This window comes from Paraburkholderia phymatum (assembly GCF_040965635.1).
Lineage (GTDB): Bacteria > Pseudomonadota > Gammaproteobacteria > Burkholderiales > Burkholderiaceae > Paraburkholderia > Paraburkholderia phymatum_B.
Genome location: NZ_JBFRCH010000001.1, coordinates 230,687 through 456,523 on the forward strand (window position 1 = coordinate 230,687; position 225,837 = coordinate 456,523).

The 225,837-nt window shown below is 63.4% G+C and carries 210 protein-coding genes, 1 tRNA gene and 1 pseudogene (2 of these 212 only partly in view); 108 read left to right on the top strand and 104 right to left on the bottom strand.

Annotated elements, in window-relative coordinates:
- The 5 genes from AB4Y32_RS01045 to AB4Y32_RS01065 form a co-directional block, all read left to right on the top strand.
- Window positions 1-434 carry the end of an ATP-binding protein gene (locus AB4Y32_RS01045; protein ID WP_368719561.1) on the top strand. 760 nt of this gene lie to the left of the window's left edge, so 434 of the gene's 1,194 nt are visible here — the last part of the coding sequence; the start codon falls outside the window, past its left edge; its stop codon occupies window positions 432-434.
- A gap of 141 nt (window positions 435-575) precedes the next feature.
- Complete coding sequence (locus tag AB4Y32_RS01050; protein WP_368719562.1) at window positions 576-2,021, top strand: ATP-binding protein; 1,446 nt, start codon at window positions 576-578, stop codon at window positions 2,019-2,021.
- A complete protein-coding gene (locus tag AB4Y32_RS01055) occupies window positions 2,018-3,604 on the top strand; it encodes a response regulator (protein ID WP_368719563.1) in 1,587 nt (528 codons plus the stop codon). Before AB4Y32_RS01050 ends, AB4Y32_RS01055 begins: the two co-directional genes overlap by 4 nt.
- 205 nt (window positions 3,605-3,809) lie before the next feature.
- Window positions 3,810-6,749 (top strand): hybrid sensor histidine kinase/response regulator, encoded by a 2,940-nt coding sequence (locus tag AB4Y32_RS01060; protein WP_368719564.1) that lies wholly within the window; start codon window positions 3,810-3,812, stop codon window positions 6,747-6,749.
- A 516-nt stretch (window positions 6,750-7,265) separates the two neighbouring features.
- Complete coding sequence (locus AB4Y32_RS01065) at window positions 7,266-8,573, top strand: solute carrier family 23 protein (protein ID WP_368719565.1); 1,308 nt, start codon at window positions 7,266-7,268, stop codon at window positions 8,571-8,573.
- 84 nt (window positions 8,574-8,657) lie between these two features.
- On the opposite strand, the gene AB4Y32_RS01070 is transcribed toward AB4Y32_RS01065, so the two are convergent.
- Entirely contained in the window at window positions 8,658-10,322 is a 1,665-nt protein-coding gene (locus AB4Y32_RS01070) for a Na+/H+ antiporter (protein ID WP_368719566.1), read from the bottom strand.
- Between the two features lie 441 nt (window positions 10,323-10,763).
- On the opposite strand from AB4Y32_RS01070, the gene AB4Y32_RS01075 reads away from it, so the two are divergent.
- Window positions 10,764-12,038 carry an EAL domain-containing protein gene (locus AB4Y32_RS01075; RefSeq protein WP_368719567.1) on the top strand — a complete coding sequence of 425 codons (1,275 nt, stop codon included), beginning with the start codon at window positions 10,764-10,766 and terminating at the stop codon, window positions 12,036-12,038.
- Between the two features lie 36 nt (window positions 12,039-12,074).
- Window positions 12,075-12,779 carry a copper homeostasis protein CutC gene (locus AB4Y32_RS01080; protein WP_368719568.1) on the top strand — a complete coding sequence of 235 codons (705 nt, stop codon included), beginning with the start codon at window positions 12,075-12,077 and terminating at the stop codon, window positions 12,777-12,779.
- A gap of 64 nt (window positions 12,780-12,843) precedes the next feature.
- Here AB4Y32_RS01080 and AB4Y32_RS01085 read toward each other — a convergent pair whose 3' ends face one another.
- Window positions 12,844-16,446: an indolepyruvate ferredoxin oxidoreductase family protein gene (locus tag AB4Y32_RS01085; protein ID WP_368719569.1), complete on the bottom strand. Its 3,603-nt coding sequence runs from the start codon at window positions 16,444-16,446 to the stop codon at window positions 12,844-12,846.
- A 366-nt stretch (window positions 16,447-16,812) separates the two neighbouring features.
- Here AB4Y32_RS01085 and AB4Y32_RS01090 point away from each other — a divergent pair, with 366 nt between their 5' ends.
- Window positions 16,813-17,430 (top strand): glutathione S-transferase family protein, encoded by a 618-nt coding sequence (locus AB4Y32_RS01090; RefSeq protein WP_368719570.1) that lies wholly within the window; start codon window positions 16,813-16,815, stop codon window positions 17,428-17,430.
- Window positions 17,431-17,480: 50 nt separating this feature from the next.
- Here the strand turns inward: AB4Y32_RS01090 and AB4Y32_RS01095 are convergent, their stop codons facing one another.
- From AB4Y32_RS01095 to AB4Y32_RS01130, 8 genes are all read right to left on the bottom strand, one after another.
- A complete protein-coding gene (locus AB4Y32_RS01095) occupies window positions 17,481-18,419 on the bottom strand; it encodes an ion channel (protein WP_368719571.1) in 939 nt (312 codons plus the stop codon).
- Between the two features lie 284 nt (window positions 18,420-18,703).
- A complete protein-coding gene (locus tag AB4Y32_RS01100; RefSeq protein WP_152761636.1) occupies window positions 18,704-18,949 on the bottom strand; it encodes a hypothetical protein in 246 nt (81 codons plus the stop codon).
- Window positions 18,950-19,051: 102 nt separating this feature from the next.
- A complete protein-coding gene (locus AB4Y32_RS01105) occupies window positions 19,052-19,273 on the bottom strand; it encodes a hypothetical protein (protein WP_087734270.1) in 222 nt (73 codons plus the stop codon).
- A 176-nt stretch (window positions 19,274-19,449) separates the two neighbouring features.
- On the bottom strand, window positions 19,450-20,364 hold the full coding sequence (locus AB4Y32_RS01110) for a carbohydrate kinase (protein WP_368719572.1): 915 nt from the start codon (window positions 20,362-20,364) through the stop codon (window positions 19,450-19,452).
- An 18-nt stretch (window positions 20,365-20,382) separates the two neighbouring features.
- Window positions 20,383-21,645 (bottom strand): AGE family epimerase/isomerase, encoded by a 1,263-nt coding sequence (locus AB4Y32_RS01115; RefSeq protein WP_368719573.1) that lies wholly within the window; start codon window positions 21,643-21,645, stop codon window positions 20,383-20,385.
- Complete coding sequence (locus tag AB4Y32_RS01120; protein WP_368719574.1) at window positions 21,642-22,628, bottom strand: LacI family DNA-binding transcriptional regulator; 987 nt, start codon at window positions 22,626-22,628, stop codon at window positions 21,642-21,644. Before AB4Y32_RS01120 ends, AB4Y32_RS01115 begins: the two co-directional genes overlap by 4 nt.
- Before the next feature lie 439 nt (window positions 22,629-23,067).
- Window positions 23,068-24,906 carry an EAL domain-containing protein gene (locus AB4Y32_RS01125; RefSeq protein WP_368719575.1) on the bottom strand — a complete coding sequence of 613 codons (1,839 nt, stop codon included), beginning with the start codon at window positions 24,904-24,906 and terminating at the stop codon, window positions 23,068-23,070.
- Between the two features lie 305 nt (window positions 24,907-25,211).
- Entirely contained in the window at window positions 25,212-26,234 is a 1,023-nt protein-coding gene (locus tag AB4Y32_RS01130) for a bile acid:sodium symporter family protein (protein WP_368719576.1), read from the bottom strand.
- A 534-nt stretch (window positions 26,235-26,768) separates the two neighbouring features.
- Here AB4Y32_RS01130 and AB4Y32_RS01135 point away from each other — a divergent pair.
- Window positions 26,769-27,362: a hypothetical protein gene (locus AB4Y32_RS01135; protein ID WP_368719577.1), complete on the top strand. Its 594-nt coding sequence runs from the start codon at window positions 26,769-26,771 to the stop codon at window positions 27,360-27,362.
- 184 nt (window positions 27,363-27,546) lie between these two features.
- Here the strand turns inward: AB4Y32_RS01135 and AB4Y32_RS01140 are convergent, their stop codons facing one another.
- Entirely contained in the window at window positions 27,547-27,882 is a 336-nt protein-coding gene (locus AB4Y32_RS01140) for a hypothetical protein (RefSeq protein ID WP_368719578.1), read from the bottom strand.
- On the opposite strand from AB4Y32_RS01140, the gene AB4Y32_RS01145 reads away from it, so the two are divergent.
- The 3 genes from AB4Y32_RS01145 to icmF all read left to right on the top strand — a co-directional run bounded on the left by AB4Y32_RS01145 (window position 27,881) and on the right by icmF (window position 33,616).
- Window positions 27,881-28,960, top strand: coding sequence for a porin (locus AB4Y32_RS01145; RefSeq protein ID WP_368719579.1), 1,080 nt, complete (start codon window positions 27,881-27,883; stop codon window positions 28,958-28,960). The genes AB4Y32_RS01140 and AB4Y32_RS01145 overlap by 2 nt on opposite strands.
- Window positions 28,961-29,161: 201 nt before the next feature.
- The gene (locus tag AB4Y32_RS01150) at window positions 29,162-30,100 is read left to right on the top strand and encodes a LysR family transcriptional regulator (RefSeq protein ID WP_368719580.1); all 939 of its coding nucleotides are present in this window, start codon (window positions 29,162-29,164) and stop codon (window positions 30,098-30,100) included.
- A 141-nt stretch (window positions 30,101-30,241) separates the two neighbouring features.
- The gene (gene icmF / locus AB4Y32_RS01155) at window positions 30,242-33,616 is read left to right on the top strand and encodes a fused isobutyryl-CoA mutase/GTPase IcmF (protein ID WP_368719581.1); all 3,375 of its coding nucleotides are present in this window, start codon (window positions 30,242-30,244) and stop codon (window positions 33,614-33,616) included.
- Window positions 33,617-33,678: 62 nt separating this feature from the next.
- On the opposite strand, the gene AB4Y32_RS01160 is transcribed toward icmF, so the two are convergent.
- A complete protein-coding gene (locus AB4Y32_RS01160) occupies window positions 33,679-34,638 on the bottom strand; it encodes an NAD(P)H-dependent flavin oxidoreductase (RefSeq protein WP_368719582.1) in 960 nt (319 codons plus the stop codon).
- Between the two features lie 286 nt (window positions 34,639-34,924).
- Here AB4Y32_RS01160 and AB4Y32_RS01165 point away from each other — a divergent pair, with 286 nt between their 5' ends.
- Complete coding sequence (locus AB4Y32_RS01165) at window positions 34,925-35,815, top strand: alpha/beta fold hydrolase (RefSeq protein ID WP_368719583.1); 891 nt, start codon at window positions 34,925-34,927, stop codon at window positions 35,813-35,815.
- A 36-nt stretch (window positions 35,816-35,851) separates the two neighbouring features.
- On the opposite strand, the gene AB4Y32_RS01170 is transcribed toward AB4Y32_RS01165, so the two are convergent.
- Window positions 35,852-36,337: an Lrp/AsnC family transcriptional regulator gene (locus AB4Y32_RS01170; protein WP_368719584.1), complete on the bottom strand. Its 486-nt coding sequence runs from the start codon at window positions 36,335-36,337 to the stop codon at window positions 35,852-35,854.
- Between the two features lie 113 nt (window positions 36,338-36,450).
- On the opposite strand from AB4Y32_RS01170, the gene AB4Y32_RS01175 reads away from it, so the two are divergent.
- Complete coding sequence (locus AB4Y32_RS01175; RefSeq protein ID WP_368719585.1) at window positions 36,451-37,350, top strand: DMT family transporter; 900 nt, start codon at window positions 36,451-36,453, stop codon at window positions 37,348-37,350.
- Window positions 37,351-37,579: 229 nt separating this feature from the next.
- Here AB4Y32_RS01175 and AB4Y32_RS01180 read toward each other — a convergent pair whose 3' ends face one another.
- The 7 genes from AB4Y32_RS01180 to AB4Y32_RS01210 all read right to left on the bottom strand — a co-directional run bounded on the left by AB4Y32_RS01180 (window position 37,580) and on the right by AB4Y32_RS01210 (window position 42,362).
- Complete coding sequence (locus AB4Y32_RS01180; protein ID WP_368719586.1) at window positions 37,580-38,500, bottom strand: MBL fold metallo-hydrolase; 921 nt, start codon at window positions 38,498-38,500, stop codon at window positions 37,580-37,582.
- Entirely contained in the window at window positions 38,497-38,967 is a 471-nt protein-coding gene (locus AB4Y32_RS01185) for a MaoC family dehydratase (RefSeq protein WP_368719587.1), read from the bottom strand. The genes AB4Y32_RS01180 and AB4Y32_RS01185 overlap by 4 nt, the downstream gene beginning before the upstream one ends.
- On the bottom strand, window positions 38,964-39,212 hold the full coding sequence (locus tag AB4Y32_RS01190) for a DUF1289 domain-containing protein (protein ID WP_368719588.1): 249 nt from the start codon (window positions 39,210-39,212) through the stop codon (window positions 38,964-38,966). The genes AB4Y32_RS01185 and AB4Y32_RS01190 overlap by 4 nt, the downstream gene beginning before the upstream one ends.
- On the bottom strand, window positions 39,209-39,739 hold the full coding sequence (locus AB4Y32_RS01195; RefSeq protein WP_368719589.1) for a YbaK/EbsC family protein: 531 nt from the start codon (window positions 39,737-39,739) through the stop codon (window positions 39,209-39,211). Before AB4Y32_RS01195 ends, AB4Y32_RS01190 begins: the two co-directional genes overlap by 4 nt.
- Window positions 39,740-39,760: 21 nt before the next feature.
- On the bottom strand, window positions 39,761-40,687 hold the full coding sequence (locus tag AB4Y32_RS01200) for a hydroxymethylglutaryl-CoA lyase (RefSeq protein ID WP_368719590.1): 927 nt from the start codon (window positions 40,685-40,687) through the stop codon (window positions 39,761-39,763).
- Window positions 40,688-40,950: 263 nt separating this feature from the next.
- Entirely contained in the window at window positions 40,951-41,892 is a 942-nt protein-coding gene (locus tag AB4Y32_RS01205; RefSeq protein WP_368719591.1) for a 2-hydroxyacid dehydrogenase, read from the bottom strand.
- Between the two features lie 23 nt (window positions 41,893-41,915).
- A complete protein-coding gene (locus AB4Y32_RS01210) occupies window positions 41,916-42,362 on the bottom strand; it encodes a VOC family protein (RefSeq protein ID WP_368719592.1) in 447 nt (148 codons plus the stop codon).
- A gap of 202 nt (window positions 42,363-42,564) precedes the next feature.
- Here AB4Y32_RS01210 and AB4Y32_RS01215 point away from each other — a divergent pair, with 202 nt between their 5' ends.
- The gene (locus AB4Y32_RS01215; protein WP_368719593.1) at window positions 42,565-43,167 is read left to right on the top strand and encodes an RBBP9/YdeN family alpha/beta hydrolase; all 603 of its coding nucleotides are present in this window, start codon (window positions 42,565-42,567) and stop codon (window positions 43,165-43,167) included.
- 53 nt (window positions 43,168-43,220) lie between these two features.
- On the opposite strand, the gene AB4Y32_RS01220 is transcribed toward AB4Y32_RS01215, so the two are convergent.
- The 6 genes from AB4Y32_RS01220 to AB4Y32_RS01245 all read right to left on the bottom strand — a co-directional run bounded on the left by AB4Y32_RS01220 (window position 43,221) and on the right by AB4Y32_RS01245 (window position 50,403).
- Window positions 43,221-43,535 carry a hypothetical protein gene (locus tag AB4Y32_RS01220; RefSeq protein ID WP_368719594.1) on the bottom strand — a complete coding sequence of 105 codons (315 nt, stop codon included), beginning with the start codon at window positions 43,533-43,535 and terminating at the stop codon, window positions 43,221-43,223.
- Window positions 43,536-43,864: 329 nt separating this feature from the next.
- Complete coding sequence (bioB, locus tag AB4Y32_RS01225) at window positions 43,865-44,920, bottom strand: biotin synthase BioB (RefSeq protein WP_368719595.1); 1,056 nt, start codon at window positions 44,918-44,920, stop codon at window positions 43,865-43,867.
- Window positions 44,921-44,957: 37 nt separating this feature from the next.
- Complete coding sequence (gene bioD, locus AB4Y32_RS01230; protein WP_368719596.1) at window positions 44,958-45,677, bottom strand: dethiobiotin synthase; 720 nt, start codon at window positions 45,675-45,677, stop codon at window positions 44,958-44,960.
- Window positions 45,674-46,858 carry an 8-amino-7-oxononanoate synthase gene (gene bioF / locus AB4Y32_RS01235; RefSeq protein WP_368719597.1) on the bottom strand — a complete coding sequence of 395 codons (1,185 nt, stop codon included), beginning with the start codon at window positions 46,856-46,858 and terminating at the stop codon, window positions 45,674-45,676. The genes bioD and bioF overlap by 4 nt, the downstream gene beginning before the upstream one ends.
- Window positions 46,858-48,204 (bottom strand): adenosylmethionine--8-amino-7-oxononanoate transaminase, encoded by a 1,347-nt coding sequence (bioA, locus tag AB4Y32_RS01240; RefSeq protein ID WP_368719598.1) that lies wholly within the window; start codon window positions 48,202-48,204, stop codon window positions 46,858-46,860. The genes bioF and bioA overlap by 1 nt, the downstream gene beginning before the upstream one ends.
- Window positions 48,205-49,119: 915 nt before the next feature.
- On the bottom strand, window positions 49,120-50,403 hold the full coding sequence (locus AB4Y32_RS01245) for a dienelactone hydrolase family protein (protein WP_368719599.1): 1,284 nt from the start codon (window positions 50,401-50,403) through the stop codon (window positions 49,120-49,122).
- On the opposite strand from AB4Y32_RS01245, the gene AB4Y32_RS01250 reads away from it, so the two are divergent.
- Window positions 50,354-50,524 (top strand): hypothetical protein, encoded by a 171-nt coding sequence (locus tag AB4Y32_RS01250; RefSeq protein ID WP_368719998.1) that lies wholly within the window; start codon window positions 50,354-50,356, stop codon window positions 50,522-50,524. The two genes, AB4Y32_RS01245 and AB4Y32_RS01250, sit on opposite strands and share 50 nt — an antisense overlap.
- A gap of 419 nt (window positions 50,525-50,943) precedes the next feature.
- On the opposite strand, the gene AB4Y32_RS01255 is transcribed toward AB4Y32_RS01250, so the two are convergent.
- The 7 genes from AB4Y32_RS01255 to AB4Y32_RS01285 all read right to left on the bottom strand — a co-directional run bounded on the left by AB4Y32_RS01255 (window position 50,944) and on the right by AB4Y32_RS01285 (window position 57,779).
- On the bottom strand, window positions 50,944-51,390 hold the full coding sequence (locus tag AB4Y32_RS01255; protein WP_368719600.1) for a YchJ family protein: 447 nt from the start codon (window positions 51,388-51,390) through the stop codon (window positions 50,944-50,946).
- A 13-nt stretch (window positions 51,391-51,403) separates the two neighbouring features.
- On the bottom strand, window positions 51,404-52,534 hold the full coding sequence (locus tag AB4Y32_RS01260; protein ID WP_368719601.1) for an acyl-CoA dehydrogenase family protein: 1,131 nt from the start codon (window positions 52,532-52,534) through the stop codon (window positions 51,404-51,406).
- A 28-nt stretch (window positions 52,535-52,562) separates the two neighbouring features.
- Complete coding sequence (locus AB4Y32_RS01265) at window positions 52,563-53,240, bottom strand: SDR family oxidoreductase (protein ID WP_368719602.1); 678 nt, start codon at window positions 53,238-53,240, stop codon at window positions 52,563-52,565.
- Window positions 53,241-53,290: 50 nt separating this feature from the next.
- A complete protein-coding gene (locus tag AB4Y32_RS01270) occupies window positions 53,291-54,484 on the bottom strand; it encodes an acetyl-CoA C-acetyltransferase (RefSeq protein WP_368719603.1) in 1,194 nt (397 codons plus the stop codon).
- Window positions 54,477-55,253, bottom strand: a complete 777-nt coding sequence (gene can / locus AB4Y32_RS01275) for a carbonate dehydratase (RefSeq protein WP_368719604.1) — start codon at window positions 55,251-55,253, stop codon at window positions 54,477-54,479. The genes AB4Y32_RS01270 and can overlap by 8 nt, the downstream gene beginning before the upstream one ends.
- A 58-nt stretch (window positions 55,254-55,311) precedes the next feature.
- On the bottom strand, window positions 55,312-57,132 hold the full coding sequence (aceK, locus tag AB4Y32_RS01280; protein WP_368719605.1) for a bifunctional isocitrate dehydrogenase kinase/phosphatase: 1,821 nt from the start codon (window positions 57,130-57,132) through the stop codon (window positions 55,312-55,314).
- 197 nt (window positions 57,133-57,329) lie between these two features.
- Window positions 57,330-57,779, bottom strand: coding sequence for a MerR family DNA-binding transcriptional regulator (locus tag AB4Y32_RS01285; protein WP_368719981.1), 450 nt, complete (start codon window positions 57,777-57,779; stop codon window positions 57,330-57,332).
- A 195-nt stretch (window positions 57,780-57,974) separates the two neighbouring features.
- Here AB4Y32_RS01285 and AB4Y32_RS01290 point away from each other — a divergent pair, with 195 nt between their 5' ends.
- On the top strand, window positions 57,975-59,048 hold the full coding sequence (locus AB4Y32_RS01290) for an MBL fold metallo-hydrolase (protein ID WP_368719606.1): 1,074 nt from the start codon (window positions 57,975-57,977) through the stop codon (window positions 59,046-59,048).
- A gap of 135 nt (window positions 59,049-59,183) precedes the next feature.
- Here the strand turns inward: AB4Y32_RS01290 and AB4Y32_RS01295 are convergent, their stop codons facing one another.
- The 6 genes from AB4Y32_RS01295 to argS all read right to left on the bottom strand — a co-directional run bounded on the left by AB4Y32_RS01295 (window position 59,184) and on the right by argS (window position 66,077).
- Window positions 59,184-60,779 (bottom strand): ABC transporter substrate-binding protein, encoded by a 1,596-nt coding sequence (locus tag AB4Y32_RS01295; RefSeq protein WP_368719607.1) that lies wholly within the window; start codon window positions 60,777-60,779, stop codon window positions 59,184-59,186.
- A 219-nt stretch (window positions 60,780-60,998) separates the two neighbouring features.
- On the bottom strand, window positions 60,999-61,811 hold the full coding sequence (locus tag AB4Y32_RS01300) for a helical backbone metal receptor (RefSeq protein ID WP_368719608.1): 813 nt from the start codon (window positions 61,809-61,811) through the stop codon (window positions 60,999-61,001).
- 3 nt (window positions 61,812-61,814) lie between these two features.
- Window positions 61,815-62,585, bottom strand: coding sequence for an SDR family oxidoreductase (locus tag AB4Y32_RS01305; RefSeq protein WP_368719609.1), 771 nt, complete (start codon window positions 62,583-62,585; stop codon window positions 61,815-61,817).
- A gap of 24 nt (window positions 62,586-62,609) precedes the next feature.
- Window positions 62,610-63,248, bottom strand: coding sequence for a thiol:disulfide interchange protein DsbA/DsbL (locus tag AB4Y32_RS01310; protein ID WP_368719610.1), 639 nt, complete (start codon window positions 63,246-63,248; stop codon window positions 62,610-62,612).
- Window positions 63,249-63,398: 150 nt separating this feature from the next.
- Window positions 63,399-64,202 carry an SPOR domain-containing protein gene (locus tag AB4Y32_RS01315; RefSeq protein ID WP_368719611.1) on the bottom strand — a complete coding sequence of 268 codons (804 nt, stop codon included), beginning with the start codon at window positions 64,200-64,202 and terminating at the stop codon, window positions 63,399-63,401.
- A gap of 90 nt (window positions 64,203-64,292) precedes the next feature.
- Entirely contained in the window at window positions 64,293-66,077 is a 1,785-nt protein-coding gene (gene argS, locus AB4Y32_RS01320) for an arginine--tRNA ligase (RefSeq protein WP_368719612.1), read from the bottom strand.
- A gap of 420 nt (window positions 66,078-66,497) precedes the next feature.
- On the opposite strand from argS, the gene AB4Y32_RS01325 reads away from it, so the two are divergent.
- Window positions 66,498-66,824 carry a DUF1840 domain-containing protein gene (locus tag AB4Y32_RS01325; protein WP_368719613.1) on the top strand — a complete coding sequence of 109 codons (327 nt, stop codon included), beginning with the start codon at window positions 66,498-66,500 and terminating at the stop codon, window positions 66,822-66,824.
- Window positions 66,825-67,019: 195 nt separating this feature from the next.
- Here the strand turns inward: AB4Y32_RS01325 and AB4Y32_RS01330 are convergent, their stop codons facing one another.
- The 7 genes from AB4Y32_RS01330 to AB4Y32_RS01360 form a co-directional block, all read right to left on the bottom strand.
- Window positions 67,020-67,226: an acid-shock protein gene (locus AB4Y32_RS01330; RefSeq protein WP_368719614.1), complete on the bottom strand. Its 207-nt coding sequence runs from the start codon at window positions 67,224-67,226 to the stop codon at window positions 67,020-67,022.
- A gap of 182 nt (window positions 67,227-67,408) precedes the next feature.
- Complete coding sequence (gene metH, locus AB4Y32_RS01335) at window positions 67,409-70,156, bottom strand: methionine synthase (protein WP_368719982.1); 2,748 nt, start codon at window positions 70,154-70,156, stop codon at window positions 67,409-67,411.
- 27 nt (window positions 70,157-70,183) lie between these two features.
- A complete protein-coding gene (locus AB4Y32_RS01340; protein ID WP_368719615.1) occupies window positions 70,184-71,257 on the bottom strand; it encodes a homocysteine S-methyltransferase family protein in 1,074 nt (357 codons plus the stop codon).
- A gap of 306 nt (window positions 71,258-71,563) precedes the next feature.
- Window positions 71,564-71,821 carry a BTH_I0359 family protein gene (locus tag AB4Y32_RS01345; protein ID WP_087734231.1) on the bottom strand — a complete coding sequence of 86 codons (258 nt, stop codon included), beginning with the start codon at window positions 71,819-71,821 and terminating at the stop codon, window positions 71,564-71,566.
- Window positions 71,822-71,938: 117 nt separating this feature from the next.
- Complete coding sequence (pcaD, locus tag AB4Y32_RS01350; RefSeq protein WP_368719616.1) at window positions 71,939-72,727, bottom strand: 3-oxoadipate enol-lactonase; 789 nt, start codon at window positions 72,725-72,727, stop codon at window positions 71,939-71,941.
- A gap of 209 nt (window positions 72,728-72,936) precedes the next feature.
- A complete protein-coding gene (locus AB4Y32_RS01355; protein WP_368719617.1) occupies window positions 72,937-74,154 on the bottom strand; it encodes a DUF3108 domain-containing protein in 1,218 nt (405 codons plus the stop codon).
- Between the two features lie 109 nt (window positions 74,155-74,263).
- Complete coding sequence (locus tag AB4Y32_RS01360) at window positions 74,264-75,154, bottom strand: IclR family transcriptional regulator (RefSeq protein ID WP_368719618.1); 891 nt, start codon at window positions 75,152-75,154, stop codon at window positions 74,264-74,266.
- 164 nt (window positions 75,155-75,318) lie between these two features.
- Here AB4Y32_RS01360 and AB4Y32_RS01365 point away from each other — a divergent pair, with 164 nt between their 5' ends.
- From AB4Y32_RS01365 to rfaE2, 6 genes are all read left to right on the top strand, one after another.
- A complete protein-coding gene (locus tag AB4Y32_RS01365) occupies window positions 75,319-76,311 on the top strand; it encodes a fumarylacetoacetate hydrolase family protein (RefSeq protein ID WP_368719619.1) in 993 nt (330 codons plus the stop codon).
- Between the two features lie 281 nt (window positions 76,312-76,592).
- Window positions 76,593-77,801, top strand: a complete 1,209-nt coding sequence (locus tag AB4Y32_RS01370; protein WP_368719620.1) for an ABC transporter substrate-binding protein — start codon at window positions 76,593-76,595, stop codon at window positions 77,799-77,801.
- Window positions 77,802-77,892: 91 nt separating this feature from the next.
- A complete protein-coding gene (locus AB4Y32_RS01375) occupies window positions 77,893-78,744 on the top strand; it encodes an enoyl-CoA hydratase/isomerase family protein (protein ID WP_368719621.1) in 852 nt (283 codons plus the stop codon).
- 327 nt (window positions 78,745-79,071) lie between these two features.
- The gene (locus AB4Y32_RS01385; protein WP_368719983.1) at window positions 79,072-79,815 is read left to right on the top strand and encodes a PhaM family polyhydroxyalkanoate granule multifunctional regulatory protein; all 744 of its coding nucleotides are present in this window, start codon (window positions 79,072-79,074) and stop codon (window positions 79,813-79,815) included.
- A 559-nt stretch (window positions 79,816-80,374) separates the two neighbouring features.
- Window positions 80,375-81,253, top strand: a complete 879-nt coding sequence (locus AB4Y32_RS01390; RefSeq protein WP_368719622.1) for a ferritin-like domain-containing protein — start codon at window positions 80,375-80,377, stop codon at window positions 81,251-81,253.
- A gap of 191 nt (window positions 81,254-81,444) precedes the next feature.
- A complete protein-coding gene (gene rfaE2 / locus AB4Y32_RS01395; protein ID WP_368719623.1) occupies window positions 81,445-81,927 on the top strand; it encodes a D-glycero-beta-D-manno-heptose 1-phosphate adenylyltransferase in 483 nt (160 codons plus the stop codon).
- 48 nt (window positions 81,928-81,975) lie between these two features.
- On the opposite strand, the gene AB4Y32_RS01400 is transcribed toward rfaE2, so the two are convergent.
- The 3 genes from AB4Y32_RS01400 to AB4Y32_RS01410 are packed head-to-tail and all read right to left on the bottom strand — an operon-like array spanning window position 81,976 to window position 84,032.
- Window positions 81,976-82,233 carry a hypothetical protein gene (locus AB4Y32_RS01400; RefSeq protein ID WP_439899701.1) on the bottom strand — a complete coding sequence of 86 codons (258 nt, stop codon included), beginning with the start codon at window positions 82,231-82,233 and terminating at the stop codon, window positions 81,976-81,978.
- A gap of 21 nt (window positions 82,234-82,254) precedes the next feature.
- The gene (locus AB4Y32_RS01405) at window positions 82,255-83,130 is read right to left on the bottom strand and encodes a type III pantothenate kinase (protein WP_368719624.1); all 876 of its coding nucleotides are present in this window, start codon (window positions 83,128-83,130) and stop codon (window positions 82,255-82,257) included.
- A complete protein-coding gene (locus AB4Y32_RS01410; protein WP_368719625.1) occupies window positions 83,127-84,032 on the bottom strand; it encodes a biotin--[acetyl-CoA-carboxylase] ligase in 906 nt (301 codons plus the stop codon). Before AB4Y32_RS01410 ends, AB4Y32_RS01405 begins: the two co-directional genes overlap by 4 nt.
- Before the next feature lie 170 nt (window positions 84,033-84,202).
- Here AB4Y32_RS01410 and AB4Y32_RS01415 point away from each other — a divergent pair, with 170 nt between their 5' ends.
- The 9 genes from AB4Y32_RS01415 to AB4Y32_RS01455 all read left to right on the top strand — a co-directional run bounded on the left by AB4Y32_RS01415 (window position 84,203) and on the right by AB4Y32_RS01455 (window position 92,257).
- Window positions 84,203-85,342, top strand: a complete 1,140-nt coding sequence (locus tag AB4Y32_RS01415; protein WP_368719626.1) for an MlaE family ABC transporter permease — start codon at window positions 84,203-84,205, stop codon at window positions 85,340-85,342.
- Complete coding sequence (locus AB4Y32_RS01420; protein ID WP_368719627.1) at window positions 85,339-86,229, top strand: ABC transporter ATP-binding protein; 891 nt, start codon at window positions 85,339-85,341, stop codon at window positions 86,227-86,229. Before AB4Y32_RS01415 ends, AB4Y32_RS01420 begins: the two co-directional genes overlap by 4 nt.
- Before the next feature lie 76 nt (window positions 86,230-86,305).
- Window positions 86,306-87,268 (top strand): MlaD family protein, encoded by a 963-nt coding sequence (locus tag AB4Y32_RS01425; RefSeq protein ID WP_368719628.1) that lies wholly within the window; start codon window positions 86,306-86,308, stop codon window positions 87,266-87,268.
- Between the two features lie 18 nt (window positions 87,269-87,286).
- Window positions 87,287-87,913, top strand: a complete 627-nt coding sequence (locus AB4Y32_RS01430; RefSeq protein ID WP_368719629.1) for an ABC-type transport auxiliary lipoprotein family protein — start codon at window positions 87,287-87,289, stop codon at window positions 87,911-87,913.
- Window positions 87,914-87,943: 30 nt separating this feature from the next.
- Complete coding sequence (locus AB4Y32_RS01435; protein ID WP_368719630.1) at window positions 87,944-89,104, top strand: VanZ family protein; 1,161 nt, start codon at window positions 87,944-87,946, stop codon at window positions 89,102-89,104.
- Between the two features lie 176 nt (window positions 89,105-89,280).
- Window positions 89,281-89,604, top strand: a complete 324-nt coding sequence (locus tag AB4Y32_RS01440; protein WP_152761509.1) for a (2Fe-2S) ferredoxin domain-containing protein — start codon at window positions 89,281-89,283, stop codon at window positions 89,602-89,604.
- 41 nt (window positions 89,605-89,645) lie between these two features.
- Complete coding sequence (locus AB4Y32_RS01445; RefSeq protein WP_368719631.1) at window positions 89,646-90,290, top strand: alpha/beta hydrolase; 645 nt, start codon at window positions 89,646-89,648, stop codon at window positions 90,288-90,290.
- Window positions 90,291-90,677: 387 nt separating this feature from the next.
- Window positions 90,678-91,898: a D-alanyl-D-alanine carboxypeptidase family protein gene (locus AB4Y32_RS01450; RefSeq protein ID WP_368719632.1), complete on the top strand. Its 1,221-nt coding sequence runs from the start codon at window positions 90,678-90,680 to the stop codon at window positions 91,896-91,898.
- Window positions 91,899-91,987: 89 nt separating this feature from the next.
- Window positions 91,988-92,257 carry a DUF493 family protein gene (locus tag AB4Y32_RS01455; RefSeq protein ID WP_087734212.1) on the top strand — a complete coding sequence of 90 codons (270 nt, stop codon included), beginning with the start codon at window positions 91,988-91,990 and terminating at the stop codon, window positions 92,255-92,257.
- 28 nt (window positions 92,258-92,285) lie between these two features.
- On the opposite strand, the gene AB4Y32_RS01460 is transcribed toward AB4Y32_RS01455, so the two are convergent.
- Window positions 92,286-93,308 (bottom strand): transcriptional regulator GcvA, encoded by a 1,023-nt coding sequence (locus tag AB4Y32_RS01460; protein WP_368719633.1) that lies wholly within the window; start codon window positions 93,306-93,308, stop codon window positions 92,286-92,288.
- A 98-nt stretch (window positions 93,309-93,406) separates the two neighbouring features.
- On the opposite strand from AB4Y32_RS01460, the gene AB4Y32_RS01465 reads away from it, so the two are divergent.
- From AB4Y32_RS01465 to AB4Y32_RS01495, 7 genes are all read left to right on the top strand, one after another.
- Complete coding sequence (locus tag AB4Y32_RS01465; protein WP_368719634.1) at window positions 93,407-93,733, top strand: DUF2917 domain-containing protein; 327 nt, start codon at window positions 93,407-93,409, stop codon at window positions 93,731-93,733.
- A 76-nt stretch (window positions 93,734-93,809) separates the two neighbouring features.
- Window positions 93,810-94,577, top strand: a complete 768-nt coding sequence (gene lipB, locus AB4Y32_RS01470; RefSeq protein ID WP_368719635.1) for a lipoyl(octanoyl) transferase LipB — start codon at window positions 93,810-93,812, stop codon at window positions 94,575-94,577.
- A 13-nt stretch (window positions 94,578-94,590) separates the two neighbouring features.
- The gene (lipA, locus tag AB4Y32_RS01475; RefSeq protein ID WP_368719636.1) at window positions 94,591-95,580 is read left to right on the top strand and encodes a lipoyl synthase; all 990 of its coding nucleotides are present in this window, start codon (window positions 94,591-94,593) and stop codon (window positions 95,578-95,580) included.
- Between the two features lie 276 nt (window positions 95,581-95,856).
- On the top strand, window positions 95,857-96,345 hold the full coding sequence (locus tag AB4Y32_RS01480) for an Hcp family type VI secretion system effector (RefSeq protein ID WP_368719637.1): 489 nt from the start codon (window positions 95,857-95,859) through the stop codon (window positions 96,343-96,345).
- A gap of 20 nt (window positions 96,346-96,365) precedes the next feature.
- On the top strand, window positions 96,366-96,845 hold the full coding sequence (locus tag AB4Y32_RS01485; RefSeq protein ID WP_368719638.1) for a DUF2778 domain-containing protein: 480 nt from the start codon (window positions 96,366-96,368) through the stop codon (window positions 96,843-96,845).
- Complete coding sequence (locus AB4Y32_RS01490; RefSeq protein WP_368719639.1) at window positions 96,842-97,147, top strand: hypothetical protein; 306 nt, start codon at window positions 96,842-96,844, stop codon at window positions 97,145-97,147. Before AB4Y32_RS01485 ends, AB4Y32_RS01490 begins: the two co-directional genes overlap by 4 nt.
- Before the next feature lie 16 nt (window positions 97,148-97,163).
- The gene (locus AB4Y32_RS01495) at window positions 97,164-97,640 is read left to right on the top strand and encodes an Hcp family type VI secretion system effector (RefSeq protein ID WP_368719640.1); all 477 of its coding nucleotides are present in this window, start codon (window positions 97,164-97,166) and stop codon (window positions 97,638-97,640) included.
- A 229-nt stretch (window positions 97,641-97,869) separates the two neighbouring features.
- Here AB4Y32_RS01495 and AB4Y32_RS01500 read toward each other — a convergent pair whose 3' ends face one another.
- Entirely contained in the window at window positions 97,870-98,643 is a 774-nt protein-coding gene (locus tag AB4Y32_RS01500; RefSeq protein ID WP_368719641.1) for a DeoR/GlpR family DNA-binding transcription regulator, read from the bottom strand.
- 311 nt (window positions 98,644-98,954) lie between these two features.
- On the opposite strand from AB4Y32_RS01500, the gene ugpQ reads away from it, so the two are divergent.
- The 8 genes from ugpQ to AB4Y32_RS01540 all read left to right on the top strand — a co-directional run bounded on the left by ugpQ (window position 98,955) and on the right by AB4Y32_RS01540 (window position 109,066).
- Window positions 98,955-99,719: a glycerophosphodiester phosphodiesterase gene (gene ugpQ, locus AB4Y32_RS01505; protein WP_368719642.1), complete on the top strand. Its 765-nt coding sequence runs from the start codon at window positions 98,955-98,957 to the stop codon at window positions 99,717-99,719.
- A 71-nt stretch (window positions 99,720-99,790) separates the two neighbouring features.
- On the top strand, window positions 99,791-100,897 hold the full coding sequence (locus AB4Y32_RS01510; protein WP_368719643.1) for an ABC transporter substrate-binding protein: 1,107 nt from the start codon (window positions 99,791-99,793) through the stop codon (window positions 100,895-100,897).
- A gap of 141 nt (window positions 100,898-101,038) precedes the next feature.
- A complete protein-coding gene (locus tag AB4Y32_RS01515) occupies window positions 101,039-101,980 on the top strand; it encodes an ABC transporter permease (protein WP_368719644.1) in 942 nt (313 codons plus the stop codon).
- Window positions 101,977-102,816: an ABC transporter permease gene (locus tag AB4Y32_RS01520; RefSeq protein WP_368719645.1), complete on the top strand. Its 840-nt coding sequence runs from the start codon at window positions 101,977-101,979 to the stop codon at window positions 102,814-102,816. Before AB4Y32_RS01515 ends, AB4Y32_RS01520 begins: the two co-directional genes overlap by 4 nt.
- Window positions 102,817-102,830: 14 nt before the next feature.
- On the top strand, window positions 102,831-103,904 hold the full coding sequence (locus tag AB4Y32_RS01525) for an ABC transporter ATP-binding protein (RefSeq protein ID WP_368719646.1): 1,074 nt from the start codon (window positions 102,831-102,833) through the stop codon (window positions 103,902-103,904).
- Between the two features lie 383 nt (window positions 103,905-104,287).
- Entirely contained in the window at window positions 104,288-105,568 is a 1,281-nt protein-coding gene (locus AB4Y32_RS01530; RefSeq protein WP_368719647.1) for a dicarboxylate/amino acid:cation symporter, read from the top strand.
- Between the two features lie 3 nt (window positions 105,569-105,571).
- Entirely contained in the window at window positions 105,572-107,668 is a 2,097-nt protein-coding gene (locus AB4Y32_RS01535; protein ID WP_368719648.1) for a sensor histidine kinase, read from the top strand.
- A gap of 42 nt (window positions 107,669-107,710) precedes the next feature.
- On the top strand, window positions 107,711-109,066 hold the full coding sequence (locus tag AB4Y32_RS01540; protein WP_368719649.1) for a sigma-54-dependent transcriptional regulator: 1,356 nt from the start codon (window positions 107,711-107,713) through the stop codon (window positions 109,064-109,066).
- 79 nt (window positions 109,067-109,145) lie between these two features.
- Here the strand turns inward: AB4Y32_RS01540 and AB4Y32_RS01545 are convergent, their stop codons facing one another.
- Window positions 109,146-109,679: a TlpA disulfide reductase family protein gene (locus AB4Y32_RS01545; protein WP_368719650.1), complete on the bottom strand. Its 534-nt coding sequence runs from the start codon at window positions 109,677-109,679 to the stop codon at window positions 109,146-109,148.
- Window positions 109,680-110,007: 328 nt separating this feature from the next.
- On the opposite strand from AB4Y32_RS01545, the gene AB4Y32_RS01550 reads away from it, so the two are divergent.
- Window positions 110,008-110,604 (top strand): hypothetical protein, encoded by a 597-nt coding sequence (locus AB4Y32_RS01550; RefSeq protein ID WP_368719651.1) that lies wholly within the window; start codon window positions 110,008-110,010, stop codon window positions 110,602-110,604.
- A 334-nt stretch (window positions 110,605-110,938) separates the two neighbouring features.
- Here AB4Y32_RS01550 and AB4Y32_RS01555 read toward each other — a convergent pair whose 3' ends face one another.
- Window positions 110,939-112,513 (bottom strand): YifB family Mg chelatase-like AAA ATPase, encoded by a 1,575-nt coding sequence (locus AB4Y32_RS01555; RefSeq protein ID WP_368719652.1) that lies wholly within the window; start codon window positions 112,511-112,513, stop codon window positions 110,939-110,941.
- Window positions 112,514-112,612: 99 nt separating this feature from the next.
- Window positions 112,613-112,867 (bottom strand): accessory factor UbiK family protein, encoded by a 255-nt coding sequence (locus tag AB4Y32_RS01560; RefSeq protein WP_087734194.1) that lies wholly within the window; start codon window positions 112,865-112,867, stop codon window positions 112,613-112,615.
- Between the two features lie 413 nt (window positions 112,868-113,280).
- Between AB4Y32_RS01560 and AB4Y32_RS01565 the strand changes: the two genes are divergently transcribed.
- The 7 genes from AB4Y32_RS01565 to ptsP (AB4Y32_RS01595) all read left to right on the top strand — a co-directional run bounded on the left by AB4Y32_RS01565 (window position 113,281) and on the right by ptsP (AB4Y32_RS01595) (window position 121,149).
- On the top strand, window positions 113,281-113,619 hold the full coding sequence (locus AB4Y32_RS01565; protein WP_020566534.1) for a P-II family nitrogen regulator: 339 nt from the start codon (window positions 113,281-113,283) through the stop codon (window positions 113,617-113,619).
- 26 nt (window positions 113,620-113,645) lie between these two features.
- Window positions 113,646-115,151, top strand: coding sequence for an ammonium transporter (locus tag AB4Y32_RS01570; RefSeq protein ID WP_368719653.1), 1,506 nt, complete (start codon window positions 113,646-113,648; stop codon window positions 115,149-115,151).
- A 297-nt stretch (window positions 115,152-115,448) separates the two neighbouring features.
- Entirely contained in the window at window positions 115,449-116,738 is a 1,290-nt protein-coding gene (gene gshA, locus AB4Y32_RS01575; RefSeq protein ID WP_368719654.1) for a glutamate--cysteine ligase, read from the top strand.
- Between the two features lie 219 nt (window positions 116,739-116,957).
- A complete protein-coding gene (gshB, locus tag AB4Y32_RS01580; RefSeq protein WP_368719655.1) occupies window positions 116,958-117,914 on the top strand; it encodes a glutathione synthase in 957 nt (318 codons plus the stop codon).
- Between the two features lie 286 nt (window positions 117,915-118,200).
- Window positions 118,201-118,713, top strand: coding sequence for a PTS sugar transporter subunit IIA (locus AB4Y32_RS01585; RefSeq protein WP_342942526.1), 513 nt, complete (start codon window positions 118,201-118,203; stop codon window positions 118,711-118,713).
- 96 nt (window positions 118,714-118,809) lie between these two features.
- Window positions 118,810-119,079: an HPr family phosphocarrier protein gene (locus AB4Y32_RS01590; RefSeq protein ID WP_368719656.1), complete on the top strand. Its 270-nt coding sequence runs from the start codon at window positions 118,810-118,812 to the stop codon at window positions 119,077-119,079.
- Between the two features lie 330 nt (window positions 119,080-119,409).
- Window positions 119,410-121,149 (top strand): phosphoenolpyruvate--protein phosphotransferase, encoded by a 1,740-nt coding sequence (gene ptsP, locus AB4Y32_RS01595; protein ID WP_368719657.1) that lies wholly within the window; start codon window positions 119,410-119,412, stop codon window positions 121,147-121,149.
- Window positions 121,150-121,228: 79 nt separating this feature from the next.
- Here ptsP (AB4Y32_RS01595) and AB4Y32_RS01600 read toward each other — a convergent pair whose 3' ends face one another.
- The 3 genes from AB4Y32_RS01600 to gpmA form a co-directional block, all read right to left on the bottom strand.
- The gene (locus tag AB4Y32_RS01600) at window positions 121,229-121,987 is read right to left on the bottom strand and encodes a ThiF family adenylyltransferase (protein ID WP_368719658.1); all 759 of its coding nucleotides are present in this window, start codon (window positions 121,985-121,987) and stop codon (window positions 121,229-121,231) included.
- Window positions 121,988-122,123: 136 nt separating this feature from the next.
- Window positions 122,124-123,716: a S41 family peptidase gene (locus AB4Y32_RS01605; RefSeq protein ID WP_368719659.1), complete on the bottom strand. Its 1,593-nt coding sequence runs from the start codon at window positions 123,714-123,716 to the stop codon at window positions 122,124-122,126.
- A 450-nt stretch (window positions 123,717-124,166) separates the two neighbouring features.
- Window positions 124,167-124,913, bottom strand: coding sequence for a 2,3-diphosphoglycerate-dependent phosphoglycerate mutase (gene gpmA / locus AB4Y32_RS01610; protein WP_368719660.1), 747 nt, complete (start codon window positions 124,911-124,913; stop codon window positions 124,167-124,169).
- Window positions 124,914-125,077: 164 nt separating this feature from the next.
- Here gpmA and AB4Y32_RS01615 point away from each other — a divergent pair, with 164 nt between their 5' ends.
- From AB4Y32_RS01615 to AB4Y32_RS01635, 5 genes are all read left to right on the top strand, one after another.
- A complete protein-coding gene (locus AB4Y32_RS01615; protein WP_368719661.1) occupies window positions 125,078-125,503 on the top strand; it encodes a rhodanese-like domain-containing protein in 426 nt (141 codons plus the stop codon).
- On the top strand, window positions 125,500-125,763 hold the full coding sequence (gene grxC / locus AB4Y32_RS01620; RefSeq protein ID WP_087734184.1) for a glutaredoxin 3: 264 nt from the start codon (window positions 125,500-125,502) through the stop codon (window positions 125,761-125,763). The genes AB4Y32_RS01615 and grxC overlap by 4 nt, the downstream gene beginning before the upstream one ends.
- Before the next feature lie 199 nt (window positions 125,764-125,962).
- The gene (secB, locus tag AB4Y32_RS01625; RefSeq protein WP_087734183.1) at window positions 125,963-126,433 is read left to right on the top strand and encodes a protein-export chaperone SecB; all 471 of its coding nucleotides are present in this window, start codon (window positions 125,963-125,965) and stop codon (window positions 126,431-126,433) included.
- 21 nt (window positions 126,434-126,454) lie between these two features.
- Complete coding sequence (locus tag AB4Y32_RS01630) at window positions 126,455-127,453, top strand: NAD(P)H-dependent glycerol-3-phosphate dehydrogenase (protein WP_368719662.1); 999 nt, start codon at window positions 126,455-126,457, stop codon at window positions 127,451-127,453.
- Between the two features lie 157 nt (window positions 127,454-127,610).
- Window positions 127,611-128,162: an O-acetyl-ADP-ribose deacetylase gene (locus tag AB4Y32_RS01635; RefSeq protein ID WP_368719663.1), complete on the top strand. Its 552-nt coding sequence runs from the start codon at window positions 127,611-127,613 to the stop codon at window positions 128,160-128,162.
- Here the strand turns inward: AB4Y32_RS01635 and trmL are convergent.
- Together trmL and AB4Y32_RS01645 are read right to left on the bottom strand one after the other, a co-directional pair.
- On the bottom strand, window positions 128,135-128,605 hold the full coding sequence (gene trmL, locus AB4Y32_RS01640; RefSeq protein ID WP_368719664.1) for a tRNA (uridine(34)/cytosine(34)/5-carboxymethylaminomethyluridine(34)-2'-O)-methyltransferase TrmL: 471 nt from the start codon (window positions 128,603-128,605) through the stop codon (window positions 128,135-128,137). The genes AB4Y32_RS01635 and trmL overlap by 28 nt on opposite strands.
- Before the next feature lie 18 nt (window positions 128,606-128,623).
- Complete coding sequence (locus tag AB4Y32_RS01645) at window positions 128,624-129,430, bottom strand: ComF family protein (protein ID WP_439899702.1); 807 nt, start codon at window positions 129,428-129,430, stop codon at window positions 128,624-128,626.
- 83 nt (window positions 129,431-129,513) lie between these two features.
- On the opposite strand from AB4Y32_RS01645, the gene AB4Y32_RS01650 reads away from it, so the two are divergent.
- The 8 genes from AB4Y32_RS01650 (at window position 129,514) to AB4Y32_RS01685 (ending at window position 136,801) form a co-directional block, all read left to right on the top strand.
- Window positions 129,514-130,479, top strand: a complete 966-nt coding sequence (locus AB4Y32_RS01650; RefSeq protein WP_368719665.1) for a methyltransferase domain-containing protein — start codon at window positions 129,514-129,516, stop codon at window positions 130,477-130,479.
- A 267-nt stretch (window positions 130,480-130,746) separates the two neighbouring features.
- On the top strand, window positions 130,747-131,220 hold the full coding sequence (locus AB4Y32_RS01655; protein ID WP_368719666.1) for a DUF2244 domain-containing protein: 474 nt from the start codon (window positions 130,747-130,749) through the stop codon (window positions 131,218-131,220).
- Window positions 131,221-131,297: 77 nt separating this feature from the next.
- Complete coding sequence (gene coxB, locus AB4Y32_RS01660; RefSeq protein ID WP_368719667.1) at window positions 131,298-132,971, top strand: cytochrome c oxidase subunit II; 1,674 nt, start codon at window positions 131,298-131,300, stop codon at window positions 132,969-132,971.
- A gap of 45 nt (window positions 132,972-133,016) precedes the next feature.
- Window positions 133,017-134,630, top strand: coding sequence for a cytochrome c oxidase subunit I (ctaD, locus tag AB4Y32_RS01665; RefSeq protein ID WP_368719668.1), 1,614 nt, complete (start codon window positions 133,017-133,019; stop codon window positions 134,628-134,630).
- Window positions 134,631-134,730: 100 nt separating this feature from the next.
- Window positions 134,731-134,865, top strand: coding sequence for a cytochrome oxidase small assembly protein (locus AB4Y32_RS01670; protein WP_342932346.1), 135 nt, complete (start codon window positions 134,731-134,733; stop codon window positions 134,863-134,865).
- A 51-nt stretch (window positions 134,866-134,916) separates the two neighbouring features.
- Window positions 134,917-135,528 (top strand): cytochrome c oxidase assembly protein, encoded by a 612-nt coding sequence (locus AB4Y32_RS01675; protein WP_368719669.1) that lies wholly within the window; start codon window positions 134,917-134,919, stop codon window positions 135,526-135,528.
- 37 nt (window positions 135,529-135,565) lie between these two features.
- The gene (locus tag AB4Y32_RS01680; RefSeq protein WP_368719670.1) at window positions 135,566-135,775 is read left to right on the top strand and encodes a DUF2970 domain-containing protein; all 210 of its coding nucleotides are present in this window, start codon (window positions 135,566-135,568) and stop codon (window positions 135,773-135,775) included.
- A gap of 168 nt (window positions 135,776-135,943) precedes the next feature.
- Window positions 135,944-136,801, top strand: coding sequence for a cytochrome c oxidase subunit 3 (locus AB4Y32_RS01685; protein WP_368719671.1), 858 nt, complete (start codon window positions 135,944-135,946; stop codon window positions 136,799-136,801).
- A gap of 360 nt (window positions 136,802-137,161) precedes the next feature.
- Here AB4Y32_RS01685 and AB4Y32_RS01690 read toward each other — a convergent pair whose 3' ends face one another.
- Window positions 137,162-137,371, bottom strand: a complete 210-nt coding sequence (locus AB4Y32_RS01690; RefSeq protein WP_368719672.1) for a twin transmembrane helix small protein — start codon at window positions 137,369-137,371, stop codon at window positions 137,162-137,164.
- An 87-nt stretch (window positions 137,372-137,458) separates the two neighbouring features.
- Here AB4Y32_RS01690 and AB4Y32_RS01695 point away from each other — a divergent pair, with 87 nt between their 5' ends.
- The 6 genes from AB4Y32_RS01695 to AB4Y32_RS01720 all read left to right on the top strand — a co-directional run bounded on the left by AB4Y32_RS01695 (window position 137,459) and on the right by AB4Y32_RS01720 (window position 143,608).
- Entirely contained in the window at window positions 137,459-138,220 is a 762-nt protein-coding gene (locus tag AB4Y32_RS01695) for an SURF1 family protein (protein WP_368719673.1), read from the top strand.
- 70 nt (window positions 138,221-138,290) lie between these two features.
- The gene (locus AB4Y32_RS01700; RefSeq protein ID WP_368719674.1) at window positions 138,291-138,956 is read left to right on the top strand and encodes an SCO family protein; all 666 of its coding nucleotides are present in this window, start codon (window positions 138,291-138,293) and stop codon (window positions 138,954-138,956) included.
- Between the two features lie 51 nt (window positions 138,957-139,007).
- The gene (locus tag AB4Y32_RS01705; RefSeq protein WP_368719675.1) at window positions 139,008-140,117 is read left to right on the top strand and encodes a heme A synthase; all 1,110 of its coding nucleotides are present in this window, start codon (window positions 139,008-139,010) and stop codon (window positions 140,115-140,117) included.
- 5 nt (window positions 140,118-140,122) lie between these two features.
- Window positions 140,123-141,028, top strand: a complete 906-nt coding sequence (gene cyoE, locus AB4Y32_RS01710) for a heme o synthase (protein WP_368719676.1) — start codon at window positions 140,123-140,125, stop codon at window positions 141,026-141,028.
- Window positions 141,029-141,032: 4 nt separating this feature from the next.
- A complete protein-coding gene (locus AB4Y32_RS01715; protein WP_368719677.1) occupies window positions 141,033-141,650 on the top strand; it encodes an SCO family protein in 618 nt (205 codons plus the stop codon).
- 254 nt (window positions 141,651-141,904) lie between these two features.
- Window positions 141,905-143,608 (top strand): methyl-accepting chemotaxis protein, encoded by a 1,704-nt coding sequence (locus tag AB4Y32_RS01720; RefSeq protein WP_368719678.1) that lies wholly within the window; start codon window positions 141,905-141,907, stop codon window positions 143,606-143,608.
- Between the two features lie 4 nt (window positions 143,609-143,612).
- Here AB4Y32_RS01720 and AB4Y32_RS01725 read toward each other — a convergent pair whose 3' ends face one another.
- Entirely contained in the window at window positions 143,613-144,434 is an 822-nt protein-coding gene (locus AB4Y32_RS01725) for an FkbM family methyltransferase (protein WP_368719679.1), read from the bottom strand.
- 324 nt (window positions 144,435-144,758) lie between these two features.
- Between AB4Y32_RS01725 and AB4Y32_RS01730 the strand changes: the two genes are divergently transcribed.
- Entirely contained in the window at window positions 144,759-145,571 is an 813-nt protein-coding gene (locus AB4Y32_RS01730; protein ID WP_368719680.1) for a MetQ/NlpA family ABC transporter substrate-binding protein, read from the top strand.
- A gap of 84 nt (window positions 145,572-145,655) precedes the next feature.
- On the opposite strand, the gene AB4Y32_RS01735 is transcribed toward AB4Y32_RS01730, so the two are convergent.
- Window positions 145,656-146,579, bottom strand: coding sequence for a bifunctional helix-turn-helix transcriptional regulator/GNAT family N-acetyltransferase (locus AB4Y32_RS01735; RefSeq protein ID WP_368719681.1), 924 nt, complete (start codon window positions 146,577-146,579; stop codon window positions 145,656-145,658).
- A gap of 366 nt (window positions 146,580-146,945) precedes the next feature.
- On the opposite strand from AB4Y32_RS01735, the gene AB4Y32_RS01740 reads away from it, so the two are divergent.
- From AB4Y32_RS01740 to nagE, 5 genes are all read left to right on the top strand, one after another.
- Window positions 146,946-147,680, top strand: coding sequence for a GntR family transcriptional regulator (locus AB4Y32_RS01740; protein WP_368719682.1), 735 nt, complete (start codon window positions 146,946-146,948; stop codon window positions 147,678-147,680).
- 158 nt (window positions 147,681-147,838) lie between these two features.
- On the top strand, window positions 147,839-148,942 hold the full coding sequence (gene nagA, locus AB4Y32_RS01745) for an N-acetylglucosamine-6-phosphate deacetylase (RefSeq protein ID WP_368719683.1): 1,104 nt from the start codon (window positions 147,839-147,841) through the stop codon (window positions 148,940-148,942).
- The gene (locus tag AB4Y32_RS01750) at window positions 148,935-149,942 is read left to right on the top strand and encodes an SIS domain-containing protein (protein ID WP_368719986.1); all 1,008 of its coding nucleotides are present in this window, start codon (window positions 148,935-148,937) and stop codon (window positions 149,940-149,942) included. Before nagA ends, AB4Y32_RS01750 begins: the two co-directional genes overlap by 8 nt.
- 13 nt (window positions 149,943-149,955) lie before the next feature.
- A complete protein-coding gene (ptsP, locus tag AB4Y32_RS01755; RefSeq protein WP_368719987.1) occupies window positions 149,956-152,562 on the top strand; it encodes a phosphoenolpyruvate--protein phosphotransferase in 2,607 nt (868 codons plus the stop codon).
- 105 nt (window positions 152,563-152,667) lie between these two features.
- Window positions 152,668-154,449 carry an N-acetylglucosamine-specific PTS transporter subunit IIBC gene (gene nagE, locus AB4Y32_RS01760; RefSeq protein WP_368719684.1) on the top strand — a complete coding sequence of 594 codons (1,782 nt, stop codon included), beginning with the start codon at window positions 152,668-152,670 and terminating at the stop codon, window positions 154,447-154,449.
- A gap of 168 nt (window positions 154,450-154,617) precedes the next feature.
- Here nagE and AB4Y32_RS01765 read toward each other — a convergent pair whose 3' ends face one another.
- The 7 genes from AB4Y32_RS01765 to rpoH form a co-directional block, all read right to left on the bottom strand.
- Complete coding sequence (locus AB4Y32_RS01765; RefSeq protein ID WP_368719685.1) at window positions 154,618-154,992, bottom strand: hypothetical protein; 375 nt, start codon at window positions 154,990-154,992, stop codon at window positions 154,618-154,620.
- Between the two features lie 10 nt (window positions 154,993-155,002).
- Window positions 155,003-156,016 carry a hypothetical protein gene (locus tag AB4Y32_RS01770; protein WP_368719686.1) on the bottom strand — a complete coding sequence of 338 codons (1,014 nt, stop codon included), beginning with the start codon at window positions 156,014-156,016 and terminating at the stop codon, window positions 155,003-155,005.
- A 664-nt stretch (window positions 156,017-156,680) separates the two neighbouring features.
- Window positions 156,681-156,794: a cytochrome bd-I oxidase subunit CydX gene (gene cydX, locus AB4Y32_RS01775; protein WP_368719687.1), complete on the bottom strand. Its 114-nt coding sequence runs from the start codon at window positions 156,792-156,794 to the stop codon at window positions 156,681-156,683.
- Between the two features lie 28 nt (window positions 156,795-156,822).
- Window positions 156,823-157,959: a cytochrome d ubiquinol oxidase subunit II gene (gene cydB, locus AB4Y32_RS01780; protein WP_368719688.1), complete on the bottom strand. Its 1,137-nt coding sequence runs from the start codon at window positions 157,957-157,959 to the stop codon at window positions 156,823-156,825.
- A 37-nt stretch (window positions 157,960-157,996) separates the two neighbouring features.
- Window positions 157,997-159,586 (bottom strand): cytochrome ubiquinol oxidase subunit I, encoded by a 1,590-nt coding sequence (locus tag AB4Y32_RS01785; RefSeq protein WP_368719689.1) that lies wholly within the window; start codon window positions 159,584-159,586, stop codon window positions 157,997-157,999.
- Window positions 159,576-159,836, bottom strand: a complete 261-nt coding sequence (gene cydP / locus AB4Y32_RS01790; RefSeq protein ID WP_368719690.1) for a cytochrome oxidase putative small subunit CydP — start codon at window positions 159,834-159,836, stop codon at window positions 159,576-159,578. Before cydP ends, AB4Y32_RS01785 begins: the two co-directional genes overlap by 11 nt.
- A gap of 317 nt (window positions 159,837-160,153) precedes the next feature.
- The gene (gene rpoH / locus AB4Y32_RS01795) at window positions 160,154-161,089 is read right to left on the bottom strand and encodes an RNA polymerase sigma factor RpoH (protein WP_368719691.1); all 936 of its coding nucleotides are present in this window, start codon (window positions 161,087-161,089) and stop codon (window positions 160,154-160,156) included.
- A 354-nt stretch (window positions 161,090-161,443) separates the two neighbouring features.
- Between rpoH and AB4Y32_RS01800 the strand changes: the two genes are divergently transcribed.
- Both AB4Y32_RS01800 and AB4Y32_RS01805 read left to right on the top strand, forming a co-directional pair.
- On the top strand, window positions 161,444-162,007 hold the full coding sequence (locus AB4Y32_RS01800) for an acyloxyacyl hydrolase (protein WP_439899703.1): 564 nt from the start codon (window positions 161,444-161,446) through the stop codon (window positions 162,005-162,007).
- Between the two features lie 44 nt (window positions 162,008-162,051).
- The gene (locus AB4Y32_RS01805; protein WP_368719693.1) at window positions 162,052-162,435 is read left to right on the top strand and encodes a nuclear transport factor 2 family protein; all 384 of its coding nucleotides are present in this window, start codon (window positions 162,052-162,054) and stop codon (window positions 162,433-162,435) included.
- Between the two features lie 144 nt (window positions 162,436-162,579).
- On the opposite strand, the gene leuA is transcribed toward AB4Y32_RS01805, so the two are convergent.
- Together leuA and ybiB are read right to left on the bottom strand one after the other, a co-directional pair.
- Window positions 162,580-164,238 (bottom strand): 2-isopropylmalate synthase, encoded by a 1,659-nt coding sequence (leuA, locus tag AB4Y32_RS01810; protein ID WP_368719694.1) that lies wholly within the window; start codon window positions 164,236-164,238, stop codon window positions 162,580-162,582.
- A gap of 500 nt (window positions 164,239-164,738) precedes the next feature.
- Window positions 164,739-165,743: a DNA-binding protein YbiB gene (ybiB, locus tag AB4Y32_RS01815; protein ID WP_368719695.1), complete on the bottom strand. Its 1,005-nt coding sequence runs from the start codon at window positions 165,741-165,743 to the stop codon at window positions 164,739-164,741.
- A gap of 293 nt (window positions 165,744-166,036) precedes the next feature.
- Here ybiB and AB4Y32_RS01820 point away from each other — a divergent pair, with 293 nt between their 5' ends.
- The gene (locus AB4Y32_RS01820) at window positions 166,037-166,735 is read left to right on the top strand and encodes a fumarylacetoacetate hydrolase family protein (RefSeq protein ID WP_368719696.1); all 699 of its coding nucleotides are present in this window, start codon (window positions 166,037-166,039) and stop codon (window positions 166,733-166,735) included.
- A 33-nt stretch (window positions 166,736-166,768) separates the two neighbouring features.
- Window positions 166,769-167,413 carry a maleylacetoacetate isomerase gene (gene maiA / locus AB4Y32_RS01825; RefSeq protein WP_368719697.1) on the top strand — a complete coding sequence of 215 codons (645 nt, stop codon included), beginning with the start codon at window positions 166,769-166,771 and terminating at the stop codon, window positions 167,411-167,413.
- A 125-nt stretch (window positions 167,414-167,538) separates the two neighbouring features.
- On the opposite strand, the gene ftsY is transcribed toward maiA, so the two are convergent.
- The gene (ftsY, locus tag AB4Y32_RS01830) at window positions 167,539-168,711 is read right to left on the bottom strand and encodes a signal recognition particle-docking protein FtsY (protein ID WP_368719698.1); all 1,173 of its coding nucleotides are present in this window, start codon (window positions 168,709-168,711) and stop codon (window positions 167,539-167,541) included.
- Window positions 168,712-169,062: 351 nt separating this feature from the next.
- Between ftsY and rsmD the strand changes: the two genes are divergently transcribed.
- From rsmD to AB4Y32_RS01845, 3 genes are all read left to right on the top strand, one after another.
- The gene (rsmD, locus tag AB4Y32_RS01835) at window positions 169,063-169,677 is read left to right on the top strand and encodes a 16S rRNA (guanine(966)-N(2))-methyltransferase RsmD (RefSeq protein ID WP_368719699.1); all 615 of its coding nucleotides are present in this window, start codon (window positions 169,063-169,065) and stop codon (window positions 169,675-169,677) included.
- Between the two features lie 113 nt (window positions 169,678-169,790).
- Window positions 169,791-170,297: a pantetheine-phosphate adenylyltransferase gene (coaD, locus tag AB4Y32_RS01840; protein WP_368719700.1), complete on the top strand. Its 507-nt coding sequence runs from the start codon at window positions 169,791-169,793 to the stop codon at window positions 170,295-170,297.
- Between the two features lie 152 nt (window positions 170,298-170,449).
- Complete coding sequence (locus tag AB4Y32_RS01845) at window positions 170,450-170,707, top strand: YfhL family 4Fe-4S dicluster ferredoxin (RefSeq protein ID WP_368719701.1); 258 nt, start codon at window positions 170,450-170,452, stop codon at window positions 170,705-170,707.
- Between the two features lie 53 nt (window positions 170,708-170,760).
- On the opposite strand, the gene hisC is transcribed toward AB4Y32_RS01845, so the two are convergent.
- From hisC to AB4Y32_RS01885, 8 genes are all read right to left on the bottom strand, one after another.
- Entirely contained in the window at window positions 170,761-171,828 is a 1,068-nt protein-coding gene (gene hisC / locus AB4Y32_RS01850; protein ID WP_368719702.1) for a histidinol-phosphate transaminase, read from the bottom strand.
- Between the two features lie 26 nt (window positions 171,829-171,854).
- Window positions 171,855-172,457: an aminoacyl-tRNA hydrolase gene (gene pth, locus AB4Y32_RS01855; RefSeq protein ID WP_368719703.1), complete on the bottom strand. Its 603-nt coding sequence runs from the start codon at window positions 172,455-172,457 to the stop codon at window positions 171,855-171,857.
- Window positions 172,458-172,577: 120 nt separating this feature from the next.
- Entirely contained in the window at window positions 172,578-173,189 is a 612-nt protein-coding gene (locus AB4Y32_RS01860; protein ID WP_368719704.1) for a 50S ribosomal protein L25/general stress protein Ctc, read from the bottom strand.
- A gap of 154 nt (window positions 173,190-173,343) precedes the next feature.
- Window positions 173,344-174,300 carry a ribose-phosphate pyrophosphokinase gene (locus tag AB4Y32_RS01865; protein ID WP_087734318.1) on the bottom strand — a complete coding sequence of 319 codons (957 nt, stop codon included), beginning with the start codon at window positions 174,298-174,300 and terminating at the stop codon, window positions 173,344-173,346.
- Between the two features lie 48 nt (window positions 174,301-174,348).
- A tRNA-Gln gene (locus tag AB4Y32_RS01870) sits at window positions 174,349-174,425 on the bottom strand.
- 51 nt (window positions 174,426-174,476) lie between these two features.
- Window positions 174,477-175,358 (bottom strand): 4-(cytidine 5'-diphospho)-2-C-methyl-D-erythritol kinase, encoded by an 882-nt coding sequence (gene ispE / locus AB4Y32_RS01875; RefSeq protein WP_368719705.1) that lies wholly within the window; start codon window positions 175,356-175,358, stop codon window positions 174,477-174,479.
- Window positions 175,359-175,387: 29 nt separating this feature from the next.
- The gene (gene lolB, locus AB4Y32_RS01880) at window positions 175,388-176,020 is read right to left on the bottom strand and encodes a lipoprotein insertase outer membrane protein LolB (RefSeq protein ID WP_368719706.1); all 633 of its coding nucleotides are present in this window, start codon (window positions 176,018-176,020) and stop codon (window positions 175,388-175,390) included.
- On the bottom strand, window positions 176,020-177,861 hold the full coding sequence (locus AB4Y32_RS01885; RefSeq protein WP_368719707.1) for a tetratricopeptide repeat protein: 1,842 nt from the start codon (window positions 177,859-177,861) through the stop codon (window positions 176,020-176,022). The genes lolB and AB4Y32_RS01885 overlap by 1 nt, the downstream gene beginning before the upstream one ends.
- An 87-nt stretch (window positions 177,862-177,948) precedes the next feature.
- On the opposite strand from AB4Y32_RS01885, the gene mutM reads away from it, so the two are divergent.
- Window positions 177,949-178,779 (top strand): bifunctional DNA-formamidopyrimidine glycosylase/DNA-(apurinic or apyrimidinic site) lyase, encoded by an 831-nt coding sequence (gene mutM / locus AB4Y32_RS01890; RefSeq protein WP_368719708.1) that lies wholly within the window; start codon window positions 177,949-177,951, stop codon window positions 178,777-178,779.
- A 127-nt stretch (window positions 178,780-178,906) separates the two neighbouring features.
- Window positions 178,907-179,950 carry an A/G-specific adenine glycosylase gene (gene mutY / locus AB4Y32_RS01895; RefSeq protein ID WP_439899704.1) on the top strand — a complete coding sequence of 348 codons (1,044 nt, stop codon included), beginning with the start codon at window positions 178,907-178,909 and terminating at the stop codon, window positions 179,948-179,950.
- A gap of 11 nt (window positions 179,951-179,961) precedes the next feature.
- Here mutY and AB4Y32_RS01900 read toward each other — a convergent pair whose 3' ends face one another.
- The 11 genes from AB4Y32_RS01900 to kdsD form a co-directional block, all read right to left on the bottom strand.
- A complete protein-coding gene (locus AB4Y32_RS01900) occupies window positions 179,962-180,597 on the bottom strand; it encodes an LON peptidase substrate-binding domain-containing protein (RefSeq protein WP_368719709.1) in 636 nt (211 codons plus the stop codon).
- Between the two features lie 58 nt (window positions 180,598-180,655).
- Entirely contained in the window at window positions 180,656-181,549 is an 894-nt protein-coding gene (gene rapZ, locus AB4Y32_RS01905; protein ID WP_087734139.1) for an RNase adapter RapZ, read from the bottom strand.
- A gap of 77 nt (window positions 181,550-181,626) precedes the next feature.
- Window positions 181,627-182,595 carry an HPr(Ser) kinase/phosphatase gene (gene hprK / locus AB4Y32_RS01910; protein ID WP_028365019.1) on the bottom strand — a complete coding sequence of 323 codons (969 nt, stop codon included), beginning with the start codon at window positions 182,593-182,595 and terminating at the stop codon, window positions 181,627-181,629.
- 248 nt (window positions 182,596-182,843) lie between these two features.
- Window positions 182,844-183,359: a PTS IIA-like nitrogen regulatory protein PtsN gene (gene ptsN, locus AB4Y32_RS01915; RefSeq protein WP_368719710.1), complete on the bottom strand. Its 516-nt coding sequence runs from the start codon at window positions 183,357-183,359 to the stop codon at window positions 182,844-182,846.
- 312 nt (window positions 183,360-183,671) lie between these two features.
- Entirely contained in the window at window positions 183,672-184,031 is a 360-nt protein-coding gene (gene hpf, locus AB4Y32_RS01920) for a ribosome hibernation-promoting factor, HPF/YfiA family (protein WP_368719711.1), read from the bottom strand.
- 172 nt (window positions 184,032-184,203) lie between these two features.
- Window positions 184,204-185,721: an RNA polymerase factor sigma-54 gene (locus AB4Y32_RS01925; protein ID WP_368719712.1), complete on the bottom strand. Its 1,518-nt coding sequence runs from the start codon at window positions 185,719-185,721 to the stop codon at window positions 184,204-184,206.
- 205 nt (window positions 185,722-185,926) lie between these two features.
- Window positions 185,927-186,709, bottom strand: a complete 783-nt coding sequence (lptB, locus tag AB4Y32_RS01930) for an LPS export ABC transporter ATP-binding protein (RefSeq protein ID WP_090863402.1) — start codon at window positions 186,707-186,709, stop codon at window positions 185,927-185,929.
- Window positions 186,706-187,383: a lipopolysaccharide transport periplasmic protein LptA gene (lptA, locus tag AB4Y32_RS01935; protein ID WP_368719713.1), complete on the bottom strand. Its 678-nt coding sequence runs from the start codon at window positions 187,381-187,383 to the stop codon at window positions 186,706-186,708. Before lptA ends, lptB begins: the two co-directional genes overlap by 4 nt.
- A gap of 21 nt (window positions 187,384-187,404) precedes the next feature.
- Window positions 187,405-188,010, bottom strand: coding sequence for an LPS export ABC transporter periplasmic protein LptC (gene lptC / locus AB4Y32_RS01940; protein ID WP_152755396.1), 606 nt, complete (start codon window positions 188,008-188,010; stop codon window positions 187,405-187,407).
- The gene (locus AB4Y32_RS01945) at window positions 188,007-188,570 is read right to left on the bottom strand and encodes a KdsC family phosphatase (protein ID WP_368719714.1); all 564 of its coding nucleotides are present in this window, start codon (window positions 188,568-188,570) and stop codon (window positions 188,007-188,009) included. The genes lptC and AB4Y32_RS01945 overlap by 4 nt, the downstream gene beginning before the upstream one ends.
- On the bottom strand, window positions 188,570-189,553 hold the full coding sequence (gene kdsD, locus AB4Y32_RS01950; RefSeq protein WP_368719715.1) for an arabinose 5-phosphate isomerase KdsD: 984 nt from the start codon (window positions 189,551-189,553) through the stop codon (window positions 188,570-188,572). Before kdsD ends, AB4Y32_RS01945 begins: the two co-directional genes overlap by 1 nt.
- Before the next feature lie 148 nt (window positions 189,554-189,701).
- On the opposite strand from kdsD, the gene AB4Y32_RS01955 reads away from it, so the two are divergent.
- The 5 genes from AB4Y32_RS01955 (at window position 189,702) to purU (ending at window position 194,882) form a co-directional block, all read left to right on the top strand.
- On the top strand, window positions 189,702-191,705 hold the full coding sequence (locus tag AB4Y32_RS01955) for a cation:proton antiporter domain-containing protein (RefSeq protein WP_368719989.1): 2,004 nt from the start codon (window positions 189,702-189,704) through the stop codon (window positions 191,703-191,705).
- A 107-nt stretch (window positions 191,706-191,812) separates the two neighbouring features.
- Entirely contained in the window at window positions 191,813-192,379 is a 567-nt protein-coding gene (locus AB4Y32_RS01960; RefSeq protein WP_368719716.1) for an adenine phosphoribosyltransferase, read from the top strand.
- A 25-nt stretch (window positions 192,380-192,404) separates the two neighbouring features.
- Window positions 192,405-193,019, top strand: a complete 615-nt coding sequence (locus AB4Y32_RS01965; RefSeq protein WP_368719717.1) for a LysE family translocator — start codon at window positions 192,405-192,407, stop codon at window positions 193,017-193,019.
- A 65-nt stretch (window positions 193,020-193,084) separates the two neighbouring features.
- The gene (locus AB4Y32_RS01970; RefSeq protein WP_368719718.1) at window positions 193,085-193,933 is read left to right on the top strand and encodes an NUDIX hydrolase; all 849 of its coding nucleotides are present in this window, start codon (window positions 193,085-193,087) and stop codon (window positions 193,931-193,933) included.
- An 85-nt stretch (window positions 193,934-194,018) separates the two neighbouring features.
- On the top strand, window positions 194,019-194,882 hold the full coding sequence (purU, locus tag AB4Y32_RS01975) for a formyltetrahydrofolate deformylase (RefSeq protein ID WP_368719719.1): 864 nt from the start codon (window positions 194,019-194,021) through the stop codon (window positions 194,880-194,882).
- A gap of 55 nt (window positions 194,883-194,937) precedes the next feature.
- On the opposite strand, the gene AB4Y32_RS01980 is transcribed toward purU, so the two are convergent.
- From AB4Y32_RS01980 to uvrA, 3 genes are all read right to left on the bottom strand, one after another.
- Window positions 194,938-196,176, bottom strand: a complete 1,239-nt coding sequence (locus tag AB4Y32_RS01980) for a PepSY-associated TM helix domain-containing protein (RefSeq protein WP_368719720.1) — start codon at window positions 196,174-196,176, stop codon at window positions 194,938-194,940.
- Window positions 196,177-196,420: 244 nt separating this feature from the next.
- Window positions 196,421-197,506, bottom strand: a complete 1,086-nt coding sequence (locus AB4Y32_RS01985) for an AI-2E family transporter (protein WP_368719721.1) — start codon at window positions 197,504-197,506, stop codon at window positions 196,421-196,423.
- Between the two features lie 21 nt (window positions 197,507-197,527).
- Window positions 197,528-200,662: an excinuclease ABC subunit UvrA gene (uvrA, locus tag AB4Y32_RS01990; RefSeq protein ID WP_368719722.1), complete on the bottom strand. Its 3,135-nt coding sequence runs from the start codon at window positions 200,660-200,662 to the stop codon at window positions 197,528-197,530.
- 282 nt (window positions 200,663-200,944) lie between these two features.
- Here uvrA and AB4Y32_RS01995 point away from each other — a divergent pair, with 282 nt between their 5' ends.
- Both AB4Y32_RS01995 and AB4Y32_RS02000 read left to right on the top strand, forming a co-directional pair.
- Window positions 200,945-202,132, top strand: coding sequence for an MFS transporter (locus tag AB4Y32_RS01995; RefSeq protein ID WP_368719723.1), 1,188 nt, complete (start codon window positions 200,945-200,947; stop codon window positions 202,130-202,132).
- 136 nt (window positions 202,133-202,268) lie between these two features.
- The gene (locus tag AB4Y32_RS02000; RefSeq protein ID WP_368719724.1) at window positions 202,269-202,805 is read left to right on the top strand and encodes a single-stranded DNA-binding protein; all 537 of its coding nucleotides are present in this window, start codon (window positions 202,269-202,271) and stop codon (window positions 202,803-202,805) included.
- A 258-nt stretch (window positions 202,806-203,063) separates the two neighbouring features.
- Here AB4Y32_RS02000 and AB4Y32_RS02005 read toward each other — a convergent pair whose 3' ends face one another.
- On the bottom strand, window positions 203,064-203,807 hold the full coding sequence (locus tag AB4Y32_RS02005) for an SDR family oxidoreductase (protein ID WP_368719725.1): 744 nt from the start codon (window positions 203,805-203,807) through the stop codon (window positions 203,064-203,066).
- A gap of 135 nt (window positions 203,808-203,942) precedes the next feature.
- On the opposite strand from AB4Y32_RS02005, the gene AB4Y32_RS02010 reads away from it, so the two are divergent.
- The 4 genes from AB4Y32_RS02010 (at window position 203,943) to AB4Y32_RS02025 (ending at window position 208,488) form a co-directional block, all read left to right on the top strand.
- The gene (locus tag AB4Y32_RS02010; RefSeq protein WP_368719726.1) at window positions 203,943-204,848 is read left to right on the top strand and encodes a LysR family transcriptional regulator; all 906 of its coding nucleotides are present in this window, start codon (window positions 203,943-203,945) and stop codon (window positions 204,846-204,848) included.
- 234 nt (window positions 204,849-205,082) lie between these two features.
- On the top strand, window positions 205,083-206,732 hold the full coding sequence (locus AB4Y32_RS02015; RefSeq protein WP_368719727.1) for a methyl-accepting chemotaxis protein: 1,650 nt from the start codon (window positions 205,083-205,085) through the stop codon (window positions 206,730-206,732).
- Between the two features lie 480 nt (window positions 206,733-207,212).
- A complete protein-coding gene (locus AB4Y32_RS02020) occupies window positions 207,213-208,190 on the top strand; it encodes a hypothetical protein (protein WP_368719728.1) in 978 nt (325 codons plus the stop codon).
- 1 nt (window position 208,191) lies between these two features.
- A complete protein-coding gene (locus AB4Y32_RS02025) occupies window positions 208,192-208,488 on the top strand; it encodes a hypothetical protein (RefSeq protein ID WP_368719729.1) in 297 nt (98 codons plus the stop codon).
- A 25-nt stretch (window positions 208,489-208,513) separates the two neighbouring features.
- Here the strand turns inward: AB4Y32_RS02025 and AB4Y32_RS02030 are convergent.
- From AB4Y32_RS02030 to AB4Y32_RS02070, 9 genes and pseudogenes are all read right to left on the bottom strand, one after another.
- Window positions 208,514-208,879: pseudogene (locus AB4Y32_RS02030) on the bottom strand (IS5/IS1182 family transposase); the annotation flags it as partial.
- A 57-nt stretch (window positions 208,880-208,936) separates the two neighbouring features.
- Window positions 208,937-209,746 carry a cytochrome c gene (locus tag AB4Y32_RS02035; protein ID WP_368719730.1) on the bottom strand — a complete coding sequence of 270 codons (810 nt, stop codon included), beginning with the start codon at window positions 209,744-209,746 and terminating at the stop codon, window positions 208,937-208,939.
- A complete protein-coding gene (locus AB4Y32_RS02040) occupies window positions 209,743-211,368 on the bottom strand; it encodes a b(o/a)3-type cytochrome-c oxidase subunit 1 (protein ID WP_368719731.1) in 1,626 nt (541 codons plus the stop codon). The genes AB4Y32_RS02035 and AB4Y32_RS02040 overlap by 4 nt, the downstream gene beginning before the upstream one ends.
- Complete coding sequence (locus tag AB4Y32_RS02045; protein ID WP_368719732.1) at window positions 211,355-211,927, bottom strand: cytochrome C oxidase subunit II; 573 nt, start codon at window positions 211,925-211,927, stop codon at window positions 211,355-211,357. The genes AB4Y32_RS02040 and AB4Y32_RS02045 overlap by 14 nt, the downstream gene beginning before the upstream one ends.
- 2 nt (window positions 211,928-211,929) lie before the next feature.
- Window positions 211,930-212,112 (bottom strand): hypothetical protein, encoded by a 183-nt coding sequence (locus tag AB4Y32_RS02050; protein ID WP_368719733.1) that lies wholly within the window; start codon window positions 212,110-212,112, stop codon window positions 211,930-211,932.
- 43 nt (window positions 212,113-212,155) lie between these two features.
- Complete coding sequence (locus AB4Y32_RS02055; protein ID WP_439899705.1) at window positions 212,156-213,496, bottom strand: c-type cytochrome; 1,341 nt, start codon at window positions 213,494-213,496, stop codon at window positions 212,156-212,158.
- On the bottom strand, window positions 213,493-214,215 hold the full coding sequence (locus AB4Y32_RS02060) for a cytochrome c (RefSeq protein ID WP_368719735.1): 723 nt from the start codon (window positions 214,213-214,215) through the stop codon (window positions 213,493-213,495). The genes AB4Y32_RS02055 and AB4Y32_RS02060 overlap by 4 nt, the downstream gene beginning before the upstream one ends.
- A gap of 213 nt (window positions 214,216-214,428) precedes the next feature.
- On the bottom strand, window positions 214,429-214,647 hold the full coding sequence (locus AB4Y32_RS02065) for a hypothetical protein (RefSeq protein WP_368719736.1): 219 nt from the start codon (window positions 214,645-214,647) through the stop codon (window positions 214,429-214,431).
- Window positions 214,644-215,537 (bottom strand): LysR family transcriptional regulator, encoded by an 894-nt coding sequence (locus AB4Y32_RS02070; RefSeq protein WP_368719737.1) that lies wholly within the window; start codon window positions 215,535-215,537, stop codon window positions 214,644-214,646. Before AB4Y32_RS02070 ends, AB4Y32_RS02065 begins: the two co-directional genes overlap by 4 nt.
- 109 nt (window positions 215,538-215,646) lie before the next feature.
- On the opposite strand from AB4Y32_RS02070, the gene AB4Y32_RS02075 reads away from it, so the two are divergent.
- The 7 genes from AB4Y32_RS02075 to AB4Y32_RS02105 form a co-directional block, all read left to right on the top strand.
- Entirely contained in the window at window positions 215,647-216,945 is a 1,299-nt protein-coding gene (locus tag AB4Y32_RS02075; protein ID WP_368719738.1) for an MFS transporter, read from the top strand.
- Window positions 216,946-217,611: 666 nt separating this feature from the next.
- Window positions 217,612-218,265, top strand: a complete 654-nt coding sequence (locus tag AB4Y32_RS02080; RefSeq protein ID WP_368719990.1) for a response regulator — start codon at window positions 217,612-217,614, stop codon at window positions 218,263-218,265.
- Between the two features lie 122 nt (window positions 218,266-218,387).
- A complete protein-coding gene (locus tag AB4Y32_RS02085) occupies window positions 218,388-219,098 on the top strand; it encodes a response regulator (RefSeq protein WP_368719739.1) in 711 nt (236 codons plus the stop codon).
- A gap of 86 nt (window positions 219,099-219,184) precedes the next feature.
- Entirely contained in the window at window positions 219,185-219,826 is a 642-nt protein-coding gene (locus AB4Y32_RS02090) for a response regulator (protein WP_368719740.1), read from the top strand.
- Window positions 219,827-220,045: 219 nt separating this feature from the next.
- The gene (locus tag AB4Y32_RS02095; protein WP_368719741.1) at window positions 220,046-220,792 is read left to right on the top strand and encodes an aquaporin; all 747 of its coding nucleotides are present in this window, start codon (window positions 220,046-220,048) and stop codon (window positions 220,790-220,792) included.
- Window positions 220,793-220,802: 10 nt separating this feature from the next.
- Window positions 220,803-225,263, top strand: coding sequence for an ATP-binding protein (locus AB4Y32_RS02100; RefSeq protein ID WP_368719742.1), 4,461 nt, complete (start codon window positions 220,803-220,805; stop codon window positions 225,261-225,263).
- A gap of 157 nt (window positions 225,264-225,420) precedes the next feature.
- Window positions 225,421-225,837, top strand: partial view of a CHRD domain-containing protein gene (locus AB4Y32_RS02105; protein ID WP_368719743.1) — the 5' portion only. Its footprint extends 18 nt past the window's final position; only the first 417 of its 435 coding nucleotides appear in the window; the start codon lies at window positions 225,421-225,423; its stop codon lies beyond the right edge, outside the window.

The window sequence follows — 225,837 nt, forward strand, 5'->3', positions numbered from 1 at the left end:
TCGCGTTCGCGGGCACGGGCAACGTCGCCGCGTCGATCTTCAATGTCGGGCGGCCTGCGTCCATCAGCGGTGGAGCGTGGCCCGGCATGAACGCGTTGGGGCACGGCAGCAACACTTCGGCGAGCGGTGAGCGCAACAGCTGGCAGCTCACGTCGCGCAACGGCATCGTCGGTCATACGATGCGCGATTCGCAGGAATTCGAAGTGCCCTGGACACGCAACGCGCTGCTGATACTGCATTCGGACGGCATCGGCACTCGCTGGGATCTGGCTGCTTATCCGGGCTTGCATCTGCAGCCGGCGGTGATGATTGCCGCCGTCCTGTACCGCGATTTTTCGCGCCGCCGCGACGACGCCACGGTGGTCGTCGTCAAGGCGGATCAGCAATCGACTTGCATGGGACTGGAGCAAGTGCTCTGCATGGGAAAGGAGTAAATGCTAAAGCACCAACTCCGGCCGACTGTTCTGCATGGGACCGGAGTAAGTGCTAGAGCACTAACTTCGGCCGACTGTTCTGCATGGGACCGGAGTAAGTGCTAAAGCACTAACTCCGGCCGACAGGATTAAATTTCAGGCATGACCACCCCCATACTGCGGATCAGGCTAGATACCGAGGAAGACGTCGTCGCAGCGCGCCGCAAGGCGCGCTCGATTGCTGCTGGCCTCGGCTTCTCGCCGCTCGACCAGACACGCATCGCAAGCGCGGTATCGGAGATCGCGCGCAATGCATTCGAGTACGCGCACGGCGGCGAAGTGTCGTTCGCCTTCGACGGCGCGGCGAAACCACAGGCGTTCTGGATCGACGTGCGCGACGAGGGGCCGGGCATCCGCGACATCGAATCGGTGCTCGACGGCACGTACCGGTCGTCGACGGGCATGGGCCTCGGCATCGCCGGCAGTCGTCGGCTGATGGACCACTGCGCGATCGAATCGTCGGCGCAACGCGGCACGACGGTTTCGATGGCGCGCTATCTGCCGAACGACGGGCAGGAAGCGGGCGTGACCGACATCGACTCGATCGTGCGCGCCCACGACCCGCAGAACGCGCTGCAAGACGGCAAGGCCGGCGCGCACCGTTCGATCGACGAAGTGCACGAGCAGAACCGCGAGCTGCTGTCCGCGCTGACGGAACTGCGCGACCGCCAGGACGAACTCGTGCGTCTGACACAGGAGCTCGAAGCGACGAATCGCGGCGTGGTCGCGCTGTACGCGGAGCTCGACGAACGGGCCGACGAACTGCGCCGCGCCGACACGATGAAATCGCGCTTTCTGTCCAACATGAGCCACGAGTTGCGCACGCCGCTCAGCTCGATCCGCGCGCTGTCGAATCTGCTGCTGAACCGGCTCGATGGCGACCTGTCGGCGGAGCAGGAACGCCAGGTGCTACTCATCCGCAAATCGGCCGAGGATCTGTCCGAACTCGTCAATGATCTGCTCGATCTGGCCAAGATCGAAGCGGGCCGAACCGATGTAACGCCGGTCTCGTTCAAGGTTTCGGGGCTCTTCGCGGCGCTGCGCGCAATGCTCACGCCGCTGTTGACCAACCCCGCCGTGAAGCTGATCTTCGAGGACACATACGGTTTGCCACCCATCTTCAGCGACGAAGCCAAGCTCACGCAGATACTGCGTAATTTCGTCTCCAACGCACTCAAATTTACCGAGTGCGGGGAGATTCGCGTGGGCGCGCGGCTGGAGGCGGGCGGCGAACAGGTGACGTTTTTCGTGTCCGATACGGGCATTGGTATCGCTGAGGAGCACCAGCAAGTGATCTTCGAAGAGTTCGGCCAGGTGCAGAACCATCTGCAACAGCGCGTTAAGGGCACGGGCCTCGGCTTGCCGCTGTGCCGCAAGCTCGCCGCGCTGCTCGGCGGCTATACGGGCGTCGACAGCGCGCCGGGCGTCGGCTCGACCTTCTACGCGACGTTACCGGTGAAGGCGGAAGCCATCGCCGCATCGGGAGCGGATGGTGCGGCGGGCGGTGCAACGGGCGGTGCGGCCATCGCGCCCGGAGGCGCGTCATGACGCTTGCCGCTCCCGTCGTTCTCAACGTCGACGACAACGACGGCGCGCGCTATGCAAAAACGCGCGTGCTCGTGCACGCCGGCTTCGAGGTGATCGAGGCGGCGTCGGGCCACGGCGCGCTCGATCAGGTGCGCACGCACAAGCCCGCGCTCGTGCTGCTCGACGTGAAGCTGCCGGACATCAGCGGCATCGAAGTGTGCTCGATCCTCAAGCGCGATCCGCAGACGCGCTCAACGCTGATCCTGCAAACGTCGGCGGCCGCCGTGCAGACGTTCGACAAGGTCCGCGCGCTCGACGGCGGCGCGGACAGCTATCTGACCGAGCCGATCGAGCCCGCGGAACTCGTCGCCAACGTGCGCGCGCTGTTGCGGCTGCATCGCGCGGAGGAAGCGCTGCGCGACGCGGATCGCCGCAAGGACCAGTTTCTCGCGACGCTCGCGCACGAACTGCGCAACCCGCTCGCGCCGATCCGCAATGCCGTCGAGCTGATGGACCCGCGTCATAGCGCAAACGACGACGCGTTGCGCGATGCGCGCATGATCGCGCGCCGGCAGGTCGAGCATTTGAGCCGGCTCGTCGACGATCTGCTCGACGTGTCGCGCATCACGCACGGCAAGATCTCGCTGCAGCTGGAATGCGTCGACATCGCGGCGGCCGTCGCGACGGCGGTGGAGACGAACCAGCCGTTCATCGACAGAAAGCATCACACGCTGCGCGTCAGCATGCACGACGAGCCGTGCATGATTCGCGGCGACGCGATTCGCGTCGCACAGGTCATCGGCAATCTGCTGTCGAATGCGGCGAAGTACACGCCGGAGGGCGGCGAGATCGATCTCGATGTGAGCGAGACGGACGGCTGCGTCGCGATTCGCGTGCGCGATAACGGCATCGGCATTCCGCCGAACGAACTGGCCGACGTGTTCAATCTGTTCATGCAGTCCGAAGATTCTCTCGCGCGCTCCGAAGGCGGGCTGGGCATCGGACTGTCGCTCGCGAAGACGCTCAGCGAACTGCACGGCGGCACCATCGAAGCGTTTTCGGCGGGCACGGGAATGGGCTCGGAGTTCGTCGTCACGCTGCCCGTCGCGCGGCAGACGGACGAGGGCGCGCCCGCATGCGGCGACACGCCCGACGATGGCGCGGAGTCTTCCGCGCTTGCACCCGGCGCGAAGCGACGCGTGATGGTGGTCGACGACAGCGTCGATGGCGCGGAGTCGATGTCGATCCTGCTCGAAATGCTCGGGCACGAAGTTCGCGTGCTGTACGACGGCGCAGCGGCGATCGCGGCCGCGCCCGAGTTCAGGCCGGACGTGGTGCTGCTCGATATCGGTTTGCCGGGCATCGACGGCTATCAGGTCGCGCGCGCGTTGCGGGCCGAGCCCGCGTCGGCGGACGCATTGCTGATCGCGCTGACGGGCTACGGACAGGACAGCGACCGGCAGCGCACGCGCGATGCAGGCTTCGATCATCACCTCGTGAAGCCGGCTTCGCTCGACGACATCGAGCGCGTGATCGCGGCGGACGGCGCGCCTGGCGCGCCGCGCAATCCGGGCACGCCCGCGCGTTCGGACGTGACGGAGTGAGTTCGAACAAAACGAGTTCAAACACAAGGTGAGAAAGAAGCCGCGGACAAAAACAACGGGCAAACGGGGCTAGCGAAAACAGCAGCGCAGTTGACGAACAGTTAGCAGGCAGCAGGCAACAACGGCAGGCATGGGCGAACGGCGCATCCGGCAATGGCAGCATGCATGCGCGCGGGCAATACGGCGGGACAGTGAGGCTGCGTCGATGAAACCGGACAACACAATGGCGGGCGCGCATGCTGAGGTGGACGTGGCGCTCGCGGGCAGCACGGCACCGGGCTTTCTCGCGGGCGGCGGCGAGATGGGCAGCCTGATACGCGGCTTCGACTGGCGCGCGACGCCGCTCGGCGAGCCCGAAGCATGGCCGCAAAGCCTGAAGACGGCGATCCGCATCATGCTGACGTCGTGCCAGCCGATGTGGATCGGTTGGGGGCGGGATCTCATCGTCTTCTACAACGATCCGTACCAGTCGATCATCGGCGACGAGCATCCGGCCGCGCTCGGACAGCCAGCGTCGGTCGCATGGCGCGAACTCTGGAGCGATATCCGTCCGTTGCTGCAAACGGCGCTCACAGGTACGGAAGGCACGTTCGACGAACAGAGGCTCCTGATCATGGAGCGCAACGGCTATCCGGAAGAGACGTACTACACGTTCTCGTACAGCCCGATTCCCGACGACAGCGGCGGCACGGGCGGCATCATCTGCGCGAACAGCGACGACACCGCACGCATGCTCGGCGAACGGCAGTTGCGACTGTTGCGCGAGATCGGCGCGGCGACACGCGACGCGCTGTCGTCGCGCGACGTCCGCGAAGACAGCGTGCTCGCGCTGAAGAGCGATCCGTACGACGTCACCTTCGCGTTTTTGTATCAGGCCGCGCCGGGCAGCACGCTCGTGTCGCTGCCCGGCGCGAGCGGCATTTCCGCCGATCATCGCGCCGCGCCCGTCTTGTCGCGCACGGGCGAGTTGCTCGGCGGACTGTTCTTCGGCCATCCGAAGCCGGGCGTGTTCACTGCTCGCGTCGAGCGCATTGTCGAAGGTATCGCCGCGCAGGCTGCGACGGCCACCGACAACGCGTGCCCGTATCAGGCCGCGCAACGCGAAATCGACGAGCGCACGAAGGCCGAAAAGGCGTTGCGCGAGCTGAACGAAACGCTCGTGTCGCGCGTCGCCGAAGCGGTCGCGGATCGCGACCGTCTGTGGGACTTCATCGAGGAACTGCTGGTGGTCGTGGGCTTCAACGGCGAGTTGCAGCGCGTGAGTCCGTCGTGGACGCGCCTGCTTGGCCACGACACGCACTGGCTCGCGCAACAGTCGTACTTCACGCTGATCCATCACGACGATCTCGCGATGGTGAACGTGCGTCTCGACGACTTGCGCCGCACTGGCGCGCCCGTGCGCTTCGAAAACCGCCTGAAGCATATCGACGGTTCGTGGCGCTGGATCGCGTGGACGTTCTCGCTCGATCCCAATACGAAGCGGATTCACGGCGTTGGCCGCGACGTGACGAGCGATCGCGAAACGCAGGAGGCGCTGCGCCACGCGGAAGAAGCGCTGCGTGTCGCGCAGAAGATGGAAGCGATCGGCAATCTGACGGGCGGCATCGCGCATGACTTCAACAATCTGCTTCAGGTGATCGGCGGCAATCTGCAACTGCTCGCCGACGATGTCGCCGGTTCGGAGCGGCCCGCGCAACGCGTACGCAATGCGCTCGCAGGCGTCGCGCGCGGCGCGAAGCTCGCATCGCAACTGCTCGCGTTCGGCAGGCGTCAGCCGCTCGCGCCGAAAGTGGTGAACCTCGGGCGTTTCGTGCGCGGACTCGACGACATGCTGCGCCGCGCACTCGGCGACGGCATCGAGATCGAGACGATCGTTTCGGGCGGCCTGTGGAATACGCTCGTCGATCCGTTTCAGGTCGAGAACGCGCTGCTCAATCTGGCAATCAACGCGCGCGACGCGATGGACGACCACGGCAAGCTCACCATCGAAGCGGGCAACGCGTCGCTCGACGATGCGTACGCGAGGCGCCACGCCGAAGTGACGCCGGGGCAGTACGTGATGCTCGCCGTCACCGATACGGGCTCGGGCATGTCGGCCGATGTGCAGGAGCACGTGTTCGAACCGTTCTTCACGACGAAGCCCGAAGGCCAGGGCACCGGGCTGGGCCTGAGCATGGTCTATGGGTTCGTCAAGCAGTCGGGCGGCCATGTGAAGATCTATAGCGAGCTTGGACACGGCACGACGATCCGCCTCTATCTGCCGCGCGTGCGCGACGAAGAAGACCTCGAAACGGATATCGACGCGGGTCCCGCGAAAGGCGGCGAGGAGACGATCCTCATCGTCGAGGACGATGAGGACGTGCGCACGACGGTCGTAGAGATGCTGGCGTCGCTGGGATATCGCGTGCTGAAGGCGAAGGATGCACAGAGCGCGCTCGCGATCGTCGAGAGCGGCGTGCCGATTCACTTGCTCTTCACCGATGTCGTGATGCCCGGGTCGATGCGAAGCACGGAACTGGCGCGCAAGGTGCGCGAGCGGCAGCCCGGCATCGCGGTGCTGTTCACGTCGGGCTACACGGATAACTCAATCGTGCATGCGGGGCGTCTCGACGAAGGCGTCGCACTGCTCAGCAAGCCATATTCGAAGGACGCGCTCGCACGCAAGCTGCTCCACGCGTTGCGCGCGCAGTACGCACGCCCGGACGACGCAGTCACGCTGCAGGCGGAGAACTCGCAGACCGTGCGGCTGGTCGATCGCGGCAACAACGAGACGGTCGATGCGATTCGCGATCTGCGCGTCCAGTTCGTCGAGGATGACGAACTGGTTCGCGTCAGCACGGCGGAACTGCTGCGCACGTTCGGACTCGACGTCGACGAAGCACAGGATGCGGAACAGGCAATGCAGATGCTGAACGACGGAACGTTCGACGTGCTGTTGACGGACGTGGGGCTGGCGGGCGCGTCGGGTATCGAGCTTGCGCTCGATGCGAGGGCGCGGCAGCCGGACATACGCGTGATCTTTGTCACAGGCTCGGATGCGCCGCTGTCAGCCGAACAGCAGTCGCAATTGCATCAAGCGGCGCAATTGCGCAAGCCGTTCGATCCGCTCGAACTGATCGACGCGTTGCGCGGGCGCGGCGATTGATCGGCTGAGATGGTTGCTTGGATGCAAGCAATGCGGCCTGCATGAGGATGCGAAAAAGCCGACGCCGAAAAAAAACCGCCCATGCCGGGGAGCATGAGCGGAAAGTCGGAGAGTTACAACATCGCTAGCGCTACTCAATCAATCGGGGTCACGCAGCCTTTGCAGTGTAGAGAGGCCGGCATCCGTTTTCATATCAGATAACTCCCAAAGCTCTCATCCGAGAAGCATGCACACATGCGAAGCCTGCGGCATTCCGCGTGAGCCGTCATTCCGGCCTGCTCAAAAAAGAGGCAGTGGCGGCGGGCCACCAGCGGCGTCTAAGGACGGCCATCGTCGTGTTTTCGCTTCGCAACAACACCGGGCGACGCCGTTGCGCCCGCACATTTTGCGCGGCTTGTCAGCGCCAGGCGCTCTCCGTACACTCGCGCGTAGTTCAAGAATCCCATCCTGGACCGCGCCGCACACACGGCGGCGCACCCCACACAAGATCTACGCCAATAGAGGAGAGCCCCCGCGATGGCCGATTCCTATTTTCCGCGCTGGCGCGTCCAGCCGAAGAGCGTCGAAGGGCGCGTCGTCAATACCGACGAGCGTTTGCCCGGCCCGTCGATGCTCGCGATGGGTGTCCAGCACGTCGTCGCGATGTTCGGCTCGACGGTGCTCGCGCCGCTGCTGATGGGCTTCGATCCCAATCTGTGCATCTTCATGTCGGGTATCGGCACGTTGCTGTTCTTCGTGCTGGTCGGTGGCCGCGTGCCGAGCTATCTCGGTTCGAGCTTCGCGTTCATCGGTCTCGTGATCGCGATTACGGGCTATACGGGGCAAGGGCCGAACCCGAACATTCCCGTTGCGCTGGGCGGGATCATCGCGTGCGGCGTCGCCTACATCATCATCGGGCTGATCGTGTCGGCCATCGGCACGGCGTGGATCGAAACGCTGATGCCGCCCGTCGTGACGGGCTCGATCGTCGCGGTGATCGGCCTGAATCTCGCGCCGATCGCCGTCAAGGGCGTGAGCGGCAGCGCGTTCGATTCGTACATGGCGCTGGTGACGGTGCTGTGCGTCGGCGCGGTGGCCGTGTTCGCGCACGGCATGCTGCAGCGTCTGCTGATTCTCGTCGGCCTGCTGATCGCCTACGCGATCTACGCCGTCGTCACGAACGGCATGGGCATGGGCAAGCCGATCGACTTTGCAATCGTCGCGAACGCGTCATGGTTCGGCATGCCGCATTTCATGGCGCCCGCCTTCAACGGCCAGGCGATGACGCTGCTCGCGCCCGTCGCGGTGATTCTCGTCGCGGAGAACCTCGGGCACATCAAGGCCGTGAGCGCGATGACGGGGCAGAACCTCGACCGCTACATCGGCCGGGCGTTCATCGGCGATGGTCTAGCAACCGTGGTGTCGGGCTTCGCGGGCGGCACGGGCGTGACGACGTACGCGGAAAACATCGGCGTGATGGCCGTCACGAAAATCTACTCGACGCTCGTGTTCGTGATCGCCGCCGTGATCGCGCTGGTGCTCGGCTTCTCGCCGAAATTCGGCGCGGTCATCCAGACGATTCCGGGCCCGGTGCTGGGCGGCGTGTCGATCGTCGTGTTCGGGCTGATCGCGGTGACGGGCGCGCGCATCTGGGTCGTCAACAAGGTCGACTTCTCCGACAACCGCAACCTGATCGTCGCGGCCGTGACGCTCGTGCTCGGCGCGGGCGACTTCTCGCTGAAGTTCGGCGGCTTCGCGCTGGGCGGCATCGGCACGGCAACGTTCGGCGCGATCATTCTGTACGCGCTGCTGCGTCGTAAAGGTCCGCAAGAGCCGGCCGTCTGACGCTTCGTCATTCACCCAAAACCGGCGCATCGAGTCTCTCGGCTCGCAAGGCGCCGGTTTCATCCGCGCCGTCCCTGTCCTTCGTCAGTCCTTCTCGTTCCCGCGCGTAAGCAGTGCCGTCTCCGACAGATCGACTTCGCGCATCAGCTTGTTCATCGTGTCATCGTTGATCCGCAGGCTGCTGCGCATGTCGAGCAGCGTCGCGCGCTCGGCGCGCATCGCCGCGAGCTTCATCTGAAACTCCAGTGCTTCGCTGCGTCGCGCTTTGTCGGCGGGACCGATGTCATCGTCCAGCGTCGCGAGACGCCTGCGGTAAATGCTCATCACGCGCGCCGTCACATCGGCGGCATGCGCCGATGCCGCTTCGTCGAGGTCGGCCGTCAACGTTTCGTGCAATTCGTCGATCGCGCGAATCGCCGCCTGCGCGGCCTGGATGCGCGCCGCGCGTTCCTCGGCCGCATGCGGATCGGCGCGCCGCCGCGCGCCGTTCATCAGCAACGGCAAACCGGCCACGGCCACGACGAGCGACACGAGAATCACGCCCGACGCGATGAAGATCGCGAGATCGCGTCCCGGCAGCGGCTGCCCGTTCGACAACGCGACGGGCAATGACAGCACGCCCGCGAGCGTCACCGCGCCGCGCACGCCCGCGATCGTCGTCATCGATACGGTGCGCAGCCCTGGCACCGCGTTCGCGACGCCGTGCTTCGCCGCGCCGCGGCTCGCGAACCAGCGCAGCAGCCACACCCACACGAATCGCAGCGCGTAGAGCGCGACGGAAACGGCGGCGACATAGAGGATCAACCGCAACTCGGAGCCGCTCTGTTTCTCATGCGCATCGAGCAGCGCGCGGCCGATGATATGCGGAAGCTGAAGCCCGAGCAGAATGAAGACCATGCCGTTGAAGATGAACTCGATCATCGTCCACGTGACGCTCGCCCGCACGCGCGCCGACGCCGGGCTCGTGGTGGCGAACGTCGAGTAGTTCATCGTCATGCCCGCGGCGACGGCGGCGAGAATGCCCGAGAAGCCGAAGTGCTCGGCGAACAGATACGCGGCGAACGGAATCAGCATCGTCATCACGACGCCCGGAGCGGGGTCGCCTTCTTCCGTGAGATTGAGAAGGCGCGTCGATGCGTAGCTGAAGATCCAACTGACGGCCGCACCCGTCGCCAGTCCACCGAGCGCGATGATCACGAAGCTCACCGACGCATCGCGCAGCGAGAACACGCCCGTCAGCGCGGCGGCCACCGCGAACTTCAACGCGACGAGGCCCGACGCGTCGTTCATCAGCGCTTCGCCTTCGAGGATGTGCATCAGATGGTCGGGCAGCCGGTTGCGGCCAGCGATCCCCGACAGCGCGACGGCGTCCGTCGGCGAGAGCACGGCGGCGAGCGCGAAGGCGACGGGCAGCGGCATCGACGGCACCATCGCGTGAACGAAATAGCCGACGGCGACGACCGTCATAAACACGAGGCCGAGCGCGAGCATCAGGATCGCGCGGCGCTGCATGAAGAATTCGCGCTTGGGTATGCGCCATCCGTCCGCGAACAGCAGCGGTGGAATGAACAGCATCATGAAGAGCTCGGGATCGAACGTCACATGCAAGCCGAGGCGCGGCCACGCGAGCAGCGCGCCGAACGCGATCTGCACGAGCGGCAACGGCAGCCTGAACGGCACCAGCCGCACGACGACGCCGGAAGCGGCAACGGCGAGCAGCAGGATCAGAACGGTAAAGACGATATCCATCGGAAGCGGGATGTGGACAACAGGCGGAAGCGCGCGAAGCAGGGGCGAGGCTTCGAGGCGACGGTTCGCAACGGGACTTCGCAGCGGCACTTCGCAGCGGCACTTCGCAGCGCCACTTCGCGCGGCATGAAACACAAGGTACGGCAACTGCCGTCAGGCATTTCGGTCAGCAGGAAGTTTAGCCCGATCGTATGAATTCCCGCCGCGATCGTTGCAAGACGACCCAAAGGCACGCGCACCGCCACGGTGCATCGCACGCCCTGACGCGACGCATGCGCATCGCGCGCGGTGCAGCGCGGGACGCGGTCTTCGATGATACGTGCGGGACCGCGCGCATGGAGCTTGCTTATCATGAGCCGGTGACGCACATTTTGAGGACGGACGCCGCGCTTTTGCTTTCGCATTCGCGACGCGCGCGCCGCGAATGCGTGAGAGGACTGCATGACCATTGCGCAACAGGAAAGAACAGTGGTGCCGCACGGATTCGAGCTCAGCGTGACCTCGGGCCTGCAGCGCTATTCGGTGCAACACGGCGACCTGACGCTCACGAGCGTCTTTCAGCCGATATTCAGCCTCTCGCACATGCGTGCCGTGGGCTACGAAGGCCTGCTACGCGCGCACGACCCATTCGATCGCGCGGTGTCGCCCGTCGACGTATTCGGCGAGGCGGCTCGCGTCGGCGATGTGCTGCATGTGGACCGGCTCGCGCAGTCGCTGCATCTCGAGAACTTCAAGGTGCTCGGCGCCGAGCGCGAGTGGCTCTTTCTCAACGTTCATCCGGGCGTGCTGATCGACTCGTATCACTCGGCGGCGCTGCTTGCGAATCTGCGGCGGCTGAACCTGTCGCCGCGACGCATCGTGCTCGAAGTTCTCGAGCAGAGCGCGCAGGACATCGAGCGGCTCGCCGATGCCGTGCGCCAGTTTCGCGAGCGCGGCTTCCTGATCGCACTCGACGACTTCGGCGCAGGTCATTCGAACATCGAGCGCATCTGGCAGCTGAATCCCGATATCGTGAAGCTCGATCGCATCATGCTGTCGCATGCCGCGCATCGTGCGGACATGGCGTCGATCCTGCCGGGGCTCGTCGCGCTGCTGCACGAGGCGGGCAAGCTGGTGCTGATCGAAGGCGTCGAGACGGAGCACGAAGCGCATATGGCGCTCGCCTGCAACGTCGATTTCGTGCAGGGCTTTTACTTCGCGCGTCCGCATCCGGGGCTCGCCGACGCGGTGCATGCGGCGGCGTGCATCGGCGAGCTGACCGAGCGTTGCCAGTCGCAGGCGGAGGAGCGCGAGCGGCGCAACGCGTCGCGGCTTGCGCCGTACATTCGCGCATTCGAGCGCGCCGCGGAACGGCTCGCCGCCGGCGAACCGCTCGATGAAGTGTGCTGGAATTTTCTCGCGCTCGATCATGCGGCGCGCTGCTATCTGCTCGACGACAAAGGCCGGCAAGCGGGGCGCAACGTGGTGTTGCGCGCGGATCGCGCGACGCACGAAACGCGCTTTCTGCCGCTATCCGATGCGCAGGGCGCGAACTGGCTGCGTCGTCCGTATTTCCGCACGGCGATCGAGGCGCCCGAGCGCGTGCACGTGACGCGGCCCTATCTGTCGATCAACGAGGCGGTGCCGTGCGTGACGCTGTCGGTGGCGACGCAGATCGGCAACCGTACCTGCGTGCTGTGCGGCGACATCGACTGGTTCGAGGAGCCGCGCTTCTGAGATCATGTCGCTTTCATCACGAGATGACGCTCTGACATGACAAGCGAACGCGTGCTGCTCGAAGTGATCGCGACCACGCTCGCCGATGCGAAAGCCGCTGCACGCGGCGGCGCGGATCGGCTCGAACTCGTCACCGCGATGGGAGAGGGCGGGCTGACGCCGAGCATCGGTTTGATCGAGGCGATGGTGGTGGCCGTGCCGATTCCTGTGAACGTGATCGTGCGGCCGCATAGCCGTTCGTTCGTCTACGATGCCGGCGATTTCGCCGTGATGCTGCGCGACGTGCGCGCGGCGAAGTTGGCGGGCGCGAATGCCGTCGTGATCGGGATGCTGACGACGTCGCGCGAAGTGGACCGCGAAGGTTTGGCGCGCGTCGTCGAAGCCGCCGATGGCGTGCCCATCACGTTTCATCGCGCATTCGACGAAGCGCGCGATCTGCACGAAGCGCTCGATGTGCTGCTCGGCTTTGATGCCGTCACGAACGTGCTGACTTCTGGCGGCAAGGCTTCCGTGCTGGATGCGACCGCTGAAATCAGCGCGCTCGCGCGGCGTGCCGATCGGACGCATTGCACTGTGCTCGCGGGCGCAGGACTGACCGTCGATCGCGTCGCGGACTTCGTGCGCGATACGCAGGTGACAGCCGTTCACTTCGGCTCGGGCGTGCGTGTCGACGGCAAGGGCCTCGCACCCGTCGACGAACAAAAGGTGCGGCACGTGAGGGCCTTGCTCGACAGCGCGTGATTCGTGCTGCCAGTGTGTGCCGTGCTTAAACACTTATGCACGGCACACGCGTTCGATCATCGCATCACTTGGCGACGACCACGGGAATGCCGCGCAACGTGCCCGCGCCCTTCGCTTCTTCGAGCGCCGCGTCGACGGCCGCGCCCGTGGCCGCTTCGAGATGCAGGCGCGCGGCCAGTTCGCGCTCGCTGCGCTTCACCGCGGCGAGATTCGCCAGCTTCACGTGACCATAGCCGCGCACGCGGGCATGCAGATCCGCGAGTTTGACGATATCGTCGGCGGTGACGTTGTTGAGCAGCGCGAACGCACGCTGCATCGTCATTTCGTAGTCGGTGGAAAGCTCGCGTTCCATCCGCCGTTCGACGGTGCGGCCAAACGGGTCGAGCATCGTGCCGCGCAGGCCGCGCCACTTCGCCATTACGCCGAACACAGGCCACATCCATTGGCCGAACGCCTTCTTCTGCGGCTTCGCGCCGTGTCTTGCGCGTGAGATCGTCGGCGGCGCGAGATTGAACTTCACGCCGAAGTCCTTGCCCGCAACGCCTTCGAACTGCGCTTCCAATGCCGCGCGGAAAGCGGGATCGCTATGCAGGCGCGCGACCTCGTATTCGTCCTTCACAGCGAGCAGCCGATAGAACGTCGTCGCGACGGCGCGGCCCAAGCGCTCTGCCTGCTTGCCGACGAGTTTGCGTTCCGCCTGACGCGCCGCGCCGACCAGCGCGCGATAACGCTTCACGTAAGCCGCGCCGCCATAGGCGAGCAGCCGCGCTTCGCGGTCCGCGATCAATGCATCGAGCGTTTCAAGCGTTTCCAGCGATGCTGCAGGCTGCTGTATGGCGTGGCGCTGCGACCACAGCGCTTCGAGTCCGGCGGGATCGGCGGCGGCCAAGCGGCCAATCGAAAACGCGAGCTGATTCATCTGCACGGCGACGTTGTTCAGTTCGATCGCGCGCATCATCGCGGCGAACGAAACGGGCACGAGACCGAGTTGCCACGCGAAGCCGAGCATCAGGATGTTCGCGCCGATCGTGTCGCCGAGGAAGCGCGTCGCGAGCACTTGCGCATCGCACGACGACATGCGCTCTTCTCCCGCCGCGTGACGCATCTTGTCGAGCAACGCATCCGCATGCAGATTCGCGTCCGGGTTCTGCACGAATGACGCGTTCGGGATCGCGTGCGTGTTCACGACGATGCGCGTGCGGCCGTGACGCACGGTCTGCAACGCATCGGCGCTCGCGCCGACGACCATGTCGCAGGCGAGCAGCACGTCGGCCTGTTGCGTATCGATGCGCACCTGGTTGAGCCACTCGTCGCGCGCGGCGAAGCGCACGAACGACAGCACCGAGCCGCCTTTCTGCGCGAAGCCCATAAAGTCGAGCACCGACGCGCTCTTGCCTTCGAGATGCGCAGCCATGCTGATCAACGCGCCGACCGTCACGATACCCGTGCCGCCGACGCCCGTCACGAGAATGTCGTAAGGCGCGGCATCGAGTTGCGTCGCGGGCAACGGCAATGCATCGACGCGCGTGGCCAGCGCAGCCGCATCGAACACGACACCCGCCGCCTTCTTCAGCTTGCCGCCTTCGATCGTCACGAAGCTCGGGCAAAAGCCGTTCACGCACGAATAGTCCTTGTTGCACGACGACTGATCGATGCGGCGCTTGCGGCCAAGCGGCGTTTCGACGGGCTCGACGGACAGGCAGTTCGACTGCACGCCGCAATCGCCGCAGCCTTCGCACACTTCTTCGTTGATGAAGAGGCGCTTGTCCGGATCGGGAAACTCGCCTTTCTTGCGCCGGCGGCGCTTTTCAGCGGCGCACGTCTGGTCGTAGATCAGCACCGTCACGCCATCGATGTCGCGCAGTTCGCGCTGCACCCTGTCGAGTTCGCCGCGGTGGTGGAACGTCGTGCCCTTCGGGAAAAGGCCGTGATGGCCGTCGTATTTCTCCGGCTCATCGCTGACCACGACGAAATGCGATACGCCTTCCGCTTCGACCTGGCGCGCGATCTGCGGCACGGAGATGCTGCCGTCGACGGGCTGGCCACCCGTCATCGCGACGGCGTCGTTATAGAGAATCTTGTAGGTGATCGTCGCTTTGGCCGCGACCGCCTGGCGAATCGCGAGAATGCCCGAGTGGAAGTACGTGCCGTCGCCGAGATTCTGGAACACGTGGCGTGTCTTCGTGAACATCGAATGCGCGGCCCAGTCGACGCCTTCGCCGCCCATCTGGATCAGGCCCGTCGTGTCGCGCTCCATCCACGAAGCCATGAAGTGACAGCCGATGCCTGCCTGCGCGATCGACCCTTCCGGCACTTTCGTCGACGTGTTGTGCGGGCAGCCCGAGCAGAAATACGGCGTGCGCTTCACGGCATCGGCGGCATTCGAGAGAATTTGCGGCGCGACGAGATCGACCACGCGCTCGCGGCGGTCGAGCGCGGGCTTGTGCTTCGCGAGCCAGTTCGCGAACACGGGCAGAATGCGCGACGGACGCAATTCGCCGAGCGACGACAGCAGCATCGAGCCGTCCTCTGCATGCTTGCCGACGATCACAGGCCGCGCGCCTTCAGTGCGGTTGTACAGATAGTCCTTGATCTGCTGCTCGATGACGGGGCCCTTTTCCTCGATCACCAGCACTTCGGAAAGACCGGAGACGAATGCGTCGATGCGCGTCATTTCGAGCGGGAACGACAGGCCCACCTTGTAGATGCGCACGCCTGCCTTCTCCAGATCGGCGACGGTGAGATCGAGCCGGCGCAGCACTTCCATCAGGTCGAGATGCGCCTTGCCGCACGTGATGATGCCGACGTTCGCGTGCGGGCTCGGCGCAATCCATTTGTCGATGCTGTTCGCGCGCGCGAAGTGGCGCACGGCGTCGAGCTTCGCGTGCAGGCGCTGTTCGATCGTGAGGCTCGGCAGATCGGGCCAGCGGTTGTGCAGGCCGCCTGCGGGCGTACGAAAGCCTTCGGGCGTCGCCCATTGCGTTGGCAGCGCGTCGAGATCGACCGTCGAGCCCGATTCGACCGTCTCCGAAATCGCCTTGAAGCCGACCCACGCGCCCGAGTAGCGTGACAGCGCCCAGCCGTACAGGCCGAATTCGAGCATGTCGGCAACGTTCGACGGATTCACGACGGGCATATGCCACGCCATCATCGCGAAGTCACTCTGATGCGGCATCGACGACGATACGCAGCCGTGATCGTCGCCCGCGACGACCAGCACGCCGCCATGCTGCGACGAGCCGTACGCGTTGCCGTGCTTGAGCGCGTCGCCGGCGCGGTCGACGCCCGGGCCCTTGCCATACCACATCGCGTACACGCCATCGACAGTGCGCTCCGGGTCGGCTTCGACGCGCTGTGTGCCGAGCACCGCCGTGCCGCCCAGTTCCTCGTTGATCGCGGGCAGAAAGCGCACGTCGTTCGCGTCGAGCAGTTTCTTCGCCTTCCACAGCTGCTGATCGACCATGCCGAGGGGGGAGCCGCGATAGCCGCTGATGAAGCCGGCCGTGTTCAGGCCGCACTCGCGGTCTAGCTGGCGCTGCATCAGCGCGAGGCGCACGAGCGCCTGCGTGCCTGTCAGGAAGATACGGCCACGCGTGGCGGTGAGGTTGTCCGAGAGGCGGTAGTCGGCGAGTGCCGGGGTGCCGTCGATGGGCAGACGAGCGGTCATCGTGGAGTCTCCGTTGCTGTTATGCGTTTCGCCGCCGACAAATCGTGCTCGTTGCGTGCTCGTTGCGCGCTGGTTGCGCGCTGGTTGCCGCCGCGGCGAAAGAGACTCCATTCTTTCGCGTCAACCAGAGAGAATTCTTGCTACTTTTTGCGGATGGTCAATCACGGGCGAGAGGATTCCCGGCATTCCGCCTCGTTTTGAGATAGATCCACCGCTTCGGCAAAACGCGGCCTTTTTCGATGCTTTACGCGGGGCCTGGCGCGGCAGCTTTTGTTGGGATGTCTGGCCATTCGGATGAGGTTCGCGCGGCCCGCCGATGGGTTACGCTATGCCGACCGATGTGCACCGAAGGCATAGGGAGGGGCGATGAAACTGTATTACTGGCCGAAGACGCGGGCTTTTCGCGCGCTGTGGATGCTCGAAGAGATCGGCGCGCCGTATGAACTGGCGCGCGTGAACCTTCGCGCAGGCGAGCAGGACACGACCGATTTCCATCACATCAACCCGATGTGCAAGCTGCCCGCTCTCGACGACGACGGCGTGCAGGTCGCGGAATCGGGTGCGGTGCTGCTGTATCTCGCCGATCGTTTTCCGGAGTCGAAGGTCGGCGCGCCCATCGGCGATCCGTTGCGCGGGCGTCTTTTGCAATGGCTTTTCTTCACGCCCGGCTGCCTCGAACCGGCGATGGCCGAAAAGCTGACGGGCGCATCGGGCAATTCGTTCAGCTTCGGTTGGGGCAATCTGGAGCGCGTAAAGCTGGCGATCGACACGGCGCTCGACGAAGGCGAATGGCTGCTCGGCGAGCGCTTTACGGCCGCCGATCTGCTGCTGGCCAGCACATTGCAGATCGCGTTCGTCGCGAAGCTGCTCGAAGTGTCGGGGCGCATCGGCGAATACGTCGAGCGGGCAATGGCGCGCGACGCGCACGCACGGGCGATGGCCGTCGAGCAGCGGGAAATCGACGCGCTGAAACTGCAGCATTGAAATCCGTGTGCTGATCGGGCCTCGCGTTTCGTGACTTTCGTGACGAACCGTCAGCCCGTCGGCTGCTGCTGGATCTCGTGTGCCGAGAGCGGCACGACGTCGTCGAAATGCGTGTAATCGATATGGCTCACGCCGTTCTCTTCGCGGATCAGATCGACGAACCGGTGCTGCCAGCGGATGTCGTCGCTGGGCCACGAGAAGCGCGCCTGCATCGTCTGCGAGGTGTTTTCGTCGGAGCCTTCTATTGTGATCAGCAGCGACGCATCCTGTTCGGCGAGGCTCTCCGGCGTTTCGCCATACAGCGGGCTCGCTTCGTCGATCACGTGCATCAGGTTCCAGCCGAGGTAGAACATCGGCTGCTGGTCGCGCACGAGGCCGAGGTCGTAGATCCTGCGCAGCACGTAGCCTTCCGACGACTGCTCGACGCGCATCAGCCGCAGCCGCGCGCGAGCCTCGACGATCACGTTCTGCCTCGCGTTTGCAGTGCGCACCATCAGCGTCGTGCGTCCGTCGATGGGGCGCACGATCGCGTAACGCGAGAACATGATCTTGGCGCGCGGGCGCGAGAAGCGCGCAAAGATCAGACCTGTGGCGAGCGCGATGCCCGACATGCCGACGAAGATTTCGAGCGTCGCAATGAGGTGCGCGTATAGCGTCTGCGGATGCATGTCGCCATAGCCCACCGTCGCGAGCGTTTCGACGCTGAAGAAGAACGCGCCCGCGAAGCCTTTGGGGTTCTGGTTCGCAATGGACGCGCTGCCGAGTTCATACAGCGACCCGAAGAACGAGTTCAGCAGCAGGAACAGGACGGCGAGCGACACGAAGAAGACGGGCCAGCTGATCGTCAGCGCGCGGTGGTAGAGGTCCTGCCACACGCGCAGCGGCAGACCGTGCGCGACGACGACGTGCGAGCGCATGCGAATCTTCCGGTCGAGGAGTCGGCCTTTGTGTTGCGGGTGATCGTTGGGGTCGGGCGGGGTTGCGCTCATTCTTGTTCTGCTGACGTGGGTGTCCTGCAGCGTCACGGCGCACGCGTGCGGCACCCGCTGCCGCGCGTAGTGTAGCGCGTGAATCCGTTCGATACACGCAGCGTTGCTGTCACGCAAGCGCTACCTTGCGGCGCATCCGGCAGTGCCGCCAGGCTCAGTTCACAGGCGCGTCGGAGAAGACCTGCACGGGCCGAGACGCGTGCATCCAGACAACCGCCAGTTCGATCGCCGCGATGCGTGGTCTGTGCGGACCGCGCCGGCCGGCGCGATGCACGCGCGTCGAGTCAGGGAAATGTCCGCGGCTTCGGCACGCCCGCGCCGTGTTCGATATCCGCGACGGCTTGCTGATGCGCCGTCTCGATCGCTTCTGCCTCGGTTGCAAAACCCCCGTCGCCACCTACCGTGGTCCAGCGCTGCACGGGATGATCGCGATGCCGGATTTCGTACTCCGCGTCCCAGCGCGCGCCTTGAAGCTCGAGAGGACGTACGTGTATCGCATACACGCCGTAAAGGAAGAGCGGTTCTGCCATGATCGCCTCCGCCTGTTCAAGTCGAAATGGCCATCGGCGCGGCGCGCGGCGGACGCGCCACGTCTGCCTCGATGCATACAACCCGGCACATGAACCCAATACTTATAGTTCGATCTCGCCGAGGATTCTGTGGGCAAGTGCCTTCGCTTCTTCGAGCGCTTCGTCGGCCGTTGCCGAGGTGGCTTCGACTTCGTAGACCGTGTCCTCTGTCTCGTCGCCTTCGTCGCGCGAGAGCGAAACCACGCCCTGATACTTCCCGCCGTCCAAGGGGCGGGTCGTCGCCGTCGCCGTGTAGAGACCTTTGGTGTAGGTGACGTCCTCCATGATGCATCTCCTGCAAGGGGGAGATTCCATCGTAGCACGCGATTTCGACGCTCACATGTCGGTGCTTCCGGGGCGCGCTTGCGGCTCTCGCGCGCCATTGACCGCTCTTGCACGGACGGGTGAAGCAGCAGGTTCGGCGCGCGTTCTGGCGGCTTCCTGCGGCAACTTCTTCCGGATCAATCCTGCAGCAGCGATACCACTTCGTCGAGCGTCGGCGAATGCGCGCCCGAATGTCGACAGGCCGCCGCGCCCGCTGCGAGCGAGAACGCCAGATGCTCTTCCCATTTGCGCTGCGGCGCCGTCATCAGGCTGAACAGCAGGCCACCGATCGACGCGTCACCCGCGCCGACGGTATCGGCGACGGCCACGCGCGGCGGCTGCGCTTCGACGATGCGCTCACCGTCGATCAGCGTCGCCTTCTCCGCGCCGCGCGTGACGAGCACGATCGCCTTCGGGTTCATCGCGCGCAGTTGCGCGAGGGCGGACGCTTCGTCGTCGGTCCTGAACAGCAGGCGCAGGTCTTCGTCCGACACCTTGATCAGATCGGCGAGCGACGCCATGTGCCGCAGCGTCGGCTCGTAGCCGTGCTCCATCAGGTTGCGGTAGTTCGGATCGAAGCTGATCTTCACGCCGCGCGCGCGCAGGTCGGCCGCGAGCTTCGCGAGCGTCGCGCCGATCGGCTGACGCACGAGACTGATGCAGCCGAAGTGCGCCCACTTCACATGCGACATCCAGCCTTCCGGCAGCTTCGACGGATCGAACGCAAGGTCAGCGCTGTTGTCGCCCATGAAGAAGTACGCGGGCGGATGCGTCTGATGCACGACCGCGAGCAGCGGTGCGCGCTCGACGCGCTGCATGAAGCGCATGTCGAGACGGGCGGCCACGCTGGCATTCCACAGATCGTCGGAGAAGTTGTCGACGCCGAGCGAGCCGGCGCACGCCGTTGGCAGGCCGAGCCGCGCGACGGCGCGCGCGACGTTCCAGCCCGCGCCGCCCGGCACCGACAGCCACGTTGAAGGACCCGTGCGCACGAGATCGGTGAGGATATCGCCGGCGGATACGAAGTCGGGAAATTCGGGGCTTGCGCTCATGATGCTCACCGTACAGGGTTATTCGGACTTGCTGGAAGTCTGCAACGCGTGATGCAGCACTTCGTAGCATGCGCCCATCGTGTGGTAGTCGGTCTTGCCGGCCGGGCTCTTTTCGTCGCTGTACTTGCGGTTGTCGCACGTGAGGATGCGATACCACGCGCCATAGCGATGATCGACGAAGTGCGTCCAGCTATAACGCCAGATCTCCTCGTACCAGTCCCAGAAGCGCTCGTTGCCCGTGCGCTTGCCGAGCAGCGCCGCCGTCGCGAACGTTTCGGCCTGCACCCAGAAGTACTTGTCGTGATCGCAGACTGTGCGGTCCGGGCCGAAGCCATAGTAGAGGCCGCCGTGATCGTGGTCCCACGCGTGGGTCATCGCCGCGTCGAACAGTTCGATCGCGCGCGGCAGCAGCCACGGCAGCGGACGATGCCGTTCGAGAATCAGCAGCAGCTTCGCCCATTCGGTCTGGTGTCCGGGCTGGAAACCCCACGGACGGAAGATGTTCGAGCTGTCTTCCTCGTTGTAGTGCCAGTCCACCGACCAGTCCGCGTGAAAGTGCTCCCACACGAGCCCTTGCGAGAGCTTCGCCTGGCGCAGCGTGATATTCGTCGCGACGCGCTCGGCGCGGTCGAGATACACGAGATGGCCGGTCGCTTCGTAGGCGGCGAGCAGCGCCTCCGTCGTGTGCATGTTCGCGTTCTGGCCGCGATAGGTACTCACGCGCCAGTCGGCCGTGGCTTCGTCGGCGTAGAGACCCGTTGCCGCGTCCCAGAAGCGGTGTTCCATCAGTTCGAACGTTGCGGCGATCATCGGCTTCGCTTCTTCGATGCCCGCCATCGCCGCATGCGCATACGCGAGCAGCACGAACGCAAGGCCGTAGCAGTGGCGCGTCGCGTCGAGCGTGCGCTTGTGGCCGTCGCGCCAGTCGATCTCCCAGTCGTAGCCCTGATGATGCGGGTCCCAGTGGCCGTCGCGCAGAAATTTCAGGCCATGCTGCGCGTATTCCAGATGTTGCGGATCGCCGAACTGACGGTACGCCATTGCATAGTTGAAGACGAAGCGGCAACTGCTGACGAGGTGGCGCGTCGCGCGGTTGTAGATCGTGCCGTCGTCGCGAAAGAAGTGGAAGAAGCCGCCGCTCGCGTCGAGCACGTTCGGCGCGTAGAAGCGCAGCGTGTCCTCGATGTGCGGCAGCAGGAAAGCGCTGTCGCGGAAGCTCGCGACGGGCGGCGCCTTGTGGTTGGCGTTGTCGTTCGAAAGAGTCGTGTCGGGTTGTTTCATGGCGTATTCACCGAAGTGCTGGCACGGACAACGAGTTGGACAGGTACGCGTATATCGAGTGCGGACGGCGCATCTTCGAGCAGGAGTTCGACGCCGCGGCGGCCGAGCGCTTCCTTGTCGACGGCGATCGTCGTGAGGGGCGGGCGCGCGTGCGCGGCGGCGGGAATGTCGTCGAAGCCGACGATCGCGATGTCCTCGGGCACGCGCAGGCCGCGCGCGAGACACACGCGCAGCGCGGCGAGCGCGGCGAGATCGTTGTACGCGAAGACGGCATCGGGGCGCGGGCCGGGACGGTCGAGCAACTGCTCCATCGCGAGCGCGGCGCCTGCGTCGGGGTCGAGGCCCGCGTCGATCGTCAGTTCGAGCGACGGATCGAACAGCAGTCCCGCTTCGAAGAACGCGCGCCGGTAGCCGAGCGCGCGCTGCGCGATGCTGTAGTGCGCGAGCGAGCCGCCGATGAACGCGACACGCGTGCGCTTCTGCGCGAACAGATGCTGCATCGCAAGCGCCGCGCCCGCCTGGTTGTCGAGATTCACCGAGCGCAGATTGGGCGCCCACAGATCGATCAGCACGAGCGGGCGCTGCATCGCGGCGAGCGTCGCGAGCGTTTCCGGCTCGACGAAGCCCGCGACGGCGATCGCATCGGGCGCATGCAGGCGCATCTGCTGGACGATGTCCTCGGTCGGACCCGCCGTCAGCACGGACGGGACGATGCCGCGTTCGCGGCAAGCGTCTTCGACACCATGCAGCACATGAGAGAAGAACGGGCTGACCGCGAAGTTGTTGTGATGCCGATGCAGCAGGAACGTGAGCCGGCGAATGCGCGGGCGCAGTTGCGCGGAGTCGTAGCCGAGCCGGCGCGCCGTTTCGACGATGCGTTCGCGCGTCGATTCCGACAGCCCCGGCTGGTTCTTCAGTGCTCGCGAGACTGTGCCGATCGATACGCTGGCTGCGCGGGCGACGTCGCGGATCGTTGTTGCCATCGAAAGAAGCGGCCGTGCACAGACGCGCCGCAGCGAGTTCAGGTTCCGGTGATTGTATAGTAAAACATCGCTCCTAAACCCCCATTGGCGGGCATTCGATACGCGTAGATACCCGTATATAGGCTTACTAGAGGCTAATCATTTGTTTAGTAAAATACGCTAAACGATCCTTCGAATCACCAGTTGGCGTGGCTTGCCGGATATTCCGACGGCAGTAATCGCGCGTGATGGAGCGAGCTTGCCGATGGCTCGATGCGAGATGAATCAGGCAATGGGGCACGGGCAGTCGGCGCCTTGCGTGAAGGTGACGGCTCGTGATGACAGAAGAATGTCGGCCCAATGGATGTCGACCCGGATGTCGACCCAACAGGGCAGTCGTGCCGGGCGCGCGTTGCTGCTGCGGCGACGTTTTGACGCGAAATGTCAGTTGCTTCGAAGGTCAGTCGACGGTGGCCGCCGTCCGTCCTCGCAGCAGCGCCTGGCTTTCCTCGAATCCGATCAGCACCAGGCCGGACGCCTCGCTCTTAGCGCGGCGTTTGGCGAGCGCCGCGACTGACGCAATGTCCTCGCTGCTATGCAGCGCCAAGCCCGTCTGCGGCTCGACGTGCACGCAGCCGATCGCCATCGTCACGAAGCCGAAGAACGTCGGATTGCCGCGGCGGTCCTCGCCGTGGATGCCGCCTGCAAGCCGGTCGGCGGGCGCGTAGAAGCGCTGCGCGCCTTCGTTGAACACGTGGATCGCGCGTTGCGCGCGCTCGCGCCAGTCGTCGCTCTGGAACAGGATCAGGAAGTCGTCGCCGCCGACATGTCCGAGAAAGTCGCGCGTCGGATCGCAGACCTCCGCCAGTACGTGCGCGGCGAACTTAAGCACTTCGTCGCCCTGCCAGTAGCCGTACTGATCGTTGAAGGGCTTGAAGTGATTCAGGTCCACGTAGCACGCGTAGAAGCCCGAGTCGTTGCCGAGCAGCCGCCTGATGTGCGAGCTGATGGGGATGTTGCCGGGCAGGAAGGTGAGCGGATTCGCGTAGCGAGCCGCCTCGATGCGCACCTCCGTCACTGCGCGCACGAGGCTCTCGCCCGTGCCGAGTCCGACGTAGCGGCCCTGATCGGTGATCACGAAGCCGTCCGCGAGGTAGCGCTGGTCGTCGCTGGCGAGCAGCTTCGCCATGTCCTCGACCGTCATCGACTTTTCGATCACGACGGGCGACGCATTCGCGAACAGCATGCACGGCCGCTTGCCGAAGAGTTCGCGGTGATAGGGCAGCGCGTAGCGGTCCATGAACGCGCGGCGGTTGATCAGCGCGACGGGCTCGTTGTGCTCGACGACGGCGACCGCGTGCAGGTTCGGCATGCGGTTGAACAGTTCGAGGACGTCGTTGTTCGTCGCGTGGCGCGGCAGCGCGGGCGCGTGCACGATCATTTTCGCGGACGCCATGCCGCCCGAAGGCGATGCACTGACCGCGCGCGTCGCTTCGGGGAACACGGCGATGTGGCCGGCGCGCAGCGCTTCGCGGGCGTCGTCGGCGACGGCGCGCGGCGGGCGCGCATGCGGCTTGCCGAAAAAATAGCCCTGCCCGCAGCCAATGCCCATGTCGCGCACGACGATCAGATCGGCTTCCTTTTCGATGCCCTCGGCCACCAGCCGCGCGCCGCTCGCCGCGGCGAAATGCTGCATCGCCTTGACGGCCTCGAACTTGAGTGGATCGCTCGCGATGTCGTGAATGAAAAAGCGGTCGATCTTCACGACGTCCGGCTGCAGGCGCACCCACAGGTTCATGCTCGCGTTCGCCGTGCCGTAGTCATCTAGCGCGAACTGCGCACCCGCCATGCGCAACACGGAGATCGCGGGCAGAAAGCTCGCGACGTCGGGGATCGCGCTCTGCTCGGTCAGCTCGATCACGATCCGTTCGGCCTCGACGCCCATGTTTCGCAACATCACGAACGTGCTCTCGCGGTCGTCGGCCAACTGGCGGATCGCGCCCGCGCTGAAGTTCAGGAACAACTTGCCCTCGTACCCGAGTTGCGCGAACGCCTCGATGCAGGTCCGCGCGGCCGCGCGTTCCAGCGCGATCACGCTGCCTTCGGCTTCAGCTTGAGCGAACAGCGCGTATGGCGCTTCCAGCGGCGTGCCGATCGGTCCGCGAATCAGGCCCTCATAGCCGAGAATCGCGCCGTCGTCGAAATCGACGATGGGCTGGAAGACGGCAGACAGGTCGCGCTGCGCGATCAGGTCTTCGATGCGCGGCGCTACGGTAGGAGGGGACGAGCGTTGGGACATGACAAACGACGGGAGCATTCGACCGTCGGCATATCGGCATTATTCATCTGAAAATTAAGTGAATTTTTAGTGACAGACGACGCCGCATGTAGTGCGCGACGGAGGCGCTTTCACGATTCGTAGAGGGGCGCAAAAGGGGCGCGAATTCGCGCGTTTGTCCTATGACATTCTGCCGAGGCGACAGCGTGCAAGCGGCGCGCTGAAATAACGAAACGCCAACGAAAAAGCCGCCCGGAGGCGGCCTTCACGACATGCACTCAGGGAGAGCGCTTATGAATCACATCTTGTATGAATCGCACGTGGGCCTAGCGACGCGCAACAGCGGCTGTCGCGCCTTTCTTCGCGGCGCGCTTCTCGGCGCTGGTGTCGCGCGCGCCCCAGCGTTGCGCGAGCGCGGCGCAGACCATCAGCTGGATCTGATGGAACAGCATCAGCGGCAGCACGACGGCGCCAACCGCGTGCGTCGCGAAAATGACCTTGGCCATCGGCACGCCGGACGCGAGACTTTTCTTCGAGCCACAGAAGATGGTCGTGATCTGGTCGGCGCGGCTGAATCCGAGGCGCTTGCTGACGATCATCGTCGCGAGAAGCGCGAGCGCGAGCAGTACTACGCACACGACCAGCAGCCCACCCAATGCGGCGAGCGGAATCTGATGCCACAGCCCTTCGTTGACGGCCTCGCTGAACGCCGCATACACGACAAGCAGAATCGAGCCCTGGTCGACGAATTTCAGCACGGCGCGGTTGCGCTCGATCCATCCGCCGATCAACGGCCGCAGCAACTGCCCGGCGACGAACGGCACGAGCAGTTGCAGCACGATATTCCACACCGTATGCCAAGGCGAACCGCCGCTCGCCGCTTGGCTCGTTACGATCAGGCTGACGAGGGCGGGTGTGATGAAGATGCCGAGCAGGCTGGAGGCCGACGCGCTGCATACGGCTGCGGGCACGTTGCCTTTCGCAATCGACGTGAACGCGATCGAAGACTGAACCGTCGACGGCAGCGTGCAGAGGAAGAGGATGCCGGCGTAGAGCGCGGGCGTGACGAGCGGCGAAAGAAGCGGTTTGAGTACGAGCCCGAGTATCGGAAACAGCGCGAACGTGCTTAGTAGCACGACGATGTGCAGCCTCCAGTGCGTCGCGCCGGCGATGATCGCCTCGCGCGACAGCTTCGCGCCGTGCAGAAAGAACAGCAGCCCGACCGCGATGTCCGTGACCCAGTTGAACGCCTTCGCGGCCTGGCCGTGAACGGGCAACAGACTCGCGAATATCACGGTGCCGATCAGGCAGAGCGTGAAATTGTCGGGAAGGAGTTTCGGACGGGCCATCTTTCAAATCTCGTGCTGAGCAGGCGGTTGCCTTGCCGTTGCCGGCAGGCGAACGCCAAAGGACTATTGTCAACGGAAAGCGATTAAAAAAGCAAATTCATTTGCCGAATTGATTAATTACCGAAACGCATGAAACTTGGGCGTCGTGGGAATGATTGCGCGCGCATCGGGATGGCGGGGGAGCGCCGATTTTCGATATCGGCAATTGTCCGCACGTCCCGTTTCGGGGTGCGTTTGGAGCGTTAACGTTCAGACGAATTCAGGTGTTCGAACAACTTCTTTTCAGCGCCTTTTCGGAGGGTTCTGCAAGTTATCTGTGGTGAAAAAACGTCGCAGTAACAATGCGTTACAAGAGTGCCGCAGACCTAACATTTTTTGGCTCGACACCCCTTTGGGGGGCCAATAAATTACTGTTCGAAGGCCGTTGGGACATCGCGCGTGGCAAGTGTTGCCGCGCCGCCGCGCCAGTCCCGGAACAAGCCCAGCCGTAGCTCGAACGGCGGGCTTTCAGGTGGATCGTCGGGCAGGTGAAACATGGTGCATGTAGGGCTGTCGAGGATCAAATGGTGGGGGATGTGTGCGCTGGTCGTTGCGCTGACTTCGCTTGCTTACGCGAAGCCACCGTTCCCGTCGCATGAAGGGCATGGCTTCTTCTTCGGCGGCGGTGCGACTCATCGCGACTCATCGTTTGGCGGCCCTGTCCGCGCAAACCAGGTGCTGCGCGCAAACGTTTCGCGTGACGTGGCTCACGGCAGCCGGTATGCAAGAAACGACACGCAGCGCGTGCGCGTCAACGCGACGAGCCGAGCGGGCACGAGCGACGCGTATGCCGGCCACATCGGCGGCAGCGCGAGCCGTGACACCATGCAACGCATGACGCTTCCGTATGACGTCTACCGCAACCGTCCGTCGGCGCAATACGTCGGCACGCAATACGCCGGCGCGATCACGCCCATCAGCACCGATTCGCGTCCCGTGCCGCGACCACCTGCCAATGCGCAATCGGCGCATGTCGGCTCCATCCGCGACGACGTTGCGCGATACAACGAAGAACGCGGCGTCTCTCGTCAGATTCCCCGTCCTCCCGCCGACTCGCGCATTCCGGCGCCGTCGCCGTATCGCAACTGAGCTTTTCTTCCCCCCGTCAGTCCTGTCGCGCATTTCGGCCCTACTCATAAGGCTGGATCGGATTCTCGTTCTCGCTCCCGGCCGTCTCCGGCCTCCTCTCGTCCCGAGCGAATCATTCACGCTGATGTGACGTAGGTACGCCACATATTTTTGAAATCGCTCGTCAGCGTTCACCGTTTCGTCATCAAATCTCGTCTTCGTTGCGGCAGCGCGTCATGGTGCAGCGGATGCGCTTCGCTTCGTTCCCGGTACTGTAGAATCCGCGCGCCTCAAGGCCAGCGCGCAGGTTTGCGGCATTGCGGAAACAAGATGCGTCGGCAACGGATATCAGGCCGAAAGTCGACCAAACTATCCAGTCCGATATACCGGCAATAAGTACAGCTATTTTTGTCCGCAAAAATGGTCCGCAAAGATTTGTCCAGCCCAGATTGGCTCGACGATTCAGACGGATAACAGACACGGACCGGCGAGCGCCCCGCCGCACAGCCACACCCTTTTTGACAAAGACAGGAGAACCCATGAAAACATCCGTCAGCCGTGCGCTGAGAACAACCTTGAAGGCGGGCGCCGTCGGCGCATTGCTGGCCGCCGCGTCGGCTTCGTCGTTCGCGCAGTCGAGCGTGCAGCTTTATGGCCAGGTCGACGAATGGGTCGGCGCAACGAAGTTTCCGGGCAGCCAGACGGCGTGGAACGTGTCGGGCGGCGGCATGTCGACGTCGTACTGGGGAATCAAAGGTTCGGAAGACCTGGGCAACGGCTACAAGGCGATCTTTACGCTGGAAGACTTCTTCCGCGCGCAGAACGGCAAGTTCGGCCGCTTCGACGGCGACACCTTCTTCGGCCGTAACGCGTATGTCGGCGTCGAGTCGCCGTTCGGCACGGTGACGGCGGGCCGTCTGACCACGCACCTGTTCGTGTCGACGATCCTGTTCAACCCGTTCATCGACTCGTACGTCTTCTCGCCGATGGTCTACCACGTGTTCCTCGGCTTGGGCACGTTCCCGACCTACACGACGGACATGGGCGTGGTCGGCGATTCCGGCTGGAACAACGCGATCCAGTACTCGACGCCGGACTTCAACGGCCTGTCGGGCAGCGCGATGTACGCGTTCGGCAATACGGCCGGCCAGAACGGCTCGAAGAAGTACAGCGCGCAGTTCCTGTACTTCCATGGTCCGTTCGCGGCGACGGGCGTCTATCAGTACGTCAACTTCAACAGCACGCCGGCCGACCTCGGCTCGCTGGTCGCAGGTCTGAAGAGCCAATCGGTTGCGCAGCTCGGCCTGTCGTACGACCTGAAGTTCGTGAAGTTCTACGGCCAGTACATGTACACGAAGAACGACCAGGACGTCGGCAGCTGGCACGTGAACACCGCGCAAGGCGGCGTGTCGGTGCCGCTCGGCACGGGTACCGTGATGGCGTCGTACGCATACTCGCGCGATGCGGGCGGCCTCGACCAGATGCACCAGTCGGCGGCCATCGGCTACGACTACCCGCTGTCCAAGCGCACAGACGTGTATGCGGCCTACCTCTACGACAAGTACACGAGCCAGTCGTCGGGCTATACGGCCGGCGTCGGCATCCGCGCGAAGTTCTGATCGGCGCACTTCGGCGCACATCGGCGCATTACTCGTCGAAATCGGCGGCGACGTCTTCGAGGCGTCTATCCGCGAGGCCCTGCCTTCTTCACGGAAGGCGGGGCCTTTTTCCAGGCGATACCGCGCGGCCGCGCATTGTCGACGGCTCCTTGATAAAGTCCCGGGAATCAGCCCCATTCATTCCTGTTCCGAGCGACCGCCATGGATACCCTCGTCAGCATGAAAGTGTTTCGCCACGTCGTCGAGGTCGGCAGCTTTGTCGGTGCGGCGGAGAAGATGGACATGTCCGCGGCGATGGCGAGCAAGCACGTGATGCATCTCGAACAGCAGTTAGGCGCGCGCCTGCTGAACCGGACCACGCGCCGCGTCGCGCCGACGGAAGCCGGGCGCGAGTACTACGAGCGGCTGAGTCAGGTGCTGACCGAACTGGACGAAGCCGAGCAGGCGGTCGGCGCGGCGAGCGTCGTGCCGCAAGGGCGGCTGCGCGTGTCGTCGTTGTCGGCGTTCGGCCTGCGTCACGTGATGAGCGCCGTTGCCGACTATGCAACGCAGCATCCGCAAGTCACCGTCGATATCACGTTGTCGGATCGCGTGGTGGAACTGATCGACGAAGGCTTCGACGTCGCGATCCGCGCGTCGCCGACGGGGCTCAAGTCGTCGTCGCTGATCGCGCGGCAGGTGGCGACGGCGCATCTCGTGCTGTGCGCATCGCCGGAATACATCGAGCGGCACGGCGCGCCGAAGCGTGTCGCCGATCTGGCCGCGCACAACTTCATCGAGTACGCGGGCGTGTCCGCGCTGGAACTGGTGGCGGGCGCGAACGCGGGCAATTCGCGCGTGAAAGTGTCGGGCAATCTGATCGTCAATCATCTGGAAGCGCAGCGCGTCGTGGTGTTGCAGGGCGCGGCGCTCGCGCTGCTCGGCACGGAAGTAATCGGCGACGATCTGGCCGAGGGCCGTCTCGTGCCGCTGCTCGTCGACGAACTGCCGCCGCGCGAGCTGCCGATTCATGTCGTGTACGCGAGCCGCCGGCATCTGTCTGCGAAGGTGCGTTCGTTTGTCGATTTCATCGCCGAGCGCTTCGCCAGCGAGACGCTCTGGCCGACGCTCGATCAGATTCGCGCGCTGGCGGTGCGGTGAGTTCTCGAATGCGGGCGGAGCGGCGACGGATCGGGCTCTGCTGAACGCCGCCCGGGCGATCGGGTCGTATCGCTATACTGGTTGCAGGCAGTACCCGCGAAGTAGGGACGAACGAACCTGACGATTCGATCCGGGGGAGACATGACCGATCTTTCCACGCCGCAGCGCGTAGGCGACGACGCGCCTTCGAAGCAGGCTTCACAAACTTCAGCGCCGCGCCCATCAGACGCGCAGTCGTCAAGACGCCTGCGCTTCGTCACCGCTGCCGCGCTGTTCGACGGCCACGACGCGTCGATCAACATCATGCGGCGCATCCTCCAGGCGAGCGGCGTCGAAGTGATCCATCTCGGCCACAACCGCTCCGTCGAAGAAGTCGCGACGGCCGCGTTGCAGGAAGACGCGGATGGCGTCGCGGTATCGAGCTACCAGGGCGGCCATGTCGAATACTTCCGCTATCTGGTCGATCTGCTGCGCGAGCGGGGCGGCGAGCGGATCAAGGTGTTCGGCGGCGGCGGCGGCGTGATCGTCTCCGATGAGATCGCGGAACTCGAACGTTATGGCGTCGAGCGCATCTACTCGCCGCACGATGGGCAGCGGCTTGGGCTGCAAGGCATGATCGACGACATGATCGCCCGTTGCCGCGGCGCCGCGCGATCCGACGCATCCCAGGCGCAACTGTTCCGCGACCTTGCGGGTGCGCTTCTTTGCGACGCAAGCCACGTCGCCGCGTTCCGCAAGCTCGCGCAACTGATCACGGTGCTCGAAACGGGCGATATCGACGATTCGATCCGTGCGCAACTCAACCAGCAAGCTGAACAGGCGAACGTCCCCGTGCTCGGCATCACGGGGACGGGCGGCGCGGGCAAGTCGTCGCTGACGGACGAGCTGATCCGGCGCTTTCGCCTCGACTATGGCGACTCGCTGACCATCGCCGTGATCGCGATCGATCCGTCGCGCCGCAAGTCCGGCGGCGCGCTGCTGGGCGACCGGATTCGCATGAATGCGACAGGCGACTGGGGCAGCGGGGCACGCGTCTTCATGCGGTCGCTCGCGACGCGCGAGGCACCGAGCGAGATTTCCGATGCGCTGCCCGACGCGATCGCCGCGTGCAAGCTGGCGGGTTTCGATCTGATCGTGGTCGAGACATCGGGTATCGGTCAGGGCGATGCCGCGATCGTGCCGCATGCCGATAAGTCGCTGTACGTGATGACGCCCGAGTTCGGCGCGGCGAGCCAGCTTGAAAAGATCGACATGCTCGATTTCGCGGATTTCGTCGCGATCAACAAGTTCGACCGCAAGGGCGCCGCCGATGCGTTGCGCGACGTCGCAAAGCAGGTGCAGCGTAACCACCAGAAGTTCGCGTCGAAGACAGACGAGATGCCGGTGTTCGGTACGATAGCGTCGCGCTTCAACGACGATGGCGTGACAGCTGTGTACCAACATATCGCAAGAGCGCTGCGCGAACATGGGCTGCGCGAGAGCGACGGACGGCTGCCCACGATGGAAGGCGTGCGCCACTCGACGGGCCGCAACGCGATCGTGCCGCCCGCGCGTGTTCGGTATCTGTCAGATGTCGCGCTGACGGTGCGCAGTTATCGCGAGCGCGTCGAAACGCAGTCGCAGCTTGCGCGCGAGCGTTGGCATCTCGAAGAAGCGCGGCGCATGCTCGATGAAGCCGACGGCGGCGCGCAAAACGCCGGCGTATTCGATGCGCTGATCGACGCACGCACATCGCAGATGGGCGAGCGTGAAAGGGCGCTGCTCGATTCGTGGCCGCGGATCGTCACCGCCTATTCCGGCGACGAACATATCGTGAAGATCCGCGACAAGGAAATCCGCACGGCGCTCACCGTCGAAACCTTGTCGGGCTCGAAAGTCCGCAAGGTCGCGCTGCCGGCGTTCAAGGACCCCGGCGAAATCCTGCGCTGGCTGATGCTCGACAATCTGCCCGGCTATTTCCCGTTCACAGCGGGTGTGTTTCATTTCCGCCGCGAAAACGAAGACCCGACGCGCATGTTCGCCGGCGAAGGCGATCCGTTCCGCACCAATCGGCGCTTCAAGCTGCTATCGGAAGGCATGCCCGCGAAGCGTCTGTCGACGGCCTTCGATTCCGTCACGCTGTACGGCGAAGAGCCGGACGAGCGGCCCGATATTTACGGCAAGGTCGGCAATTCGGGCGTATCGGTCGCGACGCTCGACGACATGCAAGCGCTCTACGACGGCTTCGATCTGTGCGCGCCCGAAACGTCGGTATCGATGACGATCAACGGTCCCGCGCCGACGATACTCGCGATGTTCTTCAACGTCGCGATCGATCAGCGGATCGCGCTCGCGCGCGCGAAGGCGCAACGAGAAGGGCGCGAGCCGTCTCAACAGGAACTCGACGACGCGCGCCGCTTCGCGTTGGAGAACGTGCGCGGCACGGTCCAGGCCGACATCCTGAAGGAGGATCAAGGCCAGAACACCTGCATCTTCTCGACTGAATTCAGCCTGAAGGTGATGGGCGATATTCAGGCGTACTTCGTCGAACACGGCGTGCGCAATTTCTATTCGGTGTCGATCTCCGGCTATCACATCGCCGAGGCGGGCGCGAATCCGATCTCGCAGCTTGCGTACACGTTGGCGAACGGCTTCACGTATGTCGAGGCGTATCTCGCGCGCGGCATGGCCATCGACGATTTTGCACCGAACCTGTCGTTCTTCTTCTCGAACGGGATGGACCCGGAATACACGGTGCTCGGCCGTGTCGCGCGGCGCATCTGGGCGGTTGCGATGCGCGACCGCTATGGCGCGAACGAGCGCAGCCAGAAGCTGAAGTACCACGTGCAGACGTCGGGGCGCAGCCTGCACGCGCAGGAAATCGACTTCAACGATATACGCACGACGTTGCAGGCGCTGATCGCGATCTACGACAACTGCAACTCGCTGCACACGAACGCGTTCGACGAAGCGATCACGACGCCGACGGAAGACTCGGTGCGCCGCGCGGTCGCGATCCAGTTGATCATCAATCGCGAGTGGGGCCTCGCGAAGAACCAGAATCCGAACCAGGGCAGCTTTATCATCGACGAACTGACGGATCTCGTGGAAGCCGCCGTGCTCGCGGAATTCGACAGGTTGACGGAGCGCGGCGGCGTGCTCGGCGCAATGGAAACGGGGTATCAGCGCGGACGCATTCAGGACGAGTCGATGCTGTACGAGCATCGCAAGCATGACGGGTCGTATCCGATTGTCGGCGTTAATACGTTCCTCGGTGCGCATGCGCACGATGCGCCGCCGCCGATTGCGCTCGCGCGCTCGACGGAAGACGAAAAGCAGGGACAGCTGAAGCGGCTGCGCGTGTTCCAGTCACGGCATCAAGGGGAAGCGCCTGCGATGCTCGAGCGCCTGAAGCAGGCCGTCATCGACGATGAAAACGTGTTTGCCGTGCTGATGGATGCGGTGCGCGTCTGTTCGCTCGGGCAGATCACGCACGCGCTGTTCGAGGTGGGCGGGCAGTATCGGCGGAATATGTGATGCGTCGATGCGAAGGCCGCACGCCGGAATGCGCGGCCGCCCGACGAGCGGCATCGACAGCCTTAGCGCCCGATAGCGAGGCGCGACCTGGCCGCGTCGTACTCCTGCTTCAACCGCGCGACAAGTTCAGCGACGCTCGGTACGTCGTGCATCAAACCCACGCCTTGGCCCGCGCCCCAGATGTCCTTCCATGCCTTCGCCTTGTCGCTGCCGAAATTCATCTTCGACTTGTCCGACTCGGGCAAGGCATCGGGATCGAGACCCGCGTTCACGATGCTCTCGCGAATGTAGTTGCCATGCACGCCGGTAAACAGGTTGGTATAGACGATGTCGGCGGAATTCGCGTTGATGATCGCCTGCTTGTAGCCTTCGACGGCATGTGCTTCTTTCGTCGCGATGAAGCGCGTGCCGATGTACGCGAGATCGGCGCCCATCGCCTGCGCGGCGAGAATCGAGCCGCCGTTGGCGATCGAGCCTGATAGCACGATCGGCCCGTCGAAAATGCGCCGCACTTCTCCGACCAGCGCAAACGGCGACGTCATCCCCGCATGGCCGCCCGCACCCGCCGCGACGAGAATCAACCCGTCGACGCCCGCATCGAGTGCTTTTTGCGCGTGACGCAGATTGATCACATCGTGCAGCACGATGCCGCCGTAGCTGTGCACGGCATCGACGATCTCCTTCGCGGGCGCGCGCAGGCTCGTGATGAAAATCGGCACCTTGTGCTCGACGCACACGCGAATGTCGTGTTCGAGCCGCGCGTTCGACTGATGGACGATCTGATTGACCGCAATCGGCCCGATGACGGCATCCGGATTGGCCGCCTTGTGCTCGGCGAGCGACGCCTGGATCTGCGTCAGCCATTCGTCGAGCAGTTCGGCCGGACGCGCATTGAGCGCGGGAAACGATCCGACGATCCCCGCCTTGCACTGCGCGAGCACGAGCTCGGGATAGCTGACGATGAACATCGGCGAGGCGACGACGGGCAGCGCGAGATGCTGCAGGACGGCGGGCAATGCCATGGTGCGAGTCTCCTGATCGACGTGCCGGCGCCATCCGCGTCCGGCGATATGAGTGTAGCGGCTGCGGCCTGCGGTTTGCGCGGGACGTCCGTGATGCCGCGCTGTTCACGACAACCGCTGATGTAATTTAGGAACGATCGTGCGATTATAGGTGAGACTCGCACACGCTGCTCGCACGGTGAGTTCGAAGGAGTGTTCAGGTTCTACGAAAGCGTGGGCTATCCCACTCGCACGCTCGCACCAGCCTTCTACAATGCCCAGACCCACAACGACAACGAGAACCGACATGCCCTTCAAGGACTTCACACCTTTTCGCGTCAAGGCCGGTGACGTCGATATCCATGGAGTCAAGGGCGGAGCGGGGACGCCTTTGCTGCTGCTGCACGGTCATCCGCAGAGCCATCTGATCTGGCATCGCTGCGCGTCCCAGCTTGCCGCGCATTTCACCGTGATTGCCACCGACTTGCGCGGCTACGGCGAATCGGCGAAACCGCCGAGCGATGCGACGCACGCGCCGTATTCGAAACGCGCGATGGCCGCCGACCAGGTCGCCGTAATGCGCCATTTCGGCTACGATCGGTTTCTCGTGTGCGCGCATGATCGCGGCGCGCGCGTCGCGCACCGGATGGCGCTCGATTTCCCCGGCGCCGTCGAACGTCTGATGCTGCTCGACATCGCGCCGACGCTCGCGATGTACGAAGCCACCGACCGCGCCTTCGCGACTCTTTATTTCCACTGGTTCTTTCTGATCCAGCCGGAGCCTCTGCCCGAAACGCTGATCGAAGGCAATCCGGACGCCTATGTCGACCGCGTGATGGGCAGCCGTCACGCGGGCCTCGCGCCGTTCGCGCCGGAAGTGCTCGCCGAATATCGCAACGCGTTGCATCAGCCGGGCGCAGTGCACGCGATGTGCGAGGACTACCGCGCATCGGCGACCATCGATCTCGATCACGACCGTGCCGATATCGAGCGCGGTCACAAGATAGGCTGTCCGTTGCGCGTGTTGTGGGGCGAAGAGGGCGTGATCGAGAAATGCTTCGAGCCGATTGCCGAATGGCGCAAGGTCGCGCGCGACGTCAGCGGCCGTGCGCTGCCGTGCGGCCACTACATTCCCGAAGAGGCGCCCGCCGAACTCGTCGCGGAAATGCTGGCCTTTTTCGAAGCCGTCGAGCTTTGATCCCTGAACGATTAAAGGGCACGCGCCGCTCGATGCTCACGCGAGCGGCGGCAAGCGCCTCGGCACGGGCGTCGACTTGACGATGGCCGTGCTCGTTTCGGCACGCTCGGTCACTTTCGACAGGATCTCGTCGAGCTGATCGATCGTGCGCAGATACAGCCGGCAGATAAAGCAATCGTCACCCGTCACCTTGTCGCATTCGACGAACTCGGGAATGCGGCGTATCACATCCTCCACCAGATGCAGTTGGCCGGGCAACGGCTTCACGCGCACGATCGCCTGCAGCGTGTAGCCCAGCGCGCGCGGATCGATCTGCACTGTGAAGCGCTCGATCACGCCTTGCGCGTCGAGGCGCCGCAAGCGATCCGCCGTCGCCGGCGCCGACAGGCCGACGTTGCGCGCGAGCTCGCTGACGGGCTGACGCGCATCGTCGGCGAGCGCGGCGAGCAATAGGCGATCGGTATCGTCGAGCGTTGCAGGCGCTAGCGCCTGCTTCGAAACAGGAGTAAGGCGCTTCGTCATTTTGGCCTTCGCTTTTTAAGTCGATTCTCTTGATCGCCTCATTTTAGAGATGTATCCGGCGCTTCGGATTAATTACACTGCTCGCAAGATGTGATTGTTCTGGAGAGTTTCGGATGGCTTCCACTCACGAAGTACGGCGCGGCGCGCTCGAAATGACGCTTGCGATGCTGATGTCGGGAACAATCGGCTGGCTGGTCGTATCGTCGCAGCAATCGGCGTTGAACGTCGCATTCTTCCGGTGTCTGTTTGGCGGTGCAACGCTGCTTCTGATCTGCGCGGTGCTCGGGCTGCTCAAGCGCACGCTCTTTTCGTGGAGGATGATCCTGCTGGCGACGCTCGGCAGCGCTGCCATCGTCGTGAACTGGGTGCTGCTGTTCGCCGCGTATTCGCGCGCGTCGATCTCGATGGCGACGACGGTCTACAGCACGCAGCCTTTCATGCTCGTCGCGCTTGGCGCGCTGGTGTTGCGCGAGCGCGTGACGGCATCGACGATCATGTGGCTGCTGATCGCGTTCATCGGGCTCGTGTTCGTCGTGAAGGTCGAGCCGGCCGTGCTCGCGGTGCCGGGGCAGTATCTGCAAGGCGTCGCCTATGCCGTGGGCGCGGCGTTTCTGTACGCGGTCTCTTCCATCGTCACAAAGCACTTGAAGAACACGCCGCCGCACCTTATCGCGCTGATTACCGTGACGACGGGCGTCATCGTGCTCGCGCCGTTCGTGCAGTACGACGCGCTGCCTTCGACGGGCACGCATTGGCTGCAACTCGTCACGCTAGGCGTGGTCAACACGGGGATCATGTACGTGCTTCTATACGGCGCGATTCAAAAGCTGCCGACGGCGATGACGGGCGCGCTGTCGTTCATCTATCCCGTTGTCGCGATCGTCGTCGACCGCGTGGCGTTTGGGCAGAAGCTCGCGTGGATTCAGGTGCTTGGCGCAGTGTTGATTCTTCTCGCGGCGGCGGGCGTGAATCTTGGCTGGCGCATCGTGCCGACGCGCCGCTACTCGATATAACGGTCGTTTAGTACGGATTCCGAATAAGGAAGCTATCTGATTCGTCGGACGTCAAGATTCTGTAGGGAAATCACCGATGCGTCCGAAAGCTTCGCGCAGGTATCATTTTCTCGACGCTGATCACGTCAACAATAATTGCGCCGCTCGAACTAAAAGCCGAGCGGCTTTCTTTTTGTACGCTCGTTCGCGCCAATCGCCGTTATCTTTCGACGGCGCTCCCATGTTTCAATCATGCTGCGCGCGCACCGATTTGCGCACCGTCGAAGCGCAGCGGCCCGTTCTCATCCGCCATACCCTCGATCAGTTCACGCAGCAGCGCCGGCCACGCGCTGCGCGGCTTCAGAATCGACGCGGCGGCGCGCATCGCGCTCGCATCGTCGAGCATGCGCAACAAGGCGTCGAACGACAGCGTGCGCGCGTCGAGCAGCTTGAACACGATCAGGACCTTCAGCGCGTTCTTCGCGTTGCGCGCGGGATCGTTGCGCAGCCACTCGACCCGAGACAACGCGCGATCGAGCGCAGCCCGCACGTCGGAAAACGGCGCGCCGTGGCCCGGAATCACCGTCTTCACGTCGAGCGTGCCGATCAGTTCGAGCACGGCTTGCTGTTCCGCGAAGCCGCTTTCGCCGTCGAGCTCGGGAAAGATCACGCCGAAGCCGTTTTCCCACAGAGCGTCAGCGCTGATCAGCAACTGCTGTTCGGCGCAGTAGAGCATCAGCGAATGCGGATCATGTCCCGGCGCGCCGAGCACTTCCCAGTCGAGCGCACCCATCGTGAGTCGCATGCCCGCCGTCAGCGTGGCGGAGAACGCGAAACGTTCACAGAACTGGCCCGTCGCTCGAAATGTCAGGCGTGTCTCGTCCCATGCGCGCACGGCGTCCGCTTCCGTCGATGGAATCATCGTGCGGCACGGCCACGTTGCTTGCAGCCGCGCGTTGCCGCCGCAGTGGTCCGAATGCAGATGCGTGTTGACGATCAGATCGAGCGGCCTCGCGCCGAGCGCATGCCGAACGAGCACCACTGTCTGATCGGCGTGCGACGCGTAGCCAGTGTCGACGAGCGCCGCGCACGCGTCGTCGATTAAAAGCACATTGTTCGACGACAGCCAGCCGCGTTCGAACACGCGTATCGAGCGTGGCAGCGCGATCATGTCCCGTCTTTCCGTTCGACATTCGATGGCACGTCCGGCTTTGGCATCACGAGTATGGTCGACTTGCCGATCAGGACCGTTTCGCCACGCTGATTGACGACGTTGCCTTCGAGTTGCGTCAAATCGCCATTGAGGCTCGCCTTCCAGAACGCGCCGACGATGCGCCATGTCATCGTCAGTGTGTCGTCGCTATGGACGGCCTTCTTCAGCTTCATGTCGAATTCGAGGCCGAGCGGCTGCGCGTACGTCGAGAAATGCGTGGCGAGCAGCGCCATGAAGTGCGCAGTAGGTTGCGTGCCCGACGCAATCAGGCCGCCGAAGCGACTCTGCGCGGCATACGTGTCATCGTGATGCAGCGGGTTCAGATCGTTGACGATCGTCGCGAACGACTTGATCGAATCAGCCGGGACGCTCAGCGTCGCGCTGAACGTCTCGCCGATCGTGACGACGCGCGGCGGTATGTTCATTCGCCTGCCTCGCGCCGCTGTCGTTGCTTTGCCATCAGATCGGCGTGACGCCGTTCGATCTCGTCCCATACCGCGCGCTTGGCGGCATCGTCGAACGAAGACCAGTTCGCGATTTCGTCGATCGTGCGCAGGCAGCCTTCGCACAGGCCGTTCGCCGGGTCCATCCGGCACACGTTGATGCAAGGCGAAGGAACGGGCGCAATGTCTTGTGCCGTGTCGCGGGCGCGAACCGTATCGGCCGTCATGCCGACTCGCGCAGCGCCACATCGACGACGGGCGCGCCCGTCAGCGCAGCGAGTTCCTGCGGCGTGAGATTGAACACCGCATGCGGATGACCGGCGGCGGCCCACAGGCTGTCGAGCGTGAACAGATCGGCGTCGATCAGCGTTACGGGCTGTGTCGTATGACCGATGGGGCACACGCCGCCGATCGCATAGCTCGTCTTCTCGCGAACGAACTTCGCGTCGGCGCGCGCAATGTCGCCGACTTGCGCGGCGACCTTCTTCTCATCGACGCGATTCGCGCCGCTCGCGACGATCAGCACGGGCGCGTCGTCTTCTCGGCGACGAAACAGGATCGACTTGGCGATCTGCGCGATCGAGCAGCCGAGTCCCGCCGCCGCTTCCGCTGACGTCTTGCCCGTTTCCGGCAGCATCACGATTTGCCCGGCATGGCCGCGCTCGCGCAAGAGCAGCGAGACGCGGCGCGCCGAATCCGGCAGCGAATCGAAATCAGTCGCTTGAGGCGTTTGAACTGTGGCGTTGTCCGTCATGTTTTTTGTTCCTTTGTTGCGTCACACGCTGGTGGCCTTTTCGCTGCGCGCTTTCGCAAGCAGCGCCTTGCCCGCGCGCGACACGTTCGGTCTGCCGATCGAAGTCGAAATGAAATCGCCGATCTCGACGACTTGCGCGAGATCGATGCCCGTCTCGATGCCGAGTCCGTTCATCAGATACAGCACGTCTTCCGTTGCGACGTTGCCCGTTGCGCCCTTCGCATACGGACAGCCGCCGAGTCCGGCCACCGATGCGTGAAAGATCTCGATGCCTTCCTGCAGCGCGGCGTAGATGTTCGCGAGCGCCTGGCCGTATGTATCGTGGAAGTGGCCCGACAGACGTTCGCGCGGAAACACCTGCGTGACGGCCGCGAACACTTCTTGCGTGCGCTTCGGCGTGCCGACGCCGATCGTATCGGCGATATCGATCTCATCGCAACCGAGCGCGGCGAAGCGCTCGACCACGTCGACCACGGACGCCACGGGCACTTCGCCCTGGTACGGACAGCCGAGCGAGCACGACACGCTGCCACGCACGCGCAAGCCTTTTTCTTTCGCGGCTTGCGCGACGGGCAAGAAGCGTTCGATGCTTTCCGCGATGCTGCAATTGATGTTCTTCTGCGAGAACGCTTCGCTGGCTGCGCCGAAGATCACGATCTCGTCGGCGTGCGCGGTGACGGCGCCTTCGAGACCGCGCATGTTCGGCGTCAGCACCGAGTAGATCGTGCCCGGGCGGCGCTCGATGCCCGCCATCACCACGGCGCCATCGGCCATTTGAGGCACCCATTTCGGCGATACGAACGAAGCCGCTTCGACATTCCTGAACCCGGCCGCCGCCAGCCGGTTGACCAATTCGATCTTGACGGCGGTCGGCACGAATTCCTTCTCGTTCTGAAGTCCATCGCGCGGGCCGACTTCGACGATTTTTACTGCTCGTGGCAAGGCCATGTCTGTCTCCTAAACTGTGTCGGCCGGAGTTAGTGCTTTAGCACTTACTCCGGTCCCATGCAGAGCGGTCGGCCGGAGTTGGTGCTTTAAAGCACTTACTCCGGCCCCATGCAGGAGCACCTACTCCGGTCCCATGCAAAGCGGTCGACGGGAGACGGGAGTTGGCACCTCGGCGCCTTGATTCCGTCTAATGCTTACTCCACTCCATGCACGACGATTGTTCCCGCATGAAGCGGCTGTTCCGCTTTCTTACGTTGACGAATTCAATACCCGCGCGCGATGTCGACGATTCCGCCGATCGCCTCGCCGCGCTTCAATGCGCCGATTTTCTGCGCGATCTGCACGACGCTTTCTTCGCGCAGCGTCAACGCCGAGATATGCGGCGTGATCGCGATACGTGGATGTGTCCAGAACGGATGCTGCGACGGCAGCGGCTCGTCGACGAACACATCGAGCGTCGCGGCCGCAATCCGGCCTTCGTCGAGCGCGTCGAGCAGCTCCTGTTCGACGAGATGCGCGCCGCGCGCGATATTGACGAGGTACGCGCCGCGCGCAAGCTTCGACAGGCTTGCCTTGTTCAGCACGCCGTGCGTTTCTGGCGTATGCGGCAGCAGGTTCACGAGCACCTTGACCCCGTCGAGGAACGCATCGAACTCCGCATCGCCCGCGAACGTCTTGACGCCTTCGACCTGCCGTGCGCCGCGACTGAAGCCGCGCACCGGAAACCCGAGCGACACCAGCGTTTGCGCGACATGCGAGCCCAGCACGCCCAGACCGAGCACGCCGATCGTGAACGTCTCGCGCGGATGCGGATCGAGCACATGCCAGCGCTGCTGCTTCTGAAGCAGATCGTACTCGTCGAAACGACGCATGTAGCGCAGCGCCGCGTGCATCACGTATTCCGCCATCTGCTGCGCCATGCCCGTGTCTTCGAGACGCACGAGTTGCGCGCCGCGCGGCAACGTGCCGGGATGCTCTCGTTCGAGCGCCAGGATTGCATCGACGCCCGCGCCCAGGTTGAAGATCGCGCGCAGATCGTTACGGCCCGCGAGCATTTCACGCGGCGGCCGCCAGACGACGGCCACATCGGCAGGGGCGTCGTCGCCCGGTTGCCACTCGCGCAAGTCGACATCGGGCAGCGCGCGCGACAGGTCGTGCAGCCAGGCGGCGGTGTCGGATTGCGGCGTATAGAACAGGACTTTCATGCGTGAGCGTGTGAATGTTGCCGTCACTTGGCGAACAGCCGGCTGATGTCGGCGAAAGCCTTGAATTCGAGCGCATTGCCGCACGGGTCGAGAAAGAACATCGTCGCCTGCTCGCCGACTTCGCCCTTGAAGCGGATATGCGGCTCGATGATGAACTTCGTGCCCGCCGCTCGAAGCTTTTCCGCGAGCGTGTGCCAGTCGTCCATGGTCAGCACGACGCCGAAGTGACGCACTGGAACATTGTCGCCGTCCACTTGATTGACGCTCTTGTGGCCCGCTTCTTCCGGCGAAAGATGCGCGACCAGCTGATGGCCGAAGAAATCGAAGTCGACCCACTCCGGCGAACTGCGGCCTTCCGGGCAACCGAGCAGATCGCCATAGAACGCGCGCGCGTTCTCGAGGCTGGTGACGGGAAATGCCAGATGAAAGGGCTGCAGCGCACGCGGCGTTGCGGACGAAGTCTGCGACATGGAGCCACTCCTCTTATGGATAGGCTTCATTCTACTTTTTCGCCGCCGTTCGCGCGCGTTGCAGCGGGCGCGAAGCGCCGCCAGCGTTCGAGCGCGGGCCGGTGCGGCGGCGTGCGGATATGTAAAGCGCGAAAAATTGGTTCAAGCCGTCCGTTGCTCACGCGACAATGATTTCCAGGATTCCGGCGACGAGGAAAGAATCATGTTTTCGTGCACCCGATCGATCTGGCCGCCACGGCTCGTGACCGTGCCGGGCCTGCACGGCAGCGAAGGCGCGCATTGGCAGAGCTGGCTGGAGCGCCAGTTTTCACGCTCACTGCGCGTCGAGCAGGCGGATTGGGACGCGCCGAACCTCGCCCAATGGGCCAAGGCCGTGCGCGATCTGCTCGCGAGCGAGCGTGGACCGTTCGTGCTCGCCGCGCATAGCTTCGGGTGTCTTGCGACTGCGCATGCGTTGCTGCAAGGCGTGCACGTGGCCGATATCGCGGGTGTGCTGTTCGTCGCGCCGGCCAGCCCGAAGAAGTTCGAGTTCGCAGGGGCATTCGACGCGCGGCGCCTTGGCGTGCCGTCGATTCTGATAGGCAGCGAGACGGACCCATGGATGCCCCTTGCCGATGCACGCGAACTGGCGCGGCATCTGGGCAGTGCGTTCGTCAATCTGGGCGACGCGGGACACATCAACACAGCAGCGGGCTTTGGACCGTGGCCACGCGCAAAGTACTTCGTGGATACGCTCGCTCATTGCGCCGCGCCGCTGCGATTTCGCGACGAAGCGCCGGAGCCGGACTTGCAGGCATTGAACTGAGCGCACTGGAGCGCACATGAGCACGGCGATATCGCGGCGCCGTGCCGCTGCGCTCAGATCCAATGAAAGCCCTTGGCCAGAATTCCAGCGAGCGCGAAGTTCGCGGCCCACAACAGGCGGAACTCCGTGCGCATGGAGGATTCCAGCGCGCTGAAACGCGCATCCATTTTTGCTTCGAAGAGGCGGAAGCGTTCATCCACATAGACCTTCAGCTCGCGCAGTTCACGCTTGAGGTCTTCGAGGTCCTGGAGAATGTGTTCGATCGTCGTTTCAGCCCGAGCCATTCGTGCCTCCATGTTGATGCCGCCGTGAACCAGGCGAAGCGCGTGGAAGTGGCGCTTCGCGAGAGGTTTTTCCATCGTTTCCATTCGCATCATCGTAAGCAAATTCTTTCCTAAGCAGGGTTCTGTTTGATCAGATACTCGACAGACCGACAAGTATGAATTACGCCGCAGCGTGGCGATCCGCGATTCACGAGCCACTCTGTGAATCGATCGTACGTGCAATCGACATGCCGGGAAACCTGGCCGGAAGGCGTAGGAATCGCGCTCGGTATGTCCTGGGATTTTGCGTCGAGTCGTGGTCGTGCTTTGGCCGAGCGCGAGAACAAGGAAAAAAGGCCGCTTCGAATATTCGAAGCGGCCTTTCCTTCGTGACGCAATTCAATGGCGCCGACTAACGGGCGCACACGCAACGCTCAATGCCCGTCGCAACCATGCTCGCATCCGCTGCGTTCGAGCGGCATCTGCTGCGCGGCTTCCGCGCGGATGCCGAGCCGCTCCAGCAGCTTGCGGTCGGCTTCCGCCTGCGGGTTGCTGGTCGTCAGCAACTGGTCGCCGTAGAAGATCGAGTTCGCGCCGGCGAGGAAGCACATCGCCTGCAGCGCCTCGTCCATCTGCTCGCGGCCTGCGGACAGGCGCACCATCGCGCGCGGCATCGTGATGCGCGCGACGGCGATCGTGCGCACGAACTCGAACGGATCGAGTGCTTCCGTGCCCGTGAGCGGCGTGCCTTCGACCTGCACGAGATTGTTGATCGGCACCGATTCGGGATACGGCTCCATGTTCGCGAGCTGCGCGATCAGGCCCGCGCGTTCGCGGCGCGATTCGCCCATGCCGACAATCCCGCCGCAGCACACGTTGATGCCCGCGTCGCGCACGCGTTCGAGCGTCTCGAGGCGATCCTGGTACGTGCGCGTCGAGATGATCTGGCCGTAGAACTCCGGCGACGTATCGAGATTATGGTTGTAGTAGTCGAGCCCCGCCTCGCGCAGACCTTGCGCCTGATGCGTTTCCAGCATGCCGAGCGTCACACAGGTTTCGAGGCCCATCGACTTTACGCCGCGAATCATGTCCTTGATCGGTTCGAGGTGGCGGTCCTTCGGATTGCGCCACGCGGCGCCCATGCAGAAGCGCGTCGCGCCGTTTTCTTTCGCGATGCGCGCAGCCGCCAGCACGTCTTCGACTTCCATCAGCTTTTCGGCCTTCAGCCCCGTATCGTGATGCACGGATTGCGGGCAGTACGCGCAGTCTTCCTCGCAGCCGCCCGTCTTGATCGACAGCAGCGTCGACAGCTGCACGGTGTTCGCATCGAAATGCTCGCGATGCACCTGTTGCGCGCGGAACAGCAGATCGTTGAACGGCAGCTCGTACAGCGCGACGACATCCGCGACGCGCCAGCGCGTGGCGGCTGCGTCGGCGGCGGCGGCCTGGGATGGCGTGACGGGCAGAGGGGCAGTGTTGATATGGCTCATGTGGTCCATCCTTGATGATTCGTTTTTCCGAAGACCTTCAGCGCTGCGCGGCACGCAACGTCTGCAACAGTCGGGTGGTGTCGAGGTGCGTCGCGACGATGTCCGCCGACGCGGGGCTCAGATGCGGCACGCTGCCGAGCAGCGGCGCGCGATATTGGCGGTCTAGCCGCTCGCGGATCGCGGCGATGTTCTCGTCGGCGAATCGCATTGCGGGATCGACGCGATTCGCGACCCAGCCGGCGATCGGTAGTCCGCGCGCGACGATCGCTTCCGCCGTCAGCAGCGCGTGGCTGATGCAGCCAAGCCGCATGCCGACGACGAGCACCACGGGCAGATTCAATGCGACGGCGAGATCGGCGGTATCGTGCGCATCGGTGAGCGGCACGCGAAAGCCGCCGACGCCTTCCACGACGACGACATCGGCCATTTGTGCCGCCGTCTGATGCGCGTCGACGATGCGCGTCATGTCGAGCGTGACGTTTTCGTGCCCGGCGGCGATGTGCGGCGCGGCCGGTTCCTTCAGCATGAACGGCGTGCGGATGGCGGGCGGCAACAGCACGTTGGCGGCGGCGTCGAGCTGATCGGCGTCTTCGTTGTGCAGCACGCCGTCCACCATCGACGCGCCCGCCGCAACCGGCTTCATCGCGGCTGCGCGCAAGCCGTCGCGCGCGAAGCCGCGCAGCAGCGCTGCCGACACCAGCGTCTTGCCGATTTCCGTATCGGTGCCCGTCACGAAGAGAGACAGCGCGCGGCTCATGCGAGCGTCTCCGCCGTCTTCATCAACGCGTGTTCGAGCTGATCGAGGTCGCTATGCGAATGCGCCGCCGACAGAGAAATGCGCAGACGCGACGTGCCTTCGGGCACTGTCGGCGGACGGATCGCGGGCACCCAGAGATTCGCGCGATCGAGCGACGCGGCCACCTCGAGCGTCGCCTCGTTCGCGCCGATGACGAGCGGCTGCACGGCCGTCTGCGAATCGACGGGAAGCCACGGTGTGCGCTTGAGCATCTCGCGCGTGCGTTCGATCAGCGAGCGCAGATGCGCGCGTCGCTGGTCGCCCTCGATGCCTTCGATGATGCGCAGGCTCGCGGACACGGCATGAGCGGCAGCGGGCACCGACGCCGTCGTGAAGATATACGGCCGCGCGCGCTGCACGAGCCATTCGATCACCGTTTCGTGCGCGACGACGAACGCGCCCGACACGCCCGCCGCCTTGCCGAGCGTGCCGATCGAGATCAGATGCGGCGAGCGCAGTGCGGCCTCGGCGACGGCGCCGCGTCCTTGCGGACCCAGCACGCCGAAGCCGTGCGCATCGTCGACGACGAGCCATGCGCCATGCTTTTCCGCGAGCGCTAGCAGACGGGCGAGCGGCGCAACGTCGCCGTCCATGCTGAACACGGTGTCGGTGACGATCAGTTTTACGGCAGCCTCCGAAGCGTCGAGCATCGCGCTCAATGCTTCGACGTCCGCGTGCGGATAGATCTCGATCTCGGCGCGCGAAAGCCGTGCGCCGTCGATCAGCGACGCGTGATTGAGCGCATCGGAGAACAGCGCCGTGCCGCGTCCCGCGAGCGCGGTGAGCGTCGCGAGATTCGCCATATAGCCGGTGCTGAAGTACAGTGCGCGCGGATTGTCGACGAAGCCGCCCGCGAATGCAGCGAGATCGTCTTCGAGTTGCGCGTGCGCGCGCGAGTGGCCGCCGAGCAGATGCGACCCGCCGCTGCCCGCGCCATAGCGGCGCGCGCCTTCCGTCATCGCGGCGACGAGCAGCGGATGCGCGGCGAGCCCGAGATAGTCGTTGCTCGCGAAGCCGATCATGTCGCGGCCGTCGACGGTCATGTGCGCGGAGCACGGCGAGTCGATGGTACGGCGGCGACGGCGCAGGCCGAGCGCGTCGATATCCTTCAGACCTTGTTCGAGCGTTTCGAGCAACTGCATCAGCGCGCCTCCGCCACGGTTGCTTCGAAGGCCGCGCGCGTGCGTTCGGCGAGCAGCGCGATTTCTTCGTCGTCGAGGATGTACGGCGGCATCAGATACACCGTCGTGCCAATCGGGCGCAGCAGCAGTTCGCGCCTCAGCGCGTTCTCGAAGAAGCGGCGCGAGAAGGTCTTCGCGGCGTGGGCGTCGTCGATTTCGGCATCGAACGCGATGATCGTGCCGCGCTGACGCAGATTGCGCACATGCGCATGCTGCGCGAGCGGTTCGAGCGCGGCACGCAGCGCTGCCGATTTCGTTGCGTTTGCGGCGAGCACGTTGTCGGTGGCGAACAGATCGAGCGTCGCGAGCGCCGCGCGGCACGCGAGCGGATTGCCCGTGTACGAATGCGAATGCAGGAAGCCGCGCGTCGTGTCGTCGTCATAGAAGGCCGCGAAGATCTCGTCGCGCGACAGCACGATCGACAACGGCAGATAGCCGCCGCTGATCCCTTTCGACAGGCACAGAAAATCCGGCCATACGTCCGCCTGTTCGCACGCGAAGAAGGTGCCCGTGCGTCCGCAGCCGACGGCGATTTCATCGGCGATCAGATGCACGCCATAGCGGTCGCACAGCGCGCGCAAGCCCGCGATGTACGACGCGTCGTGCATCGCCATGCCCGCGGCGCACTGCACGAGCGGTTCGACGATCAATGCGGCGATATTGTTCGCGCGCGCTTCGAACAGCGAGCGCACGTCGTCGAGCGCGCGCTGCGCGACCTCCGCGGCCGTTTCGTCTTCGCGCGCGAAACGCGCATCCGGCGAGGCGACCACATGCGCGTTGCGGATCAGCGGATCGTACGCATCCTTGAAGAGCGCGACATCGGTGACGCCGAGCGCGCCGATCGTCTCGCCGTGATAGCTGTTCGCGACGCAGACGAACTCGCGCTTGTAGTCGTAGCCGCGATTGCGCCACGAGTGGAAACTCATCTTCAGCGCGATCTCGACAGCCGACGCGCCATCGGACGCGAAGAACGCGTGACCGAGCGTGTTCTGCGTCAGCGCGCCGAGACGTTCGGCGAGCTCGATGGCGGGCTCGTGCGTGCAGCCGGCGAGCATCGCGTGCTCGAGCGTGTCGAGCTGATCCTTCAGCGCGGCGTTGATGCGCGGGTTCGCGTGGCCGAACAGATTGACCCACCACGAACTGATCGCGTCGAGATAGCGATGTCCATCGCGATCGTAAAGCCACGCGCCCGCGCCACGCGAAACGGGCACGAGCGGATAGCGCTCGTGATGCTTCATCTGCGTGCAGGGATGCCACACGGCGCGCAGGCTGCGGGCGACCCAGTCTTTCGTTACTTGTGTATTCAAAACAACTCCGACCATGAACCGGGCAAGGCGCGGGCGTCGGGCGCGGTGCGTCTCGCGTGTCGGTCATGCAAATGCTGCTGGCGAATCGGGACGGTGAACGTCCGCCTTGAATCCGGCGACGGGAAAGTGCCGCGGCATCGTCGGCGCTCGACGATCGCGGGCTTCCTTGGTGCGTCGGATGTGCTGTTGCCGCGACGCGTGGCAACCTGTTCGCGGTGCCTCGGCAGTGCGTTTCCTTGCGACAGCGGGAGTGAGATTAGCGCGATATCAACTGCGATGCACTATCGGAAAACACTGTGTTTTCAAGGGTCTGCGCGCGATTTTCCGTGGTTGACGACAGCTTGCCGCCGTTTCGCTGGGAAGCACGCAGATGACCGTAGATGACGACGGCAAAGTTATGGGCCTGCTGCGAAAAAATCCGGGCTGCGTCCGCGCATTTTTTTTCCAGTCTTGCAGAATGCGGGCGAAGGCGTGCAAGTTAACGGCCGTGTGGTGGCGTGAGATAAGGCTCAACGAACGGGTTTATGTGCGGCTTCCACGTCGGGCGCGCAGCGGCGATTGCACTGGACGCCGAACAGGATCTGGAATCCTGATCATCGGCTTTTTTGTCACGTCGGCGGTTTATGAATCGCGTCGCCCAAGGCGTTCTTTCGCGTGTCGATGAATTTCGTGCGGAGTTAATCCGCGCCTAAATTCAATCATTGACGGGCTCACGCGCTTTTTTCACTACGGCGCGACGCGGCGATGGACCTCTTCGAGCAATTCGTGCGCGAGCGGATGCAGTTGCCAATGTCAAGGGAGGCGCGCACGTTAGACGCAATGACGGCGCGCATTGGGAAAGCGGAGCTGGGTCGGATGATTTACGCCGGAACGCGATGCGCAAAAACAGGCACTGACGCGCGCAGTGAAGGGGATTCAACGGCTGGCGAGAGCCGGCTTGCCGTTGTTTTTAGGCGTGGAATCGTTGTCCGCGTCGGCCGTTTGAGTCGACGAGTCTTTCCAGACGACGTTGTCGTTCACCGCGTACAGATGGCACGGGTCCGAGCTCTGCTTCTGGCAGTTCGCGACCGCGACCGACATCGGATCGTCGCCGCCTTCCGCCCACGACCACGCGCCCGAATTCGACACTGCAAACGCACGGCTCGGATACTGGTGCAGGAAGTTGCGATATCCGGCGCGGCCGGCGTCGTCGACGTAAGGCACGGCGTCGACGGAATCGATCGACGCGAAATGCGTGGCCTTCGGCTGCGTCGGCTCGGCGACGCGATACTGAACGCCCGTCGGCATGCCGACGCGCGCGAGAAACGCCTCGACGGACGGCCACCAGACGCGCACGCCGTCGCGATCGCCGACGAGACGATGCGCGTCGTTCTTGTACGAGCCGAAATCGACCATCTTCGCGCTGACGCCCGACGCCTGCGTATGTTGGGTGTAAGCGGTGTACATGCGCGAAACCAGCGACGACGGCCAGATCGAATCATTGTCGCCGTACATCCACAGCGAAGGCACATGCGTCTTCTCGCCGTACGTGCCGAATGCGCGCGCCAGATTGCCTTGCCAGTCGGAGCAGGCGTCCTGGCGCAGGCCGCCTGAGAAATTGATCAGCGCGCGCACGCCGGGCGCGGCGTCCATGCCGTAGGCGATCGTCGCGAGACCGCCGTGCGACGTGCCCGCCACAACGATGTGCTGTGCATCCACGTAGCTTTGCTTCGACATGTAGTCGACGGTCGCGGCGACGTCGGCGGCCTGGCTCAGGCCGTTGCGCGTCACGTCGCAACCGTCCTGTACATACGTGCCGCCCGAGTCGGCGAAACCCTGACGGTTCGGCGCGACGACGACATAGCCGCGGCGCACGAACTCGCGCGCGAGCGACATCGGATCGCTGCGCGTCTGCATGCGCGGATCGCCGTGAATCTTGCCGTGATTGAAGACGACCATCGGGAACGGGCCGGGGCCGTCCGGTTTGTAGACCGTCGTTTCCAGGGTGATGTTGCCGTCGGCGCGGGCGGGAATGCGGATGATCTGTTCGCTCAACTTGACGACGGGCAGATAGCCGTCGTCGAGCGCAAGGCGCTGCACGTTTGCGCGGCTCAGCGGGCCATCGGCTTCCGCGAGCGGATCGGCGTGCGCGAACGAAACAGCGCAGGCCATGAAGGCCGCCGACATCGCACAAACTGTCAGAACTTTGCTGAACGCCATTCGCAACACCTACTTTCAAAAACGCCTGAAGCTTCCCTTACGGGCTGATTGCACTGCGGTTGCATGCAAAATTAAGGCCAAAAACGCCGTGTACGCTGCGCTCGTTGCGCAGGCGGACTGACCTGGACAGCATTTGGATGAACCGAAGCCGGTAGACGCGACCCCACGCGTCAAGTGAGCGCCTCGCGATGTCCCTGATCGCTTGCCGTACCGAAGGGTCGGCCGGCGGTGCATCTGGACATCCTGCGGGAGCGGTGGTCCGCCACCTCGCTACAAAGCGCTGCAACATCTGTGGGACTCATACTGGCACGACAATTTATATTTGTGCAATTCAGTACAAACCCCTTGCGGAACCAATTCTGGAGGTTTAGATGCGGTCGCGACGGCTCTGCGCGGTCCATCCTGCGGGTCCGGAGAGGAAGCGTTTTTGAGGGACGTGGTGTCTATCCAACACCTTGATTTTGTTGCGGAATTCGACCCTTTTTGAGCCATGTGAACAGTCGCAGCCGAAGCTATCGCGCGGTTATCGAGGGCTCGGCGTCAGCGTTCGCTCACATCGCCGTCGACATAACGCCAGCGCCCGTCGTCACCTCTGACGAAACGGCTCGATTCATGCAGCCGATGCGCCCGTCCGCCCACCTTGTAACGCGCGACGAACTCTACTTCGGCGTGCGTATCGTCGAGCGGTGTGTAGCGCTTGATCTGCAGACCTAGCCAGCGCGGTGCATCGGGCGCATCGGCGTCGACGTCGAGATCGGCGGGGCAGGTTTGCGCCGCCCACGTGTCGCGCAAATATTGGGACTCGCCGAGCACATAGGCGCTATAGCGCGAGCGCATCAGTTCGAGCGCGGTCGGCGCGGCGGCGCCACCGTCGATGTAGCGGCCGCAGCAGTCGGCGAAACGCGGCGGCTTGCCGGTGTCGCGTCGATCGGGCGCGGCGCCGCCGCAAGGGCAATCGATGGGGCGTTGCTTCGCTGATGCAGTCATGAAAGATCGGTGCTCAGTTCAGCCCGCGCGCGATCAGGATCTTTTGAATGTCGCTCGTGCCTTCATAGATCTGGCACACGCGCACGTCGCGATAAATGCGCTCGACGGGGAAATCGCTCAGATAGCCGTAGCCGCCGTGAATCTGCAACGCAGCCGAACAGATCCGCTCCGCCGCTTCCGATGCGAACAGCTTCGCCATCGCCGCTTCCGTCAGACACGGCTGGCCCGCATCCTTCAGCGATGCCGCGTGCCAGATCAACTGGCGCGCCGCTTCGAGTTGCGTCGCCATGTCGGCGAGACGGAACTGCACGGCTTGATGCGCAAACAGCGGCTGGCCGAAGCTCTCGCGCTCCTTGGCGTACGCGAGGGCCGCTTCGAGCGCCGCACGCGCCATCCCGACGCTCTGCGCGGCGATGCCGATGCGCCCGCCCTCCAGACCCGACAGCGCGATCCGATACCCTTCGCCTTCCGCGCCGATCAGATTCGCGGCCGGCACGCGGCAGTTGTCGAAGACGATCTGCGCGGTGTCCGACGAATGCTGGCCGAGCTTGTCTTCGAGGCGCGCGACGACATATCCCGGCGTATCCGTCGGCACGATGAACGCGCTGATGCCGCGCTTGCCGGCGCTCCTGTCGGTGACAGCCATCACGATCGCGACGTTGCCGTTCTTGCCGCTCGTGATGAACTGCTTGACGCCGTTGAGTACGTAGAAGTCGCCGTCGCGCGTGGCCGTGGTGCGCAACGCGGACGCATCCGAGCCCGCCTGCGGCTCGGTGAGGCAGAAGGCGCCGAGCATCTCGCCGCGCGCAAGCGGCGTGAGCCAGTCTTGCTTCTGCGCTTCGTTGCCATACGTCAGCAGAATGCTGCACACGGGGCAGTTATTGACGGAGATCGCCGTCGATGTGCCGCCGTCGCCTGCCGCGATTTCTTCGAGTATCACGGCGAGCGCGAGCGCGTCGAGACCGGCGCCGCCGTACTCTTCGGGCACGAGCACGCCATACGCGCCGAGTTCTGCAAGCTGGCGGTGCACGTTGGTGGGAAACGTGCGGTCGCGGTCCCATTGCGCGGCGTTTGGCGTCACGGCTTCGCGTACGAATGTGCGAACGGCGTCGCGGATCATCAGATGGTCCTGATCGAGCAGCATGCGGATGTCTCCCCGGTTAGTGTGATGCTCACCATTCGAGCGCGGTGCCGTCGTACTGGAAGAAGCGGCCATGAAAGAGATGCGGCGTGCTTGCCGCCTGCGCCAGCACCTCCCGCATGCCTTTCACGCTGTGCGCCGGATCGACGGCGGCGCTAGCGCCGCCCATGTCCGTGCGCACCCAGCCCGGATGCAGCGAGACGCAGGTGGCGGTGCGCGTCTGCACGGACGTCACTTTCAGCACGTCGTTCAGCGCCGCCTTGCTCGCGCGATACAGCCAGCCCGTCGTGCCCGTCGTCTCGCTGATGCTGCCCATGCGGCTCGACAGCACGGCGAGCACGCCGCGCGCGTCTTCGACGAGCGGGAGCAGCACGGGGATCAGCTGCATCGGCCCGCGCACGTTGGTCGCCATCACGAAGTCGAAGTCTTCCGCGCTGATCGTCTCGACGCCTTCCGTATGCGGGCCGTACACGCCCGACACGATCACGGCGGCATCGAGCCGCTCGCCATCCAGCTTCCAGCCGAGCGCGGCGATTTCCTCGGGATCGGTTACGTCGAGTGAAAACGCTTCGGCGCCGAGCGCGACGAGCTCGCCGAGCGATTCGTCGCCGCGCGCGGTGGCGAGAACGCGCCAGCCGTCGTGCCTGTATTGCTTCACGAACTCGCGGCCGATACCGCGCGACGCGCCTACGATCAACACGGTCTTCATGAAGTTTCCTCATGCGCGCGGATTGCCGCGCGCTGTCGTTGGAACAAGTGTTAGACGAGCTCGATGCCCATCGCCGTCGCTTCGCCGCCGCCGATGCACAGGCTCGCGACGCCGCGCTTCAGCCCGCGCTTCTTCAGCGCGCCGATCAGCGTGACGAGAATGCGCGCGCCCGATGCGCCGATCGGATGGCCGAGCGCACAGGCGCCGCCGTTCACGTTCACCTTGTCGTGCGGCAAGCCGTGCTCCTTCATCGCGGCCATCGCGACGACGGCGAAAGCCTCGTTGATCTCGTACAGATCGACGTCCGCCGCCTTCCAGCCGTTTTTCTCGAACAGCTTGCGGATCGCGCCGACGGGCGCCGTCGTGAACTTCGCCGGCTCCTGCGCGAACGTCGAGTGGCCGACGACGCGCGCAAGCGGCGTCACGCCGAGCTTCTTCGCCGTCGATTCGCGCATCATCACGAGCGCCGCCGCGCCGTCGCTGATCGACGACGAGTTCGCGGCCGTCACCGTGCCCGTCTTGCTGAACGCGGGCTTGAGCGTCGAGATCTTGTCGAGGTTCGCCTTGAACGGCTGTTCGTCGCGCTCGACAGTGACGCTGCCTTTCTTGCTTTCGACGGCAACGGGCGCGATTTCCCACGCGAACGAACCGTCTTCGTTCGCGCGTTTCGCGCGCGTCAGCGATTCGATGGCGAACTTGTCCTGCGCCTCGCGCGTGAAGTCGAACGACGCCGCGCATTCCTCGGCGAACGTGCCCATCAGACGGCCTTTGTCATAGGCGTCTTCGAGGCCGTCGAGGAACATGTGATCGAGCACCTGGCCGTGGCCCATGCGCATTCCGCTGCGCGCCTTCGGCAGCAGATACGGTGCGTTCGTCATGCTCTCCATGCCGCCCGCGACGATCACGTCGACGGAACCGGCCGTCAGCATGTCGTGCGCGAACATCGCGGCACGCATGCCCGAGCCGCACATCTTGTTGACGGTCGTCGAGCCCGTCGACAGCGGCAGGCCCGCGCCGAGCGCAGCCTGACGCGCGGGCGCCTGGCCCTGGCCGGCGGGCAGCACGCAGCCCATCACGGCTTCGTCGATCTGCTCAGGCTTGAGGCCCGCGCGCTCGACGGCCGCCTTGATCGCGACGGCGCCGAGCTGCGGCGCCGTCAGCGATGCGAACTCGCCCTGGAACGCCGCCATCGGCGTGCGCGCAACGGAAACGATGACGATCGGATCGTGTTTTGTCTCACTCATGTTTCAGCTCCTTGATGACTCCGTGGACGACAGCGGCCACACCGCCGAGCTTCGCGGCATCGGCGGCGACCATGTCGTTGTCTGCCGTGTGCGCGCGGCTCGCCGATACGGCCGCGACGCAATTCGTATAGATTCCATCGAGCGCTGCCGGCTCTTTCACCGTCATGCCGAGATCGCGCACGCGCCCGTCATGCACGCCGTACACCCAGCCGTGAACCGTGAGGTCCTGGCCGCGCGCCCACGCGTCGTTGATGATCGTCGTGCGGCACACGTTGACCACCTGTTCGATCGTGTTCAGTTCGACGAGACGCCGATGCCGCGCTTCGCCCATCGGCCATTCCTCGAGCAGCGCCGAGTGCTTCGTGCGCACGTCCTGCACGTGATGCAGCCAGTTGTCGGCGAGACCGACGCGCCGTCCCAGCAGCGCCGCGCCGACGCCCGAGCAGCCGTAGTGGCCGACGACCATGATGTGCTTGACCTTCAGCAGGTCGACGGCGAACTGGATCACCGACAGACAGTTCAGGTCCGTATGCACGACGACGTTCGCGATGTTGCGGTGGACGAACACTTCGCCCGGCGGCAAGCCGATGATTTCGTTGGCGGGCACGCGCGAATCCGCGCAGCCGATCCACAGATATTCAGGCGCCTGCTGATGCGCGAGCCGCGAGAAGAATTCGGGGTCTTCGTCGAGCTTGTGCGCGACCCACGCATCGTTGTTCTTGAACAGATGCGCGAGGGGATGAGGGGCGGAAGGGGCGTTCGTGTTCATGATGGTATCGACGTAAATAGCTTGTGTCTGTGTGCTCGATGGCGGACGCTGCGCGCGTTCATGCGACTCGTACGGCGGGCGCCGGATCCGCATCGGCGGCGCGATCCGCAGCGAACCGTTCCGGATAGCGGACGGAAAAGCGCAGGCTGCGGTCATAGGGATAGAAGTCGGGCAATTCGCCCTTGAGAATCGAGTCCTTGTTCCTTTGCCACAGCGACGGCTCGAAGAAATCCGCGTGATGCTTCATGAACGATTCGCGCACGCGCGGATCGCCGAGCAGAAACGTGCCGTACGTCTCCGGGAAAATGTCGTGCTGTCCGACCGTGTACCACGGCTCGCCCGACATCTCGTCTTCCTCGTGGCGCGGCGGCGGCACGGCGCGCACGTTGCAGTCGGTGAGATATTCGATCTCGTCGTAGTCGTAGAACACGACGCGACCATGACGCGTCACGCCGAAGTTCTTGTACAGCATGTCGCCGGGGAAGATGTTCGCCTGCATCAGTTCCTTCACTGCGTCGCCGTATTCCTTGATGCCGTGATCGATGTCGGCGTCGGTGCCGTGTTGCAGGAAGATATTGAGCGGCACCATGCGGCGCTCGATGTACAGATGCTTGATGACGAGATTGTCGCCTTCGTATTCGAGCATCGACGGGGCTTCTTTTTCCAGCTCGCGAATGAGCGCGTCATCGAGGCGCGACAGCGGCAACGCGACGCTCGAATATTCGAGCGTATCGGCCATGCGTCCCAGGCGGTCGTGGCGCTTCACGAGCTGATACTTGCTCTGCACCTTTTCGCGCGTCGTGTCCTTGGGCGGCGGAAACGAATCCTTGATCAGCTTGAACACGTACGGGAACGACGGCAGCGTGAACACGAGCATCACCATGCCCTTGATGCCGGGCGCGACGATGAACAGATCGCTCGAATGCTTCAGATGCCGCAGCAGATCGCGATAGAAGAGATTCTTGCCCTGCTTCTGCAAGCCCACCGACGTATAGATTTCCGCCCTCGGCTTGCTTTGCAGAATGCTGCTGAGAAACTCGATATACGCGGACGGCACTTCCATATCGACGAGGAAGTACGAATGCGAAAAGCTGAAGATGATCAGCAACTGGTCGCGCCGGCAGAGCAGCGCATCGAGTGCGAGCAGGCCCGGCTTCACATGATGGATCGGCAACGCGAACGGCACCATCGTATCGGCGTTGATCACGCGGCCGATGATGTACGCCGCCTTGTTCCGGAAGAACAGCGACGACAGCACATGAATCTGGAAATTCGGCGCTTCGTCGAAGATGCCGAAGTTGTCGCGGAACGCCCGGATCACGCACTCGACATCGCGCGTGAGATTCTCGAACGGCAGGTTCAGCTGGAAGTTCGTGACGATGCGCTCCAGCGTGACGGCGAGCCCGTCCTTGCCGGGGTAGTACGCGCGATACGTCGGCTTCGCGGCGGGCTCGTCGTTCTCGATGTACTCCGTCGAGATCGCGGGCCGCACGAAGATGAAATCGTTGTTGAAGTACGAGCGGTGCAGGATGTGGCAGCACACCGAGTTGAAGAACGTCTCGGCGCATTCGGGCTGGCGGTGCGTCGTCAAGAGGCCGATGTAGTGCAGCTTGATCTGCTGCCACACGTCGTCGTCGATGTTCTCCGCGTCGTATTCGTCTTCGAGCTTTTCGATGCATTCGTGCACGCGATCGTCATACGACGCGATGCGATCGCGCGCGAGCTTTTGCAAGCCATGCCAGTCGCCGGCTTCGAACAGGTCCTTCGCGCAGATCGCGGCTTCACGGAAGACGTGGTAATGCCGGTCGAAGCCCTCGAGCAGCGTCTCCGCGACGTCGAAGCCGATCTGTGACGACAGCAGTTTGGGAAAGTGATTCATGTCGACCGTGCATTCGTTCAATGTCGTGAGGACACCCGCGATTGTATCGCCCGGGTGAGCCTGCGAGACGCCTTCAGGCCGCTTCAGGCCTTCGGGCGCAGCGCCGACGCATCGTCTTTTGAAGCGTGTTGCAGGGCGTTCGGCACATCTTCACGCAAAGCCGCGCCAACTATCGTGTACGTGTCCCGATCTCCTGCTCAGGTCTTTTCTTTCGATGCTTCCGCGTGCGCGAGTTTTGCCGCTTCGTGATAGCCGTCGCCGCGCATGCCGCTTTCGAGCAGCACGCGCGCTTGCGCTTCATATTGCGCGAGGTCCTCGAGCGTCGCATTCAGGTCTTCGCGCTGACGTTCGAGCACTTCGCGATGCCTGATCACCGTCGCGAGAAACGCCTGCAACTGCGGAACGGTGTCCGTCGGCGAATCGTACAGATCCAGCAACGCGCGGATTTCCGACAGCGTGAAGCCCAGCCGCTTGCCGCGCAGCGTGAGCCGGAGCCGCGTGCGGTCGCGGCCGGAGTATACGCGGCGCAGTCCGCTCGATCCTTCGCGGCTCGGCGAGAGTAAACCCTGGTCCTCGTAGAAGCGGATCGCGCGCGGCGTCACATCGAATTCGCGGGCCAGTTCGGTGATCGTGTATTGCGTGTTCATCATCGGGTGTTCATCGAATCGTCTGGCGTGTCCGGCCTATCGGGCTTTTGGCGCGGCCGGGCACAAAAACGGATTGAACGTTAGAATCGACGTTTACGTTATCGTCAACCTGAACAAAGCGCAACCCGCGCTGCACGACGCACACGGTTCGCGATTTACCGATGCGTCGCGCCGCCGACGGAGGAAAGCACCACGATGAATGCTCTCGAACACCAACTCGAATACCCGTTCGCCGACAGGATGCCCGCCGCGGGCACGACACAGGAGGTCGCGCCCGGCGTCTACTGGCTGCGCATGCCGCTGCCGTTCGCGCTCGATCACATCAATCTCTGGCTGCTGCGCGACGAGATCGACGGGCAGGAGGGCTGGACGATCGTCGATTGCGGCATTGCTTCGGATGAGATCCGCGCGAACTGGGAGACGCTGTTCGATACGATGCTCGAAGGACTTCCCGTGTTGCGCGTGGTCGTCACGCACTGTCATCCGGATCACCTCGGTCTCGCGGACTGGCTGTGCGAAGGCGGCGAGAAGAAGCGCTGGAACGTGCGCCTATGGATCACGCTCGGCGAATACATGCTCGGCCGCGTGATGGCGGCAGGCGACGGCTCGAACGCGGGCGGCGAGGGCGCTGCGCGGCATTTGGCACGGCATGGGCTGACGGACGAGGCATCGCTGGACAAGCTGCGCAATCGCAAGAGCTACTACTCGAATCTGGTGCCTTCGGTGCCGCGCCAATACAGGCGCATGCGCGAGGGCGATGCGCTGACGATCGGCGGACGCACATGGCGCGTCGTGACGGGCTTCGGTCATTCGCCGGAACATTGCGCATTGCACGCCGAAGCGGACGGCGTGCTCATTTCCGGCGATATGGTGTTGCCGCGTATTTCGACGAACGTGTCGGTGTTCGATATCGAGCCGGAAGGCAATCCGCTTGCGCTGTATCTCGGTTCGCTCGGCCGCTATGAAACGATGGCCGCCGATACGCTGGTGCTGCCATCGCACGGCAAGCCGTTTCGCGGGTTGCATACGCGCATCCTTCAGTTGCGCGACCATCACACGGCACGCCTTGCCGAAGTGCGCACCGCTTGCGCGCAGAAGCCGTGCAGCGCGGCGGATATCGTGCCCATCATGTTCAAACGCGAACTCGATATCCATCAGATGACGTTTGCGATGGGCGAAGCGCTCGCGCACTTGCATCTCTTGTGGCTCGCAGGAGAAATGAAGCGCTTGCAGGGCGGAGATGGGTTGATTCGCTTCGAGATGCAGTAAGAGCGCTGGCTTATCGCGTGCGCCTTTGGCGCGCGCGCTGCGTGAACGCAATTCGAGCTACCGCCAAATGAAAAACGGCCCGAACGCGGTTGCGCCCGGGCCGCCGAATGCAGACCGTTTCGTGAACGACGGCGACTACTGCACCACCACCGCTCCAAAATTCTGCCGGCCAAACGGACTGACGTGATACCCGTGTACGTTCGTCCGCGTGATGGCAGTCGCGGTCGGATAGCCGAGCGGAATCCACAGCGCCTCATCGTGGATGATCTGCTGCGCGGCCTGATACGCTTTCGTGCGCTTGCTCTGATCAGAGGTTTGCTTGCCCTGCTCGATCAGCTTGTCGAGCTCCGGGTCGCAGTAGCGCGCGAAGTTGATGCCCGACTTCACCGCATTGCAGCTAAAGAGCGGCGACAGATAGTTGTCAGGGTCGCCGTTGTCGCCGGCCCAGCCCATGAACAGCGTGTCATGCTGTCCCTGCTTGGCCTGCTTGATCAGCTCGCCCCATTCGATCACCTTCACCACCGCCTTCACGCCGATCTTCGCGAAGTCGGCCTGTAGCATTTCGGCGCCCGTCTTCGGATTCGGATTCAGCACGCTGCCGGTCGGACGCACCCAGATCGTCGTCGAGAAGCCGTCGGGATAGCCTGCCTCGGCGAGCAGCTTCTTCGCCTTGTCGGTGTCGTATGGCCAAGGCTTCACTGCCTTGTCATAGCTCCACGTATTCGGCGGATACGGATTGTTCGCGGGCGTCGCCGTATTGTCGAACACGGCCTTCAGATACGACGTGCGATCGAACGCCATGTTGAGCGCGGCGCGCACCTTCTGGTTGTCGAGGGGCTTCTTCTGCGTGTTGAGCGCGACGAACGCGGTCATGAACGCGGGCGTGTCAACGATGGCGAGCGACTTGTCCTTCTTCGCGTCCGCGACGTCCTGCGGCTTCGGCGACAGCGCGATCTGGCATTCGCCCGCCTTCACTTTTTGCGCGCGCACGGCGGCGTCAGGCGTGATCGCGTAGATCAGCCGGTCGATCTTCGGTTTCGGGCCCCAGTACGACGGGTTCACGTCGTAGCGGATGATCGAGTCCTTCGTGTAGTTCTTCAGCACGAACGGACCCGTGCCGATCGGCTTTGCGTTCAGATCGGCCTGCTTGCCGGCCTTTAGCAACTGGTCCGCGTATTCGGCCGAATAGATCGACGCGAAACCCATCGTCAGGATCGACACGAAGGTTGCGTTCGGCTCGTTCAGTTCGAACTTCACCGTGTTGTCGTCGACCTTCGATACCGACTTGATCAGCTTCACGAGCCCCATCGACTGCGCATGCGGAAAGCCGCTCGCGCCCGCAACCTTATGCCACGGATTGTTGTCGTCGAGCATGCGGTCGAACGTGAAGACGACGTCGTCGGCATTCAGCGGACGCGTCGGCTTGAAGTAGTCGGTGGTCTGGAACTGCACGTTCGGATGCAGATGGAACGTGTACGTGAGGCCATCGGCGCTCACGTCCCACCTGTCGGCGAGCGAAGGCACGACTTTCTTCGCCGCTTCGTCATACGACACGAGCGAGCTGAAAATCACATCCGCCGATGCGTTCGTCGTGACGAGCGAGTTGTACTGAACAACGTCGAAGCCGTCCGGGCTCGATTCGGTGCAGACGGTAAGCGGTTTTGCGATGGTCAGCGCGGGTGCGATGGCGAAGGCCGTCAGCGTCGTGGCGGCGAGCAGCTTGAAACGCATAAGATCTCCCGGAATTTCGAATTCTTCGTGGCGGGGCGGCGTGGTGCATTCTGTCGTGCACTGCGCGCGCTCCGGGCAGGTGCTTCACGCATTTTCATTCTGATACGGATTCGCGCCGGCGCAGTGCGTCACATTCCGCCGGCTCTCGCGCAAGCTTATCGAACGCTTACGGCAGCGACAACAATTGAATCCGAATAACGATATGGTTGCGCGTTCGCGCTAGCGGCTGGCGTAGCGCAAAAGATACGCGATGCCGTCAATTGCGCGCGAGCCGTACCACGACACCATCGCGCCATCGATCAGCTCGATTCGTTTGCCCTTGAGCCCCGCATTCTTTTTGAGCGCGTCGCAATGCTGCTGCGTGAAGCGATACGGCTCGCTCGAAAGCAGCACGCGATCGACGTCATCGAGCCACGCGGCGTCGAAATCGAACGACGGATAACGGCCCGCGCCTTTATCGCCGCCTTGCACGGCCGGCAGCGTTTGCCAGTTCACGAGGCGCAGCATCGCCGAGATATAGGTGTCGCGCGCGACCGTCATCCACGGCTCGCGCCAGATCGCGTAGAGGACGTTTTGTTGTGACCACGCGCGCGATGCGGCTGCATCGAGTTGCGTCTGAAGCGCGATGCACAATTGCCGCGCCTCGTTCTCACGGTCGTAAATCGCGCCGAGCAGCGCGTACAGCGCGACGTTGTCAGTCGGCGCGAGCGGATGCGTGACGACGATATGCGGCACGAACTCGCGCAATTTCTCGACGGTTTCGCGCTCGTTCTCGTCGATATTGACGATCGCGTGAGTGGGTCGCAGCGCCCGCACGGCATCGATTTTCACCGCCTTCGTGCCGCCGACCTTCGGCACCTTGCGCACCTTGTCGCGTGGATGCACGCAAAAGCCCGTTCGCCCGACGATCTGCGCGTCGAGCTTCAATGCAAAGAGAAGTTCGGTGATGCTCGGCACCAGCGACACGATGCGCGCGCCGCTACCCGCTTTCGCGTGCTCGATACCGGCTGCATCGACGGCACGCGCGATCATGATTTAGCGGGCGGCGCGCGGCTTGCGCGGGGCCTTTTCGAAGACGGCGTCGTAGAGCCAGCGCGGCAGCACATGCAGAAGCATCGCCGCAAAACGCATCTGCCACGGGAAGATCGCGAAGCGCGTTTTGCGCGCGATCGCATCGGCGACCTTTTCGGCGAAGCGGTCCGCGTCCATCAGAAAGGGCATCGGGTACGGATTGTGCTCGGTCATCGGCGTGCGGATATAGCCGGGCGCGATCGTGACCACCGACACGCCGAGCGGCCGCATCTCGACGCGCAGCGCTTCCAGATACTTCGTCGCCGCCGACTTCGAGGCGCTGTACGCGCCGGAGCCGGGCAGCCCGCGCACGCCCGCAACGCTCGCGATGCCGACGAGCGTGCCCTTGCGCGCGGCGATCATCGCCGATGCGAACGGCTCGAACGTCGCGACCATGCCGAAGTAGTTCACGTCCATCACGTCGCGGAACGCCTGCAAATCGCCGTGCCCCGTCACGGCGCCGTGGCTGATGCCCGCGTTCGCGATCACGATGTCGGGGCAGCCGTGCGCCGCGATGAACTGCTGCGCGGCATGAGCGAGCGCGTCCGCGTCCCGTACGTCGACGGAATACATGGAAATCGCGTTCTGGGGATGGGACTGCTGGAAGCGGGCGAGCGCGTCGCCGCGACGGGCAACGAGGCCTAGAATCGCGCCGCGCCGCGCATATTCGGCGGCGAGCGCTTCGCCTATGCCACTCGACGCGCCGGTGATGAAAACCTTCAGCGGTGAACTCATACCGGCCGTCGTGCGTGAATGGAATTACATCTTCTTCGCGCGGACCTGCCCGACCAGGTAGTCGAGCACCTGGAGCGTGCCGGGCAGGCTGTTCGTCTGCGCAGGGCCCGTTTCGTACTTGCCCTGCACGGCCAGCGTCGGCACGCCGTCGATCCGGAAGTCTTCGATCAGCTTCTTGTCACGCTGGACCGCGCTCTGCGTCGAGAACGAGTTGTACGCGTCCATGAACTTCTTCGAATCGACACCGTTCTTCGCGAGGAATTTGGCCTGCTCTTCCGGCGTCAGCAGATAGTTCTTGTTGACGTGGATCTCATGGAAGATGGTAGGCGTCAGCTGATTCGCGAGGCCGAGCGCGTCGACGGCGTGATAGAGCTTCGAATGCGGAATGAAATCGTCGCGGAACGCAACGGGCACGCGCTTGAACACGACGTCCGGACCCTGTTTCTTGACCCACGATTCCAGGTATGGATCGAACTCGTTGCAGTGGGGGCAGCCGTACCACATGAACTCGATGACTTCGATCTTGCCGGCGGGCTCCTCGACGGGCTGGGGCGTGGACAGCACCGTGAAGTCCTTGCCGGCGACGGGCGCGGCAGGCGTTGCCTGCGCCGCGCTCGCGACGAGGCCGAGAGAGAGGAAAAGAATGCTCAGCAGTTTTTTCATGTCTTGTGAACCCAATCAGGGGAAGTAACGGTGGCGGGTTTTGGCGCCGCGACCGCAACGTTTCGGCGGCAGGCGTCTGCCGCACATGAGACTCGCGCCGCGCGCTGAAGGTTCAGCGGCGGCGCGTGACAACCCGTTACTGCGTGTGAATCACTGCTTCGTAAAGCGGATGACGGCGGTGTCGACGCCCGCATCGGACAGGCGCTGACGCGTGGTGTTCATGTCCTCGAACTTCGAGAACGGGCCGATTCGAACGCGATAGTACGTCACACCGCCCGCATCGCGCTGCGTGACCTTCGATTCGAAGCCCTGGAACGCGAGCCGCGCGCGCTGCTGTTCGGCGTCGGCGGACGTCTTGTACGCGCCGACCTGCAGCAGATAGCCGGTGTTCGCGTCGGCGGCGGAGGGCGGCGTGCCGTTCGCATTCGGCGTCGAGCCGGCCTTCGGCTGATTCGGTGCGTTGTTCGCGATGCCCGGCGCGCTGGTCGCTTGCGGCGGCTTGCGCGGCTGGTTCATCGCCATCGTGTTGCCGTTGCTGGCGCCGTTGTTCGCGTTCGCGCCGTTGTCCTGAGCGGGCTTCGGCGGGACGGCGACACCGTTGTTCGCCGGCGGCACTTCGACGATCTGCGGCTCTTCGAGCATGCCCGAAGTCTGCGACTGGTTCGTGGTCTGGCCGGGCGCCGTGTTGGGCGGCGCGGGCTGCGCGGCTTGCGGCACCGGCTGGCCGGGGCTCTTGCCTTGCAGCGGACGGTTCGGGTCGTACTGCGGCTGGCTCGCACCGGCATCGGACGCGGCGGGCGGCGCGACCTTCGCGACAAACGGCGTGGGCGCGCGCGTGATGTAGAGCGCCACCACCACCGCGATGGCCAGGCCGACGATCAGGCCCAGCACGATACCGAGAAAAGTGCCCCCGGTCTGTTTCGATTGCTTCGTTGTGCGGCGTGGTTTTGCCATCGTCTGTTTCACCTGCAAAAGTAAATCTGGAATGACCGTCGATTATAGCGACGGCCATCCGCCTGACGTCTTAATTAAAGCGCGTGGAGATTACATTTTGGCGGGTGCCGAGACACCGATCACGGCGAGGCCGTTCGCCAGCACCTGGCGCGTCGCCGCGAGCAGCGCGATGCGCGCATTGCGCGGCGCTTCTTCGTCGACGAGAACGCGTTCGGCATTGTAGAACGAGTGAAATTCGCCTGCGAGATCGCGCAGATAGAACGCGACTGCGTGCGGCGCGAGTTCGTCGGCGGCGTGCGTCAGCATGTCGGGGAATTCGGCAAGCTTTTGCAGCAGCGTCATCGCGCGCTCGCTGTCGAGCGGCGACAGATCGACGGCCGGCAGCAGGGCTTCATCGGCGGCGTAGCGCGACTTCCATTCGCTGATCACCGAGCAGATGCGCGCGTGCGCGTACTGCACGTAGTACACCGGGTTCTCGTCGTTCTGCTTGAGCGCGAGATCGACGTCGAACACGAACTCCGTGTCGGCCTTGCGCGAGATCAGGAAGAAGCGCACCGCGTCGCGGCCGCGGCGGATGGTCTCTTCGTCGAGCAGATCGGGCGCCGCTTCCTGGCCCGGCAGCGCGCCGCCCGACCATTCGATCAGATCGCGCACCGTCACGTAGCTGCCCGCGCGCTTCGAGATCTTCACTTCCTGGCCGTCGCGCATCACGGTGACCATCTTGTGCAGCACGTAGTCGGGATAGCCCTTCGGAATGCCAATGCCGAGCCCTTGCAGACCGGCGCGCACGCGCGCGATCGTGCCGTGGTGATCCGAGCCCTGGATGTTGATGACCTTCGTGAAGCCGCGCTGCCACTTCGTCTCGTGATAGGCGACGTCGGGCACGAAGTACGTGTACGTGCCGTCGGACTTGCGCATCACGCGGTCCTTGTCGTCGCCGTCGTCGGTGGTGCGCAGCCACAGCGCGCCGTCCTGCTCGTAGGTCTTGCCGGCGTCGATCAGCTCCTTCACCGTATTCTCGACGCGGCCTTCCTTGTACAGCGACGATTCGAGGTAGTACTGGTCGAACTTCACGCCGAACGCCTGCAAGTCCATGTCCTGCTCGTGACGCAGATAGGCGACGGCAAACCGGCGGATCGCTTCGAGATCCTCGACGTCGCCCGCGCCCTTGACAGGCTCGCCGTCGCTCGCCGATACGGTTTCGCCGTTCAGGTAGTCGCGCGCGATGTCGGCGATGTATTCGCCGTTGTATGCGGCCTCGGGCCAGCCCGCGTCGCCGGGCTTCAGGCCACGGGCGCGCGCCTGCGTCGAGATCGCCAGGTTGCCGATCTGCACGCCCGCATCGTTGTAGTAGAACTCGCGATGCACGGCATAGCCCTGCGACTCGAGCACGTTCGACATTGCATCGCCGAGCGCGGCCTGGCGGCCGTGTCCGACGTGCAGCGGGCCCGTCGGATTGGCCGACACGAACTCGACCAGCACGCGCTTGCCCGCGTCGCGCGTCGAGCGGCCGAACGTTCCGCGCTGCTCGAAGATCGCGGCGATCACGGCCTGCTTCGAAGCGGCCGACAAACGCAAGTTGATGAAGCCAGGACCGGCCACTTCGGCGCTGTCGACGAGGCCCTTGGCCTGCGGATGCGCAAGCAGCGCATCGACGATCAGTTGCGCGAGCTGGCGCGGGTTGCTGCGCAGCGGCTTGGCGATCTGCATCGCGACGTTGCACGCGACGTCGCCGTGCGCGGCGACTTTCGGTCGTTCGAGCGTGATGGCGGGCGCGACGAACGCGGCTTCGGATTCACCTTGAGTGGCCTGGGCGACCTGCTTGACGACGTCGGTCAGCAGGGTTTCGAGAGTTTGTTTGTGTGCAGGCAGCATGCTTGTTGCGAGTCCAGTGAGGCAGTCCGATGAAGCGGGCAGCGCCGCGAACGGCGCGGAACCAGGCCGTCGACGGCCTGGGAAGCGCTTGAGCGCCGGATGCGCGTCGCGAGCGTGACGCTGCGGCGGCGCGATAAGGCGGCGATCGTTTCGCGGCGCGCGCCGTGGCGACAGCGGGGCACATGCTGGGCAAAGCGGCACAGCGTATGCAGCGTGCACGGACGCACGGCGGCGAGCGTTTTCCGTCAAGCGGGATTTTAGCAGGTGCTAATATGTCCAATCAGGTGCCCAGCGGGGGCCGTGGCCACCGGCAACACCTGAGCAAGCAGCCAGCGCGCCAACGGTACCCGTGGGGCTGGCCGCGATGAGCGTCATGCGGCCGGCCGTGGGAGAAGCCAACATAACGAAAAGGGAACAGTCATGCTGATTACTTTCAAGTGCCGCTCCGCCCCCGATGTGGTGATGTTGGAGAATCTCGCCCAATATCTGCTGGGAATCATCGGCAAGCGGCTCGGCCCACGCGGTGTAATCAACCACGACGAACTCGGCGTCGCGATCTCGAAGCTCGAAGCGGCGATCGTGACCGACAAGCAGGAACTCGCCGAGCATGAAGGCCACTTCCACGAAGGGGAAGAAGGCCACGACTCTCACGAGATTCCGATAGGACTTGCGCAACGCGCGTTCCCGTTCCTCGACATGCTGCGTGCTGCGCAGAAGGACAATACGGACATCGTCTGGGGTCTTTGAGCGGCTTTGGGTTTGTGCCCGTGAGGCCGTGCGGATGCGGCTTCGTCGTGTGCTTCAGTTCGCTGTAGTACGCGCTGTCGTGAACGCGGCGGCGAGTATATGGAATCGATTCCGGCCGAGCGCGCATCTGCCGCTTCCGGCCACGAAAAAGCCCATCGCAATGGGCTTTTTTTGTTACGACGCCGCGCTCGAGCGTTACTGGCTTGCGCCTTCCGGCGCGGTCGCGGGAGCGGACGCGCCCTTCTTCATTTTGTTCTTTTTCGGCTTCTTCACGTGAGTGACGGTGGGCGGCGAATATGAACTCACAGAACTCGATCCGCCCGGCGCCTGAGGCTGGGCACCGGCGAGCGGCGCGATGGCGGCGAGCGATAACGCGGTCAGCATCAGCGTCAGCTTCTTCATACGATTTCTCTCCGTTGACGATTGCAAGTCGTTGAGCCGACGCGTTTTTGCGGTCGCGTCTGGCGGGCAGGCTGGATGAAGCGGTTTCAGTCTACAAAGCCGAAAATATTCGCTGGGCCTTTCAGCTGGAAATATTCAGCCTCCGGCCAGCGATATAGTCCTGCCGCCCGCGCGCACTCCTTTTACAACAACGGCGCGAGCGCGCGCTCCGCGTCCGCCTTCGACAGCGACATGCGCCGCGCGTAGTCCTCGAGCTGATCCTGGCCGATCTTGCCGACCGAGAAATAGGTGCTGTCGGGGTGCGCGAGATAGAAGCCTGAGACGCTCGCGGCAGGCAGCATGGCGAGCGATTCGGTGACGCTCATGCCGATCTCCCCGGCTTGCAGCGCGGCGAACATGTCGCGCTTGACGAGGTGATCCGGGCATGCCGGATAGCCGGGCGCGGGACGGATGCCGCGATACTTCTCGCCGATCAGATCGTCGTTCGACAGACTCTCGCCTTGTGCATAGCCCCACAGGTCGCGGCGCACGCGCGCATGCATCGCTTCGGCGAACGCTTCCGCGAAGCGGTCGGCGAGCGCCTTCAGCATGATCGCGCTGTAATCGTCGTGATCCTGCTCGAACTGCTTTTCCTTCACGTCGACGCCCAGGCCCGCCGTGACCGCGAACATGCCGATATAGTCGGCGACGCCCGAATCCTTCGGCGCGATGAAGTCGGCGAGCGACCGGTTCGGCCGCATCACGCCGTCCACCACGGGGCGCACGCTTTGCTGGCGCAGGTTGCGCCACTTCAGCGCGACTTCGCTGCGCGATTCGTCCGTGTAGATTTCGATGTCGTCGTCGTTGACCGTGTTCGCGGGCAAGAGCGCGATCACGCCGTTCGCCGTGAGCCAGCGGCCCTGAATCAGGCGCGCGAGCATCGACTTCGCGTCCGAGAAAACGCGCCGCGCCGATTCGCCGACGATCTCGTCGTTGAGGATCGCGGGATACGGACCGGCGAGGTCCCACGTCTGGAAGAACGGGCCCCAGTCGATGTAGTTCGTGAGTTCGTTCAGATCGAAGTTCTTGAACACGCGCCGGCCGATGAACTTCGGCTTGACGGGCTGATACGCGCTCCAGTCGACCTTCGTTTTGTTCGCGCGCGCTTGCGCGAGCGTGACGAGCGGCTGGGCCTTCTTGTTCGCGTGCTGATTGCGGATGCGGTCGTAGTCGGCCTTCAGTTCGTCGAGATACTTCGTTGCGCCTTCGTCGGACAGCAGGTTCGACGCCACCGACACCGATCGCGATGCATCCGGCACATAGACGACAGGGCCTTCGTAATTCGGTGCGATCTTCACGGCGGTGTGCACGCGCGAAGTCGTCGCGCCGCCGATCAGCAGCGGAATCTTCTTCACGCGGAAGTAGTCGTCGCGCTGCATTTCCGATGCGACGTAGGCCATCTCTTCGAGCGACGGCGTGATCAGGCCCGACAGCCCGATGATGTCCGCGCCTTCGACTTTCGCCTTCGCGAGAATCTCGTTGCACGGGACCATCACGCCCATGTTGACCACTTCGAAGTTGTTGCACTGAAGCACGACGGAGACGATGTTCTTGCCGATATCGTGCACGTCGCCCTTCACGGTCGCCACGACGATCTTGCCTTTCGCGCGCACGTCGCCGCCCGCTTCTGCGAGCTGGCGCTTTTCTTCCTCGATGAACGGAATCAGATGCGCGACGGCCTGCTTCATCACGCGCGCCGATTTCACCACTTGGGGCAGGAACATCTTGCCCTGGCCGAACAGGTCGCCGACGATGTTCATGCCGTCCATCAGCGGGCCTTCGATCACGTTGATCGGGCGGCCGCCGCCTTGCATGATCTTGACGCGCGCTTCTTCCGTGTCTTCGACGATGAAGTTCGTGATGCCGAGCACGAGCGCATGCGCGAGGCGCTGCTCGACGCCCTGGTTGCGCCACTCGAGGTTCTCTTCTTTCTTCGCCGCGCCCGTCTTGAACTTGTCGGCGATTTCGAGCATACGGTCGGTCGCGTCTTCGCGGCGGTTCAGCACCACGTCTTCGACACGTTCGCGCAATTCGGCGTCGAGGTCCGCATATACGCCCAGCTGACCCGCGTTCACGATGCCCATGTCCATGCCCGCCTGAATCGCGTGGTAGAGGAACACGGTGTGAATCGCCTCGCGCACGGGATCGTTGCCGCGGAACGAGAACGACACGTTCGACACGCCGCCGCTCACCTTCGCATACGGCAGGTTCTGCTTGATCCAGCGCGTCGCTTCGATGAAGTCGACGGCGTAATTGTTGTGCTCTTCGATGCCCGTCGCGATCGCGAAGATATTCGGATCGAAGATGATGTCCTCGGGCGCAAAGCCCACTTCGTTGACGAGAATGTCGTACGAGCGCTTGCAGATTTCCGTCTTGCGCTTGAACGTGTCGGCCTGGCCTTGTTCATCGAATGCCATCACGACGGTCGCCGCGCCGTAACGGCGGATCAGCTTGGCCTGGCGGCGAAAGCTCTCATCGCCTTCCTTCATCGAGATCGAGTTGACGATCGCCTTGCCCTGCACGCATTTCAGGCCCGCTTCGATCACCTCCCACTTCGACGAATCGATCATGATCGGCACGCGCGCGATGTCCGGCTCCGACGCGATCAGATTCATGAAGCGGACCATCGCCGCTTTCGAATCGAGCATCGCTTCGTCCATGTTCACGTCGATGACCTGCGCGCCGTTTTCGACCTGCTGGCGCGCGACGGCCAGCGCTTCGTCGAACTGGCCGTTCAGGATCATCCGTGCGAATGCCTTCGAGCCGGTCACGTTGGTGCGTTCGCCGACGTTGATGAAGAGCGTCCCCGAAGTGACGTTGAACGGCTCGAGGCCGGAGAGGCGCATCGTGTGATCGGTCATGGTCTGTGCGTATTTCGTCGTTGCTTCAATGGGTTCTGCGGGCAGCGCTGATGTGCTTCAGGCGGCGTCGCGATACTGGCTCGGCCACTTGCGCGGCTTCACGTCGTTCAGCGCCTTCGCGATTGCGGCGATGTGTTCCGGCGTCGTGCCGCAGCAGCCGCCCGCGATGTTCACGAGACCCGCCTGCGCGAATTCCTTCAGGAGGCCCGACGTATCGGCGGGCAGCTCGTCGAAGCCCGTGTCGCTCATCGGATTCGGCAGGCCGGCGTTCGGATAGCACGACACGTAGGTGTCGCACAGCTTCGCCAGCTCAGCGATGTACGGACGCATCAGCGCGGCGCCCAGCGCGCAGTTCAGGCCGAATGTGAGCGGCTTCGCGTGACGCAGCGAGTTCCAGAACGCTTCGACCGTTTGTCCCGACAGAATGCGGCCCGATGCGTCCGTCACTGTGCCCGAGATCATGATGGGCAGGCGCTCGCCCGTGTCGTCGAACAGCTCGTCGAGCGCGAACAGCGCGGCCTTCGCGTTCAGCGTGTCGAAGATCGTTTCGACGAGGAACAGGTCCGCGCCGCCTTCCATCAGCGCTTTCGCCTGCTCGTAGTACGCGGCGCGCAGTTCGTCGAAACTGACATTGCGCGCGCCCGGATCGTTGACGTCGGGCGAGATGCTCGCCGTCTTCGGCGTCGGCCCGATCGCGCCGGCAACGAAGCGCGGCTTGTCGGGCGTCGAATACTTGTCGCATGCGGCGCGCGCGAGCTTCGCCGATTCGCGGTTCATCTCGACGACAAGCTCTTCCATTCCGTAGTCGGCCTGCGCGACAGTCGTTGCGCCGAACGTGTTCGTCTCGATGATGTCGGCGCCCGCAGCCAGGTACTGCTCGTGAATCTCGCTGATGATCTGCGGTTGCGTGATCGACAGCAACTCGTTGTTGCCTTTGATGTCGCGCGAATAGTCCTTGAAGCGCTCGCCGCGATAGGCGGCTTCGTCGAGCTTGTAGCGCTGGATCATCGTGCCCATCGCGCCGTCCAGAATCAGGATGCGCGATTCGAGCAACGCGGGCAGGGCCGCGCCGCGCGTGTAGGCGGCGCCGGCGTTGGCGACTGATGGGGCTGACTTGGCGGGCTGGTTCATGGTCTGATCGCGCTCGTGCCGGCTGGCTCGGCCGGCTTTTTCAGGAAACTCAATATTGTAGCCGGATGGCCGCGAACTCGCCGCGCGACGCGGCTTTGCGGTCCGTGCTCGTGCGCAAGGCCCGCTGGTTGCTGGCAATGGAGCACGGGCAGTATATCTTTCGCGGTTTGCGCGGCGCGTTCGCCTTGCCTGGTGGACCGCGAGACGGGCGGACCCGCCGATAAAAACGAAAAACCCCGCCGGGCGAGCCGTGCGGGGTCGATTGGGAACGTGTCGCCTGGAGTTGGTGTCAGCGGCGCCGATCGGTCAGTGAAGAATGACCGGCTGATTCATCAGGCTGTCGAATTGACCGAGAAATTCGTCCACTTCGTCTAGCGTCGGTTCGTCTTCGATGAGCTTTTGCACATGCTCGCGAAAACTGGCTGCCATCACGCCATCAATATAAATCTCGCGCTGCGTGTTCTTGTCGACGATCTCATACCCACCGGACCTCATCGCGATATGCCCGTCCTGTGGCGGGAACTCGACGACACAATAGTTGGGGCTGTTGTAGATCATTTGCATGGCGACACTCCTTATTTCCGATGGCTCCGGGCCAGTGTTGCACCGTAGATGGAGCCCATGGTTTGGAATTCAAGGGGTGGGTCCGGCCTGACGCGTTGATAATCCCGGACCTGTTTGTTAGACCAGTTTCTGCAAAAACGATTCAAGCAAAGCAGTAAAACGTTGCGATTGCTCGATCGGTGCGAGGTGAGCCGCGTCTAGCAGTTCGAATCTCGCTCCCCGGATGGCATCCGCTATTGCCTGTGTAGCAGCAGGTGGCGTGCCTGCATCGTGGCGTCCAGCCACGGTGAGAGTGGGAACGGCTATCTGTTTCAGTCTACTGCTCACGTCGAAATCGCGCAGTGCAAGGCACGCATGCGCATAACCTTCAGACGAAGTGTTCTCGAATACCTCGCGAATCTGTTCGACGACTTCGGGATGCGCATCGCGGAAGCCGGCCGTCAGCCAGCGTTCCATCGTCGCTTGCGCGAGCGCGCCGACACCTTCGTTGCGCACCATCGCCGCGCGCTGCTCCCAAAGCACGCGGCTGTCGGATGGCGTGGCGGCGTGCGTATCGGTGAGCGTCAGCGTCTCCACGCGGTCCGGGTTGTCGAGTGCGAACTGTTGCGCAATCATGCCGCCCATCGACATGCCGACAAGATGCGTCTTCTTTACGCCAAGCGCATCCAGCAGCGCGCGCAGATCCCGCGACAGATCCACAACGCTGCACTGCCTGTCCGATACGGCCGTTTGACCATGACCCCGCACGTCGTAGCGCAAGACCGTGTAGTCGTCGCGGAAATATCCTGCGAGCTGATCCCATATCGACAGATCGCCGCCTAGCTGATGAATGAACGTGAGCGAGGGGCCTCCGCCTTCATTGCTCAGGATGTAGCGCGTATCGATGCCATTCACATTGATTTGCATGCGGACTCCATAAGTGATGTCGCAATGAAAGAACGAGTGAATCAACCGTTCATGCGATCCGGGTCGTTCGATTCGCATCATGGGATGCGCATGAACCGTTCGCGTGATGAGCGCTGCTGGTCGTGCGATTCATGCACGCGACAGAAGTTTCTGAAGGCGAGTATGGCTCCGGTCGTCAAGTATCCCGCAGCGCCAAGAGCCTGCTTGCATCAGGGCTTTTCGGGCCCGGCGCCTGGATCGGTGACGGAGGGTTGGGCGCTGCCCGGCGAGGTGTCGTCCGAAGAAGACGAAGAGGTGTCGTTGATATCCGGCGGCGCGAGCTTGCCGCGCCACACGAGTTCGATCTGCGTGCCGTTCGGCTCCGTCTGCACGAGGCGCGCCGGCAGCCAGCCGAGCGACGGCGCGAGCCACACGTCGATGCGCCGGCGGTCGTTTTCACGGCGCGGCAGGCGCATGAAATGCCGGGCATCGATCGATCCTTGCCCGGTACGCACGGTTTCGTCGCCTATCGTCTCGATAGGCCAGATCTCGCCGCTATCGTTGTCCGTCACGTAGAACTGCCGCGTGACGCCGGGCTGATAGGCGTCCGGGTCGCCGCGCACCAGACTGGCGAGCTGCATCACCATGCTGAAGCGGTCCTGCGCGCCGTCGGGCAGCGCCAATGTGTCAGGCGTGCGCGTGAAGCCGATCTGCTTCGTTTCGTGGTTGAAGATGGTTACGTCTTCGCCGCGACGGCCGCGCTTTTCGACGTACTGATCAGGGGCGAGACCGAATGCGTCGACGTGCCCGTGGCTCGAATAGCTGAATGTGCCGACAAACGGAAGCGGCACCGAAACGACCATATCGTACGAGTGGCCATCGCTCGTCCAGTGAATCGTGCCAGGCTGATTGCGAACGCCGTTGTAGAACGTGTCGTATTGCAGATCGCCCGATGGCGGCACGGAGAACTTCACGCCTGGCGTCGCTTGTGGGGCGTTGCCGACGCCGGGTCCTGCGTTTGCGGCGGACACGGCTGCCGCAGCGGACGCAGCCGCTGAATCCGCTGCAGCCGAAGCGCTGACAGGCGCGCTGGCGGCTTCGTTCGTCGACGGCGCTTCCGACGGTTGCGGACGCGTCGCCGTCAGCACGTGCCGACGCGGCGGTTGCGCACCATGTTTGGGCGCTGCGGGCTTCGCGACGGCAGGCGGCGGAGAGCCGGCCGCCTGCGTTTCGATGCGCTCGGGCTGGAACAGCGCGACCTGCACGGGAACATGCTCCGGCGCAACCGGCTTGAAAGTCTCGTGATGCCGTTCGAACCACACCGCAGCGATCACGTGTGCGCCGGCGACAGCCGCCAGCACGCCGGCCCACCGCAGCCGCGACGAACGGCGCTGCGCTGCGGCGAGTTGCACATGCGAAACGGTGCGGACAGCGAACGGAGACGACATCGGAAGCAGTAGGTTGAACGCGGAACGCGGTTAAAGACGTTTCGACCGGGCGCCGCCGTCACGCGTTCATCGTGCGGTTGATTGTGCGAGTTGTCGTGTGAATGGCGGGCTATCGGGGCGTCGGACTATACCCGAGCTCGTAGGACAGCTTCTGCGCGCACTCGCGCAAAGCGGTATCGACTGCACCGCCCCACGCGATGTCGAACGCGCCTTCGTGACCCAGCGCGATCAGTCCGAGCGCGAGATCGCCGTTCGAATCGAACACAGGCGTGCAGAACGCATGTATGGTCGGCAGCAACATGCCTTCGACGCGCGCCGCGCCATGGGCGCGCACGTCGTCGAGCACGCGCTCGACGTCCTCCGGCGTGGATGGGGTGTTGGCCGACGCCCAACGCTGCGTCTGTGAGAGTTCGCGTTCGATCATCGCGGCCGTCTTGCCGCGCGGCAGATACGCGGCGAACAGCAGCCCCGTCGCTGAACTGAGCATCGGCATCACATCGCCGAGTTTCAGCGATGCCTTCGCGGGATAACTCGACTCCATCCAGTGCACGACGGTCGGCCCCTGATTGCCCCACACGGCGATGCCCACCGTCATGTCGAGCCGGTCGCGCAGTTCGGCGAGGGCAACGCGCGCGAGCTTCACGCCGTCGACGCGCGCGAGCCGCGCGAGCCCCAGTTGCAACGCGAAGCCGCCGAGTTCGTAACGGCCCGTCAGCGGGTCCTGCGCGACGACGCCCAGGCGCTGGAAACTCACCAGATAGCGGTGCGCTTTCGCCGGGCTCATGCCGGCGCGCTGCGCGAGGTCGCGCAGCATCATTGCGCGCGGTTCGTGCGTGAGCACCTCGAGCAGACGAAAGCCCACTTCGATCGACTGGATGCCCGAGCGCAGCTTTTCCTCGCCGGCTTCGTGCTGATCGACGGCATCGTCGTCGATGGAATCGAGCGGTTCGGCGGATTCGGCATCCTGGCGGATCGAACTGGAGCGGCTGGTCGGTGACATAGGCAACGGGTCGGGCAGTGAACGTGAAAACGGCAGCGAACAAACGACGCAAACCGGGCGCGTCGCCATGAGCAATGGCCGGCATGAGGCGTCCGCTTGGGCTGCGCCGATTCACCATCGTAGAATACATTCCTCCTATCGTCATCCACACACGCTTTCTCGCCATGAAACTTGCCACGCTGAAGGACGGCACGCGCGACGGTCAACTGATCGTCGTTTCCCGCGACCTGCATACGGCCGCCATCGCCGACACCATCGCGCCAACGATGCAGCGCGTCCTCGACGACTGGACCTTCTACGCGCCGCAACTGCGCGACCTCTACGACGAACTGAACCAGGGCCGCGCGCGCAACACGTTTTCGTTCGACGCGAAGGAATGCATGGCGCCGTTGCCGCGCGCGTTCCAGTGGGCCGACGGCTCCGCGTATGTGAATCACGTCGAGCTGGTGCGCCGCGCGCGCGGCGCCGAGATGCCGCCCGAGTTCTGGACCGATCCGTTGATGTACCAGGGCGGCAGCGACGACTTCATCGGCCCGAAGGACGACATCGTGTGCGCGTCGGAATCGTTCGGCATCGACTTCGAGGCGGAAGTGGCCGTCGTCACGGGCGACGTGCCGATGGGCGCGAAGCCCGAGCAGGCATTGAAGAGCATACGGCTCGTGACGCTCGTCAACGACGTGTCGCTGCGCAACCTGATTCCCGCCGAACTGGCGAAGGGCTTCGGCTTCTTCCAGAGCAAGCCGGCGACGTCGTTCGCGCCCGTTGCGGTGACGCTCGACGAACTCGGCGACGCATGGCGCGAAGGCCGCGTCCATCGTCCGATGATCGTTCACTGGAACGGCAGGAAGGTCGGCCAGCCGGACGCGGGCACCGACATGGTGTTCAACTTCGGCCAGCTGATCGCGCATGCGGCGAAGACGCGTAACTTGCGCGCGGGCGCGATCGTCGGCTCGGGTACGGTCTCGAACAAGGATGCGAAGCGCGGCTACTGCTGCATCGCCGAGAAGCGCTGCCTCGAAACGATCGAGCACGGCGCGGCGCAAACCGGGTTCATGAAGTTCGGCGACACGGTCAAGATCGAGATGTTCGACGAAGCGGGCAAGTCGATTTTCGGCTCGATCGATCAGGCCGTTGCGCCGCTCGAAGGCGCGCAGTGAGAGGGCATCGCGCATGACGTTTCATCACCGCGTCATGCAAGCGCGGCGTTGGCGGTGCATCGCGTCGAGCGAACCGAAAGGGTTTCGCCCGATGCCGATAGCGCCGTGGGCGCCGCTACACTGACGCTCGCGCGAGGCCACCGAGCCTCGCGGCCGCTGATGCTTCGATAGCGGGACAGCGCGAGTCACGCAACATCGCAGAATGTACAAAAACCAAGAGCTGCTGCATGGGACCAGAGCAAGTGCTCTGCACCAACTCTGATGCACGGAGGAGACAACGCATGCACCGATACGGGACGTTTGCATTTTCAACTTTGCGCGAGCGCTTTACCAACCCTCGCGCCGCAGGTCGGCGCACGACGCTCGCCGCCACACTTTCTCTTTTGCCAGGGCTCGCGCTCGCGCAAGTGAAGATCGGCCTCGTGCTGTCGCTGACGGGACCGGCGGCATCGCTCGGCATTCCCGCGCGCGATACCTCGACGCTCTTTCCAAAAGAGGTCGCCGGCCAGAAGGTCGAGTACATCGTGCTCGACGATGCGTCCGATACCACGCAAGCCGTGCAGAACACGAAGAAGCTGATCTCCGAAAATCATGTCGATGCCATCATCGGCTCGTCGATCACGCCGAACTCGCTCGCGATGATCGACGTAATCGCCGAAGGTGAAACGCCCGCGATTTCATTGGCCTCGTCGGCGAAGATCATCGAGCCCGTCGACGCGAAACGGCACTGGATGTTCAAGACACCGCAAACGGACGCGATGATGGCGTCCGCGATCACCGAGCACGCGAGCCAGCATGGCGTGAAGACGCTTGCGTACATCGGTCAGGCGGACGCGCTCGGCGAGACGTTCTATGCGGAAGTCGCGAAGTTCGCGCAGATCCATCACATCAGCGTGGTCGCCAACGAGCGCTTCAACCGCACCGATCCGAGCGTCACCGGCCAGATCCTCAAGATCATGGCGGCGAACCCGGACGCCGTCGTCGTGGGCGCGGCGGGCACGCCGGCCGCGCTGCCGCCGAAGACGCTGATCTCGCGCGGCTACAAGGGCACGATCTATCACAACCACGGCGTCGGCAATAACGACTTCCTGCGCGTGTGCGGCGCCGATTGCAACGGCACGTACCTGCCTGCGAGTCCCGTGCTGGTCGCATCGCAGCTTCCCGCGGACTATGCTTCGAAGCGTCTCGCGCTCGATTACAACGCGCGCTTCGAGAAGCTGCGCGGGCCGGGCAGCGTATCGGCGTTCGGCTCGTATGCGTGGGACGCGAGCATGCTGCTGAACAATGCGATTCCCGTTGCGCTGAAATCGGCCTCGCCCGGCACGGTCGAGTTTCGCCGCGCGTTGCGCGATGCGCTCGAAGCGACCCGCGGTCTCGCCGATACGAACGGTGTCGTCAACATGAGCACCACGGATCATCTGGGCCTCGATCAGCGCGCGCGCGTGATGGTCGAGATTCGCAGCGCGAAGTGGGTGTATCAGCCGCGCTAAGGCGCGGTGCGTTCGCGTGGCACAGCGTCGGCTGCGCCGCGTGCGTGAAGTGTGTTCCGACGCCGACGCGTCGCTCTTACGGATGCTTGCCATGTCTCACGAATCGGAGTCGCAATCGGTCGAACCCGCGTTTTACGCGCACTACAAGTCGCTACGCGTGCGGCGTCATGCGCACGGCATCCTCGAAATCGTGATGAGCGGCGAGGGCATGAACAAGAGCAATCTCGCGACGGCCGATGCGAACATGCATCGCGAGCTCGCCGACATCTGGCGCGACGTCGACCGCGATCCGGAGACGCGCGTCGTGGTGATTCGCGGCGAGGGCAAGGGCTTTTCGGCGGGCGGCGATCTGAGCCTCGTCGAGGACATGGCGAATGACTTCGATGTGCGCACGCGCGTATGGCGCGAGGCGCGCGACCTCGTCTACAACGTGATCAATTGCAGCAAGCCGATCGTGTCGGCGATGCACGGACCGGCCGTCGGCGCGGGGCTCGTCGCGGGACTGCTCGCCGATATTTCGATCGCGACGAAATCGGCGCGCATTATCGACGGACACACGCGTCTGGGCGTCGCGGCAGGCGACCATGCTGCGATCGTGTGGCCGCTTCTGTGCGGGATGGCGAAGGCGAAGTACTACCTGATGCTGTGCGAGCCGGTGAGCGGCGAGGAGGCCGAACGGATCGGGCTCGTATCGCTCGCCGTCGACGACAACGATCTGCTGCCGAAGACATTCGAAGTCGCGCGCAAGCTCGCACATGGTTCGCAGACGGCGATCCGCTGGACCAAGTACGCGTTGAACAACTGGCTGCGCTCGGCGGGGCCTGCGTTCGACACATCGCTGGCACTGGAATTCATGGGCTTCGCGGGACCCGACGTGCAAGAGGGCGTGGCATCGCTGCGCGAGCGGCGCACGCCGGATTTTTCGGGCAAGGAGCCGTTCTGACGATGGCGCGGCGGCGTCGTGTCGATCGTCGGTGATGCTGGTGCGGGTGCATTCCTTGCGGCCACGAATCGGCGAATGCGGCTGAACCGAACGCAAAACCGTCACCGGCGGAAGCGCACGATAAGTGCGCCGACCAGGCAACCGACCAGGCAACCGACCAGGCAACCGACCAGGCAACCGACCAGGCAACCGACCAGGCAACCGACCAGGTGCCAACCGGCAGGCAATTCGCGAGGCCAGCCGCGAACGGCGCGCGGTATGATCGAACAGCACGTCACGTCTACGCCGCACGCTGGAACCGAAATCAGGAAATCAAGGAGAACCGCAATGACCGACACACCCGGCTCGACACCACCGTTTCCCGGCTTCCCCGGTTTTCCGCCCGCCGAAATGCTCGATCGCATGTGGGGCATGATGCGTCTCACGCCGTTCGGCGCGGCGTTTCCGGGCACGCATCCGGGCGCGGCCCAGGGCATCGTGCCGTCGCTGTCGATGATGTCCGACATGATGGCGCCGCTCACGAACGTCGAGGAACTCGACAAGCGCATCACCGACATGCGCGCCGTCGAGCAATGGCTCAAGCTCAACCTGAACATGCTGCAATCGGCGATTCAGGCGCTCGAAGTGCAGCGCGCGACGCTCACGACGCTGCGCGCGTTCGGCGCGTTTGCGCAGCAGGCGATGACGCAGCCCGCAGCCGACACGCCGCCCAAGCAACGGGAGCAGCCGGAGCCGCAGTCTGCCGCAAGCGCGCGGGAAGCAGGCGAGTCGACGCCGCCGCCCGCATTCGACGCGTCGGGCTGGTGGAATCTGCTGCAGGCGCAGTTCAACCAGATCGCGCAGTTCGCGATGGCGCAGCCCGCCGCGACGACGGCGACGGGCGCATCGGAAGCGGGTGCGGGAGTCGAACCGAGCGATCTCGAACCGGACGATGCGCCCGAGCCCGAAGCGAACGACGCGGCGCAAGCGAAATCCGGCGACGACGCGCCGCGTCCCGCCGCGAAACGCCCGGCTGCGAAGCGCGCGACGGGCGGATCGGCTGCGAAGAAAACTTCGTCGGCGTCCGAATGAGGTACTGGCGGTCGTATCGCAGCGAAGCGATACGACCGCTTTATAAACGGGCGCTTCGCGCTAGCACATTCGTTTGAATTCGTGTGGATGGCGTGCGCTCGCGTTGCTTTACGTCAATTCAAGGCGTGTCCTGACGGCCCGAAACAGGGCCGTGCAGCCCCGCGTGCTATCATCGTGTAAGCTTTTTCTGGCCTGCGGAAGCGCGCGAGCAAGGTCGCATCAACGACAGATTCGCCGCCCATGCCGGTGCCGATACGGTACCGGAGCGTCCATCGCGGACCCCATACTGCCGTCCAGGCCGCAAGCTGGCACGACCTCAGGCACAGGTTTTCCCTCACCCACGGTTGGCCGCGCATTCGAGGCATGAAATTCGCGTGCGCATCACGAGCCGCAGTAGTTCTTTTGCCAAAGCCTGCATCTTGGCAGCCGATTACCGCGTAAAATTGAAGGCTGCGCTGATGGCGGCGAAAGTTCCCGACGCTTCAGAATTTTCCGTTCATCCGCAGCAAAAGTAGCAACAGATAACAGACGTCGCCTTGCGCAGAACAGGGGTGGGATCATGAACACCATGCTTTATCCGGAACTTTACAAATCGCTCGAGTCTGTTCGATGGGACATGGAGAAGGACATTCCCTGGGACCAGTTCGACCCGTCGCTGCTCACCGACGAGCAGGCGGCGACCATCAAGATGAACGCGATCACCGAATGGTCGGCGCTGCCCGCCACGGAAATGTTCCTGCGCGACAACCACCACGACAGCGACTTCTCCGCATTCATGAGCGTGTGGTTCTTCGAAGAGCAGAAGCACTCGCTGGTGCTGATGGAATATCTGCGCCGCTTCAAGCCCGAGCTCGTGCCGACGGAAGAAGAACTGCACGCGGTTCGCTTCGAATTCGATCCGGCGCCGCCGCTCGAAACGCTGATGCTGCATTTCTGCGGCGAAATCCGCCTGAACCATTGGTATCGCCGCGCGGCTGAATGGCATACCGAGCCCGTCATCAAGCACATCTACGAAACCATTTCGCGCGACGAAGCCCGTCATGGCGGCGCGTATCTGCGCTACATGAAAAAGGCGCTGACGAATTTCGGCGACGTCGCGCGCGCGGCGTTCGCGAAGATCGGCGTGCTGATGGCGTCCGCGCGCCGCACGGAAAAGCCGCTGCACCCCACGAACCTGCACGTGAACCAGGCGCTGTTCCCGCGCGACACCGTGCAGTCGCGTCTGCCCGATCCGGAGTGGCTCGAGCGCTGGCTCGACGAGCAGATCCGTTTCGACGACGGCTGGGAAAAGAAGGTGGTCGAGCGCATTCTGCACAACCTGTCGATCCTGTTCGAGCGCTCGTTCGGCACGGCTCAGGAACTGAACCGCTATCGCAAGGAAGTGGTGACGCGCCTGCAGGCTGAACAGCCGGCGTCCGCGCATCAGCAACCGGCCTGACAGGGGCGGCGCGCCTGCGTCGCTGAACGCACGGCGGGCGGCACAGGAACGCCACGGCCCGGCAGGTGAAAACCCGCCGGGCCGTTTTCTTTCTGGCTTTGAATCCATGCGTCGCCGCCGTGCAGTTCGTCTGCGGCTATACCAAGGTGATTCAAATACACTCGACGCGAATCCGCTCAACGACTTCTCACATGGCCGCTACTTTCGAACGCAAGCTCACGACGCGCGATGCCCTCGCGCAACTTCGCCCTTTGCTGCCAGGCCCCGTGGTATTCACGAACGGCGTCTTCGATATCTTGCATCGCGGGCACGTCTCCTATCTCGCGGACGCGAAGGCGCTGGGCGCGACGTTGATCGTCGGCGTGAACAGCGACGCGTCGGTGCGCATGCTCGGCAAAGGCGACGATCGCCCGATCAACAACGAAGCCGACCGGATGGCGCTGCTGGCCGCGCTGGAAAGCGTCGACTGGGTCGTGCGTTTCGAGGAGCAGACGCCCGTCGCGCTGGTCGAAGCGTTGCGTCCCGACGTGCTGGTCAAAGGTGGCGACTACGACATGGACAAGCTGCCGGAATCCGCGCTCGTGCGCGGCTGGGGCGGCAAGGCGCTGGCGATTCCGTTCGAACACGACCGTTCGACGACGGCGCTCTTGAAGAAAGTTCGCACGCAGGGCTAAGGACGACGCAGTGACGGTTGGGCCCGCGTGTTTTCGACGAGGCCGCCATTACTGGTTCAGCGCCGAAGTGGCGACGGGCGTAATGAGCGTGGGGCCGCCGACAACGGCGAGATCGGTCGCGTCGGCGGCCGACATCGGATACACGCGCAACTGATCGGGCCGCACCTGCCGGCCCAGATGATTCGGTTCGCGTGGCCCTGCCGCAGGCGATGGGCCGAACAGCCCGCGCATCGTGACGAACGCGAGGATGTTGGCGAGCAAGAGCAGGGCGATTAGCCAGCGCAGCATCGTTGAGGTCTCCACCATTGTCTGTCCTGTGTTCGGTGCTCAGGCCGGGCGGGTGGCCGGTGGCGAACCAGCCGAAGCCTCCGCCGCGATCAACGCGAGTCCCGCGAGGACGAGCGAATCGTGACGCGTATGCGGCACGCTCAGCGCCTGCGCGAGTTCACCGGCGGCGCCGCCGCTGACCACGAGCCGCACGGGTGCTTTCCATTCGTCCTGCAGATCGCGCCACATCCGCTCGACGAAGCCGATCTGCGCCAACGCGCATCCCGACGACAGCGAACGCGGCGTATCGACCGCGAACCACGCGGCGCGATTCGCATGTTCACCCAGGCTCGCGGCGTCGCCGTCATCGGCGAGCAAGCCACGCGCGGCGATTGCGTCGAGCGTCGGCAGTTGCGCCGTATGCTCGCCGAGCGAGCGCATCATCAGCGACCAGCCCGGCGCGATCAATCCGCCGACGAACACGCCATCGGCGTTCAATGCCTCCAGCGTCGTCGCCGTGCCGAACGTCGCAATCAGCAGCGGTTCGCCCGGAAACGCCGCTCGTGCGCCGATCATGCCCGCCCAGCGATCGCTGCCGAGTTGAGACGGCGTCGTGTAGCGGTTCGTGACGCCGCACTGCTGCGCAGCCGAACGAATCGTCGTGCGCGGCAGAGCGGGCCAGCATCGATCGATGAATGCGTCGATGCGGCGCGCGACGGCGTCGCCAGCGACATTCGATAACCATGCAGAGCCGGGCGCGGGCAGCGTCGACCAGTCCGGCTCATGCCTCGGCTGCAAGGGGTCGCCGGTTCCCTTGACCAGCTGGCCACCATGCGCGAACGCGCCCGAGTGCGTCTGTGTACCATCGGCCTGAACGAGCGCCCACTTGACCCGGCTATTGCCGGCGTCGATCAGCAGATACGGTGCGCCACTCATGCGGCGCTGCTGCCTTCGTCCGCGAGACGCAGCGAGACGTCGCCCGTCGCGATCGCCTGCCGGCCGGACGGCGTATCGAGCAGCAACTGCCCGAGATCGTCGACGCCTGCCGCGACGCCGCGTCCCGTCTCGACGCCCTGCTCGAACAGCACGACATCGCGTCCCGCGTAGGCGTGGCAGCCGTTCCAGCGTTGCCGGAACGGCGCGAAGCCTTCTGCGCCGAAGCGCTGCAACGCCGGCTCCAGCGCGTTGAGCTCGGCGGCGAGGGTATCGGTGAGATTCGCGTTCGGCAGCGCGCGCGAGAGGGCCGTGGGTGCGGCGCCGCGTGCCTGCGCGGGCACGTCCGCGTTGAGCGCACCGACTTTCGCGGCCAGTTCGTCGGCGCCCTTCACGTTCGTGCCGATACCGATCACGACGGCGCTCGCGTCCGGCGTGCTCCACGCCGTTTCGATCAGGATGCCGGCGAGCTTGTCGCCTTCGAGCAGCACGTCGTTCGGCCACTTCAGCGCGATTTGCCCAGGGCCCGCGACGGGCAGCGAACGCAAGCCGTCCACGAGCGCCACGCCCACGGCGAGGCTCAGTCCCGCCAGTCCTTCGAGCGGCCGCGGCAGCACACACGCGACCGAGAACAGCAGCGCGTTGCCGGGTTCCGCATACCACGTGCGGCCGCGCCGGCCGCGTCCCGCCGTCTGCAGATAGGCGACCCGCACGACAGGCCGCGCGAGCGCGCCCGGTTCGCGTGGCAGCGCCTTCATGCGCGCCATCAGGTCTGCGTTGGTCGAGCCCGTCTCTTCGACGATCTCGATGGGCCAGTCGTGCGCGGCCGGTCCGAACAATGCGACGGCCCGCTGCCGGTCGATTCGCCAGTCGCCCGAGGCACTGAATGAGTTAGAGGTATTCATGAGCCGTATTTTAGCCACTCAGTCTGTCATCGTGATCGGGTCGTGACCCATTCCGCTTTCCCCAGGCTGCCCCGCCGGAACTCCCGCCGGAACGAGGCATACCACCAGGGCCCAATATCGATGGCTTCGCTACAATGCCCGTTAATCGGATAACCCTCTTCCAGCGATCCTTGAACTACGACACTCCTCCCGGGCTCGAAGTCGCGGCAGGCAGCCAGGGCAAGATCGTCCGCCTGTCCGGCCAGTGGACGGCGCTCGCGCTGGCGCGCGACCGCGTGCACGAAAGGGCGCTGCCGCGTCTGAGGGAATTGATCGCGAGCCGCGCGCATGTCGCGCAATGGGATCTGTCGCAAGTCGAACGGATGGACCATGTCGGTGGCCAGGCGTTGTGGCGCGTGTGGGGTTACAGGTTGCCCGCCGATCTCGTCGCGCTCAACGATACGCAGCGCGACATCTTCGAGCGCATCGCGCTGCTCGACACCGTGCGCGAGAACCCCGAGCCCGTGCGTCGCTTCGATCCGTTCACGCAGCTCGGCCTCGGCATCTTCGCGTTCTTCGAGCATCTGTATGGCGGCGTCGCGATGTTCGGGCGCGTGATCCTCGATCTGCTGTCGATCGCGCGCAATCCGAAGCTCGCGCCGTGGAAGGAGTTTTCGGCGAACGTCTATAGCGCGGGCACGCAGGCGCTGCCCATCACCGCGCTGGTCGCGTTCCTGATCGGCATCGTGCTCAGCTATCTGTCCGCCCAGCAGTTGCGGCTCTTCGGCGCGAACCAGTACATCGTGAACATTCTGGGGATGTCGGTGCTGCGCGAACTGGGCCCCGTGCTGTCGGCGATCCTGGTGGCGGGCCGCTCCGGTTCGGCGATCACCGCGCAGATCGGCGTGATGCGCGTGACGGAAGAACTCGACGCGATGCGCGTGATGGGCATTCCGCACGGCTTGCGTCTGATCCTGCCGCGCGTGCTCGCGCTGTCGCTCGCGATGCCGCTGCTCGTGATGTGGACGAACATCGTTTCGCTGGCGGGCGGCGCGCTGGCCGCGAAGCTCGTGCTGCAGATCGACATGTCGTACTTTGCGCGCGCGCTGCCGGGCGTCGTGCCCGTCGCGAACCTGTGGATCGGGCTCGGCAAGGGCGTGGTGTTCGGCATGCTGATCGCGATCGTCGGCTGTCACTTCGGCTTTCGCATCAAGGCCAATTCGCAGAGTCTCGGCGAGGGCACGACGACATCGGTCGTCACGTCGATCACGGTCGTCATCCTCGCCGACGCCGTGTTCGCGATTCTCTTTCAGAACGTGGGGCTGTCATGATCGCGCCGCTTACCTCCGCCGTACGGGACCAGCCGCTGCCGCAGATCGCGGAAACCGTGATCGAGGTGCGCAACCTCACGAAGCGCTACGGCCGCAACATCGTCCATCTGCATCTGGACTTCGACGTGCGGCGCGGCGAGATCGTGTCGATCGTCGGCGGCTCGGGCTCGGGCAAGACGACGCTGATGCGCCAGATTCTCGGCCTCGAAAAGCCGACGTCGGGCACGATCAAGGTGTTCGGCGAGGATATCGCCCAGCTCGACGACGAAGAAGCGGCGCTGATGCGCGTGCGCTCGGGCATGCTGTTCCAGCACGGCGCGCTGTTCTCGTCGCTGTCGGTGTTCGACAACATCGCGCAGCCGCTGCGCGAGCTCGGCAAGGTGCCCGAAGACCTGTTGCGCGACATCGTGATGCTCAAGCTCGAAATGGTCGGGCTGCCGTGCAAGCACGCGTCGAAGATGCCGGCGGCGCTGTCGGGCGGGATGGTGAAGCGCGTGGGCATTGCGCGCGCCATCGCACTCGAACCGGAGCTGCTGTTCCTCGACGAACCGACGGCGGGTCTCGATCCGCAGGCATCCGACGAATTCGTCGAGCTGATCAGCGCGTTGCATCGCGCGCTCGGCCTGACTGTGGTGATGGTGACGCACGATCTCGATACGATGGTCGCGCTGTCGACGCGCGTCGCCGTGATCGCGGACCGCAAGGTTGTCGTGGCGGCGCCCGTCGAGGAAGTGGCGGGCGTCGATCATCCGTTCATCCGCGAATATTTTCTCGGGCTGCGCGGGCGGCTCGCGTTGCAGGGGTTGTCGCCGGAGCGGCGCGCGAAGCTGCCGCACGAAGCGCTGGAGCCCGCGGCGGAAGCGCTTCCGCTGCGCACCGCGCTGTGAGTCCGGCAACCACACGCGGCCGTGAAAGCGCTCGCGTAGCCGGCCGCCAACCCGCTGCGAACCAGGGAACCTGACCATGGAAAACAAATCACACGCCTTCTGGGCCGGGCTCTTCACAGTCGTAATGGCGATTGCGATCGGCGTGGCGGCGTTTTTCTTCAACATCGACAGATCGGTGCGCATCCCTTTCGATCTGATCGCGCGGACCAATGTCACAGGTTTGTACCCAGATGCTGCGGTACGATATCGCGGCCTCGACGTCGGCAAGGTGCAGTCGATCAAATTCGATCGCGCACATCCGGGGCAGATTCTGATCCGCATCCTCGTCGACAAGAACGCGCCGATCACGCATTCGACGTTCGGCAGTCTCGGCCTGCAGGGCGTCACGGGCCTCGCGTTCATCCAGCTCGACGACACGGGGCACGACACGACGCCGCTCGCGTCGTCGCCGAAGAACGTCGCGCAGATGCCGATGCGCCCGGGCCTGCTCGACCAGTTGCAGTCGCGCGGCGACGTGCTGCTGCGTGAGCTCGAAAAGACCGTGCGCGACGTCGACGAGCTGCTCTCGCCGGAAATGCGCGCCCAGCTGATGGCGACGGCGGCGAGCCTGCAGCATGCCGCCGATGGCGTCGCGACGCTCACGGCGCAAATGGGACCGGCAGCGGGCAAGCTGCCGGGCACGTTGAACCAGCTGGACCAGACACTCGTATCGACGAACCGGATGGTCACGAGCCTCAATCGTGCGGACGGTCCGCTCAATGTCACGCTGAACAAGGTCGGCGCGGCCGCGCAGCAGGCGGGCGATGCGCTGACGGCGATGAATGCGACGCTGCAGGACGTATCGGCGCGCGTCGGTTACGACACGCTGCCGCGCGTCAACTCGCTGGCGGAAGACGTGCGCACGGCCGTGCGCTCCGTAGACCGCGCCGCCGATACCTTCAGCAGCACGCCGAACAGCGTGCTGTTCGGCGCGCCGCCTGCCGCGCCCGGCCCGGGCGAGCCGGGCTTCGTGTGGCCGGCGGCGCGCGCGGCGAAATGAATTTCAAAGGAATAGGCAATGTCACGTTCGAATCACCGACTCTTCATCACGCGCGCCGCGCTCGCCGCAGCGCTGCTCACGCTCGGCGCGCTGGCCGGCTGCGCTGGCAATCCGGCCGCGCTCGCCGATATCCGCTACGACCTCGGCCCGGCGCCGTTGCCGGCGAGCACGGGCACGATGCCGGCGATCAAGGTGCTCGATGTCACGGCGCCCGCCATGCTCGACTCCGACAAGCTCGTCTATCGCCTCTCGTATGCGGACTCGCAGCAGACGGCCTCGTATGCGACCAGCCACTGGACGATGCCGCCCGCGCAACTGCTGACGCAGCGGCTGCGCAATGCGCTGTCGTCGCGCGGCACGGTGCTCACGGGCGGTGACGGCGTGCACGCTCCCGTGCTGAAGGTAGACCTCGACGAGTTCGAACAGGACTTCGACGGCCAGTCGGAGAGCCACGGCTCCGTCACCGCGCGCACGACGCTGTTCGTCGACGGCAAGGTGGTCGGGCAGCGCACGTTCCTTGCGCGCGCGCCGTCGAGTTCGGCCGACGCAGCGGGCGGCGCGCGCGCGCTCGCAGCCGCCACCGACGATCTCGTCGCGCAGATTTCCGCGTGGCTCGGCGTGCAAGCGCTCGTCGCTCAGCAATGACGGACGCTCGCGCGGTCATGGGAGCGCTGGATGGCTGACAAGCCGTGGCAGCACCGGCCGTCGGCGTTTGCGAGGCAGGCGCTCGCGCTTTATGCGGCACTGATCGTCTACGGATCGTGGTATCCGTTCATGGGCTGGCGCTCGCTCGGCATCGGTCCGCTCGACTACCTCTTCGATCCTTTTCCGCAGTACCTGACGGCCTTCGATGTCGTGACGAACGTGCTCGGCTACATGCCGTTCGGCGCGCTCGTCGTGCTCGCCGTCTATCCGCGCTGGCGCGGCGCGCTGGCCGTGGCGATCGCGTTCGGGCTCGGCACGCTGCTGTCGGGCGTGATGGAGGCGGTGCAGACCTGGCTGCCGACACGCGTTGCGTCGAATCTCGATCTCGCCGCGAATGCGCTCGGCGCGCTGCTCGGCGCGACGCTGATGTCGCCGCTGACGGGCGCGCTGCTCGATCGCGGGATGCTGCGCCGCATGCGTTTTCTGTGGTTCGAGCGCGATCGCACGGCCGTGATCGGACTCGCAGTTCTGTGGCCGTTCGCGACGATGTATCCGTCGCCGCTGCTGTTCGGCCTCGGCGCGTGGCCGCGCGATCTGTGGCTGCGCTTCGATTCGACGATGCAGGACGCGCTGCTCGCATGGACGCCCGCAGCCTGGCACGTGCAGGCATGGCCCGCGTTCGTCGCGTCGTGGCTGCCCGACGACGCGTGGGAAGCCATCATCACCGCGCTCAATCTGCTGGCGGCGGGCGCGCTCGCGTCGCTGCCGATGCGCGAGCGCGCACCGCGCGCGCGGCTTCTGATCGGGTTCGTCGTCGCGACGCTCGTCGTCAAGGCGGGCGCGACGTTCCTGCAATCGCAATCGGGTCTCGCGTTCAACTGGGCGACGCCGGGCGCGCTAATCGGCCTCGCAAGCGGTTTCGTCGCGATGCTGCTGTCGCTGAAACTGCCGCGCAGCTCGCGTGCCGCGCTCGCGGTGATGGCGATCGCCGTTTCGCTGGTGTTCGTCAATCTGCTGCCCATCAATCCGTATTTCGATGTCGTGCTCGCCGACTGGCGGCAAGGGCGATATCTGCACTTCAACGGCCTCGCGCGTTGGCTCGCGTGGATGTGGCCGTATGCGGTGCTCGTGTGGGTCGGTTTGTCGGCGGAACACGCATTGATGTCGAGAAGGCACGGGTCGCGCGCGTGATGTACGCGCGTCGTGAATCGCCGTGCCGCGCACATGGACTCCGCATGGGCATCGCCGTGCGATCTGCGGCGTTCGAGCCCCGTCGTTATAATCGACGGCACCACGTCTCCTGCTGCCCGGCGCGCCGTACGATTCGCGCGCGCCGCGCCGTCAACGGATTTCACTCGCCAGTCATCATGGACTCTTTCTTCAAGTATCACGTCTTTTTCTGTCTGAACCAGCGCGAGCCGGGCGCATCGCGTCCGTGCTGCGCGAACTGCAACGCGCAGGAAATGCAGGAGTACGCCAAGAAACGCGTGAAGCAACTCGGCCTCGCCGGTCCCGGCCAGGTGCGCATCAACAAGTCCGGCTGTCTCGATCGCTGCGAGGAAGGGCCGACCATCGTCGTGTATCCGGAAGGGGTCTGGTACACGTACGTCGATCAAGCCGATATCGACGAGATCGTCGATTCGCACCTCGTGAACGGCAAGATCGTCGAGCGTCTGCTGATCGACCGTTGATGCTCACCGCGCCCCGATAGCGACAACAGCGACACCACACGATGAATGCACAAACGAAGAAGTATCTGATCGACGGCCCGGTGGGCAAGATCGAAGTCGCGCTCGACGTACCCGATGCAACGCGCGATGCGAACGCCGCGCCGCGCGGCATCGCGCTCGTCGCGCATCCGCATCCGCTCTTCGGCGGCTCGATGGACAACAAGGTCGCGCAGACGCTCGCGCGCACGCTGGTTCAGCTGAACTACATCACGTACCGCGCGAATTTTCGCGGCGTAGGCGAAACGCAAGGCGCGCACGACGCCGGCATCGGCGAACGCGACGACCTGCTCGCTGTGCTCGACCATATGCGCGCGCAGCCTGGCCAGGCCGATCTGCCGCTCGTGCTCGCAGGCTTTTCGTTCGGCACGTTCGTGCTGTCGCACGTCGCCGCGCGGCTGCGCGAAGAGGGCAAGGAAATCGAGCGGATGGTGTTCGTCGGCACGGCGGCGAGCCGCTGGGACGTCGCGCCCGTGCCGGAAAACACGATCGTCATCCACGGCGAAACCGACGACACCGTGCCCATCCAGTCCGTTTTCGACTGGGCGCGTCCGCAAGAACTGCCCGTCATCGTGATTCCGGGCGCCGAGCATTTCCTGCATCGCAAGCTGCATATCCTCAAGCGCATCATCGTCGACGCGTGGCGCTGATTCACGCGCTCACGCATCGGAAACAAGGGCGGCCGCGTGCCGCCCTTTGTCGTCATAAAACCCGCGCAACTGCGGGAAAAAACTCGCTGAGACACCACAAACTCAAGGCAAATTGTCAGGCAGCCGCTTGTATAATGAGCGCTCTTTTTTTGGGCGCAGCGTTGCCCGTCTGGTGGATCGAATCGCCTGTCCGTGAGTCTGGATGGCGGATTCGGCGCGAGATGCGAGGCGCGCTGCGCGAACCGACCGCGAACCGATGGTCTGACGAGCAGTCAAATCGACGCCGCACCGCTTGCGCGCGGCGGCGCCTGCGAATCCGGCATCACGCGAACATCCGAACTGCGCGTCTTTGCGCGCCCAGAACATACTTCTGTCCGAACCGATCCTATGCGCCTTTCGAACCCCGGCCATTCCAGCCTCGCTTCTTTCATTCCGCAAACCGTCGCCAGCAAGCTGGCCCTGGGGCTCGTTCTGCCCGCTGCGCTAGTCGCGAGCAGCGCGTTCGCGCAGGTGCCGCCGCCGGGCGTGAACGCGCGCTCGTGGGTGCTCGTCGATGCAACCAGCAATCAGGTGCTCGCATCGGGCAATCCGGATGAGCGCGTCGAGCCGGCGTCGCTGACCAAGCTGATGACGGCGTATCTGGTGTTCGAGGCGCTCGGCACGAAGAAAATCACGATGGATCAGACGATCAATCCGAGCGAAGCGGTGCGCCGCGTGAAGACGGATGAATCTCGCATGTTCATCGAGGCGAACAAGCCCGTCACCGTGCACGACCTCGTTTACGGGATGATCGTGCAGTCGGGTAACGACGCTGCGATCGCGCTGGCGGAACTGGTCGGCGGCAGCGAATCGCAGTTCGTCAACTTGATGAACGCGGAAGCGCAAAAGCTCGGCATGACGCACACGCACTTCTCGGACGTGAACGGCATGCCCGATGCGCAGCACTACACGACGGCGGGCGACCTCGCGATCCTGTCCGCGCGCCTGATCCGCGACTACCCGGACTACTACAACATCTTCTCGGTGAAGGAATTCACGTATAACAAGATCAAGCAGCCGAACCGCAACCGTCTGCTGTGGATCGACCCGACCGTCGACGGGCTGAAGACGGGCCACACGCAGGCGGCCGGCTACTGTCTGATCGCGACCGCGAAGCGTCCGCTGGCGGGTGTGCCCGACGCGTCGCGCCGTCTCGTCACGGTGATGATGGGCGAGCAGAAGGAGCACGACCGCGTGCAGGACAGCCTGAAGATGCTGAACTACGGCTACTCCGCGTACGACGCGGTGCGTCTGTATAAGGCGAGCCAGGTCATCGAGACGCCGCGCGTCTACAAGGGCTCGCAGGATACGGTGAAGCTCGGCGTGAAGTCCGATCAGTACATCACGCTGCCGAAGGGCTTGGGCGACAAGGTCAAGCCGCAGGTCGAGCACGCCGATCCGCTGATCGCGCCGATTACGGAAGGCCAGCAGGTAGGCAGCGTGAAGTTCGTCGCCGACGGCAAGACGCTCGCGCAGGTTCCGCTGGTCGCGCTGCAGGCTGTGCCGCAGGCGGGCATCGTCGGCCGCGTGTGGGATTCGATGATGCTGATGTTCAACAAGAAGAAGTAAGCCGGCAACAAGAACAGGATCTGCGGCTTGCTTTTTCTCCGCGCGCAATCATATGGGGTGATTGCGTGCGGTGAGTGAAGGAGTCGAGGATGAGTCCCGTGAACGAATCATTGATAGATTTTCCCTGCGATTTCCCCATCAAGGTGATGGGCAAGTCGCACCCCGATTTCCAGACGACGATCGTCGAGGTGATCCGCCAGTTCGACGGCGGTTTCGACGCGACGCGTATCGAAGTGCGGCCTTCGAGCGGCGGCAACTACACCGGCCTGACGGTGACGGTGCGCGCGCTGAACCGCGAGCATCTCGACGACATCTACCGGGCGCTGACCGGGCATCCGATGGTGAAGGTCGTGCTGTAAAGCGTCTTGATGCACGGGCGGTGGCGCGCTAGCGCTCCGTCTGTGCCGCTGCGGGAAGCTGGACGTGCAATGCGTCCGGCGCGGTCTGTGTTTCTTTGTCTCCCTGCCTCCCCAGTGTCGCCGAGCGCATCGCGTTTTCGGTGCACGCTTTTTCGAAGAGCTTCCTGAAGCGCGCGACTTCGTCGAACACCCAGTCGCGGAACGCCTTGACGCGCGCCGTCTGCAACATCTGCGGCGGACAGATGAAGAAATACTGCCACGGGCTCGGAGCGTCGATATCGAAAAGCCGCACGAGCCGGCCCGCCGCGATTTCGTGCATCGCCAGCGAGCGGCGCGTAAGCGCGACGCCCTGGCCGTCGATGGCTGCCTGCAGCAGGTTCGACGAATCCTGATACAGCACGCCGCGCTTCGGCTCGGGCCAGTCGGTGAGCCCTGCCGCGTCGAACCACGGACGCCAGAGTTCGTCGTCGGAGCGCAGCAGCGTCACGTTGGCGAGATCGGCGGGCGTTTTCGGCAGATTGCCGCCGTTGAAGGCCGGCGAGCAGGCGGGGAAAAACACTTCCTCCAGCAGTAGTTCCGTGTGCAGGCCCGAATAGTTGCCGTAGCCGAAGCGGATCGCGGCATCGACGTCGTCGCGGGCGAAGTCGGTCAGCGCGTTGGTCGACAGCAGTTCGAGATCCCACTGCGGATTCGCCTCGATGAAGCTGCCGATGCGCGGCGTCACCCAGCGCGCCGCGAACGACGACAGCATCGACACGACGAGCCGGCGGTCGCGGTCGCCGGCGCGAATCTCGCGCGTGGCTTCCGCGAGCGATACCAGTGCCGTGCGCACCTGCGCGGCATAGCGGCGGCCGACATCGGTGAGCCGCACGCGCTTGCCGTCGCGAACGAAGAGCTTCACGCCCAGTTCTTCCTCGAGCGCGCGAATCTGATGGCTCACGGCGCCGTGCGTGACGAACAGCTCGTCGGCCGCGCGCGAAAAGCTCTCATGTCGGGCGGCGGCCTCGAAGGCCTTGATCGCGTTCAGCGCCGGCAGTTGACGAAGATCCATCGCAATTTTTCTCACAAAGCCGTGAAAAATGATCGTTTGGCGTGAACCCTTGCCACGCCTACGATTGTAGCCATGAAGCGACTTTTGGCGAGGCCATCATGCGAGAAATTTCCTCTAGCATCACGTTTGAAATCGTAGCCGGCGAAACCGTTCCGATGAAGGTCACGCGCAGCACGCGGCTCGCCGTCTCGGGCGGTGCGGTGTGGGTGACGCGGAGCGACGATGTCGAAGATTACTGGCTCGAACCGGGCAAGACGCTGCGTCTGCGGCGCGGCGAGCGGCTGTGGCTGTCAGTCGAGCGGGGCACGCAGGCGCGCGTGGCCTTCCTCGTGCCGACGCGTCCCGACGAGAAGGCGCTCAACTGGTTTGCCCGCGTCAGCGAACGTTTCGGCGCGTGGCTCCGCTCGGGATGGCGTACCGTCTGATCGCGCTGCTCTTCGATCCTGCTTATTGTCCTCTGGGCCGGCGAGGCGCGCAGGTTTTCGGTAAACTCCCGAAATCATGTGTGCCACGCCGGTTTCATCGTCCCCCGTATCTCCGAGTTCAACTCAGCCTGACGCCGCTGCGCGAGCTTATCCCGCGCAGCCGGTGACGTTGCGCTGGCGCGGCTCGGAGGACTATCAGGCCAGCTTCGACGCGATGCGTGCATTCACCGACGCCCGCGAGTCCGAAACCTCAGACGAAATCTGGCTCGTCGAACATCCTCCCGTTTTCACGCTCGGCCAGGCCGGCGATCCCGCGCATCTGCTCGCTGCCGACAGCGGCATTCCGCTCGTCAAGGTCGATCGCGGCGGACAGATCACGTATCACGGTCCCGGCCAGGTGGTCGCGTATCTGCTGCTGGACTTGCGTCGCCGCAAGCTGATGGTGCGCGAACTGGTGACGCGGATCGAGCAGGCCGTGATTGACACCCTCGCGGCGTATAATCTCGCCGGAGAACGCAAGGCCGGCGCGCCGGGTATCTACGTCGCGCCAGAGCAGCCGGATGCAGGGCTGCACGTCGGCGCGAAGATCGCCGCGCTGGGCCTGAAGATCCGCAACGGTTGCAGCTATCACGGTGTGAGTCTCAACGTGAACATGGATCTGCAGCCGTTTCTCGCCATCAATCCGTGCGGTTACGCGGGGCTGGAAACAGTCGACATGGCGACGCTCGGCGTCGCAGCCGGCTGGGACGACGTAGCCCGGACCCTGGCAGCAAGCCTCATCGCCAACATCGACGGCCGCCCCGCAGCCGTTGGCCAACTGCAGGCGGGCGTCATCGCCGCCTGACTGGAACGAACGAATGACTGACGTTACCGCGAATTCCGCCGCTTCGAACGCCGCTCCGGCGCCTTACGACGCTACCGCGAAGCAGAAGGCACAAGCCAAGACTGCGCGCATTCCGATCAAGATCGTTCCGATCGAAAAACTCAAGAAGCCCGACTGGATCCGCGTGAAGGCGGCGACGGGCAATTCCCGTTTCTACGAAATCAAGCAGATTCTGCGCGAGCATAATCTGCACACGGTGTGCGAGGAAGCGAGCTGTCCGAACATCGGCGAATGCTTCGGCAAGGGCACCGCGACGTTCATGATCATGGGCGACAAGTGCACGCGCCGCTGCCCGTTCTGCGACGTCGGACACGGCCGTCCTGATCCGCTCGATCCCGAAGAGCCGGGCAACCTCGCGCGCACGATCGCCGCGCTAAAGCTGAGGTACGTGGTGATCACGAGCGTGGATCGCGACGATCTGCGCGACGGCGGCGCGGCGCACTTCGTCGAGTGCATCCAGAAGACGCGTGAGCTGTCGCCGGAAACCCGCATTGAAATCCTGACGCCGGACTTCCGCGGCCGTCTCGATCGCGCGATCGGCATCCTGAACGCCGCGCCGCCCGATGTGATGAACCACAACCTCGAAACGGTGCCGCGTCTGTACAAGGAAGCGCGTCCGGGTTCGGACTACGCGCATTCACTGAAGCTACTGAAGGACTTCAAGGCGCTGCATCCTGATGTCGCAACGAAGTCGGGCTTGATGGTCGGTCTCGGCGAGACGGAAGAAGAAATCCTCCAGGTGATGCGCGATCTGCGCGAGCACAACGTCGACATGCTGACCATCGGCCAGTATCTGCAGCCGTCGGAGCACCACCTGCCCGTGCGCGCTTATGTGCATCCCGACACGTTCAAGATGTACGAGGAAGAAGCGTACAAGATGGGCTTCACGCACGCGGCTGTCGGCGCGATGGTGCGTTCGAGCTATCACGCCGATGTGCAGGCGCATGATGCTGGCGTGGTCTGAGCGCGTGCAGCAGTAGCGCCCGGTTGAAGCAGAAAAGCCCGCTTAATAAAGCGGGCTTTTTTTCGTCTGCGATTTGAATAGCGACACAGCCCCACATGCTCCCTGCCGCCCGGGTGGGGGGCGTTCCGCAAGTGGACCCCGCGCGACTTTTCGCGGTCCGCTATGCGCGTCGCATTGGTAGATGTCAAAGATTGTCGCAAATGAACTCGTCCTATTTGCAAGCCTGCGACGACGGTGTAGAAGCGAATTTCGCACACCGGGTTACAAGGTTCTGATATGGCAATTCCGCTTCACTTGTGGCTGAAAGATTCAAACGGAGCCGATATCGTCGGGTCCAGCAAAGTTTCAGGCCGTGATGGCAGTATCGAAGTCCTGAGCGTCGCGCACGGCATGAGCACGCCCGTTGACGGACATACCGGGCGACTGATGGGAACGCGGGTGCATCGGCCACTCTGCATCGAAAAGGAAATCGATCGGGCATCACCGATCCTCTACCGGGCCATCGCAAGAAGCGAGCTATTGGGCGAGGCGATATTGCGCTGGTATCGGGTCGATGAAGCAGGCAACGAGGTCGAATACTTCAGGATGACCATGACGGGCGTAAGAGTCTCTTCAATCTCTCCACGCATGCCGAACTTCAAAGACCAAACCAAGCAAACGCAAAACCATACGGAACTCGTGGAACTTCGCTACTCCTCGATCACATGGGCCTACCTCGACGGCAATCTGATCTTTAAAGATGACTGGAATGAACTCCCGTTCTAACCTGAAGGAAACGCACAACCATGCCGGTGTCTTGCACATACACACTCAACAGGAAAGACACTTCGCCGCTAATCTGCTCGGGCTTCGGTTCGGTAGAAGCCTATTCGGGTCATGGAAAGGACACGAACAATCCCGACTTTGTAGCCGATGTGGGCGTGGGCGCGATACCGCCCGGCACTTACTACATCGTGGATAGAAGTTCAGGCCGCTGGTTCGGGTGGGTACTTGATGATTTCGGGGCCGCCATTGGCACCACCGACAGGCGTAAGTGGTTCATGCTCTGGAACCCATATACGGGCGATGCGACGATGGTGCATGGGGTAAAGCGCGGCCTTTTCCGCCTGCACCCTGACGGACCCCACCACAGGAGCGATGGTTGCATCACCATCAAGAACCCCGCCGATTTTGAAAGGCTTCGCAGTTACCTACTCGCCACGGGCGCGACAATGTCCGTACCAGGCACCGATATGAAAGCCTATGGTCGGGTAGATGTGCGATGAAACGCCTTGCGCTCTTCGGTTGGTGTGTTGCCACGTTTGGTGTGTGCATTCTCGTGATGATACCGATTGGCCGCTTCACCTTTGCCCACTACTTCGACACGCCGGAATGGTTCAAGGCGTCGATTAGGTGGGTAGCCTATCGCTCCTTCGCTTCGGAAACCTACAATCGCGAGTCTATGGATATAGAGGATGCTTGCGATCTAGTGCTTATCATCGTGGACCTGATGCTGGCTGCGACAATCGTTGTTCCTGCAAGCAGGTTTGCATGGCGACTTGTCATGCGCTTATCACAGCATAACTAACGAATCAGGGAATTCAATGTCAAACGACATCTTCATCAAGATTCAAGGCATCGACGGTGAATCACAAGACGCGATGCACCTGAACGAAATCGACGTGGTTGACTGGACATGGAAGGTTGAGCAGCAATCAGCAATGATGTCAGGATCGGGAGGTGGCGCGGCGAAGGCGACCGTTAGTGATCTGGAATTCACGCATATGATGGACCGCGCAAGTCCGAACCTCGCGCGCCACTGCTTCACCGGCAAGCACATTCAAGAAGCAAGGCTGACAATGCGCAAGGCCGGTGGCGTCCCCCACGAGTTCATGCGCATTACCCTCTATGACGTTGTGATCTCACGAGTCCAGCCGCTTGCAGGCGGACAGGCTTGTATTGAAAAGGTCGGGCTATCGTTCGCGCGAATGAAGAAGGAATACATTCTCCAGAACGCCATAGGCGGGAATGCCGGAACAATAACCGCGCTCATCGACGTCAAAGAGAACGTCTCACGGTAGGCGCATGCTGGCGGCACCGTCTGCCTACGATAATTTCGAACCCGTTCGCGAAGCGGGAGCTCTCGACGCGGACTAGGCACTTTCGCCGCCACCACTCCAGCGGGCTTTTTTGTTTCGTGCGATTCATGGCGCAGTGCACGCGGCTCACCTGCTGATGTGCAATGGAAAAACGCACAAAAATACAACAACGCAAAGTTATCCCGAGACCCCGACCGGACCCACTACAAAGTCACGCGAGAATCACCTTCCCCACTTTGCGCTTCAATTGCGCGAATGCGGGTATGTCCACCGCTTTCCCGTTGGTAATCAGCAGATCGATTTTTTCGGGCGCGCAATACGCGATGCGGCTGCGCTGACCTATCTTGCTGTAATCCGCGAGTATCACGACGCTGTCCGCGTTGCCGATCATCGCTCGCGCGACTTCCGTTTCCGCGCGGTCATAGTTGGTCGCGCCATGCCTTGGGTCGACGCCGACGGGTGACAGCAGCGCGATATCGGCGCGATAACGCTGGATGTCGAGGATGGTCGTATCGCCTGTCGTCGATAACGCGCGGTCGCTGATCGAACCGCCCAGCAGAATGACCTCGTTCGCCCACGATTCGCGCTGTTCGGGCACGCCGCGCATCTTCAGCGCGACGTCGATCGAATTGGTGATGACGGTGAGGTTCGCGAGCTTTGCGAGCTCATCGGCAAGCGCCGCGGTCGTCGTGCCTGCGTCGATGAAGAGCGTCTGTCCGCTTGCAACGACACTTGTCGCGGCCTTCGCGATGGCCTTCTTCGATTTCACATGCGTCTGCGCACGCTCGGCGATGGGCGCTTCGTCGGCGGGTTTGATCGCGCCGCCATGCACGCGCCGCAGTTCACCGAGCGCTTCGAGATCGAGCAGGTCGCGCCGCACCGTCTCGCGCGATACACCCAGGTCCGCCATGATGCGCTCCGTCGATACACGATTGAGTGTGGACAGCAGCGCGCGTATTCTCTGATGACGATCTTCCTGCCACATGCGTGATCTTCCTCGCCTGTTCTTAAACGTTGTGCGGCCGTCGCGTTTCTATACACGGGATGACTATCAATGCATTGTGTCGGAGCGATGTCAAAGCGCATAACGACGCGATACGTGTATACTTTTGGGTTGTACTTTTTTGGGAGCTTGCAAGTTTGGGTATTTATATTTAGCCTTCGCATTCTGAGGCATTTGCGCCAGACCTGAAACAATCCAAACATTCGCGATCCTCAGAATAAGATAAGCCGTCGCAGTCGACGGGCGCACCACGCAGGCCGCAGTTCCATCAGATCATTGTGAAGGCACGCACGATGAGCAACGGGATCGATCAGGCACTATCCGCAGACTGGCCTTATCCACGGCTCGTCGCACATCGAATCGGCGGTAAGCGCGCGCCGGAGAATACGCTTGCAGGCTTCGACGCGTGCATTCGTTTCGGCTACAGGATGATCGAGTTCGACGCGAAGCTCTCCTCCGACAATCAAGTTTTTCTGCTGCACGACGACAATCTCAACCGCACGACCAATGGCCGCGGCCCCGCCGCGCAACACACGTGGCAACAGCTCGCAGCGCTCGATGCGGGCGCGTGGTTCGATGCGCGCTTCAAGGACGAACGTCTGCCCACACTGGCGCAAGTGGCGGCGCGCTGTGAGCGCGAAGCGATCGCTGCCAACATCGAAATCAAACCTTGTCCGGGCCGCGACGAGATCACGGGGCGTCTCGTCGCGCTCGCCGCGAAGGACTTGTGGCGCGCACGAAAGCCTCTTCTTTCCTCATTTTCATTCGACGCGCTCAAAGCCGCGCGCGATGCCGCGCCATCACTGCCGCGCGGCATGCTGTTCGATGCACTGCCCAGCGACTGGCTGCGCATCGTGCGCGAACTTGCGTGCGTATCGCTGCATGCGAACCACAGACATCTGACTCAACAGAACGTCCGCGCGATGCGCGACGCCGGGCTGCGCGTGCTCGCGTACACGGTGAACGATCCGGCGCGCGCGCGCGAACTCGCGAAGTGGGGCGTCGACATGATTTGTACCGATCGCCTCGATATGATCGGCGAGGACGTCGTCAGCTAAGTGTGCAGGGACACAGACGTCGATAACCCGTTTTCCTAACGTAGCAATTTTCGGCAGAGGATGAGAAGACCATGAAACCGACCACGTTACGTTGTTTGCTTTCGATGTCGGCGCTGGCCGGCGTGACCGTCGCGAGCAATGCGGCAGCGGCGCCTTCCGATGCGCTCGTTGCCGCCGCGAAGCAGGAAGGGCAACTCACAGTAATCGCCCTGCCGCACGACTGGTGCGGCTACGGCCCGATGATTGCGGCATTCCAGAAGAAGTACGGCATCAAGGTCAACGAGCTGAATCCGGATGCGGGGTCCGGCGATGAGATCGAAGCGATCAAGGCGAACAAGGGCAACAAGGGTCCGCAGGCGCCCGACGTGATCGACGTGGGTCTTTCGTTCGGTCCCGCCGCGAAGGCGCAAGGTCTGCTGCAACCGTACAAGGTGTCGACGTGGAAGTCGATTCCGGACGACTCGAAAGATGCTGAGGGCTTCTGGTACGGCGACTACTACGGCGTGCTCGCGTTCGAGGTGAACGCGGACATGATCGACAAGGTCCCGGCAGACTGGAGCGATCTGCAAAAGGCCGACTACAAGAACGCCGTGTCGCTCGCGGGCGATCCGCGCTCAGCGAACCAGGCGATCCAGGGCGTGTACGCAGCGGGCCTCTCCGTCGCGAAGGGCGACGCGAACAAGGCTAGCCAGGCCGGCCTCAAGTACTTCGCCGATCTCAACAAGAGCGGCAACTTCGTGCCCGTGATCGGCAAGGCGGCATCGCTCGCGCAAGGCACGACGCCCATCATCGTCCGCTGGGACTACAACGCGCTCGCCGACCGCGACACGCTCAAGGGCAACCCGAAGGTACACGTGGTCGTGCCGAAGACGGGTGTCGTCGCGGGCGTCTACGTGCAGGCGATCAGCGCGTACGCGCCGCATCCGAACGCGGCGAAGCTGTGGATGGAATACCTGTATTCGGACGAAGGCCAGATCGGCTGGCTGACGGGCTATTGCCATCCGATCCGTTACAACGAACTGGTCTCGCAGAAGAAGGTGCCGCAGGCACTGCTCGACAAGCTGCCGCCTGCGTCCGCATACAAGAGCGCCGTGTTCCCGACCTTGACGCAACAGGACGCGACGAAGGACGTCGTGACGAAGCAGTGGGACCAGGTCGTCGGCGCGAACGTCAAGTAAGCGCGGCGTGATGTTGCGATGCGCGTTGCGATGCGGGCCGCGCTGCGCCGCCCGCATCGCCTGCCGGATGGCGATGATGCCACGCGAGGCAGGGCAGGCGTGTCTGTTCGAGGGGGCGCGAGGGTGAGCGAGGGTGAGTTGATGAGCGCTTCATCGGAAGCCGGGCCGGGCGGCCAGGCGGACCTGATGGTTCCGTCCGTGCTGGTGCCCGCGCCGAAGGTCGACGGTCCGGGCCGGTCGTCGCCGCTGTGGACGTGGATCGGCGTGATGCCGTTCTTTGCCTTTGCATTGCTGTTCCTGATCCTGCCGACGGGCTTTCTGATGGTCGGCGCGTTTCAGGACGCGCAAGGCCACTTCACGCTCGCCAACATGCGCGACCTGTTCCAGGAAGGCACGCTCGACGCGTACTGGATCAGCTTCAAGGTGAGCGCGGCATCGGCGTTCGGCGGCGCGGTGCTCGGCTCGCTGCTCGCATGGGCGGCCGTGCATGGCAAGCTGCCGGGATGGATTCGGCCGACGCTGCTCACGTTCTCGGGCGTCGCATCGAATTTCGCCGGCGTGCCGCTCGCGTTCGCGTTCATCTGCACGTTGGGGCGCGTCGGCCTCGTCACGGTGCTGTTGAAGAAGTACACGGGCGTCAATCTTTATTCAACGGGCTTCAGCATCTTGAGCTTCTGGGGCCTGACGATCACCTACTTGTATTTCCAGATCCCATTGATGGTGCTGATCATCACGCCCGCGCTCGACGGCCTGAAGCGCGAGTGGCGCGAAGCGTGCGATTGCCTCGGCGGTACCGCGTATCAGTACTGGCGTTACGTGGCGTTGCCCGTGCTGTGGCCGAGCGTGCTGGGCGCGACGCTGCTGCTGTTCGCAAACTCGTTCGGCGCGGTCGCGACGGCGTATGCGTTGACGGGCAGTTCGCTGAACATCGTGACGATCCTGCTCTACGCGCAGATTCGCGGCGACGTGCTGCACAACCAGAACCTCGGCTATGCGCTCGCGCTCGGCATGATACTCGTGACGGGGCTGTCGAACGGCGGCTATATCTGGCTGCGCTCGCGTGCCGAAAGGGGGCGCAGATGAGCACGCGATCGAACAACCCGTCGCACACGCAATCGCACGCACAAACGAACACGCAATCGCGTGTTGGCGCATGGACCGCGATGATCGTCGGGTCCCTGTACTTTCTGATTCCGCTGCTCGCGACTTTCGAATTCAGTCTGCGCATGCGGCGCGGCACGTACAGCTTCGACGCGTACCAGGTCGTGCTCTCCGACTCGCATTTTCAGGCGTCGTTCGGCTACTCGATTTTGATGGCGTTGCTGACGATCGTAGTCGGCGTGCTGCTCGTCGTGCCGACGGCGTATTGGGTGCAATTGCGTTTGCCGAAGCTGCGCGGCATCGTCGAGTTCATCACGCTGCTGCCGCTCGTCGTGCCCGCGATCGTGATCGTGTTCGGCTATCTGCGCATCTACAACAGCAGCTCGATTCTCCCGCTGACGTCGAACGAACGCGCGACCGATCTGCTGCTCGTGTTCGGCTACGTGACACTGTCGCTGCCGTACATGTATCGCGCCGTCGATGCCGGGCTGCGCGCCGTCGATATCCGTTCGCTGACGGAAGCAGCCGAATGCCTCGGTGCGAACTGGCCGACCATTCTCTTCAAGGTGATCTTTCCGAACATCCGCTCGGGCATTCTGTCCGGTGCGTTTCTCACCTTTGCGGTCGTGATTGGCGAGTTCACGATTGCGAGCCTGCTCGACCGTCCGGCGTTCGGTCCGTATCTGCAACTGATCGGCGCAAACCGCGCCTACGAGCCGTCCGCGCTCGCGATCATCGCATTTGCCGTCACGTGGGCGTCGATGGGGCTGATTCAGGTATTCGGCTCCGCACGCACGCTCGCTGCACAAAAGCCCTAAATCGAGGCAACGTCATGGCGTTTCTTGAAATCGACAGCCTGCACAAGACATTCGGCGCGAACACGGCGCTGCATCACTTCGACATGAAGATCGAGCGCGGCGAATTCGTCACGTTTCTCGGGCCGTCGGGCTGCGGCAAGACGACGGTGCTGCGCATGATCGCCGGCTTCGAGGCGCCGACGCGCGGCACGATCCGCCTCGACGGCCGCGACGTCACGCATCTGCGCACGCGGCAGCGCAAGGTCGGCATGGTGTTTCAGGCGTATGCGCTCTTTCCGAACATGACGGTCGCCGAGAACATCGGCTTCGGGCTCAAGGTCGCGCATCGTCCGCAAAGCGAAATCAAACAGCGCGTCGACGAGATGCTGCAATTGATCAAGCTGCCGCATCTCGGCGAGCGGTATCCGTGGCAACTGTCGGGCGGGCAGCAGCAGCGCGTCGCGCTGGCACGCGCGCTCGCGGGTAAGCCGCAAGTGCTGTTGCTCGACGAACCGCTCTCGGCGCTCGATGCGAAGATCCGCGTTTCGCTGCGGCAGGACATTCGCGCGCTGCAACGCGAGCTCGGCATCACGTCGATCTTCGTTACGCACGATCAGGAAGAGGCGCTGTCGATTTCCGACCGCATCGTCGTGATGAACGAAGGGCGCGTCGAGCAGATCGGCACGCCGCTCGAGATCTACAACTATCCGCGCACACGTTTCGTCGCGTCGTTTGTCGGCACGCTGAACATTCTGTCCGGGCATGTGATCGATCCGTCGACGGGGCGCATGGCCGTCGACGGCCAGGAACTGCGCACGACGCAAACTCTGCCCGTCGGCGATGCGGGCAAGAAGCGCATGCTCGCGCTGCGTCCCGAAGCGATCGTGCTCGAAGCGCCTGCCGCGGGCCGCAATACGCTGACGGCGACCGTCGAAGAAGTGAGCTTTCTCGGCGCGATCGTGCGCATCCGGACGCGCGTGAAGGACGAAGTGATCTCGCTCGACATCTTCAACGATCCGAACCGCCGATTACCCGAACGCGGCCAGCCTGTTGCGCTCGGTTTCTCGCACGAGAACCTGCTCGTGCTCGAAGAAGGAGCCCAGGGTTAGCCCTGGGTTCTGTCGATAACGGCGTTCGGGAATCCGGACGCTCGCATTCCGGATTTCCGGAAACCCGGAAGCATCGTTTCGTCATCCAGCCGAATTGGCCTTGTAAATCAATGCGCTACGTCTGTTATGCGCGCTGGCATCGACCTTGCGAAAGAGACGTGCGGCCGCAATGGCCCATCCACTACAAAGCAGAGTAACGCGCTAAAGCGCCAACTCTGGTCGATAGGAGACAACGATGCCCGAGTTCCTGTTCTGGTCTCTCTGATTTCGTCGTCTTGTCGCGGGCTTGCTCACCGCGCATGACGCACGTCTGACCGTACCTCATGCGCCACGTGGCCGGCCTTCGGTCCACCCTGGTTTTACTCCATTGCAGGAACACCATCGTGAAGAAACCTTTTTATAAAGTCCTCTACGTGCAGGTGATCGTCGCGATCATCATCGGCATTGCGCTGGGGCACTTCTATCCGTCGCTCGCCACCGACATGAAGCCGCTCGGCGACGGCTTCATCAAGCTGATCAAAATGGTGATCGGGCCGATCATCTTCTGTACCGTCGTGACGGGTATCGCCGGCATGGAAGACATGAAGAAGGTCGGACGCGTGGGCGGCAAGGCGCTGCTGTACTTCGAAATCGTCTCGACGTTCGCGCTGATTCTCGGCTTGGCCGCGACGCACCTGCTGCGGCCGGGCGTCGGCTTCAACGTCGATCCCGCCACGCTCAACGGCAAGGAAGTCGCGTCGTATGCCGCGAAGGCGCATGGCCAGACGACGGTCGACTTCCTGATGCACATCATTCCGGACACGCTCGTATCGGCGTTCTCGCAAGGTGAAATCCTGCAGATCCTGCTGGTCGCGCTGCTGTTCGGCGCAGTGCTCGCGCATATCGGCGAGCGCGGCAAACCGGTGACGAGCTTCATCGAAAGCCTGTCGAGCATCCTGTTCGGCATGGTCGGCATCATCACGAAGCTCGCCCCGATCGGTGCGTTCGGCGCGATGGCGTTCACCATCGGCAAGTACGGCATCGGCTCGCTGCTGCCGATGTTGAAGCTGATCGGCACGTTCTATCTGACGTCGATCGTGTTCGTGGTGGTGGTGCTCGGCATCATCGCGCGGATGGTGGGCTTCAACATCCTGCGCTTCGTCGCGTACATCAAGGAAGAAATGCTGATCGTGCTGGGCACGAGCTCGTCGGAAGCGGCACTGCCGCAATTGATGCTGAAGCTCGAAAAGCTCGGCTGCTCGCGCTCGGTGGTGGGTCTCGTCGTGCCGACGGGCTACTCGTTCAACCTCGACGGCACGAACATCTACATGACGATGGCCGTGCTCTTCATCGCGCAGGCGACCAACACCGACCTAACCTGGGGCCAGCAACTGACGCTGCTCGCCGTGACGATGCTGACGTCGAAGGGCGCAAGCGGCGTGACGGGCGCAGGCTTCATCACGCTCGCCGCGACGCTCGCCGTCGTGCCGACGATTCCGCTGTCGGGCATGGTGCTGATTCTCGGCATCGACCGCTTCATGAGCGAATGCCGCGCGCTGACGAACATCGTCGGCAATGGCGTGGCGACGGTTGTGGTGTCGGCATGGGAAAAGGAACTGGACCGCTCGAAGCTGCGCGCCGCATTGCGCCGCGATGTGTCGGTCAATGAAACGGCTGAGGTCTGAGCCATGAAGGCGGCGCCGCGGCAACATGGCGCGGCGCCGCTCGCAACGAATGCGGCGGCGTCCGATGGATCGCCGCCTGATGCATCCGATGGTCTTGCGGGCGCCGAGGCGCCCGACGGCTTCGACGCGTGCGATGGGCCCGACCAGCCCGACGAACGCGACGATGCGGCGCGATATGCCACAATAGGCGATCCCCATCGAACGACTTCTGCCATCGTGACGCGCCGCCTGCTGATCCTGTTCGCGCTCGTCGCCGGGCTCGTGGCAGCCTGCGGGCTCACGTGGAGCATCACGTGGCAGCACGGCATCGATACGCTGCGGCGCAACGCCGCCGTGCGCGCCGATCGCACGACGAACGCGCTCAGAAGCACGCTCGAGCGCTACGAGTCGCTTCCTTATCTGCTCGGCGAGCACCCCCTCGTTCAGGACGTACTCGTGGCGCCCGACGCGGACAACGTCGCGCGCGCCAATCAATACCTCGAAGACCTCAATCGACGCGCCCGCGCGAACGTCGCGTACATCATCACGGCGGCGGGCCGTTGCGTGGCGGCGAGCAACTGGAACGAGCGCGACAGCTTCATCGGCCAGGAGTACCGGTTCAGGCCGTATTTCGTCGAGGCCGAGAAGGGCAAGGTCGGCCGCTTCTTCGGCATCGGCACGACGTCGCTCGACCCGGGCTACTACATTTCGCAACCGGTGCGACGCGACGACAAGATTGTCGGCGTGGCCGTCATCAAGCTGAATCTCGAATGGCTTCAGGGTGCCGACGCATCCGAGCCGTTGATCGTCACCGACGATCACGGCGTGATCTTTCTGTCGTCGGTGCCCGCGTGGAAGTATCACACCGTCAAGCCGCTTTCGCGCGATGTGATCGCATCGATCTACGCCACGCGCCAGTACGCGCGCCAGCCAATCGCGCCGCTGCCGATGACGGTCGTGCGCACGCTCGAAGGCGGCGCGCAGATCGTGCGTATCGGCGGCGGACGCTATGCGACGCGTTTTCTCGCGTCGACGCGCGCGCTCGGCGAGCCGGATTGGCGGCTCATCACGATGGCGCCCATCGATCCCGTCAATGCGGACGCGCGTTACGCGACGATAGTGACAGGCTTCGGCTATGTGTCACTGTGCCTGTTGCTGTTCTACTGGCGCATGCGACGCGCGCGCGTGCGCGAAGTGATGCGCAGCCGCGCGCTGTTGCAGAAGGCCTATGCCGAGCTGAACCAGCGCGTTGCCGAGCGCACCGCCGATCTGTCGCAGGCAAACGAGCAATTGAAGAAGGAAGTGAGCGAGCGCACGCGTGCCGAACAGGAGTTGCGCGCGGCGCACGACGAACTGATTCAGGCGAGCAAGCTCGCGGCGCTCGGTCAGATGGCGGCGGGCATCACGCATGAGCTGAATCAGCCGCTCGCCGCGTTGCGCGGCTTCTCCGACAACACGCGCGTGTTTCTCGAACGCGGCGACCATGCCTCGGCGAAGGACAATCTCGAAGCGATTGCCGCGCTCACCGAGCGCATGGGCAAGATCACGAATCAGTTGAAGCTCTTCGTCGGCCGCGCGCGGCCGCGCAATGCGCGCGCGGGCGTCGCGCGGGCGCTGCGCAACGTGCTGACGCTGTTGCAGAAACGTTTGCAAGGCGTGACGGTCGATATATCGTTGATCGACGAAGGCGCGGCGCCTGTGCGGCTCGATGTCGACAGCGACGATCCGAAACTGGTCGCGCATTGCGACGACTTGCGGCTCGAACAGGTGCTGATCAATCTGCTCGGCAATGCGCTCGACGCCGTGGCGGGCACGCCCGCGCCGCGCATTGCGATCGACGTGGAATCGGCTCAGGCGCTGCTCAAGATCACCGTGAGCGACAATGGTCCCGGCATTCCCGACGACGTACTGCCACAACTCTTCGAGCCGTTCTTCACGACGAAGGAAATGGGCCAGGGACTCGGACTTGGGCTTGCGATCTGCTCGTCGATTGCGCGCGATTGCGGCGGCTCGCTCATCGCGCGCAACAATGCGCAGGGCGGCGCAGCGTTCGTGCTGACGCTGCGCCGCGCGGGCGCGCAGGCAACCGATATCGCGGACTCCGTCACGACGGGCTCGTGATTCCGCGCGGATTCAACGCATGGTTAGAGATTGGTAGGGAACATGGTGAACAAGGGCGTGCAGGTCCTCTATATCGAAGACGACGAACTCGTGCGGCGTGCGAGCGTGCAAAGCCTGCAGCTCGCGGGGTTCGAAGTGATCGGGCATGCGTCGGTGGAATCGGCGGCGCGGCTGATCAACGCGGATTTTTCGGGCGTGATCGTCAGCGATATCCGCTTGCCCGGCGCGAGCGGTCTCGACCTGCTCGCGCAATGCCGCGAGCGCGCGCCCGATGTGCCCGTGATTCTCGTCACCGGGCACGGCGATATTTCGATGGCCGTGCAGGCGATGCGCGACGGCGCATATGACTTCATCGAAAAGCCGTTCGCGTCGGAACGGCTGATCGAGACCGTGCGCCGCGCGCTGGAGCGGCGCACGCTGGTGCTCGAAAACCTCGCGCTGCGTCGCGAACTCGCGGAGCAGGGCACGCTTGCGCCGCGCATCATCGGACGCAGTCCCGCCATCGAGCAGGTGCGCAAGCTGATTGCGAACGTCGCGCCGACAGACGCCTCCGTGCTGATCAACGGCGACACGGGCGCGGGCAAAGAGCTGATCGCGCGCAGCCTGCACGAGCTGTCGCCGCGACGCGACAAGCCGTTTCTTGCCGTCAACTGCGGCGCGCTGCCCGAGCCGATGTTCGAATCGGAGATGTTCGGCTACGAACCGGGCGCGTTCACGGGCGCGGCGAAGCGACGCATCGGCAAGCTCGAGCACGCGTCGGGCGGCACGCTCTTTCTCGACGAAATCGAAAGCATGCCGCTCGCGTTGCAGGTCAAGCTGCTGCGCGTGCTGCAGGACGGCGTGCTGGAACGGCTCGGCTCGAACCAGCCGATACGTGTCGATTGCCGCATCGTCGCGGCGGCGAAGGGCGACATGACCGGGCACGTCGCGGCCGGCACGTTCCGGCAGGATCTGCTGTATCGGCTCAACGTGGTGACGATTGCGCTGCCGCCGCTGTCGGAGCGGCGCGAGGACATCGTGCCGCTCTTCGAGCATTTTCTGCTCGACGCGGCCGTGCGTTATCAACGGCCCGCGCCGATTCTCACCGACCGGCAGCGCACGAATCTGATGCAGCGCGAATGGCCCGGCAACGTGCGGGAGCTGCGCAATGCGGCGGATCGCTTCGTGCTGGGCGTCGGCGACGATACGGCGACGACGGCCGACGATGCCCTCACGTCGGTTACGCAGCCGTTGAAGGAGCGCGTCGAGCAGTTCGAGCGCGCCGTCATCGCCGAGGCGCTGGAGCAAACGGGCGGCGCCGTCGCGGTGGCGGCGGACAGGCTTCAGGTCGGGAAGGCGACGCTCTACGAAAAGATCAAGCGTTACGGCTTGGCTGCGCGCGGGGAAGGGGAGCGGTGAAGCGAGAGGTGCTGCTGACGGCGGTTGCGCTGTGACGATTCAGCGCGAGGCCCGCCGTCGGGAAGAGAGATTCGAGTGATCAGGTCGTGCCCAGCGCCTTTTGCAGCAGCTGGTCGAGTTCCGCGAACTGCGGCTCGCCGACATAGCGCTTCAGCACCTTGCCATTGCGGTCGATGACGAACGTGGTCGGCGTCAGCTGCACGTTGCCGAACTGCTTCGCGGCCGAGCCGTCGTCCATCGCGACCTTGAACGGCAGGCGGCGCGTTTCCGTGTAATTGGTCACGTACATCGGCGCGTCGTAGCTCATCGCGACGGCGACGAATTCGAGGCCCTTGTCCTTGAAGCGGTTGTACGTCTGGATCATCTGCGGCATTTCCTTCATACAGGTGTCGCAACTCGTCGCCCAGAAGTTGACGAGATAGACCTTGCCTTTCAGATCGGCCGTCGACACTTTCTGGCCGGACAGCAGCGTGAACGTCGCGTCGGGCACGTGCTGTTGGCTGCCGAACGCGAAGTAGCCCGCGACGGCGATCGCGCCAGCAACGAGAGCCGCGGCGATATAGCGAATCGGACTCGAACGCCGGGAGACGTTGCTTTGGAGGGTTTGGCTCATGAACGGGACCTCGGGAAACGCGCGGAAGGCGCGCCGGAACAACACCTTGCGGCGCCGGTACGCGGCAAGACCAGCAGCGGACACGGGCAGACAGGATTTTGTCTCATATTGTAGCGGCAATCCCGCGACGTGGCTGGCGGCGCAGTTAAGCGGTGGATAACAGGGTTGTATGGGGCGGGTAGGGCTAAAGCGGTGAGTTTGGTCGACCGCTTTGCATGGGGCCGGAGTAAGGCGCCAAAGTGCTAACTCCGGTCGACTGCTAAAGCGCTAACTCCGGTCGACAGCGGATAATGATAGTTTCCGTCGTGTAATCTCCGCTCGCCGCGTCATGCTCAGTTCCGTTCTCCGCTTCTTTCGTTCCCTTCATCCGTCCACTTCCTCGTCCGCTTTGGGTTCGCTGCTGGCGGCGGTCGCCGTGCTGTCGGCCGGCTGGCTGCTTGCCGCGTGCTCGCCGACCTACGACTGGCGCACGATCATGAACAACGACAACGGCTACACGGTCGATTTGCCCGCGAAACCGACGTCGGACGAGCGGCAGATCGACATCGACGGCACGCCGATGAAAATGGCGATGCAAATCGCCGAGGCTGGCGACGCCGTGTTCGCCGTGGGCACCGTGATGCTGCCCAGCGACGACCCGCAGGTGCAACGCATGGCGCTCGACTATCTGCGCGCGGGACTCGCGCGCAATCTCGGCACCGAGCCGAACGCGCACGCGACGGCGATTCCACTTGCGGCGGGCGGCCAGGTGCAAGGGCTCGAGATGACGTTCAGCGGCAAGGCGGGCCCGAAACAGGAAGCGCGGACGATGCACGCGCGGCTCGTCGCCAAGGGGCGCCATGTGTATCAGGCGGCCGTGATCGCGAGCAAGGAACCGCCGCCGGAACAGGTCGAACAATTCTTCGAATCGTTCAAACTTTACTGATTTGGGGCCGGATAGATGGGCGACGAACACCTGAGCAAGTGAAAGTTCCTTCGCAGAAAAGACCGCTAATCTCTCGTTTACATGGGACTTTTTCGGTTACTCACAGGTTCTGTGGATAACTTTGTTAGTAACTCTGTGCGGTAGGCCGCAAATGCCCATCGGACGGGCAGGTTGTCAGTTTGCCCTGAATCTCGGCATTTTGAAAAATTCAATAAAATCAAAGACATGTTCAATGCGCCTCACAACGGCCTTTCAGATGTATCTAAATTTATCAGAGGACGGAAAATGTGCATAAGTCAAGTCTTGACATGCAGTTTTTTGTCTTCCGCAGCTTTTACTGGGTGCTGAACGCCCGGCGATATTGCACTGCTTCGGAGATTTGCGCCGCGTTCGGGACGTCGTTGCCCGCGAGATCCGCGATTGTTCTTGCGACCTTGAGCACGCGATAGTAAGCGCGCGCTGACCAGCCGAAGCGCTCGCCCGCTTCGCGCAAGAGCCGCTCGCCGTCACCGTCGGGCCGGCAGACTTCGTCCACTTCGCGGCCGGTCAGTTCGCGGTTCATCTTGCCTTGCCGCCAGAGCTGTCGTTCCCGCGCCGCCTCCACCCGTTGCGCGATCGATGCGCTCACCTCGCCTTGCGTCGTCGAGCGCGCGGACAGTTCGGCAGGCGAGAGCGCTGGAATCTCGATCTGAATATCGATGCGGTCGAGTAGCGGTCCCGACAGCTTGCGCAAATAGCGCGCGGCGACCTCGTGAGTGCATCGGCAGCGGCCGCCCGGGTCGCCGCGCCAGCCACAGGGACAGGGGTTCATCGCCGCGATCAGCTGACACGCAGCGGGAAAATCCGCCTGCAGCGCCGCCCGGGAAATCGTGATGCGGCCGTTTTCCAGCGGCTCGCGCAGCGTTTCGAGCACATGCCTGTCGAATTCGGGCAGCTCGTCGAGGAACAGCACGCCCAGATGGGCGAGTGTTATCTCGCCTGGTTGCGGCGGATTGTGTCCACCGACCAGCGCCGCCGCGCTCGACGAATGGTGTGGCGCGCGAAACGGCCGCCGACGCCACTGCGCGGGCGTGAAGCCGGTTGCGCTGGCTGACAGCAGGGCTGCGGACGTGAGCGCTTCATCGTCGGTCATTGGCGGCAAGAGGCTCGGCAGGCGCGCGGCAAGCATCGACTTGCCCGCGCCGGGCGGACCGATCATCAGCATGTGATGCCCGCCCGCCGCCGCCACTTCGAGCGCGCGCCGGGCGCCGCGCTGGCCGATGACGTCGGCCATGTCGGGTTGCGTTGCGGCTGCGGCGCAGGGCAGCGCCGGCGCCGCGACGGGCGACAGGCGCGCATCGGCTTCACCAGCGAGGTGCGCGCAAAGCGACGGCAGATCCACCGCGCCATAAACAGCCACGCCGGGCACGAGCGCCGCCTCTTTTGCGCTGGCAAGCGGCAGATATAGCTCGGATATGCGATCTTCGGCTCGATCGGATTGCGCGTCGGCAGAAGCATCGGCCGACGGCGAATGACCGCGCGCCGTGCCGCATGCCATCGCGAACGCGCCGCGCATTGGCCGAAGCGCGCCCGTCAGCGACAACTCGCCCGCAAACTCCCGATGCGCGAGCGATTCGGCGGGAATCTGCCCGCTTGCAGCCAGGATGCCGAGCGCAATCGGCAGATCGAAACGTCCGGATTCCTTCGGAAGATCAGCGGGCGCGAGATTGACGGTGATGCGCCGGACGGGAAAATCCAGCCCGCAATTGAGCAGCGCCGCGCGCACGCGTTCGCGGCTTTCGCGCACTTCGAGATCGGGCAGCCCGACAATGGAAAAAGAAGGAAGCCCGTTGGCGAGATGGACTTCGACGGTAACTTCGGGCGCGCGGCCAGCGGCCGGCGCGCGACTGCGCACCACGGCAAGCGACATGTTTTCTCCCGTCCAGACGCGCCTCGCGGGCGCGTCCACCTTAAAGCGCTGATGACGTCACGGGCCGCTTGCCTGTGAGTGCAGATCAGATGAGCGTGCTCAGGAAGATTGCGTCACGGGCAGCTTCTGTTCGAGTTCGGCGACGCGCCGCTCGAGCTCCTCGAGACGCGCGCGGGTGCGCACGAGCACCTGCGTCTGCGTATCGAATTCTTCGCGCGTTACGAGATCGAGCTTCGAGAAGCCCTGCGACAGCATCGCGCGCACATTGCGTTCGACATCTTTGGCCGGCGAGTTCTTGAACAGCTCGCTCACGCGCGCCTGAAAGTCGTTGAAGACGTCGTTTGGTTGTTTCATTTCATTCCCCTTGTTGCACAAAAAATGTGCATGTGTCGTTACGTGCGTGCCTCGCAACACTGAATGATCGTTTGTGGTGCAGACACGCCACCGCCACGTTCCGGCGTGGACGGCTTTGGTGCGTACGCCCGTGGCCCAAGCCTGCAAACACTCTAGCAACGATCCCGAGGGCGCGCCACCGCTCGCGAACGGAACTGGCCATCCGGACAAGTAAACGTGCAAAGCCTTGTGCCATAAGGCCCGGCGGGAGTTTGCCACAAACATGGCATGGACGTTGCTGTTACTGCCGCGCGCACCGGCGGGACGCCGTCTGGAGATGCGTCGTTGCTGCGGTTCCGGGGGCCGTGACCGAAAGCAGGGCGCAAGGCAAATGCAAGTCACGCAACGGGTTGAGTCACTACAGCGAGGATTTCATGAAACTCATTACCGCAATCATCAAGCCGTTCAAGCTCGATGAGGCGCGCGAAGCCCTGTCGGCGATCGGCGTCTCGGGCATTACGGTGACGGAAGTGAAAGGGTTCGGACGTCAGAAGGGCCACACGGAGTTGTATCGGGGAGCGGAATACGTCGTCGACTTTCTGCCGAAGGTGAAGATCGAAGCGGCCGTGTCGGACGACATCGTCGACCAGGCGATCGAAGCCATCGAGCGGGCGGCGCGGACGGGCAAGATCGGTGACGGGAAGATTTTCGTCACGCCGATCGAACAGGTGATTCGTATTCGTACCGGCGAGACCGGCGCGGACGCACTGTAAAAAACAGCGACAAGAGGAAACTGAAGATGCGTAAATTATTGATGTCCCTGCTGATGGCCGGCTCGCTGCTGTCGGTCGGCATCGGCGCTGCCCTCGCGGACGACGCGTCGGCGCCTGCCGCGGCTTCCGCCCCGGACACGACGGCGAGCGCGCCGGCTTCGTCGGATGCAGCTGCGGCGCCCGCAGCCAGCGCGCCCGCCGCGGACGCTTCGGCGGCGCCCGCAGCCAGCGCACCGGCTGACGCATCGGCAGCGGCGGCGGCTTCGGAAGCGGCGCCCGCTGCGCCGACGGCACCGTTCTCGGTCGATTCGTCGAAGCTCAACTCCGGCGACACCGCCTGGATGCTGACCTCCACAGCGCTCGTTCTGTTCATGACGATCCCCGGCCTCGCACTCTTCTACGCCGGCATGGTCCGCAAGAAGAACGTGCTCGCGACCGTCATGCAGAGCTTCGCGATCACCTGTCTCGTGACGGTGATCTGGACCGTGATCGGCTACAGCCTCGCGTTCACGCCGGGCGGCTCGTTCCTCGGCGGCTTCTCGCGCGTGATGCTGCACGGCATGGCCTACATCAAGGGCGACAAGGCGACGACGCTCACCGTCAGCCACCTCGCGCCGACCATTCCCGAATCCGTCTATTTCGTCTACCAGATGACGTTCGCGATCATCACGCCGGCGCTGATCACGGGCGCATTCGCGGATCGCATGAAGTTCTCCGCGATGCTGATCTTCATGACGCTGTGGTCGATCATCGTCTACTCGCCGATCGCGCACATGGTCTGGGAACCGACGGGCTGGCTGGCTAGCGCAGGCATCCTCGACTTCGCGGGCGGCACGGTGGTGCACATCAACGCGGGTGTCGCGGGCCTGATCTGCTGTCTCGTGCTCGGCAAGCGCACGGGCTACGGCAAGGACTCGATGGCGCCGCACAACCTCGTGCTGACGATGATCGGCGGGTCGATGCTGTGGGTGGGCTGGTTCGGCTTCAACGCGGGTTCGGCGGTGGCGGCGGACGGCCGTGCCGGTTTTGCGATGCTGACGACGCAGGTTGCAACGGCCATGGCGGCGCTCGGCTGGATGTTCGCTGAATGGATCGCGAAGGGTAAGCCGTCGGTGCTCGGCATCGTGTCGGGCGCGGTGGCGGGCCTGGTGGCGATCACGCCTGCGTCGGGCTTCGTCGGCGTGGGCGGCGCACTCGCCATCGGCCTGATCGCGGGCGTGGTCTGCTTCTGGTCGGCCACCTGGCTCAAGCACAAGATGGGCTACGACGACTCGCTCGACGCTTTCGGCGTGCACTGCATCGGCGGTATCGTCGGCGCGATCCTGACGGGGGTGTTCGCGGTCAAGGACATCGGCGGCTTCGACGGCAGCGTCATCCTTCAGTTGAAGGGCGTTCTGACGACGCTCGTCTACAGCGGCGTGATCAGCTTCATTCTGCTGAAGCTGATCGACGTGACGATCGGCCTGCGCGTGACGGAAGAAGAAGAGCGCGAAGGTCTGGACGTGATCCTGCACGGCGAGCACGTCGAGTAAGGCAAGCGTCTCCCGGCAACGGGATTTGCGAAAAGTTCAAGCACAGCGACTTTGGCCCGCCTTCACGGCGGGCTTTTTTCATGCTGCGGCAGTTCGTCCTAGCCGCATGCCGGACGTACGGCAAAGCTCCGACTGCCCCGCAGAGCGCGCCCCAATCTTGTCTCACAAACAGCAGATTTCCGGCTATCGTTGATATAGGGAGAATGCATTCACCCACAACTTGCGAATGGAGAAAGCGTCCCCAAATGGGCAGGGCAATTGCTCTACAATCTTTTTTCTCCAGTCTGCGAGTGATCAATGGTTCCGCATTTAGTTACGGCGTTAAACGGTCCGCTGCTCGACCTCGAGCGGAAGATCCTCGACGCGACGCCCGCCATCGAACGCTGGTTCCGCCTCGAATGGCAGGAGCACACGCCGCCGTTCTATTGCTCGGTCGATCTGCGTAACGCTGGCTTCAAGCTCGCGCCCGTCGACACGAACCTCTTTCCCGGCGCGTTCAACAACCTGCCGCAGGAAACGCTGCCGCTCGCCGTACAGGCGGCGATGGCGTCGATCGAAAAGATCTGCCCGGACGCGAAGAATCTGCTCGTCATCCCCGAACGTCACACGCGCAATGCGTTTTATCTGGAAAACGTCGCGCGGCTCGCGACGATCATGCGTCAGGCGGGCTTGAACGTCCGCTTCGGCACGCTCGACGAAAGCATCGTCGGGCCCGTCACCATTTCGCTGTCGGACGGGCAGAAGATCGTGCTTGAGCCGCTGGAGCGCTCGGCGCGCCGGATCGGTCTGAAGAACTTCGATCCGTGCTCGATCCTGCTGAACAACGACCTGTCGGGCGGCATTCCGCCGATTCTCGAAAACCTGCACGAGCAATATGTGCTGCCGCCACTGCACGCCGGCTGGGCCGTGCGCCGCAAGTCGACGCACTTCTCGTGCTACGACGACGTCGCGAAGAAGTTCGCGAAGATGGTCGAAATCGATCCGTGGATGATCAATCCGTACTTCGCGCACGTCGAAGGCGTCGATTTCGAGGCGCGCACGGGTGAGGAAGCGCTTACCGACGCGATCGACGGCGTGCTGAAGAAGATCGCGAAGAAGTACCGCGAGTACGGTATTTCCGAAAAGCCGTATGTCGTCATCAAGTCGGATGCGGGCACCTACGGCATGGGCGTGATGACGGTGCATGACGCTTCGGAAGTGGCCGCGCTCACGAAGCGCGAGCGCACCAAGATGGCGACCACGAAGGAAGGGCTCGAAGTGCACGACATGATCGTGCAGGAAGGCGTGTACACGTTCGAGCGTATCGGCGAGGAGGTGGCCGAGCCCGTCGTGTACATGATCGACCGTTACGTGGTGGGCGGTTTCTATCGCGTGCACGGCAGCCGCGACCGCGACCAGAACCTGAACGCGCCGGGCATGCACTTCGTGCCGCTCGGCTTCGAGCATACGGCGCTCCCCGATGCGCACGCGAAGCCGGGCGCCGCGCCGCCGAACCGCTTCTACATGTATGGCGTGGTTGGGCGGCTGGGGCTGCTGGCGGCGTCGGTGGAACTGGAAAAGACCGATCCCGAGGCGATTCAGGTCTGACGGCGGGCGCGCCCGTTGCTGCCGGCAAGGCGTGCAAGCCCGTCGCCGGAGAATGAATGCGGGCGGGCGCGCGGCAAGCATGTCGGGCGTACTCACGGTAGGCTGTTGCCCCGGCGGAATCGAATGCCGCCGGACGGGCACGCAGACGCACGGCATCGGCGCGTTTGCCGTACGCTATATCGAACAACGCGCGGCCCGCGAGGGCGCATCAGGAACTCCATGGATATTCTCTTCATCGCCGACCCGCTTTCCCGCTTCAAGATCTACAAGGATTCGACCTACGCGATGATGGCCGAGGCCGCGAAGCGCGGTCACACGCTCTACGCGTGCGAGCCGGAGCATCTGGCGTGGACGGGCTCCGGCGTCGAGGCGAACGTGTATCGCTTTGAGATCGTCGGCGATCAGTCGGACGGCCATCGCGACGTCTGGTACGAAGCGCAACCAGTCGAAGCGCGCGCGCTGGCGGGCTTCGGCGCGGTGCTGATGCGCAAGGACCCGCCCTTCGACATGGAATACGTGACGTCGACGTGGCTGCTCGAACTTGCGGAACGCGCGGGCGCGCGCATCTTCAACAAGCCGCAGGCGATTCGCGACCATTCGGAAAAGATGGCGATCGGCGAGTTCCCGCAGTTCGTCGCGCCGACGCTCGTCACGCGCGATCCGGCCCGTCTGCGCGCCTTCCACGCAGAGCACGGCGACGTGATCCTGAAGCCGCTTGACGGCATGGGCGGCATGGGCGTGTTCCGCGTGAAGGCGGACGGCATGAACCTCGGCTCGATCGTCGAGATGCTGAGCCACGACGGCGCGCGTTCGGTGATGGCGCAGAAGTTCATCCCCGAGATCAAGGCGGGCGACAAGCGCATTCTGCTGATCGGCGGCGAGCCGGTGCCGTATTCGCTTGCGCGCATTCCGCAGGGCAGCGAGGTGCGCGGCAATCTCGCGGCGGGCGGTCTGGGCGTTGCGCAATCGCTGACGGCGCGCGATCGGGAGATCGCCGAAGCGCTCGGGCCGGTGCTGAACGCGCGCGGGCTGTTACTCGTCGGGCTGGATGCGATCGGCGACTGGCTGACGGAAGTGAATGTCACGAGTCCGACCTGCTTCCGCGAGATCATGGATCAGACGGGGTTCGACGTCGCGGCAATGTTCATCGATGCGCTAGAGAAGGCCGTCGGTTGAAGCGGCGCGCGTGCGCCGCCATGTTCTGCACTGAAGGCAATGAAGGTTCGCGCTGTCGGCCAGCCAGGCGTGAAAAGGCCGAAAGCGCGAAAATGAGGCTGTTACAATGCCCGCTCGCCTGATAGCGGCCCGTGAAGGGCAGCGTGATCCGGCCCCTTGGCGGCCTGATCTCAGGCGAGTTCGATGGGCCTCGTTTCCCGCTTGCCGCGCAAGGCTTTCCATCTGACGCGCGGCGCACGGGAAGCAGGGCAGCGATTTCCGGGCGGTTTTCTGCAGCAAGGCTGACATGGCAGGCATTCTGATCATTGCGCACGCTCCCTTCGCCACAGCGCTACGCGAGTGTGTCGCGCACATATACGGCGGCTTGCCCGCCCGCATCGGCGTCATCGACGTGTCGCCCGATTGCGATCCCGTACAGGTCGTTTCGTCCGCGTATGCGGAGATCGACAGGCTCAAGGAAGAAAACGGCACGCTTGTGTTGACCGACATGTTCGGCGCGACGCCGGCGAACATTGCAGGCCGGCTCGCGTCCCTTCCCGATGTGCGCGTGTTGGCGGGCGTGAATCTGCCGATGCTGGTGCGCGCCGTCTGTTATCGCGCGACGCCGCTCGATGTGCTCGTCGACAAGGCGCTGGCGGGCGCGACCAAAGGCATTCAAGCCGTCGGACCGGCGACGCCGCCGCCCGCCGTTCCCGTCGCGAGCACCGCTGATTGCATTCCCGCATTACCGCCGGACAAGGCACTAGCCGAAACCTGCAAGGCCGGCAACGGGTCCGGCTGCGATTCAAACGACGCGTGAGCGCCGCATATCATCCGCCACACGGCAAGCGCGCCGCGTGTGGCGGGTTTTTGTGTGTACCTCGATAACTTCAACACCAGCGCATCGGAACAACACATGCTGCAACAAGAAACAACCATCGTGAACAAGCTGGGGCTGCACGCTCGCGCATCGGCCAAGCTGACGCAACTTGCCGCCAACTTCCAGGCGGAAATCTGGATGAGCCGCAGCGGCCGGCGCATCAACGCGAAGAGCATCATGGGCGTGATGATGCTGGCAGCGGGCATCGGCAGTACGGTGTTGATCGAGACGGAAGGCGAGGACGAGAAAGAAGCGATGGATGCACTGCTTCAACTGATCGCCGATAAATTCGGCGAAGGCCAATAAGAAATCTGCCGTTAAAAATCCGCTCCCGCTTTCGTTTTGAATGAGACGCCGCGATGTCGCGGCGTTTTCTTTTTGACGGCCGCGTTTGTCCGTCGGATGAGGCTTGCTGCCCCATCGTGCCGCTGCGCATATTCCGAAGATCGATGTTCCAACGATGTATTCCCGACGCAAGCACATGGCAAGCCGGGCGACAGCATCGCGGTCGAAGGCCATGCCTCGTGATGCTGCGCTGCACAGCACCTTGGCGCGCTACGGAATTTATAATGATCGGCGGGGTCTGAGAGCACTGCAGCGGTTTGCCGCGGCATTACACAACTAGAGGAGGTGCGCGTGTCGTTCACGCTGCATGGAATTCCCGTGTCACGAGGTATCGCCATCGGGCGGGCATATCTGATCGCCCCGGCTGCGCTGGACGTCGACCACTATCTGATCGAGCCCACCCAGATCGAGGACGAGGTGGAGCGCTTTCGCGCGGCCCAGCGGGTCGTTCATCAGGAGCTCGACGAACTGCGCGCCGATCTGGCCGCCGACGCGCCCACCGAAATGGGCGCGTTTCTCGACGTACATTCAATGATCCTGAACGATGCGATGCTCGTTCAGGAAACCATCGACCTCATCCGCACTCGCCGCTACAACGTCGAATGGGCGTTGACGGAACAGCTCGAACGCCTGACGCGCCACTTCGACGAAGTGGAAGACGAGTATCTGCGTGAGCGCAAAGCCGACATCGAACAGGTGGTCGAGCGCGTGCTGAAGGCGCTCGCGGGCGCGACGGGCTCGCTCGTCAGCATCCACGGCCGCTGCGACGAAATGATCGTGGTCGCGCACGACATTGCGCCCGCCGACATGATGCAGTTCAAGACGCAGACCTTCCAGGGCTTCGTCACGGATCTGGGCGGCCGCACGTCGCATACGGCGATCGTCGCCCGCAGCCTCGGCATTCCCGCGACGGTCGGTGTGCAGCACGCGAGCGCGCTGATCCGCCAGGACGATCTGATCATCGTCGACGGCGACCATGGCATCGTGATCGTCGATCCGGCGCCGATCGTGCTCGAAGAATATTCGTACCGGCAGAGCGAGAAGGCGCTGGAGGCGCGCAAGCTTCAGCGTCTGAAATTCTCGCCGACGCAGACGGTGTGCGGCACGCGCATCGAGCTGTGCGCGAACATCGAGCTGCCCGAGGACGCGCAGTCGGCGCTCGACGCGGGCGCGACGGGCATCGGCCTGTTCCGTACCGAGTTCCTCTTCATGAACCAGAAGCATGGGATGCCGGAAGAGGAGGAGCAGTTCACCGCCTACAGGCGCGCGGTCGAGTTGATGAACGGGATGCCCGTGACGATCCGCACGATCGACGTCGGCGCTGACAAGCCGCTCGATTCGATCGGCGACGAATACGAAACGGCGCCGAACCCGGCGCTCGGCCTTCGCGCGATCCGCTGGAGCCTGTCCGAGCCGCACATGTTCCTGACGCAACTGCGCGCGATCCTGCGCGCGTCGGCGTATGGCGCAGTGAAGATTCTGATTCCGATGCTCGCGCATGCACGCGAGATCGACCAGACGCTCGATCTGATCCAGGAAGCCAAACGCCAGCTCGACGATGCAGGCCTCGCCTACGACCCGAACGTGCGCGTCGGCGCGATGATCGAGATTCCCGCTGCGGCGATCGCGTTGCCGCTGTTCCTGAAGCGGCTCGACTTCCTGTCGATCGGCACGAACGACCTGATCCAGTACACGCTCGCGATCGATCGCGCCGACAACGCCGTCGCGCATCTGTACGACCCGCTGCATCCCGCCGTGCTGCATCTGATCGCGCTCACGCTGCGCGAGGCGAAGCGGGCGGGCGTGCCGGTGTCGATCTGCGGGGAAATGGCGGGCGATCCGGCGCTGACGCGTCTGTTGCTCGGCATGGGACTGACGGAATTTTCGATGCATCCGAGCCAGTTGCTGCTCGTGAAGCAGGAGATCCTGCGCTCGCATCTGAAGGCGCTGGAAAAGCCCGTCGCCGACGTGCTCGCGGCATTCGAGCCTGAAGAGGTGCAGTCGGCGCTGGAACGGGTCGCGCGGGCTTGAGCTGTAGTTGTTCGTTCGGGCGCTTCGGCTTGATTGATCCAGCGCCCGAAATCAGATGAGTCGTTGCGGCGGTTCTTTCTTATGAATGATCGCGCTCGCCGCACACGGTGCAATCCCGCTGACGCGCGATGCGCATCGTGTTCCACTCCATCCGCAACGAATCGAGCATCATCAGGCGGCCGACCAGCGGCTCGCCGACGCCCGCGATCACGCGCAGCGCTTCCGCCGCCTGCATCGCGCCGATGATCCCGACCGTCGGCGCAAACACGCCCATCGTCGAGCACGCGACTTCCTCGAACGGCTGATCCTCCGGAAACACGCACGCGTAGCACGGCGAGTCGTCGTTGCGGAAATCGAATGTGCTGATCTGGCCGTCGAAACGCAGCGCCGCGCCCGATACGAGCGGCACGCCGTGCGCGACGCACGCGCGATTGATCGCGTGGCGCGTCGCGAAGTTGTCCGTGCAGTCGAGCACGACAGTCGCTTGCGGCACGGAGCGATCGAGCCACGCATCGTCGACGCGTTCGGCCACCGCGTTCACTTCGACATCCGGATTCAGTTGCGCGATCGTGTCGCGTCCCGATTCGACCTTCAGCCGTCCCACCGACTTCGTGACGTGCAGGATCTGCCGCTGCAGATTGGTGAGATCGACGGTATCGGCATCGACGAGCGTCAGCTTGCCGACACCCGACGCCGCCAGATACATCGCCGCTGGCGAGCCGAGGCCGCCTGCGCCGACCACGATCGCATGCGCGTCGAGAAAGCTCTGCTGAGCCTCGATGCCGAGTTCGTCGACGAGAATGTGACGGGAATAGCGCAGAAGTTGATCGTCGTTCATGGCGGGGCGCGGCGTGTGTCGTATGTGTCGCGCTCGCTCGATACGGGAGGCGGCGCGGTTCTCGTTATTTTAATCGCGCGGAGGAAGGTGTCTTCGCGGCACTGGCCGCGAAGACACCGGGGATGCGCCGTAGCGCTTACTTGCTCGGCGTAGCAGGTTGCGAAGCCGGCGCTGTAGCCGAACCGGGCGCCGCCGGGGTGGTCGCCGTCGGCGTGGCGGGCAGCGCGGGCTTCACGGCGACGGGCGCCGAAGCCGATTGCGCCGGCTTGTTCTGCGCGAGACGCCGCTCCATCAGCGACTTCGATTCGACCACCTGCTTGCCTTCGAGCTTGTTCAGGCCTTGCTGCAGCATGAAGTCGTCAGCGGAACCGAACTCGATCGGCTTGCGATCGCGATCCTTCGCGCGCTGTTCCGGCGTCTTCTTGTCGTTCTGCTCTTCGAGCTGACGCAACTGGTCCATGCGCTCCTGTTCGCGCTGTTCCTGTTCCTTCTTCTCGTTCGGGTCCTGCGTGTTCGCAAGGTGATTCGAGTAGTCGACTTCTCGCGTGACGAGTGCGTCGTCGGGGTCGCCGTCCGCATACTGGTCGACGGCGATGTCAGGCCGGATGCCCTTGTTCTGGATCGAGCGGCCGCTCGGCGTGTAGTAGTACGCCGTGGTCAGACGCAGTGCGGTGTCCGCCGTCATCGGACGCACGGTCTGCACCGATCCCTTGCCGAACGTCGTCTTGCCGACGATCATCGCGCGATGCTGATCCTGCAGCGCGCCCGCGACGATTTCGGACGCCGACGCCGAGTAGGCGTTGGTCAGCACGATCATCGGCACGGTCTTGAAGACGGGCGGCAGATTCTTCAGCGGATCGCCGTCGAAGGACGGCAGGCGATAGTTGTCGAAGGTATCGCGGTAGACCTGCTTCGAATCCGGAATCTGGCCGTTCGTCGACACGACGACGGAATCGGGCGGCAGGAACGTGCCGGCCACACCTACGGCACTTTGCAGCAGGCCGCCGCCGTTGTTGCGCAGATCGAGGATCAGGCCCTTCAGGTTCGGCTGCTGGCGCGCGATGTCCTGCAGCTTCGCGGCGAGGTCAGGCGTCGTGCGTTCCTGGAAGCTCGTGATGCGCACGTACGCGTAGCCCGGCGCGAGGATCTTCGACTTCACGCTCTGGACCCGGATGACCGCGCGCGTGACCGTGAGCGGGAACGTGCGGTCGTCGGTCTTGCGGAAGATGGTGAGCGTGACCTTGGTGCCCGGGTCGCCGCGCATCTGCTTGACGGCTTTATCCAGCGTCATGCCGCGCACGGGCTTGTCGTTGATGCGGGTGATCAGGTCGCCCGGACGGATGCCGGCGCGGAACGCGGGCGTGTCCTCGATCGGCGAGATGACCTTGATCAGGCCGTCTTCCTGCGAGATCTCGATGCCGAGGCCCGCAAAGCGGCCCTTGGTCTGCTCCTGCAGTTCTTCGTAGTCGGACTTGTCGAGATACGACGAGTGCGGATCGAGGCTCGACACCATGCCCTTGATCGCGGACGTCAGCAGTTTTTTGTCGTCGACCGGCTCCACGTACTCATGCTTGATCTGCCCGAAGACTTCGGCGAAGAGCCTCAACTGGTCGAGCGGCAACGGCGCGGACGCGGGTTGCTGGGCCGAGGCGCTCAGTTGCAGGGTTGCAAAAACGCCGGTAGCGAGGCCCGCGGCGATAAGGCCGATGGATTTCAGGTTCTTTCGCATAGAGTATGTTGCGGTCGGATGCGGGTGGCAGCGTCAAAGGAAAAGGACGGACAAGTATAACGTGACGCTCGCACGGCCCGTACCTGAGGGTTGATCGAGATTCGACAGCGATTGCGCAGGCAGGTTCTAAGGATCGCCGGCAAGGGCGGGAAGCAATGTGCGCTGGCGGACGTCCGAAGCGCCAAAAATGGCCTGACGCGCGCCACATTTTGCCGATACCGTTGCGTATGCACCGGTATCGATTGCGCGAGCGTTGTCTGCGACGGCTTCATCATGCGGCATCGGGATGGCGCGAACATGGCCCATACGTGGCAATGCCGTCAGAAAAGAGCAGCCGCGAATCATGGAGCGCGCGAGGGCGGGAAAGAGCGGCATTCACCCGAAAGCGCCGGAAACCATGGAAAAACCACGGCTCGCCGCGAGTCGCAACGAGCCGTGGCGATGGCCGCATCAGCCCGCCTTGCCCTGTTTGGCGACAGCGGCTTGCGCCTTCGCGATCGCTTCCTGATCGCCGAGGTAGTAGTGCTTGATCGGCTTCAGGTCTTCGTCCAGTTCATAGACGAGGGGCACGCCGTTCGGAATGTTCAGTCCGACGATGTCCGAATCGGAAATGTTGTCCAGATACTTGACCAGCGCGCGGATCGAATTGCCGTGCGCGGCGATCAGCACCTTGCGGCCCGTCTTGATCGCGGGTGCGATGGATTCGTTCCAGATGGGCATTACGCGCGCCACCGTGTCCTTCAGGCACTCGGTGAGCGGCAATTCCTCGCGCAGCACCTTCGCGTAGCGCGGATCGTCGTACGACGTGCGCTCGTCGGTCGGTTCCAGCGCGGGCGGCGGCGTGTCGTAGCTGCGGCGCCAGACCAGCACCTGGTCGTCGCCGAACTTCGCCGCCGTTTCGGCCTTGTTCAGGCCCGACAGGGCGCCGTAGTGACGCTCGTTGAGGCGCCACGAGTGCACGACGGGCAGGTACATCAGGTCCATCTTGTCCTGCACGTGCCACAGCGTGCGGATCGCGCGCTTGAGCACTGAGGTGTACGCAATGTCGAACGTGTAGCCCGAGTCTTTGAGCAGCGTGCCTGCCTGCTGCGCTTCGAGGTTACCCTGTTCGGTCAGGTCGACGTCGACCCAGCCGGTGAAGCGGTTTTCCTTATTCCACGTCGATTCGCCGTGGCGGATGAGAACGAGTTTGTACATGTCGTGCCGGTCGGTAGTAAGGAAGCGGTAATCGGGGGCGAAATCGTGGCGCCATCGCAGCCAGCGGCTGGCGATCGCCATCGCGTCAGACGGTTATTTTATAATGGTCGGATTGCCCTTTCCGATTTAACCCGATTTCTTCCTTTTTTTCCGGCGGATCTTCCGTGAAGTTTTTCACCGATTACACGAACCTTGTACTGATCGCGGTTGCCCTCATCTCCGGGGCGTTGCTCCTGTGGCCGACGATCGCACGCCGTGGACGCGGCGGCCTCTCGGCGGCTGCCGCCACGCAGCTTATCAACCGGCGTAACGCCGTCGTCGTCGATCTGCGTTCCGCAGCGGACTATGCGAAGGGACACCTGCCGTCGGCGCGGCACGTCGAGTTTGGCGAGCTGCAAGCGAAAGTCGGCCAACTCGTGAAGAATAAGAGCAACCCGGTGCTGCTGGTCTGCCAAACCGGACAGCAGTCGAACAGGGCGGCACGCATCGTGCGCGACGCGGGCTACGCGGAGGTGCACGTGCTGGAAGGCGGCGTCGACGCCTGGCAGCAAGCGGGCATGCCCGTCGTCAAACAAGGAGTTGCGAAGTGAACAAGGTGATCATGTACAGCACGCAGGTGTGCCCGTATTGCCAGATGGCCGAACGTCTACTAAAGTCGCGCGGCGTCGAGCACATCGAAAAGGTGCTGATCGACAAGGACCCGGCGCGCCGTCAGGAAATGATGACGCGCACGGGCCGTCGCACGGTGCCGCAGGTGTACATCGGTGAGACGCACGTTGGAGGTTATGACGATCTGTCCGCGCTCGATCGCGCGGGCGGTCTGACGCCGCTGCTCGAAGCTGTCGCATAACAAGGCGGCTTCGAGGCGCCAATCGCACGTCTTGCGCGCCGCGTCCATCGCGGCACGCGGTAGCGAACAACAGAAGGCCGGGCAACACGGCTACAGCATTTGCACCGGCCGGTTTGAGGCTGTCCCTCTGGGCGGCCCGCAGCACAACGAGATCTGGCGGCAACCGTCCGCCGCAACGAAATTTAGGGAGTAGAGAACCATGTCCGACGATAACAACCAGCCGTTCTTCAATATCCAGCGCATCTACCTGAAAGACATGTCGCTCGAGCAGCCGAATTCGCCGGCTATTTTCCTCGAGCAGGAAATGCCGTCGGTTGAAGTCGAAGTCGATGTGAAGGCTGAGCGCCTCGCGGACACGGTGTTCGAAATTCTCGTCACGGGCACGGTGACGGCGAAGGTCAACGACAAGGTCGCGTTCCTGATCGAAGCGAAGCAGGCCGGCATTTTCGACATCCGCAACATCCCGGCTGAACAGATCGATCCGCTCGTCGGCATTGCATGCCCGACCATCCTGTTCCCGTACCTGCGCTCGAACATCGCCGATGCGATCACCCGCGCAGGCTTCCCGCCCATCCATCTCGCCGAAATCAACTTCCAGGCGCTGTACGAGCAGCGCATTGCGCAGATCGCTGCGCAGGAAGGCGGCGCGCAGAGCACCGCCAAGCACTGACGCATGCAGGCGGTGCCGGGTATGAAGGTCGCCGTTCTCGGCGCCGGTGCATGGGGCACCGCACTCGCCGGTCATCTGGCCGCTCGGCACGATACGGTGCTCTGGGCGCGCGATGCCACGCTCGTCGCCGAACTCTCCACATCGCGCGAAAACGCCCGCTATCTGGCGGGCGTCAAGTTGCCGCCCGCACTTCGCTTCGAAGCGAATCTCGATGTCGCACTGAATCACGCGCTCGCCGATGACGCGCTGTGCGTGATCGCCACGCCCGTCGCGGGCTTGCGCGCGATGCTGCGCACGATGCGCGACTCGGGCAAGGTGCCGGCGCATATCGTGTGGCTCTGCAAGGGCTTCGAAGCGGATACGCAACTGCTGCCGCATCAGGTCGTCGCGCAGGAGTTGAGCGGGCACACGAGCAACGGCACGCTGTCCGGGCCGAGCTTCGCACGCGAGGTCGGGAAGGGGCTGCCCGTCGCATTGACGGTGGCGAGCGCGTCGGCGGCGTGCCGCGAGCGGACCGTCGCGGCGTTTCATCACGGTGCGATGCGCATCTATAGCGGCGATGACGTGATCGGCGTCGAAGTCGGCGGCGCGGTGAAGAACGTGCTCGCGATCGCGACGGGCATCGGCGATGGCCTCGGACTCGGTCTGAATGCGCGCGCGGCGCTGATCACGCGCGGTCTCGCCGAAATGTCGCGTCTGGGTACGGCGCTCGGTGGCCGCGCCGAAACATTCACGGGCCTCACCGGCCTCGGCGACCTGATCCTGACGGCGACGGGCGATCTGTCGCGCAACCGCACGGTCGGCATGCAGCTCGCAAACGGCCGCTCGCTCGACGATATTCTCAACGCGCTTGGGCATGTCGCCGAGGGCGTGCGCTGCGCCCGCGGCGTGCTCTCGATCGCGCAGGCCAACGGTATCGACATGCCGATCACGGGCGCCGTCTGCGATGTGCTGTTCAACAGCGTGGCGCCGCGCGACGCCGTCAGCGCGCTGCTGCGCCGTGACGCGAAGGCCGAGTAGAAGCGCGTCGCGCACCTTGCCGATCGGCGTGTAGAAGCCTGATCGCTGCAAATCGCCCGAAAGTGTTTTACGCAGCCGGTAACGCTTCGCGCCGAACGGCTCGCTTCTTTTGCTGTCCACCTCCTATCGATGCTGTATTGAATCTGGAGGTTTTCCCATGCTCACCATTGGCAGTTGCACGCTCGAAACGCGTGTCGTCGATATCACGACGCTCGACGTCGACGCGATCGTCAACGCGGCGAACACGTCATTGCTGGGCGGCGGTGGCGTGGATGGCGCGATCCACCGCGCAGCGGGTCCCGATCTGCTGCGCGAATGCGAGCGGCTAGGCGGCTGCGTGACGGGCGACGCGAAGATAACGGGCGGTTACCGGTTGAAGGCGCGTCATGTGATTCACGCGGTCGGCCCCGTGTGGCACGGCGGCGAGCGTGGCGAGGCGGTACTGCTGGCTTCGTGCTACCGGCGCTCGCTAGAACTCGCGCAGGACGCGAGCGCGACGAGCATTGCGTTTCCCGCGATCAGCTGCGGCGTCTATCGCTTCCCCGCCGACGACGCGGTGCGCATTGCCGTTCAAGCCACGACCGACATGTTGCCCAAGGTGCCTCTCGTCGAACGCGTGATCTTCGCGTGTTTCGACGAAACGATGTTCTCGCGCTACCGGACCGAATTCGAACGACGCCTTCAGGCGCCGCCCTCGAACCCCGCCTGACGCCACGCCTCGAACACGACGACGGCTACGGTATTCGACAGATTCAGGCTGCGATTGCCGGGACGCATCGGCAGCCGCACGCGCTGTTCGTTCGGAAAGCGGTTCAGTACGGAATCCGGCAGGCCGCGCGTTTCCGCGCCGAACACGAACCAGTCTCCCGGCCTGAACGCGTGCGAATGAAATGGACTCGAGCCGCGCGTCGTGAACGCGAACATGCGCGCAAGGTCAGGCGACTCGCTTTCGATCAGCGCGTCCCAATCGCGATGCACCTGCATCTTCGCGTACTCGTGGTAGTCGAGACCGGCGCGGCGCATCTTCGCGTCATCGAGCGGAAAGCCGAGCGGTTCGATCAGATGCAGGCGCGCGCCCGTGTTCGCGCACAGGCGGATCACGTTGCCGGTGTTCGGCGGAATTTCAGGCTCGACGAGAACGACGTTGAACATAAGCGGGTGAGTTGAAAACTAGTTTTTTGGCGTCCGAAGCGCGACCAGGTTGGTCACGCGGCGCGCGCCTGCTGCCTTCAGCGTGCGGGCCAGCGCGTCGAGCGTGGCGCCCGTCGTCATCACATCGTCGACGACGGCGACATGCAGGCCCTTAACCGGCTTGGCGACCTCGAACGCCCGGCCGACATTCTGCCTGCGCGCCTCGCGATCGAGCTTCGATTGCGGCGCCGTGTCGATCACGCGGTGCACGAGCGCAGCATCGCTGCGAGCACCCATCGCTTTCGCACAGGGTCGCGCGATTTCCCACGCCTGGTTGTAGCCGCGCTCGATGAGCCGCCGCGCCGAAAGCGGAACGGGCGCGACGACGTCGGGGCGGTCGCGTTCGTCGAGCGCGTCCGCTGCGGACCACGCGAGGCGCCGCGCGAACTCGTGCGCGAGCGCGAGCCGCGCGCGAAACTTCAACCCGACTGCAAGCGCATCCAGCGGCGCGCGATAGTCGGCGACGGCGAGCGTCGCGTCGAACGAAGGCGGTGTCGCGATGCAGTTGCCGCAGCGATATCGCGTGACGCTCGCGCGCCGAAAGCCGCTCAGCGGAACCGCGCACACGGTGCAGCGCAGTCGCGCTTCGTTCCACCATGATTCGTCGCAAAATCCGCACAGCGTTCGATGCGACATATTGCCGCATAACGCGCAGAGATTCGGCAGCGCAACCCGCGCGAGCGTCGGCAGTGTCGAGATCGAACGTTGCGCGACGCCGACGAACCGTTCGCGAAACGCGTGGCGCGAACCGCCTGAGCGGGACCACCGAAAAGCCCAATTCGGCATATCGACACGCCTCCGAAGGCCGCTGACACTGAAGGGACGGAATCGAGCGAGTATACTTCGCACTCTTCGTCCGTACGACTCCAATGACCGTGTCTGTCACCGAAACTAGCCGTCCGGCCTATGATTCGCGCCGCATTCGGAAGATTTTCGACCGCCGGGCCGCCACGTTCGACGACGTCGCGTTCCTGCCGCGCGAGATCGCGCAGCGCATGCGCGAACGGCTCGACTACATCAAGGTGAATCCGGCGCAGGTGCTCGATGCGGGCTGCGGCGCCGGCGACGATCTCCTTTCGCTGCGCGAGCGCTTTCCCGAAGCGCCCGTGTTCGGCACCGATCTCTCGCAAGCGATGCTCGCGCGCGCCGTCAGGCACGACGCCACCGATACCAGCTGGCGGCGCTTTCTGCCCGCATCGCTTGGCAAGGCGCTCGGCTCACGCGGTCCGCGCTTTGCTCAAGCCGATTTTTCCGCGCTGCCTTTCGCGTCGGGTGCATTCGAATTCATCTGGTCCAACCTCGCGCTGCATTGGCATTCGCGGCCCGATCTCGTTTTCCCTGAGTGGCAGCGCGTGCTGAAGGTCAACGGCCTGTTGATGTTCAGCACGCTCGGACCCGACACGCTGAAAGAACTGCGCGGAGCTTATGCCGAGATCGAAGCGGCGCACGGCGTCAATACGCACAAACATGTAATCGACTTCGTAGACATGCACGATCTGGGCGATATGCTTGTCGAAAGTGGCTTCGAAATCCCCGTGATGGACCAGGAGACGCTGACCATCACCTACAAGTCGCCTGAATCGCTGCTCGCCGATGTGCGCCGTTGGGGCGCTTATCCGTTGCAGCGCGAAGGGTTGCCGGGTGTCGGGTCGAGGCGCATGCACAAGGCGCTGCTCGCAGCGCTCGAAGCGCGCCGGCGCGCCGATGGCACGATCCCTCTGACCTTCGAGGTGATCTACGGACACGCATGGAAGGCCGTGCCTCGGACGACCCCCGAAGGGCACGGAATCGTGCGAATCGAAGACATAGGGCGGGGGCGGCAGAAGAATCGTTGAGGCGGTAAAGATGACATCTGTTATGTCTGGGATTACCACGTCAAAAACTGCGTCAAAACGGCGCAGAAGCTTGTGCAGCTTGGCTTGGCGGCCGATAGGGCATTGCTTGTGGATGCCATAGATCGGCCCTATAATGCGTCAGTTTGTCGCTCAATGTCCCCACAATTGGAGCGACAGGCCCGGGGCGTTTGCGATTCGGGCAGCCGTAGTTGCTGGGCGTGAATGGCATTGGCGGTATGCGATGACGGCGGTTCGCGGGAGGCAGCGATGAATGCAACCGATCTGCTTGCTGAGTCGGAACCCGTCCTCAAGGACTGGACGATGAAGCGCAATTGTTCGGTGTCGCCGCGGCAATTCGTGTTCTTCTATGTCTCGCTCGCGGCATTCTCGCTGTTGATAGCATTCCTGCTGGTCCTGTGCGGCGCGTGGCTGGTGTTGCCGTTCACGGGTATCGAGTTGCTCGCTGTCGGCGCTGCATTTGCGGTCTATGCGCGCCATGCCGTCGATTACGAACGCATCCGGCTGTTTCCAAACCGGCTCGTGATCGAACAGGTCAGCGCCGAGCAGCTCACGCAGTTCGAATTCAATCCGCGCTGGGTGCGTGTCGAACGGGGAGCGGCGCCGCGCGATTACATCAAGCTGGTGTCGCGGGGCGAGACGGTTGCGGTCGGGCAGCATCTTGCGCAATATCGGCGCGCGCAATTCGCCGACGAACTGCGTCTGTGGCTCAGGCAGTGTTAGGCGTCAAAAGTTGCGCATTGAATCACGCGCCATTCCAGAGGACGAGGGGCAGCCTTCCAGCGGGGTCGAGGGTTTGAATGGAAATTTTGGGTAAGGAAGCTATGAAAACAATCAAGCGAGCCCTCACGGGCGTGCTGGCGTGTAGCGGGCTGCTCTTCGCCGGCGCCGCCCTTGCAGTCGGCGACAGTCCAGGCGGCCCCAGCGTCAATGAGATCAATCTCCAGCCGCCAGTGACCAGAATCGCTGAGGAGCTCTACAGCCTCCATACGCTGATGCTGATCCTCTGTACGATCATCTTCATCGGCGTGTTCGGCGTGATGTTCTATTCGATCTTCGCGCACCGCAAATCGAAGGGTCACAAGGCCGCCAATTTCCACGAAAGCACCACCGTCGAAATCATCTGGACCGTTGTCCCGTTCATCATCGTCGTCCTGATGGCGCTGCCTGCCACGCGGACCGTCGTCGCGATGAAGGACACCTCCAACGCCGACCTGACCGTCAAGGTCACTGGCTACCAATGGAAGTGGGGCTACGACTACGTGAAGGGTCCCGGCGAAGGCATCAGCTTCCTGTCGACGCTGACCACGCCGCGTAGCGAGGTCAACGGTCAGCAGCCGATCACGGATACCTATCTGCAGGAAGTCGACAACCCGCTCGTCGTGCCTGTCAACAAGAAGATCCGCATCATCACCACTGCGAACGACGTCGTTCACTCGTGGTACGTGCCGGCGTTCGGCGTGAAGCAGGACGCGATTCCCGGCTTCGTGCGCGACACGTGGTTCAAGGCCGAGAAGGTCGGCACGTATCGCGGCTTCTGCACGGAACTCTGCGGCAAGGAGCACGCGTACATGCCCGTCGTCGTGAACGTGCTGTCCGATGACGACTACGCGAAGTGGGTCGACGACGAGAAGAAGAAAATGGCCGCGGGCCAGGACGATCCCAACAAGACCTACACGCTGGCCGAGTTGACGGAGCGCGGCGGCAAGGTGTACGCGTCGAACTGCGCGGTCTGCCACCAGCCGACGGGCAAGGGCGGCGGCGCGTTCCCCGCGCTCGACGGCAGCAAGGTCGCGAACGGCCCGCTCGCCGATCACGTGAGCATCGTGCTGAAGGGCAAGAACGCGATGCCGTCGTGGGCGCCGACGCTGAATGACGTCGAGATCGCATCCGTCATCACGTTCGAGCGCAATTCGTGGGGCAACCACACAGGCGACATCCTGCAGCCGAAGCAGGTCGCGGATGCACGCAACGGCCGTCTGCCGTCGGGTGGCGATCACCTCGCGGGCGCAGCGGCGGCGGCAGCGTCGGAGGCAACGGCTGCGAGCGGCGCGCAAGGGGCGAGCGGCGCGGCAGCGGCAAGCGGCGAAGCGGGCGCATCGGCTCCCGCGGCGGCATCGGGCGCTTCGGACAATGCAGCGGCATCGGCGCCGCAAACGTCGCTGCCCGCCACGATCTACTTCGAAACGAACAAGAGCACGTTGCCCGCCGACGCGAAGGTCGCTGTCGATGCAGCCGCCGCGTACGCGAAGGCGCATCCCGATGCGAAGTTCACGCTGTCGGGCTACACGGACTCAACGGGTTCGGTCGACAAGAACGCGAAGCTCGCGAAGGCGCGTGCAGAAGCCGTGCGCGATGCGCTCAAGGCAGCAGGCATCGCCGAAGACCACATTATTTTGAAGAAGCCGGAGACGATCACGGGCGGTGCGGACGCGAAGGAAGCGCGCCGGGTCGAGATCAGCCCAGCGGCCTGACGTGTCACAGTCAGAGAAAAGCAGCATTCGATTTAGGAGATTGTCATGTCTAGCATCGGACACGATGTAACCGCGGGGCACGAGCACGTCCACGGCGACCACGCGCACGCGACGCCGCACGGCTGGCGTCGCTGGTTGTTCGCGACCAACCACAAGGACATCGGTACGCTGTACCTGCTCTTCTCGTTCATCATGTTCCTGTCAGGGGGCGTGATGGCGCTGGGAATCCGCGCCGAACTGTTCGAGCCGGGTCTGCAGATCATGCGTCCCGAGTTCTTCAACCAGCTGACCACCATGCACGGCCTCATCATGGTGTTCGGCGCGATCATGCCGGCCTTCGTCGGCTTCGCGAACTGGATGATTCCGCTGCAGATCGGCGCATCGGACATGGCCTTCGCGCGGATGAACAACTTCAGCTTCTGGCTGCTGCCCGTCGCTGCCGTGCTGCTGGTCGGCTCGTTCTTCACGCCGGGCGGCGCGACGGCCGCCGGCTGGACGCTGTACGCGCCGCTGTCCACGCAGATGGGCCCGGGCATGGACTTCGCGATCTTCGCGGTCCACATCATGGGCGCGTCCTCGATCATGGGCGGCATCAACATCGTCGTCACGATCCTGAACATGCGCGCACCCGGCCTCACGCTGATGAAGATGCCGATGTTCGTGTGGACGTGGCTGATCACCGCGTACCTGCTGATCGCCGTGATGCCGGTGCTCGCGGGCGCGATCACGATGGTGCTGTTCGACCGCCACTTCGGTACGTCGTTCTTCAACGCGGCAGGCGGCGGCGACCCGGTGATGTACCAGCACATCTTCTGGTTCTTCGGGCACCCCGAGGTGTACATCATGATCTTGCCGGCGTTCGGTATCGTGTCGCAGGTGATCCCGGCGTTCGCGCGCAAGCCGCTGTTCGGCTATAGCTCGATGGTGTACGCGACGGCGTCGATCGCGATCTTGTCATTCATGGTCTGGGCGCACCACATGTTCGCGACGGGCATGCCTGTCACGGGCCAGCTGTTCTTCATGTACGCGACGATGCTGATCGCGGTGCCGACGGGCGTGAAGGTGTTCAACTGGGTCGCGACGATGTGGCGCGGTTCGCTGACGTTCGAAACGCCGATGCTGTTCGCGGTGGGCTTCCTGTTCGTGTTCACGTTCGGCGGCCTGACGGGGCTGATGCTCGCGATGGCGCCGCTCGACATCCAGTATCACGGCACGTACTTCGTGGTCGCGCACTTCCACTACGTGCTGGTGGCGGGCTCGTTGTTCGGGCTTTTTGCCGGCTGGTACTACTGGTCGCCGAAGTGGACGGGCTGGATGTACAACGAGACGCGCGGCAAGATCCACTTCTGGGCATCGCTGATCTTCTTCAACCTCGCGTTCCTGCCGATGCACTTCGTCGGTCTGGCCGGCATGCCGCGTCGCTACGCCGACTATCCGGCGCAGTTCGCCGACTGGAACCAGGTCATCACGATCGGCGCGTTCGGCTTCGGTCTCGCGCAGGTGTACTTCCTGTTCGCAGTCGCGCTGCCCGCTTATCGCGGCGGCGGCGAACTCGAAAAGGCGTCGGACAAGCCGTGGGACGGCGCAACGGGCCTCGAATGGACCGTGCCGAGCCCGGCTCCGTTCCACACGTTCGAAAACCCGCCGACGGTCGAATAATCGATCAGGCAGTCTTCGAAGCTCCGCTCCGGCAAACGCAGCGCCGGAGCGGAACATGAACCGAAGCACTGCACAGCAACGAAGGTTCGCGAAATTCAGCATGACCCGGAATCCACAAAAAAGACGTACGCCCGAAGAAATTCGCGCTGGCAATCTGCGACTCGGTCTGATTCTGCTTGTTATCGTCGCCGTCTTTTTTCTGGGTGCCATCGTCAAGCAGGTCTGGTTTTCCTGACCTGTCGTGACGAGTCGATCACCTGTGCACGCGATCTGTTGAGGAAGTTCGATGTCGACGCAACCGCCCACTGGGGCCGATCGTTCTTTTAACCGCTCGATGCTGTTCAAGCTTGTCGTCGTCGCGTTTCTGATGTTCGGTTTCGGGTTTGCGCTGATACCAATGTATCGCGCGATCTGCGAGGTCACGGGCATCAACAATCTCGTGCAGCGCGACGCAACGGCGCGCGAGGCGAAGAATACGCAGGTCGACATGAGCCGCACGATTTCGATCGAGTTCGATGCGAACGCGCGCGGCCCGCTCGGTTTCAAGCCGGAGCAGAACAGCATCGACGTGCATCCGGGCGAAGTGACGACGGTGATGTACGACGTGACGAACCAGCAGGGGCGCACGATTCAGGCGCAGGCCATTCCGAGCTACGCGCCGAAGCAGGCCACCGAGTACTTCAGGAAGATCGAGTGCTTTTGCTTTACGCAGCAGACCTTGAAGGCGAACGAATCGAAGCGGATGCCGGTGGTGTTCCTCGTCGATCCGAAATTGCCGAAGGACGTGAAGACGATCACGCTTTCGTACACGTTCTTCGAATTGAACACGCCCGCGGCAGCGCCGCGCGGGTCGGAAGGTCAGGCGGCTGACAACGCGAAGGCGTCGAACCCCGCATGACACGTAACAGGAACGCTTGCCCAAAGAAGGCGAGGATATGAGCGATAGCGGTGGCGGCGGCAGGAAGAGCAGTTTCGGCCAGTCGATGAAAGCCGTGATGTGGTCGTTTTTCGGCGTGCGCAAACGGCGCGACCTCGAAGCGGACGCAACGCAGCTCAACCCGCTGCATGTGATCGTCGCGGCGCTGATCGGCGCGGCGATCTTTATCGGGGTGTTGATCCTGATCGTGCGCGTGGTGGTCGGCTAGACGATGAAGTGGAGCAAGGGCGGTCGCTTCGACGCCCTGACGGACCGGAGAGGAGTGGCGCAGCGAAGCGCGCCGTTGGACGTTGCAGAGAGAGCCGGAGAGCGGCGCGGGCGGCTGCGGAGCCAACCGGACCAAGCGGAACAACTGGACTGAAGTGGAGAATCAAGAATGAGCGGTCAAAACGATAGCCCGTACTATTTCATACCGCATCCGTCGCGGCATCCGATCAGCGCGGCGGCTGGGCTGCTGATCCTGCTCGGATCGTTTGCGTCGTGGGTGAACGGTGAGCCGTGGGCGCCCATCACGGCGCTGATCGGTCTGCTGTGGCTGCTCTTCGTGCTGTATCACTGGTTCGGCGACGCCATCTCCGAATCGGAAGGCGGCATGTACGGCAAGCGCGTCGACACGTCGTTCCGATGGAGCATGAGCTGGTTCATCTTCTCGGAAGTGATGTTCTTCGGCGCGTTCTTCGGTGCGCTGTTCTATGCGCGCGCGATCGCTATGCATCAGCTCGGCAGCCTCGACTACAAGTTGATCTGGCCGGACTTTTCGGCGGTGTGGCCGAACATCGGCCCGGCTGATCTGGTGTCGCACTTCAAGTCGATGACGCCGTGGCCCGTGCCGACCATCAACACGGCGCTGCTCCTGTCGTCGGGCGCGACGCTGACGGTCTCGCACCACGCGCTGCGCGAGAATCATCGCTCGAAGGCCATCGCATGGCTCGCGGCGACGGTCGTGCTGGGCGTCACGTTCCTGTTCATGCAGGGCTTCGAGTACTTCCACGCGTACAACGAACTAAACCTGACGCTTGCGTCCGGCGTGTACGGCTCGACGTTCTTCCTGCTGACGGGCTTCCACGGCTTCCACGTGTTCCTCGGCGGCACGATGCTGACGGTGGTGATGATCCGGTTGATCCGCGGCCACTTCACGGCGGACCATCACTTCGCGTTCGAAGGCGCGGCGTGGTATTGGCACTTCGTCGACGTCGTATGGCTGGGTCTATACGTCGTCGTGTACTGGCTGTAAGCGTTTTTTTCCGAGCTTCGGAGGTCCTCGCGTCGTGCGTCATATCGACGCAAGAACACGCCACAGGCATCCGGCGGCTAACGCGGCTCGCATCTCGAGCGCGCGGCACTGAAAGCAGCCACGCAAGGGTCTCAGCAGCGCCGCCCTCGACTCCGTCGGGGCGGCGTTTTGTTTGCTAGAGTAGGAATTTCACCGATCGCGAAAGGGTGTATTGCCGGATCGTCGCGAAAATAAGTGGCATACTTCGCCCTCAAATTGAGACGGCGCGCGTCGACACGCGGTAGCCCAAGCGTCGTGAAGCGCATGTCATGGACACGCGGCGTTTGCGGAAAGCGCGTCGTGGACTGTCGGCGGGGTGCGTCAGCGGCCGTACGGAATGCCAGTCGATTGAATCCAGCCCATCCAGTGCGCGAACAGGATGAACAGGAACAGCGAAATCGACAGACCGACACGCGTCGCCAGCGACCACACCATGCGCTTCGTCCTGCCGCGGTCGTGCATCATGAAGTACAGCGCAGACACCATGCTGGCGATGATCATAGCGAAAGCGATGGGAACGAGAATGTGCATGGAAGCAACTGAAATTCAGGAAAGCGAAGGCAACGGCTTCATTATCGCACCGCGAGCAATGGTTCGTCTTTCCGCCGAAATTGCACGATGAAGATTCGTCTGATCCCCACGCTGCTAATTCTGATCGTCGTCGCCGTGACGGTGCGCCTCGGCTTCTGGCAGCGTGATCGTGCGCATCAGAAGGAAGCGCTGCAGGCGCAAATCACGCAGTTCGAGAACGCGCCCGCGCAGACCGTCGGTGCCGCGCCGGTTGAGCTGAAGACGATTGAGTTTCATCGCGTGCGGGCCGTCGGACAGTTCATGCCGCAGCAAGTGGTGTACCTCGATAATCGCCCGTATAACGACCAGCCGGGCTTTTACGTCGTGATGCCCTTTAAACTGCGTGACGGCGGCTATGTGCTCGTCAATCGCGGCTGGCTGCCGCGCAACACGAACGAACGCACGACGATCGCGCCATACGGCACGCCGAAGGGCGAGGTCGAAATCGAAGGGATCGCGCGCGCCGACGCGACCCGCGCATTTGAACTCGGCGAGGGCGGCTCGGCGGCGCATCAGACGATTCGTCAGAATCTCGATGTCGCGTCGTATGCCGCGGAAACAGGCCTGCCGCTGCAGTCTTTCGTGATCCAGCAGATCAGCGACGACGGCGACGGGCTCGTGCGCGACTGGCCCACGCAGACGTCGGGCGTCGAACGCAACTACGGCTATATGTTCCAGTGGTGGACCATGGCCGCAGCCGCCGTTGCGTTCGGCCTCTATGCGGCCCGACGTGCCGCGAAGCACGAGAATCTCGCGCAGAACGCGAGCGCCGAGGGCAGCGCCAACAACGAAAAGGCGCCGCACGCATAATGCTCGACGGGCGCTTCGGAGAACCTCAGGAAGCACCACCAACAGCACCATCATTGAAAGAGGATCAGTAGTGTCGACGCAGAACCCCCGCTCCCAGCAAGCAGGACAGAAGCCAGCGCAGGGCACGACGCGTCGCCAGGCGGCCGGCAAGGGCTCATGGCAGCGCGGCCGCTGGATGATGCTGCTGATCGCGTTCGTCTGCGCGGCGCCGGCGATCGGCGCTTACATTGCGTACTTCGTCATCAAGCCGACGGGCGGCACGACGAGCTATGGGAAGCTGGTCGAGCCGCAGCGTCCCATTCCCGAATCGCTGGTCGTGACGGGCGAAGACGGCAAGCCGATGAAACTCGCGTCGCTGCGCGGCCACTGGCTGATGGTTTCCGTCGACAGCAGTGCGTGCGGCAAGCCCTGCGTGACGAAGCTGTACTTCATGCGTCAGGTGCGCGCGACCCAGGGGGCCGAACGTGAGCGCATCGTCAACGTGTTTCTGCGCACGGATGCCGGAAAGGTGCCCGACATCGTCGATAAGGCCTACAACGATACCGAGATGCTGATCGCCGATCCGAAGGACGTGGCCGCGTGGCTGCCCGCCGACGACGACGGCACCCGGATCACCGATCACATCTACATGGTCGACCCGAACGGCAATCTGATGATGCGTTTCCCGAAAGACCCGGACCCGAGCAAGATCAAGGGTGACGTCACGAAGCTGCTGAAGTATTCGGGTATCGGCTAAAGTGCTCCGGGCACGTTGAATCGCGCTGTGTGGCGGAAGAAGGAAAGATAGATGTTCGTATTGCAATTGGGACTGATCGGGCTGTGCATTGCGCTGTTGCCGATGTCGTACGTATGGGTGAAAGCCGACGACAACAAGTTCCGCAAGCTGGTCTGGGTCACAACGTTCCTGACGCTCGATCTCGTGATGTTCGGCGGCTTCACGCGTCTGACCGATTCGGGCCTTGGGTGTCCCGACTGGCCGGGCTGCTATGGCACCTCGTCGCCGTTTATCGCGCATGCGGCCATCAGCGCAGCGTTTCAGGCCATGCCGACGGGTCCCGTCAGCATGACCAAAGCGTGGATCGAGATGATCCACCGCTACTTCGCAATGGCGATAGGCGTGCTGATCGTCGCGCAGACGAGCATCGCCTGGGTTGCACGCATCAGGCGCCGCCCGCTGCATGTGTCGCCGTGGTGGCCGACGTCGCTGCTGCTGCTAATCTGCGTGCAAGGCGCGTTCGGCGCCTGGACCGTGACGATGAAACTTCAACCCGTGATCGTGACGACGCACCTGCTGCTCGGGCTCGCGCTGCTCGGCACGCTCGGCTGGTTTGCCGCGCGTCAGACGCCATTGCCCGCCTACGAGCCGGAAACTGCGCGCTGGCGCACCGCCGCGCTCTTCGGCCTTGCGCTGCTGATCGTGCAGATCGCGCTCGGCGGCTGGGTCAGCACGAATTACGCGGTGCTCGCCTGCACTGACTTCCCGACCTGCAACGGCCAGTGGATTCCGCCGATGGACTTCGGGCACGGCTTCCACCTGTGGCGTGCGCTCGGCATGACGGGCGACGGCGACGTAATTACGCAGAATGCGCTCGTCGCGATCCACTGGACGCATCGCACGTTCGCGTTCGTCGTCGTCGCGTATCTACTGTGGTTCGCGCTGAGAATGCGCCGTTTCGAGTCGCTGCGGCGGCCCGCAAACGGCGTGTTGCTCGTGATCGGGATCCAGTTCGTCACGGGCCTGTCGAACATCGTTTTGCAATGGCCGTTGCCCGTTGCCGTCGCCCATAACGGCGGGGCCGCAATCCTGCTGCTCCTGCTCGTTATGCTAAACTTTCGAATCGCTTATAGCCGTCCCGGCCGCGCCGTTTTTCCCGCGCGCGATGCCGCGCCAGCGTGATCTTCATGGACAGCACAACTCTCCCCCATTCGCCCGGTAGCCGGATTTCCCAATACATTGCGCTGACGAAGCCGCGTGTGACGCAACTCGCCGTTTTCTGCGCGGTCATCGGCATGTTCCTGGCGACGCCCGGCATGGTGCCGTGGACGGTGCTGATCGGCGGGGCTATCGGCATCTGGCTGCTGGCGGGCGCCGCATTCGCGATCAACTGTCTCGTCGAACAGAAAGTCGACGCGAAGATGCGCCGCACCGCGTGGCGTCCGTCGGCGCGCGGCGAAATCACGACCACACAAATTCTGCTGTTTTCCGCGATTCTCGGCGGCCTCGGCATGTGGACGCTCTACACGTTCACCAATGCGCTCACGATGTGGCTGACCATCGCCACCTTCGTCGGCTACGCGATCATCTACACGCTGCTGCTGAAGCCCGCCACGCCGCAGAACATCGTGATCGGCGGCGCGTCGGGCGCGATGCCGCCGGCCCTCGGCTGGGCAGCCGTGACGGGTCATGTGCCCGGCGACGCATGGATTCTGGTGCTGATCATCTTCGTGTGGACGCCGCCGCATTTCTGGTCGCTTGCGCTGTATCGCCGCAAGGACTACGAGAACGCCGGTCTGCCGATGCTGCCGAACACCCACGGCGAAAAGTACACGCGTCTGCATATCTTCCTGTACACGGTCATTCTGTTCGCCGTCACGCTGATGCCCTTTATCTCGGGCATGAGCGGAGTCGTGTATCTCGCATCGGCGGTTCTGCTGGGCGCCGTGTTCCTCGCGTATGCGTGGAAGATTTACCGGGAATATTCCGACGCTCTCGCGCGTAAGACCTTCCGTTATTCGATCGTTTATCTGTCGCTGCTCTTCGCGGCGCTGTTGATCGACCACTATGCGCGCGCCTTGATCGGCGCGTAATACCATGCTCACCAAACGTTTCGCGCGCTCGGCGCGCGTTGCACTCGTCGCGTGCGCGCTCGGCGGCGCAGCGCTGATCTCGGGATGCGGGAAAGAACAGCCTGCGTTCACGAACGTCGACATCACAGGCAACAAGCAGTTCGGCGCCGATTTTTCGCTGCCCGACGCGAGCGGCAAGACGCGCTCGCTCGCCGACTACAAGGGCAAGGTCGTCGTGCTGTTCTTCGGTTATACGCATTGCCCCGACGTTTGCCCGACGACGATGGCCGAACTCTCGCAGGCGCTTCAGCAGTTGGGCCCCGAAGATGCAAAGCGCGTGCAGGTGTTGTTCGTCACCGTCGATCCCGAGCGCGACACGCCGGAACTGATGGCGCAATACGTGCCCGCGTTCAATCCGACGTTCGTCGGCTTGCGCCCCGCCAGTCAGCAGCAACTGGAGAAGGTGACGAAGGACTTCAGCGTCTATTACGCGAAAGTGCCGGGCAAGACGCCCGACAGCTACACGATGGACCACACGGCCGCCAGCTACGTATTCGATACCGACGGCAAGCTGCGCCTCTTTGCGCGCGATGGCCAGGGCGCCTCGCCATGGGTTCACGATCTCAAGCTGTTGTTGGGCTGAGGCTGGACTGAACGGCGGCGCGATTACCGCACTCCGCGTTTCGACAATGAAAGGCTGCACGGTGACGTGCGGCCTTTTTTCATTCTGCGCACTCGTCCGGTGACGCGGCGCGATGTGTGTCCCTTACAAGCCATCTCAAGTCGGCGCGCCAGGCTGCCGTTATCCAGGAAGGCAATCGTTTGCTACGACGGCACGTCCAAAGCCGCGCGCCGACGATATGCCGAAGAAGTGACCACACCAAAGAGACCAACACGATGAGCAGGATGAGTCTGAACCGCAAGCTGTGGCTGTCGCTTGCGCTCGTATGGCTGGGTTTGCTGGGCGTCGGCTTGTGGAGCGCGATCGAAACGCGCTCGACGATGCTCGACGAGCGCAAGGCCGGCATGGTGAATCTCGTCGAAGCGGCGCAAGGCGTCGTCAGCGGTTATTACGCGCTCGCGCAGGCCGGCAAGATGAGCGAGGCCGACGCGCAGCGCGACGCGCTCTCGCGGCTCTCGACGATGCGCTACGGCGAATCCGGCTACCTCTTCGTGATGGATTCGAAGCCCGTCGTGCTGATGCATCCGACATTGCCGCAAATGGTCGGCAAGCAGGTCGGCGACTTCAAGGACCCGGACGGCAAGCTGCTGTACGTGACGATCGTCGACGCGGCGAAGGCAACGGGCAACGGCTTTGCCGCCTATCGCGGACGCCTGCCGCACAGCGAAGAGGCCGTGCCCAAGATCAGCTATGTCGTGCATTTCACGCCGTGGGACTGGAACATCACGAGCGGCGTATTCGTGCGCGACATCGACACTGCCTACTATGCGAACCTCGTCGAGCACTTCATCGTCGTGCTGGTGATCGGCGCGGTGATTTCGCTCGCGATGCTGCTCATCATTCGCAACGTGCGCTCCAGCCTCGGCGGCGAACCGCAGGATGCGGCGCGGCTCGCGGCGCGAATCGCGACGGGCGACCTCACGCATCTCGTGTCCGTGCGCAGCGACGATTCATCGAGCATGATGGCCGCGATGAACGAGATGCAAAGCCGCTTGCAGCGCGCGATCGGCGAGATCCGGCAGTCGGCGGAATCGATCGCAACGGCAACGCAGCAGATCGCGGCGGGCAACGGCGATCTGTCGCAGCGCACCGAGCAGCAGGCGGCCTCGCTGCAGGAAACGGCAGCCAGCATGGAAGAGCTGACGGCGACCGTCAAGCAGAACGCCGACAACGCGCGCCAGGCGAGCGGCCTCGCGAACAACGCATCGGAGATCGCGACGAAGGGCAACGAGGTCGTGAATCGCGTGATCAGCACGATGACGGAGATCAACGACAGCTCGCGTCAGATTTCGGAAATCATCGGCGTGATCGAGGGAATCGCGTTCCAGACGAACATTCTCGCGCTGAACGCGGCCGTCGAAGCGGCTCGCGCGGGCGAGCAGGGGCGCGGCTTCGCAGTCGTCGCTGGCGAGGTGCGCAGCCTCGCGCAACGTTCGGCGACGGCCGCGAAGGAGATCAAGCAACTGATCGGCGCGTCCGTCGAGCGCGTCAACAACGGCTATACGCTCGTCGAACAGGCGGGCACGACGATGGGCGACATCATGCAGGCCGTGCGCCGCGTGACGGACATCATGGGCGAAATCGCGGCGGCATCGGAAGAGCAGAGCAGCGGCATTTCGCAGGTGGGCCGCGCGGTCACGCAGATGGACGAAGTGACGCAGCAGAACGCCGCGCTCGTGGAACAGGCCGCCGCTGCCGCCGCGTCGTTGCAGGATCAGGCGGCGCGCTTGCGGCAGACGATCGGCACGTTCCGCGTGAACGGCGGTGAAGCGGCCGTTGTGCCGAAGACGGTTGCACCCGTCGCGAAGAAGACTGTGATGGCGAAGCCGCGCGCCGCGACGACTTCCGTAGCAAAGCCAACCGAGACGCCGCGCCCCGCGAAGCCGGTGTCTTCCGACGACGACTGGACCACCTTCTGACGACCTACGGGGCGACGGACAGCACGTTTCCGTCTATACGGATCTGTTGCAGCGACGGATCGGATTCGTGAATCGCGAGCATGTCGATGCCGTACGGGATCAGGCGATAGCCCAGCGTCGTGAGGAATGACTCGATCGCAGCGCGATCGGACTTGATTATTTCGATGAGCATGATCGGGCGATGGCGCTCGATCACCTCGCGTCCGCCGCGGAGCACGTCGAGTTCCATGCCCTCGATGTCCAGCTTCATGAAATCGAGTCGTTCGAGGTTGAGCGACGGCAGATCGATCATCGGCACTTTCACGCCGTCCTTCGCGTCGTACGAGATCTGCTGTCCGATGGCTTCCGTGTCCTCACGCTGACGCAGCTCGAGACTGCCGAAACTTGCCGGTCTTGTGTAATCCGGCCGCGGCACGATCAATTCCCCGCACGTTTCACCGAGCGCGGCGAGCCGGGTGCGCGCGTTCAGACAGTTGTTCAACGCGATGTTGCCGGCCAGTGCATAAAAGACGATTTCCTGCGCTTCGAACGACAACACCTGTCCCCATCCGTGCATGTGGCGTGACCACTCGATCGTATGCACACCGACATTCGCTCCTCCGTCGATCGCTACAACACCATCGCCGAAATGCTTCCGACGGCAGTCGAGCATGACGAGCGCCAGCTCGATTTCGTTCCTGTCGAATTGCGACGCAGTGAGCAACTGGAGCCCGACGCCGAATGAGCCGCCTGTCGGCGAAGTGGCGAAATCGTTGCGATTGACGATCATGCTGCCGTGGTTAGTCGATGCAAGAACAAAGGCGATAGGGCGTGGAGGAAAGGACATGGCGACGTTGTCAGAAATCGGATTTGTGGGTATTCGGTGCAGGGCTTAGGCGGGCACATGTGCCTGATCGGCTGTCAACCGAGCGTGCGCTTATCCTAAAAAAACAGCGGAAATATCGGTATAGGATCGTTCTTAAAACGACGGTGCATCGCCCGGCGCCATCGCGAAACTTGCCGCCCGGTAATGCGCATACCCATATGCGATCCCTGTATTTCACATCGCTGCACACCTGTGAGACCATTTCGGGCTCGATGGATCGTGGGCAACACCCGTTCGCCCACCGTCGAACGCGAATCCGAAACAAGGCAGTCAAGAGAGAATCACATGCAGCGCAGAACACTCATCAAGATTTTTTCCGCAGCGCTCGCTTCGGCGGCACTCGTCACCAGCTTCGGCGCGCGCGCCGACGACAAGGTCATCAAGGTCGGCACGATCAGCGGCCCCGACGCGCAAATCTGGTCGGTTGTGCAGAAGGTGGCGAAGCGCGAAGGTCTGAACGTCAAGGTCGTCGAGTTCAACGATTACGTGCAGCCGAACGCCGCGCTCGATGCCGGCGATCTCGACGCGAACAGCTTCCAGCATCAGCCGTATCTCGACAGCCAGGTCAAACAGCGCGGCTACAAGATCGTCAACGCGGGCCTCACGTACATCTCGCCGCTCGGCATCTATTCGAAGAAGCTGAAGTCGGTGAAGGATCTGCCGCAAGGGGCGAAGGTTGCGGTGCCGAACGATCCGTCGAATGAAAACCGCGCGCTGCTGCTGTTGCAAACGCAAGGCGTGATCAAGCTGAAGGCGGGCGCGGGCACGAACGGCAGCAACGCGACGCCGCTCGACGTCGCCGACAATCCAAAGAAGGTGAAGCTCGTCGAGCTGGATGCAGCGCAACTGCCGCGCACGCTCGCCGACGTCGACGCCGCCGCCATCAACACGAACTTCGCGCTGGCCGCGGGCCTGCAGCCGACGAAGGACGCGATCGCGCTCGAAGACGTGCACAGCCCGTACGCGAACCTGATCGCCGTGCGCACGAAGGACAAGGATCAGCCATGGGTGAAGAAGCTGGTCGCCGCTTACCAGTCGGAAGACGTGCGCCAGTTCATCAAGACCGAGTTCAAGGGATCGGTCGTGCCGTCGTTCTGAGCATCGTCAGTCGACCTGCAGATGTGCAAAGCGCCACGGGAAACCGCGGCGCTTTTTTTGTGCTCAGGGAAAGGGCGCGTGAGCTTACAGCGCACGCTCCCATCGCTCGATCACGAGATCGCGCCCGAAGCGCCGCTCGGGCGTCGACGATGCGAGCGAGAAGCCCGTCTGAATGAACAGGCGGCGCGCATCGTCGAGCGTGCTTTCGCTTTCGATGCACAGCGCGCGATAACCGGCGCGCTTCGCAAAGCGCGAAGACTCGTCGATCAGTTGCGTGCCGATGCCAAGCCGCCGCACGTCCGGCTCGACATACAGCATGCCCACCTGCGCCTGCGCATCCGACGCAGCCGCGACCAGCGCCGCCCCGACGATCAGGCCGTCCTGTTCGGCGACCCAGCAGTTCTCGCGCCGCGCATCGTGCCGCTGCGCGAACTGCCCGATCTGCTGCGCGATCAGCGCCTCGAACGTGTGATCCCAGCCGTGGCTGGCGGCGAACAGTTGCGCCTGTCGCGAGATCAGCAAGCCGTAATCGCCCGCTCGCGGCGCGCGCAGCGTGACGATGCTGCGCCGCGGCCGCTCGTCGAGCAGCCGCTCGATCAACTTCATCGCGCCGACCAGTTGATCCTGCGATTGCGGCGCGATCCGGGCCAGCACGGCGGAGACTTCGTCGATGGCCGCGGCATCGAGCGGCCGCCAGGCGGCGAGGCCTTCGTCGGTGAGCGAGACGAGCGACTGGCGCGCGTCGACCTCCGAGGGGCGGCGCGAAATCAGGTTGCGCCGCTCGAAGCTCGCGAGCAGACGGCTCAGATAGCCGCTATCGATGCCGAGGTTGCGCGCGAGCGCGGCAGCCGTCTGATGCTGGCCGCGCGAAAGCTCGTGCATCACGCGCACTTCCGTCAGCGAAAACGCGCTCTTCTGCAAATGATCGTGCAACACGCCGATGTGCTGCGTGTAAAAGCGATTGAAATGGCGGACGGCTTCCGCCCGGACTGTAGCGGGATCGTTCACTGTGTCCGTTCCCCGTATTGGCCTGTCATTCGTTCACCCAGCTGAGTGTCTGTCGATCGGGTGATAGCGCCCGAATTCCGAAGTTTGCACCAGATTGTTAATTAAGAGGTATGACATTTGCGGCTTAACGCACGCAAGTTGACAGACGATTGACAGAGACCAATCTGGCAACTGGTCTCAAATACGGGTATGCCCTACTGCCAGATCGGTGTCAGTGGAAATCCGCTTAATTGACGCATTGCCTTTTGCGACAAGGGTTTAATCGGCATAGACCAGCTAGATACCAGATCGTTGACTGGTATTATTGTGGTTATATAATGGGCTCCGATTCGTAGGCCACCTTCCTCACGATCCCGACCGAGCCCTATGGAAACCCGTTGGTCCGCCCTGACACCCGACGTCCACAACGTCACTCCGATGTACCTGCAACTCGCCCGCAACCTGGCGACGGCGATCCATTGCGGCGTATGGTCGGCGGGAGAAGCGCTGCCGTCGGAGCGCACGTTGTCCGACGCGATCGGCGTATCGCGCATCACCGCGCGCAAGGCAATCGCGCTGCTGGTCGAACAGGGGCTGATCCGGCGGGCGCGCGGCGCGGGCAGCTTCATCACGCCGCGCGTCGAAGATCCGCTGTTGCGCCTCACGGGCTTCACGAAGAAGATGGAGCAGCGCGGCTTCCGGCCGGACTCCGTTTGGCTCGAGCGCGACGTCCGCACGGCGACTCGCGAGGAAATCGTGCACCTGGGCCTGTCGCCGGGCGCTTCCGTCGCGAGCCTGCGGCGTCTGCGGCGCGCCGACGGCATCGTGATGGCCGTCGAGCATTCGTCGCTGCCCGTTTCGATCGTGCCCGACCCTCAGGCGATCGGCGGTTCGCTCTACAGCTACCTCGAACAACGCGGCGCGCCCGTCGTGCGCGCGCTGCAGCACTTTCGCGCCGTCAACGCGTCGAGCGAAATCGCGTCGCTGATGGATATCGATCCGGGCTGCGCGCTTCTGCTGATCACGCGCGTCGGCTACAGCGCCGACCAGCGCGCAATTGAACTCACGGACACCTATTGCCTGGACGACTACTACGACTTCGTCGCCGAACTGCGGCTTTGACCTGCGCATGCAGGTCGACGGAAGCGCGAAGAAGGCAGGCTTGATGCAAAAGGCGCAAAAGGCGCAAAAGGCGCAAAAGGCGCAAAACACGCGAGATGCACGAAACCCACGCGGCACGAATCAGTCACGCACCGGATAACGCAACATTAGAGAGACTCATGCTGACCGGAAACATACTCACTCCCGAAGGCTGGATCCACGGCACGATCGAATTCGAGAACGGCCGCATCACGGCTATCAAGGGCGACGCCGTCGATCCGTCGACGAACGACGCGCCGTACATCCTGCCCGGCTTCATCGATCTGCACGTGCATGGCGGCGGTGGCGCCGACGTGATGGAAGCGGGCAACGCGATCGAGGCGATCACGCGCACGCACGCGCGCTATGGCACGACGAGCCTGCTCGCGACGACGATGACCGCGCCGCGCGACGAACTGATGAGCGTCGTGGCCGGCCTCGGCGACGTCGCGCGCAATCGCGTGCCGGGCGGCTCGCGCGTGCTGGGCGTACATCTCGAAGGGCCGTACATCAATCCCGGCAAGCTCGGCGCGCAGCCTGACGCGGCCGTGTCGGCGGTGCTCGACGAAGTGCTGAAGTATCTGTCGATTGCGCCGATCCGCGTCGTCACGATCGCGCCGGAAATCTCCGGCCACATGGACATCATCTCGGAGATCGCCGCGCGCGGCGTGCGCGTGCAGCTCGGCCACTCGCTCGGCACCTACGACGACGCCGTCGCCGCGATGAAGCACGGCGCGCGCAGCTTCACGCACCTGTTCAACGCGATGTCGCCGCTGCATCACCGCAATCCGGGCATGGTCGGCGCCGCGCTTGCGCACGCCGAGTACGCGGAAATCATCCCCGATCTGCTGCACGTCCATCCGGGCGCGATCCGCGCCGCGATGCGCGCGATTCCGCGTCTCTACGTGGTGACGGACAGCACGTCGGCGACGGGCATGCCCGACGGCGAGTACCGCCTCGGCAGCCAGCACGTCACGAAGTGTCTCGGCGGTGTGCGCCTTGCCGACGGCACGCTCGCAGGCAGCACGCTGACGATGGATCAGGCGCTGCGCAACCTCGTATCGCTCGGCCTGCCGATGGCCGACGTTTCAAACCGTATGTCGCGTTACGCCGCCGACTACCTCGGCCTCGAAGACCGCGGCCGTCTCACGCGTGGCGCGTGGGCCGATGTCGTCGTCTTCGACCGTGAGCTGGCGCTGACGGCGACCTACGTCGAAGGAGAATCGATTGTCGAATATGCTTAAGGAAGCGCTGGCGTCCGCCGACGTGGTCGCCGCGCAACTCAACGATACGTCGCGCGTCGAAGCGCTTGCTGCACGGCTCGCGCAAGAGCCGCGCCACGTTGCGCTGACTGTCGCGCGCGGCAGCTCGGATCACGCGGCGAGTTACTTCGCATCGCTGACGATGAGCCGCATCGGCCTGCCTGTCGCGTCGCTGCCGATGTCGGTCGCGACGCTCCAGCAGGCGCCGCTGAAAGTGCGCGGCCAGCTTACGCTCGGCTTTTCGCAATCGGGCAAGAGCCCCGATCTGGTCGGCACGATGCAGGCGCTGCGCGATGCGGGCGCGCTGACCGTTGCCGCCGTCAACGTGCCCGGCTCGCCGCTCGAAGCAGCATGCGAGTTCTATCTGCCCCTCGTCGCCGGTCCCGAACTGAGCGTCGCGGCCACGAAGAGCTATATCGCGATGCTGTCCGTCTCCGCGCAACTCGTCGCGCACTGGCAAAAGGACGAAGCGCTGCTCGGCGCGCTCAAGTCGCTGCCCGATGCGCTCGCGCGAGCGGGCGCGCTCGACTGGTCGAAGGCTGTCGACGAACTGCGCGACGTCGAACGGATGATCGTGGTCGGCCGCGGCCTCGGTCTCGCGATTGCGCAGGAAGCGGCGCTGAAGCTGAAGGAAACCTCGGGCATTCAGGCCGAGGCGTTTTCGAGCGCCGAAGTGCGTCACGGTCCGATGGAGCTGATCGACCGCGACTATCCGCTGCTCGTGTTCGCACCGCGCGGACCGGAACAGGCGGGCCTGCTGCAACTCGCGCGCGACATGCAGGCGCGCGGCGCGCGCGTGCTGCTCGCCGCACCCGGCGACGTGCCCGAAGCCGCGTTGCCGCTCGCATCGACGGAGCATGCCGCGCTCGATCCGATTGCCGCAATCCTTTCTTTCTACGTGATGGCTGCCGGCCTTGCCGCCGCTCGCGGACGCAATCCCGATGCGCCGCGCCATCTGATGAAAGTCACCGAAACTCACTGAGCGAGAGATGCAGATGCGACGTGTCGAGGAGTCCGTTTTGAAGAGCCATTCCGAAGGCCAAATTGTTCTGCTAGCGCCGATGACGGGGCCCGTCGTCCCGCTCGCGAGCGTGCCCGATCCCGTGTTTTCAGGCGGCATGTTCGGCGATGGAATCGGTATTGATCCACTGGAAGGCAAGCTCGTCGCGCCGTGCGACGGCGTCGTGATGCATCTGGCGCGCACGGGTCATGCCGTCACGATCACGACGGAAGAAGGCGCCGAAGTGCTGCTGCATATCGGCATCGATACCGTCGAGCTGAACGGCAACGGTTTCGCGCCGATGGTCGAAGAGGGCGCGAAGGTGCGCAAGGGCGACGTGCTGATCGAGTTCGACCAGGACACGGTTGCGCGTAATGCGCCGAGCCTCGTGTCGGTGATTGCGATTGCGAATTCCGATGCGTTCGAAATCGTCGAGCGCGCCGAAAGCGGCACGCTGAAGGCAGGCGAATCGCCGCTGCTGACGCTGCGTGCGCGAGACGGCCATGCCGTCGCGGCGTCGCGCGAGGCGTCGAGCGTTAGCGACGAAGCGCGGCAGTCGATCGTGCTCAAGCATGCGGGCGGTTTGCATGCGCGTCCGGCGGCGCGTGCGCGTGAAGCGGCGCGGGGCCTCGATGCGCGCGTCGAAGTGCGCTTCGAGGGCAAGAAGGCGGCGATCAAAAGCGTCGTCGGTTTGCTGGGGCTCGGCGCAGGACAGGGCGCGACGGTCGAGATCGTCGGCATTGGTGCGCAGGCTGCGGCCGCCGTCGAAGCCGTCGCGCGCGAACTGACGCGCGAGGCGCACGGCGAAGCGGAAGAAAAGCCGGCGCGCGAGATGTCGCCCGTGCCTGTGCCTGTGCCCGTCGCGGCCGCGCTCGCGCCTGCCGCAGGCGGCGCGCCGCTCGTGCCGAACACGCTCGCGGGCGTGTGCGCGGCGCCCGGCATCGCCGTGGGCAAGCTGGTGCGCTGGGACGAAGCCGACATCGATCCGCCGGAGACGACGGGCAACACGCCTGCCGCCGAGAGCCGTCTGCTCGACAAGGCGTTCGCCGCCGTCGATGCCGAACTGAATACGACCGTGCGCGACGCTTCGCAACGCGGTGCGCATGGCGAAGCGGGCATTTTCGCGGTGCATCGCGTGCTGCTCGAAGACCCGACGCTGATCGACGCGGCGCGCGATCTGATCAGTCTCGGCAAGAGCGCGGGCTTCGCGTGGCGCGAAACGATCCGCGCGCAGACCGACGTGCTGTCGAAGGTCGACGATGCGCTGCTCGCCGAACGTGCCGCCGACTTGCGTGACATCGAAAAGCGCGTGCTGCGCGCGCTCGGCTACTCGAACGCGGCTGCGCGCTCGCTGCCGGACGAGGCCGTGTTGAGTGCGGACGAATTCACGCCGTCGGACCTGTCGTCGCTGGATCGCACGCGTGTCACGGCGCTCGTGATGGCGCGCGGCGGCGCGACGTCGCACGCGGCGATCATCGCGCGCCAGGCGGGCATTCCCGCCGTCGTCGCGCTGGGCGACGCGCTGCATTCGATCGCCGACGGCACGCAAGTCGTGGTCGACGCGACGGCGGGTCGTCTCGAGTACGCGCCGAGCTCGCTCGATATCGAATGCGCGCGCACCGAACGCCAGCGTCTTGCCGGCGTACGCGAAGCGTATCGCCGCACGTCGCAGCAAGCCGCCGCGACGGGCGACGGCCGCGCGATCGAAGTGGCCGCGAACATCGCGACGCTCGACGACGCGACGGCCGCTGTCGAAAACGGCGCTGATGCCATCGGCCTGCTGCGCACGGAGCTGCTGTTCATCCATCGCCAGGCGGCGCCGACCGTCGACGAGCATCGCCAGAGCTACCAGTCGATCGTCGACGCGCTGCAAGGCCGCACGGCCATCATCCGCACGCTCGATGTCGGCGCGGACAAGGAAGTCGATTATCTGACGCTGCCGCCCGAACCGAACCCGGCGCTCGGCCTGCGCGGCATCCGTCTCGCGCAGGTGCGCCCCGATCTGCTCGAAGACCAGCTGCGCGGCCTGCTCGCCGTTCAGCCGGCGGGCAAAGTGCGCATCATGTTTCCGATGGTGACGGACGTGGGTGAGCTCGTGCGTCTGCGCAAACGGATCGACGAACTCGCCGCCGAAGCCGGCCGCACGGACAAGATCGAAGTCGGCGTGATGATCGAAGTGCCGTCGGCTGCGCTGCTGTCCGATCAGTTGTCGAAGCACGCGGATTTCCTGTCGATCGGCACGAACGATCTCACGCAATACACGCTCGCGATGGACCGCTGTCAGGCCGATCTCGCCGCGCAGGCGGACGGGCTGCACCCGGCAGTGCTGCGCCTCATTTCGGTCGCGGTGCAGGGTGCGGAGAAGCATGACAAGTGGGTCGGCGTGTGCGGCGCGCTTGCCGGCGATCCGCTCGCGGTGCCGCTGCTCGTCGGCCTCGGCGTGACCGAGCTGTCGGTCGATCCCGTGTCCGTGCCGGGCATCAAGGCGCGTGTGCGCAAACTCGATTATCAGCTGTGCCGTCAGCGCGCCCAGGACGCTCTGGCGCTCGAATCGGCACAAGCGGTAAGAGCCCTGAGCCGCGAACTCTGGCCGCAAGACTGATCGCGCACTTGTGCAATCCGTCCTCGGACAGAACCCGTCGGCTCGACATTTCAACCTGCATGTAAAGCAACGACTCACATACGAGACAAAGGAGTGGAGGTATCAATGGATGGGAATCCGTTTCTGAAGATTCAGCGCCTTGGCCGCGCACTGATGCTGCCGATTGCGGTACTGCCCGTGGCCGGCCTGCTGCTGCGCCTCGGTCAGCCCGATGTGTTCAACATCAAGATGATCGCCGACGCCGGCGGCGCGATCTTCGACAACCTGCCGCTCCTGTTCGCGATCGGCGTCGCTGTCGGCTTCGCGAAGGACAATAACGGCGTTGCGGCGCTGGCGGGCGCAATCGGCTATCTGATCGAAGTCGCCGTGATGAAGGACATCAACGACAAGCTCAACATGGGCGTGCTGTCGGGGATCATCGCCGGCATCGTCGCGGGCATGCTGTACAACCGGTACAAGGACATCAAGCTGCCCGACTACCTCGCGTTCTTCGGCGGCAAGCGTTTCGTGCCGATCGTCACCGGGGTCGCGTGTCTGGCGTTGGGCATCGTGTTCGGCTACGCGTGGGCGCCCGTGCAGGGCGCAATCGACACCGCCGGCCACTGGCTGACGACGGCAGGCGCGATCGGCGCGTTCGTGTTCGGTCTGCTGAACCGTCTGCTGCTCGTCACGGGCCTGCATCACATCCTGAACTCGCTCGCATGGTTCGTGTTCGGCACCTTCACGCCGCCGGGCGGCGCGGCTGTGACGGGCGACCTGCACCGCTTCTTCGCGGGCGATCCGACGGCGGGCACCTTCATGACTGGCTTCTTCCCGATCATGATGTTCGGTCTGCCGGCCGCGTGTCTCGCGATGTTCCATGAGGCGCCGAAGGAGCGCCGCGCGGTGGTCGGCGGCCTGCTGTTCTCGATGGCGCTGACGTCGTTCCTGACGGGCGTGACGGAGCCGATCGAGTTCAGCTTCATGTTCCTCGCGCCCGTGCTTTATGCGATCCACGCGGTGCTGACGGGCCTGTCGCTCGCGATCTGCTCGGCGCTCGGCATCAAGCTCGGGTTCACGTTCTCGGCGGGCGCGATCGACTACGTGCTGAACTACGGCCTGTCGACGAAGGGCTGGGAAGCGATTCTCATCGGTCTCGCCTATGCCGTCGTCTACTACGGTCTGTTCCGCTTCTTCATCCGCAAGTTCAACATGGCGACGCCGGGCCGCGAAGCGGAAACGGCTGACGCTGCCACCGAATCGTATGCGTCGGCGGGTTACGTGGCGCCCGTAGAAGGCGCAGCGGCGAAGTCGTCGACGCGCGCGCAGCGCTATATCGCTGCACTGGGCGGCGCGGCGAATCTGTCGGTGGTCGATGCGTGCACGACGCGTCTGCGTCTGTCCGTCGTCGATTCGGACAAGGTGTCGGAGAACGAACTGAAGTCGATCGGCGCACGCGGCGTGTTGAAGCGCGGCGCGGGCGCGGTGCAGGTCATCATCGGGCCGGAAGCGGACATCATCGCCGATGAAATCCGCGCGACGATCGCGAGCGGCGATGGGACGGCGCCTGTCGTTTCGGCTGCTTCGTCGGCGGCTTCATCGGCGGCATCTATGGGAAATCCGGCTACGGCTGCCGATGCTCCCTCTGCAACGGGCAATGGTCCGCTCGATCCGGACCCGCTGCGCTGGCTCGCCGTGTTCGGCGGCGCGACGAATATCGTCTCGCTCGAAGCGGTGGCGGCGACGCGCCTGCGCATCGTCGTGCGCGATCCGTCGGCTGTCGATCGCCAGCGCCTCGACACGCTGAACGTCGCGTGGGTGTCGCCGGATACGTTCCATATCGTCGTCGGCGATTCGGCGCTGCGTTACGCGCAGCAACTGTCGACGCGTTTGACGGCGACGGCTTGAGGCTCTTGGCCGTCTGAGCGTCTTGCGATAAAGAATCGGCGCCTCTTGGGGCGCCGATTTACGTTGTGCGCCCAGCATGGGTGCAATCTTGCGGGCGCAAGTCCTACCATGAGTGGGCCAAAGCGAACGAAGCGAAGCGCGACTGCATGAGGGCGTCAGTCCTCCGTGTCATGTCGACTCAATTTTGAGCGAGTCAAACTCGACGGCGATTTCTGCGCCGACAGTTGAAAAGAGGTATGCAATATGGTTCGCGCTATGCGTTCCGAAATGCGTGGATTTTTTCAGCATCGCCATTGCAGCGGGGTATGCCGCGTTACCGGCCCTCAACACCTCGATAGAATTGACGATGTTCAGTAATCCACCGTCAACGATGCTCGCGCGCGTCACACCGCAAAAGGTAACGGTCGCCCGTCGGTTTCGATCGTATAGCCCAAGTGTCAGCGTGTTCGGCGTATTGGCTCCGTCTTGCTTGCTCGTCGCAATAACATCCAGGTACCAGTCGTGAAAGCCGCCGAACTGTTCCAGTGCATCTGTGATCGTCATGGAAGGTGTCCTATGGAAGGATGGAAACCGGCCAGCCGTGGTCGCGGCCTTGGTCGTCCCAGTTGTGGGCGTGCGGGTTTGGTTGGCCGTGGTGGCCGTCAAAGTCAATGTCAACAGCTGGCGTGCCGTCTGAGCCATACATCCGCCATTGCTTCTTTTTCTCGGGCGCACTCTCGACCCATGTGTTGGGCACACCGTCAAACGCGATTCCGGCCAGTTCCGTCGTGTCGCCCGACAGTTGATCAACGCTGTACTCGAACGGCTGCGCATCGCTGAGTGGCGTTGATGTATCGTCGCACGCATCAGAGCCGTCCGTCAGGCTCTCGACCATGTCGGGTGCGGCGTCGTCATCATCAGCAGCATCTGAGCCGCCGCCGAGCACGGCCCCGGCCAGGCCGAGCAGGCTGCCGCCGTCATCGCCCCCGTCGTCGTTCCCGCTCGCAGCACTCAACGCGGCGCGCGCCGCCTTCAACTGTGCCTCTACGGTAGATGGATCATATGGCCCCCTCAGGACCGGTTCGCCGTCCCATACCAAAGGACCCGGCCCCGCATTCCTGAACGCGGCCCACGTCGTGCCGCTACCGCTGCCGAATCCGCCACCGCCTGACTGCTGCGGCCAGCGCAGCGGCGCGGGCGTAGGCCGGAACGTCATCGGAAGCGAGCGCCAGTCACGGTTGATGACGGGCACAAGCATTCCGTCGCGCACGGCCTGTTTAAGCGCGCGCTCGATACCCGCGTTATCGGTCGGCAGGTCCCAATGAACGAAGTTCAACTGGTTACTCAAGAATGAGCGGATCGCATCAATATCTGGAGCAATGGTTCGCCGGAAATCGCAATTGGAACGGAAATACCGGTTGAAGGTGCGCTTGTCATCTTCGATTTCGCGCTCCCGCTCACGGCGCGTGTCCCAGTCGGCGAAAGCATCCCAGTAGCCACTACCATGGCGGTAATATTCCTTCGCGAGCACGAGCATGCATTGCCACGTGCCAATATCGAGCGGCAGGTGAAGCGCGTTATACGACATACACGCTCCTACAGCGCCGCATACCGGACAGCCCGCAATGCGAGCCTTGTTCAATGGCGAGATCAAACGACATCCGACCTCCTATCGTTATATGAAGGGCGGGTATACCTAGCACGGAAGCGGGGTGGGAAGGCGCGCCACGACAATTTATGGCGCAAAACGTGCTCGCGCGTGGGGGCCGCATCTCGATAGAGGTTGAAGACATGGTGCGCCCACGCTTCGATCATGGCGCGTCTCTTTTCAAGCAGATCAGTGCGGTGATGGCCCGCTTCGCCTCTGTTCCCGACAGTGCGCAAGCGCACGCTCGGCAAGATCGCAAGCGCAGCACTTCGTTGTCCAGATCACGAAACGAACTTCTATAGCAGCATGCGAGGGCGTCACATTTGTAGTGTATCGAGGTCATGAGACGATAACGGCAATAACGTTCTATGACCGACTCAACAGTGACGAGGAAAAGCAAGAACCCGCTAAGGCGGGAGGGTAAAGGCAGCGGCAAATCATCTTTGTCGAACTCGACGCAAGGCAACTTGGGCACCGGCTCGGGAGTCCTCACAAGCACAGCGACCTTAGCCGTTCCAAACACCCGGTGCGGCCCGCATGCCGGGTAACGGGGGTAGGCTGATGGCTACCCCTATGCTGTTTACCGCACGCCGCGCCTGTCGAATCAACGCTCGTTCGCGTCGTCGTCGATGGCATGGTTCGCTTCGAGCCACATCACGTTGATGATGCCGAACGCGAGCGCGAGGCCAATGCCGAGAATCCAGCTGAAGTACCACATGGTCCGCTCCTCTTCGCGAGTCGCTTTGTCAGTACATCGAGTGATGATTCTGCTCGATCGCTTCGGCCGTCACTTTGCCGCGCATCACGCGATACACCCAGCTCGTGTAGATGAGCACGACGGGCAGAAACACGACGACGGCGATGAGCATGATCTGCAGCGTCATCTGACTGGATGTCGAATCCCAGACGGTGAGGCTGCTGCGGCCATCCAGCGACGACGGCATGATGAACGGAAACATCGAGAAGCCCGCCGTCAGGATCACGCCGATCACCATCAGCGACGTCGATAGAAACGCAATGCGCTCGAAACGGGAGTTCGCGAGCACCAGCGCGAGCACGCCGCCGATGATGCCGGCCAAAGGCGCAGCAGTCATCCACGGATACAGCGAGTAGTTCGTGAGCCACAGGCCCGGCGCGCCGATCACGTTTTTCAGCAGCGGATTCGCGACGGTATCGAGCGGAGCCGGCTCGCTGATCTGATAGCCGCCGATCAGCGTCGCGACCAGCACACCCGAGATCAGAAACAGCGCGACGGCGACGAGCGACGCGATGCGCAACGCGACGGACGCGCGCCGCGCGACGATGCCATCCGCTTTCATCTTCACGAACGCCGCGCCGTGTGCCGCGAGCATCGACGCGCTCAACAGTCCGGAAAGCAGCGCGAACGGGTTGAGCAGCTCGAAGAAGCTGCCGTGATAGGTGACGCGCAGTTCCTGATCGAAGGCGAACGGCACGCCTTGCAGCAGGTTGCCGAACGCGACGCCGAACACCAGCGCGGGCACGAAGCCGCCGGCGAACAGCGCCCAGTCCCACGCGCTGCGCCAGCGGGGATCGTCGCGCTTGCCCCGGTAGTCGAAGCCCACGGGTCGGAAGAACAGCGCGAACAGCACGAGCAGCATCGCGAAGTAGAAGCCCGAGAACGACGCCGCGTAGACGAGCGGCCACGCGGCGAACATCGCGCCGCCAGCCGTGATGAGCCACACCTGGTTGCCTTCCCACGTCGCGCCGACCGTATTCACGACGATGCGTCGCTCCGCGTCCGTCTTGCCGATGAACGGCAGCAGCATGCCGGCGCCCATGTCGAAGCCATCGGTGAGCGCGAAGCCGATCAGCAGTACGCCGATGAGCGCCCACCAGATCAGTTTGAGGGTTGCGTAATCCATAGCGTGGTATCCCGTGATGAAAGCGTGTCGATATCGGTCATGCGGCCGTGTTCGCGCCGACGGCAGTCGTCTCGGACCGCTCGTGGTGATAGCGGCCCGTGTGCAACGACGACGGACCGAGCCGCGCATACTTGAACATCAGCGTGATCTCGATGATGAAGAGCGCGGTGTAGAACACGACGAAACCGGCGAGGCTCAGATACAGATCGCCGGCCGTCAGACTCGACGCGGACAGCGATGTCGGCAGAATGCCCGCGATGGTCCACGGCTGGCGTCCCAGTTCGGCGACGACCCAGCCAAACTCCGCCGCCAGCCACGGCAGCGGAATCGCCCACACGGCCCAGCGCAGGAACCAGCGGCGGTTGTCGCGCAGCAGCGTGCGCTGCGCGCAGAAGAAGAACGCGAGCACGAATGTCGCGAGGAACAGCAGGCCGAGACCGACCATCAGCCGGAACGACCAGAACACGGGCAGAACGGGTGGGACCGTTTTCTTCGCGGCCAGCTTGATCTGAACGGCGGAGGCGTCGGTGACGTTCCGCGTGAACTGCTTGAGCATCAGGCCGTAGCCGAGGTCCTGCTTGTGCGCGTCGAACGAGGCGCGCGTTTCGTCGCTCGTGTCGCCCAGCTTGATCTTTTGCAGCGCGCCGTAGGCGATCATGCCGTTCCTGATGTGCGCCTCGTTGCGCGCCATCAGATCCTTGAGGCCGACGACGGGTTCATCGAGCGAACGCGTCGCGATGATGCCGAGCGCGTAGGGCACACGCAGCGCGTAGTCGGTGCGCTCTTCCTGCTGATTCGGGATGCCGAAAATCGTGAACGGCGCGGGCGACGGCGCGGTTTCCCATTCCGATTCGATCGCGGCAAGTTTCATCTGCTGGACTTCGCCCGTCGTATAGCCCGATTCGTCGCCGAGCACGATCACGCACAGCGTCGATGCGAGGCCGAAGCCCGCTGCGATCGCGAACGAGCGCAGCGCGAACTCGGTGTCGCGGCGCTTGAGCAGATACCACGACGACAAGCCGAGCACGAACATCGACGCCGTCACATAGCCCGCCGATACCGTGTGCACGAACTTCACCTGCGCGACCGGGTTGAAGATCACGGCGAAAAGGCTCGACAGTTCCATGCGCATCGTCTCGTAGTTGAACTCGGCGCCGACGGGATTGTTCATCCAGCCGTTCGCGATGAGAATCCACAGCGCGGACAGATTCGATCCGAGCGCAACGAGAAACGTGACCATCAGATGCTGAACGCGCGACAGCCGGTTCCAGCCGAAAAAGAACAGGCCGACGAAAGTCGATTCGAGAAAGAACGCCATTAGCCCTTCGACGGCGAGCGGCACGCCGAAGATGTCGCCGACGTAGTGCGAGTAGTACGACCAGTTGGTGCCGAACTGGAATTCGAGCGTGAGCCCCGTCGTGACACCCATCGCGAAGTTGATGCCGAACAGCTTGCCCCAGAACTGCGTCATGTCCTTGTAGACCGGCTTGGCCGTCATCACGTAGACGCTCTCCATGATGACGAGGAGCCACGACAGTCCGAGCGTCAACGGTACGAAGAGAAAGTGATACAGGGCCGTAACGGCGAACTGCAGACGCGAAAGGTCGACGACATCGCTAGCGGGCATGGTTGTCACCTTGGGACGGAGGCGAGACGGGCACGGAGAGCAGTGCCTGAGCGACCTGTGCGGGCGGCAGCGACATGTGCTGCGCCTGCGGATGATCGAAGAACGTGAGCTTGAGCGCGAGCAGTAGCGCGAATTTGACGACGAGGACGATAGCGATGTCGCGTGCGAAGGTCGGGCCGCGGGCCCACGCGACGATGCGGCTGCTGAGCGCGCGGCGTGAAGGATTCCTATGATTGAGCGTTATGGCCATGATCGATTGGCAACGACATCGCGCCGGATGCACCGGCAGTATCCAGCGCCCGACACAGCCGCACTGGCGCACGCATAACGATTGTAGGAATAGTCTGTCGGCTGGCGGTGCGTCATCGCGTCGCGAGCCCGGCAATGCTTCACCACTAATAGGCCACCTTCCGCATCAGGTCAAGGCGAGCGCTCGCACGTGACTTGCTGTGATGCGGCTTTCGACAATGCAAAGAAAAAGCCCTGCCTTCTTTCGAAAGGCAGGGCTCGGTGCAGGTTCGACGCGGCTTTCAGCCGCCCGATGGCTCTCTGACTGTTTCTCTGACGTTACGCGTACTCGGCCAGCGCAGCGCGCATCTTCTTCATCGCGCTTGCTTCGATCTGACGGATGCGCTCAGCCGACACGCCGAATTCATCGGCGAGTTCGTGCAGCGTCGAGCCACCCGAGCCATCGTCTTCGACCTGGAGCCAGCGCGCTTCGATGATGCGGCGGCTGCGTGGATCGAGCGACTCCAGCGCGCTCGCGATACCGTCGCTTTGCAGCCGGTCGCGCTGACGCGCAGCCAGCACGGCCGTCGGCTCGCTATGCGAATCGGCCAGGTAGGCGATTGGGGCGAACGCTTCTTCGCCGTCTTCGACCTGTCCTTCGAGCGCGACATCGCCACCCGACAAGCGCGTTTCCATCTCGGCCACTTCCTCGCGCTTCACGTTCAGCTCTTTCGCGAGACCGTCGATCTCATCCGGCGTGAACGACTGCAACCCTTGCTTGTGGCTGCGCAGGTTGAAGAACAGCTTGCGTTGCGCCTTGGTCGTCGCCACTTTCACCGTGCGCCAGTTGCGCAGGATGTATTCGTGGATCTCAGCCTTGATCCAGTGCATCGCGTACGACACGAGGCGCACGTTCTGCTCCGGGTCGAAGCGCTTCACGGCCTTCATCAGGCCGATGTTGCCTTCCTGGATCAGGTCGGAGTGCGGCAGACCATACCCGAGATAGTTGCGCGCGATCGACACGACCAGCCGCAAATGCGACAGAACGAGCCGGCGCGCGGCGTCGAGATTGTTGTGCTCGCGGTATTCGGTGGCGAACTGGCGCTCTTCTGCCGGCGTCAGCATCGGAATCCGGTTCACGGCCTGGATGTAGGCGTCGATATTGCCCAAATGGCCGGGCAGAAGGGAAGCATGCGAGAGCGTCAGTGCACCTGCCGAACCGGCCTTGGCCGACGACGGGCTCAGAGTACTCGGAAGGGTCAATGTGTTGCTCACGTAGCAAACTCCTTTATTCAGACAAAAGTCCGGCAAAGCCAGACCACGATGGATGTTAGCACTCTCGTATGTTGAGTGCTAATACTTAGAAGCCATAGGGGCATCCAAGTTCCCAACTATCTATCGAAATTGGCATCCCAATAGTATTGTACCTCGTCTGCTAGTTCTCTACCGAACGCGTAGCATCGATCGCCTGAGCAAGAAATCGCAATCATCAGTAAGATTTTTTCAGAAACAGAACCAGTTATTTGCGGCTTTTCGGTTGTTTTTAAAGGGTCCGATAATTGCCTCTGTCTCTAAAATGTCGCTGCACGATTTCTCGCCGCTCAACCCTGAAAATTCAGTGGACACACGATGGAAGAAAACAACAAGGCTTGGTGTGGTCTGGCACTTAGGTGCGCCGCGGCGGCGGCGTTTTTGGGCATGTGCGGTTCGGCATGGGCGGACCAGTTCGGCGTGCAGATTACGGGCGGTCTCGGCGATCATCACGTGCGCAAGCTCGAACTGGGCTTCGTCTGGGACCCGAATCTGACCTGGTGGGAAATCGGCGGCTGGCACTTCGCGCTGATCGGCGAAGCGCACGCCGCGTGGTGGCACACTGACGAAGGCGACGTCCACAACAACATTGGCGAATTCGGCGTCACGCCAGTCGTGCGGTTCATCAAGGGCACGGGCGCGTTCCGGCCGTTCGTCGAGGCGGGCCTGGGCGTGCGCGTGCTCACCAGTCCGCGAATCTCTTCGACCTTCAGCTTGGGCTCTGCGTTCCAGTTCGCCGACATGGTGGGCGCGGGCGCTCAATTCGGCTCGCATCAGCAGTATGAGCTCGGCTACCGTTTCCAGCATGTCTCGAACGGCGGTATCAAAGAGCCGAATCCTGGTATAAATTTCCACCAGGTTTACGTGCAGTACAACTTCTGACGACGGCCGCCGTTGCCGGCGCTGTCGTCCTGGGGGCGAATGCAATGGCGGCAAAAGTGATCGAGGCGATTCGCGGGCTGGAGCGCGATCGCTTTCGCGCGATGGTCGAAGGCAATGGGCAGCAGCTCGACGCGCTGCTCTCCGACAACGTCATTTACGTCCACACGAACGGCAAGCGCGAGTCGAAACAGCAGTTCATCGACGCCATCACGGGCGGGCGCCGCCGCTATCGCCAGATCGAGATCCAGTCGCAGGACGTGCTGCCCGTCGGCCGCGAGACGTGCGTGGTCACGGGACGCGCGCTGATCGAGATGGAGGCCAACAGCGGCGCGCTGCTCTTTCCGATCGCCTACACCGCGATTCAGGCGCAGGAGGACGGAAAGTGGCGGCTGATCGCCTGGCAAGCGACGCGTTGCGCAATCGAGTGACGCGGATCGCGCAATCACTCCTTTCCTGACGGCGCCGCCTCGTGGGCGGGCCGTGCGCGCCGCGGTGATCCGAACCGTCGGCGCTGGCGTTTGTGCGCCGCTGCCCGTGTGCCCGTGGCGATGCGTCTACTTCCCGGCCGGTTGCTACGCCGCAGCTCGCCGGTCCACCGTCGGCCAGCCCGCACGATTGACGCCGCTGACTACGGCATCCACGACGGCCGTCATTTCGTCTTCCGCGACGCCTACGCCGTGCCGCATCGGCTGCTCGCCGACACGGCAGCCGACGAACACGGCCGTGCGCCCGTCCGTCGTGCGCACGGTTTCGAACGACGTGATTTCGACGGGCTGCTTCGCTGCCGCCGACATTTGCTGCGCGACGGCTTTCGCATACGCCTCGTGACCGTCGACGCGGGCGGCCGCCGTCGCGGGCACGCGAATCTCGCGCTTGTTCCAGCGGACCGTCGATCCGTTCACCCGCTGCGCCGGCCCCTCCGTCTCGAAGTATTCGCGCGCGAAGAGCGCGCAGATCGCGTCGCCCGTCACTTCTTCGCCCGACTGGTCGGCGACCGCCTGCACCGCGTGGCTGAATTCGATCTGCACGCGGCGCGGCGGCGCGAAGCCCATGCCGCGCTCGAGCAGATACGTCGCTCCGCCCTTGCCGGACTGGCTGTTCACGCGAATCACTGCGTCGTAGCTGCGCCCGACATCGGCGGGATCGACGGGCAGATACGGCACTTCCCAGACGGCGTCCGCTTTCTGCTGCGCGAAGCCCTTGCGGATCGCGTCCTGATGCGAGCCGGAAAACGCCGTGTAGACGAGATCGCCTGCATACGGATGGCGCGGATGGACGGAAATCTGGTTGCAGCGCTCGACGACGCGCCGCACTCCGTCGATATCCGAGAAGTCGAGCGCCGGATCGACGCCCTGCGTGTAAAGGTTCATCGCGAGCGTCACGATGTCGACATTGCCGGTGCGCTCGCCGTTGCCGAACAGACATCCTTCGACGCGGTCCGCGCCCGCCATCAGCGCGAGCTCGGCCGCCGCGACGGCCGTACCGCGATCGTTATGCGGATGCACCGACAACACGATGCTGTCGCGGTAGCCGAGATTGCGGTCCATCCACTCGATCTGATCGGCGAACACGTTCGGCGTCGCGGCTTCGACGGTGGCAGGCAGATTCACGATCATCTTGTGATCGCGCGTCGGGCGCCACGTCTGCGCGACGGCGTCGCAGACTTCGCGCGCGAACGGCAGCTCGCTCATGCTGAACGTCTCCGGCGAGTACTGATAGGTCCAGTACGTCTGCGGACGGGCATCCGCGTGCTCGCGGATCATGCGCGTGCCTTCGACGGCCAGCGCCTTCACTTCTTCCTTCGACTGGTCGAACACGATCTTGCGGAACGACGGGCAGATCGCGTTGTACAGGTGGACGATCGCGCGCGGCACGCCTTCGAGCGCCTGGAACGTACGCGCGATCAGCTCTTCGCGCGATTGCACGAGCACTTCGATCGTCACGTCGTCGGGAATGCGCTTTTCGTCGATCAGCTTGCGGACGAAGTCGAAGTCGGTTTGCGACGCCGACGGAAAGCCCACTTCGATCTCCTTGAAGCCAATGTGGACGAGCATCTCGAAGAACTCGGTCTTCTGCTCGATGCTCATCGGCTCGATCAGCGACTGGTTGCCGTCACGCAGATCGGTGCTCATCCAGATGGGCGCGCGCTCGATCGTGCGGCTGGGCCATTTGCGTCCCGTCAGACGGACGGTGGGGAAAGGACGGTATTTCTCGGCAGGGTTGCGCAACATGGTGAGCCTCGTTCGTTTCGTCTAGTCGTGTGCTGGGTGGTGTGGCGTCGAGCGGCTGGCGGGCTGCCACGGATGCACGCCCCGCAAGCCGGGCGCTAGCGGGAGCAACGAACGGGCGCGGACGAAGAACATCATCGGGACGACGACGAAGGCAACGATCGGTACTGAAGCCCATGCAACGTGCATTTGACCCTCGCGATTCGTCCGAGTGGTAAACGGACGAATACAGACGACTACAGGTTTTGAAGGAACTACGGACTGGGATGAAACAGGAACTGCTTCGGAGGACCGCGCGAGCCGCTGTGGCGACGCGTGCGGCGCTACGTCTGGCTTACGCTAGACGTAGCGATAGGGGCCGCGCTAGGCGGCCGAGGGTAATTCGGAGGGTGTTCGGGTAAGAACGCATTTGCAGAAGATAAGCGAGGCCGCGCGTGGCTGTCAACACGCCGCGGCCACGTGATGCTCTTCTGACGCTGCTCGCCGCAGCCGTTCGCGGCCGTTCACAACGTGTGTGAGACCGCTGTCTGCCTTGATCCGGCGGCCTTTCTGGCGATGTCGACGATCAGCTCGACCTGGCGCGTGATCGCGGCCGGCACAGGCGCTTCGCCGCGCAGAACGGACTCGATCCAGGCCGCCGTCGTGTGGGCGTCTCGGCCTTCGGGCAGTTCGACTTCGGGCGCATCGGGTGACGAGCGCTCGGCGGCGACGCGCGTTTCGCAGATGCCGTCGTGCAGCCAGTCGATCTGCACCTGGCGGCGCGTATCGGCAACCGCCTCGCCCTCCGTGCCGCGCGCGAGCAATGCGCCGCCAATGGCCGCGTCGGGATGCGCGACGAACAGCCTGGTCAGGCTTTCTCGGTACGGCGGGTGTGTGTAGTTCACGAGTCGCAGACCGGCGGGTGCGAACGGCTGGAGGATCTTGACTAGCGTATGCGTCGAGTTGCGCACTCCCATCCGCCGACGCAGCGACAGCAGCCGTGCGAGCTTCGGCGCGAGCGTCTCGATGGGCGCGAACGCAATGCGCCGGTTCGCAAGGCCCGCTTCGATCTCGGCGCGGGTTTGTGCCGGCGCGACATTCAGATGGGCGAAGATTTCCGCGCTCGTCACGCGGCCCGGGTCTTCCGTGACGCCGTGAATCAGCACGGGCACGCCCTCGCGCGCGAGCAGCAACGCGAGGAGCGGCACGAGGTTCGGCTGCTTGCGCGCGCCGTTGTAGCTCGGAATCGACACGGCCTGGTACGCGTCGTGCGTCACGTTGACGGGCGCGAACGACGCGTGGGCAGCCGCAAGCATCGCGGCCAGTTCATCGGCGGATTCCCCTTTCACGCGATACGCGAGCAGGATCGCGCCCAGTTCCAGATCGGACACGCGGCCGTCGAGCATCGCCGCGTAGAGCGCATGCGTGTCGTCGGGCGTGAGCGCGCGCGCGCCATTGGGGCCCCGCCCGATTTCCTTGATGAATCGGGCGCAGGGGAAAGGAGCGGCAGTATCGGTGAAATTGGTCATCGGGCAAATCGGTGTTGTGAGGACAGCGGGCAACGAGGTTTCGCATTGGCTCGCGAGCGAGCGGGGCGCGGATCGCGTGGCGTCGTTGGCCGTTTGAGCTTGGTTCTGTTCAGTATCGCATGCTGCGCGTGCCTGCAGAATTCGAGCAAATTGCCGGCATGCATCGAACGTTAAAACATGGCTGCGAGGCCCGCCACCTGGCCATTCGGCCAGGTCACGCGCGTGACGGCGTCGCGTTACACTCGGTGCTTCGCTGCGTCGAGCGGCTCAATCAATAGAAGACGGAGAACGGAATGGGTTACGTGTTTGCGCCAGCGCCGGTGACGGCAGTGCCGGTCGTCGGATCGGACGATCAATTCGCGGTGCGCCGCATTTACTGTGTCGGCCGCAACTACGAGGCGCACGCTCGCGAAATGGGCCATGATCCCGATCGCGAGCCGCCGTTTTTCTTCGCAAAACCCGCCGATGCCGTGCTGTACGTTGCGCCTGGCGCGACGGGCGAATTCGCTTATCCGGCGCAGTCAAAGAACGTGCACTACGAGATGGAACTCGTCGCGGCAATCGGCAAGGCCGGCAAGAACATTTCCGCCGACAACGCGCTCGACCACGTCTATGGCTACGCGCTCGGCCTCGACATGACGCGCCGCGACCTGCAGGCCGAGGCGAAAAAGCTGGACCGACCGTGGGACACGGCAAAGGGTTTCGACCAGTCGGCGCCGCTCGGCCCGATTCATCCCGTGTCGAAAGTCGGTCACGTCGGCAAGGGCGCGATCTGGCTCACCGTCAACGGCGAGGAGAAGCAGCGTTCGGACGTGTCGCAACTGATCTGGTCGGTGGCCGAGACGATTGCGTATCTGTCGACGTTCTTCGAACTACAGCCAGGCGACCTGATTTTCACGGGCACGCCGGAAGGCGTCGGCGCGGTCGCGCGAGGCGATCTGATGAAAGGAGGCGTGGACGGGCTGGGCGAGTTCAGCGTGCGCGTCGTTTGATGATGTAGAAGTGAGGTTGGGGAGGGCAACACAATGAAGCTGTACAGCTACTTTCGCAGTTCCGCGTCGTATCGCGTGCGCATTGCGCTGAACCTGAAGAACCTGCCGTACGAATACTTGCCGGTGCACATGCTGCGCGATGGTGGCGAGCAGTTCAAGCCCGAGTATCGCAGGCTCAATCACGATGCCGTGGTGCCCACGCTGGTGGACGACGGCACTGTGCTGACGCAGTCGATTGCGATCGTCGAGTATCTGGAGGAGACGCATCCCGAACCGGCGCTGCTGCCGTCGACAGCAGCCGATCGCGCGTATGTCCGCTCGATCGCGCTGCAGCTCGCGTGCGAGATCCACCCTTTGAACAATCTGCGCGTGCTGAAGTATCTGAAGCGCACCGTCGGCGTGAACGACGAGGTGAAGGACGCGTGGTATCGCCACTGGATCAGTTCGGGCTTTGCGGCGCTCGAAGAATATCTGGTCGCAGATGGGCGCGCGGGCGAGCTGTGCTTCGGCGATACGCCGACTCTGGCGGACATCTGTCTCGTGCCGCAAGTGTTCAACGCGACGCGCTTCAACGTCGATATGAGTCCGTATCCGACCATCCAGCGCATCTGCGACTATGCGAACACGCTCGACGCGTTCGCGCGCGCGGAGCCCGGCGTGCAGCCCGACGCCGAGTGAGGCCGCGGCCTTCTTCGAGCAGCCGGCTCGCAACGCGCGAATATTGACGGCAACAAAAAGGGCGTCATGCAAGCACATGACGCCCTTTGTACCCGATGCCTGGTCAGCCTTGGCGGCCCGTCAAGTCAACCCAGCAGAGCATCCGAGAACTCTTCGGCGCTGAACGGCTGCAGATCCTCGACCTTCTCGCCGACGCCGATGAAATACACGGGCACCGGGCGCTGCCGCGCGATCGCCGCGAGAATGCCACCCTTCGCGGTGCCGTCCAGCTTCGTCACGATCAGGCCGGTGAGGTTCAGTGCATCGTCGAATGCCTTGACTTGCGCGAGCGCGTTCTGCCCCGTGTTCGCATCGATGACGAGCAGCACTTCGTGCGGCGCGCCGTCCATCGCCTTGCCGATCACGCGCTTCACCTTGCGCAGCTCTTCCATCAGATGAAGCTGCGTCGGCAGACGGCCGGCCGTGTCCGCCATCACAACGTTGATCTTGCGTGCGCGCGCCGCGCCGACCGCGTCGAAAATCACGGCAGCGGGATCGCCGCTTTCCTGCTGCACGACTGTCACTTTGTTGCGCTCGCCCCAGATCGCGAGCTGTTCGCGCGCGGCGGCGCGGAACGTGTCGCCCGCGGCGAGCAGCACCGACTGGTTGAAGTTCTGCATGTGCTTCGCCAGCTTGCCGATGCTCGTCGTTTTGCCTGCGCCGTTCACGCCCGCGATCATCATTACGGTCGGCTGGTAGTGGCCGAGCGTCAGCGATTTCTCCAGTGGCTTCAGCAGGTCGACGAGCAGCGCGCGCAGCGCGCCTTTGACCTGCTGCGGATCAGAGAGGCGTTCCGAGCGCACTTTCTCGCGCAGCGCTTCGAGCAGATACTCGGTCGCGTCGACGCCCGCGTCGGACATCAGTAGCGCCGTCTCCAGTTCTTCGTATAGTTCTTCGTCGATCTTCGTGCCGACGAATATGCCCGTAATGCTCGAACTGGTCTTCGACAGGCCGCTGCGCAGACGCGTCAGCCATGTGCGCTTCGCTGCCGCCTCGGGTTGCGGCGGCGGGACGATTTCGACTTCCTCGTCCGTGTCTTCGAAGTCGGCGGCGCTGGGCACATAGTCGGGGTCGAATTCGGGCGCGTCGGCTGAGTCGGGCACAGGCTGCGCGTCGCGCGCATGCTTCGACGGAGTACCGGGGGCGGCGGGCGCGGTCACGTCCTGCGTATCGACGCCGCCGCCGGAATCGGTCTGCGACGCCTCAGGCGTGCCGTTGGGCGTATTCGAACCCTTGAATCGTTTGAAAAAGCTGAACATGGTCTGAGCTGCGTGAGAATGCGCTGGATTCCCGTTATTTGCCGGATGGCGCGTGGCGACAAACGTCAACGCGTCGGTCCTGGCGGCGGGACATGGCAGTGCGGGATGCGAGGCGCTGGAAGCCCAACATTTTATCAGGCGCTTCCGGCGCCGTCGTGATGGCGCGTCATTGGGCTCCGCGACGGGCGTCATTGCGCACCGCCCCGGTGAACTTCGGCGAAGGCCGCCGCGCGCGTGTGGTAACGTGGGCGCTCCGGCCCGCCCGTCGACGAAAGCGGCGCGATCGACAGATCTCGACGCTCATCGCTCCCCATCCACGACAGGCGGGCGCACGCTCAACAAACGAACCGCATGTCCCGTACTTCCCCTGCACGTGCAAGAAACGCGCCGTCCGGCCGTGGCCAGGCGCACACCATTCGCATCATCGGCGGCGACTGGAAACGCACGCCGCTGCCCGTGATCGAGATTGACGGGTTGCGTCCGACGCCCGACCGCGTCCGCGAAACGCTCTTCAACTGGCTCGGCCAGCGGCTCGATGGCCGGCGTTGTCTGGACCTTTTCGCCGGCAGCGGCGCGCTCGGGTTCGAGGCCGCGTCGCGCGGCGCGACGCGTGTGCTGATGGTAGAGCGCAACGCGCGCGCGGCGGCGCAGTTGCGCGCCAATCAGGCCAAGCTGTCGGCAAGCGCGATCGAAATTGTCGAGGCCGATGCGCTGCGTCTCGCCGCAAGCCTCGCGCCTGGCTCGTTCGACGTCGTCTTTCTCGATCCGCCCTTCGACGACGATCTGCTCGGCCGCGCCCTCGAGGTCGCCGCACCGCTGGTAAGCGCGGATGGCTTTCTTTACGTCGAGTCTGGAGAATCGCTCGACGCGGCGGGAAACACGGCGCTCGAAGGCTGGTCGGTGATCCGCGAGGGCAAGGCGGGCGCCGTCCGCTATCATTTGCTGCAACGCGAAAATGAGGAATAATGCGCGTTCATAACAAGCGCCGGGCGGCTTGCCGCTGAACGCGCGGTGTCGTTGCCGGACGGGTCCTGCGGGGCGTTCCGGCACGCTTCTAGTCTGTAGAGAGGAGAAATCCCATGGTAGTCGCCGTGTATCCAGGTACGTTCGATCCGCTCACGCGTGGTCACGAGGACCTCGTGCGCCGCGCATCGAGCATTTTCGACACGCTGGTGGTGGGAGTGGCGGATAGCCGCAACAAGAGGCCGTTCTTTTCGCTCGAAGAGCGGCTCGACATCGCCAACGAGGTGCTCGGCCACTATCCGAACGTCCAGGTGATGAGCTTCAAGGGACTATTGAAGGATTTCGTCCGCGTCAACAACGCGCGCGTGATTGTGCGCGGTCTGCGCGCCGTCTCGGATTTCGAGTACGAGTTTCAGATGGCGGGCATGAACCGCTATCTGCTGCCGGACGTCGAGACGATGTTCATGACCCCATCCGATCAGTATCAGTTCATCTCGGGCACGATTGTCCGCGAGATCGCCCAACTGGCCGGCGACGTGAGCAAGTTCGTGTTCCCGTCGGTGGAAAAGCGGCTGCAGGATAAGGTCGCGGCGATGGAGCAGGCGCGGGCGGCGCAACCGTGATCTCCGGCACCTGACGGAGCGCTGTGTCCTGGTAGTCTTTCGTAGTCGATAACCGGGCGCGAAACGTGGTCTATCCGACAGGCGTAAAATCACAGATTATGGAAAGTTAGCCGCGATGTGCGCGTTGCGCGCCGGCATGAAGTGAGAACAGCATGGCCCTGATGATTACCGACGAGTGCATCAATTGCGACGTTTGCGAGCCCGAGTGCCCGAACGACGCAATTTCGATGGGTCCGGAAATCTATGTGATCGACCCGAAGAAGTGCACCGAATGCGTCGGCCATTTCAATGAGCCGCAATGCGTGCAGGTGTGTCCCGTCGAATGTATTCCGCGCAATCCGGAGCATCTCGAGACGCCGGAACAGTTGATGACGAAGTACAACGCGCTGCAGGCCGCAAAGAGCGCGTGATCTCACCGAAAGCGGCGCATCGTGCGCCGCTTGTCTCGTTCCAGGCGTATCTATCAGCCGACGATCTCCTTCAACGCGTTCACGAGCGTATCGCATTCGGCATCGGTGCCGATTGAAATGCGCAGATGCTGATCGATGCGCGGCGCCTTGAAGTGCCGCACGAAGATTTCCTTTTCCCTGAGCCGCGCGGCGAGTATCGCGGCGTCGTATCCCGCGTGACGCGCGAACACGAAATTCGCCGACGACGGTACGACATCGAAGCCGAGCGCCGTCAGTCGCGCAGTGAGCCGTTCGCGGCTCTCGATCACTTTTTCGGTGCAATCGCGGAACCACGCGTCGTCCTTGTATGCGGCCGTCGCGGCGGCTTGCGCGAGACGGTCGAGCGGATACGAGTTGAAGCTGTCCTTCACGCGATTCAACGCGTCGATCAACGCAGCATCGCCGAACGCAAAGCCGACGCGCATGCCGGCGAGCGAGCGCGACTTCGAAGTCGTATGCACGACGAGCAGATTCGGATACTTGCCGATCAGCGAAATCGCAGACTGCGCGCCAAAGTCCACGTATGCTTCATCGACGACGACCACCGAATCGGGATTCGATGCGACCACTCGCTCGATGTCCGATAGCGGCAGCGCGTGGCCAGTCGGCGCATTCGGATTCGGAAAGAGAATGCCGCCGTTCGGCTGCATGTAGTCGTCGATGCGAACCTTGAACGCGTCGTCGAGTGGAATCGTCCGGTACGCGACGTCGTAGAGACGCGCGTACGTCGGATAGAAGCTGTACGTGATGTCGGGAAAGAGAATCGGCTTGTCGTGCTTCAGAAGCGCCTGAAATACGGTCGCGAGCACTTCATCTGAGCCGTTGCCCGCAAACACCTGATCGGCATTCAGACGATGATGGACGGCCACCGTCTCTCGCAGCACGCGCGCAGTCGGATCGGGATAGCGGCGCAAGGACTCGGCATGCTCGCCCAGCTCGTTGCGGATCGCGCTTACCACGCCGGGCGACGGCGGATACGGATTCTCGTTGGTGTTCAGCTTCACGGGATGCGCAAGCGCGGGCTGCTCGCCCGGCACGTACGGCATCAACCGATGAACGATATCGCTCCAGTAGCGGCTCAAGCTTCTCTCCTTTTTAGACGCTCGCGTCAAGGATTGCGATGCAGCTGCATCATTGCGCGTTCGAGTTCGCCCTTGACGACGATCGGCATCACGGCAAGCGCGCGTTCGATCGAGGCGTCGATCACGTCCAGCTCTTCCTTGCGCGGCGGCTTCAGCACGAAGTTCGCGACGTCCGGCTTCGCGCCGGCGCGGGCGCTCTCGGGAATCAGATCGCGCGGGTGGCCGATGCCGATTCGGAGTCGCCAGTATTGCTGCGTCGACAGGTGCGCGGAAATGTCCTTGAGGCCATTATGCCCGCCGCTGCCGCCGCCGAGTTTCAGCTTGACGGCGCCGGGCGGCAGATCGAGTTCGTCGTGCGCGACGAGAATCTGATCCGGCAGGATCTTGAAGAAGTGCGCGAGCGCGACGACCGATTGACCCGAACGGTTCATATACGTCTGCGGCTCGAGCAGATGCACTTCTTCGCCATACAGACGCGTTTTCGCATAGAAGCCGAGAAAGCGCCGCTCGTCGCGCAACGTCGCGCCCGCTTCGCGCGCGAGTTGGTCGACGAGCCAGAAGCCGGCGTTGTGGCGGGTCGCGGTGTATTCGGCGCCCGGATTGCCGAGCCCGACGATCAGCTTGATCATGTTCGAGTGAGCCGCGCGACACGCACGCAGCCTGGGAAAAATCGAAAAAAAACCCGCCGGGGCGAACCGCGGCGGGTTACGTCGACCGTTCCATTGAAACGGATCGAGAGGATAGCGGCCTTATTCGGCAGCCGGCGTTTCGCCTTCAGCCGATGCTTCTTCCGACACGGTACCAGCAGGAATCGGCGCCGACACGATCACCGGGTTTTCTGCTGCGAGGTGCGCAATAAGTGCGACGCCAGCCGGCAGAACGATGTCCGTTGCGTGCAGCGATTGACCCGCTTCGATCTTCGCCAGATCGACTTCAATGAACTCCGGCAGAGCGGCCGGCAGGCATTCGACTTCGATTTCGTTGATGACGTGCGAGATCACCGCGCCACCCAGCTTCACAGCCGGGTTGGTTTCCTGGTTCAGGAAGTGCAGCGGCACCTTCGTGTGAATCTTCTTTTTCGCGTCGACGCGCTGGAAGTCCACGTGCAGCACGAGCTGACGGAACGGGTGGTATTGCACGTCGCGCAGCAGAACCTGTTGCGACTTGCCTGCCACTTCCAGATCGAGGATCGACGAGTGGAATGCTTCCTTCTTCAGTGCGTGAAACAGCGCGTTGTGATCGAGTTCGATCAGTTGCGGTTCGCCGGCGCCGTACACGATACCCGGGGTCTTGCCCGAGTTACGCAGGCGGCGGCTCGCACCCGTACCTTGCAAATTACGCTCGAAAGCGATGACTTTCATTTGATTCTCCATTATCTGCCCGCGACCAGGCAGTAAAACGGGGCCTGCATACCCAACGGGACTAACGGCCCCAGACACGACGGCGTGAACCTTCGTCCGTTCACGCCGAAATGCAAAAGCGCCGCATTTGTCATGCGGCGCTTTCGCGAATACTCTAGCTTTCCGCGAACAGCGACATCACCGAGTCGCCGCGACGGATACGCGAGAACGTTTCGGCCAGCAGACCCGCGCTCGTCAGCGAGCGAATCTTCGGGCAAGAGCGGGCTTCTTCGCCGAGCGGAATCGTGTCGGTAACGACGACTTCGTCGAGCGCCGATGCCGCAATGCGCGCGCCAGCGCCGCCCGACAGAACCGGGTGCGTCGCATACGCGAAAACCTTCGTCGCGCCACGCTCCTTCAGCACTTGCGCTGCCTTGCAGAGCGTGCCGGCCGTATCGACCATGTCGTCCATGATCACGCAGGTGCGGCCTTCGACTTCGCCGATAATGTTCATCACTTCAGCGACGTTCGCCTTCGGACGACGCTTGTCGATGATGGCCAGATCGCAGTTCAGCTGCTTTGCCAGCGCGCGGGCGCGGACCACGCCGCCGACGTCCGGCGACACGACCAGCAGGTTCTCGTGATTCTGCTTGCGCAGATCGCCGAGCAGCACGGGCGTTGCGTAGATGTTGTCGACGGGGATGTCGAAGAAACCTTGAATCTGGTCAGCGTGCAGATCCATCGTGATGATCCGCTCGACGCCAGCGATTTCCAGCATGTTCGCCACGACCTTCGCCGAGATTGCGACGCGCGCCGAACGCGGGCGACGATCCTGACGGGCATAGCCGAAGTAGGGGATGGCTGCTGTGATCCGGCCGGCGGATGCGCGCTTGAGCGCATCGACCATGATCATCAGTTCCATCAGATTGTCGTTGGTCGGCGCGCAAGTGGACTGGAGGACGAAGACGTCCTTGCCACGAACGTTTTCCTGAATCTCGACCTGGATCTCGCCGTCCGAGAAACGGGAGACCATTGCTTTACCGAGGGGAATACCGAGGATCTTGACGACTTCCTGTGCAAGCGCTGGATTTGCGTTGCCAGTAAAAACCATCAGGCCGTCATGGCTGCTCATCATGCACCTGCTTCAGGCTGTGGGAGGCGAGGAACTGCGAGAAAATTATGGCAGGGGAGGAAGGACTCGAACCCTCGCATGCCGGAATCAAAATCCGGTGCCTTGACCAACTTGGCGACTCCCCTACACTAACTTTGAGCTTCGCTGAATGTGTAGGCCATTCAGCGCCGCGAAACTTATGCCGCGAAAGCGAAGAGTGGATGCGTATCCAGACTTGCCGCAACTGCACTGTTCCATTCGACGGGCAGCTTGGCTTGCGCCGCAACTGCTTCATCTTTGCTACGGAACGCTGCAAAAACGCTCGCGCCTGATCCCGTCATCCGCGCTGGCGCGATGTCGTCAAACCATCGAAGCACCTGCGCGACTTCCGCGTATTTTCCTGCGACAGCCTGCTGCATGTCATTCCGGCCGAAGCTGTCTGGCCATTCTGCGTTGCAGCTATGCTGTGCAAGAAAGTCTGGTATTGTGAGGGCTTTTGTATCTCTTGTCAACGTCTTTTCGGAAAAAATCGCTGAGGTTGGAACGTGAACCCTCGGTGTCACCACCAGAAAGTGGCGCGGCGGCAATTGTACCTGCTCAAGTTCTTCTCCGATACCCTCGGCGAAGGCATTTTTTCCGAAGATAAAGAACGGCACGTCGGCGCCCAGTTTGACGGCGAGCGCCTGCAATTCCGCGCGCGGCAAATCGAGCTTCCACAGACGGTTCAGCGCAAGCAGCGTTGTCGCCGCGTCGGAGCTGCCACCGCCCAGGCCCGCGCCCATCGGCAGGCGCTTGTCGATCTCGATGTTCACGCCGAAGCGCGTGCCCGTGTGATCCTTCAGCAGCTTCGCCGCGCGCACGGTGAGGTCGGTATCGGCGGGAACATCGGCGATCTCGGTGCCGCGGGTGATCGCGCCGTCGTCGCGAAGCTTGAAGTGCAGCGTGTCGCCCCAGTCCAGCAACTGGAACACCGTCTGCAATGCGTGATAACCGTTCGGCAGACGGCCGGTGATGTGCAGGAAGAGATTCAGCTTCGCCGGAGCGAGACAGTCGCGCAGCGAGTCGTTCGTTTCGATCATGAGTCTTTGTAAGGAGCGCGTGCGCGCGATTACTGGTCGAGCACGAGCTTGATGTCGAGCGGCGGTTCGGAACGTTCGAGGTTGACGCGCTTCACGCCGGTTGCGGGCGCATCGGCATAGGCGAGATAGTCGATCGTCCAGCCGTCCTGTTGAATCTGCTTCAGATGCGATTGCTGCTGCGGATCGCTCTCGGTCGTCGCTCTTGATGTCGGCGCGACGGACGGCTGCAGCCAGTAGCGCAGCCCTTCGACGGGCAGCGTGAAGCCGAGCGCATTCTGCATCAGCGTGGAGACGTTGTCGGCCGTCATCGGCTGACGGTTCGGCAGTTCGAGCGTGGCGATTGCCGGCGACGACGTGACAATCGCCATGGTCTGCCCGAGCGGATTACGCAATTGCACCGTGACAGTGTCGCCGCGTTCCTGCCAGTCGAAATTGCCGTATGCATTGCGCTGCTGGCCGTTCTGGTCGACGTATTGAACGGCGAAACGGCCGTGATACGCGCGTGCCGTCTGCGCGGTGACGGCCGTTGCGGCATTCGACGTCGAGGGTCCTTGCGGCTTGACGGAAGCACAGCCCGCCAAGGCGACGACGGCTGCGGCTGCGAAACCCAGCGCCGCGCGGCGCGGCGCCGGGGTTGAAAACACGAGACAGGGAAAGTGCATCAGAGGTCGTTCACCTGAAAACGTTTGAGCGTTTTTACGAGTGTGTCGTTGTCCGGTTCGAGCTTGCGCGCATCGCGCCATGCCGCGCGCGCCTGGTCCTGATCGCCGCTCTTCCACAGCACTTCACCGAGGTGCGCGCCGATTTCGGCGTTCGGCTGCAGATCGTAGGCCTTGCGCAGCAGATCGATCGCATCCGTCGTATCGCCGAGCCGGTACTTGACCCAGCCGACGCTATCCATGATGAACGCATCGTTCGGCGCAAGCGACAGCGCCTTCTCGACGAGCTTGTCCGCTTCCTGCAGACGCTGGTTGCGATCCGCGAGCGAATAGCCGAGCGCGTTGTATGCCTGCGCGTTATCCGGTTGCGTGCGCATCAGCTTGCGCAACTGCGTTTCCATCACGTCGAAATGGCTGTTCTTTTCCGCAGCCATTGCGTAGTCGTAGGTGAGATCGGGGTCGTCCGGGAAATCGCCCGTGGCTTGCGCGAGCCGCGTTTCGGCTTCCGGATAGCGCTTTGCGTCGAACAGGATGGCGGCGTCGGTGCGCGCGATCAGCGCCTGATCGCGCGGGTCCTGTGGATGAATGCCCGCGAGCAGCCTTCGCGCGTCATCGACTTTGCCCTGCTTTTCCAGCAGCTGCGCACGCGTGATCTGCGCGGGGATGTACTGCGTGCTGGTCGGCGAAATCTTGTCCAGCCAGCGGCCCGCTGCATCGTTGTCCTTCTGTTCGAGCGACAGTTGCGCGAGATAGATATACGCCTGACCTGCATCCGCGCCCGGCATTTTTTCGGCTCTCTGCGCGTACTGCTGCAGATAGTTCTGTGCTTCGGGCAGATTCTTTTGCTGGATCTTGATGAGCGCAAGCGCCATCAGCGGCGTCAGATCGTTCGGGTTGTCCTTCTGCATGTGCTCGAACTGTTTCTGCGCGTCGTCGAGACGATCGCTCGCGAGATACATTTGCGCGAGTGCGAGCCGTGCTTCATGCGACTTCGGATTGGCCTTGACGTACTTTTCCAGCGACTCGATGCCTTCCTTGCGTTCTTCCGGTCCCATCTGCGAGAGCAGCAGCGCAGCGGGCAGATAGTCGGGCTTGAGCTTGAGCGCCTGTTCGAGCGACTTGCGCGCGCCGGGCGCATCGTCGGCGAGAAGCTGCTGGCGCGCCATTGCGAATTGCGCTTCCGGGCGGTTCATGTCGTTCGCGAGCAGATCCTGCAACACATGCAATCCGCCTACGCGATTCGGCCCGCGCGAAATCAGCAATTGAAGCGCGAGAATGCCGCTGCCGCGATTTTCCGGAGCGATCTTCGCGAGTTCTTTCGCGAGCATCGGCTTAGCGTCATCGGGCTTGCCCGACAGCACGAGCAACGATGCGTCGAGCTGCGCGGCGCGCTCCGACGTCGGCGCATATTGTTGCCATAGTTGCGCGGCCGCCAGCGCATCCGCTGGGCTCTGCGCGGCGAGCGCGATTTCCGTCGCGCGCTGCGCCATGCGCGGATCGTGCGTGTCGCGAGCGAGCGAGAGATAGGTCTGATACGCGGGCGCAGGCTGATTGCGCTGCAGCGCGACTTCCGCTGCGAGCACCTGGAAGACGATCTGGCTCGTCAGCGCAACGTTAGGCAGATTGTTCTTTTCTTCGGCGGATTCAGGGCCGAAGGCGTCTTGCACGGAGACGGCGTTGTCATCCGTATCGGGCGATGGATCCTGAGCATGCGCGGGCAATGCGGCGAGCGCCCAGACAGCCAGAGCGGCCACACCGAGCAGCCGGCGTGGAGAAACAGCGTGCGGCACGCTGTTCACACCAGTCCGGCGCTTCAAAAACTGCTTAACGAAGGACAGGTTCATACAGATCCGTTCAATGTTTCGGACGATTGTAACGCGCTCGCTACAATAAGCGCATAACCACCGACGCAAGTTGCAGACCAGTCAGACATGCCAGAGTTGCCAGAAGTTGAGGTTACGCGACGCGGAATCGAGCCGTTTGTCGCCGGGCGGCGCGTCGAACGCGTCGACGTACGCACGCCCGCGCTGCGCTGGCCGATTCCCGCCGGTTTCGCGCGCCTGCTGCATGGCCGGCTGGTCCACAAAGTGGAACGGCGCGGCAAATATCTGCTGTTCGAGATCGACGAGGGCTGGTTCATCGTCCATCTCGGCATGACGGGGACGCTCAGAGTGCTGCGCAACGTGCCGCATCCGCCGGCAGCCGCAAAACACGATCACGTCGACTGGGTGTTCGACGACTTCATTTTGCGCTTTCGCGATCCACGCCGCTTCGGCGCTGTGTTATGGCACCCTCGCTCGGCAGGTGACATTCTCGATCATCCCCTGCTGGCGGCGCTGGGCGTCGAGCCGTTCGCACCGTCTTTTTCCGGTGTGCTGCTGCATCGTAAGACGCGCGGGCGCAAGGTATCAGTGAAGCAGGTGCTGCTCGCGGGTGAAATCGTCGTCGGCGTGGGCAACATCTACGCATCCGAATGCCTGTTCCGCGCCGGCATCCGGCCGACCACACCTTCCGGACGCATCTCGCTCGTTCGTTACGATCTGCTTGCAGATGCCGTGCGCGCCACGCTCGCGTCCGCGATCGAAAAGGGCGGCAGCACATTGCGCGATTTCGTCGGCAGCAACGGCGAGAGCGGCTACTTCCAGCTCGACTATTTCGTCTATGATCGCGCGGGTCTGCCATGCCGCGTGTGCGGCACGCCGATCAAACAGATCGTGCAGGGGCAACGCTCCACTTACTACTGTCCGACCTGTCAGCGCTGAATCATTCATGTCCGCTTCCGTTTCCTCGACCGCTTCTTCGGCTGCTTCTTCGCCTGCCTCTTCGACAGCATCTGCGACCGTCTCACCGACGACATCTTCGACGATACCTGCTCTGTCCGATTTCTCTGTGCGCCTGATCGCATGGCAGCGCGAACACGGCCGTCATGACCTGCCGTGGCAGAACACGGGCGATCCATACCGGATCTGGCTGTCCGAGATCATGTTGCAGCAGACGCAGGTGTCGACGGTGATTCCGTACTACGCGCGTTTTCTCGCGCGGTTCCCCGAGGTCGCCGCGCTCGCCTGTGCGCCCGCAGACGATGTGATGACGCTGTGGGCAGGCCTCGGCTACTACACGCGTGCGCGCAATCTGCATCGATGTGCGCAGGTCGTCGTCGAGCAGCATGGCGGCCGGTTTCCGGAATCGGTCGAAGCGCTCGCGGAATTGCCGGGGATTGGACGATCGACGGCGGCCGCGATCGCATCGTTCGCATTCGGCGCACGCGCGACGATTCTCGACGGCAATGTGAAGCGCGTGCTTGCGCGCGTATTCGGTGTCGAAGGCTTTCCGGGCGAGAAGAAAGTTGAGAACGGCATGTGGCTGCTCGCCGAATCGCTGCTGCCCGTGAACGCAACCGACGACGACGTGAGCGCCTACACGCAAGGCCTGATGGATCTCGGCGCGACGCTGTGCGTGCGCGGCAAGCCCGACTGCGCGCGCTGCCCGTTCGCCGTGGACTGCGTGGCGAACGTGACGGGCCGTCAGCGCGAATTGCCGGCGGCGCGTCCGAAAAAGACCGTACCGACGCGCCGCACATGGATGCTGCTGCTGCGCGACGGCGATACCGTGATGCTCGAAAAGCGTCCGCCGTCGGGCATATGGGGCGGCTTGTGGAGTCTGCCTGAAGCAGCGGATGAAGCGGCGCTCGCGCAACTCGCGCGCGACTTCGGCGCAAGCGCCGATGTATCGCCGCTCGCGCCGCTCACGCATGTGTTCACGCATTTCAGGCTCGATATCGAGCCGCGTCTTGCTGAACTCGATCGCTCTTCGATCGACGCGAATGCTCGCGACGCTGATACCGTATGGATGTCGCTGAACGAACTCGACGCGTATGGCGTGCCCGCTCCCGTGCGCAAGCTGCTCGAAGGCCTGCAGGGTTCGCTGATCTGATCGGCCGCGAGCTACAGCAACTGATGTTGCTGCATATAGTGATGCACGACGTCGATGCGCGCGCCGGCGTCCTGCAACTCCATCAGTTTTTGCCGCGCCTTCAATGCGATCGGCAGCACTTCCGACAAGCGGTTCGATACCCATGTGGGATCGTCGAGCCTGAACGGTTCGATAAACGGAAGACTTTCCGGGTCGCGCTCGCGTATGGTCGCGATGATGCGTTCGAGCACTTCCGCGCACGCGCCGAATTTCTCCATGTGGCCGGTGCCTTCGAGCGGCATATCGCCGCCGATCAGCTCTGCCATGCCGACCAGCAAGCCGCTCGATTCGACGCGATGCGACAGCAGGCGAAACCGTTCTGTGCCGCGCGCGCGAATCAGCAGCATGCCGAACTCGTCGACATCGCACACGTCGATTTCCGCGAGGCAGCCGATCGCTTCCGGCACGGCGGATTCGTTGGGCTGCGCGACTTCGGCACCGCTTTTCAGCAGACACACGCCGAACGGCGTCTTGTCGCGCAGACAGTCGCGCGCCATGTCGAGGTAGCGGGCCTCGAAGATTTTCAGAGGCAGCAGCCCATCGGGAAAGAGGACGGTGTGCAATGGGAACAGCGGCACATCGGCAAGCACGGACGGTGTAGAGGACATGGCGCAACGCTTCGGTTAGGGCCGCCTCGAGCGGCCGGTCAAGCCACCATCGGAGACCTCAGGCGACCAGTTTCGATGAGTCGTCGACGTCGATCGGCGCATCGCGATGCCGCACTATCACGTTCGCTTCGCTCGCGAAACGCGCGGCAAGCGTTTCGGCGATGAATACCGAGCGGTGCTGTCCGCCCGTGCAACCTATTGCGACGGTCAGGTAACTGCGATTGTCGTCGCGGAAATGCGGTAGCCACTTCTGCAGGAACGACTCGATGTCGGCCATCATCTGCTGGACGATCGGCAACGCATCGAGGAAATCGATGACCGGCTTGTCGAGTCCCGTCAACGGACGCAGCTCGCGGTCGTAGTACGGGTTCGGCAGCGCGCGCACGTCGAACACGAAGTCGGCATCGAGCGGCACGCCGCGCTTGAAGCCGAACGACTCGAACATCAGCGCAAGGCCCGTGTGCTCCTGCTCGATGAAACGCTTGACCCACGCGCGCAAAACGTTTGCCCGCAGGTTGCTGGTGTCGATCTGATGGCCGAACTCGGCGAGACCTGCGACGAGTTCTCGCTCGCGTTCGATCGCTTCGGCAAGCGATGTCAGCACGCCGACGTCGGCATCGTGCGCGGGCGAGCCCGACAGCGGATGACGGCGGCGTGTTTCGGAAAAGCGTTGGATCAGGGCTTGCGTGCTGGCGTTCAGGAACAGCACGCGCACGTCGTGCTGGCCGGAGAGATCGCGGATCATCTGCGGCATGTCTTCGAGCGAGGCGCCCGAGCGTGCGTCGATCGCGACCGCGAGCTTGTCCTGGCCGTCGCTCGCGATGTACGCGGCGAGTTCGGGCAGAAAGCGCGGCGGCAGATTGTCGACGCAGTAGTAGCCCGCGTCTTCTAGCGCGTTCAACGCAACAGACTTGCCGGAGCCGGAGATGCCGGTGATCAGGATAATGCGCATGGAGTCGAGGAGTCCGTTGAGTTCATCATAGCATCCGGTGCCGCCCGCTGTGCCGCTGCGGCTTCTCGTCCATCACGTCAGATCAGCTTGCCAGGAAACTGGCTGTCGGGGTCCTGCATCGCGAGACGCTGGCGATCCATGAAGTCGCGCAGCGTATCGATGCCGCGCAGTTGCAGGATCGTGTTGCGCACGGCTGCTTCGACCAGCACCGCGAGGTTCCGGCCGGCCGCCACCTGGATCGTGACCTTGCTGATGGGCAGGCCGAGCACATCGACGGTCTGGCTTTCGAGCGGCAGACGCTGGAATTCGCCGTCCGGTCGGCGCACCAGCTGCACGATCAGCTTCAACTTCATCTTCCGGCGCACGGCCGTTTCACCGAAGATCGTCTTGATGTCGAGCAGCCCCAGGCCGCGTACTTCAAGCAGGTTCTGAAGCAGGGGCGGGCAGCGTCCTTCGACGAAATCCGGGCCGAGGCGCACGAAGTCGACGGCGTCGTCGGCGACGAGACCATGGCCGCGGCTGATCAGTTCGAGGCCGAGTTCGCTCTTGCCGAGGCCGGAATCGCCCGTGAGCAGCACGCCCATCCCGAGGATGTCGAGGAACACGCCGTGCAACGTTGCACGCGGCGCGAGGATGCGCGACATGTAGAGGCGCAGGCTGTCGATGACGGCAGCCGGCGACATCGGCGTCGTGAAGAGCGGCGTCGACGAACGCGTGCAGCGCAAGACCAGTTCCGGCGGCGCGGCGACGCCGCCCGCGACCACGAGGAACGGCGGTTCGAGCGCGATCAACTCGGCCATGTGGCGCGAACGGTCTTCGTCGGATTGACGCTGGTAGTAATTGGTTTCGGCGTCGCCGAGCACCTGAATCCGGTTCGGGTGGATCAGGTTGAGGTGGCCGACAAGGTCGGCACTGGACGTTGCGGTCGCAACCGTTTCCGCCGAGAAGCCACGCTCCCAGCCCTCATGCCCCGTCAGCCAGCTGAGCTTCAGCGCGGCGGCGTTGTCGTCGAAAATGCTTTGGGCGTTGATGCTGGACGTATCCATGAATCCCTGACTCCCTGACTTCATATGTGCCGCTGTGGCGCCGCCGTGGTGCTGCCGTAGTGCCGCTTCGGTGCGCTCTGGCCGTTGCCCCGTCTGTTTGCCTGCTCGTTACCCGCTTGTTGCGCGTTCCGCCACGGTTCGCACGGCATGTGTTCGGCTCGCCGCGACGCCCTGCTCACGGGACGGCCGCCGAGTGCCTCGGACGCGGCCTCGTGCTCTTCTCACGGACACTGCGCCAAGCCGATACGTCAAGGTTGCCACTGAGTGAGCAGGCGATGCAATGCCTCCTGGTCCTGTTCCGTGTGCAGCCGTTCGCGCGCTTCGCGATCCGACAACAGTTGGGCGATCTCCGACAGGATTTCCAGGTGTTGCTGCGTCGCCTGTTCCGGGACCAGCAGGAAGATAAGCAGCGAAACGGGCTGGCCGTCGGGTGATTCAAACGGGATCGGTTCGGACAGGCGCACGAACGCGGCGAGCGGCTGCTTGAGGCCTTTGATGCGCCCGTGCGGGATCGCGACGCCTTCGCCGAGTCCCGTCGAACCGAGACGCTCGCGCGCGAACAGATTGTCAGTCACTGTGCTGCGGGCGATACCGTTCTGGTTTTCGAAGATCAGGCCCGCTTGCTCGAATACGCGCTTCTTGCTGGTAACTGAAAGACCGACGACGACGTTTTCGAGGGGAAGATATTTGGCTAAACGATTCATGTTGGCAGGCGCAAAGGTCGCCTGGATTCTCCTCGCTGTGGCGTTTGAAAAGCGTTCCATGCGTGGCAACTGCTCATAGCGGACACAACGATGCGCAATGAGCCCCGCCTCTGAGACCCCAACGGTCCCTTTGTGCAGGACTCGGGCTGGACAAAACCCCGAAAGGCAATCGATTCATTATAGAACAGGGTTGCAACATATGGTGCGCCGCGCCATGAGTGAAAAGACGACGAGTCGTCCCATATCGCGTGTGCGGGGACGAACGTTCGCATGAGGCGCAGCACGCGTGCGATCGGCTGCAACGGCCTCTCAACGAAAAACCGCCCGATATCGGGCGGTTTCGCGGGGCGGGAAAGCCACTTCCGGATCTGCTTATTGCGGTGGCACTTCAGGTTGTGCCGCGAGTGGCTGATACTTGATCGCGTCGTGCTGATGACCCTGCAGGCGATCCTTGTGACGAATGACCTGCCGATCCAGCTTGTCGATCATCAGGTCGATCGCGGCGTAAAGGTCGCCATCGCAGCTTTCGACGAAAATGTCCTTGCCTTTCAGATGCAGGTTGATTTCAACCTTTTGTCTCTTTTCCTTTTCCTTGTGGTTGTCGACCGAGAGGACCACATTGCCATCGATCACCTGATCGAAATGTCTTAGCACCCTGTCTAGTTTGGTGATCACGTATTCTCGCAACGCTGGCGTTACTTCGAGATGGTGTCCACTGATCTTCAGATTCATAGTGCTTCTCCAAGCTAGTAGCCGCCTGGTCCGCATGAATCGCGTGAGCGCCGGTCGATTCTCGCGACTGCCACGCCGTCCCCCGTTGACAGGCTACTGGCAGGTCGCATCGGCCAGCCTGCTCCGCCATACAGCGGCGCGGCCGGAAATGCCCGCCACAGGAGGTAGCGGGCTACAGAGACTTGCGCAGATTGACTGCTGGGATTTTCAGTGCTTCGCGATACTTCGCAACTGTACGGCGCGCGACCACGAAACCCTGTTCTGCCAGCAGTTCGGCAATGCGGCTGTCTGAAAGAGGAGATTTGGTGTCTTCTGCTCCTATCAGTTGCTTGATGAGTGCGCGAATGGCCGTGGAAGAGGCCGCGCCCCCCGTGTCGGTGGATACGTGCGATCCGAAGAAGTACTTAAATTCAAGCGTCCCGAACGGGGTGAGCATGTACTTGCCGGTTGTCACACGCGAGACCGTCGACTCGTGTAAACCCAGCGTATCAGCTATTTCCCGCAAAACCAAGGGGCGCATGGCAATTTCGCCATGCGCGAAAAAGTTCTTTTGACGTTCGACAATCGCCTGGGCGACACGCAGAATCGTCTCGAAACGCTGCTGAATATTCTTGATCAGCCAACGCGCTTCCTGTAGTTGTTGCCGCAGCGAACCGCTGCCCGGATCGCCGCGATTGTTGCGCAGGATATTCGCGTACAGATGGTTGATGCGCAGCTTCGGCACGACTTCAGGGTTCAGTTCGGCCAGCCATCCCTGTGCCGTTTTGCGCACCATGATGTCGGGCACGACGTAGTCCGCTTCTGCCTTGCCGTACGACGCGCCCGGGAAAGGTTCGAGCGAGCGGATCAGTGCGTGGGCTTCGCGCAGGTCGTCGTCGCTGGCCTTCAGGTATTTGCGCAGCCGCGTGAAATCGCGCGCGGCGAGCAGCTCCAGGTGATGCGCGACGATGTCGAGCGCAAGTGTGCGCGTCGGCGATGGCTCGAGCCGGCACAATTGTAGACGCAGACACTCGGACGCCGAACGCGCGCCGACACCCGCCGGATCGAAGCTGTGCAGCAACGCCAGTGCCGCATTCAGTTCGTCGGTATCGACTTCGAGTTCTTCGGGGAGGTCTGCGAGAATTTCGTCGAAGGTGGCCGTCAGATAGCCATCGTCGTCGAGGGATTCGATCAGGAACGTGACAAGCGCGCGGTCGCGCGGACTTGCTTGGGTCACGCGCAATTGCGCGGTCAGATGATCGCGCAGCGTCGTCGTCGATTCGTGGATTTGCAGCGGCGGCAAATCGTCGTCGTCCGACGCGTTGCCCGAACGGCCGTAGTCGTCGAGGTTCCACTGGCTCGAATCGGAGTTCGCATCCGCGCCCAGGCCGTTGTACTCGTCGACGCTCTGCGGTTCGCCGCCATCGGCGCTCTCGCTGGCCGACGTCGACGAACTGGACGGCGGCGCGCTCGACATTTCCTCCGGCGCGGCGCCCTGCGGCGTCTGCGCAATCACCGACCCGTCGGCGGCGACGCGCAACGGACTCGCGATCCAGTCGTCCTCCGCTTCGAGCAGCGGATTCTGAGAGATCGCCATCGAGACTTCCTGTTGCAGCTCAAGTGTAGACAGCTGCAGCAGCCGGATGGACTGCTGCAGTTGAGGTGTCAGCGCAAGATGCTGCGACAGGCGGAGTTGGAGGCTGGCTTTCATGGCAAGTTGTGAATCATTGTAGAGAGTTTGCCACGACCGCGATACATTGCGACACCCGCAAAAACGCGCGTGCATGAGATTTTGGCGCGGACGGCGCAAACAAGCCAGTCCGGCGTCAAAATTACTGGCCCCGTTCCTGAAACGGCCGCAGAGTTGGGCGAAGAGGGGCGAGCCGAACGGTCGGCCGCCCGGGCGCGGGCGTACCCTACATGCGGAAGTGTTCGCCCAGATAGACGCGGCGCACGCTCTCGTTTTCGATGATGTCGCCGGGGGCGCCGGCCGCGAGCACGCTGCCGTCGCTGATGATGTACGCGTGATCGCAAATACCGAGCGTCTCCCGGACGTTGTGATCCGTGATGAGCACGCCGATGTTGCGCTGCTTCAGAAACTTCACGATCTTCTGGATTTCCAGCACCGCGATCGGGTCGACGCCCGCGAACGGCTCGTCGAGCAGAATGAAGCTCGGGTTCGTAGCGAGCGCTCGTGCAATTTCGACGCGGCGCCGCTCGCCGCCAGACAGCGACAGCGCAGGATTTTCACGCAGATGCGCAATCTGCAACTCGTCGAGCAAAGCTTCCGTGCGCGACGCGATCGCATCTTTCGACAGCCGCTTGCCGTCGTCGTCGATCTGCAGTTCGAGCACGGCGCGGATGTTTTCCTCGACGGAGAGCTTGCGGAAAACGGAAGCTTCCTGTGGCAGATACGACAACCCTAGCGACGCGCGCTTGTGAATCGGCAGAAGGCTGATCGACTTGCCGTCGAGGTCGATCTCGCCGGCATCGAGCGGCACGAGGCCGACGATCATATAGAACGACGTGGTCTTGCCCGCGCCGTTCGGGCCGAGCAGACCCACCACTTCACCGCTTTTCACGTCGAGCGACACATCCTTGACGACCGTGCGCGAGCCATAGCGCTTCTTCAGATTGCGTACGACGAGCGAACTGCTGGTGCCGGCGGGCTTTCGGTTGGGAAGGGCAGGGGCGCTCACGGCTTCGTCGTTCCTTGTCCTTGGAATTGGTTGGTCGGTTGCAGCGTCGCCGAGGGGCCGCTGATCGGTTGCGCGCCGCCGTTGCGCGGCGATAGCATCGCGCGCACGCGGCCATTCGGATTGCCCGGACCCGCGACGTCCTTGCCGGCCTTCGCCGTGTAGAAATCGTTCTGGCCGTCATACGTGATGACGCTGCCATGCACTTCGTCCATCAACGTCGTGAGACCTTGCAGACGGCGCACGGTTGCGCGCGTCGTTAGCGTGGTGAGGTCCTGCTTGCCGTCGTAGTCGATGCGTTCGGCATCGCCGTCGATATATTCGTTGACGCCGTCGCGCTTCTGGCGGAAATACGCGAGGTTCTTGCCCGTCGACGTGCCCGTTGCATACTGATAGCCCTGCGGGTCCTGCGAGACTTCGACGCGGTCCGCCTTGATGACGATCGTGCCTTTTGTCGCGACCACGTGGCCGGTGAAAATGTTGACCTGCTTGAGGTCGTCGTACGTCATGTTGTCCGCTTCGATATTGAGCGGCTTGTCCTTGTCGGCACGCTCGGCGTGCGCGAGCGGCGCAAAACCGGCGAGCGGTAATGCGAGCAACAGTGCCGCAAGTCCGGCGCGGCTCGCGCACAGCGCGCGCATGCGGCCGGACTCAAAACGGGGGAACGATTCGTTCATGCAGTCACGCCTGGAATTGGATTACCCGGGTTGCTTCTGGGAGCCGCCGGAGTCGACGGGGGCGATGGCGCCGCGCACGTTGCCGAATAGCTGCATGACCCGGGTGACATTGTTGTATTTCATGCCGCTGGCCGTCATGATCGACTGGCCGCGCTGAAGTTTAACCGGCTTTTCTGTCTCGATCACATCGTCGTTGACGAGCACGCGGAAATGCGAGGAATCGGCCTGCATCTGCGGATCGCCGTAGCCCGCGTCGCGCAGGATGCGCGCGTTGTCGTACAGATCGACGATCGACGCGTCCGCGTTCACCGTGCCGCGATCGCCCGTCGCGGTGACGACTGGCTTGCCGGGCTGGAACGCGCGGATCGCGGGCTTCGTCAGGTCGCTCACTTCGGTGTCCTCGTAGTGAACGAGCTTCGCCGCGGTGAGGCGGTATTGGGTCGCGCCCGACTGATCGAGCTCGGACACCGAGAAACTGTCGGCGAAATAGTCGGGCGTGTGCTGCTTCGGCTTGACCGCGCCTTCGTTCTGGCGCGGCAGCGTCGCTTGCAGCAGCCAATATGTGATCCCTGCGAGCGCCGCCATCGCGACGAGCGGTATCAGCGAAGTCCAGCGAAACCGGTTCATCCGACGAGGCCCCGCGGCATCTCGCCGCTGCACGCCGCCGCGAGCAGCGCGTCATAGCGGCCTTGCGCGCGCAGCAGCGCGTCACATACTTCGCGCACGGCGCCGTGGCCGCCGCGCGCTTCGCTGACCCAGTGCGCACGGGCGATCACTTCCGGATGCGAGTTAGCAGGCGCGGCCGCGAAGCCGACTTTCAGCATCACTGCGAGGTCGACCCAGTCGTCGCCCATATAGCCGCATTCTTCGGGCGTGCGGCCCGTTTCGTTCAGCAACTGCGCGAAAGCCTCGAGCTTGTGCTCGACGCCCTGATAGAGATGCGTGATGCGCAGCTCGCGCGCGCGCGCCGCGACGATGCCCGACTTGCGCCCCGTGATGATCGCCGTGTCGATGCCGGCTTCGCGCAGCAGTTTTGCGCCGTGGCCGTCCATCGAGTTGAACGCCTTCATCGTGTCGCCTTCGGCCGTAAACAGCAGGCCGCCGTCGGTGAGCACGCCGTCGACGTCGAAAATCATCAGCTTCACGCGGCTTGCGCGTTCGGCCGCGGTCAGGGCGCAAGAGGCCATCAGATCACCTTCTTCGAGAACAGGTCGTGCATGTTGAGCGCACCGATGAGCTTGCCCGTTTCATCGACGACGAGCATCTGATTGATGCGATGACGCTCCATCAGTTCCACGGCTTCGACGGCGAGCCGGTCGGGACCGATCGTACGCGGGCCGTGTGTCATGACGGATTCGATCGGCAGCGCGCGGAAATCGCCGTCGCGTTCGAGCACGCGGCGCAGGTCGCCGTCGGTGAAGATGCCCTTGACGCGCTCGTTTTCGTCGACGATGGCCGTCATGCCCATGCGCTTTGCCGTCAACTGGAACAGCGCGTCGCGCACATTCGATCCGGACAGGACCTTCGGCACCTGGTTGCCCGTGCGCATCACGTCGTGCACATACGTGAGCAGGCGCCGGCCGAGCGCGCCGCCCGGATGGGAGCGCGCGAAATCGTCCGTGCCGAAGCCGCGCGCTTCGAGCACGGCCACCGCGAGCGCGTCGCCGAGCGCGAGCGCTGCCGTCGTGCTCGCCGTCGGCGCGAGATTCAGAGGACACGCTTCTTTTTCGACGCCGCAATATAGATGGACGTCGGCGAGCGTGGCGAGACTAGAAGTGGGACGGCCCGTCATCGCGATCATTTTCGCGCCGAGGCGCTTGATCAGCGGCAGGATCGCAACCAGTTCTTCAGATTCGCCGGAATTCGACAGACCGATGAAGACGTCCTCGGCTGTGACCATGCCGAGGTCGCCGTGGCTCGCTTCGGCGGGATGCACGAAGAACGCGGGCGTGCCCGTGCTGGCGAGCGTCGCCGCCAGCTTGCGCGCGATATGACCGGATTTGCCAATGCCTGAGACGACCACGCGTCCACGGCAGCCGAGTATGAAATCGATCGCTTCGACGAAGGCATCGTCGAGATGGTCGCGAAGGGAGCGCACGGCGTCCGCTTCGATGTCGAGCACGTCACGAGCGAGCGCAAGTGCCCGATCGCCATTGATTTTCGCTATCATCCGGGGAGTATAGCAAAGGCGTATGTTCGCCGCGCCGGGACTGACCGTTCCGGACATTGCCTTCACCGGCCCCTCGACCTTGCTGCGCGGGCGTTTGCGCGTGGCTTCGCTGACGAACCAGGACGCTCTCTTCGATGCGCTTTTGCAGATGATTTCCCCGCTCGAAATGACGCTCTTTCTGCTGCTGGCCTCAGTGGTGGGCGTCGTCGTGTTCCGCTATCTGAACCTGCCGCCGATGCTGGGTTATCTGACGGTGGGGATCGTCGTGGGGCCGCACGCATTCGGCATCGTGCCCGATTCCGTCGGCGCGCAGAATCTCGCCGAATTCGGCGTCGTGTTCCTGATGTTCTCGATCGGCCTGGAGTTTTCGCTCGCGAAGCTGCGCTCGATGCGCCGGCTCGTGTTCGGCCTCGGCTTGCTGCAGGTGCTCGGCACGGTGGGCGTCGCGGTATCGGTCGGCATGGTGGTGGAGCGCTGGGTGCACATCTCGTGGCAGGGCAGCGTCGCGCTGGGCGGCGCGCTCGCGATGTCGTCGACGGCCATCGTCAGCAAGATGCTCGCGGAGCGGCTCGAGATCGAGACCGAGCATGGCCGCAATATTTTCGGCGTGCTGCTGTTCCAGGATCTGGCCGTCGTGCCGCTTCTGATCATCATCTCGGCGCTGGGCGGCAATTCGGACGATCTGATGAAGGCGCTCGGCATCGCGTCGATCAAGATCGTGATCGCGCTGTCGCTGCTGCTGATCGTCGGGCAGAAATTCATGACGCGCTGGTTCAATGTCGTCGCGCGCCGCCGTTCGCAGGAACTGTTCGTCCTGAACCTGCTGCTCGTCACGCTGGGCGCGGCGTTCATCACCGACAGGTTCGGCCTGTCGCTCGCACTCGGCGCGTTCATCGCGGGCATGCTGATCGCCGAGACGCCGTACCGGCATCAGGTGGAAGAGGACATCAAGCCGTTTCGCGACGTGCTGCTCGGTCTCTTCTTCGTGACCACGGGCATGCTGTTGAATCCGCGCGTGATCTGGACGCATCCGCTCGTCGTGCTCGCGTTCCTGATCGGTCCGCTGCTGCTGAAAGCCGTGATGATCACGGGGCTCGCGCGGCTGTTCGGCGCGACGCCTGGCGTGGCGATGCGCACGGGCATCGGGCTCGCGCAGGCGGGCGAGTTCGGCTTCGTGCTGCTCAACCTGATCCTCGACAAGCACCTCGTCGACGCGACGTTCCTGCAGGCGATTCTCGCCGCGATGCTGCTGTCGATGCTCGCCGCGCCGTTCCTGATCCAGAACGCGGATCGCATCGTGCTGCGGCTGTCGTCGACCGAATGGATGATGCAGTCGTTGCAGATGACGCGCATCGCGACGCAAAGCCTGAAGCAAACCGGCCACGTGATCATCTGCGGCTACGGCCGCGCCGGACAGAACCTCGCGCGGATGCTGGAGCACGAAGGGCTGTCGTATGTCGCGCTCGATCTCGATCCCGATCGCGTGTCGGCGGCCGCGGCGGCGGGCGAATCGGTCGTGTTCGGCGATGCGGGGCGGCGCGAGTCGCTGCTCGCGGCGGGTATCCATCGCGCGGCGACCGTCGCGATCACGTACGCGAATACGCCGTCGGCGCTGCGCGTGCTGCGCAACATCCACGAACTCGAGCCGACGTTGCCCGTCATCGTGCGCACCGTCGACGACAGCGACCTCGAAAAGCTGCTTGCCGCGGGCGCGACGGAAGTGATTCCGGAAATCGTCGAAGGCAGTCTGATGCTCGCGTCGCACACGCTCGTCGTGATGGGCGTGCCGATGCGGCGCGTCGTGCGGCGCGTCGAGGAGTTGCGCGACGAGCGCTATAGTCTGCTGCGCGGCTATTTCCACGGCGCGGACGACGTCGATGACGACGACGGTCACGAGCAGGTGCGGCTACAATCGGTCCCCGTCGACGAAAAGGCCGATGCTGTCGGGCGGACGCTCGAAGAACTCGGCCTCTTCGATCTCGGCGTCGAAGTGACGGCGATCCGGCGACACGGCATTCGAGGCGTCGAGCCCGATCCATCGACTAAACTTCGCGCAAGCGACATCGTCGTGCTGCGCGGCCTGCCCGAAGCGCTGGCGGAAGCGGAGGAGCGTCTGTCGAAGCATCGGCGCGCGGGCGCGGCGGCGGCCTGACGTTTGCTGCCGTTCTTCGATCACGCGGCGGCGCTCGACGAACGCGCGCCGTATTCAAGCAACTCACTGGAAACATCGGGGTCTTCGACGACCCGTCTGGAGTCATCATGTCCAACGCGCCTGCGAACAAGCCATTCGATCCGGCCGAATACATCAACAGCCAGATCCGCACGGTGCCCGACTGGCCGCAGGCCGGCGTGCAGTTTCGCGACATCACGCCGTTGCTGCAAGACCCGAAAACGCTGCGCGTGCTGATCGATATGTTCGTACAGCGCTATATCGACCAGAAGCTCGACTACATCGCGGGGCTCGACGCGCGCGGCTTCATCATCGGGCCGATTCTCGCGTACGAGCTGAACGTCGGCTTCATCCCGATCCGCAAGATCGGCAAGCTGCCGTACAAGACGGTGTCCGAATCGTATGCGCTCGAATATGGCACGGCGACCGTCGAGATTCACGAGGATGCCTGCAAGCCGGGCGACCGCATCGTGATCGTCGACGATCTGATCGCGACTGGCGGCACGATGATGGCGGGCAAGAAGCTGCTCGAGCGTCTTGGCGCGACGGTGGTCGAAGGCGCGGCGATCATCGATCTGCCCGATCTCGGCGGCTCGAAGCTGTTGCGCGATGCAGGGCTGCCGCTTTTCACCGTGACGGGATTCGGCGGTCACTGATTCTTTTCGACGGAGTTGCCGAGCAATGCCCAATTTCCTGCTCTTTCTCGCGACGTCGATAGCGATCACGTTCGCGCCAGGCCCCGACAATCTGCAAGTGCTCGCGCGCGGCATTTCGCAAGGACGCGCGGCGGGCTTCGTCGCCGCGCTCGGTTTCGCCGCGGGCATTTCGTTTCACACGACGCTCGCGGCGCTCGGCGTTGCCGCCGTGCTGCGCTCGTCGCCTGTCGCGTTCCAGATCATCAAGCTCGCGGGCGCTGCGTATCTCGTGTGGATCGGCATCAAGGCATTGCGCAGCAACGGTCTCGCGACGGCGCACGAGCGCCCGCCACAGCCGCTTTCGTCGATCTTCCGGCAGAGCGTGATCGGCAACATGATGAACACGAAGGTGACACTGTTCTTCGTCGTGTTCCTCCCGCAATTCGTCGATCCGCACGGCGCGCAGAGCATCACGTTGCAGATGCTCGAACTGGGCGCGCTGTTCATGCTGCAAACGGTCGTCGTGTTCTCGCTGTTCGGCGTGTGCGCGGGGGTGATCGGCGGATGGCTGAGGCGCCGTCCGCGCGCGGGCGTGTGGCTCGACCGGCTCGCGGGCGCGACGTTTATCGCGATCGGCATCCGCGTCGCGCTGCGCGATTGATTTGTTGCTTGCCGTTTGAGTCGTCGGCTGGTTCGTCGACACGTATCACGCTGTCTGGAGTCTTCATGTCTTTGCCTTGCATCGCCGCCGCGCGCCGCTTCGATCCTGCGCGGCATCTTCGCTTTGTGATCGGCGGGGAGCGCGTCGGCTGGATTCGCGCGACCGATGCGCCGCTGCTCGCGCGCTGGCCCGATGTGTTCGACATCGATGCGAAGAGCGTTACGCTGGCGCCGCAATTCAACACGATCGAGCTGCGCAGCGCCGCGCTGGGTTCGGTGATCGGCGCGCTCGCCGCCGACGGCTGCATTCCCGGCTGGCGCGACGAAACCTACGCGATCCGCAATGCGTTCGATGCGCCGCCGCTCGCGTATATCGAGCGCGCGGCGTCACGCTTTTTCGGCACGATGACGTACGCGGTACATCTGAATGGCGTCGTAGAATACGAAGATCGCGCGCCGCAGTTGTGGATCGCGCGCCGCAGCGACACGAAGGCGACCGATCCGGGCATGCTCGATAACGTCGTCGCGGGCGGCGTTGGATGGGGCTTTAGCCTCACTGAAACGATCGTCAAGGAGTGCTGGGAAGAAGCGGGAATTCCGCAAGAGATCGCCGCGCGTGCGGTCGCGGGACGCACGGCGCATTTGCTGCAATCCTTGCCCGAAGGCACGCAGGCCGAGCAGATCTTCATCTATGACCTCGCGTTGCCGGCAGACTTCGCGCCGCGCAATCAGGATGGCGAAGTGGGCGAGCATCGGCTGGCGCGCATCGAAGATGTCGCGCAGTGGATCGAAGACGGCGCGATGACGGTCGATGCGAGCCTCGCGACGCTCGATTGCCTGCTGCGCCGCCGCTGGATCGATGAAGACGCTTGTGCCGGCATCGACGCGCTGTTCCAGCCGCCCGTCTTCGACTGACACTGACGAACGAACGCGCACACGCACCCGAAGCACCGCATCACACTCTACGAAACACGCACTGAAGAAGGGAGTCACCGAGGTCATGTCGACCGAACACAGCTTTATTCTCAAACTGTCGTGCGCCGATCGGCCCGGCATCGTTCACGCCGTGTCGGGTTTTCTGTTCGAGCGCGGCAGCAACATCCTCGACTCCGCGCAATTCGGCGACAGCCACACGGGCGAATTTTTCATGCGCGTCCACTTTCAGCAGGTGGGCGGCGATCCCGGCCTCGACGCGCTGCGCGAAGCATTCGCGACGCTCGCCGCACAGTTCGGCATGCGCTGGGAATTGCACGACGCGAACGTGAAGCCGCGTGTCGTGATCATGGTGTCGAAGATCGGCCACTGTCTGAACGATCTGCTGTTCCGCTATCGCACGGGGCAGCTGAACATCGAGATCCCCGCGATCATCTCGAACCACAAGGAGTTCTATCAGCTCGCCGCGAGCTACGACATTCCGTTTCATCACTTCCCGCTGACGTCGAAGGACGCGAAGATGCAGCAGGAAGCACGCGTGCTCGAAGTGATCGACGAATGCAAGGCGGATCTCGTCGTGCTCGCGCGCTACATGCAGATTCTGTCGCCTGAATTGTGCGAGCGGCTGACGGGGCGCGCGATCAACATCCATCATTCGTTCCTGCCGAGCTTCAAGGGCGCGAAGCCGTACTATCAGGCGTTCGATCGCGGCGTGAAGCTGATCGGCGCAACGGCGCACTACGTGACGACGGATCTCGACGAAGGCCCGATCATCGAGCAGGAAGTGGAGCGCGTCGATCACAGCATGACGCCGGATCAACTAACGGCGATCGGCCGCGACGTCGAATGCGTGACGCTCGCGCGCGCGGTGAAGTGGCACGTCGAGCACCGTATCGTGCTGAACGGCAGCAAGACGGTCGTGTTCCGCTGAGTCCTTTTTCTTTTTTATGAAGCCGGCGCGGATCGTGATCGACCGCGCCGTTTTTTTATTGCGACGTTGCGCTTTCGGTTTGCGTGCGAACGGTGCGTGATTTTGCGTCGCGTGTGTTCGTCGCATGGCGGCGCGCGTTCATCTTCTTTAGCCAGATCAACAGGCCCGTCGCGCTCAGCACGGCCACCATCACGCCGACGAAGCTCACCAGAATGCGTCCGCCGATGCCGAGGATGCGCCCCGAATGCAGAGGGAATTGCGCCTGCATGAAGAGGTCGCCTGCCGTGCCTTGGCCGGGAATCTGCGCGCCGAGCGCCTGGCCTGTCTGCGCATTCCAGTACGTCCATGCGTTGCCGAGACCGCTGTCGCCGTGATCGTCGCTGGCTGCGAAATAACCGATGCCGTACACGTGGAGCGCCGGCGCGTAGTAGATCGCGCCTGGTGGTGCATCGATATGCTTTTCGATGCGCGCCTGTTCCGCCGCCTTCAGGATGTGCTCGCGCGGTAGCGGCTCCTCGTTGGGTTTTGCTTTGGGCAGCATCGACGGTTCGGTGAACGGAGTTGGCGTGAGCGTCGAGAACAGCTTGACGATCGGCTGCGCGACGGGCGTCGAAAGGTTCATCGACACCGACGTCACCGCGACGATCAGCAGCAGTCCCCAGATCCATACGCCGCCCGAGCGGTGCAGATCGAACGTGAGCGCGTAGCCGCCGCGCCGCACGCGGAACGCAAACGACTTCTTCCACGCTTTCGCGCTGGGAAACGCGAGCACGAGCGCAATCACGCCATCGAAAATCCACGCGATGCCGACGATGCCCATCAGCCACGTACCGAAGTCGACGCCATGCGTGAACGGCAGAAACAGCGTGTAGTGCAGCTTGTAGATGAACGGTAGCAGATTGATTCGCGCGACAGACAACGCGCCCCATTCGCGCCGGCCCTGAATCTTGCCCGTGGCGGGATCGACGGCGATCTGGTTGAAGTCGAGCGAATAAGGCTGGTTCGTTTTCGGATTGACGCGCGGCATCACCATCATTTGCAGCGTGTGTCCTTTTTCGGCTGCGAGTGGCAGATAAGTCACTTGCAGCCGAGGGTCGCTCGACTCTACACGGCGCGCGAGTTCCAGCGACGGCAATGGCGCGGCATCGCTGCGCGCGTCGAAAAACGACGGATTGAGCGCCGCGTCGAGTTCGTGATCCCACGCGATCAGCGCGCCCGTCAGTCCCGCGACGAATAGAAACAGCGCCGTCCCGATGCCGAGCCAGCGATGCAGTCGAACGAGCGCGGATCTCATGCGCGGTTACCGTCGAAAGCGACGGCCGTCGACGGCAAAAAAGTGGCAGACATGACTGCGTGGCGTCCATGCAAATAAGAATTATTCGCATCTTAATGCGGGCGTTTCGATGTCGCAAGAGTTTCGTCAGCGCCAAGGAGCGCCTCGACTTCTGATCGCCGCGCGATGCGGATATCGATGCGGACATGAAAAAGGGCGGCCTCGCGGTCGCCCTTTTTGCGTTGATGCCGCCCGCTGCGATGCGCTACACGAGCCGCAGATAGATCAGTTCGCGCTTGATGTACGCATAGAAGATCGGCGCCGCGATCACGCCCGGGATGCCGAACGCGGCTTCCATCACGAGCATCGCGATGAGCAGTTCCCATGCGCGCGCCTCGATCTGTCCGCCGATGATCCGCGCGTTGAGGAAATATTCGAGCTTGTGAATCAGGATCAGGAACACGAGCGCCGTCACGGCCGCCGGAAAGCTCACCGACAGCGCCACTGCGACGATCAGCGTGTTCGAGATCAGATTGCCGATCACGGGCAGCAGCCCGACGATGAACGTGATGATGACGAGCGTCTTCGCCATCGGCAGCGGCGCGTGGAAGAGCGGCAGCAGCAACAGCAGGAATATGCCCGTGAACACGGTGTTGATCGCGGAGATCTTCATCTGCGCGAAGACGATGCGGCGGAACGCATCGGCGAAACGGCTGAGCCGCGTGATGAACGCCGTCGACAACGGCAGCCGCTGAATGTGCTTCTGCGCGCCGACCGCGACGATCGCGCCGATGATCATGCCGATCAGCACGTGCGTGAAGATGCGCGCCGCATTCTTGCCGCCTTGCGAAAGCGTGCCTGCATGCGTCTGCATCAGCGCGGCGGCCTTTTCCTTCATCTGGTCGGTGGAAACGGGCAGGTTCTGCGCGATGAACTGCGGCAGGCGGCCGCGAGCCTGGTCGATCAGCGACATCGCCTGGTCGAGCAGCTTCTGGACGCTTGGCACGTCGCTCTCGAAGTGATCGATGATGGCGACGGTGAAGGCCGACAGCACGCCGACGATCACGGCGGACAGAATCACCACCGCGAACCAGCGCGCGCGGTAGCTCGACATATGTTTTTCGATGCGCGGCGCGAGCAGATGGACGAGCTGGAATACGAGCATGCCGGCGAGCAGCGCGCCCAGCAGTTTCAGTTCGAGCACCGCCCACATCGCGAGCAGCGCCACGACATAGCTGCCGATTTCGACCGCCGACAGTTTCGGCAGGCTCATGTCGCTGGTCAGCCTGACCGGGCGAGGGCGCAGATCCTGCACCTGCCCGTCATCGCGGGCCGGATTTCGCTTGGCCATGGCTTTCTATTGTCTCCAACCTCAGGTTTTTACGCTCGGCTTGCCGGCTTTTGCTGTCGCTTTCGCCGTTCCTGCCGCTGGCTTCGCCGTCGATTTCGAAGCTCGTTTCGGTGCGTCGGCGGCGACGGCCTTTTTCGCCCTCGCCGGTTTTACGGCTGTATTTGCGGATTCTTCAGCGGTGTTGCTCCCGGTTGCCTCGGCTTCGCCGGCTTCATCGTCGGACTGTTCGCCTGATGCCGCGTCCGCCCGTTCAACTGATTCGGCCTGTGCTTCCGGTGCCGATATGCCCGCCGCCGTGCCGCGCAGCAGCAGCGGCGCGAGATACCGGCCGGTAAAACTTGCCTTCGATTTCGCGATCTGCTCCGGCGTGCCCTGCGCGATGATCTGGCCGCCGCCGGCGCCGCCTTCGGGACCGAGATCGATGACCCAGTCGGCTGTTTTTATCACATCGAGATTATGCTCGATGATGACAACCGTATTTCCTTGATCGCGCAACCGATGGATCACTTCGAGCAGCAGCGCGATATCGTGGAAATGCAGGCCCGTGGTCGGCTCGTCGAGGATATAAAGCGTGCGACCCGTATCGCGCTTGCTCAGTTCCAGCGAGAGCTTGACGCGCTGCGCCTCGCCGCCCGACAGTGTGGTCGCCGACTGGCCCAGGCGGATATAGCCGAGGCCGACGTCCAGCAGCGTCTTCAGCTTGCGCGCGACGACGGGCACCGCGCGGAAGAATTCGTGCGCGTGCTCGACGGTCATCTCCAGCACTTCGCTGATGTTCTTGCCCTTGTACTGAATGTCGAGCGTCTCGCGGTTGTAGCGCTTGCCGTGACACACGTCGCACGGCACGTACACGTCGGGCAGGAAGTGCATCTCGACCTTCAGCACGCCGTCGCCCTGACACGACTCGCAGCGTCCGCCCTTTACGTTGAACGAAAAGCGGCCTGGATCGTAGCCGCGTTCCTTCGCGGCGGGCACGCCAGCGAACAGTTCGCGGATCGGCGTGAAGACACCCGTGTACGTCGCGGGATTCGAGCGCGGCGTTCGGCCGATCGGCGACTGGTCGACGTTGATGACCTTGTCGAAATGCTCGAGACCTTCGATCGCTTCGAACGGCGAAGGCTCCGTCGACGAGCCATACAGGTGCTGCGCGACGGCGTGATAGAGCGTGTCGTTGATCAGCGTCGACTTGCCCGAGCCAGAAACGCCCGTCACGCAAGTGAGAAGACCGACGGGCAGATCGAGCGTCACGCGCTTCAGGTTGTTGCCGTAAGCCTCGACGATGCGCAGATGTCGTTCGTCGGGCTGCTTGCGGTCGTCGGGGAATTCGATTCGGCGGGTGCCCGCGAGATACTGGCCCGTCATCGACGCCGGGTCCGCCTGCACTTCGACGGGCGTGCCTTCGGCGATCACCATGCCGCCATGCTCGCCCGCGCCCGGCCCCATATCGACGACATAGTCGGCCATGCGAATCATGTCCTCGTCATGCTCGACGACGATCACCGAGTTGCCGAGATCGCGCAGATGCTTGAGCGTCGAAATGAGGCGGTCGTTGTCGCGCTGATGCAGGCCGATCGACGGCTCGTCGAGCACGTACATCACGCCCGTGAGCCCCGAGCCGATCTGCGACGCGAGCCGGATGCGCTGAGCCTCGCCGCCCGACAGCGTTTCGGCGCTGCGCTCCAGCGACAGATAATCGAGCCCGACATTGTTCAGGAACATCAGGCGCGCGACGATTTCCTTGATGACCTTGTCGGCGATTTCGCGCTTCGCGCCTGCGAGCCGCAGCGTCTGGAAATAGCCGAGCGAGTCGCGCAGCGGCCAGCCACTCACTTCATAGATCGCGCGCGCGTCGCCGTCCGCGCCGATGCGCACGAACCGCGCTTCGCGTCGCAGACGCGTACCTTCGCATGACGGGCACGCCTGGTTGTTCTGATACTTCGCGAGCTCTTCGCGGACAGCGACGGAATCCGTCTCGCGGTAGCGCCGCTCCAGATTCGGAATGATCCCTTCGAACACATGCTCGCGCACCGATGTCCGGCCGCGCTCGTTGATGTACGAGAACGGCACGGTCTGCTTGCCGGAGCCGTACAGCAGGATCTGGCGCACCTTTTCGGGCAGGTCTTCGAACGCGGTGTCGATGTCGAACTCATAGAACGCCGCGAGGCTTTGCAGCATCTGGAAGTAGAACTGGTTGCGCCGGTCCCAGCCCTTCACGGCGCCCGCAGCCAGCGACAGCGACGGATGCGCGACCACCCGCTTCGGATCGAAGAACGTGATCTGGCCGAGGCCGTCGCATTCCGGACACGCCCCCATCGGGTTGTTGAACGAGAAGAGGCGCGGCTCCAGTTCCTGCAACGAGTACGAACAGATCGGGCACGCGAACTTCGAGCTGAAGAGATGCTGGTTGTCGGTGTCCATTTCGAGCGCGATCGCGCGGCCGTCGGCGAGACGCAGCGCCGTTTCGAACGATTCGGCGAGACGCTGCTTCGCGTCGGGCCGCACCTTCAGACGGTCGACGACCACATCGATCGTGTGCTTGTCGTTCTTCTTCAGTTGCGGCAGCGAGTCGACTTCGTAGATCTTCGCGGCGCCCTCGTTCGCGGTGCCGCCGCCCGAGCGCACGCGAAAGCGGATAAAGCCCTGCGCCTGCATGTCTTCGAACAGTTCGGTGTGCTCGCCCTTGCGATTTGCGACGACGGGCGCGAGGATCATCAGCTTCGTGTCTTCGGGCAACGCGAGCGCGGCGTCCACCATCTGCGAGACGCTTTGCGCCTCGAGCGGAATCTCGTGGTCCGGGCAGTACGGCGTGCCGACACGTGCGTAAAGAAGCCGCAAGTAGTCGTGGATTTCGGTGACGGTGCCGACCGTCGAGCGCGGGTTGTGCGACGTCGCTTTCTGCTCGATCGAAATGGCGGGCGACAGGCCTTCGATCAGGTCGACGTCCGGCTTTTCCATCAGTTGCAGGAATTGACGGGCGTACGCGGACAGGCTCTCCACATAACGGCGCTGGCCTTCGGCGTAGAGCGTGTCGAAGGCCAGCGACGATTTGCCCGAGCCGGACAGGCCCGTAATCACGACCAGCTTGTGACGCGGCAAGTCGAGATTGACGTTCTTCAGATTGTGGGTCCGAGCCCCACGGATACGGATTTGTTCCATGAACCGGCGGGAAGAGGAGAAGGCTAAACCTGCTACTATAGCGACTTTTCCAGACCGCCGTTACGGCTTCCTGACAGCCCGCAAACGGCGTGCTGACAGATACGAAACCGTTGTTTTTTGCGGTCCAGCGTCGCGGTGAACTGCCTGTATGTGAGACCTGTATGTGAGGCGTTTTCCGTCGTCTGCAAGGCAGCTGGTGTCCGGCGAGAGCGCTGCACGCGCCAGAAGCTGCGCATGCGGGCCCACGCGCTTCGCCGTCCGTTCATTCGAATATCGCTCCCGATGTCCAATCCGTCCGCCACCTCTTCACGCATGAGCGCGCATGAACTGCGCGCGACCGTGTCGCTTGCCGCGATCTTCGCGCTGCGCATGCTGGGTCTCTTCATGATCATGCCCGTCTTCTCGATCTACGCGAAGACGATTCCCGGCGGCGACAACGTGCTGCTCGTCGGCATTGCGCTCGGCGCGTATGGCGTCACGCAATCGCTGCTCTACATCTTCTATGGCTGGATTTCGGACAAGGTCGGCCGCAAGCCCGTCATCGCGACAGGCCTGCTGATTTTCGCGCTCGGCAGCTTCGTCGCCGCGTTCGCGCACGACATGACGTGGATCATCGTTGGGCGGGTGATTCAGGGGATGGGCGCGGTGTCGTCAGCGGTGATCGCGTTCATCGCGGACCTGACGGCCGAAGAGCATCGCACCAAGGCGATGGCGATGGTCGGCGGATCGATCGGCGTGTCGTTCGCGGTCGCGATAGTCGGCGCGCCGATCGTGTTCCATTGGGTCGGCATGAGCGGCCTGTTCGCGCTCGTCGGCGTGTTCTCGATCCTGGCGATCGGCGTCGTGCTATGGGTCGTGCCGGATGCACCGAGGCCCGTCCACGTGCCCGCGCCGTTCCACGAAGTCCTGCACAACCGGGAACTGCTGCGCCTCAATTTCGGCGTGCTCGTGCTGCACGCGACGCAAACGGCGCTCTTCCTCGTCGTGCCGCGCATTCTCGAAGCGGGCGGTCTGCCCGTCGCGTCGCACTGGAAGATTTACCTGCCTGTGATGGGGCTGGCGTTCGTGATGATGGTCCCCGCGATCATCGCCGCCGAAAAGCGCGGCAAGATGAAGGCGGTGCTGCTGGGTGCGATTGGTCTTATCCTGATCGGCCAGTTACTTCTCGGCGTCGCTGCGCATACCATTATGGCTGTGGCGGCGATCCTGTTTATCTACTTTCTCGGCTTCAATATTCTCGAAGCATCGCAGCCTTCGCTGGTGTCGAAACTGGCGCCGGGCAATCGCAAGGGCGCGGCGGCGGGCGTCTATAACACGACGCAGTCGATCGGCCTTGCAATGGGCGGCGTGATTGGCGGCTGGCTGCTGAAAGTGGATGGACAAAGCGCTGTTTTCTTTGCGTGTTCTGGGCTTGTGTTCTGCTGGCTTATAATCGCCGCAAACATGAAGCAGCCGCCGCGCAAAGCATAAGTCTTTTTACGGCACGAATTCAAAGGCGGCGGTCAAACGGGGCGCGGGCGCGCTTTCCGGACATTGACACAGGCGGCCATGGCGTAGAAAGCCATCGGTGCCGCGTCGCCGGAAACGGAATCAACAGGAGAAACTCATGGCATCCGTGAACAAGGTCATTCTCGTCGGCAATCTCGGCGCCGATCCGGAAGTCCGTTACCTTCCGAGCGGTGACGCAGTGGCGAACATCCGCCTTGCCACGACCGATCGCTACAAGGACAAGCAGTCGGGCGAATTCAAGGAAATGACCGAGTGGCATCGCGTGTCGTTCTTCGGACGCCTCGCGGAGATCGTGTCGGAGTACCTGAAGAAGGGCTCGTCGGTGTATATCGAAGGCCGCATCCGCACGCGCAAGTATCAGGCGCAGGACGGCACGGACCGTTACTCGACGGAAATCGTCGCCGATCAGATGCAGATGCTTGGCGGCCGCGGCGGTTCGGGCGGCGGCGGTGGCGATGACGGCGGTTATAGCCGCGGCGAGTCGATGGAGCGCGGCGGTGGCGGCGGCCGCATGTCGGGCGGTGGCGGCGGTGGCCGTGTGTCGGGTGGCGGCGGCGGTGGCGGCGGTCAGAGCCGTCCGAGCGCGCCGGCTGGCGGCGGCTTCGACGAGATGGACGACGATATTCCGTTCTGAATACGACTGGAACAGTATTAGGTGGTAGAAGCCCGCGCTTCCATGGAGAGCGGGCTTTTTCTTTACCGGCACATTTTTTGTGTTCTAGCGTTCTGACGCATCCGGCGCAAAATTAGTCCGGCGCAGCGAAACACCGCGCGCGGAACGAACAGGGAAACACCCCGCCTTCGAGCGGGGTGTTTCTTTATACGCATGTCTGTCGCGACTGTTGCAGGAACAAGGACGAGAGCAGGATCAAGCGAAGCCCGGCCCCCAGCCTCAAGCAACCCCTCCATTCGCCCGCAGAATCTGCCCGTTGACCCACGCGCTATCCGGCCCCGCCAGAAACGAGACCACGGACGCGATATCCTCCGGCCGTCCCAGCCGTTGCAGCGGCGGCATCTTCGCGAAGTTCTGGATCTGCTCCTCCGTCTTGCCTGCCAGGAAGAGCGCCGTCGCGACAGGCCCCGGCGCGACCGCATTCACGGTGATATCGCGGCCGCGCAGTTCTTTGGCAAAGACATGCGTGAACGCTTCGACGGCCGCTTTCGTCGCGTTGTAGATCGCGTAGCCCGGCATGTTGAGCGCGAGCGTCGTGCTCGAAAAGTTGACGATGCGCCCGCCGTTGTTCATCCGTGCGGCCGCTTCGCGCAGCGTGTTGAAAGTGCCGCGCACGTTGATGTCGAACGTCTGCGTGTAGAGCGCATCGCTGGTGTCGGCGAGCGGCAGCGTCTTCATAATCCCCGCGTTGTTGACGACCACGTCGACCTTGCCCAGCTGTTGCTCGGTCGTTTCGAACATGCGGCGCACGTCGTCTGCGTTAGACACGTCCGCTTTCACCGCAATCGCGGCCGCGCCTTGCGACTTCAGCGCCTCGACGAGCGTGTCCGCTTCCTTCGAACTCGCCGCGTAATTGACGACGACGGCAAACCCGTCGCTGGCGAGCCGCCGCGCGATGGCTGCGCCGATGCCGCGCGATGCGCCCGTCACGATTGCCACCTTGGCGTTCTTCACGTTGTTCATGATCCCATTCCTCGAAGTAGTGATTCGGTGAAAGGATGATCGGATATTTCGCCGAAGAGATAATCAGCCAAGATTTGCTATCATCATTCCATTCACCTCAACAATTCGTCGCGCCGGACCCAAGAGCAGGCCGCCATGGATCGTTTCCAGGAAATGCAGGTGTTCGTCCGCATTGCCGAGCGGCAGAGCTTCACGCGTGCCGCCGACGATCTGCAGATTCCGCGCGCCACCGTCACGAACCTGATGAAGCGAATGGAGCAGCGGCTCGGCGCGCGGCTGCTCGAACGCACCACGCGCACCGTGCGCCTCACGCCCGACGGCGATGCGTACTACCGCCGCTGCGTGCGTCTGCTCGCCGACATGGAAGAGGCCGAAGGCTCGTTTCGCAACGCGGCGCCAAAGGGGCTGTTGCGCGTGAACTTGCAGGGCACGCTCGCGCGGCACTTCATCGTTCCGGCGCTGCCGGATTTTCTCGAACGCTATCCGGGCATCGAACTGCATATCGGCGAGGACGACCGGCTCGTCGATCTCGTGCGCGAAGGCGTCGACTGCGTGCTGCGCGCGGGCAACCTGCAAGATTCGTCGATGGTGGGGCGGCGCGTCGCGCGCCTGGAACAGGTGACGCTCGCGAGCCCCGCGTACCTGGAGCGGCACGGCCTGCCAGCCGATCTCGCCGCGCTCGCCACGCATCGCGCCGTCAACTACATATCGAGCGCGACGGGCAGTGCAATGCCGCTCGAATTCACCGTCGACGAACGCGTGATCGAAGTGAATCTCGGGGCGATCGTGTCGGTGACGGGCGCCGATCTATACACGGGCGCGGCTGTCGCCGGACTCGGTCTCGTGCAGGTGCCGCGTTATCGGGTGCTGAATGAACTCGCCGCAGGCAGTCTGGTCGTCGTGCTGCCTCAATTTCCGCCGCCGCCGATGCCCGTCACGGTGCTGTATCCGCAAAATCGCCAGTTGTCGTCGCGCGTGCGCGCGTTCGCGCAATGGTTGCGCGAGATCTTCGAAGCGGCGGGCGGACTCAAGGTCGGTTGATCCGCGACACGCCCCGATGTTCCGGGCGAGATTGCGTGAGATCAAGCCGGACGGCCTTCCGACAGAAAGCTTTCCGACAGGCCATAAAGTTTTCGGCAAATCAGCCGTAACTGGCAATGTGGTGCATCTGCTTAATGTTCAATCGAGTTGCGGACCTTGCCTGGCGGCCGGGCGCAGCAATCCTGTCGTGGAATTCTGGGGATTCCGGTCAGGCGGCCATAGGAGACATGCTTCATGTTGAAAGGTCTTTCGATTCGCACGTACCTTACGTTGATGATCGTGCTGTTCGGCATCGTATTGCTGATCGGCGCGGCGGCGGGGCTGCTCTCGCTGCGTGCGAGCAATGCGTCGTTGCAGCGGATGTATACGGTCGATACGCCCGCCGTCGCGGATCTCGAAGGCAGCGCGGGGCAGTTGCTTCGGCTGCGCCTTTCGCTCGCGACGTATTCATCGCTCAACGAACTGAATGATCAGGAAGGCGCCGGCGCGGTACTCAAGCGGTTCGATACGTATCTGAAGGTGTCGAACGAACGTCTGGCCAATTTCCTTCGCAATGCGAGCAATGATGCCGACGAGCAGCGGCTCATCAAGGAGATGCAGGAAAAGCGCGACACGTTCCTGCGCGAAGGCGTCGAACCTGCGATGGCGGCGCTCAAGTCTGGCGACAAGGCGGCGTTCCACGAGTTGCAGGGGCACAAATTGTCGCCGCTCTACAGCGCGTACGAAAAGCCGATGCTGACGCTCGAGAAGCTACAGCTCGATCATGCCGAAAAGCGCTACCAGGAAGCCCAGGAGCTGTTCTATGCCGTGTGTATTGCCGTTGCGATCGGCATGGCGGGCACGCTGATCTTCTCGTGGATCGGACGCATCGTGATGGTTCGCGCGATCGTGCATCCCGTCGACGCCACCATCGAGCAGTTCCAGCGCATCGCGCACGGCGACCTGACGGGCCGCATCGAGAATACCGGCGACAACGAAATGGGGCGCCTCGCCGCGGCGCTGCGCAGGATGCAGGAGTCGCTGATCGCGACGGTGAACACGGTGCGCCACAGCACCGATTCGATCGACACGGGCGTGAGCGAAATCGCGGCGGGCAATACGAATCTGTCGCAGCGCACGGAAGAGCAGGCGGCCTCGCTCGAAGAAACGGCAGCGAGCATCGAAGAACTCACGTCGACGGTCAAGCAGACGGCCGACAACGCGAAGCAGGCCAGCTCGCTCGCGCAAGGCGCATCGACGCTCGCGGCGCAAGGCGGCGAACTCACGCAGCAGGTCGTGGGCACGATGCAGCAGATCGTCGACGACTCGCGGCGTATTGCCGATATCGTCGGCGTGATCGAGGGCATCGCGTTCCAGACCAATATCCTCGCGTTGAACGCCGCCGTCGAAGCCGCGCGCGCAGGCGAACAGGGGCGTGGCTTTGCGGTCGTCGCGAGCGAAGTCCGTTCGCTTGCGCAGCGTAGCGCGGCAGCGGCGAAGGAGATCAAAGGCTTGATCGGGACGTCGAATGAACGTGTGTCGGCGGGCGCCGATCTCGTCCAGCGTTCGGGTTCGACGATGACGGAGATCGTCGATGCGATTGCGCGCGTCAGCGCGATCATGAGCGAGATCGCCGAAGCGGCAAACGAGCAGAGCACGGGCATCGATCAGGTGAACGTCGCCGTCGCGCAGATGGATGAGGTGACGCAGCAGAACGCCGCGCTCGTCGAGCAGGCAGCGGCAGCCGCCAGTTCGCTCGAAGAGCAGGCTCGGCATCTCACGGAGGCCGTTTCCGTTTTCCGCACGGACAGCACGCGCGCGTTCTCGCCGCGCGCCGTTGCGCGTCGCACTGTCGCGCAGAAGCCGGATATCGACGTATCGCTTGAGACGGCCGAAGCCGTCTAGGCACGTTCGGCGAATGGAATCGCAGAGACGCGTAGCTCGCGTCTTCGCGTCGCCGATTGATGAAGGTGCGTGAAGAAGTGGCGAAGCGCCAATAACTCGCGCTTCTTCATCGACGCAAAACAGAACGGCGGTGCAAGCCTTCAACGCTTGCACCGCCGTTTGGTTTTTAGCTCAATGCGCGCGGCAGGTTGAGGCCTGAAGACCTTAAGGCCTTAGAGGCGGATTATGAGTCCACGCGCAATTCGTGACCAATGCGCTAGGCGTTTCTCCGCTCCGTAAACATGCGAAAAAATGATCTCTGGAGAGCCAACAGTAGCAAGGGTGTCAGATATTTTGCGGAACGTGAATTTTCCGTGATGTTTCGTCTACACGACTTATGTCATAAATCGTCATGACACCCAGTCGCGCTCCGGTTCTGTGCTAGGTAACCCGCCCATCAAACAACTACAGGAGGCCGAATGCTGCGCTGTGGGAGGGCGTATGTCGTATAACGTGCTTCATGTGCCGCTCGATATCGGTACGTGGCAATGCAAGCTTGTACTCGCCAGGGAGTTCTACAGCCTTTCTTGCGGATACATGGACCGCTTCGCCGACTGGGACGAGCGCCGTGAACGGGAGCGCGAGATCAAAGATGGCAAGCGCACCTTCGACCGTTATTCCCGTCCCAATTACGATTTCCGGCGAACCATTGCTCCAGATATTGATGCGATTCGCTCATTCTTGAGTAACCAGTTGAACTTCGTTCATTGGGACCTGCCGACCGATAACGCGGGTATCGAGCGCGCGCTTAAACAGGCCGTGCACGATGGAATGCTTGTGCCCGTCATCAACCGTGACTGGCGCTCGCTTCCGATGACGTTCCGGCCTACGCCCGCGCCGCTGCGTTGGCCGCAGCAGTCAGGCGGAGGCGCATTCGGTAGAAGTGGCGGCACAAAGTGGGCCGCCTTCGAAAATGCGGGTCCCGGTCCCCTGACATGGGACGGCGAACCAGTCTTATCTGGTCCGTATGATCCGGCCACGTGGGAAAAGCAATTGAAGAGCGCTCAGGCTGCAATGGCTGCAAGCAGCGGCGATACCGGCGGCGACCCGGTCGGCATGGTGGAAGCCGTGGCCGGATCGGTACCGGGCGGCGATTCAGATATGGATGATGATGATGATGGCGGCGGCACGCCCGACATGGCTGAAAGCTTGACGGACGGCTCGGATGCTGGTGACGATACATCAACGTTGCTCAGCGATGCGCAGCCGTTCGAATATTCACCTGACGCAGTATGCAACGAAGCGGAGAGCGTTGCGGCGCGTGGCGTGAGCGAAATGCACGAGGCTGAATGCTACGCCGAATATGAGATGGATATTGAACAATGCCAGGTCGCGAGCGCGATGTATAAAGACTCCCGTACTTATGCGCTTTGCACACAACGGGCATTCGAGAAATACCAGCAATGCAGAGGATACTGAGATGACGAAGCCTCCACGCGCAAGCATCGTTTTTTATGACGAAGAGACGCAACAACTCAAGATGTGCACGGTGTTGCGCTCACGTGTTCAATCGGCAATCGACCAGGCAATGGCTGTCACTATTCCACCCGACGCGGCAGAGCATTCCGAGGAGCCGCTAACGGATGAAGACGCCCGCAAACTCGGCGGAATGCTGATGCTCATGCAAGGATTTTCCAATCCGGATTTACGCGAGCGGCTTCAATTCAAGACGGATACGCCCGTGGACTGGAACCCGCCGACACCACCGCGCGACTAAGCGCGAGCGCAACGAAAAAAGCCGCCCCTTGCGAGGGCGGCTCGACTTCATCGATCAGCGGCAACAGTTGCGTGACATCGTGACTGTTGACACGGTCAGGATGGCTGCGACCGGGATACCGTTGGCACCCTTGGCGATACGGTGCCTCGAATCAGGTGGCGCACGATCGGTCGGGTCCGGTCAGTTTATCGCCCGCCTCGACGGCATGAATCGATGACGAGTCGATAACTACGCGGGAGAAGTCGATTTGTTCTACTGCGCGCAGATGGGCCAGCAGTAGTTTGTGTGGCTTCGACCAGACACCGAGCGCTTGCCAGTCTCGCAAACGACGTCAACAGTTCACACGCGAGCCCCATCCCATCTCTGCGGGAAGATCGCGCCATCGCACTCCGGGTTAACAGGAAGCCTCACTCGTTAACAGCGCCCCGGGCCTTTTCGAAATCGCTTCTTAGTGCCGCACCGCGTAGTACTTCGCTACGCCGTCGACTTCTTCCGGCGTCATGTTGCGTGCGACATTGCGCATCTGCTCGTTGACGTCGTTATGACGATCGCCGTTGGCGAAGGCGCGCAACTGCGCCGCCATATACACCGACGACTGCCCGCCCAGCCACGGCGCGGACCCCTTGCGGTCGCGCTCGCCGTGACACGCGGCGCACGGTGCGATGTTGCGCATCGGCGAACCTTCGTTGACGAGCTTGCGGATGCTCGCGTCGTCGACAGCGCCCTTTTCGACGGCTGGCGGGCGCGGCAGCGTCGAGTAGTAGTTCGCGAGATCGTGCAGGTCGCGATCGTTCAGATGACGGATGATGGGCGGCATGATCGAGTTCATGCGCTGGCCGCTCTGATAGTCGCGCAGCTGCTTGTAGATCACGTCCGCGTATTGCCCCGCGAGCACGGGCGCCGTGACCTGAATCAGGCTCTCCACGCCGTGACACATCGAGCAGTTCTGCGCGAGCGTCGCGCCGCGTCCGACCGAAACGGCATCGGGGCTCGGGCGGCTCAACGGCGGCGCGGGCGGCAGCACGACCACATTGCTGGGCGCCGGGCCCGCGATGTTCTCGTTTTGCGCGTACCACGACGACGGCGCGCCCGCCGCGCTGCAAATAGTCGCCCAGAGTCCGCGTTGCGTGAAGTCGGGATGCTTCGACGGCAGCCAGATGAAGCCGATCAGAATCGACACGACAGCAATCGCAATCACGCCGCCGACGCTCGACGTGAACCATCGGTTGCTGAAGCTGAATACGCGTTCGTCGCTCATGACCGTGCTCCCACTGCGACGGCCGGCACGGACGTCTGTTGCAGGCCGAGCAACTGCGCAATCGGCACGCTGTAGTTCACGACCGTCAAGCCGATCATCAGCGCAACCCACAGGCCGAAGCTGTTCAGCGCGGCCGGCACGCGCTCGACGGGATGCACGGGCGCGCTGAAGCGGAACTGCTTCGGCTGCTCGATCGCGCCGAACTGCGCTTTCGCGAGGATATAGAGGAACAGCAGTCCGGAGATCACGAGAATCAGCCCGCCGAATGCCGAGACGGCTACCCAGATCGCTTGCGGCGCAATCGCGGGATTGCTGTAGTCGTAATAGGCCATCCGGCGCGGCGCGCCGAGCAGGCCGACGTAATGCCACGGCAGCGTGACCACCATCATGCCGATGAACCACAGCCACAGTTGCCAGCGGATCAGGTTCAGCGAGCCGATCGCGCGGCCCGTGAGTTGCGGCCACAGTTCATACGCGATCGCGAAGTACATGATGACGATCGCGCCGCCGAAGATCAGGTGAAAGTGGCCCGTGACCCACTGCGTGTTGTGAATCGTCTCGTTGAGCTGGTAGCTCATGTTGATGAGCCCGCCCGCGCCGCCGAAGCCGAGCATGATGAACGAGAACGCGATGACGAGCATCATCGGGTTGTCCCACGGCAGTGCCTTCAGCCAGCCGAACGCGCCCTTGCCGCCGCGCAGCCGACCGGCGATTTCCACCGATGCGCAGATCGTGAACACGGTCAGCAGCGTCGGCACCGACACCATGCCCGTGAACACGGCATGCACGAACTTGAACCCCGCGCCCACTTGCGGATCGGCGAACAGGTGGTGAATGCCGATCGGCATTGCGAACACGAGGAACAGGATGAACGACACGCGCGCCATCGAATCGCTGTACAGCCGTCCGCCGATCGCGCGCGGCACCAGCGTGTAGTACGCGATATACGACGGAACCAGCCAGAAGTAGACGATCGCGTGCAGCGTCCACGAGAACAGCACGCGCGCGAGGCCGGCGTCGATGGTCGTCTTCAGGCCGAGCGCGACGGGCAGGATCTGGAAGAGGATTTCGAGCGCCGCCCCCACGGCCGTCCACGCCCACAGATACGCGCCCGCGACGTTCGCATACATCGCGAGCGGCACCGGCTTGCCGGGGTTCGCGCGCTTCCAGATGCGCAGGTTGATGCCCATCAGCGCAACCCAGATCCACGAGCCCACGACGACGAGCACCACGCCGAGGTAATAGAACGGGCTGCCGATCATCGGCGGATAGAACGTGAAGAGCACCGATGCCTGGCCGGCCGCGACGGGCACCATCGCCATCACCGCGCCGACCGCGAGCATGATCAGCGCGGCCCATGCCCACTTCAAGCCGACGAGCGCCTGTTGCAGCGCGAGTTCGACGATCGCGTAGCCGAAGCCCATCGCGACCAGCGTGGGCAGCACATAGGCCATCACCGTGCCGTGCGCCGTCACCGAACGGTAGTAAAGCTCCGGATCGCCGATCCACGGATGCAGCGGACTGCGCACGAGCATCTGCCATGCGCCCAGCAGCAGCGCGACCCCGAACGAGATGAACGCGAGCCAGAAGTGCGCGAGAACGAGTCGCTTAGCGTGAAACACAGCTGAGCCTCCGATGTTGTTTTGCCTGTTCGAAGAAGGCAGCCTTGTCGATGACCTTCACGTGCGCCCACATCGTCTGATGGCCGAAGCCGCAGAACTCGTGGCACGGCATCAGATGGTCGGCGGGTTTGTCGAAGGAGGAGGAAAACGTCGCGACGTAGCCGGGCACGACCATCGTATTGATGTTCGTGTCGGTGACGAGCAGGCCGTGCACGACGTCGGCGCTCGTCGTGCGGAAGGTGATGTCGGTGTCGGCGGGCACCAGCAGGCATTGCGGCGTGAACGAGTACTGTTGCGCGATGAAGCGCACGACGACAGAACCGTCGGCCTCGACGGCGCTGCCGAGATTGCTCTCGACGAATTCCCCCGACATCTGCAGCCGCGACGGATCGATGGTCTCGACGCGCGACGGCGGCATCATTGCCCAGTGCAGCCCCGAGTACACGACGAGGACGAGCATGAACACGACGATCGCGATGACGAAGTACGCCCAGCGCCGCTCCGAGCGCACGGAGACGGCATGACCGCTGTCTGGAGAATGGGAAGGTTGGCTCGACATGATCAGTGAATGACGCCGCGCGGCAGAAACACGAGAAAGTAGAAGCCGATCCAGATCGCGAGGACGACCACGGCGGCGACGCCCGCGACCGCGATCGCGCCGTTCGGTCCTTGCGCGACGATGCGTTCGACTTCGTCGTCCGAAGCGGTGCCGTAGTGGTCGCCGGAGTGATCGTTAGGGTCCATCTGCGAAGTCTCCGAGGACAGGGTTTGTGTCAGTGAAGCGTGATCAGTGCAGCGGCGCCTTGCGCAACTCGTTGACCTGTTTCGCCGTCACGGGCTGGCCGTGATTGCCCCAGGCCGTGCGGATGTAGGTGACGACAGCGGCGGCGTCGGCGTCGTTCAGCTCCTGCGCGAACGGCGGCATGCCATACGGCTCCGGATTGCGCCGCGTGCCGGGCGGGAAGCCGCCGTTGAGCACGATGCGGATCGGGTTGACGGCCGAGTCCATTTCGATCGACTGATTGCGCGCAAGCGGCGGGTAATGCTGGAGCTTGCCTTCGCCGTTGTCGCCGTGGCACATCGCGCACTTCGTCATGTAGATGTGCTGGCCGGATTCGAACACGGCGGGCTTGACCGTCGCCGATGGACCCGTCTTGCGGCCCGGATCGTTGTCGGGCAGCGTCTTCAGATAGACGGCCATCGCCTTCACGTCGTCGTCGGTCATGTATTGCAGGCTGTGGTACGTCACTTCCGCCATCGGGCCATAGACCGCGCCGCGATCTGAGATGCCCGCCTGCAGCAGATCGACGATGTCCTTGATGCTCCAGTCGCCGAGGCCGCCGTCCTTGTCGGAGGTGAGCGACGGCGCGTACCAGTTCTGCACCGGGATCAGGCCGCCCGCGAACTGCTCGCTCTTCGACGAGCCGCCGAGCAGATTGATCTTCGTGTGGCACATCGTGCAGTGGCCGAGCCCTTCGACGAGATACGCGCCGCGATTCCATTCGACGGAGCGCGTCGGGTTCGGCTGGAACTCGCCTTCGCGGAAGTACAGCGAACGCCAGCCGATCAGCAGCTCGCGCTGGTTGAACGGGAAGCGCAACTCATGCTTGCGGTTCGCCTGATGCACGGGCTCGACCGACTTCAGGTACGCGAAGATCGCGTCGGAGTCTTCGCGCGTGACCTTCGTGTATTGCGCAATCGGCATCGCGGGATAGATCAGCTTGCCGTCCGGGCTCTTGCCCGTGCGCATCATCTTGAAGAAGTCGTCGGCCGTCCATTTGCCGATGCCGTACTCGTTGTCGGGGCTGATGTTCGGCGTGTAGAGCGTGCCAAACGGCGTTTCCATCGCGAGGCCGCCGCCGAACGTCTTGCCGCGCGGCGCCGTGTGACATGCGACGCAATCGCCCGCGCGCGCAAGATACTCGCCGCGCACGACCTGTTCGGGGCGCGTGCCGGCGGCTGCTGGCGCGGCTGCGCCCGCTCCATAAGCAACGCTGACGAACGGAGATTGCGCGGCGATGGCGGCGAGCGCGAGCGCGGTGCCTGCGAGCACTGACATCGTCGCGCGGCGCGTGAGGCGGGCGGCACGTTGCATGCGATTCACGGAGCGAGAGGAGAGGGTCTTCATTCCGGTTGGCTCCCACATGCCAATGGCAGCTTGCCGGGCAGTCGCGACACGGGACGCGGATCGGCAGGCCGCGGCTGGCGCGCGAGCCAGCTCGAGACCGCGGTGATGTCCTTGTCGTTCAGTTTGACGGCGATCGAGTGCATGCAGTCGGGCGCAAGCGCATGACGCGTGCCGGAGCGCCATGTGCCCATCTGCCCGGCGATATAGCTCGCGTGCAGACCGAGCAGGCCGGGAATGCCGGGTTGCTGTCCCGTCAGGTGCTCGCCGTGACACGCGGCACACGCGGGAATGCCGCGCTTCGCATCGCCTTGCATGACCAGCTGCTTGCCGTAGTCGAGCGTTGCTTGCGGCAGCGGATTGGTATCGGGATTCGGATAGGGCGGCTGGCGATCGGCAAAGTACTGGCTGATCTTGCGCAGATAGTCGTCGGGCAGGAACGCGAGCAGATAGCCCATCGGCGGATACGTGCGGCCGCCGTCGCGGAATGCAGTCAGCTGGTTGAACAGATAGTCCGCGGGCTTGCCGGCGATGCGGGGGAAGTAGTCGTTGTTGCGCCCCTGGCCCTGCACGCCGTGGCAGGTCGTGCAGGCGTGCATTTTTTCGTCCATGGCCGACGGCGGCGGTACGTCGTTCGAGGCCGCAATCGACGGCCGCGCACTCAGGGTGCAGATGGCGCAAATCAGCAACAGGATCGACGAGCCGACGGTTCTGCGATGCACGAGTGGCCTCGTAGGGAAATGGGATTCTAGATTCGTTGTGTGAACACCCTTTGAAGATGCGGGTCGCTCTCTTCAATACTGCTTGGTCGCCTCAGTCACGTATGTGACTTATGTCAATCGAATGGCTGCTGCACTTGTCCGTCCGACGCGCGGCGCCGACAGTGTATTCAAGTTCGCAAAAAGATGCAGAATAGGGGACGGTTTTGCCAGGTTTTACGATGTTTTACCAAACCGCTGCCTCGTGGGCCACGACGCGGCTTCGAGTCCGCACACGAACAGGCTTGCCGCAGAACCGACAAGCTGGAGCATCACGATGACGCTGACATTGCAACCATCATAGGAGGCAATCTGCGTGCTTTCAACGAATGCCAGAAAGAACGCCGCACTAAATGCGGTCATTGCCCTGTTTACGGACATGACCGTTGCGTTCATGCAAGCAACCTCATGAACGCTGCGCGCGCATTGGTGACCAGTGCGCTTTCGCCCGGGCGCGCCGGCAACAGATGGAATTCGACTGAAGGCAACTCAGGCAGGCCGATGGTCGCCGGACAGGGCACCATGCCCGAGCCGATCGACGATTCATTCAGACACGAGATGCCGAGACCTGCCTTCAGCGCGAGTTGAAGCCCGGCCATGCCCGAGGCCGAATGCGACACGAGGTATGGCACGTCGCGTTCGTCGAGCAGCCTGACGACGAAGCGCTGCAACTGGCATGTCGTGGGCAGTAGCACCAGATGAAAAGGGGCGGCGAAATGTTGCTGATCGGCATCGGCTGACATCGCCCAAACGAGCTTCTCGCGCCGCACGACGGTACTCGACGCGCGCGCGTTGCCAGCCGTAGCGCGCTTCGTGCCGGGCGCCATGATGCGCAGCGACAGGCCGATGTCGAATGTGGTGTCGTCTTCGACGCTGCTGTCGATCACAGCGCTCGGCAGCACGGTCACATGCAGACGCAGGCGCGGATGCTGTTCGGAGAACATCTTCAGCACGCGCGCGACATCGTGCGGGCGATAGTAGTCGGTGATCGCGATGCGCAACTCGCCATCGAGCGATCGCCCTTGCAGGTCTTCGAACGCCGCTTCGCTCATCGCCAGAATGCGGCGCGCGTGATCGAGCAGCTTCGCGCCCGCCGGCGTCGCGGTCACGCCCTGCTTGCCGCGCAAGAAAAGAGGCTGGCCGGCACGCTCTTCGAGCTTCTTCAATTGCTCGCTCACCGACGATTGCGACAGGAACACGCGTTCCGCACCCGCCGACACGCTGCCCGCTTCCGCGACGGCGACGAAGCTGCGCAATTGCGCGAGGTCGAATGCACGCTGGTTCATGTTTCGGATTCTCCGATGGAAGGCATCTTATTTTCCCGCTTTTCCGATTGATCGTCCAACCATAGGATAGCCGTCAACGGAACCTGATGCGGAGGCTATCGTGGGGCAAGTGGTTGATCGAACTGGAAGTTCAGGCGGCGTGCGCGCCAATCACCGATGGAAGGTGCTCGGTGTCGGCTTTGCCGCGAACGCGAGTTTTTCGGCAGCGTTCTCGGGCATTCCGACGACGGCGGTTTTTCTGCGCCACGGCTATCACATCGGCAATGGCGGACTGGGCCTTGTGCTCGGCATGCTGGGTCTTGGAATCGCGGTCAGCGAACTGCCGTGGGGGCTGCTCACCGATCGCTGGGGCGACCGGCGCGTGTTGCTGCTCGGCCTGTTGACGACGGCGGCGGCGCTCGCCGTGATGGCGGGCTTCGTCGTGCCACACGGCGCGGGGACACCGGGCATCGTGCCGCTCGCGCTTGGACTGCTTGCCGTCGGGCTGCTCGGCGGAAGTGTCAACGGGTCGAGTGGACGCGCGGTGATGGCGTGGTTTCGCGAAGGCGAGCGCGGACTCGCGATGAGCATCCGGCAAACGGCCGTGCCCGCAGGCGGAGGACTCGGCGCAGTGATGCTGCCGCCGCTCGCTGCGCACGTTGGGTTCGTCGCTGTGTACGGCGTGCTTGCTGGGTTGTGCGCCGTGACCGCGTGGTTCGCATGGCGCTGGCTGTATGAGCCGCCCGTCGCGGCCGCGTGCGCGACGCATCAAGCGGCCATCGACGACGAAGGCGCGGCTTCGCAGCCACTGCCCGTTTCGCCGCTGCGCGACATCGGCGTGTGGCGAGTGGCGTTGGGTATCGGCGTGCTGTGCGTGCCGCAACTCGCCGTCGTCACCTTCGCGACGGTCTTTCTGCACGACTTCGGCCGCGCCGGCGTGCTCGCGATCAGCGCGACGATGGCCGCGGTGCAGACGGGCGCGGCCGTCGCTCGCGTGTGGAGCGGCCGATGGACCGACCGGCACGGCAACAGACGCCAGTACATGCGCGCCTGCAGTGTGCTGACGGCGCTGCTCTTCGCATCGCTTGCGCTGATCGCGGCGGGTGTGGGTGGCGGGCACGGATGGACGACTGTCGCGCTCGCAGTGATGATCGTGCTCGGTGGCGTGAGCGCCTCTGCCTGGCACGGCGTGGCCTACACCGAACTCGCGACACTCGCCGGAACGCGCCGCGCGGGCACGGCTCTCGCGATGGGCAACACATGCGCGTTCATGACGCTGTTCGTCACGCCGCTCGCGATTCCTCCGCTGCTCGCGGCGACTTCGTGGCCAGCCGTGTGGGCGATTGCGAGCGTTTGCGCATTGTTTGCGTTGCCGGTGTTTCCGCGCCCGTCGCGTGCTGCCGGGTATGGATCGCGCGTCAGGGCGTGATCGTCGGGTCGCATTTCCCGGAATTGGGTTTAGGCGTTCAGCCACGTGCTGAGCGCTTTTTTATTTTTTCGGTTATTGGTTTATGCGCGATTGATCGAATTAATCCGGTGACTGAAAAGCCTTCCGTTGTGTCTGAATTGTCTGTCACGAAAGTCAGATTTATTTTAGAAGTTTGTTTTTCTGATTCGCGCTTCTAGGGGGCCTTCTCTTTTGGGCGTATATTCGGCGACCGTGAGGATGTGGGTTGCCTATTTTTCAATGTTGAATCCAAGCGTGAATAGGCAGGCTGCCATCAGAGAGGTGCGCCAGACCCTATGGCTCCGTGCTTCAGCGGTGTTCGTGCTGCTGCTTCCTAACGCCTGTTTTGAAATTTCGGAAATGATTCGCTGAAAATGGATATCCGTATTCAACGTGAAACTGTTTGAAAGCGGTAATTCTCAACGAAATTTTCAAATTATCTTTGAATCAGACATTGATTCGGAACTCTCTGATATTCCATTTTCCCTGCGGATGTTTTGATTCTGTTTGTCGGAACACGATTCGTTATATGTCACAAGCGTTGCCGTAAAGCGGGCCCGTTTCGACGTTACCTTGAAATGGGCGTTTCGGCGCTGACAGATATAAACCAATAACAGGGCAAGGCGGGCAACAGTGAACCTTCGAGTCATGCTGGCAGACGATCACCCGTTTGTTCTGCTCGGTATCCGGGCCACCCTGATGGCGCGAGGAGGCTTCACTGTCGTCGGTGAGGCGACGAATCCTTCGTCACTCGTGCAATTGATGGAGAAGACGCCATGCGATGTGCTCGTAACGGACCTGACCATGCCCGATTCGTCCGGCGACTCCGACGACGGGCTGCGACTCATCCGGCGTGTCCGCACGCGCTGGCCGGAAGTGCGCATAGTCGTGCTGACGAGTCTGACCAACGCCGCCATTCTCCGCTCGATCATGTCGGACGGTGTAATCGGCATGCTCAACAAGAGCGAATCCATGGACGAACTCGCGTCGGCCATCCGCGCAGCCGGCATGAGTCGCTCTTATGTCAGCCGGTCGATCCTGCAAACACTAGCGGATGCGAGCGGCGAGCCGCTCGGCATGTCGCCGATGCGCCATCTGTCGCCGCGTCAGGCGGAAGTCATCCGGATGTTCGTGCGCGGCAAGTCGATCTCGGAGATCGCTCGCGAACTCGGACGCGATGTGAGGACGGTCAGCCGGCAGAAGCGCGATGCGATGGCGAAGCTCGGCGTCAGCAACGACCCCGGACTCTTCGCGTTCGTGCGTGCATATGGTCTTGTACAAAGGCGTATCACGGACTGCTAATCAATTATTTGAATCGTCACTTTCAGAGAACTCTTATGTCTGCGTGCAGTTGAATGTCTGATTCTCGCGGGCATAGCGCCTACCACACGATACCAAGCTAGAGCACAGGAGGGACCCACGTCGTGAACATCAGAAAGGACGTGACACTGCCGATCCGCACCATCATCGCCGACGATCATCCGCTGGTCCTGCTCGCGATGGAGAACTTGATGTCGGGCTTTCCGAACATCGAACTGGTGGGCAAAGCAACAGATTCATCCGAACTGTTCGCCGAGGCGCAGCGCGTCAAATGTGATCTCGTCGTCATGGATCTGTATATGGCGGGCGGCTCGCATGGCGATGGTGTCGAAATGGTCCGTCAGTTCAGGGAGCGTCATCCCGATGTGGTCGTCGTCGTATTGACCATGGAGGTCGCGGCCGAGGTGCTGCAAAAAGTGATCGGGCTTGGCGTGGGTGCCGTGATCAGCAAGCGCGATCGCATCGACCTCATTCACGTGGCAATCGTTACGGCGCTGGCGCGCGAATGCTATGTCGGTCCCGCGATTCGTGCGCTGCTGGCCGAAGCCACGCTGTCGCGCCGCATTGACTATGTACGACAGGTTCTATCGAGACGCGAGCTCGAAGTGCTGACGCACTACGCGTCGGGACGCGGTGTGACCGAGATCGCGCTGAGGCTCGGACGAAGCGTCAAGACAATCAGCGCTCAGAAATGCACGGCGATGCGCAAGCTGTCGCTGCAAAGCGATGCCGATCTGTTCAGGTTTGCGGTCGAGCATGGTCTCGTGCCGGGCGACCAATCAGGCGCCGAAGGACGGATGGCCGCAAGAGCCTGACGCACTGGCATTGCGAACGTGGCAAAGCGACCGTCCGAGGGGAAGCGCCATATGCGACGGCGGTCGACTAACAAGAATACAAAAAGATGGAAAACAAGATTCGCGTCATCGTGGCCGATGACCACGCCTGTGTGCGCGATGGCATTCGGTTTTTGCTCAATCAGATCACGCATGTGTCGATAGTCGGCGAGGCGTCCGATACGCAAGGACTCGCCGTTTTGCTCGATTCGTGCGCGTGTGACGTCGTCGTCTCGGATATCGGCATGCCGGGTATCGACGGCGAGAGCAATGCGATCCAGTTTCTGAGGCGTCTGTTGTATCACGCACCACAGTTGCCCATCGTGGTGCTCACCATGATCCATCAGGCGTCCATCCTGGTGGGACTGCTACAGCATGGCGTTGCGGCCGTCGTCGACAAGCGCGACATCACGTCGTCGCTCGTCCATGCAATCGACGCCGCACTGACCGGGCAGGGCTATCTGTCCGATCACGCCCGCACCGCGATCGCGCAGGCCGGCACGCCTCAGCCCAGGGTGGGTGTCATAAGTGCACGCGAGTGGAAAGTGTTCACGATGTACGTAAGCGGCATGACGATCGGTCAGATTGCCGTCAGGCTCAACCGCAGCGCCAAGACGATCAGCACGCAAAAGCGGAACGCGATGCGCAAGTTGGGGCTGGAAACGGAAGCCGACGTCATCGACTACGCCTGCCAGATCGGGCTCACGTGAGCGCATTTTTTCGTGAGCGTCGCGCGCCCTGTGATGTGCCACCGCTTTTCGGAGTTGTCCGATTCCGCCTTTATTCAGCTAGGCAAACAATTCTCTGTTGTCCCCGATTATCGGGGCTTGGCGCCACGCCATTGATTCGCCATGCAAATCAATCGACACCGAGCGCATCAATGAGACTAGCCCGTGCACTTATCGGGTGGCGCAGTTACGGGAGGATGCATGTCAGGGCTGGGGAAGCGGTTGATCGTCGAGGGTGCCGGAACGGCGTGGCTCGTATTCGTGGGTTGCGGCACGGCCGTGCTCAATGCGGGCGCGCAAGGCAGCAACATGCTGGTCGTGCCGCTCGCATTTGGATTCGCGTTGGCTATGGCGACCTATGTGTTCGGGCGTTTCTCAGGTGCTCACTTCAATCCCGCCGTCACGGTCGGCTTCGTGACGGCTCAGCGTTTTTCTGTTCGCGATCTCGCTCCGTATATTGCCGCGCAGGTTCTCGGCGCGATCGCTGGCGCCGCGTTGCTTGCCTATATTGCAGGCGGCCGGCCCGGCTTCGCACTTGCGGCTAGCGAGTTTGGCGCGAACGGATACGGCGATCATTCTCCCGCCGACTTTCAACTCCACTCCGCTTTGGCCGTCGAACTCGCGATGTCCTTCGCGTTCGTCACGGCGCGCATGCTGACCCCGGACGGCAGGGCGGCGAGATTGCTTGGTCCACTGATAACAGGCGTGTGGCTGGCGTTGAGCTACATCGTCGCGACACCTGTGACCAATGCGTCGCTCAATCCCGCGCGTTCGACGGGGCCGGCGCTCTTCGTCGGCGATTGGGCGCTCGACCAGTTGTGGCTGTTCTGGGCGGCGCCGCTGGCGGGTGGCGTGCTCGCAGGCCTGCTGCATTCGTATCTGCTCCGTTATCCGCACGATGCGCTTGCGCCTTCTTCGCGCGGGGACGGGCACGGCGAGTCGGCGTGAGTGCGTAACCATGCTTTGGTCGTGCGCTTCCACCCGTTCGCTCTCCGGCTTCACATTCGGCGCCACGTTGATCCGCATCTGCCGGGCGCTCGCGAGCAGCCTCGCGTTGTTGTCGATGCTGTGCAGCCAACCGGCAAACGCTGCATCCGCACGCGATCCGCTCGCGTTCCCATCGAGGCTGGTTGTCGGCGTGCTCGCAAACGGCTGGGCGCCATTCGAGATGTTTCAGGAGGGCAAGCTCGCCGGCCTGAGCGTCGACTATCTGCACGCGGTTGTCGGACCGGACACGAAGATCGAGCCGAAAGCGTTTCCAGATATGGAGCAACTGCTCGCGGCGGCATGTTCGAACCGGGTCGACGTGCTGATGAGCATCGCTCGCACACCGGAGCGTGAGCATTGCCTGTCGTTCTCGGTGCCTTACTTTCGCGGTTCGACTTCCGCTGTGACGCTTGCCAGCAATGCGCTGGTGTTGTCTGGCCAGACGCAGGTCCAGAACGCGCGTGTCGCAGTCGAACGCGGCTTTGCACTCAGCTCGGTGTTGCGTGAGCGATTTCCGCACGCCCGGATCGATTCCTTCGCCGACACCTCATCCGCGTTGCGGGCGATCAAACAGGGCGGCGACGACGTTTACTTCGGCTTCACTCCTGCCGTGCGGCATTACCTTGCCGATTCCGAATTTCGCAGCCTGAGCGTTGCATTCGAGGAAACCGGTCAGTTCAGTGAAATGCGCTTCGCGGTGCCTGTTGCGAGGAGCGCTCTGCGAGACAAGCTGGACCATGGACTCGCAGCGATTCAACCAGAAGACGAAGCCGCCATTCGGGCGCGCTGGCTCGGCGGCGGCTTCGACGCACGGCCTGCCTCGGCGGTGCCCAATCTCTTGCTGAGCCGCGAAGAGCAGGTATGGCTTCAGTCGCTGCCGCCGTTGTCGGTTGGCTTCGACAGCGACTGGGCTCCATTCAGCACGCTTGATGAAATGGGCAGACCGTCCGGCGTCGCCGCCGACTACCTCGACTATCTGGGCCGCACGCTTGGCATCACCTTCCATCGCGCGCCAGCGAAGGACTGGTTCGCGACGCTTGCCGACTTCGGCCGTGGCAAGGTCGCGGTGCTCGCCACCGCCACGCGCAACGATCCGCGACTGTCGCAAGCTGCCTTCAGTCAAGCATATGAAATCTATCCGCTCGTGATCGTGGCGCGCGAAAACGAACCGGCCGCGCGCAGTCTCAACGATTTCTCGTCGCGCCGTGTGATGGTGTCGGCGCATACCCAGGGTTCGGTGCCGTTTCACCTGTATGGTGTGTCGGCGGCGCGCGTGACCGTTACCGCCAGGCTGGACGAGGCTTTGAAGGCGCTCGCCGCCGGACGCGCCGATGCGCTGGTCGGCAATGTAGCCGAAATCGATGCCGCGCTCACGCAGCAATATGCTGGTGTGCTGAAGATCGTCGGCACGGTACGCGAACCGGACGCGGTGGGCTTCGCGGTCCGTCTGGACCTCGCGCCGCTGGGCGGGCTGATCGACCGCGCATTGCTCGCGATGCCCGCGGGGGAGCGGCAGCGTATCCGTCAGAAGTGGGTGACGGGCGACGTCCGCGCGCAGCGCGGCTGGAGCGTGACCGCGCTGAGACTTTTGCCGGTGCTGATCGGTATCGGCGTCGTGCTGCTGGTGACGCTGCGGGCGTACGTGATGTTGCAGCGCGAAGTCACGCGGCGCGAACGCACGGAGCACGAACTCGAATCGCAACTGAACTTCCAGCAAACGATGATGGAGATGATGCCGTATCCGTTTGTCGCGAAGGATTTGCGCGGGCGCTACATCGCCGTCAATCGTGCCTACGAGGAAGCGACCGGGCTCAGACGCAACGCGGTCGTGGCCCGCACGAGCGCCGACGTCCGCGCGTGGGGTGAGGACAACAGCGTGCGTCTCGAACAGCTGACGCATGACGCGCTGGCGAGCGGGATACCTACGCAGATCGAACTCGAATTCGAAGACCCCAACGGCGATACGCGGCATGGCCTGTTCTGCGTGCGCGTTTGCAACGGAGCCGACGGTACGCCTTCCTGTGTGCTGGGCACGGTCGTCGACATCACAGACATTCGCCGCGCCGAAATGCTTGCGAGCGAAACGCAGCGGCGTCTCGTCGACGTGACGGCGTCTCTGCCAGCCGTGGTGTTCCAGTTGCGCCGCGGGCTCGATGGCAAATACACGTTCCCCTACGTCGGCGGCGATACGAAGCATCTGCTCGGCTACGACAGCGCGGCGCTGATGCGCACGGGCGCGCTCGATTTCGCCACCATCTGCGTGGATGACCGGCCGGTTGTCGTCTCGGAACTCGAACGCTCGGCGGAATTGTTGGCACCCGTGCACCTGGAATTCCGGATCGACGGGCCGACGGAGCAGCGCTGGGTCCGCGCTGAACTCGTGCCGCGCCTCGAGCCGTCGGGCGCGACCGTCTGGAGCGGCTATTGGGTCGACGCGAGCATCGAGCGGTTGCGGGCCGATGAACTGGCGCACGCGCGCGACCTGGCCGAGGCCGCCTCGCGCGCGAAGGACGACTTCCTTGCGATGATGAGCCACGAAATCCGTACGCCGATGAACGGCGTGCTCGGGCTCGTCGAAGTGCTGGAGCGCACACGGCTCGAAGCCGATCAGGGCGAGATGCTCCGCATGATTCACGAGTCGGCGGGCGCGCTGCTGCAAATTCTCGATGACCTGCTCGATTACTCGAAGATCGAAGCGGGACGGCTGACCATCGAATCGGAGCCGATCGACTTGCGCGATCTTGTCGACACGGCAGTTGGCTTGCTGGCAGGGCGCGCACATGAGAAAGGCCTGAAAGTGCGCGTCGATATCGAGCCGCAGGTGGCCGCGACGCTGCGCGGCGACAGTGTGCGTCTGCGACAAATCCTGTTCAATCTGCTCGGCAACGCGATCAAGTTTACGCCGCAGGGCGAGGTCGACGTGCGCGTCGTAGTAGTCGAGCAGAGCGACGCCGGGCAGACGGTCGAGATCACCGTCGACGATACGGGTATCGGCATCGCGCCCGAAGTGCAGGCGCGGCTGTTCGAGCCGTTCGTGCAGGCGGAATCGTCGACCACGCGGCGCTTCGGCGGCACGGGCCTCGGCCTCACGATCTGCCGGAAACTGGTTGCGTTGATGGGCGGCACGCTCACGTTGTCCAGTACACAAGGCAAAGGCACGCACATGAAACTGCGGTTGCTGATGCCGCTCGAAACGGAGCACTACGCGGCGGGCGGATTGCGCGGCAAGCGCGGGATCGTTGCGACAGCCGACGCGGCCGTCGCGAAGGGGCTGATCCACTTCGGCGCGGCGCTCGGCCTCGATTTGCGTTGCGCAGATCCGGCACGCGATGAACTAACCAATCCGCATGCGCTGCGCGGCGTCGATCTGATTTTCGTCGACGTCGGCGTCGAAGTGCCCGCAGCCGTCGGGCAGTCCGGCGCGAAGGTCGTCGTCTTGACCGAGATGCCCAAGCCGACGGGCTACCGGATCGTCGACAACGCAGTGCGCGTGAGCATCAATCCGATCTCGTGGCGCGGCCTGAGCGCGGCGTGCGCCGCGGCGCTGACGGAGCTGTCGCCCACGCCGGCGCGTCAGCCTGGCGACGCGGAGGCGGGCGTCGTTGCGCCGCCGGATCGGGAACGCGCGATCGCAAGCGGTCGTCTCGTGCTCGTCGCCGAGGATCATCCTGTGAACCAGGAGCTGATCCGCCACCAACTGGCGCTGCTCGGCTTTGCATGCGATGTCGTCAACGATGGTGCCGAAGCCCTCGAAGCGCTCGGTTCGACACCGTACGGCTTCCTCATTACCGACTGCCACATGCCGCGAATGTCCGGCTACGAACTCGCGCGAGCGGTTCGCGAGAAGGAGGCGTTGACGGGCGCGCGGCTGCCGATTCTCGGCATCACGGCGAACACCGCGCCCGAAGATCTGAAGGCGTGCCGCGACGCCGGCATGGACGATTGCCTCATCAAGCCGACGCGGCTCGCCACGTTGCGCGACTACCTGAGCCGCTGGTTCGGCGCGGACAGCTCGCGTACCGGCACGCCCGGCGAGGCGCCGGGCGTTCCCGTTGCCGACGCGCAGCCCGAGAACCCCGACAGCATGACGTTCGTCCCCGTCGATCTCAGCCAGTTGACCCAGGTCTGGGGCAGCGAGTCGACGGTGAAGTCGTTGCTCGATGCGTTCGTGTCCGCGGTGCGCGACGATATGCGCGCGTTGCCGGCGCTGCTGCATGAGCCGGATGTCGCGGAGCTGCGGCAATGGCATCATCGTGTCGCTGGCGCCGTTGGCGTTTTGCAGTATCCGGCGTTGCTTCGCGCGCTGGAACACTATCGTCGGCAGTTGACGATCGCGCCGCCGGAGACGCTGCGCAGCGAAGGTATCGCCCTGGCGCGTATGTGCAATGCGATGCTCGACGGCATCGAAGCGCAGGCTGCGCTGCTTGCCTAAGGTCTCATTTCCTCCTCTTTCGCAAGGCTTTACGTTGCTGCGTGTGAGTCACACGCGGTGCTCCGATTTGCACTAGTATGTGCTGGCGCTACGTGCGGCATCGCATCGGCCGTCATGCCGATGCGCCGATGCCGCGTGCAAAGACTCGGAGAAAACAATGACTGCAATTCGAAAGCTGAGCTTGGTAGCTGTGCTGTGGGCGCTGGCGTCGGGTGTTGCGCTTGCGGATACGGTCGAATTGAAGGCCGACCTCGAACCGTCGAGCGAAGTGCCGCCGCGCGTGAGCCATGGGCACGGCGCATTGGATGCCGCTTTCGATACCTCGACTAAGATCCTCAAATGGACGGCGACTTACGAGGGCTTGTCGGGTCCCGTGACGATGGCGCACTTCCATGGTCCAGCGCCCGTCGGTCAGAACGCGAAGGTGCAGGTGCCTATCGACAAGAACGCGTTGGCCAGTCCGATCAAAGGTTCCGCGACGCTGACTGAACAGCAGGTCACGGACCTGATGGCGGGACAGTGGTATTTCAACGTTCACACGGCGCAGAATCCATCGGGCGAAATTCGCGGCCAG

What these genes read in the sequence shown, in the direction of transcription:
- icmF (WP_368719581.1), top strand. Translation starts at nt 30,242, where the DNA reads ATGACCGATCTTTCCACGCCGCAGCGCGTAGGCGACGACGCGCCTTCG.
- AB4Y32_RS01210 (WP_368719592.1), bottom strand. Translation starts at nt 42,362, where the DNA reads ATGTCGCAGACTTCGTCCGCAACGCCGCGTGCGCTGCAGCCCTTTCAT.
- AB4Y32_RS02035 (WP_368719730.1), bottom strand. Translation starts at nt 209,746, where the DNA reads ATGAGCGACGAACGCGTATTCAGCTTCAGCAACCGATGGTTCACGTCG.
- AB4Y32_RS01450 (WP_368719632.1), top strand. Translation starts at nt 90,678, where the DNA reads ATGCGCCTTTCGAACCCCGGCCATTCCAGCCTCGCTTCTTTCATTCCG.
- kdsD (WP_368719715.1), bottom strand. Translation starts at nt 189,553, where the DNA reads ATGATAGCGAAAATCAATGGCGATCGGGCACTTGCGCTCGCTCGTGAC.
- AB4Y32_RS01515 (WP_368719644.1), top strand. Translation starts at nt 101,039, where the DNA reads ATGAGCGCTTCATCGGAAGCCGGGCCGGGCGGCCAGGCGGACCTGATG.
- AB4Y32_RS01945 (WP_368719714.1), bottom strand. Translation starts at nt 188,570, where the DNA reads ATGGCCTCTTGCGCCCTGACCGCGGCCGAACGCGCAAGCCGCGTGAAG.
- AB4Y32_RS02100 (WP_368719742.1), top strand. Translation starts at nt 220,803, where the DNA reads ATGCTTTGGTCGTGCGCTTCCACCCGTTCGCTCTCCGGCTTCACATTC.
- AB4Y32_RS01730 (WP_368719680.1), top strand. Translation starts at nt 144,759, where the DNA reads ATGCAGCGCAGAACACTCATCAAGATTTTTTCCGCAGCGCTCGCTTCG.
- lipA (WP_368719636.1), top strand. Translation starts at nt 94,591, where the DNA reads ATGACTGACGTTACCGCGAATTCCGCCGCTTCGAACGCCGCTCCGGCG.
- AB4Y32_RS01200 (WP_368719590.1), bottom strand. Translation starts at nt 40,687, where the DNA reads ATGGCCTTGCCACGAGCAGTAAAAATCGTCGAAGTCGGCCCGCGCGAT.
- AB4Y32_RS01300 (WP_368719608.1), bottom strand. Translation starts at nt 61,811, where the DNA reads ATGATCGCGCGTGCCGTCGATGCAGCCGGTATCGAGCACGCGAAAGCG.
- ybiB (WP_368719695.1), bottom strand. Translation starts at nt 165,743, where the DNA reads ATGACCAATTTCACCGATACTGCCGCTCCTTTCCCCTGCGCCCGATTC.
- AB4Y32_RS01205 (WP_368719591.1), bottom strand. Translation starts at nt 41,892, where the DNA reads ATGAAAGTCCTGTTCTATACGCCGCAATCCGACACCGCCGCCTGGCTG.
- AB4Y32_RS02005 (WP_368719725.1), bottom strand. Translation starts at nt 203,807, where the DNA reads ATGAACAACGTGAAGAACGCCAAGGTGGCAATCGTGACGGGCGCATCG.
- AB4Y32_RS02025 (WP_368719729.1), top strand. Translation starts at nt 208,192, where the DNA reads ATGACGAAGCCTCCACGCGCAAGCATCGTTTTTTATGACGAAGAGACG.
- AB4Y32_RS01690 (WP_368719672.1), bottom strand. Translation starts at nt 137,371, where the DNA reads ATGCACATTCTCGTTCCCATCGCTTTCGCTATGATCATCGCCAGCATG.
- pth (WP_368719703.1), bottom strand. Translation starts at nt 172,457, where the DNA reads ATGATCAAGCTGATCGTCGGGCTCGGCAATCCGGGCGCCGAATACACC.
- AB4Y32_RS01245 (WP_368719599.1), bottom strand. Translation starts at nt 50,403, where the DNA reads ATGGCGTTCAGCAAAGTTCTGACAGTTTGTGCGATGTCGGCGGCCTTC.
- AB4Y32_RS01065 (WP_368719565.1), top strand. Translation starts at nt 7,266, where the DNA reads ATGGCCGATTCCTATTTTCCGCGCTGGCGCGTCCAGCCGAAGAGCGTC.
- hprK (WP_028365019.1), bottom strand. Translation starts at nt 182,595, where the DNA reads ATGGATACGTCCAGCATCAACGCCCAAAGCATTTTCGACGACAACGCC.
- AB4Y32_RS01410 (WP_368719625.1), bottom strand. Translation starts at nt 84,032, where the DNA reads ATGAATACCTCTAACTCATTCAGTGCCTCGGGCGACTGGCGAATCGAC.
- cydX (WP_368719687.1), bottom strand. Translation starts at nt 156,794, where the DNA reads ATGTGGTACTTCAGCTGGATTCTCGGCATTGGCCTCGCGCTCGCGTTC.
- AB4Y32_RS01500 (WP_368719641.1), bottom strand. Translation starts at nt 98,643, where the DNA reads ATGTGGCAGGAAGATCGTCATCAGAGAATACGCGCGCTGCTGTCCACA.
- AB4Y32_RS01090 (WP_368719570.1), top strand. Translation starts at nt 16,813, where the DNA reads ATGAAACTGTATTACTGGCCGAAGACGCGGGCTTTTCGCGCGCTGTGG.
- AB4Y32_RS02015 (WP_368719727.1), top strand. Translation starts at nt 205,083, where the DNA reads ATGTTGAAAGGTCTTTCGATTCGCACGTACCTTACGTTGATGATCGTG.
- AB4Y32_RS01495 (WP_368719640.1), top strand. Translation starts at nt 97,164, where the DNA reads ATGTCAAACGACATCTTCATCAAGATTCAAGGCATCGACGGTGAATCA.
- AB4Y32_RS02020 (WP_368719728.1), top strand. Translation starts at nt 207,213, where the DNA reads ATGTCGTATAACGTGCTTCATGTGCCGCTCGATATCGGTACGTGGCAA.
- AB4Y32_RS01135 (WP_368719577.1), top strand. Translation starts at nt 26,769, where the DNA reads ATGGTGCATGTAGGGCTGTCGAGGATCAAATGGTGGGGGATGTGTGCG.
- AB4Y32_RS01440 (WP_152761509.1), top strand. Translation starts at nt 89,281, where the DNA reads ATGGACTCTTTCTTCAAGTATCACGTCTTTTTCTGTCTGAACCAGCGC.
- AB4Y32_RS01120 (WP_368719574.1), bottom strand. Translation starts at nt 22,628, where the DNA reads ATGGCAACAACGATCCGCGACGTCGCCCGCGCAGCCAGCGTATCGATC.
- AB4Y32_RS01165 (WP_368719583.1), top strand. Translation starts at nt 34,925, where the DNA reads ATGCCCTTCAAGGACTTCACACCTTTTCGCGTCAAGGCCGGTGACGTC.
- pcaD (WP_368719616.1), bottom strand. Translation starts at nt 72,727, where the DNA reads ATGCAAATCAATGTGAATGGCATCGATACGCGCTACATCCTGAGCAAT.
- AB4Y32_RS02010 (WP_368719726.1), top strand. Translation starts at nt 203,943, where the DNA reads ATGGATCGTTTCCAGGAAATGCAGGTGTTCGTCCGCATTGCCGAGCGG.
- AB4Y32_RS01485 (WP_368719638.1), top strand. Translation starts at nt 96,366, where the DNA reads ATGCCGGTGTCTTGCACATACACACTCAACAGGAAAGACACTTCGCCG.
- AB4Y32_RS01295 (WP_368719607.1), bottom strand. Translation starts at nt 60,779, where the DNA reads ATGCGTTTCAAGCTGCTCGCCGCCACGACGCTGACGGCCTTCGCCATC.
- AB4Y32_RS01305 (WP_368719609.1), bottom strand. Translation starts at nt 62,585, where the DNA reads ATGAGTTCACCGCTGAAGGTTTTCATCACCGGCGCGTCGAGTGGCATA.
- AB4Y32_RS01420 (WP_368719627.1), top strand. Translation starts at nt 85,339, where the DNA reads ATGATCGCGCCGCTTACCTCCGCCGTACGGGACCAGCCGCTGCCGCAG.
- AB4Y32_RS01865 (WP_087734318.1), bottom strand. Translation starts at nt 174,300, where the DNA reads ATGAGCAGCCATGACGGCCTGATGGTTTTTACTGGCAACGCAAATCCA.
- AB4Y32_RS01590 (WP_368719656.1), top strand. Translation starts at nt 118,810, where the DNA reads ATGCTGCAACAAGAAACAACCATCGTGAACAAGCTGGGGCTGCACGCT.
- cydB (WP_368719688.1), bottom strand. Translation starts at nt 157,959, where the DNA reads ATGGATTACGCAACCCTCAAACTGATCTGGTGGGCGCTCATCGGCGTA.
- AB4Y32_RS01765 (WP_368719685.1), bottom strand. Translation starts at nt 154,992, where the DNA reads ATGACGATCACAGATGCACTGGAACAGTTCGGCGGCTTTCACGACTGG.
- AB4Y32_RS01545 (WP_368719650.1), bottom strand. Translation starts at nt 109,679, where the DNA reads ATGAGCCAAACCCTCCAAAGCAACGTCTCCCGGCGTTCGAGTCCGATT.
- aceK (WP_368719605.1), bottom strand. Translation starts at nt 57,132, where the DNA reads ATGAATCACTTTCCCAAACTGCTGTCGTCACAGATCGGCTTCGACGTC.
- AB4Y32_RS01540 (WP_368719649.1), top strand. Translation starts at nt 107,711, where the DNA reads ATGGTGAACAAGGGCGTGCAGGTCCTCTATATCGAAGACGACGAACTC.
- AB4Y32_RS01670 (WP_342932346.1), top strand. Translation starts at nt 134,731, where the DNA reads ATGACCCGGAATCCACAAAAAAGACGTACGCCCGAAGAAATTCGCGCT.
- AB4Y32_RS01980 (WP_368719720.1), bottom strand. Translation starts at nt 196,176, where the DNA reads ATGAGATCCGCGCTCGTTCGACTGCATCGCTGGCTCGGCATCGGGACG.
- AB4Y32_RS01925 (WP_368719712.1), bottom strand. Translation starts at nt 185,721, where the DNA reads ATGAAAGCCAGCCTCCAACTCCGCCTGTCGCAGCATCTTGCGCTGACA.
- AB4Y32_RS01605 (WP_368719659.1), bottom strand. Translation starts at nt 123,716, where the DNA reads ATGCGAAAGAACCTGAAATCCATCGGCCTTATCGCCGCGGGCCTCGCT.
- AB4Y32_RS01175 (WP_368719585.1), top strand. Translation starts at nt 36,451, where the DNA reads ATGGCTTCCACTCACGAAGTACGGCGCGGCGCGCTCGAAATGACGCTT.
- rfaE2 (WP_368719623.1), top strand. Translation starts at nt 81,445, where the DNA reads ATGGCCGCTACTTTCGAACGCAAGCTCACGACGCGCGATGCCCTCGCG.
- AB4Y32_RS01675 (WP_368719669.1), top strand. Translation starts at nt 134,917, where the DNA reads ATGTCGACGCAACCGCCCACTGGGGCCGATCGTTCTTTTAACCGCTCG.
- AB4Y32_RS01060 (WP_368719564.1), top strand. Translation starts at nt 3,810, where the DNA reads ATGAAACCGGACAACACAATGGCGGGCGCGCATGCTGAGGTGGACGTG.
- AB4Y32_RS01465 (WP_368719634.1), top strand. Translation starts at nt 93,407, where the DNA reads ATGCGAGAAATTTCCTCTAGCATCACGTTTGAAATCGTAGCCGGCGAA.
- AB4Y32_RS01695 (WP_368719673.1), top strand. Translation starts at nt 137,459, where the DNA reads ATGAAGATTCGTCTGATCCCCACGCTGCTAATTCTGATCGTCGTCGCC.
- AB4Y32_RS01400 (WP_439899701.1), bottom strand. Translation starts at nt 82,233, where the DNA reads ATGGTGGAGACCTCAACGATGCTGCGCTGGCTAATCGCCCTGCTCTTG.
- AB4Y32_RS02095 (WP_368719741.1), top strand. Translation starts at nt 220,046, where the DNA reads ATGTCAGGGCTGGGGAAGCGGTTGATCGTCGAGGGTGCCGGAACGGCG.
- ptsP (WP_368719987.1), top strand. Translation starts at nt 149,956, where the DNA reads ATGCGACGTGTCGAGGAGTCCGTTTTGAAGAGCCATTCCGAAGGCCAA.
- AB4Y32_RS01750 (WP_368719986.1), top strand. Translation starts at nt 148,935, where the DNA reads ATGCTTAAGGAAGCGCTGGCGTCCGCCGACGTGGTCGCCGCGCAACTC.
- AB4Y32_RS01180 (WP_368719586.1), bottom strand. Translation starts at nt 38,500, where the DNA reads ATGATCGCGCTGCCACGCTCGATACGCGTGTTCGAACGCGGCTGGCTG.
- nagA (WP_368719683.1), top strand. Translation starts at nt 147,839, where the DNA reads ATGCTGACCGGAAACATACTCACTCCCGAAGGCTGGATCCACGGCACG.
- AB4Y32_RS01160 (WP_368719582.1), bottom strand. Translation starts at nt 34,638, where the DNA reads ATGGCATTGCCCGCCGTCCTGCAGCATCTCGCGCTGCCCGTCGTCGCC.
- AB4Y32_RS01375 (WP_368719621.1), top strand. Translation starts at nt 77,893, where the DNA reads ATGTCTCACGAATCGGAGTCGCAATCGGTCGAACCCGCGTTTTACGCG.
- AB4Y32_RS01055 (WP_368719563.1), top strand. Translation starts at nt 2,018, where the DNA reads ATGACGCTTGCCGCTCCCGTCGTTCTCAACGTCGACGACAACGACGGC.
- AB4Y32_RS01360 (WP_368719618.1), bottom strand. Translation starts at nt 75,154, where the DNA reads ATGTCACCGACCAGCCGCTCCAGTTCGATCCGCCAGGATGCCGAATCC.
- AB4Y32_RS01985 (WP_368719721.1), bottom strand. Translation starts at nt 197,506, where the DNA reads ATGGCCAAGCGAAATCCGGCCCGCGATGACGGGCAGGTGCAGGATCTG.
- gshB (WP_368719655.1), top strand. Translation starts at nt 116,958, where the DNA reads ATGGATATTCTCTTCATCGCCGACCCGCTTTCCCGCTTCAAGATCTAC.
- AB4Y32_RS01555 (WP_368719652.1), bottom strand. Translation starts at nt 112,513, where the DNA reads ATGTCGCTTGCCGTGGTGCGCAGTCGCGCGCCGGCCGCTGGCCGCGCG.
- AB4Y32_RS01095 (WP_368719571.1), bottom strand. Translation starts at nt 18,419, where the DNA reads ATGAGCGCAACCCCGCCCGACCCCAACGATCACCCGCAACACAAAGGC.
- AB4Y32_RS01820 (WP_368719696.1), top strand. Translation starts at nt 166,037, where the DNA reads ATGGGTTACGTGTTTGCGCCAGCGCCGGTGACGGCAGTGCCGGTCGTC.
- AB4Y32_RS01680 (WP_368719670.1), top strand. Translation starts at nt 135,566, where the DNA reads ATGAGCGATAGCGGTGGCGGCGGCAGGAAGAGCAGTTTCGGCCAGTCG.
- rapZ (WP_087734139.1), bottom strand. Translation starts at nt 181,549, where the DNA reads ATGCGCATTATCCTGATCACCGGCATCTCCGGCTCCGGCAAGTCTGTT.
- AB4Y32_RS01170 (WP_368719584.1), bottom strand. Translation starts at nt 36,337, where the DNA reads ATGACGAAGCGCCTTACTCCTGTTTCGAAGCAGGCGCTAGCGCCTGCA.
- AB4Y32_RS02000 (WP_368719724.1), top strand. Translation starts at nt 202,269, where the DNA reads ATGGCATCCGTGAACAAGGTCATTCTCGTCGGCAATCTCGGCGCCGAT.
- bioF (WP_368719597.1), bottom strand. Translation starts at nt 46,858, where the DNA reads ATGCAGTTGCTCGAAACGCTCGAACAAGGTCTGAAGGATATCGACGCG.
- AB4Y32_RS01715 (WP_368719677.1), top strand. Translation starts at nt 141,033, where the DNA reads ATGCTCACCAAACGTTTCGCGCGCTCGGCGCGCGTTGCACTCGTCGCG.
- AB4Y32_RS01965 (WP_368719717.1), top strand. Translation starts at nt 192,405, where the DNA reads ATGCCCAATTTCCTGCTCTTTCTCGCGACGTCGATAGCGATCACGTTC.
- AB4Y32_RS01220 (WP_368719594.1), bottom strand. Translation starts at nt 43,535, where the DNA reads ATGGAAACGATGGAAAAACCTCTCGCGAAGCGCCACTTCCACGCGCTT.
- AB4Y32_RS01085 (WP_368719569.1), bottom strand. Translation starts at nt 16,446, where the DNA reads ATGACCGCTCGTCTGCCCATCGACGGCACCCCGGCACTCGCCGACTAC.
- cyoE (WP_368719676.1), top strand. Translation starts at nt 140,123, where the DNA reads ATGGACAGCACAACTCTCCCCCATTCGCCCGGTAGCCGGATTTCCCAA.
- AB4Y32_RS01370 (WP_368719620.1), top strand. Translation starts at nt 76,593, where the DNA reads ATGCACCGATACGGGACGTTTGCATTTTCAACTTTGCGCGAGCGCTTT.
- AB4Y32_RS02045 (WP_368719732.1), bottom strand. Translation starts at nt 211,927, where the DNA reads ATGTCGAGCCAACCTTCCCATTCTCCAGACAGCGGTCATGCCGTCTCC.
- AB4Y32_RS01250 (WP_368719998.1), top strand. Translation starts at nt 50,354, where the DNA reads ATGAAGGCCGCCGACATCGCACAAACTGTCAGAACTTTGCTGAACGCC.
- AB4Y32_RS01385 (WP_368719983.1), top strand. Translation starts at nt 79,072, where the DNA reads ATGACCGACACACCCGGCTCGACACCACCGTTTCCCGGCTTCCCCGGT.
- AB4Y32_RS01405 (WP_368719624.1), bottom strand. Translation starts at nt 83,130, where the DNA reads ATGAGTGGCGCACCGTATCTGCTGATCGACGCCGGCAATAGCCGGGTC.
- AB4Y32_RS01805 (WP_368719693.1), top strand. Translation starts at nt 162,052, where the DNA reads ATGGCGGCAAAAGTGATCGAGGCGATTCGCGGGCTGGAGCGCGATCGC.
- AB4Y32_RS02070 (WP_368719737.1), bottom strand. Translation starts at nt 215,537, where the DNA reads ATGAACCAGCGTGCATTCGACCTCGCGCAATTGCGCAGCTTCGTCGCC.
- rsmD (WP_368719699.1), top strand. Translation starts at nt 169,063, where the DNA reads ATGTCCCGTACTTCCCCTGCACGTGCAAGAAACGCGCCGTCCGGCCGT.
- AB4Y32_RS02090 (WP_368719740.1), top strand. Translation starts at nt 219,185, where the DNA reads ATGGAAAACAAGATTCGCGTCATCGTGGCCGATGACCACGCCTGTGTG.
- AB4Y32_RS02055 (WP_439899705.1), bottom strand. Translation starts at nt 213,496, where the DNA reads ATGAAGACCCTCTCCTCTCGCTCCGTGAATCGCATGCAACGTGCCGCC.
- AB4Y32_RS01630 (WP_368719662.1), top strand. Translation starts at nt 126,455, where the DNA reads ATGAAGGTCGCCGTTCTCGGCGCCGGTGCATGGGGCACCGCACTCGCC.
- AB4Y32_RS01970 (WP_368719718.1), top strand. Translation starts at nt 193,085, where the DNA reads ATGTCTTTGCCTTGCATCGCCGCCGCGCGCCGCTTCGATCCTGCGCGG.
- AB4Y32_RS01480 (WP_368719637.1), top strand. Translation starts at nt 95,857, where the DNA reads ATGGCAATTCCGCTTCACTTGTGGCTGAAAGATTCAAACGGAGCCGAT.
- AB4Y32_RS01960 (WP_368719716.1), top strand. Translation starts at nt 191,813, where the DNA reads ATGTCCAACGCGCCTGCGAACAAGCCATTCGATCCGGCCGAATACATC.
- AB4Y32_RS01100 (WP_152761636.1), bottom strand. Translation starts at nt 18,949, where the DNA reads ATGGCAGAACCGCTCTTCCTTTACGGCGTGTATGCGATACACGTACGT.
- AB4Y32_RS01635 (WP_368719663.1), top strand. Translation starts at nt 127,611, where the DNA reads ATGCTCACCATTGGCAGTTGCACGCTCGAAACGCGTGTCGTCGATATC.
- AB4Y32_RS01285 (WP_368719981.1), bottom strand. Translation starts at nt 57,779, where the DNA reads ATGAACACGCAATACACGATCACCGAACTGGCCCGCGAATTCGATGTG.
- AB4Y32_RS01770 (WP_368719686.1), bottom strand. Translation starts at nt 156,016, where the DNA reads ATGTCGTATAACGCGCTTCACCTGCCGCTCGATATTGGCACGTGGCAA.
- ftsY (WP_368719698.1), bottom strand. Translation starts at nt 168,711, where the DNA reads ATGTTCAGCTTTTTCAAACGATTCAAGGGTTCGAATACGCCCAACGGC.
- lptA (WP_368719713.1), bottom strand. Translation starts at nt 187,383, where the DNA reads ATGAACGAATCGTTCCCCCGTTTTGAGTCCGGCCGCATGCGCGCGCTG.
- AB4Y32_RS01520 (WP_368719645.1), top strand. Translation starts at nt 101,977, where the DNA reads ATGAGCACGCGATCGAACAACCCGTCGCACACGCAATCGCACGCACAA.
- AB4Y32_RS01195 (WP_368719589.1), bottom strand. Translation starts at nt 39,739, where the DNA reads ATGACGGACAACGCCACAGTTCAAACGCCTCAAGCGACTGATTTCGAT.
- bioB (WP_368719595.1), bottom strand. Translation starts at nt 44,920, where the DNA reads ATGAGCCATATCAACACTGCCCCTCTGCCCGTCACGCCATCCCAGGCC.
- AB4Y32_RS01705 (WP_368719675.1), top strand. Translation starts at nt 139,008, where the DNA reads ATGTTCGTATTGCAATTGGGACTGATCGGGCTGTGCATTGCGCTGTTG.
- argS (WP_368719612.1), bottom strand. Translation starts at nt 66,077, where the DNA reads ATGCTGCCTGCACACAAACAAACTCTCGAAACCCTGCTGACCGACGTC.
- AB4Y32_RS01720 (WP_368719678.1), top strand. Translation starts at nt 141,905, where the DNA reads ATGAGCAGGATGAGTCTGAACCGCAAGCTGTGGCTGTCGCTTGCGCTC.
- AB4Y32_RS02080 (WP_368719990.1), top strand. Translation starts at nt 217,612, where the DNA reads ATGCTGGCAGACGATCACCCGTTTGTTCTGCTCGGTATCCGGGCCACC.
- AB4Y32_RS01145 (WP_368719579.1), top strand. Translation starts at nt 27,881, where the DNA reads ATGAAAACATCCGTCAGCCGTGCGCTGAGAACAACCTTGAAGGCGGGC.
- AB4Y32_RS01215 (WP_368719593.1), top strand. Translation starts at nt 42,565, where the DNA reads ATGTTTTCGTGCACCCGATCGATCTGGCCGCCACGGCTCGTGACCGTG.
- hpf (WP_368719711.1), bottom strand. Translation starts at nt 184,031, where the DNA reads ATGAATCTGAAGATCAGTGGACACCATCTCGAAGTAACGCCAGCGTTG.
- lolB (WP_368719706.1), bottom strand. Translation starts at nt 176,020, where the DNA reads ATGCACTTTCCCTGTCTCGTGTTTTCAACCCCGGCGCCGCGCCGCGCG.
- AB4Y32_RS02065 (WP_368719736.1), bottom strand. Translation starts at nt 214,647, where the DNA reads ATGAACGCAACGGTCATGTCCGTAAACAGGGCAATGACCGCATTTAGT.
- maiA (WP_368719697.1), top strand. Translation starts at nt 166,769, where the DNA reads ATGAAGCTGTACAGCTACTTTCGCAGTTCCGCGTCGTATCGCGTGCGC.
- AB4Y32_RS01365 (WP_368719619.1), top strand. Translation starts at nt 75,319, where the DNA reads ATGAAACTTGCCACGCTGAAGGACGGCACGCGCGACGGTCAACTGATC.
- AB4Y32_RS01185 (WP_368719587.1), bottom strand. Translation starts at nt 38,967, where the DNA reads ATGAACATACCGCCGCGCGTCGTCACGATCGGCGAGACGTTCAGCGCG.
- nagE (WP_368719684.1), top strand. Translation starts at nt 152,668, where the DNA reads ATGGATGGGAATCCGTTTCTGAAGATTCAGCGCCTTGGCCGCGCACTG.
- AB4Y32_RS01445 (WP_368719631.1), top strand. Translation starts at nt 89,646, where the DNA reads ATGAATGCACAAACGAAGAAGTATCTGATCGACGGCCCGGTGGGCAAG.
- AB4Y32_RS01460 (WP_368719633.1), bottom strand. Translation starts at nt 93,308, where the DNA reads ATGGATCTTCGTCAACTGCCGGCGCTGAACGCGATCAAGGCCTTCGAG.
- trmL (WP_368719664.1), bottom strand. Translation starts at nt 128,605, where the DNA reads ATGTTCAACGTCGTTCTCGTCGAGCCTGAAATTCCGCCGAACACCGGC.
- ctaD (WP_368719668.1), top strand. Translation starts at nt 133,017, where the DNA reads ATGTCTAGCATCGGACACGATGTAACCGCGGGGCACGAGCACGTCCAC.
- AB4Y32_RS01650 (WP_368719665.1), top strand. Translation starts at nt 129,514, where the DNA reads ATGACCGTGTCTGTCACCGAAACTAGCCGTCCGGCCTATGATTCGCGC.
- AB4Y32_RS01355 (WP_368719617.1), bottom strand. Translation starts at nt 74,154, where the DNA reads ATGTCGTCTCCGTTCGCTGTCCGCACCGTTTCGCATGTGCAACTCGCC.
- AB4Y32_RS01955 (WP_368719989.1), top strand. Translation starts at nt 189,702, where the DNA reads ATGATTTCCCCGCTCGAAATGACGCTCTTTCTGCTGCTGGCCTCAGTG.
- AB4Y32_RS01255 (WP_368719600.1), bottom strand. Translation starts at nt 51,390, where the DNA reads ATGACTGCATCAGCGAAGCAACGCCCCATCGATTGCCCTTGCGGCGGC.
- lipB (WP_368719635.1), top strand. Translation starts at nt 93,810, where the DNA reads ATGTGTGCCACGCCGGTTTCATCGTCCCCCGTATCTCCGAGTTCAACT.
- AB4Y32_RS01740 (WP_368719682.1), top strand. Translation starts at nt 146,946, where the DNA reads ATGGAAACCCGTTGGTCCGCCCTGACACCCGACGTCCACAACGTCACT.
- mutM (WP_368719708.1), top strand. Translation starts at nt 177,949, where the DNA reads ATGCCAGAGTTGCCAGAAGTTGAGGTTACGCGACGCGGAATCGAGCCG.
- AB4Y32_RS01315 (WP_368719611.1), bottom strand. Translation starts at nt 64,202, where the DNA reads ATGGCAAAACCACGCCGCACAACGAAGCAATCGAAACAGACCGGGGGC.
- AB4Y32_RS01885 (WP_368719707.1), bottom strand. Translation starts at nt 177,861, where the DNA reads ATGAACCTGTCCTTCGTTAAGCAGTTTTTGAAGCGCCGGACTGGTGTG.
- AB4Y32_RS01535 (WP_368719648.1), top strand. Translation starts at nt 105,572, where the DNA reads ATGAAGGCGGCGCCGCGGCAACATGGCGCGGCGCCGCTCGCAACGAAT.
- AB4Y32_RS01510 (WP_368719643.1), top strand. Translation starts at nt 99,791, where the DNA reads ATGAAACCGACCACGTTACGTTGTTTGCTTTCGATGTCGGCGCTGGCC.
- AB4Y32_RS01900 (WP_368719709.1), bottom strand. Translation starts at nt 180,597, where the DNA reads ATGTCCTCTACACCGTCCGTGCTTGCCGATGTGCCGCTGTTCCCATTG.
- AB4Y32_RS01600 (WP_368719658.1), bottom strand. Translation starts at nt 121,987, where the DNA reads ATGAACGACGATCAACTTCTGCGCTATTCCCGTCACATTCTCGTCGAC.
- AB4Y32_RS01330 (WP_368719614.1), bottom strand. Translation starts at nt 67,226, where the DNA reads ATGAAGAAGCTGACGCTGATGCTGACCGCGTTATCGCTCGCCGCCATC.
- AB4Y32_RS01050 (WP_368719562.1), top strand. Translation starts at nt 576, where the DNA reads ATGACCACCCCCATACTGCGGATCAGGCTAGATACCGAGGAAGACGTC.
- ispE (WP_368719705.1), bottom strand. Translation starts at nt 175,358, where the DNA reads ATGATCGAAACGAACGACTCGCTGCGCGACTGTCTCGCTCCGGCGAAG.
- ptsN (WP_368719710.1), bottom strand. Translation starts at nt 183,359, where the DNA reads ATGGAACGCTTTTCAAACGCCACAGCGAGGAGAATCCAGGCGACCTTT.
- AB4Y32_RS01105 (WP_087734270.1), bottom strand. Translation starts at nt 19,273, where the DNA reads ATGGAGGACGTCACCTACACCAAAGGTCTCTACACGGCGACGGCGACG.
- AB4Y32_RS01845 (WP_368719701.1), top strand. Translation starts at nt 170,450, where the DNA reads ATGGCCCTGATGATTACCGACGAGTGCATCAATTGCGACGTTTGCGAG.
- AB4Y32_RS02050 (WP_368719733.1), bottom strand. Translation starts at nt 212,112, where the DNA reads ATGGACCCTAACGATCACTCCGGCGACCACTACGGCACCGCTTCGGAC.
- AB4Y32_RS01560 (WP_087734194.1), bottom strand. Translation starts at nt 112,867, where the DNA reads ATGAAACAACCAAACGACGTCTTCAACGACTTTCAGGCGCGCGTGAGC.
- can (WP_368719604.1), bottom strand. Translation starts at nt 55,253, where the DNA reads ATGAACACGAACGCCCCTTCCGCCCCTCATCCCCTCGCGCATCTGTTC.
- AB4Y32_RS01075 (WP_368719567.1), top strand. Translation starts at nt 10,764, where the DNA reads ATGACCATTGCGCAACAGGAAAGAACAGTGGTGCCGCACGGATTCGAG.
- AB4Y32_RS01430 (WP_368719629.1), top strand. Translation starts at nt 87,287, where the DNA reads ATGTCACGTTCGAATCACCGACTCTTCATCACGCGCGCCGCGCTCGCC.
- AB4Y32_RS01325 (WP_368719613.1), top strand. Translation starts at nt 66,498, where the DNA reads ATGCTGATTACTTTCAAGTGCCGCTCCGCCCCCGATGTGGTGATGTTG.
- AB4Y32_RS01260 (WP_368719601.1), bottom strand. Translation starts at nt 52,534, where the DNA reads ATGCTGCTCGATCAGGACCATCTGATGATCCGCGACGCCGTTCGCACA.
- leuA (WP_368719694.1), bottom strand. Translation starts at nt 164,238, where the DNA reads ATGTTGCGCAACCCTGCCGAGAAATACCGTCCTTTCCCCACCGTCCGT.
- AB4Y32_RS01265 (WP_368719602.1), bottom strand. Translation starts at nt 53,240, where the DNA reads ATGAAGACCGTGTTGATCGTAGGCGCGTCGCGCGGTATCGGCCGCGAG.
- AB4Y32_RS01150 (WP_368719580.1), top strand. Translation starts at nt 29,162, where the DNA reads ATGGATACCCTCGTCAGCATGAAAGTGTTTCGCCACGTCGTCGAGGTC.
- AB4Y32_RS01645 (WP_439899702.1), bottom strand. Translation starts at nt 129,430, where the DNA reads ATGCCGAATTGGGCTTTTCGGTGGTCCCGCTCAGGCGGTTCGCGCCAC.
- AB4Y32_RS01290 (WP_368719606.1), top strand. Translation starts at nt 57,975, where the DNA reads ATGAATGCTCTCGAACACCAACTCGAATACCCGTTCGCCGACAGGATG.
- AB4Y32_RS01565 (WP_020566534.1), top strand. Translation starts at nt 113,281, where the DNA reads ATGAAACTCATTACCGCAATCATCAAGCCGTTCAAGCTCGATGAGGCG.
- cydP (WP_368719690.1), bottom strand. Translation starts at nt 159,836, where the DNA reads ATGGCCATAACGCTCAATCATAGGAATCCTTCACGCCGCGCGCTCAGC.
- AB4Y32_RS01995 (WP_368719723.1), top strand. Translation starts at nt 200,945, where the DNA reads ATGTCCAATCCGTCCGCCACCTCTTCACGCATGAGCGCGCATGAACTG.
- AB4Y32_RS01655 (WP_368719666.1), top strand. Translation starts at nt 130,747, where the DNA reads ATGAATGCAACCGATCTGCTTGCTGAGTCGGAACCCGTCCTCAAGGAC.
- AB4Y32_RS01685 (WP_368719671.1), top strand. Translation starts at nt 135,944, where the DNA reads ATGAGCGGTCAAAACGATAGCCCGTACTATTTCATACCGCATCCGTCG.
- AB4Y32_RS01725 (WP_368719679.1), bottom strand. Translation starts at nt 144,434, where the DNA reads ATGTCCTTTCCTCCACGCCCTATCGCCTTTGTTCTTGCATCGACTAAC.
- AB4Y32_RS01525 (WP_368719646.1), top strand. Translation starts at nt 102,831, where the DNA reads ATGGCGTTTCTTGAAATCGACAGCCTGCACAAGACATTCGGCGCGAAC.
- uvrA (WP_368719722.1), bottom strand. Translation starts at nt 200,662, where the DNA reads ATGGAACAAATCCGTATCCGTGGGGCTCGGACCCACAATCTGAAGAAC.
- AB4Y32_RS01425 (WP_368719628.1), top strand. Translation starts at nt 86,306, where the DNA reads ATGGAAAACAAATCACACGCCTTCTGGGCCGGGCTCTTCACAGTCGTA.
- AB4Y32_RS01140 (WP_368719578.1), bottom strand. Translation starts at nt 27,882, where the DNA reads ATGGGTTCTCCTGTCTTTGTCAAAAAGGGTGTGGCTGTGCGGCGGGGC.
- coxB (WP_368719667.1), top strand. Translation starts at nt 131,298, where the DNA reads ATGGAAATTTTGGGTAAGGAAGCTATGAAAACAATCAAGCGAGCCCTC.
- AB4Y32_RS01585 (WP_342942526.1), top strand. Translation starts at nt 118,201, where the DNA reads ATGGCAGGCATTCTGATCATTGCGCACGCTCCCTTCGCCACAGCGCTA.
- AB4Y32_RS01435 (WP_368719630.1), top strand. Translation starts at nt 87,944, where the DNA reads ATGGCTGACAAGCCGTGGCAGCACCGGCCGTCGGCGTTTGCGAGGCAG.
- AB4Y32_RS01070 (WP_368719566.1), bottom strand. Translation starts at nt 10,322, where the DNA reads ATGGATATCGTCTTTACCGTTCTGATCCTGCTGCTCGCCGTTGCCGCT.
- AB4Y32_RS01080 (WP_368719568.1), top strand. Translation starts at nt 12,075, where the DNA reads ATGACAAGCGAACGCGTGCTGCTCGAAGTGATCGCGACCACGCTCGCC.
- AB4Y32_RS01310 (WP_368719610.1), bottom strand. Translation starts at nt 63,248, where the DNA reads ATGAAAAAACTGCTGAGCATTCTTTTCCTCTCTCTCGGCCTCGTCGCG.
- AB4Y32_RS01190 (WP_368719588.1), bottom strand. Translation starts at nt 39,212, where the DNA reads ATGACGGCCGATACGGTTCGCGCCCGCGACACGGCACAAGACATTGCG.
- purU (WP_368719719.1), top strand. Translation starts at nt 194,019, where the DNA reads ATGTCGACCGAACACAGCTTTATTCTCAAACTGTCGTGCGCCGATCGG.
- AB4Y32_RS01340 (WP_368719615.1), bottom strand. Translation starts at nt 71,257, where the DNA reads ATGAACCAGCCCGCCAAGTCAGCCCCATCAGTCGCCAACGCCGGCGCC.
- gshA (WP_368719654.1), top strand. Translation starts at nt 115,449, where the DNA reads ATGGTTCCGCATTTAGTTACGGCGTTAAACGGTCCGCTGCTCGACCTC.
- AB4Y32_RS01130 (WP_368719576.1), bottom strand. Translation starts at nt 26,234, where the DNA reads ATGGCCCGTCCGAAACTCCTTCCCGACAATTTCACGCTCTGCCTGATC.
- AB4Y32_RS01345 (WP_087734231.1), bottom strand. Translation starts at nt 71,821, where the DNA reads ATGCAAATGATCTACAACAGCCCCAACTATTGTGTCGTCGAGTTCCCG.
- bioD (WP_368719596.1), bottom strand. Translation starts at nt 45,677, where the DNA reads ATGAGCCGCGCGCTGTCTCTCTTCGTGACGGGCACCGATACGGAAATC.
- secB (WP_087734183.1), top strand. Translation starts at nt 125,963, where the DNA reads ATGTCCGACGATAACAACCAGCCGTTCTTCAATATCCAGCGCATCTAC.
- lptC (WP_152755396.1), bottom strand. Translation starts at nt 188,010, where the DNA reads ATGAACCGGTTTCGCTGGACTTCGCTGATACCGCTCGTCGCGATGGCG.
- AB4Y32_RS01490 (WP_368719639.1), top strand. Translation starts at nt 96,842, where the DNA reads ATGAAACGCCTTGCGCTCTTCGGTTGGTGTGTTGCCACGTTTGGTGTG.
- AB4Y32_RS01110 (WP_368719572.1), bottom strand. Translation starts at nt 20,364, where the DNA reads ATGAGCGCAAGCCCCGAATTTCCCGACTTCGTATCCGCCGGCGATATC.
- AB4Y32_RS01800 (WP_439899703.1), top strand. Translation starts at nt 161,444, where the DNA reads ATGGAAGAAAACAACAAGGCTTGGTGTGGTCTGGCACTTAGGTGCGCC.
- ugpQ (WP_368719642.1), top strand. Translation starts at nt 98,955, where the DNA reads ATGAGCAACGGGATCGATCAGGCACTATCCGCAGACTGGCCTTATCCA.
- AB4Y32_RS01570 (WP_368719653.1), top strand. Translation starts at nt 113,646, where the DNA reads ATGCGTAAATTATTGATGTCCCTGCTGATGGCCGGCTCGCTGCTGTCG.
- AB4Y32_RS01115 (WP_368719573.1), bottom strand. Translation starts at nt 21,645, where the DNA reads ATGAAACAACCCGACACGACTCTTTCGAACGACAACGCCAACCACAAG.
- AB4Y32_RS01270 (WP_368719603.1), bottom strand. Translation starts at nt 54,484, where the DNA reads ATGAGTGAGACAAAACACGATCCGATCGTCATCGTTTCCGTTGCGCGC.
- AB4Y32_RS01455 (WP_087734212.1), top strand. Translation starts at nt 91,988, where the DNA reads ATGAGTCCCGTGAACGAATCATTGATAGATTTTCCCTGCGATTTCCCC.
- AB4Y32_RS01785 (WP_368719689.1), bottom strand. Translation starts at nt 159,586, where the DNA reads ATGCCCGCTAGCGATGTCGTCGACCTTTCGCGTCTGCAGTTCGCCGTT.
- AB4Y32_RS01550 (WP_368719651.1), top strand. Translation starts at nt 110,008, where the DNA reads ATGCTCAGTTCCGTTCTCCGCTTCTTTCGTTCCCTTCATCCGTCCACT.
- gpmA (WP_368719660.1), bottom strand. Translation starts at nt 124,913, where the DNA reads ATGTACAAACTCGTTCTCATCCGCCACGGCGAATCGACGTGGAATAAG.
- AB4Y32_RS01860 (WP_368719704.1), bottom strand. Translation starts at nt 173,189, where the DNA reads ATGAAAGTCATCGCTTTCGAGCGTAATTTGCAAGGTACGGGTGCGAGC.
- AB4Y32_RS01390 (WP_368719622.1), top strand. Translation starts at nt 80,375, where the DNA reads ATGAACACCATGCTTTATCCGGAACTTTACAAATCGCTCGAGTCTGTT.
- AB4Y32_RS01125 (WP_368719575.1), bottom strand. Translation starts at nt 24,906, where the DNA reads ATGTCCCAACGCTCGTCCCCTCCTACCGTAGCGCCGCGCATCGAAGAC.
- coaD (WP_368719700.1), top strand. Translation starts at nt 169,791, where the DNA reads ATGGTAGTCGCCGTGTATCCAGGTACGTTCGATCCGCTCACGCGTGGT.